General features: G+C 35.9%; 204 protein-coding genes, 1 tRNA gene, 1 other RNA gene and 2 pseudogenes (1 of these 208 cut by a window edge). 101 read left to right on the forward strand and 107 right to left on the reverse strand.

The genetic code is table 11. The features are described from left to right. The 8 genes from ABD682_RS12115 to ABD682_RS12150 all read left to right on the forward strand — a co-directional run. A protein-coding gene (locus ABD682_RS12115; protein ID WP_344741701.1) for a restriction endonuclease subunit S crosses the window boundary here: on the forward strand, window positions 1–34 show its 3' portion. 1,199 nt of this gene lie to the left of the window's left edge; only the last 34 of its 1,233 coding nucleotides appear in the window; its start codon lies off the left edge, out of view; the stop codon is at window positions 32–34. Continuing rightward, window positions 31–630 (forward strand): hypothetical protein, encoded by a 600-nt coding sequence (locus ABD682_RS12120; protein WP_344741703.1) that lies wholly within the window; start codon window positions 31–33, stop codon window positions 628–630. The genes ABD682_RS12115 and ABD682_RS12120 overlap by 4 nt, the downstream gene beginning before the upstream one ends. 13 nt (window positions 631–643) lie before the next feature. Further along, window positions 644–1,540: an SIR2 family protein gene (locus ABD682_RS12125; protein WP_344741704.1), complete on the forward strand. Its 897-nt coding sequence runs from the start codon at window positions 644–646 to the stop codon at window positions 1,538–1,540. Window positions 1,541–1,578: 38 nt separating this feature from the next. Beyond that, on the forward strand, window positions 1,579–2,112 hold the full coding sequence (locus ABD682_RS12130) for a DUF1643 domain-containing protein (RefSeq protein WP_344741706.1): 534 nt from the start codon (window positions 1,579–1,581) through the stop codon (window positions 2,110–2,112). 77 nt (window positions 2,113–2,189) lie between these two features. Continuing rightward, complete coding sequence (locus ABD682_RS12135) at window positions 2,190–3,788, forward strand: hypothetical protein (protein ID WP_344741707.1); 1,599 nt, start codon at window positions 2,190–2,192, stop codon at window positions 3,786–3,788. Window position 3,789: 1 nt separating this feature from the next. Then, window positions 3,790–6,399 carry a phospholipase D-like domain-containing protein gene (locus ABD682_RS12140; protein ID WP_344741708.1) on the forward strand — a complete coding sequence of 870 codons (2,610 nt, stop codon included), beginning with the start codon at window positions 3,790–3,792 and terminating at the stop codon, window positions 6,397–6,399. A gap of 47 nt (window positions 6,400–6,446) precedes the next feature. Beyond that, window positions 6,447–9,887, forward strand: a complete 3,441-nt coding sequence (locus ABD682_RS12145; RefSeq protein WP_344741709.1) for a DEAD/DEAH box helicase family protein — start codon at window positions 6,447–6,449, stop codon at window positions 9,885–9,887. Window positions 9,888–10,169: 282 nt separating this feature from the next. Next, on the forward strand, window positions 10,170–10,355 hold the full coding sequence (locus ABD682_RS12150; RefSeq protein WP_344741710.1) for a hypothetical protein: 186 nt from the start codon (window positions 10,170–10,172) through the stop codon (window positions 10,353–10,355). A gap of 445 nt (window positions 10,356–10,800) precedes the next feature. Here ABD682_RS12150 and ABD682_RS12155 read toward each other — a convergent pair whose 3' ends face one another. The 10 genes from ABD682_RS12155 to ABD682_RS12200 all read right to left on the reverse strand — a co-directional run bounded on the left by ABD682_RS12155 (window position 10,801) and on the right by ABD682_RS12200 (window position 18,101). After that, entirely contained in the window at window positions 10,801–11,202 is a 402-nt protein-coding gene (locus ABD682_RS12155) for a hypothetical protein (RefSeq protein WP_344741711.1), read from the reverse strand. A gap of 381 nt (window positions 11,203–11,583) precedes the next feature. Next, complete coding sequence (locus ABD682_RS12160) at window positions 11,584–13,401, reverse strand: ATP-binding protein (RefSeq protein WP_344741712.1); 1,818 nt, start codon at window positions 13,399–13,401, stop codon at window positions 11,584–11,586. A 53-nt stretch (window positions 13,402–13,454) separates the two neighbouring features. Further along, window positions 13,455–14,039 carry a hypothetical protein gene (locus ABD682_RS12165; RefSeq protein ID WP_344741713.1) on the reverse strand — a complete coding sequence of 195 codons (585 nt, stop codon included), beginning with the start codon at window positions 14,037–14,039 and terminating at the stop codon, window positions 13,455–13,457. Next, on the reverse strand, window positions 14,036–14,446 hold the full coding sequence (locus tag ABD682_RS12170) for a hypothetical protein (protein WP_344741715.1): 411 nt from the start codon (window positions 14,444–14,446) through the stop codon (window positions 14,036–14,038). Before ABD682_RS12170 ends, ABD682_RS12165 begins: the two co-directional genes overlap by 4 nt. 136 nt (window positions 14,447–14,582) lie before the next feature. Continuing rightward, on the reverse strand, window positions 14,583–14,720 hold the full coding sequence (locus ABD682_RS12175) for a hypothetical protein (RefSeq protein ID WP_344741716.1): 138 nt from the start codon (window positions 14,718–14,720) through the stop codon (window positions 14,583–14,585). Between the two features lie 28 nt (window positions 14,721–14,748). Continuing rightward, window positions 14,749–15,099 carry a hypothetical protein gene (locus ABD682_RS12180; protein ID WP_344741718.1) on the reverse strand — a complete coding sequence of 117 codons (351 nt, stop codon included), beginning with the start codon at window positions 15,097–15,099 and terminating at the stop codon, window positions 14,749–14,751. 4 nt (window positions 15,100–15,103) lie between these two features. After that, the gene (locus ABD682_RS12185) at window positions 15,104–15,403 is read right to left on the reverse strand and encodes a helix-turn-helix domain-containing protein (RefSeq protein WP_344741719.1); all 300 of its coding nucleotides are present in this window, start codon (window positions 15,401–15,403) and stop codon (window positions 15,104–15,106) included. 81 nt (window positions 15,404–15,484) lie between these two features. Further along, entirely contained in the window at window positions 15,485–16,417 is a 933-nt protein-coding gene (locus ABD682_RS12190; protein ID WP_344741720.1) for a hypothetical protein, read from the reverse strand. A 112-nt stretch (window positions 16,418–16,529) separates the two neighbouring features. Then, the gene (locus ABD682_RS12195; protein WP_344741721.1) at window positions 16,530–17,753 is read right to left on the reverse strand and encodes a site-specific integrase; all 1,224 of its coding nucleotides are present in this window, start codon (window positions 17,751–17,753) and stop codon (window positions 16,530–16,532) included. 263 nt (window positions 17,754–18,016) lie between these two features. Then, window positions 18,017–18,101: transfer RNA gene (locus ABD682_RS12200), tRNA-Ser, on the reverse strand. Between the two features lie 226 nt (window positions 18,102–18,327). On the opposite strand from ABD682_RS12200, the gene ABD682_RS12205 reads away from it, so the two are divergent. Both ABD682_RS12205 and ABD682_RS12210 read left to right on the forward strand, forming a co-directional pair. Beyond that, window positions 18,328–18,957 (forward strand): NAD(P)H-dependent oxidoreductase, encoded by a 630-nt coding sequence (locus ABD682_RS12205; protein ID WP_344741723.1) that lies wholly within the window; start codon window positions 18,328–18,330, stop codon window positions 18,955–18,957. Between the two features lie 93 nt (window positions 18,958–19,050). Beyond that, entirely contained in the window at window positions 19,051–20,244 is a 1,194-nt protein-coding gene (locus ABD682_RS12210) for a DegT/DnrJ/EryC1/StrS family aminotransferase (RefSeq protein ID WP_344741724.1), read from the forward strand. Here the strand turns inward: ABD682_RS12210 and ABD682_RS12215 are convergent. Both ABD682_RS12215 and ABD682_RS12220 read right to left on the reverse strand, forming a co-directional pair. Beyond that, entirely contained in the window at window positions 20,241–21,737 is a 1,497-nt protein-coding gene (locus ABD682_RS12215; RefSeq protein ID WP_344741725.1) for a sensor histidine kinase, read from the reverse strand. The genes ABD682_RS12210 and ABD682_RS12215 overlap by 4 nt on opposite strands. A 6-nt stretch (window positions 21,738–21,743) precedes the next feature. After that, window positions 21,744–22,484 (reverse strand): LytR/AlgR family response regulator transcription factor, encoded by a 741-nt coding sequence (locus tag ABD682_RS12220; protein ID WP_344741726.1) that lies wholly within the window; start codon window positions 22,482–22,484, stop codon window positions 21,744–21,746. A 277-nt stretch (window positions 22,485–22,761) separates the two neighbouring features. Here ABD682_RS12220 and ABD682_RS12225 point away from each other — a divergent pair, with 277 nt between their 5' ends. Then, window positions 22,762–23,715 (forward strand): hypothetical protein, encoded by a 954-nt coding sequence (locus ABD682_RS12225; RefSeq protein WP_344741728.1) that lies wholly within the window; start codon window positions 22,762–22,764, stop codon window positions 23,713–23,715. Here ABD682_RS12225 and ribB read toward each other — a convergent pair. The 6 genes from ribB to tpx form a co-directional block, all read right to left on the reverse strand. Then, window positions 23,712–24,872 carry a 3,4-dihydroxy-2-butanone-4-phosphate synthase gene (gene ribB, locus ABD682_RS12230; protein WP_344741729.1) on the reverse strand — a complete coding sequence of 387 codons (1,161 nt, stop codon included), beginning with the start codon at window positions 24,870–24,872 and terminating at the stop codon, window positions 23,712–23,714. The two genes, ABD682_RS12225 and ribB, sit on opposite strands and share 4 nt — an antisense overlap. A gap of 15 nt (window positions 24,873–24,887) precedes the next feature. Further along, window positions 24,888–26,879 (reverse strand): LptF/LptG family permease, encoded by a 1,992-nt coding sequence (locus ABD682_RS12235; RefSeq protein ID WP_344741731.1) that lies wholly within the window; start codon window positions 26,877–26,879, stop codon window positions 24,888–24,890. Window positions 26,880–26,949: 70 nt separating this feature from the next. Beyond that, the gene (gene lolA1, locus ABD682_RS12240; RefSeq protein WP_344741732.1) at window positions 26,950–27,585 is read right to left on the reverse strand and encodes an outer membrane lipoprotein periplasmic chaperone LolA1; all 636 of its coding nucleotides are present in this window, start codon (window positions 27,583–27,585) and stop codon (window positions 26,950–26,952) included. Between the two features lie 7 nt (window positions 27,586–27,592). Then, window positions 27,593–29,962 carry an FtsK/SpoIIIE family DNA translocase gene (locus ABD682_RS12245; RefSeq protein ID WP_344741733.1) on the reverse strand — a complete coding sequence of 790 codons (2,370 nt, stop codon included), beginning with the start codon at window positions 29,960–29,962 and terminating at the stop codon, window positions 27,593–27,595. A gap of 62 nt (window positions 29,963–30,024) precedes the next feature. Continuing rightward, window positions 30,025–30,396 (reverse strand): diacylglycerol kinase family protein, encoded by a 372-nt coding sequence (locus ABD682_RS12250; RefSeq protein WP_344741735.1) that lies wholly within the window; start codon window positions 30,394–30,396, stop codon window positions 30,025–30,027. A gap of 3 nt (window positions 30,397–30,399) precedes the next feature. Beyond that, a complete protein-coding gene (gene tpx, locus ABD682_RS12255; RefSeq protein WP_344741737.1) occupies window positions 30,400–30,897 on the reverse strand; it encodes a thiol peroxidase in 498 nt (165 codons plus the stop codon). A gap of 152 nt (window positions 30,898–31,049) precedes the next feature. Between tpx and ABD682_RS12260 the strand changes: the two genes are divergently transcribed. From ABD682_RS12260 to ABD682_RS12270, 3 genes are all read left to right on the forward strand, one after another. Next, complete coding sequence (locus tag ABD682_RS12260) at window positions 31,050–31,625, forward strand: fasciclin domain-containing protein (protein WP_344741739.1); 576 nt, start codon at window positions 31,050–31,052, stop codon at window positions 31,623–31,625. A 176-nt stretch (window positions 31,626–31,801) separates the two neighbouring features. Then, window positions 31,802–34,012: a catalase/peroxidase HPI gene (gene katG / locus ABD682_RS12265; protein WP_344741740.1), complete on the forward strand. Its 2,211-nt coding sequence runs from the start codon at window positions 31,802–31,804 to the stop codon at window positions 34,010–34,012. A 76-nt stretch (window positions 34,013–34,088) separates the two neighbouring features. Next, a complete protein-coding gene (locus ABD682_RS12270) occupies window positions 34,089–34,559 on the forward strand; it encodes an ankyrin repeat domain-containing protein (protein ID WP_344741743.1) in 471 nt (156 codons plus the stop codon). Here the strand turns inward: ABD682_RS12270 and nhaC are convergent. Together nhaC and ABD682_RS12280 are read right to left on the reverse strand one after the other, a co-directional pair. Further along, entirely contained in the window at window positions 34,556–36,061 is a 1,506-nt protein-coding gene (gene nhaC / locus ABD682_RS12275) for a Na+/H+ antiporter NhaC (protein ID WP_344741745.1), read from the reverse strand. The two genes, ABD682_RS12270 and nhaC, sit on opposite strands and share 4 nt — an antisense overlap. A gap of 107 nt (window positions 36,062–36,168) precedes the next feature. Then, the gene (locus tag ABD682_RS12280; RefSeq protein ID WP_344741747.1) at window positions 36,169–37,392 is read right to left on the reverse strand and encodes an aminotransferase class I/II-fold pyridoxal phosphate-dependent enzyme; all 1,224 of its coding nucleotides are present in this window, start codon (window positions 37,390–37,392) and stop codon (window positions 36,169–36,171) included. A 159-nt stretch (window positions 37,393–37,551) separates the two neighbouring features. Between ABD682_RS12280 and ABD682_RS12285 the strand changes: the two genes are divergently transcribed. Then, on the forward strand, window positions 37,552–38,010 hold the full coding sequence (locus ABD682_RS12285) for an Lrp/AsnC family transcriptional regulator (RefSeq protein WP_344741748.1): 459 nt from the start codon (window positions 37,552–37,554) through the stop codon (window positions 38,008–38,010). A 16-nt stretch (window positions 38,011–38,026) separates the two neighbouring features. Here ABD682_RS12285 and ABD682_RS12290 read toward each other — a convergent pair whose 3' ends face one another. From ABD682_RS12290 to ABD682_RS12305, 4 genes are all read right to left on the reverse strand, one after another. Beyond that, window positions 38,027–39,406, reverse strand: a complete 1,380-nt coding sequence (locus ABD682_RS12290; protein ID WP_344741749.1) for an aldehyde dehydrogenase — start codon at window positions 39,404–39,406, stop codon at window positions 38,027–38,029. Window positions 39,407–39,429: 23 nt separating this feature from the next. After that, on the reverse strand, window positions 39,430–40,128 hold the full coding sequence (locus ABD682_RS12295) for an RluA family pseudouridine synthase (RefSeq protein ID WP_344741751.1): 699 nt from the start codon (window positions 40,126–40,128) through the stop codon (window positions 39,430–39,432). 37 nt (window positions 40,129–40,165) lie between these two features. After that, the gene (panB, locus tag ABD682_RS12300) at window positions 40,166–40,984 is read right to left on the reverse strand and encodes a 3-methyl-2-oxobutanoate hydroxymethyltransferase (protein ID WP_344741753.1); all 819 of its coding nucleotides are present in this window, start codon (window positions 40,982–40,984) and stop codon (window positions 40,166–40,168) included. Window positions 40,985–41,092: 108 nt separating this feature from the next. Continuing rightward, window positions 41,093–43,549, reverse strand: a complete 2,457-nt coding sequence (locus ABD682_RS12305; RefSeq protein WP_344741755.1) for a glycoside hydrolase family 3 N-terminal domain-containing protein — start codon at window positions 43,547–43,549, stop codon at window positions 41,093–41,095. A 136-nt stretch (window positions 43,550–43,685) separates the two neighbouring features. Between ABD682_RS12305 and ABD682_RS12310 the strand changes: the two genes are divergently transcribed. The 3 genes from ABD682_RS12310 to dnaK all read left to right on the forward strand — a co-directional run bounded on the left by ABD682_RS12310 (window position 43,686) and on the right by dnaK (window position 47,035). Beyond that, window positions 43,686–44,432 (forward strand): NUDIX hydrolase, encoded by a 747-nt coding sequence (locus ABD682_RS12310; protein WP_344741756.1) that lies wholly within the window; start codon window positions 43,686–43,688, stop codon window positions 44,430–44,432. Further along, a complete protein-coding gene (locus ABD682_RS12315; RefSeq protein WP_344741757.1) occupies window positions 44,419–44,907 on the forward strand; it encodes a nuclear transport factor 2 family protein in 489 nt (162 codons plus the stop codon). Before ABD682_RS12310 ends, ABD682_RS12315 begins: the two co-directional genes overlap by 14 nt. Before the next feature lie 211 nt (window positions 44,908–45,118). After that, entirely contained in the window at window positions 45,119–47,035 is a 1,917-nt protein-coding gene (gene dnaK / locus ABD682_RS12320) for a molecular chaperone DnaK (RefSeq protein ID WP_344741759.1), read from the forward strand. 35 nt (window positions 47,036–47,070) lie between these two features. Here dnaK and ABD682_RS12325 read toward each other — a convergent pair whose 3' ends face one another. Beyond that, complete coding sequence (locus ABD682_RS12325) at window positions 47,071–47,970, reverse strand: Brp/Blh family beta-carotene 15,15'-dioxygenase (RefSeq protein WP_344741760.1); 900 nt, start codon at window positions 47,968–47,970, stop codon at window positions 47,071–47,073. Between the two features lie 103 nt (window positions 47,971–48,073). Between ABD682_RS12325 and ABD682_RS12330 the strand changes: the two genes are divergently transcribed. From ABD682_RS12330 to ABD682_RS12340, 3 genes are all read left to right on the forward strand, one after another. Then, window positions 48,074–48,796: a bacteriorhodopsin-like gene (locus tag ABD682_RS12330; protein WP_344741761.1), complete on the forward strand. Its 723-nt coding sequence runs from the start codon at window positions 48,074–48,076 to the stop codon at window positions 48,794–48,796. A gap of 102 nt (window positions 48,797–48,898) precedes the next feature. After that, window positions 48,899–50,131 carry a class I SAM-dependent rRNA methyltransferase gene (locus tag ABD682_RS12335; RefSeq protein WP_344741763.1) on the forward strand — a complete coding sequence of 411 codons (1,233 nt, stop codon included), beginning with the start codon at window positions 48,899–48,901 and terminating at the stop codon, window positions 50,129–50,131. Between the two features lie 60 nt (window positions 50,132–50,191). After that, entirely contained in the window at window positions 50,192–51,139 is a 948-nt protein-coding gene (locus ABD682_RS12340; RefSeq protein ID WP_344741764.1) for an NAD(P)H-dependent flavin oxidoreductase, read from the forward strand. Here ABD682_RS12340 and ABD682_RS12345 read toward each other — a convergent pair whose 3' ends face one another. Beyond that, entirely contained in the window at window positions 51,140–51,604 is a 465-nt protein-coding gene (locus tag ABD682_RS12345) for a GNAT family N-acetyltransferase (RefSeq protein WP_344741765.1), read from the reverse strand. Between the two features lie 150 nt (window positions 51,605–51,754). Between ABD682_RS12345 and ABD682_RS12350 the strand changes: the two genes are divergently transcribed. Further along, window positions 51,755–52,651, forward strand: coding sequence for a chromosome partitioning protein ParA (locus ABD682_RS12350; protein WP_344741767.1), 897 nt, complete (start codon window positions 51,755–51,757; stop codon window positions 52,649–52,651). A gap of 163 nt (window positions 52,652–52,814) precedes the next feature. Further along, a complete protein-coding gene (locus ABD682_RS12355; RefSeq protein ID WP_344741768.1) occupies window positions 52,815–53,390 on the forward strand; it encodes a Crp/Fnr family transcriptional regulator in 576 nt (191 codons plus the stop codon). 144 nt (window positions 53,391–53,534) lie between these two features. On the opposite strand, the gene fumC is transcribed toward ABD682_RS12355, so the two are convergent. Next, window positions 53,535–54,932, reverse strand: a complete 1,398-nt coding sequence (gene fumC, locus ABD682_RS12360; protein ID WP_344741770.1) for a class II fumarate hydratase — start codon at window positions 54,930–54,932, stop codon at window positions 53,535–53,537. Between the two features lie 171 nt (window positions 54,933–55,103). Here fumC and ABD682_RS12365 point away from each other — a divergent pair, with 171 nt between their 5' ends. Both ABD682_RS12365 and ABD682_RS12370 read left to right on the forward strand, forming a co-directional pair. Beyond that, window positions 55,104–55,745 (forward strand): peroxiredoxin, encoded by a 642-nt coding sequence (locus ABD682_RS12365; protein ID WP_344741772.1) that lies wholly within the window; start codon window positions 55,104–55,106, stop codon window positions 55,743–55,745. Window positions 55,746–55,831: 86 nt separating this feature from the next. Continuing rightward, window positions 55,832–56,011: a hypothetical protein gene (locus tag ABD682_RS12370; protein WP_344741987.1), complete on the forward strand. Its 180-nt coding sequence runs from the start codon at window positions 55,832–55,834 to the stop codon at window positions 56,009–56,011. Window positions 56,012–56,085: 74 nt separating this feature from the next. On the opposite strand, the gene ABD682_RS12375 is transcribed toward ABD682_RS12370, so the two are convergent. From ABD682_RS12375 to prfB, 5 genes are all read right to left on the reverse strand, one after another. Continuing rightward, window positions 56,086–58,509 (reverse strand): TonB-dependent receptor, encoded by a 2,424-nt coding sequence (locus tag ABD682_RS12375; protein ID WP_344741773.1) that lies wholly within the window; start codon window positions 58,507–58,509, stop codon window positions 56,086–56,088. An 84-nt stretch (window positions 58,510–58,593) separates the two neighbouring features. Beyond that, entirely contained in the window at window positions 58,594–61,128 is a 2,535-nt protein-coding gene (locus ABD682_RS12380) for a TonB-dependent receptor domain-containing protein (RefSeq protein ID WP_344741775.1), read from the reverse strand. Window positions 61,129–61,226: 98 nt separating this feature from the next. After that, entirely contained in the window at window positions 61,227–61,568 is a 342-nt protein-coding gene (gene arsC, locus ABD682_RS12385) for an arsenate reductase (glutaredoxin) (RefSeq protein ID WP_344741776.1), read from the reverse strand. Beyond that, complete coding sequence (locus ABD682_RS12390; RefSeq protein ID WP_344741777.1) at window positions 61,565–62,185, reverse strand: HAD family hydrolase; 621 nt, start codon at window positions 62,183–62,185, stop codon at window positions 61,565–61,567. Before ABD682_RS12390 ends, arsC begins: the two co-directional genes overlap by 4 nt. Continuing rightward, window positions 62,182–63,292, reverse strand: a protein-coding gene (gene prfB / locus ABD682_RS12395) for a peptide chain release factor 2 (protein ID WP_344741778.1) whose coding sequence is annotated in 2 segments (ribosomal slippage) — window positions 62,182–63,228 and window positions 63,230–63,292 — 1,110 coding nt in all. Because the reading frame shifts where the segments join, the coding sequence is not laid out codon by codon here. Before prfB ends, ABD682_RS12390 begins: the two co-directional genes overlap by 4 nt. A 172-nt stretch (window positions 63,293–63,464) precedes the next feature. Here prfB and ABD682_RS12400 point away from each other — a divergent pair. Beyond that, a complete protein-coding gene (locus tag ABD682_RS12400) occupies window positions 63,465–64,484 on the forward strand; it encodes a threonine aldolase family protein (RefSeq protein ID WP_344741780.1) in 1,020 nt (339 codons plus the stop codon). A 2-nt stretch (window positions 64,485–64,486) separates the two neighbouring features. Here the strand turns inward: ABD682_RS12400 and ABD682_RS12405 are convergent, their stop codons facing one another. Next, complete coding sequence (locus tag ABD682_RS12405) at window positions 64,487–64,810, reverse strand: YbaB/EbfC family nucleoid-associated protein (RefSeq protein ID WP_344741781.1); 324 nt, start codon at window positions 64,808–64,810, stop codon at window positions 64,487–64,489. 135 nt (window positions 64,811–64,945) lie between these two features. Here ABD682_RS12405 and ABD682_RS12410 point away from each other — a divergent pair, with 135 nt between their 5' ends. The 3 genes from ABD682_RS12410 (at window position 64,946) to capB (ending at window position 69,630) form a co-directional block, all read left to right on the forward strand. Further along, window positions 64,946–67,015: a S9 family peptidase gene (locus ABD682_RS12410; RefSeq protein WP_344741782.1), complete on the forward strand. Its 2,070-nt coding sequence runs from the start codon at window positions 64,946–64,948 to the stop codon at window positions 67,013–67,015. Between the two features lie 76 nt (window positions 67,016–67,091). Next, window positions 67,092–68,132 carry a cysteate synthase gene (gene capA, locus ABD682_RS12415; RefSeq protein WP_344741783.1) on the forward strand — a complete coding sequence of 347 codons (1,041 nt, stop codon included), beginning with the start codon at window positions 67,092–67,094 and terminating at the stop codon, window positions 68,130–68,132. A gap of 238 nt (window positions 68,133–68,370) precedes the next feature. Continuing rightward, a complete protein-coding gene (capB, locus tag ABD682_RS12420; protein ID WP_344741785.1) occupies window positions 68,371–69,630 on the forward strand; it encodes a cysteate-C-fatty acyltransferase in 1,260 nt (419 codons plus the stop codon). Between the two features lie 54 nt (window positions 69,631–69,684). Here capB and ABD682_RS12425 read toward each other — a convergent pair whose 3' ends face one another. After that, window positions 69,685–70,806, reverse strand: coding sequence for a GTP cyclohydrolase (locus tag ABD682_RS12425; RefSeq protein WP_344741786.1), 1,122 nt, complete (start codon window positions 70,804–70,806; stop codon window positions 69,685–69,687). Window positions 70,807–70,833: 27 nt separating this feature from the next. Then, window positions 70,834–71,835 (reverse strand): transporter, encoded by a 1,002-nt coding sequence (locus ABD682_RS12430; protein WP_344741787.1) that lies wholly within the window; start codon window positions 71,833–71,835, stop codon window positions 70,834–70,836. A 146-nt stretch (window positions 71,836–71,981) separates the two neighbouring features. Between ABD682_RS12430 and ABD682_RS12435 the strand changes: the two genes are divergently transcribed. From ABD682_RS12435 to ABD682_RS12465, 7 genes are all read left to right on the forward strand, one after another. Further along, a complete protein-coding gene (locus tag ABD682_RS12435; RefSeq protein ID WP_344741789.1) occupies window positions 71,982–72,254 on the forward strand; it encodes a DUF4834 family protein in 273 nt (90 codons plus the stop codon). 60 nt (window positions 72,255–72,314) lie between these two features. After that, window positions 72,315–72,893, forward strand: a complete 579-nt coding sequence (locus tag ABD682_RS12440) for a Crp/Fnr family transcriptional regulator (RefSeq protein WP_344741790.1) — start codon at window positions 72,315–72,317, stop codon at window positions 72,891–72,893. Window positions 72,894–73,028: 135 nt separating this feature from the next. Further along, a complete protein-coding gene (locus tag ABD682_RS12445) occupies window positions 73,029–74,135 on the forward strand; it encodes an alkene reductase (RefSeq protein WP_344741791.1) in 1,107 nt (368 codons plus the stop codon). Between the two features lie 34 nt (window positions 74,136–74,169). Next, window positions 74,170–74,595, forward strand: coding sequence for an OsmC family protein (locus tag ABD682_RS12450; protein WP_344741793.1), 426 nt, complete (start codon window positions 74,170–74,172; stop codon window positions 74,593–74,595). 7 nt (window positions 74,596–74,602) lie between these two features. Then, window positions 74,603–75,661 (forward strand): NAD(P)-dependent alcohol dehydrogenase, encoded by a 1,059-nt coding sequence (locus ABD682_RS12455; protein ID WP_344741794.1) that lies wholly within the window; start codon window positions 74,603–74,605, stop codon window positions 75,659–75,661. A gap of 224 nt (window positions 75,662–75,885) precedes the next feature. Continuing rightward, window positions 75,886–76,569, forward strand: coding sequence for a CPBP family intramembrane glutamic endopeptidase (locus tag ABD682_RS12460; protein WP_344741796.1), 684 nt, complete (start codon window positions 75,886–75,888; stop codon window positions 76,567–76,569). A gap of 346 nt (window positions 76,570–76,915) precedes the next feature. Beyond that, complete coding sequence (locus ABD682_RS12465; protein WP_344741799.1) at window positions 76,916–77,554, forward strand: hypothetical protein; 639 nt, start codon at window positions 76,916–76,918, stop codon at window positions 77,552–77,554. 89 nt (window positions 77,555–77,643) lie between these two features. Here ABD682_RS12465 and ABD682_RS12470 read toward each other — a convergent pair whose 3' ends face one another. Beyond that, window positions 77,644–78,072: an FKBP-type peptidyl-prolyl cis-trans isomerase gene (locus tag ABD682_RS12470; RefSeq protein WP_344741801.1), complete on the reverse strand. Its 429-nt coding sequence runs from the start codon at window positions 78,070–78,072 to the stop codon at window positions 77,644–77,646. A gap of 203 nt (window positions 78,073–78,275) precedes the next feature. Then, on the reverse strand, window positions 78,276–81,152 hold the full coding sequence (locus ABD682_RS12475) for a T9SS type B sorting domain-containing protein (protein ID WP_344741802.1): 2,877 nt from the start codon (window positions 81,150–81,152) through the stop codon (window positions 78,276–78,278). A gap of 176 nt (window positions 81,153–81,328) precedes the next feature. On the opposite strand from ABD682_RS12475, the gene ABD682_RS12480 reads away from it, so the two are divergent. Continuing rightward, on the forward strand, window positions 81,329–81,613 hold the full coding sequence (locus ABD682_RS12480) for a DUF3817 domain-containing protein (RefSeq protein ID WP_344741804.1): 285 nt from the start codon (window positions 81,329–81,331) through the stop codon (window positions 81,611–81,613). Between the two features lie 8 nt (window positions 81,614–81,621). Continuing rightward, on the forward strand, window positions 81,622–82,920 hold the full coding sequence (locus tag ABD682_RS12485; RefSeq protein WP_344741805.1) for a mechanosensitive ion channel family protein: 1,299 nt from the start codon (window positions 81,622–81,624) through the stop codon (window positions 82,918–82,920). 58 nt (window positions 82,921–82,978) lie between these two features. Here the strand turns inward: ABD682_RS12485 and leuB are convergent, their stop codons facing one another. The 5 genes from leuB to ABD682_RS12510 form a co-directional block, all read right to left on the reverse strand. Next, window positions 82,979–84,037, reverse strand: coding sequence for a 3-isopropylmalate dehydrogenase (leuB, locus tag ABD682_RS12490; protein WP_344741807.1), 1,059 nt, complete (start codon window positions 84,035–84,037; stop codon window positions 82,979–82,981). A 5-nt stretch (window positions 84,038–84,042) separates the two neighbouring features. Beyond that, window positions 84,043–85,566 carry an alpha-isopropylmalate synthase regulatory domain-containing protein gene (locus ABD682_RS12495; protein ID WP_344741808.1) on the reverse strand — a complete coding sequence of 508 codons (1,524 nt, stop codon included), beginning with the start codon at window positions 85,564–85,566 and terminating at the stop codon, window positions 84,043–84,045. Window positions 85,567–85,568: 2 nt separating this feature from the next. Continuing rightward, complete coding sequence (leuD, locus tag ABD682_RS12500) at window positions 85,569–86,165, reverse strand: 3-isopropylmalate dehydratase small subunit (protein ID WP_344741809.1); 597 nt, start codon at window positions 86,163–86,165, stop codon at window positions 85,569–85,571. 27 nt (window positions 86,166–86,192) lie between these two features. Then, the gene (gene leuC, locus ABD682_RS12505; RefSeq protein ID WP_344741810.1) at window positions 86,193–87,587 is read right to left on the reverse strand and encodes a 3-isopropylmalate dehydratase large subunit; all 1,395 of its coding nucleotides are present in this window, start codon (window positions 87,585–87,587) and stop codon (window positions 86,193–86,195) included. Between the two features lie 244 nt (window positions 87,588–87,831). After that, complete coding sequence (locus ABD682_RS12510; protein ID WP_344741986.1) at window positions 87,832–88,218, reverse strand: acyl-CoA thioesterase; 387 nt, start codon at window positions 88,216–88,218, stop codon at window positions 87,832–87,834. A 119-nt stretch (window positions 88,219–88,337) separates the two neighbouring features. On the opposite strand from ABD682_RS12510, the gene ABD682_RS12515 reads away from it, so the two are divergent. Next, window positions 88,338–88,754, forward strand: coding sequence for a glyoxalase (locus ABD682_RS12515; protein WP_344741811.1), 417 nt, complete (start codon window positions 88,338–88,340; stop codon window positions 88,752–88,754). A 3-nt stretch (window positions 88,755–88,757) separates the two neighbouring features. Here ABD682_RS12515 and ABD682_RS12520 read toward each other — a convergent pair whose 3' ends face one another. The 22 genes from ABD682_RS12520 to ABD682_RS12625 all read right to left on the reverse strand — a co-directional run bounded on the left by ABD682_RS12520 (window position 88,758) and on the right by ABD682_RS12625 (window position 109,532). After that, on the reverse strand, window positions 88,758–89,435 hold the full coding sequence (locus ABD682_RS12520; RefSeq protein ID WP_344741812.1) for a DUF2461 domain-containing protein: 678 nt from the start codon (window positions 89,433–89,435) through the stop codon (window positions 88,758–88,760). Between the two features lie 125 nt (window positions 89,436–89,560). Beyond that, on the reverse strand, window positions 89,561–90,079 hold the full coding sequence (locus ABD682_RS12525; protein WP_344741814.1) for a Dps family protein: 519 nt from the start codon (window positions 90,077–90,079) through the stop codon (window positions 89,561–89,563). A 156-nt stretch (window positions 90,080–90,235) separates the two neighbouring features. After that, entirely contained in the window at window positions 90,236–91,015 is a 780-nt protein-coding gene (locus ABD682_RS12530; RefSeq protein WP_344741815.1) for a tRNA pseudouridine synthase A, read from the reverse strand. A 24-nt stretch (window positions 91,016–91,039) separates the two neighbouring features. Further along, window positions 91,040–91,444, reverse strand: coding sequence for an acyl-CoA thioesterase (locus ABD682_RS12535; RefSeq protein WP_344741816.1), 405 nt, complete (start codon window positions 91,442–91,444; stop codon window positions 91,040–91,042). 2 nt (window positions 91,445–91,446) lie between these two features. Then, the gene (gene hisIE / locus ABD682_RS12540) at window positions 91,447–92,040 is read right to left on the reverse strand and encodes a bifunctional phosphoribosyl-AMP cyclohydrolase/phosphoribosyl-ATP diphosphatase HisIE (RefSeq protein ID WP_344741818.1); all 594 of its coding nucleotides are present in this window, start codon (window positions 92,038–92,040) and stop codon (window positions 91,447–91,449) included. Beyond that, complete coding sequence (gene hisF, locus ABD682_RS12545) at window positions 92,037–92,792, reverse strand: imidazole glycerol phosphate synthase subunit HisF (RefSeq protein WP_344741819.1); 756 nt, start codon at window positions 92,790–92,792, stop codon at window positions 92,037–92,039. Before hisF ends, hisIE begins: the two co-directional genes overlap by 4 nt. A 1-nt stretch (window position 92,793) precedes the next feature. Continuing rightward, window positions 92,794–93,528, reverse strand: coding sequence for a 1-(5-phosphoribosyl)-5-[(5-phosphoribosylamino)methylideneamino]imidazole-4-carboxamide isomerase (gene hisA / locus ABD682_RS12550; RefSeq protein ID WP_344741820.1), 735 nt, complete (start codon window positions 93,526–93,528; stop codon window positions 92,794–92,796). Between the two features lies 1 nt (window position 93,529). Next, entirely contained in the window at window positions 93,530–94,111 is a 582-nt protein-coding gene (gene hisH / locus ABD682_RS12555; RefSeq protein ID WP_344741821.1) for an imidazole glycerol phosphate synthase subunit HisH, read from the reverse strand. A gap of 9 nt (window positions 94,112–94,120) precedes the next feature. Beyond that, window positions 94,121–95,254 carry a bifunctional histidinol-phosphatase/imidazoleglycerol-phosphate dehydratase HisB gene (gene hisB / locus ABD682_RS12560; protein ID WP_344741822.1) on the reverse strand — a complete coding sequence of 378 codons (1,134 nt, stop codon included), beginning with the start codon at window positions 95,252–95,254 and terminating at the stop codon, window positions 94,121–94,123. A gap of 9 nt (window positions 95,255–95,263) precedes the next feature. Then, on the reverse strand, window positions 95,264–96,322 hold the full coding sequence (gene hisC / locus ABD682_RS12565) for a histidinol-phosphate transaminase (RefSeq protein ID WP_344741823.1): 1,059 nt from the start codon (window positions 96,320–96,322) through the stop codon (window positions 95,264–95,266). Between the two features lies 1 nt (window position 96,323). Next, entirely contained in the window at window positions 96,324–97,607 is a 1,284-nt protein-coding gene (gene hisD, locus ABD682_RS12570; RefSeq protein WP_344741824.1) for a histidinol dehydrogenase, read from the reverse strand. A gap of 10 nt (window positions 97,608–97,617) precedes the next feature. Beyond that, window positions 97,618–98,475, reverse strand: a complete 858-nt coding sequence (gene hisG, locus ABD682_RS12575) for an ATP phosphoribosyltransferase (RefSeq protein ID WP_344741825.1) — start codon at window positions 98,473–98,475, stop codon at window positions 97,618–97,620. Between the two features lie 309 nt (window positions 98,476–98,784). Further along, window positions 98,785–99,600, reverse strand: a complete 816-nt coding sequence (locus ABD682_RS12580; RefSeq protein ID WP_344741826.1) for a prohibitin family protein — start codon at window positions 99,598–99,600, stop codon at window positions 98,785–98,787. Between the two features lie 16 nt (window positions 99,601–99,616). After that, complete coding sequence (locus ABD682_RS12585) at window positions 99,617–101,650, reverse strand: nucleotidyl transferase family protein (RefSeq protein WP_344741827.1); 2,034 nt, start codon at window positions 101,648–101,650, stop codon at window positions 99,617–99,619. A 20-nt stretch (window positions 101,651–101,670) separates the two neighbouring features. Beyond that, window positions 101,671–102,417 (reverse strand): 3-oxoacyl-[acyl-carrier-protein] reductase, encoded by a 747-nt coding sequence (fabG, locus tag ABD682_RS12590; RefSeq protein WP_344741829.1) that lies wholly within the window; start codon window positions 102,415–102,417, stop codon window positions 101,671–101,673. Window positions 102,418–102,533: 116 nt separating this feature from the next. Continuing rightward, window positions 102,534–103,406, reverse strand: a complete 873-nt coding sequence (gene sucD, locus ABD682_RS12595) for a succinate--CoA ligase subunit alpha (protein WP_344741830.1) — start codon at window positions 103,404–103,406, stop codon at window positions 102,534–102,536. 73 nt (window positions 103,407–103,479) lie between these two features. Continuing rightward, window positions 103,480–104,418 carry a UDP-3-O-(3-hydroxymyristoyl)glucosamine N-acyltransferase gene (locus tag ABD682_RS12600; RefSeq protein WP_344741831.1) on the reverse strand — a complete coding sequence of 313 codons (939 nt, stop codon included), beginning with the start codon at window positions 104,416–104,418 and terminating at the stop codon, window positions 103,480–103,482. After that, the gene (gene efp, locus ABD682_RS12605; RefSeq protein ID WP_344741832.1) at window positions 104,419–104,985 is read right to left on the reverse strand and encodes an elongation factor P; all 567 of its coding nucleotides are present in this window, start codon (window positions 104,983–104,985) and stop codon (window positions 104,419–104,421) included. It abuts the gene before it with no gap. 3 nt (window positions 104,986–104,988) lie between these two features. Beyond that, window positions 104,989–105,774, reverse strand: coding sequence for an acyl-ACP--UDP-N-acetylglucosamine O-acyltransferase (gene lpxA / locus ABD682_RS12610; RefSeq protein WP_344741834.1), 786 nt, complete (start codon window positions 105,772–105,774; stop codon window positions 104,989–104,991). A 3-nt stretch (window positions 105,775–105,777) separates the two neighbouring features. Further along, the gene (locus ABD682_RS12615; protein ID WP_344741836.1) at window positions 105,778–107,184 is read right to left on the reverse strand and encodes a bifunctional UDP-3-O-[3-hydroxymyristoyl] N-acetylglucosamine deacetylase/3-hydroxyacyl-ACP dehydratase; all 1,407 of its coding nucleotides are present in this window, start codon (window positions 107,182–107,184) and stop codon (window positions 105,778–105,780) included. After that, on the reverse strand, window positions 107,171–108,196 hold the full coding sequence (gene lpxD, locus ABD682_RS12620; protein WP_344741837.1) for a UDP-3-O-(3-hydroxymyristoyl)glucosamine N-acyltransferase: 1,026 nt from the start codon (window positions 108,194–108,196) through the stop codon (window positions 107,171–107,173). Before lpxD ends, ABD682_RS12615 begins: the two co-directional genes overlap by 14 nt. A 97-nt stretch (window positions 108,197–108,293) precedes the next feature. Then, window positions 108,294–109,532 (reverse strand): HD domain-containing protein, encoded by a 1,239-nt coding sequence (locus ABD682_RS12625; protein ID WP_344741838.1) that lies wholly within the window; start codon window positions 109,530–109,532, stop codon window positions 108,294–108,296. Between the two features lie 102 nt (window positions 109,533–109,634). Here ABD682_RS12625 and porX point away from each other — a divergent pair, with 102 nt between their 5' ends. The 3 genes from porX (at window position 109,635) to ABD682_RS12640 (ending at window position 112,495) form a co-directional block, all read left to right on the forward strand. Next, window positions 109,635–111,185, forward strand: coding sequence for a T9SS response regulator signal transducer PorX (gene porX, locus ABD682_RS12630; RefSeq protein WP_344741839.1), 1,551 nt, complete (start codon window positions 109,635–109,637; stop codon window positions 111,183–111,185). Between the two features lie 70 nt (window positions 111,186–111,255). Next, window positions 111,256–111,675, forward strand: a complete 420-nt coding sequence (gene tsaE / locus ABD682_RS12635) for a tRNA (adenosine(37)-N6)-threonylcarbamoyltransferase complex ATPase subunit type 1 TsaE (protein ID WP_344741840.1) — start codon at window positions 111,256–111,258, stop codon at window positions 111,673–111,675. 277 nt (window positions 111,676–111,952) lie between these two features. Further along, window positions 111,953–112,495: a hypothetical protein gene (locus tag ABD682_RS12640; RefSeq protein ID WP_344741841.1), complete on the forward strand. Its 543-nt coding sequence runs from the start codon at window positions 111,953–111,955 to the stop codon at window positions 112,493–112,495. Here ABD682_RS12640 and ABD682_RS12645 read toward each other — a convergent pair. Further along, a complete protein-coding gene (locus tag ABD682_RS12645) occupies window positions 112,492–114,921 on the reverse strand; it encodes an outer membrane beta-barrel family protein (RefSeq protein ID WP_344741842.1) in 2,430 nt (809 codons plus the stop codon). The genes ABD682_RS12640 and ABD682_RS12645 overlap by 4 nt on opposite strands. Window positions 114,922–115,078: 157 nt before the next feature. On the opposite strand from ABD682_RS12645, the gene ABD682_RS12650 reads away from it, so the two are divergent. Beyond that, window positions 115,079–116,278, forward strand: coding sequence for an alanine dehydrogenase (locus tag ABD682_RS12650; protein WP_344741843.1), 1,200 nt, complete (start codon window positions 115,079–115,081; stop codon window positions 116,276–116,278). A 28-nt stretch (window positions 116,279–116,306) separates the two neighbouring features. Continuing rightward, window positions 116,307–116,687 carry a hypothetical protein gene (locus ABD682_RS12655; RefSeq protein ID WP_344741844.1) on the forward strand — a complete coding sequence of 127 codons (381 nt, stop codon included), beginning with the start codon at window positions 116,307–116,309 and terminating at the stop codon, window positions 116,685–116,687. Between the two features lie 3 nt (window positions 116,688–116,690). Here ABD682_RS12655 and ABD682_RS12660 read toward each other — a convergent pair whose 3' ends face one another. Further along, window positions 116,691–117,884: a proline dehydrogenase family protein gene (locus ABD682_RS12660; RefSeq protein ID WP_344741845.1), complete on the reverse strand. Its 1,194-nt coding sequence runs from the start codon at window positions 117,882–117,884 to the stop codon at window positions 116,691–116,693. 97 nt (window positions 117,885–117,981) lie between these two features. Between ABD682_RS12660 and aroB the strand changes: the two genes are divergently transcribed. Then, window positions 117,982–119,049 carry a 3-dehydroquinate synthase gene (gene aroB, locus ABD682_RS12665; protein ID WP_344741846.1) on the forward strand — a complete coding sequence of 356 codons (1,068 nt, stop codon included), beginning with the start codon at window positions 117,982–117,984 and terminating at the stop codon, window positions 119,047–119,049. A 10-nt stretch (window positions 119,050–119,059) separates the two neighbouring features. Here aroB and ABD682_RS12670 read toward each other — a convergent pair whose 3' ends face one another. The 4 genes from ABD682_RS12670 to ABD682_RS12685 are packed head-to-tail and all read right to left on the reverse strand — an operon-like array spanning window position 119,060 to window position 125,328. Continuing rightward, window positions 119,060–121,432, reverse strand: a complete 2,373-nt coding sequence (locus ABD682_RS12670; protein ID WP_344741848.1) for a GumC family protein — start codon at window positions 121,430–121,432, stop codon at window positions 119,060–119,062. A 9-nt stretch (window positions 121,433–121,441) separates the two neighbouring features. Then, a complete protein-coding gene (locus ABD682_RS12675) occupies window positions 121,442–122,209 on the reverse strand; it encodes a polysaccharide biosynthesis/export family protein (protein WP_344741850.1) in 768 nt (255 codons plus the stop codon). 51 nt (window positions 122,210–122,260) lie between these two features. Further along, entirely contained in the window at window positions 122,261–124,204 is a 1,944-nt protein-coding gene (locus tag ABD682_RS12680) for a polysaccharide biosynthesis protein (RefSeq protein WP_344741852.1), read from the reverse strand. Continuing rightward, entirely contained in the window at window positions 124,201–125,328 is a 1,128-nt protein-coding gene (locus tag ABD682_RS12685; protein ID WP_344741853.1) for a DegT/DnrJ/EryC1/StrS family aminotransferase, read from the reverse strand. Before ABD682_RS12685 ends, ABD682_RS12680 begins: the two co-directional genes overlap by 4 nt. A gap of 635 nt (window positions 125,329–125,963) precedes the next feature. On the opposite strand from ABD682_RS12685, the gene ABD682_RS12690 reads away from it, so the two are divergent. The 16 genes from ABD682_RS12690 (at window position 125,964) to ABD682_RS12765 (ending at window position 144,701) form a co-directional block, all read left to right on the forward strand. Continuing rightward, window positions 125,964–126,959, forward strand: a complete 996-nt coding sequence (locus ABD682_RS12690) for an SDR family oxidoreductase (RefSeq protein WP_344741854.1) — start codon at window positions 125,964–125,966, stop codon at window positions 126,957–126,959. Window positions 126,960–126,969: 10 nt separating this feature from the next. After that, window positions 126,970–128,346 (forward strand): nucleotide sugar dehydrogenase, encoded by a 1,377-nt coding sequence (locus ABD682_RS12695; RefSeq protein WP_344741855.1) that lies wholly within the window; start codon window positions 126,970–126,972, stop codon window positions 128,344–128,346. 11 nt (window positions 128,347–128,357) lie between these two features. Further along, entirely contained in the window at window positions 128,358–129,638 is a 1,281-nt protein-coding gene (locus tag ABD682_RS12700) for a nucleotide sugar dehydrogenase (RefSeq protein WP_344741857.1), read from the forward strand. A 139-nt stretch (window positions 129,639–129,777) separates the two neighbouring features. Next, entirely contained in the window at window positions 129,778–131,316 is a 1,539-nt protein-coding gene (locus ABD682_RS12705; protein ID WP_344741858.1) for a hypothetical protein, read from the forward strand. 9 nt (window positions 131,317–131,325) lie between these two features. Further along, window positions 131,326–132,243, forward strand: coding sequence for an acyltransferase family protein (locus ABD682_RS12710; protein WP_344741859.1), 918 nt, complete (start codon window positions 131,326–131,328; stop codon window positions 132,241–132,243). Between the two features lie 299 nt (window positions 132,244–132,542). Beyond that, complete coding sequence (locus ABD682_RS12715) at window positions 132,543–133,526, forward strand: glycosyltransferase family 4 protein (RefSeq protein ID WP_344741861.1); 984 nt, start codon at window positions 132,543–132,545, stop codon at window positions 133,524–133,526. A gap of 23 nt (window positions 133,527–133,549) precedes the next feature. Continuing rightward, window positions 133,550–134,473, forward strand: a complete 924-nt coding sequence (locus ABD682_RS12720; RefSeq protein ID WP_344741864.1) for a glycosyltransferase family 2 protein — start codon at window positions 133,550–133,552, stop codon at window positions 134,471–134,473. Continuing rightward, window positions 134,470–135,507, forward strand: coding sequence for a glycosyltransferase (locus tag ABD682_RS12725; protein WP_344741865.1), 1,038 nt, complete (start codon window positions 134,470–134,472; stop codon window positions 135,505–135,507). The genes ABD682_RS12720 and ABD682_RS12725 overlap by 4 nt, the downstream gene beginning before the upstream one ends. Before the next feature lie 22 nt (window positions 135,508–135,529). Further along, the gene (locus tag ABD682_RS12730; protein ID WP_344741867.1) at window positions 135,530–136,309 is read left to right on the forward strand and encodes a glycosyltransferase family 32 protein; all 780 of its coding nucleotides are present in this window, start codon (window positions 135,530–135,532) and stop codon (window positions 136,307–136,309) included. Next, complete coding sequence (locus ABD682_RS12735; RefSeq protein ID WP_344741869.1) at window positions 136,309–137,523, forward strand: glycosyltransferase; 1,215 nt, start codon at window positions 136,309–136,311, stop codon at window positions 137,521–137,523. The genes ABD682_RS12730 and ABD682_RS12735 overlap by 1 nt, the downstream gene beginning before the upstream one ends. A 63-nt stretch (window positions 137,524–137,586) precedes the next feature. Next, window positions 137,587–138,537 carry a hypothetical protein gene (locus ABD682_RS12740; RefSeq protein WP_344741870.1) on the forward strand — a complete coding sequence of 317 codons (951 nt, stop codon included), beginning with the start codon at window positions 137,587–137,589 and terminating at the stop codon, window positions 138,535–138,537. A gap of 146 nt (window positions 138,538–138,683) precedes the next feature. After that, on the forward strand, window positions 138,684–139,658 hold the full coding sequence (locus ABD682_RS12745) for an EpsG family protein (protein WP_344741871.1): 975 nt from the start codon (window positions 138,684–138,686) through the stop codon (window positions 139,656–139,658). Window positions 139,659–139,766: 108 nt separating this feature from the next. Further along, entirely contained in the window at window positions 139,767–140,885 is a 1,119-nt protein-coding gene (locus ABD682_RS12750) for a hypothetical protein (protein WP_344741872.1), read from the forward strand. A gap of 230 nt (window positions 140,886–141,115) precedes the next feature. Next, the gene (locus ABD682_RS12755; RefSeq protein WP_344741873.1) at window positions 141,116–142,117 is read left to right on the forward strand and encodes a glycosyltransferase family 2 protein; all 1,002 of its coding nucleotides are present in this window, start codon (window positions 141,116–141,118) and stop codon (window positions 142,115–142,117) included. Between the two features lie 4 nt (window positions 142,118–142,121). After that, window positions 142,122–143,264, forward strand: a complete 1,143-nt coding sequence (locus tag ABD682_RS12760; RefSeq protein ID WP_344741874.1) for a CapA family protein — start codon at window positions 142,122–142,124, stop codon at window positions 143,262–143,264. 33 nt (window positions 143,265–143,297) lie between these two features. Next, a complete protein-coding gene (locus tag ABD682_RS12765) occupies window positions 143,298–144,701 on the forward strand; it encodes a phenylacetate--CoA ligase family protein (RefSeq protein ID WP_344741875.1) in 1,404 nt (467 codons plus the stop codon). Between the two features lie 78 nt (window positions 144,702–144,779). On the opposite strand, the pseudogene ABD682_RS12770 reads toward ABD682_RS12765, so the two are convergent. Continuing rightward, window positions 144,780–145,529 (reverse strand): annotated as a pseudogene (locus ABD682_RS12770) (GDP-mannose 4,6-dehydratase); the annotation flags it as partial. A 337-nt stretch (window positions 145,530–145,866) separates the two neighbouring features. Here ABD682_RS12770 and ABD682_RS12775 point away from each other — a divergent pair. After that, the gene (locus ABD682_RS12775; protein ID WP_344741877.1) at window positions 145,867–147,294 is read left to right on the forward strand and encodes an MBOAT family O-acyltransferase; all 1,428 of its coding nucleotides are present in this window, start codon (window positions 145,867–145,869) and stop codon (window positions 147,292–147,294) included. Window positions 147,295–147,298: 4 nt separating this feature from the next. Continuing rightward, entirely contained in the window at window positions 147,299–148,216 is a 918-nt protein-coding gene (locus ABD682_RS12780) for a hypothetical protein (RefSeq protein ID WP_344741878.1), read from the forward strand. 132 nt (window positions 148,217–148,348) lie between these two features. Here ABD682_RS12780 and ABD682_RS12785 read toward each other — a convergent pair. Both ABD682_RS12785 and ABD682_RS12790 read right to left on the reverse strand, forming a co-directional pair. After that, window positions 148,349–149,332: pseudogene (locus tag ABD682_RS12785) on the reverse strand (UDP-glucuronic acid decarboxylase family protein). A 52-nt stretch (window positions 149,333–149,384) separates the two neighbouring features. After that, the gene (locus tag ABD682_RS12790) at window positions 149,385–151,298 is read right to left on the reverse strand and encodes a right-handed parallel beta-helix repeat-containing protein (protein WP_344741879.1); all 1,914 of its coding nucleotides are present in this window, start codon (window positions 151,296–151,298) and stop codon (window positions 149,385–149,387) included. Between the two features lie 495 nt (window positions 151,299–151,793). Between ABD682_RS12790 and ABD682_RS12795 the strand changes: the two genes are divergently transcribed. From ABD682_RS12795 to ABD682_RS12820, 6 genes are all read left to right on the forward strand, one after another. After that, the gene (locus ABD682_RS12795; RefSeq protein ID WP_344741880.1) at window positions 151,794–153,242 is read left to right on the forward strand and encodes an MBOAT family O-acyltransferase; all 1,449 of its coding nucleotides are present in this window, start codon (window positions 151,794–151,796) and stop codon (window positions 153,240–153,242) included. 7 nt (window positions 153,243–153,249) lie between these two features. Next, window positions 153,250–154,224, forward strand: a complete 975-nt coding sequence (locus tag ABD682_RS12800; protein WP_344741881.1) for a hypothetical protein — start codon at window positions 153,250–153,252, stop codon at window positions 154,222–154,224. 49 nt (window positions 154,225–154,273) lie between these two features. Then, window positions 154,274–155,437, forward strand: coding sequence for a glycosyltransferase family 4 protein (locus tag ABD682_RS12805; RefSeq protein ID WP_344741883.1), 1,164 nt, complete (start codon window positions 154,274–154,276; stop codon window positions 155,435–155,437). A gap of 63 nt (window positions 155,438–155,500) precedes the next feature. After that, a complete protein-coding gene (locus ABD682_RS12810; protein WP_344741884.1) occupies window positions 155,501–156,157 on the forward strand; it encodes an LbetaH domain-containing protein in 657 nt (218 codons plus the stop codon). Window positions 156,158–156,343: 186 nt separating this feature from the next. Continuing rightward, the gene (locus ABD682_RS12815; protein ID WP_344741885.1) at window positions 156,344–158,134 is read left to right on the forward strand and encodes a NeuD/PglB/VioB family sugar acetyltransferase; all 1,791 of its coding nucleotides are present in this window, start codon (window positions 156,344–156,346) and stop codon (window positions 158,132–158,134) included. 147 nt (window positions 158,135–158,281) lie between these two features. Then, on the forward strand, window positions 158,282–158,893 hold the full coding sequence (locus tag ABD682_RS12820; protein ID WP_344741886.1) for a sugar transferase: 612 nt from the start codon (window positions 158,282–158,284) through the stop codon (window positions 158,891–158,893). Window positions 158,894–158,908: 15 nt separating this feature from the next. Here ABD682_RS12820 and ABD682_RS12825 read toward each other — a convergent pair whose 3' ends face one another. The 6 genes from ABD682_RS12825 to ABD682_RS12850 all read right to left on the reverse strand — a co-directional run bounded on the left by ABD682_RS12825 (window position 158,909) and on the right by ABD682_RS12850 (window position 165,682). Continuing rightward, a complete protein-coding gene (locus ABD682_RS12825; RefSeq protein ID WP_344741887.1) occupies window positions 158,909–159,634 on the reverse strand; it encodes a class I SAM-dependent methyltransferase in 726 nt (241 codons plus the stop codon). Between the two features lie 12 nt (window positions 159,635–159,646). Further along, window positions 159,647–161,338, reverse strand: a complete 1,692-nt coding sequence (locus ABD682_RS12830) for a carbamoyltransferase family protein (protein ID WP_344741889.1) — start codon at window positions 161,336–161,338, stop codon at window positions 159,647–159,649. 74 nt (window positions 161,339–161,412) lie between these two features. Next, the gene (locus ABD682_RS12835) at window positions 161,413–162,372 is read right to left on the reverse strand and encodes a hypothetical protein (protein WP_344741890.1); all 960 of its coding nucleotides are present in this window, start codon (window positions 162,370–162,372) and stop codon (window positions 161,413–161,415) included. Window positions 162,373–162,377: 5 nt separating this feature from the next. Further along, window positions 162,378–163,829, reverse strand: coding sequence for an MBOAT family O-acyltransferase (locus tag ABD682_RS12840; protein ID WP_344741892.1), 1,452 nt, complete (start codon window positions 163,827–163,829; stop codon window positions 162,378–162,380). Between the two features lie 157 nt (window positions 163,830–163,986). Then, complete coding sequence (locus ABD682_RS12845; RefSeq protein ID WP_344741893.1) at window positions 163,987–164,466, reverse strand: Lrp/AsnC family transcriptional regulator; 480 nt, start codon at window positions 164,464–164,466, stop codon at window positions 163,987–163,989. A 70-nt stretch (window positions 164,467–164,536) separates the two neighbouring features. Continuing rightward, the gene (locus ABD682_RS12850) at window positions 164,537–165,682 is read right to left on the reverse strand and encodes a M14 family metallopeptidase (protein WP_344741895.1); all 1,146 of its coding nucleotides are present in this window, start codon (window positions 165,680–165,682) and stop codon (window positions 164,537–164,539) included. Between the two features lie 303 nt (window positions 165,683–165,985). Between ABD682_RS12850 and ABD682_RS12855 the strand changes: the two genes are divergently transcribed. Further along, window positions 165,986–166,366 (forward strand): helix-turn-helix domain-containing protein, encoded by a 381-nt coding sequence (locus ABD682_RS12855; RefSeq protein WP_344741896.1) that lies wholly within the window; start codon window positions 165,986–165,988, stop codon window positions 166,364–166,366. 34 nt (window positions 166,367–166,400) lie between these two features. After that, window positions 166,401–166,772 carry a DNA topoisomerase IV gene (locus ABD682_RS12860; protein WP_344741897.1) on the forward strand — a complete coding sequence of 124 codons (372 nt, stop codon included), beginning with the start codon at window positions 166,401–166,403 and terminating at the stop codon, window positions 166,770–166,772. 6 nt (window positions 166,773–166,778) lie between these two features. On the opposite strand, the gene ABD682_RS12865 is transcribed toward ABD682_RS12860, so the two are convergent. Both ABD682_RS12865 and ABD682_RS12870 read right to left on the reverse strand, forming a co-directional pair. Further along, on the reverse strand, window positions 166,779–167,276 hold the full coding sequence (locus ABD682_RS12865; protein WP_344741899.1) for a hydrolase: 498 nt from the start codon (window positions 167,274–167,276) through the stop codon (window positions 166,779–166,781). A gap of 11 nt (window positions 167,277–167,287) precedes the next feature. Continuing rightward, window positions 167,288–168,049, reverse strand: coding sequence for an MBL fold metallo-hydrolase (locus ABD682_RS12870; RefSeq protein ID WP_344741900.1), 762 nt, complete (start codon window positions 168,047–168,049; stop codon window positions 167,288–167,290). 93 nt (window positions 168,050–168,142) lie between these two features. Between ABD682_RS12870 and ABD682_RS12875 the strand changes: the two genes are divergently transcribed. Further along, a complete protein-coding gene (locus tag ABD682_RS12875; protein ID WP_344741901.1) occupies window positions 168,143–169,606 on the forward strand; it encodes a TonB-dependent receptor in 1,464 nt (487 codons plus the stop codon). Between the two features lie 79 nt (window positions 169,607–169,685). Here ABD682_RS12875 and bcp read toward each other — a convergent pair whose 3' ends face one another. After that, entirely contained in the window at window positions 169,686–170,141 is a 456-nt protein-coding gene (gene bcp, locus ABD682_RS12880) for a thioredoxin-dependent thiol peroxidase (protein ID WP_344741902.1), read from the reverse strand. Window positions 170,142–170,176: 35 nt separating this feature from the next. Here bcp and ABD682_RS12885 point away from each other — a divergent pair, with 35 nt between their 5' ends. Continuing rightward, on the forward strand, window positions 170,177–170,833 hold the full coding sequence (locus ABD682_RS12885) for an endonuclease III domain-containing protein (protein ID WP_344741904.1): 657 nt from the start codon (window positions 170,177–170,179) through the stop codon (window positions 170,831–170,833). Window positions 170,834–170,861: 28 nt separating this feature from the next. Here the strand turns inward: ABD682_RS12885 and ABD682_RS12890 are convergent, their stop codons facing one another. Then, window positions 170,862–171,008 (reverse strand): hypothetical protein, encoded by a 147-nt coding sequence (locus ABD682_RS12890; RefSeq protein ID WP_344741905.1) that lies wholly within the window; start codon window positions 171,006–171,008, stop codon window positions 170,862–170,864. Between the two features lie 54 nt (window positions 171,009–171,062). Beyond that, the gene (locus ABD682_RS12895; RefSeq protein ID WP_344741906.1) at window positions 171,063–171,647 is read right to left on the reverse strand and encodes a sigma-70 family RNA polymerase sigma factor; all 585 of its coding nucleotides are present in this window, start codon (window positions 171,645–171,647) and stop codon (window positions 171,063–171,065) included. A gap of 237 nt (window positions 171,648–171,884) precedes the next feature. Between ABD682_RS12895 and uvrA the strand changes: the two genes are divergently transcribed. Then, window positions 171,885–174,668 carry an excinuclease ABC subunit UvrA gene (gene uvrA, locus ABD682_RS12900; protein ID WP_344741908.1) on the forward strand — a complete coding sequence of 928 codons (2,784 nt, stop codon included), beginning with the start codon at window positions 171,885–171,887 and terminating at the stop codon, window positions 174,666–174,668. Here uvrA and ABD682_RS12905 read toward each other — a convergent pair whose 3' ends face one another. Continuing rightward, window positions 174,669–175,745 carry a DUF3667 domain-containing protein gene (locus ABD682_RS12905; protein ID WP_344741910.1) on the reverse strand — a complete coding sequence of 359 codons (1,077 nt, stop codon included), beginning with the start codon at window positions 175,743–175,745 and terminating at the stop codon, window positions 174,669–174,671. 211 nt (window positions 175,746–175,956) lie between these two features. On the opposite strand from ABD682_RS12905, the gene ABD682_RS12910 reads away from it, so the two are divergent. Both ABD682_RS12910 and ABD682_RS12915 read left to right on the forward strand, forming a co-directional pair. Further along, window positions 175,957–176,649 (forward strand): hypothetical protein, encoded by a 693-nt coding sequence (locus ABD682_RS12910; RefSeq protein ID WP_344741911.1) that lies wholly within the window; start codon window positions 175,957–175,959, stop codon window positions 176,647–176,649. Window positions 176,650–176,849: 200 nt separating this feature from the next. Then, on the forward strand, window positions 176,850–178,187 hold the full coding sequence (locus tag ABD682_RS12915) for a hypothetical protein (protein WP_344741913.1): 1,338 nt from the start codon (window positions 176,850–176,852) through the stop codon (window positions 178,185–178,187). 119 nt (window positions 178,188–178,306) lie between these two features. Here ABD682_RS12915 and ABD682_RS12920 read toward each other — a convergent pair whose 3' ends face one another. From ABD682_RS12920 to ABD682_RS12935, 4 genes are all read right to left on the reverse strand, one after another. Next, window positions 178,307–179,584: a glycosyltransferase family protein gene (locus ABD682_RS12920; RefSeq protein ID WP_344741914.1), complete on the reverse strand. Its 1,278-nt coding sequence runs from the start codon at window positions 179,582–179,584 to the stop codon at window positions 178,307–178,309. Between the two features lie 15 nt (window positions 179,585–179,599). Beyond that, a complete protein-coding gene (locus ABD682_RS12925; protein ID WP_344741916.1) occupies window positions 179,600–182,065 on the reverse strand; it encodes a YfhO family protein in 2,466 nt (821 codons plus the stop codon). 181 nt (window positions 182,066–182,246) lie between these two features. After that, window positions 182,247–182,879: a dioxygenase family protein gene (locus ABD682_RS12930; RefSeq protein WP_344741917.1), complete on the reverse strand. Its 633-nt coding sequence runs from the start codon at window positions 182,877–182,879 to the stop codon at window positions 182,247–182,249. Between the two features lie 212 nt (window positions 182,880–183,091). After that, window positions 183,092–183,469 (reverse strand): hypothetical protein, encoded by a 378-nt coding sequence (locus ABD682_RS12935; RefSeq protein ID WP_344741919.1) that lies wholly within the window; start codon window positions 183,467–183,469, stop codon window positions 183,092–183,094. Window positions 183,470–183,662: 193 nt separating this feature from the next. Between ABD682_RS12935 and ABD682_RS12940 the strand changes: the two genes are divergently transcribed. Next, window positions 183,663–184,856: a pyridoxal phosphate-dependent aminotransferase gene (locus ABD682_RS12940; protein ID WP_344741921.1), complete on the forward strand. Its 1,194-nt coding sequence runs from the start codon at window positions 183,663–183,665 to the stop codon at window positions 184,854–184,856. Continuing rightward, a complete protein-coding gene (locus ABD682_RS12945) occupies window positions 184,856–185,968 on the forward strand; it encodes an AEC family transporter (RefSeq protein ID WP_344741922.1) in 1,113 nt (370 codons plus the stop codon). The genes ABD682_RS12940 and ABD682_RS12945 overlap by 1 nt, the downstream gene beginning before the upstream one ends. Before the next feature lie 5 nt (window positions 185,969–185,973). On the opposite strand, the gene ABD682_RS12950 is transcribed toward ABD682_RS12945, so the two are convergent. The 4 genes from ABD682_RS12950 to ABD682_RS12965 form a co-directional block, all read right to left on the reverse strand. Continuing rightward, entirely contained in the window at window positions 185,974–187,020 is a 1,047-nt protein-coding gene (locus tag ABD682_RS12950; protein ID WP_344741923.1) for a glycosyltransferase family 9 protein, read from the reverse strand. A 15-nt stretch (window positions 187,021–187,035) separates the two neighbouring features. Further along, complete coding sequence (locus ABD682_RS12955; RefSeq protein WP_344741924.1) at window positions 187,036–187,950, reverse strand: EamA family transporter; 915 nt, start codon at window positions 187,948–187,950, stop codon at window positions 187,036–187,038. A gap of 103 nt (window positions 187,951–188,053) precedes the next feature. After that, window positions 188,054–189,610, reverse strand: coding sequence for a DEAD/DEAH box helicase (locus tag ABD682_RS12960; RefSeq protein WP_344741926.1), 1,557 nt, complete (start codon window positions 189,608–189,610; stop codon window positions 188,054–188,056). 132 nt (window positions 189,611–189,742) lie between these two features. Beyond that, window positions 189,743–190,420 carry a hypothetical protein gene (locus ABD682_RS12965; protein WP_344741928.1) on the reverse strand — a complete coding sequence of 226 codons (678 nt, stop codon included), beginning with the start codon at window positions 190,418–190,420 and terminating at the stop codon, window positions 189,743–189,745. 588 nt (window positions 190,421–191,008) lie between these two features. Between ABD682_RS12965 and ABD682_RS12970 the strand changes: the two genes are divergently transcribed. Further along, complete coding sequence (locus ABD682_RS12970; protein WP_344741929.1) at window positions 191,009–191,143, forward strand: hypothetical protein; 135 nt, start codon at window positions 191,009–191,011, stop codon at window positions 191,141–191,143. 61 nt (window positions 191,144–191,204) lie between these two features. Further along, on the forward strand, window positions 191,205–191,759 hold the full coding sequence (locus tag ABD682_RS12975; protein WP_344741931.1) for an ExbD/TolR family protein: 555 nt from the start codon (window positions 191,205–191,207) through the stop codon (window positions 191,757–191,759). A 24-nt stretch (window positions 191,760–191,783) separates the two neighbouring features. Here ABD682_RS12975 and ABD682_RS12980 read toward each other — a convergent pair whose 3' ends face one another. Both ABD682_RS12980 and ABD682_RS12985 read right to left on the reverse strand, forming a co-directional pair. Continuing rightward, window positions 191,784–192,203, reverse strand: a complete 420-nt coding sequence (locus tag ABD682_RS12980) for a 3D domain-containing protein (RefSeq protein ID WP_344741932.1) — start codon at window positions 192,201–192,203, stop codon at window positions 191,784–191,786. A 4-nt stretch (window positions 192,204–192,207) separates the two neighbouring features. Next, a complete protein-coding gene (locus ABD682_RS12985; RefSeq protein ID WP_344741934.1) occupies window positions 192,208–194,211 on the reverse strand; it encodes an alpha-ketoacid dehydrogenase subunit alpha/beta in 2,004 nt (667 codons plus the stop codon). A 136-nt stretch (window positions 194,212–194,347) separates the two neighbouring features. Between ABD682_RS12985 and ABD682_RS12990 the strand changes: the two genes are divergently transcribed. The 6 genes from ABD682_RS12990 (at window position 194,348) to ABD682_RS13015 (ending at window position 199,766) form a co-directional block, all read left to right on the forward strand. Next, window positions 194,348–195,298: an isopenicillin N synthase family dioxygenase gene (locus ABD682_RS12990; RefSeq protein ID WP_344741935.1), complete on the forward strand. Its 951-nt coding sequence runs from the start codon at window positions 194,348–194,350 to the stop codon at window positions 195,296–195,298. Between the two features lie 3 nt (window positions 195,299–195,301). Beyond that, the gene (locus tag ABD682_RS12995) at window positions 195,302–195,631 is read left to right on the forward strand and encodes a translation initiation factor (protein WP_344741937.1); all 330 of its coding nucleotides are present in this window, start codon (window positions 195,302–195,304) and stop codon (window positions 195,629–195,631) included. Between the two features lie 4 nt (window positions 195,632–195,635). Continuing rightward, window positions 195,636–196,568: a DUF1835 domain-containing protein gene (locus tag ABD682_RS13000; protein WP_344741938.1), complete on the forward strand. Its 933-nt coding sequence runs from the start codon at window positions 195,636–195,638 to the stop codon at window positions 196,566–196,568. Beyond that, the gene (locus ABD682_RS13005; protein ID WP_344741939.1) at window positions 196,568–197,431 is read left to right on the forward strand and encodes a nucleoside phosphorylase; all 864 of its coding nucleotides are present in this window, start codon (window positions 196,568–196,570) and stop codon (window positions 197,429–197,431) included. The genes ABD682_RS13000 and ABD682_RS13005 overlap by 1 nt, the downstream gene beginning before the upstream one ends. A 16-nt stretch (window positions 197,432–197,447) precedes the next feature. Then, a complete protein-coding gene (locus tag ABD682_RS13010) occupies window positions 197,448–198,302 on the forward strand; it encodes a substrate-binding domain-containing protein (RefSeq protein ID WP_344741941.1) in 855 nt (284 codons plus the stop codon). Between the two features lie 90 nt (window positions 198,303–198,392). After that, window positions 198,393–199,766 carry a TlpA family protein disulfide reductase gene (locus tag ABD682_RS13015; RefSeq protein ID WP_344741943.1) on the forward strand — a complete coding sequence of 458 codons (1,374 nt, stop codon included), beginning with the start codon at window positions 198,393–198,395 and terminating at the stop codon, window positions 199,764–199,766. Between the two features lie 58 nt (window positions 199,767–199,824). On the opposite strand, the gene ABD682_RS13020 is transcribed toward ABD682_RS13015, so the two are convergent. Beyond that, complete coding sequence (locus ABD682_RS13020) at window positions 199,825–201,375, reverse strand: NAD(P)H-hydrate dehydratase (protein ID WP_344741945.1); 1,551 nt, start codon at window positions 201,373–201,375, stop codon at window positions 199,825–199,827. A gap of 342 nt (window positions 201,376–201,717) precedes the next feature. On the opposite strand from ABD682_RS13020, the gene thrA reads away from it, so the two are divergent. The 7 genes from thrA (at window position 201,718) to ABD682_RS13055 (ending at window position 209,520) form a co-directional block, all read left to right on the forward strand. Next, entirely contained in the window at window positions 201,718–204,162 is a 2,445-nt protein-coding gene (thrA, locus tag ABD682_RS13025) for a bifunctional aspartate kinase/homoserine dehydrogenase I (RefSeq protein WP_344741947.1), read from the forward strand. Between the two features lie 2 nt (window positions 204,163–204,164). Beyond that, window positions 204,165–205,091 carry a homoserine kinase gene (locus tag ABD682_RS13030; protein ID WP_344741948.1) on the forward strand — a complete coding sequence of 309 codons (927 nt, stop codon included), beginning with the start codon at window positions 204,165–204,167 and terminating at the stop codon, window positions 205,089–205,091. Further along, a complete protein-coding gene (gene thrC / locus ABD682_RS13035) occupies window positions 205,091–206,383 on the forward strand; it encodes a threonine synthase (protein WP_344741951.1) in 1,293 nt (430 codons plus the stop codon). The genes ABD682_RS13030 and thrC overlap by 1 nt, the downstream gene beginning before the upstream one ends. 93 nt (window positions 206,384–206,476) lie before the next feature. Then, a complete protein-coding gene (gene gcvT / locus ABD682_RS13040; RefSeq protein WP_344741953.1) occupies window positions 206,477–207,559 on the forward strand; it encodes a glycine cleavage system aminomethyltransferase GcvT in 1,083 nt (360 codons plus the stop codon). A 15-nt stretch (window positions 207,560–207,574) separates the two neighbouring features. After that, entirely contained in the window at window positions 207,575–208,414 is an 840-nt protein-coding gene (locus ABD682_RS13045; RefSeq protein ID WP_344741955.1) for a sugar nucleotide-binding protein, read from the forward strand. A 26-nt stretch (window positions 208,415–208,440) separates the two neighbouring features. Then, window positions 208,441–208,731 carry a 4a-hydroxytetrahydrobiopterin dehydratase gene (locus tag ABD682_RS13050; RefSeq protein WP_344741956.1) on the forward strand — a complete coding sequence of 97 codons (291 nt, stop codon included), beginning with the start codon at window positions 208,441–208,443 and terminating at the stop codon, window positions 208,729–208,731. Window positions 208,732–208,800: 69 nt separating this feature from the next. Continuing rightward, a complete protein-coding gene (locus tag ABD682_RS13055; RefSeq protein WP_344741957.1) occupies window positions 208,801–209,520 on the forward strand; it encodes a YebC/PmpR family DNA-binding transcriptional regulator in 720 nt (239 codons plus the stop codon). Window positions 209,521–209,550: 30 nt separating this feature from the next. Here ABD682_RS13055 and ABD682_RS13060 read toward each other — a convergent pair whose 3' ends face one another. Next, entirely contained in the window at window positions 209,551–210,291 is a 741-nt protein-coding gene (locus tag ABD682_RS13060; protein ID WP_344741958.1) for an NYN domain-containing protein, read from the reverse strand. 172 nt (window positions 210,292–210,463) lie between these two features. Here ABD682_RS13060 and ABD682_RS13065 point away from each other — a divergent pair, with 172 nt between their 5' ends. Further along, a complete protein-coding gene (locus ABD682_RS13065; RefSeq protein ID WP_344741960.1) occupies window positions 210,464–213,049 on the forward strand; it encodes a zinc-dependent metalloprotease in 2,586 nt (861 codons plus the stop codon). Window positions 213,050–213,209: 160 nt separating this feature from the next. Here ABD682_RS13065 and ABD682_RS13070 read toward each other — a convergent pair whose 3' ends face one another. From ABD682_RS13070 to ABD682_RS13090, 5 genes are all read right to left on the reverse strand, one after another. Further along, window positions 213,210–213,758: a 1-acyl-sn-glycerol-3-phosphate acyltransferase gene (locus ABD682_RS13070; RefSeq protein ID WP_344741962.1), complete on the reverse strand. Its 549-nt coding sequence runs from the start codon at window positions 213,756–213,758 to the stop codon at window positions 213,210–213,212. A gap of 90 nt (window positions 213,759–213,848) precedes the next feature. Then, window positions 213,849–214,931, reverse strand: coding sequence for an iron-containing alcohol dehydrogenase family protein (locus ABD682_RS13075; protein WP_344741963.1), 1,083 nt, complete (start codon window positions 214,929–214,931; stop codon window positions 213,849–213,851). A 106-nt stretch (window positions 214,932–215,037) separates the two neighbouring features. After that, complete coding sequence (locus ABD682_RS13080) at window positions 215,038–215,745, reverse strand: HAD family hydrolase (RefSeq protein ID WP_344741964.1); 708 nt, start codon at window positions 215,743–215,745, stop codon at window positions 215,038–215,040. Further along, window positions 215,736–216,464: a 3-deoxy-manno-octulosonate cytidylyltransferase gene (gene kdsB / locus ABD682_RS13085; RefSeq protein ID WP_344741966.1), complete on the reverse strand. Its 729-nt coding sequence runs from the start codon at window positions 216,462–216,464 to the stop codon at window positions 215,736–215,738. Before kdsB ends, ABD682_RS13080 begins: the two co-directional genes overlap by 10 nt. A gap of 84 nt (window positions 216,465–216,548) precedes the next feature. Beyond that, complete coding sequence (locus ABD682_RS13090) at window positions 216,549–217,973, reverse strand: ATP-dependent DNA helicase (RefSeq protein WP_344741967.1); 1,425 nt, start codon at window positions 217,971–217,973, stop codon at window positions 216,549–216,551. Between the two features lie 121 nt (window positions 217,974–218,094). Here ABD682_RS13090 and ABD682_RS13095 point away from each other — a divergent pair, with 121 nt between their 5' ends. From ABD682_RS13095 to ABD682_RS13105, 3 genes are read left to right on the forward strand one after another with little or no spacing between them, the layout of a single operon-like run. Further along, window positions 218,095–218,832, forward strand: a complete 738-nt coding sequence (locus ABD682_RS13095) for a hypothetical protein (protein ID WP_344741969.1) — start codon at window positions 218,095–218,097, stop codon at window positions 218,830–218,832. Then, window positions 218,816–219,652 (forward strand): DUF3822 family protein, encoded by an 837-nt coding sequence (locus tag ABD682_RS13100; protein ID WP_344741970.1) that lies wholly within the window; start codon window positions 218,816–218,818, stop codon window positions 219,650–219,652. The genes ABD682_RS13095 and ABD682_RS13100 overlap by 17 nt, the downstream gene beginning before the upstream one ends. Next, on the forward strand, window positions 219,652–220,185 hold the full coding sequence (locus tag ABD682_RS13105; RefSeq protein WP_344741972.1) for an RsmD family RNA methyltransferase: 534 nt from the start codon (window positions 219,652–219,654) through the stop codon (window positions 220,183–220,185). The genes ABD682_RS13100 and ABD682_RS13105 overlap by 1 nt, the downstream gene beginning before the upstream one ends. Before the next feature lie 32 nt (window positions 220,186–220,217). Here ABD682_RS13105 and rnpB read toward each other — a convergent pair. Beyond that, window positions 220,218–220,552, reverse strand: an RNA gene (rnpB, locus tag ABD682_RS13110) — RNase P RNA component class A. A 153-nt stretch (window positions 220,553–220,705) separates the two neighbouring features. On the opposite strand from rnpB, the gene ABD682_RS13115 reads away from it, so the two are divergent. From ABD682_RS13115 to ABD682_RS13125, 3 genes are read left to right on the forward strand one after another with little or no spacing between them, the layout of a single operon-like run. After that, window positions 220,706–222,436, forward strand: a complete 1,731-nt coding sequence (locus ABD682_RS13115; RefSeq protein ID WP_344741973.1) for a DNA polymerase III subunit gamma/tau — start codon at window positions 220,706–220,708, stop codon at window positions 222,434–222,436. A 20-nt stretch (window positions 222,437–222,456) separates the two neighbouring features. Next, complete coding sequence (locus ABD682_RS13120) at window positions 222,457–223,020, forward strand: hypothetical protein (protein ID WP_344741974.1); 564 nt, start codon at window positions 222,457–222,459, stop codon at window positions 223,018–223,020. Between the two features lie 3 nt (window positions 223,021–223,023). After that, complete coding sequence (locus tag ABD682_RS13125; protein ID WP_344741976.1) at window positions 223,024–223,605, forward strand: MiaE family protein; 582 nt, start codon at window positions 223,024–223,026, stop codon at window positions 223,603–223,605. Here the strand turns inward: ABD682_RS13125 and ABD682_RS13130 are convergent. From ABD682_RS13130 to ABD682_RS13145, 4 genes are all read right to left on the reverse strand, one after another. Beyond that, the gene (locus tag ABD682_RS13130) at window positions 223,602–224,204 is read right to left on the reverse strand and encodes a porin family protein (RefSeq protein WP_344741977.1); all 603 of its coding nucleotides are present in this window, start codon (window positions 224,202–224,204) and stop codon (window positions 223,602–223,604) included. The genes ABD682_RS13125 and ABD682_RS13130 overlap by 4 nt on opposite strands. 167 nt (window positions 224,205–224,371) lie before the next feature. Next, the gene (locus ABD682_RS13135) at window positions 224,372–225,277 is read right to left on the reverse strand and encodes a Ppx/GppA phosphatase family protein (protein WP_344741978.1); all 906 of its coding nucleotides are present in this window, start codon (window positions 225,275–225,277) and stop codon (window positions 224,372–224,374) included. Window position 225,278: 1 nt separating this feature from the next. Further along, window positions 225,279–227,345 (reverse strand): polyphosphate kinase 1, encoded by a 2,067-nt coding sequence (gene ppk1 / locus ABD682_RS13140; RefSeq protein WP_344741980.1) that lies wholly within the window; start codon window positions 227,343–227,345, stop codon window positions 225,279–225,281. 93 nt (window positions 227,346–227,438) lie between these two features. Continuing rightward, window positions 227,439–227,924, reverse strand: coding sequence for a SixA phosphatase family protein (locus ABD682_RS13145; protein WP_344741981.1), 486 nt, complete (start codon window positions 227,922–227,924; stop codon window positions 227,439–227,441). A gap of 469 nt (window positions 227,925–228,393) precedes the next feature. On the opposite strand from ABD682_RS13145, the gene ABD682_RS13150 reads away from it, so the two are divergent. Continuing rightward, a partial coding sequence (locus tag ABD682_RS13150; protein WP_344741983.1) for an HYR domain-containing protein occupies window positions 228,394–230,097 on the forward strand: 1,704 nt, incomplete at its 3' end.

Raw genomic sequence — 230,097 nt, forward strand, 5'->3', positions numbered from 1 at the left:
CTTACAAAAGGCGTTTAAAGGGGAGTTGGTATGAAAACAGTAAGATTGATTTTGGTAGTATTGCTAGTAGTATCAATTCATTCATGTAAAAAGAAAACATCTAGGTCAAATAGTTATAGTAACGATTCAGAGACATATTATTATGACGAGGATGAAGAAGCTTATCCAGATGACACATATTGTGCAGATGTAGATTACTATAATCCAGATACTGGGTTTAGTAACAATTACACTTTAAATGTAGATGTTGAGTATAATGAAGTGGTTAAAATATCTTTTTCAAGTGGCTGGCTAGATAGCAGTGAATTTTCTTCAGAAGAACTAGATGAAGATGGCTATTGTGAAATTACATTGTATGATGGTCGAGAATTTGAAATTCAAATTACAGGCTCCGCATGTTCTTTTGATGATGGTTATAGAATTGAAACTGACATACAAGATGAGATAGCTGCGGTGACTTGCCCTAGATGTGGTTTCTCAAAATATGAGTATGATGATTATTGTGATGACTGTCAAGACCGTATAGATAAAACATGTAGTCGTTGTGGTCAATATGATGCTTTTATGTGGGCAGGTGACGAACTGTGTTCAGACTGTGAAGAAGAAGAGCAGGAAGAAGATGATTGGTAATAAGTGATTTGAAATGGAGAATAAAACTAAAAATGAAAATGCAATTAAGACTTATGTAAATAAGGAGGCATACCTTTTTGGCAATGGCATAAATAGAACGGTTAATACAAGTGAAGACAGATATAAATGGGAAAACTTATTGCAAGATTTAAATGAGCGGTTTGCAAATAAAAAAGTTTCAAATATAAAGGAGAAACCATTTCCTATGGTTTATGATGAGATCGTGAATTATTCACTAAGGAATGGTAATAGTAATGAGAGTTTTGTGAAAAGTTTTATTAAATCTAAAATTGATAAAATTAAGCCTAATAATAGATATTCTATTGTTAAAAGAGTACGCAATAGTGAAGTCTTAACTACAAATTATGACTATTTAATTGAGCAAGAATTAGATTATGACTGGAAAAGGAATCCTATCAATAGGCTAGAGTATTATTATAGTATTTATAGATTCCAAAAGACACCTACAAATAGGGTGTGGCATATACATGGCGAACAAGCAGATTCTAGATCATTATTATTGGGATTTAGGCATTATATAAATTATGCTTCTAAAGTAAAATCAAGAGCTGAATTGTTTCTTGGTGGTTTGAAGAATAATACTGAACATAACAATCCATCTTGGGTTGAACTATTTTTTACACATAATATAAATATTATTGGGTTAGGAATGTCATTTACTGAATACCCTCTTTGGTGGTTATTAGCGTATAGAAACCAAAAGATGATATCTGACCCCAACATCATAATTAATAATAAGATTAACTTTTTTATTCCATCCTTTTCCGAAAGGAAGAATAGTAATTTAATTGATTTGCTAAAAGCTTATAGCGTTAATTGCAAAGTCATTGAAGTAAATGAAAATGACTATGATGGGTTTTATGAAAAGGTTTTAAGGTTGAATAAATAAACTAAAACCATAGACTCTATAATTTATATAAGGATTGCATGATACATAAATCAATTATATGTTTACCAGTAAATGATACTTCAAAAAGATTTCTTTTAGGGAAAAAAAGGAATCAAGAACTATTAGCCATTGCATTGAATCCAAGTACGGCTAATGAAGAAACATTAGATCCAACGTCTAGAAACGTTGAAACCCTTGCAGTAAACAATAATTGTGATGGCTGGTATTTGGTAAACTTGTATCCCAGCAGAACTTCAAAACCAGAATTTTTACCCAAAACTTCGGATGAATTATTGCTAAAAGAAAATTTCAATTTTATTGAAAAATTATTTAAATCCAACGATTATAATATCACTAAAGTGTTATTGTGTTGGGGCGATGAAGTGGATAGTTTTAGTTATTTAAAGGATAGTGCTAAAGCTATAATGGCTATTTTAGATAAGTATAAAATAGATTGTTACTGCATTGAAACAACAGCAGCTGGCAATCCCTATCATCCTTCTCCTACTCCGGTTAATAGATGGCTTGGAGGTATAAATAATGTTGAGTTAAGGCCATTCAATATAAGTTAATAAATTTACTTCTAAATTTAAAGTAAATAAATTAGCACATAATTATAAGAATAAACGCTTATATTTAATCATCTAAAATGGCTTACAACCTCGAAACATATCAAACACCTTTTTGGGCTAAAAGTGGCAACTTTGTAAGAGGTCGTGATCCTTTAGGAGTTCAAAACAGCTCTATTTCAGTATATGCCACCTTATTACCAGGTTTGACTAACTTAACTTTACGCTTACGTTATTATGGTACCTATTTATGGTTATTAGATCATTATCGGCGGTTACCCTCAAATAACGTCTTTAAAAAAGACCATTACGGTCAATATACCTTTATTAGGAGGTCTGAATTGATTATTGCCTTCATAATGGGTAATAAATATCCTGAAGAGCAAAGTGTTATTGGTAGCGATTTTGTTTCTAAAAACATAAATGAGATTAAAGAAAAAGGGTATTATGATATTGCTTTAGGGGCAGATAAGCATAAGGACACTCCAAAAGGGAGTGTTTATTGGGATTATACTTCCGGTGCTTTAGGTCAGTATTACGCAGGGTCCCTTGTGGCCTTAAACTTAATTAACCAATCCAGCGGTTACTTCCTTGTGAATCAAGACTACGGAAAAGAATTAGCTGAGGCATATAATTCCTCTATTTCATCAGATGCAGCTAAATTATTTTTAGAACGGATTAGTGAAGGAAAGTTGTATGAAGAAGACATTGATAAATTAGATGATGTAGCCTTAAATAAAGATTATAGAAATTCACCAGAAGGTGATTTTTATATAAAAATGTTATTGTCAAATGATGGTCCAAATAGTAAAACATCTTCTAATGATTTGACATGGCAACGCAAAGAATCACTTCAACTTTTTATGACATTATTAAAGGAAACAAATAATGATAAGGCATGGCTTGATTTACCCATAACGTCTTATAAAGAGTGTTTAACTAAATCTAAAAACGAGATTAGTGAGGCTACTTTTGGCTGGTATTTTTATTATTTAAATGAACTTGCCCATCACAGCTTGGAAGCTGTATTTTGGGGCTTATTAGTTGAAATGGATAAAGGGAACTATACTTTACAGCAATTTATAAATGTCATTACTAATCAAGTGTTTGATTTATATTCTGAAAAACTAGAAAATGTAGAGTATCCCTCAATTATTGAATTGATGGATAAATTGGATAATCAGAAATATATCACTTTAAATTATATTCGTGATATTAGTGTTTCAGTTAAAAATCATGCGTCTATTTCTGGTATAACGGAGGGCATTTTTGCATTGCTTTGTTTATACCGAGACAACCAACATAAACTTCAAGAAGCCCAAGATTATGCTGTTAATCATTTTTTACACACAAAACACGGTAATGCTTTAGATGTTTTTAACGTCTATATTGAGTCATGTAAAAACATGAATTTTAAGGAATTTGTTAGAAGATTAGTACATACATTGTTAAATGAACATATCGCTATTGCTTATAATAAAATGGGAAATGGAGAGAAGAATTTGCTCAAGTTCGTTATTGAGGATAATTACTTGGTTCATATAGAAACGATGACCCCGAACTTTACAAATCCAAGACTTAAAACATTATACAACTTTACTAGAGATTTGCATTTGGTGAATACTAAAGATGAATTAACGCCCGAAGGTGAAGCTTTATTAATACAATTAAATAATTAGGATGAGTGAAAAGAAGTTATTTCATGAAGTTCCTAAATCAGCTGACTTTCACTCTGTTGTTATGACAACCTATTCATTCGACTTTCATCATTTTGAATCTCAGGTACTTCGGCCCCTTAAAAGTAGAGGCATTACAAATGTCAATATTTTTGCCGACACGGCTATGCTCGACCAAAGTATTGGCTTTTCTACGGGGCATTTAAAATCTTTAAGTACCTCTTACAGTATTAATAGTATTCCTTGCTTGGGAGCATTTCATCCCAAAATCACAATTTTAGCAGGTGAAAAAGATGTGTTATTACTGCAAGGGTCAGGTAATATAACTAATGGAGGACACGGGAAAAACCATGAAGTGTTCAGTGTATTTTATGCAAATAATGAAAACCAAACACAACTTCCATTAATACAAGAAGCTTGGAATTATGTGAGAGTTCTAACAAAAAGAATTAAAGGCTTATCTGCTGAGAAATTAGACTGGGTTTCAAGTAACTGTAATTTATTGACTGAAAGTATAGGCAATAAACATCAATTCGTTAAAATAACAAATGATTTTGGTGCTGCTTTAGTATATAATGAAACAACTAGTATTTGGCAACAACTCCAGAGTTTACTTCCATCAGATACCATTAAAAACATTAAAATATTTAGTCCTTTTTATGATGAAAAAGGGTCGTTTATAAATCTTTTAGCTTCTAGATATCCGGATTGTCAAATTGAAGCTTTCTTACAACCAGATAAAGGCATACATCCACATAAAATGCCTGCTCATAATAATATCAAGTTTTTTTCTTGGGAAAGTACTAATCGAGCTAAATCAACAGTAGTAAAATTTGACAGAAAATTGCATAGCAAAATCATTTGGTTCGATGCAGGTGAAGATCAATACGGTTTGTTCGGAAGTCCTAATGCTACTATTAAAGCATTTGGATCAGAAAGTAATCGAGGCTCAAATGATGAGTTTGCTGTTTTAATTAAAGTGAAGGATCAAAGTATTTTAGAAGAACTAGAATTAACAGGTCAATTTCAATCTTGGCTACCACAAGAAATTTTACAAGTTCAAACGACAGAAGATGAAGCCGAAAAAGAACAAGCTAGAAATACAGGAAAAATTAAACTTTTAGGTTCAGATCAGGATGGTAAAAAAATCACATTATTCATTAAGGATATAACAGCTTATAAAAATGCTGATATAGTATTTTATAATCATTGGGGAGAGGAGTTGGAACGGATAAGTCTTATACTAAAAGACACCAAAATAAGAGTTGAGTTAAATGAAACCAATAAGATAAATACTGTTGCCTTCGTTCAGTTTGTTGATAGTAAAGGTAATTCCATTTCCAATAAACAAATAGTAAATAGTCTTCATGACTTATGGAATACAAATCCATCTATAGAGAATAGGCGACTCATGAAATTAGGAAGCTTAATTGAAACTGGTAATAACAAACTTTTTGATGTCATTACTTTTTTCAATGATATTCAATCTGGCAAGAGAACCCTAAAAAAGAGATCTTCAGGAGGTAATTCAGCTCATGGAAATGAAAATAATGAAACTCCAGCTGCTGCAATTTCTTATGAAGAAGCAATAGCATTAAGCAAAGAATCAAAAGAACATCAGCATCTTTTAAAACAGCACAGTTCTATTAGAATATGGGATGCTATTGAGCGTTATTTTAACGAGTTGGCAATGTCTGAAGAAGAGGAAGATATGAATGATGAAGAGGAAGCAGATGCAACAATAAGTAGGGATAGGAAAGATAAAAAAGAACGCATAGAGCCTGTGACATTAAATTCTATTAATGTATTAAATAGTAGAAGACGTGCTATTGAAAATTTTTTGAATAATTATTTAAACGGATTAAAGCGAAGTACAAATACTAAAAATTATAAACTCGGTCTTATTGATTTGGCAATGTTTCTAATTGTCATGAAACATCTCATTGAATTTGCGGAAAGAGAAATCATTTTTAAAGTTGATGAAAGCAATCAAGAAACGTATGTTTTGTATCCTTTAAGTGGTAAATTATCAGAATTGACTAGTTTTTCAGGAGCCATATTAAATTTATTAGGTCATTTTGTTAATTTACTTTTTCACGCCCCTTTTCAAGAAGTTGACGATGAGTATATTAATACTAAATTAAAACACTACAAGACCTTAGTAAAAAGAACAGCCTTGTTTTCATTGGCAATGATTAAAGAAAATTATAAAAACCATGAACAAGGCAGTAAATGGGCTAATATATTAGCTTTTAATATTATGAATCAATTAGGGCTGCCTGAGGAGGGTTTTGAAAAACATCTTGAAGAATTTTTAAAAAATACCAGTATAAAAAATCAAGAGATTAATAATTTAACTACGGTATTAAATAACTTGATAGTTCAATATAATTCGTTTAATGAATCAAATGAGTTTCATTTTTCAGACTCATTAGGAATCTGTCAAATAATAAAAAGGATACCTTTATCAGGGCCAACCAAATTTTTAAAATTAGGAAGGCCGGGATTTGAGTATAACTCTGAGTCGAATGATTTTATATTGTCGAAGTTGTACAATTATAAAACAGGTAAAATGCAACCTTCATTACAAAAATTTAAAAAAAGCAGAGTTTAATGCATTTCTACTGCATACATCGGGAGTTAATTTGAGCAAATATTATTATGAGTAGTAATTTCGATTTTATCAAAATAGACTTTCCAGAGTTGTATGTACAGACTGTTGAGGCTGAAAAGTATGTCTATAAAGCTCCGAAATATGCTGCATTACAGTGTAGAATAGCTTTGGAGTTAACAGTAAATTGGTTATATGATAATGATCCAGATTACAACAGACCATATGATTCCAATCTAGCAGCTTTAATGTATCACGATGATTTCAAAAATGATATTAAAGCGTCTTTACTTCAAGAATTAACTTTGGTTAGAAAAATTGGTAATGCAGCGGCACATGGTACCAGGGTAAATAATAAGGAGGCATTAATTTGCCTTAGAAGCATATTTAGATTATTATCATTTGTTGGGATTAACTATAATGAGAAAAGTCCAATAATCCCAAAATTTGATGAATCGTTAGTCCCTATAGGCGAGGTAGACGAAAAATCTACAAAAGAACTTCAAGAAAAGTCTGAGGCTATTGAGGCTTTGTTAGCTGAAAAACAAAAGCAACTTGAAAAAACAAAGGAACTTCTCAAAGAAAACCAGCTACTAAAAAAACAAATAGATCAACAAAAAACAGCTATTAAGGAGCGTAAGTTCGAACGACAAATTGAAGTAGATTTTGATGAAGTTATACCCGTTTTGACATCAGAGGCAGAAACAAGAAAGCTATTTATAGATGTCTTACTAAAGGAGGCAGGTTGGGACAATCTTAGATCCGGGCTCGAAACTGAATATAAAGTTGTAGGAATGCCTATATCCGTGAATCCATCAGGAATAGGATCTGCCGATTATGTACTTTGGGGTGATAATGGCAAGCCATTGGCTGTTGTTGAGGCTAAAAAAACACTGTACAGTCCTAAAAAGGGTAAGCATCAAGCGTTCTTATATGCTAACTGTTTAGAAGAGATGACAGGACAACGTCCAGTAATTTTCTATTCTAATGGTTTTGAAACCTACCTTTGGGATGATCTTTTCTACCCTGAGCGCAAAGTAAGTGGCTTTTATACCAAAGATGAATTAAGATTTCTAATTGAGCGTAGGAAAACCAGAAAAGACCTAAGACAATTTCAAACTAATGCAGAAATAGTTGGTAGGCCATATCAACTAGAAGCAATAAAGCGTGTTTCAGAAGCTTTGGCAGTAATGCATCAAGGAGAATTAAAAGGAAAAAATAGAGAAGCTTTATTAGTCATGGCAACTGGTAGTGGTAAAACCAGGGTTTCGGCAGCCATTGTTGATATGTTGACCAAAAGTAATTGGGCAAAGAGGGTTTTGTTCTTAGCAGATAGAAATGCCCTGGTTACACAGGCCAAAAATGCCTTTAAAGAACATGTTCCTCATTTAAGTGCAATAGATTTAACTAAGGAGAAAGAAGATAATGGAACACGTTTGGTCTTTTCTACTTATCCAACGATCATGAATCGCATAGATAATCTAAAAAATGATGATGGTAGGTTTTATGGAACCGGTCATTTTGATGTTATAATAATTGATGAAGCTCATAGATCTGTTTATCAAAAATATAGAGCAATATTTGATTATTTTGATTCTATTTTAATTGGTCTTACAGCAACTCCAAAAAAGGATATAGATCATAATACGTATTCAATGTTTAAAATTGAAGATGATAACCCAACTTACGCCTATGAATTAAATCAAGCTGTAAAAGACAAGTTTTTGGTGCCGCCCAAAGCTATCGAGGTGCCTGTCAAATTTGTTCATGAGGGTATAAAGTATAACGATTTATCTGAAGAGGATAAGCTTAAATTTGAAGAGACTTTTAGAGATGAAGTATCAGGCGATGATGACGAAATTGAAATAAGTAAATCCGCAATAAACAGTTTTTTGTTTAATAATGAAACAGTTGATGTAGTGCTTGATTACCTTATGACCAATGGTGTTAAAGTAGAAGGTGGTGATAAGTTAGGTAAAACCATCATATTTGCGAAAAATCATAAACACGCTCTTTTTATTGAGAAGCGGTTTAATAAGAATTATCCTGAATATTCAGGGAAATTTTTGCGAATAATTGATAATTATGAAAGTAAGGCCCAAGACTTATTAGAAAACTTTTGTGAGGACAAAATTGAGTTAAATCCGCAAATTGCAGTTTCTGTTGATATGATGGATACAGGCGTAGATGCTCCTAGAGTTGTAAACCTGGTATTTTTTAAACAGGTTAAATCTTATGCCAAATTTTGGCAAATGATAGGTCGCGGTACCCGACTAAGACCTAATTTGTTTGGGCCAGGATTAGATAAAGAGTATTTCACGATTTTTGACATATGTGACAACTTTAACTTTTTTGGAGAGTTTCCAGATGGGATTAAGGGTACCGTTGGAAAGTCCTTATCAGAGAAGATATTTGAGGCCAAATTAAATGTGTTAATGGCTATAAGAAATAATCCTAAAAGTACGCAGGAGGAGGATTATTTAGCCTCGAATTATACAAATCAACTTCATGATATCATAAATAACCTGGATCAGGATAGATTTGAAGTTCGTAAACATTGGGCATTGGTAAATGAGTTTAAGGTAAGATCTCGCTGGGATAATTTAACCCTAGGTGATATTCATGATATTTCTAAAAATCTCTCTTCATTGGAATCATATAATGATACCGGGGATGAATTGGCAAAAAGGTTCGACTTAGTAACGCTAAATTTTCAACAGGTAATTCTCTCAGGTGATAAAAAAAGAGAGGAGTCCTATGTTAAACAGATTTACAATATTGCCAATAATTTATTTACTAAAAGAAATATTCCAAAAGTACAAGAGAAGTTGGGGCTGATTAGGCAATTACAAAATGAAGATTTTTGGAGGGGTGTAAATGTGAACGTAATTGAAAATGTTAGGGTAGAGCTTAGAGATTTGATTAAGTTTATTGAGCGTGAAAAAGTAAAAACTGTTTACACAGATTTTTCTGATGAAATCCAAGTTCATAAAGTAAATGAAGTGGATATTTTACCTACATACTCAAAATTAAAAAGCTATAAGGACAGAGTTGAGACTTTTATAAGAAAAAATAAATCACATTTAGTTATTGATAAACTTCACAAGAATATTCCTATTACCCCGAAGGAATTAAAACTTTTAGAAAGCTTCTTGTTTAATGATGAATTGGGTGGAAAAAAAGAATATGAAAAGGAATATGGAGAACTTCCACTGGGAAAATTTATAAGGAGCGTTGTAGGCTTAAATATTGAAGTGGTTAATGATCTTTTTGCAAATTTTATTCGAGACAAAAATTTAAAGCCGGTTCAAATTACTTTTATACAAACCCTGATTAATTACCTTAACAAAAACGGTACCTTGGATAAAAAACTTTTAACCCAGCCACCATTTAATGAAGCAAGTGATGATGGTATCATTGGATTGTTTGAGGATAATAAGGTTCGGGAAATAGTTTCTATAATTGATAGAGTTAATGGAAACATTGGTTAGTTTAGAAATAAATTAAGGATATGATGTCTACAAAAGTGAAACCAGAAAAATTATTGGATGAGAATAGTTCATATAAAGACTTTACGAACTTTGCTTTACAACTTTGCGACGATATAATATATGATTTTGAAAATTATATTGATGACAAAGAAAACTTAAATATTGGAAAAAGGTAAAATTAGAATTAAAAAAAATAAATAGAATATTTCAGACATTAATCAACATTTGAAACTAAATCAAGCACAAAGTAATTTCATGAGTTGTTGGAAATAATTAATGATTATGACAAAGCACTTGAATTTCAGAGATTATCAAAACCAAAAAAAGACACTAATGCTCTCCTGTGATTGTGGATGGAAAGGATACGCAACAGAAGCCTTTAATGATTACTATGAAGAAGTAATGGATTTTGAATGCCCAAAATGTGATAAAATGCTTTTAATTGTTAATCTAATAGCAGATACTTAAAAGTGTTTTGGTTGGAAAGCATAAAAAAGAAATTAATATTAATAGGCATTCAATTAGGATACCTATAAAGTTGGCAAGCTATCAAATAGGTGTATTACAATAAGATAATCTCCTTGGTTCGAGCCTGGGAAGGGGATCAAAAATTAAAAAAATGCTCATTAATACGCTTTAAATACTTTTTGAATGAGTTTTAATCCTTTTTAAAACGCTTTAATTTGTATTTAATTAGAATTAATAATGTTTATAATGTAATTAAATGCTATTTTTTACAGGTTGTTTGTTTTAAAATAATGGTCTTTTATGTAGTTTTTTGAGATTAAATATTCTTATCGAAGTAATCAAGGTTAGCTGAAGCTTTTAGGAATTAAAGAAGCAGGAGAGGAGAATCAATTACTAATAGTGATTTAGGGTTTTTGCTATCTTTAGTTTTTATTAAATAATTTCATTACCCTTCCGGTAATGTATTTATTTTTTTGTTTTCTGTTGTTAACCAATAATCTGTTGGAAAAAAATAATCACTTGTGTCAAATGCGTGTGGTAGTTCATTTTCAGTTAAATTTTCAACCATTTGACTATACCATTTTTCATATTCATCGCTTTTCCCTTTGCATGGTTCAAGAAAGTCGATGTTTTCCTTAATAAATAAATCAGCCAATTCTTTTGGTGATAAATTAATTTCTACTTGCATATTCCCATTCCTTTTGGATTCAATCCATCTTGAAGCAGCTAAGGTCTCATTTTGTTTTTTTATATCAATCAATTCGCAACGCCAAGTTAATCCTGTAGGTGAAATAAATGGAATTACTCTTAGGTTGCCATAACCTCGTTTATGTAATTCTTTAACCATAAACAAAAGCTTTTGCATATTCCTATAATAGAAATTACTATGCATTTTTTTAAAATTTGTTTTTTACGATTTTATTCGAAGAATATTGCATTAAAGGCCTACTACTCGGAGTTCTGTTTTGCGAAGTAAAAGATAATAAATTTATGCAATAATGAATTGGGAATCTGACGGATGTTGATGATTAAGTCCCAAATCATTGTTTGTCGACCAAATAGCAAAGCTACCGTTCGTTGTTAATTTATTAGATTGGGAGTTCAAGAAGCAGATCCAAATTGCTTTTAGCGCTTGTTGTGGCACGTTAAAGGTTTGAGCCTGTTAGCTGGAGCTATCGGTTGGTTTGTGGTCTTTGCACAATTTGGATTAGCAGGTAGTTAGGCGCAGTTATTTTATTGTTTCAATTACTAATGATTTTTCAGTGTCTATAGCAGGTCCATACACTAACGCTTCTCCTCTGGATAAAGTAGGTAATAGTTCTTTACTACTATACCCAAGAATTCCTTCCAAATAGTCTAAGCCTGTTTGGTCGACACTCTTAAAAGCAATTAAATTCTCGCATTGTGAAAGGGCACTTTTAGAAACAACAGCTGTTCGTTGTGAAATGAAGATTATTGATATTCCGTACTTTCTTACTTGCATCATGTTTAATCCAAACTTCATAGATTCATCTCGTCCAGGCGAGTTGAATCCCATTCCAGCTGGTTCAGGAATGAACTGATGTGCCTCGTCAATTACCAGAACTCGAGGATTTGGCTCTCCATTTTCATATTCTTCTTTAGCTAGATTCATAAGGTGATTCAAGTATTTCAGTGCCGACTGAGCAGGATTCCCTGTTGGTTCGCATACGCTCACACCCGTTGTATTGTTGTCATCACCTTCGGCATATTTTGTATAACCAAGTTTCGATACAAACTCACCACTTTGATCCATTACGGTAACCCTTCTAGTTTTCGAAAGCTCTTGGATCAATAGGTTACATAAGGTAGTTTTCCCCATTCCTGTCATTCCAAGAATTGCCATATGGGACTCCATAATTTTGTTCACATCAAGATTTATTGGAAGACCAGAATTCTTGATATTACCTAAAGCGAATTTGTTTTCAATTGCGGGTAATTCTTCCGTAAAACGCTGTTCGTGATTTGCTAGAAAAATAGGCTCGCTAAGAGAGGGAAGTGTCTTATTTATTTTAAGTGATTGTTGTTCGGTGTCATAACAGCCGATTTGGAAAGCTCTTACTTTTCGATCCAATTGCGCACCAGATTTTACGTTGAACTTGAATATCTCTCCGTGCGCAATTTGATAGAATATGATGTTTCCAGAGTTCTCAACATAAATAGTGTCGCCTATTTCAAATTCTTCATTTGTCTCAAAACTCAACTGATTTACTGTTGTCCCTTCATTTACAGTCCCTAAGTACTTCTTTGTCTGCGTTTCTTTGTCTATCTCAATTTCTATCTGCGGTCTTGATACAATCCAACCAATTTTAGAATCATTTTCTAGCTCGATTTGTCCCCACGTATCATCAGTTCGATTTATCCTTTTTGTTATAATTCCCTTGGTTTTTATACTGCCCGTTAAAACATTAATTCGTGTCCCGATAGGTTGAAGACTTCGTGACGTTACAATTAGGGTAGAAGGTCCTATTATTCCAAGTGGAGTAATTGGAGTAGGACGATTTGTTACATCGAAAAAATAAACTTCCCAGTTGATATATCTCGAGACAGATAGAATACCCCAACAGATACCAAGTATCCAAAATTTATTGTCAGAAGTTGGATAAGCTTCGATGACTGCGAGCCAGAAAATGGTTGAGTAAATGATAGATGCAGTTCCTAGTTTGAAAAGTGGAAACAAAGCTTTTATCCTAGAGTATTCATCCTTCTCTTTTTTTGCGTTGTGGATTATCTGAACTATGGATACTAAAACCAAAATTGCAAGAAACGCCTGCAATACAGTCCAACCAATAGGAGCTACGGTAGGAGTTACAACTAATGTCAGTAGAAAACCAATTATGCTATTTCCTAAAGTATCATATGTTTTTGGATACCATGGTTCAAGAAGTATAGGATTGATAATAATTGCAAGCAATCCAGAAAAATACCATACCTCATTTGTGGCTATTTTTCCAATCACTAAATAGGTAGCAACGGAAAGAACAAACAATTGAAAGCCCAGTAATATGATTCTACTTTTTATTGCCATTTTTAATTGTGTTCAGCCGTTATTGCGTTTACACGTTGTTGTCAACTGTTCTTTTATTTTTTTAATTCAGTCATTAAAAAGTCAATTATTTTGTCTGATGGAATTGAACCAAAATATTCAGGTCTATCTTCACTTTGCTTCCTTAAAATTTCATTTGGTGGTTCGCCAATTCCTTCAAACGTTTCCTTTTTAAAAATTGTTCTTGTTTGTTTGTCAATTAGATTGACTGCAAAATTATTTCTAATAGCATATGCTCCATTGGAATAATTACCATACTTTTCTCCGTTTTGCTCAACATTAATCCAAACAATTATGTCAGCGCTTTGAACTTTATTGACCAAATGCTCTGATAGTAAGTTAGAATTATTAAAGTCTTTAAAGTTAATTTCCCAAGATTTTTCTTTCCATAATTCGCAATTACCAAATCTACCGCGAATTAAGAATATTTTATTAAATTCAATTTCTTTTGGCTGATAGCTTAAACCTTTGCAATTAAAGTTCTTAAAGTATTCGAAAGTTTCTTCTCCCCAAAATTTTACTAATTCCTTTTCAGTTTTATTTTTGTCACTACATTCAAATATTGAACCAACGATTATTACTAAAATCAAACCTATTAAAAGTCCTACAAATCTTCTCATCTATTGTTTTTTTGTAATTTAACAAAATCACTATAACCTGTTGATTGTATTATGTCTTTACGTAATTTTATTAAATATCTTTTTTGTTCTTTTCTTGCTTTTTGAAATGACAAGAATTGAGAAAATTGAAAAATCGTGGAAAAAAGTAAAGCAATAAAAGATAAAGGAATTATGATAAAAAAAGGTGTGCCATCTAAAGAGTCAGTAAAAGGGACAAAAACCACCAACAAAATTGCTGAAATTATTACTGCAAGAGATTCCCCTTTATGTTCTTCATAATATGTTTTTGGCTCTGGAAAAGATAGATATGAATTTTTTTCAAAAGACGATTTTAAATCCAAATAGGTTTTCTCGTCAATTAATCCTCCATTGAAAGAATATTTAGTGTATGGAACCTTATAAATCATATCCGAAAGTGTTTTTTCGCATTGTTGGCAACAAATGTATGTGTTTACCGGTGTATATATCCCAATCATATATACACCCAAATATACATAATTTCTCACAAAACTTTCCGAGGTGTATTTTCGCCTCTTAAAGCCCTTAAATGACTTTTTCTTCTTCTTGTTTAGTTTTGAAGGTTTGATAGGCAATTATCGCCAGAATTAGAGTAAAGGTAAACCCTGCCATAACGTAAGTCATTGTTTTAGCTCTTCTAGTTTCTTCAATCATGGTGCTCATGTCAGAACCTTTATCAATCAAAATGTGATTACTTGGGTCTATTCGATCGTATGATGGTAACGTAGTCGTCATTGTAAAATAAATTAAATTCGTTAATTGCATATCCTGTTTTACCGTTTACATTAATCAAACTGTAAATAACGGTAATGTCATAACCCCTTCCACGCATAAACTCTTTAGATTCTGTAAGTTGGATTTTTCCTTTCATAAGGTCTCTTAGGATTTTATAATTTGTGTTTAGAGGCTGCTGTATAGGCTTCATTTCTTCCCTGAGTTTTTTGGCCTGAGCGTTGTGAAAATCCTTTCTGTTTTGTGGGGTGGCAAATCTCTGATTTGAACGTTTTTGCTCAAATTCTTCGCCTGTGTGTGGATCTATCATGGTTTTAAAGTTTAACGTTATTATCATTCAAAATGGCATCAATTTCTTTAACCTCGTAAAGATAGATATCACCCAACTTGGTGTAGGGGAGAACTCCAGTTTCACGGTATTTGATTATGGTGTTTGGTGAAATACCAAATATGCTTTTTAAATCCGCATTTCTGTAATATTTTTTTCTCTTTGAAGGCGACGGATTTTCTTTGATAACTGAGTCCAAATGCTCAAGTTTCATCATTATCGGTTCTAATAAATTTTTAATAGCTCCAACCGAAGGGATAACAATTTCTTCTGAATAGTTTTTCATGGTAATTAGATTTAAAATATGTGACAAAGGAAAATGGTTTTCACAAATTAAAGCTTGATTTCAAGCGAATTCGGAGCGAATTTAAGCTCGTAAACTACTTTTCCGGTGTTCGAGTATTACTATTAATTCTTCAATAAATGCAAGGTGTTTTTGTTTGTCCTCTGGCATTTGCCTGGCGCTTACTTCAGCGTATTCCCTGTTAAAGGTTTTTATTTGTTTTCTCTCCTTAGATGTGTTTTGATAGCTGCAATTGTCTTCAACAAACTTTTTCAATTGCAGTAAGTTTTTAGACTCATTTAATTCGTCGAATACAATCAATTTTTCTTCTACAAGTATTCGCCAAAAATGAGCGACACTTTTTTTGTCCAGGTTAAAGTGGCATAATCGGTCTTTTCTATCATTTTCAACACTACCAAATCCGCTGCTCCCATATGACCTGTGGAAATCAATAAAATCTGCTTGGCTATGAAATGGCTTAATATATTCAATTAAAGCTCTTAAAGCACGTTTGTAAAGCCTCAATACATACAATAGTAAACCAATTTCAAAATCTCGAGAGGGGTCAAAGTTGGTTAAAGTGCCCTCATACGATTGTAAGAACCAATAAATTTTTTGGTCTTCATCATTTCGGGCTTTACTCGGGTTAGATAAGTTGTCGTAACTTAATTTATCTGATTGCGAAATAGCAGAAATATCATTGGCCTCAATTACTTTTACTCGATATTTTTTGAAGAAAATAATTTGAGTACTTTGTTTTGAGATCAACCAGCCAATTCTATTTTCCAATAATTTTAAAAGTTCTTTTAAGTAAACCTTTTGGTTTCGACCAACCGTTAATTGTTTTACAATTTGATTTTTTAGGGTATCTACTTTCTCAGAAAAGTAAGACTCAGTGTATTTTCTTGTCCATTGATTATTCAAAAGAAAGCTTTGATTTTTTTTGCAAAAAGTAATTTCACATTGCGTGAATTCTAAAACAGCTTGCCTCGTTTGATATGCAATATTATTTTTCATTTTTCTAAAATTTTGTTTGAAACAAATCTATTGGACGCCATTTAAACAATCACTACGATTTCGAATTCTATCGTGGAATTTTAGGTCATAATCGCTGATAAAGTTTGATTGCCTAACTAAATATGGATTTAAGCCTTTGCATATCGTCCATAACATTAGAATCTAAGACTTTGGCATAGTGCTGGGTTTGCTTGATATTGGTGTGACCCATCATAGCAGAAACGTTCTCAATTTTAACCCCATTTCCCAGTGTAACGGTTGTAGCAAAAGTATGTCGGGCCACATACCAGGTAAGTTTCTTTTTGATCCCGCATAGGTCCGCAATTTCTTTGAGGTAAGCATTCATTTTTTGATTCGAAATTTTTGGCAATAGGGTGGGTTGCTGCCCCCAATATTTATGTATTATTTTTTCTGTTGGAGGTAAAACGGGAACATTAGCTCTCGTTCCTGTTTTCGCTCTATTAGCAATGATCCATAAATCACCTTGACTGTTTTTAATTAAGTTGTCGGGTGTTAAACTCTCAGCATCAACAGGAGCATAACCGGTATAACAACTAAATAGAAATATATCTTTTACCTTTTCCAAGCGGTCCATTTTAAACACTTTGTCTTCTATGGCTTTTAATTCACGGGGTGTTAGAAAAACGGCATCTTTCTTTACGATTTTGCCGTCATATTTGGTAAAAGGATTTTTATCAATCAGGTCCAATTTGATTCCGTAATTACAAACTGTTTGGATAGTTGTAAAATATTTTACCACCGAATTATTTTTAATACCAACTTTACCCTTGTAAACACTTTCATATTTCATAAAAGACTCCAGGTTGTAAATAAAAGCACTCGTGATTTTGTCGACATTAATGGTGTCAAGTTTGTATTTTTTCCGAAGAAATGCTTGAACAAGATCTTTGGCTCTGTTATACTTTTGCAAAGAAGCAGCTGATCGCTCACCGTATTGCACCTTTTTTTCAAAATGCGCATTGTGAATATCGAAAATTTCAATAATCCCTTTCTTGCTTCTGGTTACTTTCTTCTCCTTTCCTAGGATATCATCTTTGATTGCTTTAAGATCAATAGGTGAGTTGTTTTTGAGTAACAAGTTAAACTTAGTTTCAAATAAGGTTGATAGAGAATCCAATGAGGCTTTCATAACCTTTTCTTTGGTAATTTTTAATGAGCCTCTTAGGTGATGTGTGAATTGCCACCTTTCATTTGTTATGAATTTACCGGTACTCATGGTAATACTTTTACCTCGGTAAGAGATTTTAGCATAAATAGGGCATTCACCTTTTTTAGTTACCCTATCTGTTTTAATAAAATAGATAATTTTAAGCATAGCTTTGATTTTAATTAATTACTAATTGACTTAAAATCAAAGCGGTAACCTAAATTTTCAGGGAAATTCGCTGCGAATTCTTTCCAATTTAGTTACCCTAGGTTAGGAATCGAACCTAAAATAAAATTGGGTAACCTATAGGGTAACTGAACTATGCGTTTAAACGCTTTTTTTGACGGCAAGTAAAAAATGAAAAAACCCTCTAAACACTGATGTTTAAAGGGTTTTTGATTTTTTGAGTGTTTTTTGAAATACTCAAGTTGCGGAGGAAGAGGGATTCGAACCCCCGGAGGTGTGACCCTCAACAGTTTTCAAGACTGCCGCATTCGACCACTCTGCCATTCCTCCAATGCTTTTTTCACTACACACAAAAATAATTTTGTGCAACTGCCCGCCAAAAGAAAGCATGTCTTTCTGTAGGCGGGTGCAAATATAACGTCCTTTTTCATTCTATTCAAAAAAATATTAACATTTTTAAAAATAAATTTTAATTATTCCCACATCTATTTTTTTTAAATTACTACGTCCTAAAAACCAAAAAACTAGACTTACTTTTGCATAAAGAAAACACCCTATGAATACGATCAGGCAATTACAATGGCGCTACGCAACTAAAAAATTTGATCCCAATAAAACGCTCGCGCCGGAAAAACTAAATATTCTTAAAGAAGCTTTCAACCTTACGGCTACCTCATACGGCTTGCAAACCATTTCTATGGTGGTGGTACAGGATCCCGGTTTGCGCGAGCAACTTGTACCGCACGCTTACAATCAAAAGCAAGTGTTGCACGCGTCGCACTTACTTGTTATTTGTATTCAAAAGGAAATCGATGCGCAAGATGTGGTAGACTTTTTCAACAACATTAAAGACACACGTAATACCGCAGAGACCATCCTAAAACCCTATCGCGAAAACCTCATTCAAACCATCGAAAAGCAATCGGTAAAGGAACAACAACAATGGTCCACAAATCAAGCCTACATTGCCCTGGGTAACCTCATGACGGTGTGCGCCGTAGAAAATATCGATTCCTGCCCCATGGAAGGTTTTAATCCCGAAAAATTCGATGAGCTCCTAAAACTTGGAGAACGCGGACTAAAATCCGTACTTTTGCTGCCGGTTGGATATCGGGCGGATGATGATATGTTTTCCGATTTCAAAAAAGTCCGTAAACCGATACACGAAACCATAATCGAAATGTAAATTATTTGGGCGCCACCCAGAGGGTCGGGCTTTCCGCGCTACACGGTAGCTTGCTCCAATCCCTGGCGCGCTTCAGAACTAAATACCTACACTATGCCAGGATTTGAACTATTCGGAGATTCAGAACGTAAAGAAGTACAAGACGTTTTAGACAACGGCGTACTAATGCGCTATGGGTTCGACGCAATGCGAAATGGCCATTGGAAAGCCAAAGCGCTGGAATCCGAATTACAAAATACATTCAAAGTAAATCACGCGCAATTAGTTTCCAGTGGAACCGCAGCAGTTTCTGTAGCGCTTGCCAGTGCCGGAGTGGGAGCAGGCGACGAGGTGATCATGCCAACATTCACCTTCGTAGCCAGTTTTGAAGCTATTCTCATGTTAGGAGCTATTCCGGTACTTGTGGATATTGACGACACCCTAACCCTTGACCCTAAAGCTGTAGAAGCTGCTATTACCGATAAAACAAAAGCCGTTATGGTCGTACAAATGTGTGGTAGTATGGGCAGCATGGACGAACTTAAATCCATCTGTAAAAAACATAATTTACACCTTGTAGAAGATGCCTGCCAAGCCATAGGAGGAACCTACAAAAACAAACCTTTAGGTAGTATTGGCGATTTGGGATGCTTCTCATTCGATTTTGTAAAGACCATTACCTGTGGCGAAGGTGGTGCAGTAATTACTAATAATAAACAATATTACACCCATGCCGATCATTACAGCGATCACGGGCACGACCATGCTGGTTCAGACCGTGGGGCCGAAACACATCCATTCATGGGGTATAATTTCCGTATTTCCGAATTACATGCCGCAGTTGGCCTGGCACAAATTAAACGTCTGCCTGAGTTCCTGGGAATTCAAAAGAAAAACTTCAATATCATCCGTGAGGCCTTATCTGGTATTCCTGAAGTTACATTTAGAACGGTTCCCGAGGGCGGAGAAGAGAATTACGGCTTCCTTAATTTTTATTTACCAGATTTAGAAACTGCCAGAACGGTGTCTAAAGAATTTAAGTCAGAAGGCATCGATGCTTGTTTTCATTATTTCGATAATAACTGGCATTACGTACGTAAATGGCAGCATCTTACGGAACAAAAATCGCTTTATCCTTTATCACCACAAATCGAGGAAGGCTTAAAAACTTTAAAAGGCAAGGAATTCCCTGTTTCAGACCATTATATCGCTAGAAATTTATCTTGTTTGATAAAATTATCATGGACAGCCGACGAGGTAAAATCACGTGCCGCCAAAATGGCGAAGATCATTAAAGAAACGGTTTAAGCAAAAGGTATAATCAGGCTTACTTTGGTGCCTTTTGGGACATCATCTTCGTAAAGATCACTTATGTTTATGGCATAGGGACTCGAAAAATTAGCGCTAAAATGTTTCAGTCGTTCCTCAGAAAGTTTAATACCTAAGGAGTCGCGCTTAACAAGCTTATTCTTTTTTAGCCTTTCTGATTTTTTCCGGCCTACACCATTATCAATAATATCAATTTGAAACTGCGTGTCATTTTTCTTTTTAACACGCATAATTAATTTTCGGTTGTCCTTTTTAAGAGATAAACCATGCCAGATGGCATTTTCAAGAAAAGGCTGGGTTATAAGCGACGGTAATTTCAATGTACTTAAATTCAAACTTTCGTCGTAATCCAGTTCAAAATCGATACTCTTGTTAAAACGTATGTTTTCAATATTAATATATAGCGCCATAGTTTCCAATTCCTCATTTAATGAGGTTTCTTTTTCTGTTGTAGAGGCCAATATTTTTCGAATGAGCTTCGAGAATTTATTCAAATAGAAGACAGCATGTTCTTTTTCATTATCAATAATATAGCGTTTTATGGAATTCAGGGAATTAAAGATAAAATGCGGATTCATCTGACTTCGCAATGCCGAAACCTTTAATTCAGCAAACTCTTTGTCATATTTCATTTGAAGCGATTGAAGTTTTTCTATTTCGGCTTGTTTATTAAGCGTTTCTACATCTTTTTCAAGTTGCTCTTGAATCTTATTACGCAATTGCTCATTTTCTTTAAGCTGTTTGATCAGCTTGGTTTGGGCTGTATCACGATCGTCTAAAATAAGCTTCTGTTTCTTTCCCAGTCCAAGCGAGAAAATGACGTTTTCTATAATAAAGCCAAGGTATAAAATACTATAGGGGGCTTCAGGAGGAATGCCTTTATTCTGCAACTTAAGATAATAAAGCAATGAACCAACGGAGGTGACCATCAAAATAAATGATCCGGAGATCATGTAGTATTTCAATGGGTTTTTAAGTTTGAAAAAAGGAACATACATTACCAGGCCATAAATCGTCATTGGAATGGTGAAAACAAGGTATCCATCCATCAAAATTGTCATATCTCCGACAATTAAATACCAGATAAAAATTACGGAACAATAAGCAATGATAAGGTATAAGGCGCGCATACTCCATGTGTACCATTGGGGTAATTCTTCCTTCATATTTAAAAATCGGAAGGCGAACAAAACATAAATAAAAAAGTAAATTTCGGTGGCAACAGTAGGGTAGTTGGTAACCCAACTTACAGGATAAAAGAGTTCGTAAATAAAACCACCCTGTATATGGTGAAGCTGTGATAAAATGATAAAGAAGGTATAACCACTGTATAGTAAATAAAGTTTTTCTTTATTCTGAAAATAAAGCAGAAAATGATAAACCGAGAGAATAAATAATATACCAATGGTGAAGATAATAAAGCCGTTTTGAAACGGATAATTAAAAAAATAATGCGTTAATCCCTGATCCAAAATTTCTTAACTATTTAAAACTTCTAATAATTCTGTTTTTTTTGATCGCGACACCGGAATATGCGTGCCATTTTCCAAAACGATATAACCACCATCACTTTTAACGAATTCTTTAATATAATTAATATTGACCAGGTAGGAATTATGAACCCTAAAGAAATCTGAACTGGTAGATGCTTCGAATTCTTTTAGGTTTTTAGCGAGCATTTCTTTATCACCATTCTTTAAGTAGATATCAGTATAGTTACCATCTGATTTACAATACAAAATATCCACCATATTAACGTATTTGGTTTTTCCAACAAGCGACAAGGCTAACCTTTTGGGTTGATTCTGTTTTGAAATGGAGTCGATGATCTTTTTAACTTCATCTCCTAAAATATTGTCGTTTTTGTTTTTTCTAACTCTGGAAATAGTTTCCGTGAGATCTTCGGAATCTATGGGTTTTAATAGATAGTCTATGGCGTGTTCCTTAAATGCTTTAATGGCGTAATTATCGTAGGCCGTGGTAATGATCAGATCAAAATCACGATAGTCCAACTGGCTCAACAATTGAAAACCATCCATTTCAGGCATTTCGATATCCAGAAATACGCAGTCAGGTTTCAAATAATTAATGGCGGAAATGGCGTTTTTTGGATTCGTGAAAGTATCGCAGATCTCAATATCATCGCAAAAATTTTCGATCTCCCATTTCAGGTTGTTGATGGCATTGAACTCATCATCTATAATAATCGCGCGTATCATATGATGCTTTTTGTTAAAAATAATAAGTTTTTATTCATTTCGATGTGGGTTTGTGTAAAAGGTAATAATGGGTCCATATCTAGCACTATTTAACTCATATTCAGAGTTTTTAAGGATTAAAACAGCTTAAAGACAAGTTACAATTTATTCTATACAAATTAGATGTCATTTTTTACCATTCATAAATTCCCGGGATAATCGAGGTGTCGAGATTCATATATTTAATCCTGATTATCAGAAATCTAGGAAGCATTCAATAACCACAAAACCACAAACTATGAAATCAATTTATTTAAGAACTTTTATCATTTTTTCGTTATTACTATCCATTAGTTGCAAAGACAAGAAGTCTGATACAGATGTTATTGCAGAAGAGGAGGCCATGGCGGAAGAAACTGCAAATGTAGTCGATATTATTACCAGAGGAATGGATTTTCAATCGGTTGACACCATTCCATCAGGTTGGAACATTTTCAAATATCAAAATCTATCCGACCAACCTCATTTTTTCCTTTTGGATAAATATCCTGAAGGTGTTACTATTCAAAATACCATAGACGAGGTTGGCCCCCCTTTCGATAGATGTGGAGAACTTATTGAAGCCGGTAAACGTGATGAGGGGCTTGCCGAACTTGCTAATTTACCGGAATGGTTTGGTAAAGTTGTATTTGTAGGCGGTTCGGGACTTGTAAGTCCGAAAGAAACTTCTTTAACAGCTGTTAAATTGGAACCGGGGTATTATATTATGGAATGCTATGTAAAAATGCCTGAAGGCAAGTTTCATACCTCGATGGGCATGGCTAAAGCTATTATAGTTACAGATGAAGATAGTGGCGTTACACCACCGGAAGCTACGGTTAATATTAATATTTCAAGTGAGAAAGGTATAAATTATGACAAAGGAATAACCAAAGGCAAACAGGTTTTTGCTGTACATTATGATGATCAGATCATGCATGAAAACTTTGTAGGTCATGATGTGAACCTGGCAAAAATAGAATCATATGCCAATCTGGATGAACTTGAAAAATGGATGGATTGGTCGCATAAAGGCGGATTGCAAACCCCGGCACCAAACGGCGTTACCTTTTTAGGGGGTGTGAATGATATGCCAAAAGGCAGTACGGGTTATTTTACTGTTGATCTGGAGCCTGGTAATTACGTATTGATATCCGAAGTTCCGAATACACGTTCCAAAAAACTACTTAAAGAATTTGATGTGATCGATTAGTAAGGAACGTATTCGATAATTTCTAAACCGTAACCTACCAGACCAACACGTTTTGTTTGTGCGGTATTAGAAATCACACGCAGTTTATGGATATTAAGATCGTGAAGGATCTGAGCGCCTATACCAAAATCACGATTATCCATATTTATTCTAGGGGCTTTAGTTATTTTATTAGCCACCTGATTTGTTTTCAAAAAGTCCAGTCGATTTAAAATATTCATCGATTGGGCTTCTTGGTTTATAAAGAGGATAGCTCCCTTACCGGCATCGTTTATTACCTTGAACATATCGTCCAATTGCTTATCGGCGTTGTTGGTAAGCGTACCCAAAACATCATTGTTTACCAATGTGGAGTTTATTCGGGTTAAAACTTCTTCATTAGGCTTCCAGGAACCTTTTGTCAAAGCTATATGTACTTGATTATTAGTTGTTTGCTTATAAGCTCTTAATCTAAAGCTTCCAAATCGAGTTTCGAGATTAAAATCTTCTTTTTTCTCAATTAGGGAGTCATGTTGCATCCGATACGCTACTAAATCTTCAATTGAAACAATTTTGAGATCCAGCTTTTTTGCAACATTTATAAGTTGAGGCAGACGCGCCATAGAGCCGTCTTCATTCATAATTTCAACAATAACACCTGCAGGTTGTAATCCGGCTAAACGCGCAAAATCAATGGCAGCTTCGGTATGGCCGGTACGTCGTAATACACCACCTTCTTTCGCGATCAAAGGGAACACATGTCCTGGTCGCGCCAATTCGTGCACTTTGGTTTCAGGATCGATCAGTGCTTTTATAGTTTGTGCGCGATCCGCAGCTGAAATACCGGTAGTAACACCATGACCACGAAGATCAACGGACACTGTAAAGGCAGTTTCCATAGGATCCGTATTGTTTCGAACCATCATATTCAGATCTAACTCCTTGCAACGATTTTCAGTTAACGGAGCACAAATAAGACCACGACCGTGAGTGGCCATAAAATTGATCATTTCGGGGCTTACCTTAGCGGCTGCTGCCACAAAATCTCCTTCATTTTCACGATTTTCATCATCAACAACGATGATCACTTTTCCTTGGCGGATGTCTTCAATAGCATCCTCAATGGTATCAAGCTTGAATTTTGCCTTTTCTGATTTGGTCATAGTCTCTGTAATCATGCTGCAAAGATATTGCTATTTTAGTGAATCTAAGCAATTTTGCTTCAGGTCTTCTTTGATTTTCAGTTTCAAAAACGGATAACTTACCATGTATAGTGGGAATCCGAGAACCTGTAAAAAGTAGTTAAGGCGTTTTCCTGATTTCTTTATTTGTCCGTAAAACTGATTTAAATTCACCATCGATTTTAGATAATAAATAGCATACAAAGCCATAGAAATGATGCTCAATTGAATGGAAGCATCCGCCAGTGATGGTAATTTGTTGTTTCTAAAAACAAAGAACAAAACCAGTAAAATTACACCAATACTATATAGAGTAATAGCAAAATAGGCATGTTCATTATAGTTTATCGACATTTTTTCAGCTTTTTTATAAGCCGGATTGATCACTAAACCATTACGCTCTAAAGCCTCTAAAGTGTTATCTCGTTCTTCTAAAATGCGAAGGGCCTCAATTCTTGCTTCTTCTTCAAGACCGTGGGTTTCATAATTATTGATCACATCAATGAGGCGATCATTGGTGTAGGAAAGTAAAAATTTATAATCGAAAACTTCTTTTTCTTTGATTCGAAGAACTTTTTTGATAGGGTCCAGGAAGTTACCGATTTCAAATAAACCACGATCTGCAGTGGCGCGTCGGGTTAAATAAACACCTAGAGGTAACATGACCAATGTTGAAAACCAACTGGCCAATATGGGATTTAAACTGCCGTTCTTGGCACTATTTGTAGCAAAAATACCAATGAAGTGATACGTTAAAAATAATAGTATAGCTATTACCATGGGTAAACCTATACCTCCTTTACGAATAAGAGCACCCAATGGGGCGCCAACAAAAAACAAAATAATACACGCAATGCCTAATGCAAACTTTTGATGATAAGAGATCATATGGGTGTAAAGATCTTTTTTGGCATTTTCAGCAGCGGTTTCCTTAGCTATTACAGTTTGTTTGTTGCTCGCCATGGCTTTGGAAACTAAATCCACCATGCGAACCTGAGCATTCAACTTAAAAATTGGTAACAGAGAACGAATTTCCAGGGAATCTTTTACAGCTTGTAATGAATCGTTATCAACAACTTTGGTATCATTCTCAACTTTAAAACGGGAAACACCCGCACGCTGATATAGATTTTGTTTGGTACCCTCGAAATCAACCGATCGTTTTTTAATAATGGAATCCATAGCGACGTCTAGTCCCTTTAAACTCAGCATATCGGATTTTTCAGTATTCGACTTTTCATCCATATCCACATTGTTAAGCTGCGAGAGATCGATATTCATGGTATAAGTATCGAATGTACTTTTGGCAAAAGGTCTTTTTTCCCTTTCTTTTAATTTTTGTGGAATGATATCGTGATAGTAATTTCCATCTTTAAGAATCAGTTTTAGTACTGAGGAGCTTTCTTTTCCTAACAATTCGCCTGTTTTCGATTTAATGACGGTCGTATTCGTCATTTTATTTTCTCCTTTGATGTGTATGGTTACGTTCTTAAGATATTGACCGCGATCTCCGGATTTTTCATCAAATTTAATATTGTAAGCACCTACTTCATTGAACTGTCCTTCTGCAAGGAGCATAGCGGGTTTCAACTTATAAATATTTACCCTTAAATTATAAAAATTGAGCTCTGCCCATGGAATTACATTGTTTGAAAAGAAAAAAGTAATGATACCCAGAGTAACAATGAAAATACTTAATCCCGACATGGCGCGTTGCAAAGAAATCCCTGTCGATTTCATAGCTGCGAACTCATAATTTTCAGCAAAACTTCCAAAAACCATAATAGAGGCGAGGAGTATGGTAAGTGGCAGTACCAAAGGGATAAGTTTGGGCATGAAATAAAGAATGAACTTAATAATAACCGAAAGGTCCAAGTCTTTTCCTGAGAGCTCGCGAATGTACAGCCAAATGGTCTGTAAGATAAAAATGAGCATCAGAATGGTGAAAACGCTGAAAAATGTTTTGAGATAAGTGGTTAAAATGTATCGATCTAAGATTTTCACGCGCTTAGTTTTATCTAAATAACGGATTTACCGAATTGGTTTCCAGTTAATTTTTGAAGGCTTTTCAGTGTTAATCGATATTATTTATGTAATAATCACTGTACTTCTTCGCGTCAAAGGTAAATAAGGATTTTGGTAAAAGCTCATTAGTTCTCAAAGAATTCACCGTAAGGGTGGTTTTTGTCCCGTTTTTACCAATCTGGATCAGGTTGTAAATATTTTTAGTATTCGCATCGATACCTAATAAAATATATTTAATTTCTGAATTGGAATCAATTGGGGTAAGCTTTACATATTGAATTTTACGCCCCTGTATATTTTGTGTAATATCCATGTCGTAAACATATCCTTCTTTGTAAAAAGAGAGCATTTTACTCGGACTGAATCCTTCTTCTTGATTCTCTTTTTCATTGGAAATGGTCACTTCTTCATCTTCCGGACTAATAGTATAAAGTTTTTTACCATCGTAAAGTCTTGTTACACCTAAAATATTGAGACGGTATTTTTCGCCTTCAAGCGTGACATCGCCTTTGGTTTCTTGTTTTACATTTTCCTTGGTATTTTCAAGCACATATTTAAATTCAATGGCGATATTATCATAGCTTTTCACTTTTTCAGACACTTCATTAAGTAGCGCTTGAGCTTTGTTCTGAGAAAAAGAGGTCAGTGATAGACTGATGAATAAGAGGGTTATAAGTTGTTTCATTTTTAATTTAAGTTTCATTTTCCAATAATTGATCTAAAGCAGTTAGATCCGGGACCAAAACCTGTCGGGCTTTACTTCCTTCAAACGGACCTACAATGCCTGCAGCTTCCAATTGATCTATAATTCTTCCGGCCCTGTTGTAGCCTAATTTTAATTTTCGCTGTAGCAGTGAAGCCGAGCCTTGTTGCGCTGTTACGATCACTACGGCAGCGTCTTTAAAAAGCTTATCGCGATCCTCGATATCTACATCAAGACTTGTGCCACTTTCTTCACCAACATACTCTGGTAATTGATAGGCTTCCGGATAGGCTTTTTGAGACCCAATATATTCCGTAATACGCTCAACCTCAGGAGTATCTACAAAGGCACATTGCAAACGAATGAGATCATTTCCTTGAGTGAATAGCATGTCACCACGCCCAATCAGCTGGTCGGCACCAGAACCATCTAAAATCGTACGAGAATCGATCTTCGAGGTCACCCTAAAAGCAATACGTGCCGGAAAGTTCGCTTTGATGATACCTGTAATGACATTTACCGACGGACGCTGTGTAGCGATGATCAAGTGAATACCAATTGCTCGTGCAAGTTGTGCTAATCGTGCTATAGGCGTTTCCACTTCCTTACCGGCGGTCATGATCAGATCGGCAAACTCGTCTACAACGAGTACAATATAGGGTAAAAACTGATGGCCTTCATTCGGATTTAATTTTCTAGCCTTGAATTTCGCATTATACTCCGCTATGTTGCGGCACATGGCGTTCTTTAGAAGCTCATAGCGATTGTCCATTTCAATACACAAGGAATTGAGCGTATTGATAACTTTGGTATTGTCCGTAATAATAGCTTCCTCACTATCGGGGAGTTTAGCTAAATAATGTCGTTCAATTTTGTTGAACAAGGTAAGTTCAACTTTTTTAGGATCGACCAAAATAAATTTCACTTCTGCCGGATGTTTTTTGTAAAGAAGTGAGGTAAGAACGACATTTAATCCTACAGATTTCCCTTGCCCAGTAGCACCTGCCATTAACAAGTGAGGCATTTTAGCCAGATCGACCACGAAGGTTTCATTACTTATGGTCTTACCAAGCGCAATAGGCAATTGCATATCGTTATTCTGGAATTTCTTCGAAGCGATCACGGATCGCATTGAAACGATCGTTGCTTTTTTGTTAGGTACTTCGATACCAATTGTGCCTCGACCGGGTATAGGAGCGATAATACGAATTCCTAAGGCAGATAAAGACAGGGCTATATCATCTTCCAGATTTTTAATTTTAGAAATGCGAATACCGGCATCCGGTACAATTTCATAGAGCGTTACCGTGGGTCCGATAGTCGCTTTAATACTCGCGATACCTATTTTGTAATTGCTCAAGGTATCAACAATCTTATTCTTGTTTTCTTCGAGTTCTTCCTGATTAATTTTAATACCCTCTGTATCGTATTTTTTGAGTAGGTCCAGAGTAGGGAATTGATATTTCGCTAACTCCAGAGTAGGATCGAACTGCCCAAAGTCTTCAACTAATTTTTTAGCCAGATCACTTTCCTCCGAGGTGTCATCAACACCTTGTTCAACTTCCATTTGAATATCATCTGAATCATCATCATCTTCATTATTTGAAGTATCGACCGTAACTTTTGGTTTCGGAGTAGATTCTACAACGGTTTCCGCCGGTTCATCAGTATTAAGGTCGAAGGCTGTTTTTATGTTTTCAGCTTCTTCAGATAAGCTATTGTCTACAGCTACCATATCCAGGTCTGAAAGCTCTTCCTGAAGATCTTTTTTGGTTGATTTGAACAGGTTAGCGATACTTTCGAAAGTTACTCTAAAACGCATAGCTAAATACACAATAAACCCGAATAAAAGTAACAGTCCAACACCGAGGCGACCTAAATAATCGCCGAGGAAGCTATTTAATTCAAAACCTATGGTTCCTCCTAAAAATGCGTATTGCTCTTTAAAGAAACCAAAAAACACGGATAGCCATATCACGATGTATGAACCCCAAAACCAATGCTTTGATAGCTTCTTTTTACTAAGGCTCATAAGTACGTAAACACCGGATAATATCACTAATCCGGAAAAAATAAAGGAAGCAATACCGAAACCTTGTTCGATGAATAGATCACTTAACCAGGCACCCGATTTCCTTAACCAGTTTTTCGATGCAACCTCTCTGGTCCCAAAACTGGAAAGCGTGCTCTGATCGGCATTACCGGTAAAGAAATAAGAGATGAAAGCGATTCCTAATAAGACCCCAAAAATGATTAAAAAACTACCAAACACGAGTTTTTGCTGACTGGATAGCTTGTAACTGCGCTTTTTACGTGGTTTTTTGGTGTCTGTTTTAGATTTGGTTTTGCGTTTGGCCATTAATGCACTGTTAGTTTGAACAAAAATACAAATTACTAACGTTTATCCTAAGGGTATAGTATTTAAAAAAATACCTTGGGAATATAGATTATGAAACCAATGATAATAGCAAAAATAACTGCTATAAAAACTGCGCCGGCAGCAAGATCTTTGATGCCACCTATTTCAACGTGATGTTCAGGGTGTATAAAGTTGGCCATATCTTCAATGGCCGTGTTGGCAGCTTCTAAACCCATAACAAGGGCAATTGCTAATAACTGTATAGTCCATTCCGTGGCCGAGATTTCGTATACAAACCCGGCAATCGTCATTAGGATTGCTACCACAACCTGAACCTGAAAACTGGTTTCAGTTTTAAAAATGAGGATGGCACCTTTGAATGCATTTTTAATACTAAAAAGTCTACCTTGAAAAAAGGATTTTTTTTGATCCATGGGTTATAAGGCTTTAAGAGCCGCTTCATAGTCAGGCTCCTGTGCAATTTCCGGCACCAATTCAATATATTTAATCGTGTGATCAGTATCTAAAATAATGACACATCGGGCCAAAAGGCCTTCAAAAGCACTGTCAACTAAGAGTAAACCATTTGTTTTTCCAAAAGCACTTTCTCTAAAATCAGATAACATCATGACGTTATCCAGTCCTTCTGCAGCACAGAACGCTTGCTGTGCAAAAGGTAAATCTTTTGAAATACATAACACTTTGGTGTTTTTTAATTGACTTGCTTTCTCATTGAATTTTCTAACCGAAGCGGAACACACACCTGTATTCACACTTGGAAAAACATTTAAAATTAAAGTTTCTCCTTCAAAGTCATTTAAGGATTTCGAGCTAAGCGATTTATCTACTAATTTAAAGTCTTTGAGTTTGCTCCCGATTTTTGGTAAATCCCCGGAGGTATTCGCAGGATTGCCGTCTAATGCTGTTCTAGCCATTTTTTTTGTTTTTTACAAATCTAATAAACTAATTATAATCTGAACGACAAATCATTAACCCGGCCAAAATTTTTTTTATGACATTTTTGAAAACCGGATCTAATAAAATCTCGTTAGTATGGCAAAGGATGTATAATTAATAAAAATCTAAAATGAAAAGTAAAAAATTATTAAAAACGAGTTTATTCCTAAGTTTGTTATTAACCGTATCAAGTATGTTTTCTCAAAACATGATGGAAAAGGACACCAAAATGGTGGGTGGAGCAGCAATGTATCCTACAAAGAATATTGTTGAAAATGCCGTAAATTCAAAAGACCATACCACTTTAGTAGCGGCAGTAAAAGCAGCTGATCTGGTGGATGTACTATCGAGCAAGGGGCCTTTTACCGTGTTTGCTCCAACCAACGAAGCATTTGACAAGTTGCCTGACGGAACCGTTGCTACGCTTCTAAAACCTGAGAATAAAATGACATTACAAAGTATTTTGAAATATCATGTGGTTCCGGGAAAATATAGTGCATCAAAGCTTATGATGCTCATAAAAAAGGGCAACGGTAAAGCCATGTTGAAAACCGCTAGTGGTGGTATGCTTACAGCGTGGATGAAAGATGGCGCTGTATACATTACTGATGAAAATGGAAATTCAGCAAAAGTTACTATTGCGGATGTAAATCAATCCAATGGTGTTATTCACGTGGTTGATTCGGTACTACTACCAAAATCATAATAACATTAATATTTCGGTTAAAGGCGTCTCAACTTATGGTTGGGACGTTTTTTTTATGAATAATACACCAATAAGTTTTGCCAATTTTAATATCGATTATTCAAATTAATCTCAAGTAAAATCCGTATCTTTTATGAGTATTTTTACGTTGTAATTCTATAAAAATTTTAAAAATAATGGAGAATAAAGTATTCGATTTAAATGACAGCGATGCCGCAAAATGTCCTTTTTTGAGTGGTACTCAAAAAAAGACAGCCGGTGGTGGAACACGAAACCGCGATTGGTGGCCCAATGAATTGAAGTTAAATATATTGCGTCAGCATGGAACGCCAGTAAACCCTATGGATGAGGATTTCAATTATGCTGAAGCGTTCAATAGTTTAGATTTTGCAGAACTTAAAAAAGACGTAACCAAAGTCCTTACCGATTCTAAAGATTGGTGGCCTGCCGATTATGGTCACTATGGTCCTTTTATGATTCGTATGGCCTGGCACAGTGCCGGTACGTATCGTGTAGGCGATGGTAGAGGTGGGGCCAATGGAGGTTCACAACGTTTTGCGCCATTGAATAGCTGGCCTGATAATGGGAACCTGGATAAGGCACGACTTTTATTATGGCCTGTAAAGAAAAAATACGGTAATAAGATTTCCTGGGCAGACCTCATGATATTGGCAGGAAACTGTGCATTGGAATCTATGGGCTTTAAAACCTTTGGATTTGCTGGCGGACGCGAAGACGTGTGGCAACCTGAAGAAGATATTTACTGGGGATCTGAAACCGGTTGGTTAGATAATGACGAACGTTATGATACCGGTGATGGTGAATTAGAAGGTCATTTAGGTGCTGTACATATGGGATTGATCTATGTGAATCCTGAAGGACCAAATGGCGAACCTGATCCATTAAAATCTGCGCACGATATTCGTATTACCTTTGGTCGTATGGCTATGAATGATGAAGAAACCGTAGCTCTGGTAGCCGGTGGCCATACCTTTGGTAAAACACATGGTGCTGCTGATCCTGATAAATATGTTGGTCCGGAACCTCATGGTGCTTCCATTGAGGAAATGAGCACAGGTTGGAAAAACTCCTTCAAATCCGGTGTTTTAGATGATGCTATTACCAGCGGTTTAGAAGGACCCTGGACACCGCATCCAACACGTTGGGATAGTGAATATTTTGATGTGCTATTAAATTATGATTGGGAATTGACTAAAAGTCCTGCCGGAGCTTGGCAATGGACGCCGACAAAAGAGTCACACGCTAAAATGGCTCCTAAAGCCGGTGATCCTAACGGACATCAAGCCTTAATGATGTCAACTGCGGATATGGCCCTTAAAACGGATCCTGAGTATTTAAAAATCTCAAAGAAATTCCACGAGGATTTTGAAGCTTTTGAAGATGCTTTCGCTCGTGCGTGGTATAAATTAACGCACCGTGATATGGGACCGATCGACCGTTACTTAGGACCTGAAGTTCCTGGTGAAGAGTTGATCTGGCAAGATCCAATTCCAAAAGTAAATTACAAATTAAGTGATAAGGATATCGACACCTTGAAGAAAATGATCGGTGTTTCCGGTTTATCTGTTTCACAATTAGTAACTACGGCCTGGGCTTCAGCTTCTACTTATAGAGATTCTGATAAACGTGGTGGTGCCAATGGTAGTCGTATCAGACTAGAACCACAACGTAGCTGGGAAGTAAATAATCCTGATGAACTGGCTAAAGTACTTAAAGTATACGAAGCCATTCAAAAAGATTTTAGTGGTGATGTATCAATTGCAGACCTTATCGTTCTTGGTGGATCTGTTGGTATTGAGCAGGCTGCTAAAAATGCAGGTCATGATGTTACCGTTCCATTTACTCAAGGACGTGGTGATGCATCTCAGGAACAAACTGATTTAGAATCCTTTGGATATTTAGAGCCATTGGCTGACGGATTCAGAAACTACATTAAATCTGATCTTCAGGTAGCTGCGGAAGATTTACTTGTTGATCGTGCTAATTTAATGTCGCTTTCTATTCCTGAAATGACGGCGCTTTTAGGTGGTATGCGTGTTATCGGAACGAACTATGACGGTTCTGATTATGGTGTATTCACTGATAATGTAGGAAGTTTAACTAATGACTTCTTCGTGAATGTTTTAGATTTCAAATACAAATGGAATCCAACAGCAGAGGATGATCGTTATTTTGAAGGCCGTGATCGCGCTACCAATGAGGTTGTGTTCAAAGCGACCCGCGCTGATCTGATCTTCGGTTCGAATACTGAATTACGGGCTGTTGCTGAAGTTTATGCCGCAGATGATGGCGAAGAAAAATTCGTCAGAGACTTTGTTAAGGCATGGGCCAAAGTGATGAACTTAGATCGATTTGATTTAAAATAATAGTCGTAGAATTATAATTGAATTGGGATAAGTGTCATGGATGCTTATCCCAATTTTTATTTAAAAAATAAAACGTATGAATCCCAAAGATACTTTATTCATGGCTATTCAATCCGGAAATGAAGCCACTGTAAAAACCGTTTTAAAAGCTAGTCCGGAGCTTGTTGATGCTAAAGATTCCAGAGGTTTTACACCGCTGATATTCGCATCATATTTTGATAAAGAAGACATCGTAAAAACCTTGATCGCACATAAAGCCAAAATTGATGACACTGATGCTTCCGGAAATACAGCACTAATCGGCGTAGCATTTAAAGGCAATGAATCGTTATTGAGCTATTTACTTGAACATGGCGCCAATGTAAATGCAAAAAATAACAATGGTACCACAGCATTGAGTTTTGCCGCCACTTATGGTAGAGCAGGCGCTGTGAAATTACTTTTAGATCATAAAGCCGATGCATCAGTAAAAGATAATGACGGTAAAACAGCAGTAGATCATGCCAAAGAAAAAGGATTTAAATCGATAGTGGATTTACTTGCTTAGGCCTTAGCGGTCTTAGGGCTAGTCAGCATCCGGATCTTGATATTGAAATAGGCGAATATCAAGGTCATAATCGGACTGATAATATTGAAAAAGGCGAACCAAACATATTCTCCCGTAGCTACGCCTAAAGTTTTAGACTGATAGGCGCCACCTGTATTCCAGGGAAAAAGTATGGATGTTACGGTACCTGAATCTTCCAGAGTCCTACTTAGGTTTTCAGGCGCTAAGCCACGATCTTTAAAAGCTTTTTGGTACATCTTACCGGGAACCACAATAGAAAGATATTGATCACTGGCTGTACCATTAAAAAAGATACAGGAAAAGGTTGTGCTGGCAAATAAGCCAAAGGTCGATTTAGCTACTTTCAATAAGGTGTCACTAATTTTTTGAAGGGCGCCAATTTCTTGCATGATCCCTCCAAAGAACATAGCGCATAATATAAGCCAGATGGTTGATAGCATCCCACTCATACCGCCGGAAGAAAACAATTCATTTTTATCCAGGATTTCATTTCCTGAAGGAATAAAAACATCTCCGATCATAGCGTTCATAACCCCTTTATAAGCGGTATTCGCATCAAAGGTTTTACTACCGGCCAGATTCATAATGATTTCCGGTTGAAAAATGATCGCAAAAATACCAGCCAGGATGGTACCTATAAATAATGCTGTGAGCGGTTTTGCTTTCTTAACAATCATCACGATAACTACCAAAGGAACGATAAATAACAAGGGTGAAATATTGAAAGTATTTTGAATACTACTCACTAAATCTGAAGAATCTTGCGCAACCTCACCACCGTAGAAAAACCCAAGAACTACGAATATAATCAAGGTTAATAAAATACTTGGGATTGTAGTATACATCATATATCGGATATGCGTAAACACGTCTGTGCCCGCCATTGCAGGTGCCAGATTGGTGGTATCACTTAAAGGCGACATTTTATCCCCGAAGTAAGACCCGGAAAGCACTGCTCCGGCAATCATCCCAAGCGGTAATCCTAAAGCCTTTCCAATGCCCATAAGCGCGATACCTATAGTGGCCGTTGTGGTCCAGGAACTTCCTGTAGCCAAAGAAATAATGCAACAGATAATAAGGGCTGCAGCTAGAAAAAACCTGGGATTTAAAATCTCCAGGCCATAATAGATCATGGTTGGGATAATACCACTAACAAGCCAGGTTCCGGCTAAGGCGCCAACCATAAGCAAAATAAATATGGCAGAAGACGTCGATTTTACATTATCCACGATGGCTTCCATCATATCGTTATATGAAATATTTTTTGAGAACCCGAACATAGCACCAACCACACCTGCAAAAATAAGAGCGAATTGGTTCGGACCACTGGTGGCACTATCACCGTAGATAAAAACATTATAACCCAGGAGAATCACCAAAACCACTATGGGCACTAAAGCCTCCCAAAATTTTATATGTTTACTTTTTTCGTGTTGATCTTGATATTGTTCCTCGGGGAATAGGTTATTATCGTCAGGCATAGTCAGATTTTTGTTGTGTAATGTTACAACTTTCAATGAAACTTAACAAGCCGAAATAAAAAAGCCGAACATGAACGTTCGACTTTTGAATTTTATTTAATTGAATATTAGGATGTTAAATGAGGTTCTTTAATTAAAATTTTTAAGTCAACCATACACTGATGCATTGTTCGATAAGTACGCTCAATATCGGCATCCAAACCAATAGAGAACCGAATAAGACCATCTGTAAGACCCATGGCTTCCTGTTCTTTTTCAGGAATTTCAGATGATGTTGAACTTCCGGGTGCACTAAACAGGGTTTTGTAAAAACCAAGACTTACGGCCAAATACCCGAGGTTTTTGTGTTGCATAAGTTCCATGAGCTCGTTGGCTTTTTCTGAACTACCAACATCTATGGTCAGCATACCGCCAAAACCATATTGCTCATTTATCATGCTTTTATAAAGCTCGTGCGAAGGATGTGATTTTAATCCTGGATAAACCGTTTTTAAACCATCTGCTTCAAATTTTTCAGCAAGATACATGGCATTCTTACTGTGTTGCTGTATCCTGATATGTAAAGTTCTCAGGTTTTTTAATATAGAAGCTGCTCTAAGACTATCCATGGTAGAACCAAAAAGCATCGCTGCTCCATCATTTACATTGCGCAATTCATCTATAAATTCCTGAGTGCCGCATACCACACCTCCAACGGTATCACTGGAACCATTTATAAATTTTGTTAAACTGTGGATAACAACGTCGGCACCTAAAACTTTTGGAGAAATAGAAAGCGGGGAGAAGGTATTATCTACAATAAGTTTAAGTTGATGTTTTTTAGCAATTTTAGCTAAACCTTTAATATCAGCTACTTCCAAAAGTGGGTTACTCACCGTTTCACAGAATATGACCTTCGTATTTTTATTGATAGAAGCTTCAACCTGCTTCAGATCTGTGATATTCACGAAACTGGTCTCAATATTAAGTCGTGGTCCAAAGTTCTTCAAAAAGGCAAACGTACCACCATAAATCGTTCTGCTCGATACAATATGATCACCGGCATGACATAATTGCATTAAAGTCGTTGTAATGGCACCCATTCCGGACGATGAAACATTAGCAGTTTCAGTGCCTTCCATGGCGGCCAGGGCTTCGCCTAAATATAAATTGGAAGGTGAAGAATGCCGTGAATACAAATAACAGCCATCAGCATTACCTTCGAAGGTATCAAACATGGTTTTTGCAGATAGAAAAGTATATGTGGAAGAATCTGAGATCGATGGATTTACGCCTCCAAATTCACCGAAATATTGTAAATCCTGTATGTTATTAGCGGGTTTAAATGACATGATTATTAGAGTTTGGTTATTTACAAATTTCGCTAAATGTGGAATAAAAAACAATAGATTGTTTATTTGTTAGAAAATAATTCTGTATTTAATCAAATTGTATGAAAAATAAATACTAAGAAGTGTAAAAATATCTATCTTTATGAAAATTATTCTATTATGATCTTTGATGCTACCGACCAAAAATTATTAGACTTACTTCAAGAAGATAGTAAACAGACCAACAAGGAATTGGCTAATAAGTTAGATCTATCCGTTACTGCCGTTTTCGAGCGTATCAAAAAATTAGAAAAAGCCGGTTTTATTGAAAAATATGTGGCTTTGATCAATAAAAATAAAATTGGAAAACCATTTGTAGTTTTTTGCCATATAAAATTATTGCAACACAGTCATGATAATGTAGTAAAGTTTGAACGGGAGGTTAGTCATTTAAATGAAGTTTTAGAATGCTATCATTTAAGTGGTGATTATGATTATTTATTGAAAGTTCTGGTTGCTGATATGGCTGCTTTTAGGGAATTTATGATCAAAAAATTAACCAATATCAATCATATCAGTAGTACGCATAGTATGTTCGTGATTAGCGAGGTGAAACACACCACGGCTATCAGTTTTTAAAAATTCTAAGGCCTTCTTAACTGAAATACCTCAGGATGGTTTTCAGGAGTTTAAGTTTTCCTTTGTATGGTGGATATCGGAAAGAAGGATCTAACCAGGTGCCTCGTTTCATTACAGATTTGTGATGTGAGAAGGTATCGAAGCCAAATTTTCCGTGATAATGGCCCATACCGCTCGTCCCAATACCTCCAAAGGGTAATTTCGGGTTTCCAAATTGAACCAAAAGGTCATTTACCACACCGCCACCGAAATTTATGGTATTCATAAGACGATCTATAAATTTTTTATTTTTTGAAAACACATAAAATGATAGAGGATGACCATATTGAGAAACGAGTTCATAAATATCATTTTCATGAGTATAGGTCAAAACAGGCAAAATAGGACCAAAGATCTCTTCACTCATCAACGGGCTGTTCACATCAGGTTCATCAACAATGGTAGGCGCAACATAACAAGATTCTAAATGATGCTGGCCGCCATAACTAATTTTTTGATCCTTAAGTAAGTTTATGAGTCGGGCTGTGTGATCCTGATTTACTATTCTTGGAAAATCCTTTGATTGCTTGGGATCTTTACCATAACGGATTTCTATTTCCTTAGAAACCGCCTCGATCAACGCTACTTTTTGAGTTGCTTTAACGATCACATAATCTCCGGCAATACAAGTTTGTCCGCCGTTAAAAAATTTACCCCAAACCAAACGACGCGTCACCAATTTTAGATCGGCAGTTTCATCAACAATACAAGGTGATTTTCCACCGAGTTCCAACGTGGTAGGCGTCAGGTGTTTTGCGGCGGCTTGGGCAACAATTTTTCCCACACCGGTGCTTCCTGTAAAGAAAATATAATTCCATGGTTTTTCTAATAGGGCCGTAGCTTCGGGAACACCACCTTCAACGGTAATAGCCACCTCTTCGGGAAAAACATTTTCAATAATGTTTGAAAGAATAGCAGCTGTATTCGCTGTTAATTCGCTAGGTTTTAAAACTACGGTGTTTCCGGCGGCAATGGCCATGATCAAAGGTTCCATAGCCAATAAAAATGGATAATTCCAGGGAGCAATCACCAAAACATTTCCGTAGGGTTCTTTATAAATATAATCCTTGGATGGAAAGGTAAGTATCGAACTTTTTACACGTTCGGGTTTCGCCCAGGATTTGAGGTTTTTTATGGTAAGATTAAGTTCGGAAAGCACCAGACCAACTTCACTCATGTAGCCTTCGAACGGTGGTTTTCCGAAATCATTTTGAAGCGCCTCCAAAATGTTACTTTCATTATTTATAATCTCCGTTCTAAGCTTTTTCAATAATTCCAATCTCGCCTGGATATTTCGCGTTTGGTGACTTTGAAAAAATTCCCGTTGTTTTGAAAATATAGTATCGACTGCTTGCACGTTTTTTATGAAAATTACGAAATTTAATTTGAACAAGCGTCCCAAATAGGATCTTGTGGTAAAGGCGCTGTTATTGTTAATTCTTCTTTTTGAACCGGATGAATAAATGCGATACTTCGGGCGTGTAAATGAATACCAGCATCAGGATTACTGCGATCAAACCCGTATTTCAGATCACCTTTGATGGGACAACCAATTTCGGCCAACTGGCAACGGATTTGATGGTGTCGTCCGGTCTCTAAATTCACTTCAAGAAGGTAATAGTTATTAAGAGTTTTAAGTAGTTTATAACTTAAAATGGCTTTCTTGCTGTCTTTAACTTCTTTAGAATGCGCATAGGACTTGTTGTTCTTCGGATTCTTTTTGAGCCAATGCACCAAACGATCTTGAGCTTTTGGTGGCCGATTCTTCACAACGGCCCAGTAAGTTTTGGCAATATCCTTCTGAGCAAAAAGTTTATTAAGGCGTGTTAAGGCTTTACTTGTTTTAGCGAAGATCACTAAACCTGTAGTTGGACGATCCAGGCGATGTACCGTTCCTAAATACACATTCCCCGGTTTGTTGTAAGCTTCTTTGATGTAGGCCTTTACTATGTCACTCAAAGGCGTGTCTCCGGTTTTATCGCCTTGAACGATGTCTCCAGCCCGTTTATTTACCACAATCATGTGATTATCTTCATAAATGATCTGAAGATTCGTTGGATTGGATAAGGTTTTAGACATATAATTTTAAAATGAATAGCTTAAGTCCCGAAAAAACTTAATATTTTTCTTCTTCATTAGGAAAATCAACGCTTTTCACATCATCGACATATTGTGAAATAGCCTTGGTCATATCGTCATATAAATGCATATAACGACGTAAAAAACGGGGGTTAAATTCGTGAGTCATGCCTAACATGTCGTGCAAAACCAAAACCTGACCGTCTACATTTGGTCCGGCACCTATACCTATGATGGGAATGGAAACACTCTCAGCGACCTGTTGTGCTAATTTCGATGGAATTTTTTCAAGTACAATGGCAAAACAACCAATACGCTCTAGCATCCGTGCATCTTCAATAAGACGATTTGCTTCCTCTTCTTCTTTGGCACGTACGGTGTAAGTTCCGAATTTATATATGGATTGCGGTGTTAAACCCAAATGACCCATCACCGGGATACCGGCATTCAAAATACGTTTGATAGAATCCTTTATTTCTTTTCCACCTTCCATTTTTACCGAATGCGCACCGCTTTCTTTCATGATCCTTATGGCAGATCGTAAGGCTTCTTTGGGATCACTTTGATAGCTTCCAAAAGGCAAATCCACTACAACTAAGCACCGTTCGATAGCACGAATTACTGAAGAAGCATGGTAGATCATCTGGTCCAGTGTAATGGGTAAGGTGGTCTCGTGACCAGCCATAACGTTACTCGCAGAATCTCCAACAAGAATAACATCAATACCGGCACCATCTACAATTTTAGCCATGGTATAATCGTAGGCGGTAAGCATGGATATTTTTTCACCTTTGGCTTTCATATCCACTAAGGTTTTTACGGTAATACGTTTGTATTCTTTTTTTGCGACAGACATGCGTTTCTTTGTTTGATTGGAGTGTAAAAATACTAAAACAATTCCGTTTGAAATAAAAAAAGGGCCCAAAGAAATTTGGACCCATTGTTCGAAAAAACTTTTGAAAAACTAAAACTTCAAATCCGTAAATGGCACATCTAAGGCAAAAGCCGGATGTGTTTTTTCTGCTATCAACACACTATCAAGAGAGAATGAGAGTTCTTCTAGAATATCTAAAGATGAAGCACCTATTAGTACTTTATAATCACCGGCCTCTGCGATCCAGGCATTTTTTTCAGGAATAAAAGATGCCAGATCCTTAGGGTTTAACATTAAGGTTAGGGTTTGCGATTCACCAGGTTGTAATAATTTTGTTTTTGCGAAAGTCTTTAATTCTTCTTTCGGCTTATCGATCATCTTGTTCGGTGCTGCTAAGTAAAGCTGGACAACTTCTTTTCCTGCTGTCTTTCCAGTATTTTTTACAGTAACTGAAACACGCATCATATCCTTAAAGTTATTAGAACTCAATTTTGCATCTGAATATTCAAAATTCGTGTATGACAAACCGTATCCAAAAGGATAAGATGGTTTAACACCTGCGGTATTGAAAAAGCGATAGCCTACATAAATACCTTCTTTATAAGACACACTTGTTGGATTATCCTCAGGCGTTCCTATCCAGTTTTCAGTAGCGATAGCATCTTCATAATTCACGGGGAAGGTCATGGTTAATTTACCTGAAGGGTTTACTTTTCCGGTAAACACATCGGCTACGGCATTACCGGCTTCCTGACCACCTTGCCAGGGCAATAAAATAGCGTCAACTTTGTTTTTCCACGATGCTGTTTCTACAACACCACCAATATTCAAGATCACTACGACTTTTTTATTTTGCGCATGAAATGCTTCAGAAACCATAGTAATAAGATCTTGTTCATCTTGTGCCAGGTTGAAATCATTTTCAACCGTTCTGTCACCTGACTCGCCAGAATTTCTACCTATTGTAATCAGTGCTATTCCTGACTTCTTAGCCATGTCATTCACTAAGGATTGCTCAAGTTTTAATTCAGGCATACGTTGTGGTACTGATAATAAACCTTCTTTTTTACGACGTTCGGCTTCTTTTTCTTTTTGCTCATTTACATAAGGTTCGTAAACATCCGTTAAGGATTGATCCAATTGGAAACCAGCATTGGTAAGTCCGTCGATCAACGGAACCGTGTAAGCTTCATTCACATCACCGCTTCCTGTTCCTCCGGCAATAAAGTTATATGAAGTGCTTCCGAAAACAGCCAAAGGCATTGATTTATCTGTAAAAGGAAGCGTGTTAATTTCATTTTTCAACAAAACGGTAGACTCGGCTCCAGCATTTCTTGCAATAATGGCGTGGGCTTCCAGATCCGGTTTGTTAGAATATTTATAGCGATCCATAGAAGGCGATCTCAAAACCAGTTCTAACACACGTTTTAGATCAGTGTCTACAGCATCCATGCTTAGATCGCCTGTTTTAAGGTCGTTTAATAGCGCTGCTTTCTGTCCGGGAACACCGGGCATAAGCAGATCGTTTCCGGCTTTAAGTTGTGCAGCGACATCACTGGTATCATTTTTTACCCCCTGAAAACCGTCATAGCCACCAAACCAATCCGTCATCACTAAACCCTTGAAACCCCACTCGTCTCTTAAGATGGTAGTTAATAGATCTTTGCGCTCTGAAGTGTATGTGCCGTTTACTTTATTATAAGAAGACATCACCGTCCATGGTTGCGCTTTTTTCACGGCGATCTCAAACCCTCTTAAATAGATCTCTCGCATGGCACGCTCACTAATATGGGCATTAATTCCCATACGGTTACGTTCCTGATTATTCGCTACGAAGTGTTTTATAGAGGTTCCAACATCCTTGGATTGAATGCCATTCACCATCGCTGCTGCGATAGTACCTGAAAGTACAGGGTCTTCAGAATAATATTCAAAATTTCTACCATTCAAGGGGTTTCTATGGATGTTCATTCCGGGACCTAAGAGTACATCCACACCATATTCTTTTACCTCGTTACCCATAGCTTCACCAACACTTTCAACAAGATCGGTGTTCCAGGTAGATGCAAGTGCAGTTCCCACCGGAAAAGCAGTTGCGTAGTAAGTTGTTGTGGTATCGTTACCGCGAGTAGGTAATATACGTAAGCCCGCAGGTCCATCAGCTACAATAACTTTTGGTAATCCTAAACGTGGAATAGCATTGATTCTACCAGCTGCGCCGGGTACTTTTACATCCTTCGGATTCGGGTCAAATTGCATGGTTTCAGCATTAAAACCCGGCATACCGCCACCAACCAATAAATTGGCTTTTTCTTCTTCGGTTAGTCTGGAAGCAAGATCTGTTGCACGAGCCTCTAAAGTAAGACGCGTATCTTCATAGGGATCTAATTTTCCATTTTGGTTAAAATCAAGAAAGGTATAATCGTCAATGGTTAACGTTGGAATTTCGGAGCTGTTTTCCTCTTTAGTACAGGCTAAAGTGAAGCAAAGCAGTCCGCCAATTAGGATTGTTTTGCTATTAATCGGGAAGGGAGAATTACTAATCATACGGACTGCTTTAATATTAATGCTTCATTATGAAGCAATGATACTAAATTTTAATATATTTACAAAAGAAAAATCAGGAATTTATTAACAGTGTTAGTTAAAATCTATTGATTAAATTAGCAGATTATAACATATTATGACTTTTAAAGCCTTACTGGAGAAAAGATCAATTGAAGCCTGGGAAATCTATTTGCCGCATTTGTCTATTGATTGTGTCGTATTTGGTTTTCATGAAGGTGCTTTAAAGGTATTGCTTTTGAAAATGAAAGAAAGTGATTCGTGGGGCTTGCCGGGTGGTTATATTCTGAAAGATGAAAATTTAAAGATTGCAGCGAACCGAATTTTGGAAGCCCGAACAGGAGCTACAAATATTTACTTGCAGCAATTTCGTGTGTTTGGTGAAACGCATCGTTCTGAAGCCGCTTTTGACTATTTACCGGACGATTCATTTTTTAAGCAACGTTTTATTTCAATAGGGTTTTACGCTTTGGTTGATTTTACAGAAGTTGAACCTGTAGTTGATGAATTATCTACAGATTGTGGCTGGCGCGACATAAACAGGCTACCGGAATTAATGATGGATCACCAATTTATTTTTGATAAAGCTCTGGAAACGTTAAGGAAACAATTGATCCATAAACCTATTGGTTATAATTTACTACCGGAAAAATTTACGATGCCTGAACTGCAAAGGTTGTATGAGATCATTTTGGATAAAAAATTGAATCGCGGTAATTTTTATAGAAAAATATTGCGTTATGATATTTTAATTAAATTGGATGAGACTCGGAAAGGCGGCGCCCATAAAGCTCCGGACTTGTACTCATTTGATCAGGAAAAATATAAAGCTGCACTTAAAAACGGATTAAATGAAATTTGGTAAACCTATTTACAAAACCTGCTTCATATTAATGTTGTCTATAGTTTTTGCTACCACGAGCTATGGTCAATCTAATGAACAAGAGCAGGTAAAAGCAACTATTAAAACTTTTTTTGATGGATTTCATAAGGGAGATTCCAGCATGGTAGCCTCGGTTATGACCAGAGATGCTATTTTGCAGACCATTGGAAAAAATAAAGCGGGTAAAACCTTATTACGGCAGGAAGGTTTAGATGGGTTATTGAAAGCGATCGCTTATCGGCCGGACGATCAGAAATGGGATGAGCGTTTGCTGGATTATGACATTAATATCGATGGTGCGATGGCCCATGCCTGGACGCCTTATGAGTTTTGGTTTAATGATGCCTTTAGCCATTGTGGTGTGAATTCGTTCCAGTTGTTTAAATCGGAGAACGGTTGGAAAATTATTTACCTTATAGATACCAGACGCCGAACCGGTTGTACCAAAGCTGAATAGGACTGCGTTAGGGATTGAGCGGCCTGTTGGAGCGCCTTGCAAAGCGCGACTAGCGAAAGCCCGACCGCGACGCAGGAGGGGTAACGCCCAGAAAAATAATAACTTAGATTTGAAGTGCTGACACTGTGTCAGCATTTTTTTGTTGGCATAATGATTGACTTATAGTGGGTGACAGTTTAAACGAACATTCAACACAATTAAAAGATATATTATGAGTAAAATTATTGGAATTGATTTAGGAACAACCAACTCATGCGTTTCCGTAATGGAAGGGAATGAGCCCGTTGTAATCCCAAATGCTGAAGGTAAACGCACTACGCCATCGGTTATCGCTTTTGTTGAAGGTGGCGAAATTAAAGTTGGGGATCCTGCAAAACGACAAGCAGTAACCAACCCACATAACACGATTTATTCGATAAAACGTTTTATGGGTAATAAATATTCTGAATCTAAGAATGAGGCAGAACGTGTACCTTATAAAGTAGTAAAGGGAGATAATGATACGCCTAGAGTTGAAATTGAAGGGCGTAAATATACCCCTCAGGAATTATCGGCTATGATTCTTCAGAAAATGAAGAAAACTGCTGAGGATTATCTTGGACAAGATGTAACTCGTGCCGTAATTACAGTACCTGCTTATTTTAATGACTCTCAGCGTCAGGCCACAAAAGAAGCCGGTGAGATCGCAGGTTTAAAAGTAGAACGTATTATAAATGAGCCTACCGCTGCGGCATTGGCTTATGGTTTAGATAAAAAAGGTGAAGATCACAAGATCGTTGTATTTGACTTTGGTGGTGGTACGCATGACGTATCTGTACTCGAGTTAGGCGACGGCGTTTTTGAAGTATTATCTACAGATGGTGATACACACCTTGGTGGTGATGATGTAGATGAAAAGATCATCAACTGGTTAGCCGATGAGTTTAATAAAGAAGAGTCTATTGACCTTCGTAAAGACCCTATGTCTTTACAACGTTTAAAAGAAGCGGCTGAGAAAGCTAAGATCGAGTTGTCGTCTTCAACACAAACAGAAATTAATTTACCTTATATTACAGCAACTTCAAGCGGACCAAAACATCTGGTGCGTACATTGACACGTTCTAAATTCGAGCAATTGATTGACGATTTAGTGAAACGTACCATTGCACCTTGTGAAAAAGCTTTAAAAGCTGCAGGTTTAAGTAAGAGTGATATTGACCAAATTATTTTGGTTGGTGGTTCAACACGTATTCCTGCTGTACAGGCTGCCGTTGAAAAATTCTTCGGAAAAGCACCAAGTAAAGGTGTTAACCCTGATGAAGTAGTGGCTTTAGGTGCTGCGATTCAAGGTGGTGTATTAACAGGAGATGTGAAAGATGTGTTGCTTCTTGATGTAACCCCATTATCATTAGGTATTGAAACTATGGGTAATGTGTTTACGAAATTGATCGAAGCAAACACGACCATCCCAACCAAGAAATCACAGGTGTTCTCTACAGCTGCTGATAATCAGCCTTCTGTTGAGATTCATGTGTTACAAGGTGAGCGTGCCATGGCTGCGGATAACAAAACCATTGGTCGTTTCCACTTAGATGGTATTCCACCGGCAAAACGCGGTGTGCCACAAATTGAAGTAACTTTTGATATTGATGCTAACGGTATTATTAAAGTATCGGCTACGGATAAAGCTACCGGTAAATCTCAAGACATCAGAATTGAAGCGTCTTCAGGATTAACCGAAGAAGAAATCGAGAAAATGAAAGCTGATGCTGAAGCGAATGCTGAAGCGGATAAAAAAGCTGCTGAAAAAGCTCAGAAATTGAATGAAGCAGATTCTATGATCTTCCAGACAGAAAAACAATTGGAAGAGTTTGGTGATAAATTGTCAGACGACAAGAAAAAACCAATCCAGGATGCTTTAGAAGAGCTTAAGAAAGCTTATGAAACTAAAGATATCGATGTGATTACACCGGCTTTAGATAAAATAAATGAAGCCTGGAAAGTAGCTTCTGAAGAAATGTACAAAGCACAAGCTGACGCGCAACAAGCCGCCGGCGGTGATGGTCAGCAACAAGGACCTGACGCCAGTCAAAACGGACAAGGCGAAGGAAGCGACGTTGAAGACGTAGATTTTGAAGAAGTGAAATAAGATCTTAAAATCTTATAAAAACAGAAAACGCAACTCTATTCGGGTTGCGTTTTTTTATTCATGAATAATTTATTGATCACAATAGTGTGAGGAAATGTTACGGCTGCAATAAAGGAAAAGAACAAAGCATAAAACAAGGCCGTGTCTTCAAATAAGTAAACTAAAACAGCCATTCCGGTTAAGGATACTAGCCAATAGGGCAGGGCCTTTTTGCAATAATCCCAAATAGATTTTTTTGAGATATTTCCATAAATAAATTGAATTTGTTCCAATAGCGAAGGGATGCTATGCCAAAAGATAAAATAAATGGCAAAGCTCCAGATAAGCGTTCCCACTTTAAATATAATGGCAAACAACAACAGATAAAATACTTCAGCAAGTAACTGAGATTTTAAGTCGGAGTTTTTAAGGAGCAAATAGCCGGCAGCCGTTATTAATAATATGGTATTCACAATAAAGGTGTATTGAATAAGGGTTACTGTTATTTTCTGCCCGGTGATTATGTCTACAATATTTATAACGTCTTTGGACTGACAGACGAAAAGTAAATTAAGAACCAACAACCCGTAAATGGCATAGAACATGTTTTTAACTACCATTGATACGTTTAAATCTTTATGCTCCCAATGTTGTTGTCCAAAATGAAATCCGCTGAAAAGAATGAATAGTAACAAAGCGAAGGAAGGTAACATGTAAAAGACTACAACAACGATAAGAACGGTTATGACATAGGTGATTAAAATTTTTAAAAAAGGAAATTGACTTTTTTTATTTTCGATGGTATCGAGTATCAAAATGTCGTTTGAGCCATGCAAAATTCCAAAAGAAAAAATGAGCAGGAATCCTAATATTATTTCTAAATTTTGAGGTAAAATAGCATTGATCCATAACCCAACAAAACTCAATACGATTGCTATATTGTAAAAATTAGTCATAATATTTTATCAGATTACTAAAATAGTGTGAAAATATTTTAGATAAATATAATATATGTGTTTAACATTTTTTATATTTGTTTAAACAAAAAAATAATTAACTATGAAAACACTATTTTTAACAAGTGAAATTGCCAAATTAGATCCTACGGATTATGTAGGATTTACTTTTTTTGTAGGTTGTATGGCCATGATGGCAGCATCAGCCTTTTTCTTTTTATCCCTGAGCCAATTTGATAAAAAATGGCGTACCTCGGTATTAGTTTCAGGACTTATTACTTTCATTGCTGCGGTGCATTACTTCTACATGCGCGACTATTGGACCAGCTTTCAAGAATCGCCAACATTCTTTAGATATGTAGATTGGGTATTAACCGTGCCTTTAATGTGTGTTGAGTTTTATTTAATTCTAAAAGTAGTAGGAGCAACTAAAACCCTACTTTGGAAAATGATCATTTTCTCATTGATCATGCTTGTTACAGGATATTTCGGTGAAGCCGTTTTCCCTGGTCAGGCTGCGCTATGGGGATTCATCTCAGGATTGGCTTATTTCTACATTGTGTATGAAATCTGGTTGGGAAGCGCCAAAAAATTAGCAACAACAGCAGGAGGTGATATTCTAAAATCTCACAAAATCCTATGCTGGTTTGTTTTAGTTGGTTGGGCAATTTACCCATTAGGATACATGCTTGGAACTGATGGATGGTACACCAGCATTTTAGGTTCAGGAAGTGTTGATGTAGCCTACAACATTGCAGATGCCATTAATAAAATAGGATTTGGATTAGTTATTTATGCTTTAGCAGTGAAAAGTCAGAAGGCTTAAAATTTAAAACTAATTAACCATTACCAACAAATGTGAAAGCGTAGCCTAAAAGCTGCGCTTTTTCTTTGGATAAAATTGTTTCTTTGTACTTAGAAAAATGAGATGATGACCTTTTCGGATAAATTAAGATCAAATGATCAACCCAAGCGTCTTGCGGTTAAACTCAATGCCACCGGTGAACAATATGTTTTGAAAGGGCATCCCTGGGTGTTTTCCAAGGCGATCAAAAAGATCAATAAAGGGGGGCATGCCGGAGATCTTGCCATTATTTTTGGCGGTAAATCGAATGGTATGGTTGGCATTGGATTGTATGATCCGGAATCACCAATCCGCATTAAAATATTGTATCACGGAAATGATCCTGTAGTGATAAATAAAGATTTTTTTAGACGGAAGATTGAAGACGCATTTGAAAAACGAAAACCTCTATTAAAAACCAATACCAATAGTTACCGGTTGATCTTTGGGGAAAATGATGGATTACCGGGATTCATAGCTGATGTATATGCTAATGTTTTGGTGGTAAAGTTATATTCGGAAATATGGTTGCCGTATTTAGAGATTATGATTCCAGGGCTTCAGGAAATTACGGATTGCCAGACCATTGTTTTACGTTTGAGCCGGCAATTACTGCAATCGGATTCACATCACTTTGTAGATGGCGAGGTTATTTATGGCGCTTTGGAAAATGAGGTCGTTAAATTTGTAGAACACGGTGTCAATTTTTCAGCTCATGTGATCAAAGGCCATAAAACAGGGTACTTTTTGGATCACCGGGCCAATCGGAAACAAGTAGGAGGATGGAGCAGGGGTAAAACCGTTTTGGATGTGTTTTCTTATGCCGGAGGATTTTCGGTTCATGCCTTAGCTGGTGGAGCAAAGGAAGTTACAAGTTTAGATATCAGTAAGCAGGCCTTAGATATCGCATATAAAAACGGGAAATTAAACGATTACAGTGGAACTCATGAGCTTATTGCAGGTGATGCTTTCGAAGCGCTTAAGAAGCTTATTAAAGATCAGAAAACTTTTGATGTTGTAGTTATTGATCCGCCCAGTTTTGCGAAGCAAACTTCTGAAATTACGTTGGCCAAAAAGAAATATGCTAAATTGGCCGAGCTAGGCGAAAAGCTGACTGCTAAAAACGGATTGCTGGTTTTAGCGTCGTGTTCTTCAAGGGTAACGGCTCAGGCATTTTTCGATATCAATAAGGAACAGTTGCGTCAGGGGCACCGGAAGTACCATCTTATTTTACAAACCGGTCATGATGTAGATCATCCTGTTAGTTTTTCGGAAGGCGCCTATTTGAAATGTGGCTATTATCGTTTTAAGGATTAGCGGAAAATCATTTGTTATGCATGCATAATAATTTAGTATATTTGTTCAAATTGAAACAGAATGACAGCTAAACTCAACGACATATTAGGAATAAAATATCCGATTATTCAGGCGCCTATGTTTTTGGTGTCGAATACGGCCATGGTTATAGAGGCCATGAAAAGTGGTATTGCCGGTTGTATACCTGCTTTAAATTATCGCACTTTAGATGAATTAAAAGCTGCTATTCAAGAACTGAAAGCCGCAAAAGTTGAAGGTGGAGCTTTTGGATTCAATTTAATTGTGAATAAATCCAATATTAAATATAAGGACCAGTTGCAAGTGCTTTGTGAAGCAGGTTGCGATTTTATCATAACGTCTTTAGGCAGTCCCGAAGAAACCATAAAAAAAGCCCATGCGGCAGGTATTAAGGTTTTTTGTGATGTGGTAGATCTGAAGTTTGCGCAAAAAGTTGAAGGTCTGGGAGCTGATGCCGCGATTGCGGTGAATAATCAGGCTGGGGGACACCGCGGTAATATATCGCCGGAGGCCTTAATCAAAGAGTTGAAATCGAATATCAGTATTCCCGTGATCTCGGCAGGTGGTGTTGGCTGCAAGGCTGATGTTGAAAAAATGTTAGGTTATGGCGCTGATGGTGTTTCTGTTGGGAGTCCGTTTATTGCTTCGGAAGAAGCTCAGGTAACGGATGAATACAAACAAGCTTGCGTGGAATATGGTGCCGATGATATTGTAATGACCGAGCGCATTTCCGGAACGCCCTGTACGGTGATCAATACGCCATATGTTCAAAAAATAGGCACAAAACAAACCTGGTTAGAATCTATACTTAATAAAAATAAGAAATTGAAAAAGTGGGTTAAAATGATCCGTTTTTCCATTGGGATGAATGCCACCAAAAACGCTGCCACCAAAGCCACCTATAAAACCGTTTGGGTAGCAGGACCAAGTATAGAATACACTAATGAAATTCTTCCTGTGAAGGATATCGTTAAGAAATTAACGGACTGATTAAAGTGGTAATTCTAACTTAATATTACAGCGCTCGTAGGCCACATCGGGTTCTACTGGAATTTCTTTAAAACCATACTTCTTATAAATATGGATCGCATTCTCTAAAATAGTATTCGAGTAGATGATGAGTTTTGTCATGTTGTTGTTTTTAGCAAAATCGATGCAGTGTTGCATCAATTTTTGTCCGATTTGCAACCCCCGATATTTTGGAGACACGCCCATCTTGGTAAGTTCAAATGCATCAGTGCCCTTTAAAGGCATCAAGGCTGCGGTTCCAAGAATGGTGTCTTTCCGCGAAGCGAAAAAAATATGGCCACCCTTATTAATAATATATTTTTCAGGTTTGCTTAAAACTTCTTCATCATAAGCTTCAACATAAAAAAAATGTTTTAGCCACTCGATATTGAGATCGTAAAAAGCTTTTGCGAGTTGTGGTTGATATGAAACAATGTTTATTTCCATAAATTAATGCTGGATTTCAATGGTAATAAATTCAGAGTTAATAACTTTTTTTTATTAAAAACATCTAAAAAAAAATATCCTGCGTATATTAAACTGAATGCGAGAGATATCGTAATAAGAATTAATATTAAAAACACTAAAAGCAAAATTATGGAAAATAATAAAAGCAACACGCCTCTTAAGGTTGGATTAGTGATCGCAGTGGTTTTATTTATTGCCACCGGTTTCTACACCTTAAATCTTTACAAAAGCAGTAAAGAAAATGAACAACAATTAACTGAAGAAAAGCAGTTAGTAATGAATGATCTAAACGCTATGGCGAAACAATACGACCAGGCGATTAATGAAAATGATATTGCTAATGCTAATTTAGTAGAAGCTCGTGCAAGAATTCAAGGATTGATTGATTCTTTAAAAATTTCTGAAACTAACGTAAAAAGTTTGTGGAGATACAAAACCAAATACTTATCGTTACAAAAAGAAATGGACAAATTATTGGCACAAAATGATTCGTTAAAGGTTCAAAACTCTTATTTAGCGACTTCTCTGGATAGTACACGTGTACGCCTGGAAGAACGTACCGTATTTACCGATTCTTTATTATTGCAGAATACAGCATTGGCTGAAGTTGTTGAAAATGCCGCCGTATTATCAGCCTTAGATATGAAAGCTTCAGGCGTAATTGTTAGAACTTCAGGAAAAGTTATTCCAACTGAACGAGCCAGAAGAAGTGACAAGATCCGAGTGTGTTTTTTAGTTGCTAAAAATAAATTGGTTCAACCAGGAGATGAAGAACTTTATATCCAGGTTTTAGGCCCAAGCAAACAAGTAATGGGATTAAATGAACAAGTGACTTTTGGAGAAGGAGAAATGGCGAAAACCATTAACTATAGTACGATTAGTAAGTTTAATTATGAAGGATCAAGTTTGAATATTTGTGAATTTATCGATAAAACTTCGGAAGCCGATTTCCCGGAAGGACGTTATACAGTAAATGTATATAATAAAAAAGATTTAGTGTCAACTTCAGAATTCAGTTTACAATAATCTCAAATTCAAATAAGAAATTTAAAAACCTCAGGTTCATACCTGAGGTTTTTTTTATGCCCTTTTAGCAAATAAACCTAATTTATAAGTTCGTTGTAGAAAATAATAGTGTTCAAATTACTAAAGCCATTATATTTAGGCATGTAAATTGACCTATTTCTCAATGCATCGTAACTTTAAGTTTTTAAACTCTATAGCCTCTATCTCTGAAAATTCTTTTAAGGCGATTGCCGATATTTCAGAATTTATAGAGGTTCCTGCAGAAACTCATGTCGTTAAACTTGGGGAAATTCCAGCAAAACTATATATGCTTGTTGATGGCTCTATACGATGTTATATCTCAACAGAGTCGGGGAAAGAGTTCAATAAAACATTTTATTTTCCGGTGAGCTTCGTGGGTTCTTTAACCGCGTTACTAAGACAAAATCCTTCGCAGTTTGTTTTTGAAACCCTTAGTGATTCCAAAATGTATGCTGTAGATTATAAGAAATTAATGGAATTGTGCAGAACCAATGAGGATCTAAAAGAATTTTATACGCGTATTTTGGAATTGCTATATTCAAAATATGAAGCACGTTTGGTAGATCAAATATCACTGGACGCAACGCAACGCTACAAGAAATTATTAAAACAGCAACCTAATATTAATCAGTTAGTATCTCAATACCATATTGCATCTTATTTGGGAATCACACCGGTACAATTAAGTCGTATTCGTAAAAAAAATGGACTAATTTAACATTTGTTAATTTTTAACATTTACATTACGCTTATATTTGAGTAATTCTTTTTCAACAACATTCAAAAGGATTAATAGCTAACCAACAAAAAAAACAGGTAACCCATGTTACCTGTTTTTTTACTTTAAAATAAATTCTTCCTGTCATTTCAAGCTGCCTACCATGTCTTCAGGTTTTACCCATTCGTCATATTCTTCAGCAGTAACGTATCCAAGATTAATGGCTTCTTCTTTAAGTGTGGTACCATTTTTATGGGCGGTATTCGCAATTTCAGCCGCTTTGTAATAACCTATTTTGGTATTTAATGCCGTTACCAGCATTAAAGAATTATTTACCATTTTATCAATAACCTTTTTATTAGGCTCGATACCAACCGCACAGTTATCATTAAAACTTATGCAGGCATCACCAATTAGTTGTGCTGATTGAAGCACATTAGCAGCCATTACAGGTTTAAAAACATTGAGTTCGTACTGCCCTTGTAAACCACCAACAGACACAGAAACATCATTACCAATAACCTGAGCGCAAACCATGGTTAGGGCTTCGCACTGGGTGGGATTTACTTTTCCGGGCATAATAGAACTTCCGGGTTCGTTGGCCGGAATTGTAATTTCTCCGATACCGGAGCGAGGTCCGGAGGCCAGCATTCGTATGTCATTTCCAATTTTATTCAAGGATACAGCTAATTGCTTTAATGCACCATGTGTTTCAACTAAAGCGTCGTGAGCTGCCAATGCTTCAAATTTATTTGGAGCCGTAATAAAGGGCAGCTTAGTAAATTCTGCAATATATTCTGCCACGCGTTTACTATAGCCTTTCGGTGTGTTAAGTCCTGTTCCAACGGCAGTGCCACCTAAAGCCAATTCACTTAAATGCGATAACGTGTTTTCCAGGGCTTTGATACCATGATCTAATTGTGCGGTATAACCTGAAATTTCCTGACCGAGGGTTAGCGGCGTAGCATCCATGAGATGCGTTCGACCGATCTTTACGATGGATTTAAATTCCTGTGATTTCTTATGTAATGTATCTCTTAGTTTTTTAACTCCCGGAAGTGTGTTTTCTACAACTTTCTTATAAATAGCAATATGCATTCCGGTAGGGAAGGTATCGTTCGAGGATTGCGATTTATTAACATCATCGTTGGGTTGGATGGTTTTTTCTCCTTCACCAATTTTATGTCCGGCCAATTGATGGGCACGATTCGCAATAACCTCATTAACATTCATGTTACTTTGTGTGCCGGATCCTGTTTGCCAGATCACTAATGGAAATTGGTCATCATGCTTACCTGCCAGGATCTCGTTACAAACCTCTGCGATAAGATCACGCTTATCTTTAGACAGCACACCTAATTCACAGTTCGTGTATGCCGCAGCTTTTTTAAGATAGGCAAAACCATATATGATCTCCAAAGGCATAGAGGCCTCAGGACCAATTTTAAAATTATTTCTGGAACGTTCTGTTTGAGCGCCCCAAAGTTTATCAGCGGGAACTTTAACTTCCCCCATGGTATCTTTTTCTATTCTGTATTCCATTGGATTATACTTTTTATTCGATGTTACAAAGTTAATTTATTTATGCCGTTTTAAAGGAATAATCCCTATGGATTTCTTTGCATATTTAACGTATTAATAACACGCACTTCTTTGTTATTCCTATTAAACCTATTAAATTTGTAGGAAATAATAATTTAAAATAAAAATACTATGGCTAATTTAAGACTAGGGGACACCGCTCCCGATTTTACAGCGCAAACCACACAAGGTGAAATAAAGTTTCACGAGTGGCTTGGAGACGATTGGGGTATATTGTTTTCCCATCCTGCAGATTATACACCCGTTTGTACTACTGAACTGGGAACGGTTGCAAAATACAAACCTGAATTTGATAAACGCGACGTAAAAACCATTGCATTAAGTGTTGATGGATTAGAATCTCACAAAGCCTGGATCAAGGATATTAATGAAACGCAACATACAGAAGTTAATTTTCCTATTATAGCTGATGAAGATCACAAGGTTTCGGAATTGTATGATATGATTCACCCCAATGCGAATGATAAGCAAACCGTACGTTCCGTTTTTATAATTGGTCCTGATAAAAAAATAAAACTCATTATTGTGTATCCGGCTTCTACGGGAAGAAATTTTGATGAATTATTACGCGTTATTGATTCCCTTCAATTAACAGCTTATTACAAGGTAGCTACACCGGCAAACTGGAAATTTGGAGAGGATTGTGTGGTTTCACCTTCCATTGCAACAAAGGATATTCCGGATATTTTTCCAAAAGGTTTTAAAGAGGTTAAGCCTTATTTAAGAATTACGCCGCAGCCTAATTTAAACTAGGTTCTGTTAAGAAAAATTTAAAACGGTATTGCTTAACAAAACTCTTTATACTATCTTTGCCTAAGATTAAAAAAACGTAACATACCATGATGTTTGAATTTGACCAATATTTAGGCTTTTTAGCATTCTTAACCATATTAACCATCGGTTTTTGGTTAATGATTTTCTTAATTACCTTCGTTATTCCTTACTGGATTGGAGGTGCGCTCATTGAACGTCTTCAAGAAATTAGAGAAGAAAAAAAGGCTAAGCGTCAGAATTCTTAGGTAAATAAAGATATTTTTAGATAAAAAAAGGAAGTTCATTTGGACTTCCTTTTTTGTTTGGTATATATCTTAATTTACATTTGGATATCCATATCTCCGCCACCGCCGTAGTTTCTTTCGCGACTTGGTTTTTTCTGTTGATTAAAGCGATAGGTGAATGACAGGTTATAAGAACGAACTCCACGGAATCGCAATTCTCTTACAGTTGTAAATTGTGGTGTATCTACGGTACCGTTGAACGTTCTGCTATTCAATAGGTCATTGATATTAAAAGCTATAGATGCCTTGTCTTTGAAAAGATCTTTACTAAAAGCAACATCTATTGCAAAAACACCCTCGTTTGTGTTTTGAGCATCTCGGCTTGGACCACGATAATTGAAATTGGTTTGCCAGTCGATCCCTAATGGCAATGTGTATTTGTTATTTAATCGCGCTCGCCATGATACATTTTTAGAGTCAAAACTATTATCCTGGTAACTTCCGGTGATCACCGAATTGAATATATTAAAATCGGTATTCACACGCCACTTTCTTGATGGACTATAACTTAGGTTGAACTCATAACCATAACGGTCTTCCGTGGCAATGTTTAAAGGACCTCTTAGGATTACCGGAACCTGGCGCCCGTCAATATCTACAAAATCGCCTGATTCTCTACTCACAAAACGAATAACATCAGTAGCATGTGAATAATACACAGATGTTGTTAATACGAAATTATTGAAACGATTCAGATATCCAAGATCGAATTGTCCGGAATAGGTTGGGAGTAATCCCGGATTCCCCTGAAAGATATTCGTAATACTACTTCTTGAAGGGTAAGGATTTAAGAAGAATGACCAGGGACGTCTTAATCTTCGGTTGAAACCTAAACTTAAATTTTCCTTCTCACTAAACTCGTATGTCAGGTTGATGGTTGGGAATAATCCTGTGAAATTCCGACCTTCAAAATCTCCTGATGTAGGCTGATCCAAAGTCAATTGTGTGTTTTCCATTCGGAGCCCTAGCAAATAAGAAAACTTATTATCTATTTTACTACCAAATTGAACATAGGCAGCTTGAATGTAATTCTTATATTTAAACAAGTTAGTTAAGTCGGTGTTAACCTCAAATTGATTGGTATCCGGATTTAAAAGCTCTACACGATAATCTGTGGTTGTTCTATCATAATCTCCACGATATCCCATTTCAAATTGGCTGTTTTCTCCAATGGGCAATAAATAATCAGAGCGCAGGAATAATTTAGAACCGGTAACCTTCTGACTTAAAATATCGGTATCAATACCATCCTGATTGATCAAAGAGTATTGATCCTGGTTATTATCTTCAAATTGAAAGTCAAGCGTTAATTTATGGCCACTATCATCAAAATTCTTGGTGTAATTAAATGAATATTGTTTATTTCCTGAGCTGTTATCCTGAGGATCCCTACGAACTGTTTCAGATAATAAATTCATATTCGGATCGTACTGAAAAATACGGTTGGTTGAATTTTCGCTACCGTTATTGTCGCTGTAAACCATGGAAGCGGTAATGGAAGCCGACTTATTTACATACCATTCTACGCCAAAGTTGTTCGTAATTCCTTTATCAGTATTTAACCAATCGCGTTTTTCATCCGAAACATTTCCTGTACTTTTAAACGTTGTGTAAGAATACCAATAACCTGGAGATTCATTATAACGATAGGATAGCGTATTAAAAATATTAAGGTCGCCGGTTCTATAGTTTACGTTGGCCGATATGCCGGCACGGCTAGGATGACCTACGTTGGTCGTTACTGCACCATTAAAACCTTGTAATTTACTACGTCTTAAAATAATATTCAGAATACCCGCAGTTCCTTCCGCTTCATAACGGGCTGAGGGTGATGTAATAACCTCTACTTTTTCTATAGCATCAGCGGGTAATTGTTGTAAGGCGTCTGTACTATTCAATCCAACCAGTCCGGAAGGTTTACCGTTTATCAAAATCCTAACATTTTCGTTTCCGCGAAGCGTAATTGTTCCTTCGGCATCAACAGCTACAGAAGGTACGTTGTCCAGAACATCACTTACATTTCCACCACGAACCGTAAGATCCTTTCCTACATTATAGATTTTTTTATCGAGTTTTACTTCAACTGTGGTTTTTTCAGCCACGATCTCTACTTCATTCAGAGATTCTGTATTAAGTGTTAAGTAAATATTACCAAGGTCCATATTGCCCTCAATAACCTTATTTTTCATTTCCACAGATTTATAAGAAATGTATTCGACCTTAATGTCGTAGGTACCGTCAGCCACTTTAATTTCAAATTTCCCATCAACATCTGTAATGGTACCGTCCACTACTTTTCCGTCTTTATGACTAAAAAAAGACACCGTAGCATATTCAAGAGGCAGGTTCATATCCTTGTCAATAACAGTTCCGGTAATTTTGTTTTTCTTGGCGTCACCGGGATCTGCAAAAACAATAGTGGTAAAACACAAGGCGATTAATAGAGCAATTTTTTTCATTTTTGGTTTTAATATTAGCGCGGCAAAATTATTGTTTTGACCTGGTATTTATGGTTAAATAAAAGTTAAATGAGTAGGTGATTTTTAACCGTCAATGTCGAAATTAGCTTCAGGTCCTTCATCTTGTCCTGAGCGTTCTCTTTTGGATTGTGGTTGGTTAAAACGGTACAGGAACGATAAATTTACCTGCCGTTGACGCCATTGCGATACTTCATAATTTGTAAAGAACGCCGTTGTGGTTGTCGTACGACGCTTTCTGGAGTTGAAAAGGTCACGAGCATTTAGTGAAATGGTAAGCTTATCATTTAAAACTTCCTTACTGAAGGCCAGATCCATGACGAATACTCCTTTTTGGCTGCTTTGTGCATCTTGGCGCGCACCACTGTAATATGCATTGGTTTGCCAATCAATTGCACCCGGTAATGTTACTTTACTACTAAAACGGGTAAACCAGCTGGAGTTTTTCGCACCATAATCTACGTTATTAAAGGAACCCTCCGTTTCGAATTGAAAAATATTAAAGCTACTGTTTAAGCGAATCCATTTTGCGGGATTATAGAGAATACCGAATTCTCCACCGGTACGCTTATTTGTTGAAAGGTTTACCGGAATCGTTCTGATGATATCAATACCATCTGAAGTCTGCTGACCTGTATTTTCCTGAATACGTTCAAATGAAGCTGTTTCATGCTGGTAATAAACCGAAGCCGTAACGGTAAGTTCATCCCAGCGTTTTAAATAGCCCAAATCAAAGGTGCTTGAGTAGGCCGGACGTAAATTTGGATTTCCCTGAAATACGTTGGTTCGGCTAGACCGTCTCGGGTAAGGTGAAATATACCAGCCTCTCGGACGGTTAATCCGACGGTTAAATCCAAGGGTAACACTTTCCTCCGGATCATCTTCATTACTGGAGAGATTATAAATAAAATTCACGGTAGGGAAGAGGCCTAAATAATTATTATCAAAGTCAGTGTCGATAGGATAGCCAAAAGCCTCTTGTAACTCTGCGGGCGTTAATCTGGAATCGATATTGCCTTTTAATTGCGTATTTTCAAGGCGGAGGCCTAGTAAGAATGAAAATTGCCCAAATTTACTTCCATATTGTGAATAGAATGCCGTTACATTTTCACTATAATCAAATATATTGGTGATGGCCTCATTCACAACATAATTACCCGTATTAATGTCTTCCTGTTCTAATAAATAGTCAGTGATTTCATTTTGATATCTGCCGCGGAAACCTGCTTCAAATCTTGAATCTTCGCCTATTGGTAGCACATAATCTGATTGGATCAAATATTCTTTACGATCTTCTGTTTGATATATGATTTCATTTTGAAAAGGATCAGGATAAGTTTGATCGGTAAACACATAATCTTCATTAATGAAATTATCTTGATTCTCATTTCTGGTCTCATATTGAAAATCTGCTGTTAACTGATGCCCTGAATCATCAAACTTTGTAATGTAATTCAAAGATATTTGGTAGTTATTACCCGTTTCGTCCTGTTTTTCACGGCGATTGGTTTGTTCAACCATGGAGCCGCCATTATAACGGCTACTGGTATTGATACCCAAATCAGCATCTTCACCATAACGATAGAATAAACTTCCGGTAACAGAGGTTTTATCCGAAAGGAAATACTCCATACCTAGATTGGCATTATAATTCCTGTTCAGTCTGCTTACTCTTTCATTTTCAGTGATGCGTTCAAACTCCGGCGTAACCGTACTACCATTTACTGTGCGCTCAAAATAACGTGTGTCGTTATAATTCGTTCGGGGTGCATCAAAGTAACGATAACCTATATTAGAGAAGATGTTAAATTTTTCTGTGCGATAATTAATATTAGAAGAGAATCCTAAATTATCAGGGTTTCCTAATGTTAGATTAATAGAACCGTTAAAGCCCAGAGTTTCCTTTTGGCGTAAAATAATATTTAGGATACCTGCTGTTCCTTCAGCGTCATATCGTGCTGATGGCGAAGTAATTACTTCAACACGTTCTATGGCTTCGGCAGGTAGCTGACTCAATATATTGGTATTACCGAAACCTGCCATAGCAGAGGGTTTACCATTGATCAAAATTTTCACATTGCCATTACCTCTCAGGCTTATATTTCCTTCAATATCTACAGCAACAGATGGTACATTATTCAATGCATCACTTACAGTTCCACCGGCGGTCGTTAGGTCTTTACCTATGTTGTAGATCTTTTTATCGAGCTTGATCTCCACCGTGGTACGCTCTGCAACAATTTCAACAGCATTAAGGGACTCTACGTTAAGCGCTAAGGCGATAACGCCCAGATCGGTATTCTCGTTTATTGTCCGATCTTCAAAGGTTATCGATTTATAGGATATATATTCAACTTTAATGTCATAGATTCCTTGGGCTACACGCATTTTAAATGCTCCTGAAGCGTCGGTGATAACACCATCGATCACCTTTTGATCGTCGTGATTTCGAATTGAAACGGTAGCAAATTCAAGAGGTGCTTTCGTTTCGGCATCAATTACTGTTCCTTTAATCGTAATGTTCTTGTCAGGTTCAGTTGCATAGCCGTAGAAAGCCGTTAATACGATAAATAGAAGTGAAAATATGTTTTTAGTGCTCATAAAATTTGTAGTCGTGGTGTTTTCTGCAAAACTACATTATAAGACACGCTTTTCGGTTAATTTTTTGTTAAAACATTTTATCAAATAATTAAACAAAATTACAAAATATCCGAAATTTTCTCAGGCGGTCTTCCTACAACAGCCTTATTTCCATTGATAACTATCGGGCGTTCAATAAGTTTTGGGTGTTGCACCATGGCTTCGATAATCTCTGAATCACTAAGCTCTTTACCTTTGTAATCGCTTTTCCAAATGGCTTCATTGGTTCGGATCAATTCTATGGGTTTTATCCCTAACAGGTTAATTATTCCCGAGAGCTCTTCTGGTGAAGGTGTATCTTCCAGATATTTAATCACTTTATATGGTTTTCCTGAATCTTCAAGAATGGCCAGGCCTTCTCTGGATTTTCTACAGCGATTATTATGATATATTGTGATCATGATATTAAGATATTAAATTGTTTTAAGTCGTTTTTTAATTGTTGTGGACTCTTGTAATGGATCCCATTAATTTTTAATGCCTCCGCGGCTTTAATATTTCTTAAGTTATCGTCAATGAATAACGTGCTTTCAGCCTTTAAATCGAAACGGTTCAAACAGATCTCATAAATTTTTTTGAATGGTTTTCTAACCTTTTCTTCACCCGAAACCACAATCCCATCGAACCAATCTAAAAAATCAAAACGTTTTTTTGCAATAGGAAAGGTTTCACTGCTCCAGTTGGTGAGTGCTACGATCTTGTAATTCTGGGATTGCTTCAAATTTTTGAATATGCTAACGGTTTCGTCAATAGATCCTCCCAACATTTTTGGCCAATCGCCATAGAACATCCGAATATATTTTTCATAATCCGGAAATTCAGCCACGAGATCTTCGGTAGCTTGCTGGAGTGGATATCCGGCATCTTGATTTTCATTCCAATCGCTAGTACAAATAGTATTCAAAAACCATGTGGTCTTCTCACGATCGCCATCAAAAGCATCTAAAAATACATATTCAGGATTCCAATCGATAAGAACACCACCCAGATCAAAAATAATATTGTTTATAATTTTCATAATTGATCGTCGGCTTCAGTCTTTTGACCCATCATCATAAGATAAGCTTTTAAAAACCCATCGATATTGCCGTCCATCACAGCATCTACATTACCGGTTTCATGACCGGTGCGCACATCTTTCACTAATTTATAAGGGTGCATCACGTAGTTTCGAATCTGGCTTCCCCATTCGATCTTCTTTTTATTGGCTTCGATATCTTCGCGTTGGGATAATTGTTTTTCAAGTTCAATTTCGTACAACTGAGATTTCAACATTTGTAAGGCCCGAGCCCGGTTATCGTGCTGTGAACGTGTCTCAGAGCACGAAATTTGTATTCCGGTAGGTTTGTGGGTTAATTGTACTTTGGTTTCCACTTTGTTAACATTTTGTCCACCGGCACCGCTAGATCGTGCTGTAGTGATCTCAATATCGGCCGGATTTATTTCAATTTCGATGGAATCGTCAACTAAAGGATACACATAAACAGAAGCAAAACTGGTATGTCGTTTCGCGTTACTATCAAAAGGGGAGATACGCACCAGGCGATGTACACCGTTTTCACCTTTTAACCAGCCAAAAGCGAAATCGCCATCAATCTCTAAGGTCACTGTTTTAATTCCGGCTACATCGCCTTCCTGAAAGTTCAGTTCTTTCACCTTAAAGCCACTTTTTTCCGCATACATTAAATACATACGCATGAGCATGCTTGCCCAGTCACAGCTTTCGGTTCCACCGGCACCGGCGGTTATTTGGAGTACAGCGCTCAGGCTATCACCTTCATCAGAAAGCATATTCCTGAATTCGATGGCTTCTAATAAATTTATGGCTTTATCGTAACGGTTCTCAACATCTTCAGCCGTAGATTCACCTTCTTTAAAGAACTCATAGATCACTTCCAGATCTTCCACTAAAGTTTTCACGGCGTTGTAATCTTCGATCCATTTTTTCTTAACCCGAATGGATTTCATTACCGTTTCCGCTTCGCGGGGATTATCCCAAAAATTGGGGTCGAAAGTTTGTTCTTCTTCGTTTTGGATTTCTATCTTTTTCTTGTCGATGTCAAAGATAGTGCCTTAGTTTGTCAAGGCGGGTATTGAGATCCTTAATTTGATCTGAAGTAATCATAGGTTTAAATTTTAAGACAAAAATAGAACTTAAAAGCGCTCTAAAAAACAAAACGTCTTTAAAATTTATATCCATTTGAAATACAGATATATTTAGTTTTTCAAAAGAATCTCGATCGAATTTCATCAACATTTCCTAAAATTTCATTTATTTTTGAAGAAAAATAGCTGAAATGATAATAGACTTACGCAGCGACACGGTTACCAAACCTTCGAAAGGCATGCTGGACGCCATGATGCGTGCAGAGATAGGCGATGACGTGTTTCGTGAAGATCCCACCGTTAACAAACTTGAAGCTCACCTGGCAAAACTTTTTGGAAAACCAAATGCTTTATTTTTTCCTAGTGGGACTATGGCCAATCAAACGGCTCTAAAATTACATACTCAACCTGGTGAACAGGTTATTTGCGATAAGTATGCCCATATTTACAATTACGAATCCGGGGGTGCATCATTTAACAGTGGTATTTCCTGTAAACTGGTGGATGGTGATAAAGGCATGTTTACAGCAAAACAAGTGATAGAAGCTATTAATCCGGATGCATATTATTACAGTAAAACCACGCTTGTTGAAGTTGAAAATACCACGAACAAAGGTGGTGGTGCTTGCTGGGATTTTGAAGAATTAAAAAAGATCCGCACGGTTTGCGATTCTAATAACTTCGGTTACCATTTGGATGGCGCCAGATTATGGAATGCTTTAGTGGCTAAAAATGAAACCCCAAAACAATACGGAGAACTTTTTGACACCATTTCCGTGTGTTTAAGTAAAGGTTTAGGCTGTCCGGTAGGTTCTGTTTTGATAGGGGATGAAGCCATTATGGAAAATGCCTTGCGTGTTCGCAAAGTATTTGGTGGTAATATGCGTCAGGCGGGTTATCTGGCCGCTGCCGGTTTATATGCGTTGGAACATCATATTGATCGTTTAAAAGAAGATCATGCTAAGGCTAAAGATATTGAGAAGGTGCTGAGTTCCCTGTCCATGATCAAAAAAGTAGAACCGGTTGAAACCAATATCATTATTTTCGAACTAGAGGATGGTATCAGTGAAACCGACTTTGAAGAAAAGCTGGCATCAAAAGATATTAGAATCATCAGTATGGGTGGTGGTAAATTGCGTATTACAACGCATATGGATTACACCGATGACATGCACGAAAAACTCCTGAAAACCCTAAAGAATTTAGATTAAATTTACTTGAACATATCCATCCCAGGAATGTTTGGCAGACCGTCTTTTGCGGCACTGGCCAATTCGGCTTCGTTTATTTTAGTGGCTTTTTCAATGGCTTTATTGAGCGTCATCACTAAATAATCCTCGAGTTTTTCTTTGTCCTTCATTAAGTCATCAGAAATTGCAATGGATTTGATGGTTCTGTTGGCGGTAAGCGTTACTTGAAGTTCATTGTCCGAACTCGATTCATCAACTAAAACCGTATCCAGTCTCTTTTTGGTCTCTTCAACTTTTTTCTGGGCTTCTTTCAATTTACCCATCATTTGCATCATATCTCCAAACATAGCGTTGTTTTTTACGTTTGAACAAAGGTATTACATTCTTCAAAATTCAAAATACCTTCAGTAAATAATTAAAAAAATGTCAAAAATCTGTTTCTAAGTTTTATTTTTGACCACATTTAAATGATTAATAGGCACATGAGTCAGGAATTAAAGACGATTAAACCTCCCAAAGCAGAAAAGCGCCCTAAGGTGTTAAAAATTCATAGTGATGAGCGCATCGATGATTATTACTGGTTAAATGAGCGGGAGAATGAGGATGTTTTAAAGTATCTGAAGACAGAAAATGCGTATACTAAAAAGATGCTGAAGCACACCGAGGGGTTTCAGAAATCGCTATTCAAAGAAATGAAAGCCAGAATTAAGGAGGATGACGCTACGGTGCCTTACAAACTTAATGGTTATTGGTATATCACGCGTTATGTAAAAGGGAAAGACTACCCCGTTTATGTACGCAAAAAAGATTCACTAGAGGCACCTGAAGAATTACTCTTTGATTGTAATGACATGGCTAAAGGGCATGCTTATTTTAATTTAGGAAGCATCGCTATTAGTCCGGATAATACCCTGGCTGCTTTTTCAACCGATGTGGTAAGTAGAAGACAATACACTATTCAAATTAAAAATTTAGTTACCGGTGAGATCCTGCCGGATAAGATCATCAATACTACAGGAAGTGCTACTTGGGCAAACGATAATGCCACGTTGTTTTATGCCATGAAAGATCCAGTGACGCTTCGCTCTGAGAAAATTTGTAAACATCGTTTAGGCTCAGATAATAGTGCTGATGATATTGTTTATAAGGAAGAAGATGACACGTTTCACACCTTTGTATATAAGTCGAAATCCAGAAAATACATCATTATTGGATCATCAAGTACCATGACTTCCGAATATCGCATTTTAAATGCCGATACCCCGGACGAACCTTTTACAGTTTTTTATGAACGTGAAAAAGACCTGGAATATAGTATTGCCCACTTTGAAGATAAATTTTACGTGATTTCCAATGCAGATGATGCCCAAAATTTCAAGCTCTCCAAAACACCCGAAAATAAAACGCATAAAAAATATTGGACGGATGTTATTCCCCACCGACGCTCGGTTCTGTTGGAAGATATTGAGATTTTCAAGGACTATTTGGTGGTTAACGAACGCGAAAACGGCCTAAACAGGCTCCGGATCATGAGTTGGAATGATATGGAGGACTATTATTTGCATTTCGAGTCAGAAACCTATAATATTTTTATAGGGAATAATCCTGATTTTGAAAGTGGCGTGCTACGCTATGGTTATAATTCGCTAACCACACCAAGCTCGGTAATAGATTACAGCTTTTCAACGAAAACCAAGGAAGTTAAAAAAGAACAGGAAGTTCTTGGAGGCACTTTTGATAAGAACAATTACATTGCGGAACGGCTCTGGGCCACAGCCGGTGATGGTGTGAAAATTCCAATTTCGCTGGTGTATCACAAGGATACGCCTATAAATGGGAATAGTCCTTTGTTGCAATATGCATACGGTTCCTACGGCTCTACGACAGATCCTTCTTTTTCATCGATTCGTTTGAGTTTACTGGATCGGGGATTTATTTATGCCATCGCTCATGTTCGTGGTGGTGAATATTTGGGGCGTCATTGGTATGAAGACGGTAAGCTTTTAATGAAAAAGAATACGTTTACGGATTTTATTGATTGTTCTAAATTCCTCATCGAAAATAAATACACTTCTGAAAAGCATCTCTATGCCTATGGGGGATCTGCCGGAGGTCTTTTAATGGGTGCAATTGTGAATATGAACCCTGAATTGTATCATGGTGTGTTGGCTGCCGTACCTTTTGTTGATGTGGTAACCACCATGTTGGATGACAGTATACCATTAACCACAGGAGAATACGACGAATGGGGAAATCCTAACAATGAAGCCTATTATTGGTATATGAAGTCTTATTCACCGTATGACAATGTAACTACTCAGGAATACCCGAATATGTTGGTTACTACAGGGTTACATGATTCTCAGGTGCAATATTGGGAACCGGCCAAATGGGTAGCCAAATTAAGGGATTTAAAAACTGATAATAATATTTTATTACTTCATACTGACATGGATTCGGGTCATGGCGGGGCTTCAGGGCGTTTTGAAAGTTTAATAGAAGTAGCTATGGAGTATACCTTTTTATTAGATTTGGAAGGAATTTCATGCTAATAAAAAAAATTGTGTTATTTTTGTCAGGTTTTAAGACGTATTCTTTATTAGGGAATGCTGCTTTTAAATAGCTTTTATGAAACACACGAATCAAGTTTTTGATAATGTACTCGATTTAGTTGGTAATACACCACTTGTAAGATTAAATCGCATTACATCAGAACTCCAAGGGAACTTTTTCGCAAAAGTAGAATCATTCAACCCCGGACAATCGTCCAAAGATCGCATCGCTTTATACATCATAGAACAAGCCGAAAAACAAGGCATCTTGACACCCGGCGACACTATTATTGAAACCACTTCGGGTAACACCGGTTTCAGTATTGCGATGGTGAGCATCATTAAGGGGTATAAATGTATTCTTGCGGTTAGTTCTAAATCCTCTGCAGATAAGATTGATATGCTAAAGACCATGGGAGCCAAGGTGTATGTTTGCCCGGCTCACGTAAGTGCAGACGATCCGCGTTCGTATTATCAAGTGGCAAAACGCCTTCACGAAGAAACTAAAGGTTCAGTATATATCAATCAATATTTCAATCAATTGAATATTGATGCGCATTATAATAGTACAGGTCCTGAGATCTGGAATCAAACAGAAGGTAAAATTACCCACTTAGTGGCGTGTAGTGGTACCGGAGGAACCATTTCAGGAACAGCCAAATACTTAAAAGAACAAAATCCCGATATTCAAATTATTGGTGTTGATGCTTTTGGATCGGTGATAAAGAAGTATCATGAAACCAGAGAGTTCGACGAAAAGGAAATTTATCCTTACCGTATTGAAGGCTTAGGAAAAAATTTAATTCCTACAGCAACTGATTTTGATGTGATAGATGAATTTGTAAAAGTTACGGATGAAGAAAGTGCACACATGGCTCGTGCCATCGCCAAAACAGAAGGTCTTTTTGTGGGCTATACTTCAGGTGCTGCCATGCAGGCCATAAAGCAATTAGGTGAGGAAAACCGATTCAAAAAAACAGATCAGGTCGTTATTATTTTCCCAGACCACGGTTCGCGTTACATGAGTAAAGTTTACAGTGATAAGTGGATGAGCGAACAAGGCTTTTTCGATAGCGTTAATGTTCATACCGCTGAAAAGATACAGTACATTAAGTAAAATATACTAAGTCAAACCAGAAAAGCGTTTTTGATATTTTATTGAAAACGCTTTTCTTTTGCTTATTTGTTAATAATTGAAGGCCAAAAATTATGGTCAAATCATAGAAATATTTAATTTTGCACAGCTAATTAGTAACGAACCGTATATAATGTTTAAATTGCATTTTAAAGCGACCATTAACCTATGTGTTTTTTTGCAAAATTTGTACGGATTTAAATGCATAAGAATTTATTAAATGAAAGATTTATTTGAAAAAATTTATAAAGATAAAGGACCATTAGGAAAATGGGCGTCTCAAGCTGAGGGCTACTTTGTATTTCCTAAATTGGAAGGTCAGATATCGAATAGAATGAAATTTCAGGGAAAAGAAGTGATTACCTGGAGTATCAATGATTATCTGGGACTGGCCAACCATCCTGAAGTTCGAAAAGTAGATGCAGAAGCAGCAGCGCAGTACGGTTCCGCGTATCCTATGGGAGCGCGAATGATGTCCGGGCACACTGATCTGCACGAAAAACTTCAGAACGAATTAGCGGCCTTTGTTAACAAACAAGCAGCTTATCTTTTAAATTTTGGATACCAGGGTATTTTATCTACTATCGATGCTTTGGTTGGAAAAGATGATATTATTGTTTACGATGTGGATGCGCATGCCTGCATTATTGATGGTGTACGTCTTCATATGGGAAAACGCTTTACCTACAAACACAACGATGTTGAGAGCTTAGAGAAAAACCTGGAACGTGCCACAAAAATGGCAGAACAGACCGGAGGCGGGATCCTGGTGATCTCTGAAGGTGTTTTTGGAATGCGAGGCGAGCAAGGACGTTTAAAAGAAATCGTTGCATTAAAGAAAAAATATAATTTCAGATTTTTAGTTGATGATGCTCACGGATTCGGAACCCTTGGAAAAACAGGTGCAGGAACAGGTGAGGAGCAGGGCGTTCAGGATGACATCGATGTGTATTTTGCAACCTTCGCGAAATCGATGGCGAGTACCGGAGCTTTTATTGCGGGCGATAAAGAAATCATCGACTACTTAAAATATAATCTACGTTCTCAAATGTTTGCCAAGTCATTGCAAATGCAATTGACGGCCGGCGCTTTAAAACGTTTGGATATGTTGCGAACCATGCCAGAGTTAAAAGAAAATCTTTGGACTATTGTTAATGCCTTACAGTCCGGGTTAAAGGCGCGTGGTTTTGATATCGGTACCACACAAAGTTGTGTTACGCCCGTGTATTTAAAAGGAAGTATTCCGGAGGCTATGGCACTTGTACGTGACCTAAGAGAAAATTACGGAATCTTCTGTTCTATAGTGGTTTATCCTGTAATACCTAAAGGAATGATTTTACTTAGAATGATTCCAACAGCAACGCACACGTTAAAGGATGTAGAGGAAACTTTAGATGCTTTTGATGCCATTAGAGAGCGTTTAGATAACGGCACTTATAAACGCTTATCTGCCGCAGTTATGGCTGCGATGGGTGAGTAGCTTATTCAAATATTACTTAAATAAAAATCCGATGTTTGATGCATCGGATTTTTTTTATTTCAGGTCTTTTCGGTATGTTTTTCTACGTTTCGTGATCTTCGGATCGAAATGCTTCCAAAGATTGTGTATCGCTTCATTATCGTCTAATTCAGGTGTACGAAAACAATTTTCAATTCCCTTCTCCTTGAAGGTTCTATAATATTCATCAAAAATAATGGCATGAATACCCTTGTTTTGAAATTCCGGAGTTACACCAATAAGATAAAAAACCACATTTTTACTGTGTTTTTTAGCATGTAAAAGATGTGTAAATCCGAAAGGAAATAATTTACCTTTCATTTTTTGTAAGGCATCAGCAAAACTAGGCATCACAATGGCAAAGGCGATCATGTTATCATCGTCATCCATCACGAATTTGATGTATTCTGGATTTATAAAACTGATAAATTTCTTTTTGAAATACGCTTTTTGAATATCGCTGATAGCTACGAATGAGGACAATTTTGCGTAAGTTGTGTTAAAGAGATCAAACATTTGATCAACATAAGGCATTACCTCACTGGTTTTTTTAAAATTTAAAGCTCTTAAATTGTACCGGCGTTTGATCAGGGCTTGCGCTTTCACAAAAAAGTCCGGGTTTACATTACTAAAACTAAATTGACTCTCGATGTAGCCCTTTTCAATGGTCATTCCGTAAGCTTCGTAATGCTTTTGATAATACGCCGCGTTATACCAGGTAACCATGGTCGATTTACTTTCAAAACCTTCTGTCATCACGCCAACCTTATCTAAATTAGAGAACCCTACAGGCCCTTCCATGTAATCCAAATTATTAGCTTTTCCAATCGTAGCAACTTCATCCAATAAGGTTTTGGAAACCTCAGGATCATCCACAAAATCGAACCAGCCGAAACGCATTTTTTTAAGTTTGGACTCTTTGACCTCAGCCCAATTGATAATGGCAGCAATGCGTCCTACAATTTCCTTTCCTTTGTAAGCCAGGAACAACCGCGCAGCGGCATCCTCAAACACAGGGTTTTCCTTTTTGTTGAAAGAATTCATCTCCTGACTAATAATCGGGGGTACCCAATACGGATTATCCTTGTAGATCTTAAATGGAAATTTCACAAAAGCCTTTAAGTCGGATTTGGACTGTACTTCTTTGAGTGTAATCATATACTGCTACTAAATTGAACGCTATTTTTAATTATCGAATTCCTGGACATCACGCTTTTGTTGTAGATGTGGTGGAATTTCATCTGATTTTCTACGTTTATTTCTACGTTTTCTTCGTTTCCCTTCATCCTGAGCGGAAGTCCCGTTATCAACAACTTTGTCATTATGAAAATCAAAGCGGTAGGACATGCCGAAATTCGCATTAAAAACAGACGGCGTATCTTTGGTATTGAAGGTTAATGCTGTGTCCAGCTGGAAATCTTTAGTCCATAAAAAGGCGCCACCAACGCGGAACAGGTTATCTGCATAAAAATCACTTTGAATACCCTGCGTTTCTCCAAAAATTACCCATTTCGGACTTAAAGCATGCGTTAATGAGATCACATAAGAGAAATCTGATTGATCTGTGCCAATACGCTCTTTGATAAAATTCATCACTAACACCCAGCCACCGGCAAAATTATGCTGTGTCGCGATCATTACTTTCGGGCTAAAACCTTCGATTCCTGCAGCGGTATATGGATTGTCCTTGGTGTCATAATGCGCTCCGGCATAAACAGCAACAGCAGGTATCAACGAACGCCATCTAAAACCATGATTGGCTTTCCAGCTATACAGATTCGGCTTATTAGCTTCTTCATTTTTATTAGGATCGTAAAGCAAATACTTTGCACCAATAGTAAGCGTTTTAAAATTTCCACGATCGTTTACAGAATTCGGTGTGGCTTTAAAAACTTTATTATCATTCTGATAGGTGCCTTCAATATTCAGTTCCAATTCCTCAAATAAAAACCCATAACGCGTGGCAAAATCAATTCCAAAGCCATCAACATCATAGGCAGGGAAGGGGCTACGCTCTTCTTTCACCAGGTAAGGTCCCAATTCGAATTGTAGCACTCCGGTGCCTACAGAAAAAGCGCTTTTAGAAACACCCGGACGATTGGAATTGATAACATCAGTATATTGAGCCAGCGCGGTGCCGGTCCATAAACTAAAGATTAATATTAAAGTAGATTTTAGTGGGTTCATAACTATTTTATTAAAAGTTATTATCGTGTATTGTGTTGAAGTCTTTAATTCGACATTAGTCAAATATAGATATTTTATAGATTTTTTAAGGTTTTTGAACCAGTTTTAAGGGTATTCTGTTGTAAATTTGTAGAAAATTACATTTTATGCAATATGCATCTGCTACCGGGTTAGTACGCATGATTCTTATTATCATGCTGGTTTATTTCGGTATTAAAATATTAAGTCGTTTGTTCGCGCCAGTGCTTATGCGTTTTGTGGCTAAGAAAGCCGAGGAGCAATTTGGTGGCCGATATGAACAGAATCAGCGTGAAGCACCTAAAAAAGAGGGTGAAGTAACCATCGACAAAATGCCGAATCAAAGAAAAGCCTCATCAGACGAGGTTGGCGATTACATTGATTATGAAGAAATCGAATAAGATCGGTTTCTTATTCTTTCCTGGTATTCCTAAATATTAGATTATTTTCTATTTTTACGTATGAAGTATCCTGTTATCGCGGACCACGTAAGGCGTTATGTTGCGCCAAAAGATTCCGATTTAGAGTTATTACAGTCCCTTTTGAATGAAGTTTCAATGGGTAAAGGCACCTTTTTACTGCAGCCCGGAACACAGGTTATGCACGAATATTTTGTGGTTGAAGGTTGTTTGAAGGCGTATTACATGGATGAAAAGGGGAGTAGACATATCATACAATTTGCGATAGAGGACTGGTGGATTGGTGATTTTGACGCCTATTTTAATGGTAATCCTTCACGATTATACCTGGAGGCTATAGAACCTTCTAGACTCCTTTCCATCAGCTATGAAAACCTTCAAAAGCTTTATGACGAGGCGCCCATTTTCGAACGCTACTTCCGCATTTTAGTTACAAATGCCTTTATTTCCCAGCGCAAACGCATCTTATCAACTCTGGAAAAAGATACCAAAGCCCGGTATCTGGAATTTTGTACATCTTACCCAAATATCGAAAATCGTGTTGCTAATTACGACATTGCAAATTACCTGGGCGTTTCTCCAGAAAACTTGAGTCGCGTGCGCCGTACGCTAAAAAGTTAAATTTTCTCTAATTGATATACATCAATAGAATTCTGCGTATTGTCTCTTACTTTTACGTTAGGAAATTATGAAAAGACCTGAAAAATCAGGTATTTCCACACATACATAAACCTAATAAAATAGAAAGAGAAAAATATGAGTAAACAACCTTTATTGACGCCTTATCACAAAAATTTAGACCTTAAAAATCGCGTGGTCATGGCGCCCATGACAAGAAGTAGAGCCGATAACGAAAGCAAAGTACCAACCGATGAATTACAAGGCATTTATTACGAACAACGCGCTTCCGCAGGATTAATTATTACGGAAGGATCGCAGGTTTCTGAGCGTGCCGTAGGGTATATCAATACCCCCGGAATTCACACAGAGGCACAGGTAGAAGGCTGGAAGAAGGTCACCAAGCGTGTTCATGATAAAGGCGGAAAGATCTTTATTCAATTATGGCACGTGGGCCGCATGTCGCATCCCGATTTTCACGATGGGGAATTGCCTTTATCGGCTTCAGATGTAAATCCGAATGCACAGTCGTACACACCGGAAGGTTTTAAAGATACTGTAGCACCTAAAGCCATGACCAAAGACGAGATCAAAACCACGATAAATGATTTTAGAAATGCCGCGGCCAATGCGGTAAAAGCAGGTTTTGACGGTGTAGAAATACATTCTTCCAACGGTTATTTATTTCACCAGTTCTTTAATGGAACCTCAAACCACAGGACTGATGAGTACGGTGGCAGTATAGAAAACCGGGCACGTTTCTTTTTTGAAACCCTCGATGCCATTAAGGAAGTGATTCCTGAAGAAAAGATCGGAGCACGTTTTAATCCGTCGCTGAATGGTATTTTTGGAATGACGATGGATGAAGAAACAATTCCGACCTTCGAATACATTATCAAAAAATTAAACGATTATAACCTGGCATACATTCATTTATCAGAACCGTTTAACGATGTTTCTGATATTCCGTACGCGGTCACCGAGATTGCAAAACATTTCAGACCAATGTACAACGGAACTTTAATGATCAATGCCGGTTTTGATCAGGAAAAAGGAAATAAAGTGATTGAAGATGGCGATGCCGATTTGGTAGCCTTCGGAAAACCTTTTATTTCAAATCCGGACCTGGTAGAACGTTTTGAGCATCACTTGGAATTAGCCGATTGGGATGAAGATACCTTCTACACACCGGGTAAAAAAGGATATACAGATTATCCGAAATCAGAAGCTTTGAAAGAGGCTTAACAAACTGAACTATTAACTTTTAAAAATTTAAATAATGAAATTTACAAGAAAAGCAAAAGCCGTATGGAATGGCAGTGGAAAAGATGGAAAAGGCGCCTTAACTACAGGCAGCAAGGTATTGGAAAATACACAGTACTCCTTTCATACGCGTTTTGAAGACGGGGAGAAGGGCACTAATCCTGAAGAACTGGTGGGAGCCGCACATGCCGGATGTTTCGCCATGCAATTGAGCTTTTTGCTGAATGAGAATGACTTTACAGCAAATACGTTGGACGTAAATGCCACGGGAACCTTTGAAGATGGTGCAGTAACCAATATCACGCTTAATCTGAATGGTGATGTACCTGGTATTGATGCAGAACAGTTTCAGCAAATTGCCCAGAAAGCAAAAGAGGTTTGTCCGATTTCAAAATTATTGAAAGCACAAATCGATTTAAAAATTAATTTAAAAAACGCATAATAAATATATGAATACAACAACAGTAAAAGCTTTCGGGACGGCCGGAGCAACAGAGGATCTAAAGCCGATGGATATTGAGCGCCGTGAACCGGAAGCCGACGATGTTAAAATTGAAATAACCTATTGTGGCGTGTGTCACAGTGATATTCATACCGCTCGAAACGAATGGGGCGGATCTAAATATCCTGTAGTTCCGGGTCATGAAATTATTGGAAAAGTGGTAGCCGTAGGAAACAATGTTTCCGATTTTAAAGTGGGCGACTACGTAGGCGTGGGCTGTATGGTAGATTCCTGCCACGAATGCGCCTCTTGCGAAAGAGATCTGGAGCAGTTCTGTGAAAACGGCGCAACGTTTACCTATAACAGTCCTAACCCGCATATTCCGGGAACGAATACCTATGGTGGCTACGCTACGGCGATCACTGTAGACAAGCAATTTGTACTGCGTTTACCGGAAAATATTTATAAACCGGGAGCCGCGCCCTTATTATGTGCCGGAATTACCACCTGGTCGCCATTACGTCACTGGAACGTTAAAAAAGGCGATAAGGTAGGTGTTGTTGGTCTGGGCGGACTGGGACATATGGGTGTAAAATTCGCGCATGCCCTGGGCGCACATACCGTGATGATCACCAGATCACCGGATAAAGCCGGTGATGCCAAGGATTTGGGAGCCGACGAGGTTTTGATTTCAACGGATGAAGATGAAATGAAAAAACACGCCGGAAGTTTCGATTTCATATTGAATACCATTCCTGTAGGTCACGATATGAATCCGTATTTAGGATTATTGAAGATTGATGCAACGATGTGTTTGGTAGGCGCTGTAGAGCCCTTAAAACCATTCCATGGTGGTAATATCATTATGGGACGTAAACGCATCGCCGGATCATTAATTGGCGGTATCAAGGAAACTCAGGAAATGTTGGATTTCTGTGGTGAACACGATATTTTAAGTGATATTGAAATGATTAATATGCAGAATATTAATGAAGCTTACGATCGTGTGGTAGCCAGCGATGTTAAATATAGATTTGTTATTGACATGAACTCCCTTAAGAATTAGATCCCTAAGATCCTCATGTTGATAGTGTGAACCGGCATCCTTTTGGATGTCGGTTCTTTTTTTATGTACACATACCGTTTGTCGATTAAAAACTTGTAGCGATAATTTTTTTAGTCTCATTTATACATAATTAAAAAGAATGGTATTGTAAAAATTTTCAACTTCACCGGAAATTAGAACAAATCAAAGTATTACTACAAATCGCAATAGTTTTTTTACTTCTTATGTTGACGACACTAATGTTGTCATACATTTTAGTACAAATATTTTATTTTAAAACTACCGTTCTTGTTAGTATTGACCTATCACTACTGATTTTTTCAGGGATATTATTGTGGGTATGGAAACCTATTATTTTATTTGATAAAATATCAGCTTTCAGAGTTTTTAAACTCATAGTGTTAGGCCTATTGCTAATGCTTTTATTTCCTTTATTAAACTTAGTCCTGTTATTAAAAAATATAAATCTGGGACAGATTGGGGTAATGGTACCAAGTTCAGATATTTTATTTAACGAAAATTTTTCCTTTTCAAAAGGGTATTATTGCTTTAAACTATTACTTATTGGTCCTATTTTAGAAGAATTATTTTTCAGAGGGATAATACAAACCAAATTAAGAGAAAAGTGTTCGGTAAAAACCTCAATAATTATGTCAAGCATATTTTTTTCCGCTTGGCATATGGATATTGAACAATGTATAATATCCTTTTTAGCAGGATTATTGTTTGGTTACATCTATGAAAAAAACAAAAATTTATTAGAGATTATTATTGTTCATATTTCTGTGAATCTTGGAGTTTTGTTTGCTTTAAATGAAAATATGCCATTCCATTTTAAATACCTTTTTTATTATGGTGTTCTGTTAGTGTTGACTATAATAATTACTAATAAAATTTTAAAAAGGTGAGGTTGTTTTATTTTAGAATTAGAGAGAAAAGATATGGTACAGGGCAGTATTTGAAATATTCTATTTTACATAATATAAATTATAGAACAATTGTTTACTAAAGCAAATTGCGTATAGCTTCGCAATTTGCACATAATTATAAATATAACGCCTTTATGGTCATATCGTAACCATAATTATGTCAAAGCAATTTGCGGGAACTTCGTTCAAACGAATAATACCGATAGAGATTATTTCTAAGCAATTCTAAGCCTAAATAATATTCCGGATTGTTGTTATTATGATGATAAAAATCAGTGATATACCTCAAAATCAATTGTAACTTTAATCCCTAAAGTTTCCTACAATGAAACTTTCACCAAACAAACAAAATATCCTTTTCCGGCTCCCCATAGCCGGTATGCTCCTTTTTGTGGTGTTTTACAGCCTGGCGGCGCTTCATTATCCCGGTGGTTCCTGGAATGTGCCCGCGCAAACCGGGTTTCATTTAAAAGATAATTACCTCTGCGATCTCCTGGATGCTCAAACCATCAGCGGTTTGGAAAATACCGCCAGTGTGTATGCCAAAATAGCTCTGGGATTTTTATGTTTAAGTTTAATGGTGTTGTGGTGGTATTTGCCTAAATTGTTTTTCAGAAAGGCCAAAGCTTTAGTATTCATGCGCTGGACAGGTATGCTCGCTATGGGTACTACCCTACTTTTGGGACCTCAAAATCATGATGTGGTGGTGCGTATTGCCGGAGTTTTTGGAACCATTTCCTTAATGATCGCTTTAGTTAGCTTGTATCTGGATCATTTTAAAGGACTTTTTGTTTTGGGTGTGCTGTGTTTGGTTTTGTTTCTGGCAAATTACTATATCTACGAATCTGAAGTATTACTTAAACAACTTCCCGTCATTCAAAAAATCACCTTTACGGCCTGTATTTTATGGTTTGTATTCCTGGATCTTGCCTTGATTAAAAAGTTCCGGGGATTTAAGCACTGAAGCATCTTGGCTAATTTTCAATTCATAAGGAAATTCCATAAAAAAAGCCCCAACAGATGTTGAGGCTTTTTGTTCATTTTATAGTCGTGTTAGTCGATACTAACCAATTCCAAATCGAATACCAGTTCTTGTCCGGCTAATGGATGGTTGGCGTCTATAACGATATGATCGTCGCTTACTTCAGCAATTCTGAATTGTTGCTGTGTACCATCAGGTCTTGAACCTACAAGGCCTAAACCAACTTCAGGTTTAATGCTCTCAGGAAGTTCTGTCTTAGGTAATTTTTGAAACAAATCTTTGCGTACTTCGCCGTAAGCTTCTTCTTTAGGAATAGTTACCGTTTTCTTTTCGTTAACTTCCATATCTACCAAAGCTTTTTCGAAGCCCGGAATCAATTGCCCTTGTCCTAATTGGATTTTTAAAGGCTCTCGGTCCACAGAACTGTCAAAAACCTGTCCGTTTGTTAATTTTCCTGTATAATGTACCGCTACGGTATCATTTTCTTTTACTTTACTCATAATCATGCATTAATTTATAAATTCTTGCAAAGGTATGGTTCCTGATACGTTTAAGAAAATGATTTGGGGATTCTTTTGGTTTTGAGCTATGAAGAATAAAAAATGACGCTTATTCAGAGACGATCGCGTCTACCACAAAGACCTTCGTATTTCCTATTTGAATTTTCTATAGACTCGGAAAAAGAAAGATTAGTTTATTCATTTTACCGCTTTAAAGCAAAATGTCCCTGACGAACCATACCGTCCTCAAATTCAATTCGGAACCAATAGTCGTCTGAGGGGAGTTTTTTACCGCGATAGGTTCCATCCCAACCTCGAGAATCATTATCCGGAAGAGATTTTAAAAGTTTTCCGTAACGATTATAAATGGATATCGAATAGCGCTTATCCGTTTGCCCGATTATTTTCCAGGTATCATTAAAGCCATCATTATTCGGGGTGAAGTATTTGGGGAATCCAATGAGTGAAACAGGAATTTGAACCTCGCCGCAACCATTTTTTTCCTGAATAGATATGATATAATCACCACCACCTAAATTTCTAAAAACAGGTGATGATTGATACGTTCCGTTGTTTAATGCGAATTCATACTCCAAATCAGTGTTCATAACAATTTCAATAAGGTTATTGGAGCTATAATCCGAGATCAAAACGTCATAACCGGTAACTGGCGTTGCAGCAGTAACATTAACTGAAACCGAGGCACTGGAACTACTACAGGCATTGGTAACCGTATACGTGTAAACGCCGGGATTGTCTATTTTGGGATCAAACATTCCCGATTCTCCTGAAAGTGCCGGAGACCATTGTCCGCCGGCATCCGGAGTTCCTGTGAGTATGGTAAATAGATCGATAGGATCACCTGTTTCACAAACTTGTACGTTGGCATCCTGTCCGGCATTGGGCAACGTGTTCACGGTTACAGTAACATCAGCAGAAAGGGTTTCGCAGGTGCTGCTAACGGTGTAAGTATACATTCCGGAAGCATCAACGGCAGGATCGAATAGTCCTGAACCACTGGTTAAATTAGGTGTCCATGTTCCACCGGAATTGGGATTTCCATTTAAAAAACGAAACAAATCTACTGCGGTATCATTTTCACAAAGTGATGCAGAACCGTCCGATCCTGCGTTTATAGCCTGAACTACATTTACAGTGAGTTCCGCCGAGGCAGTACCACAAAAAGCACTCGATACCGAATACGTATAAATCCCTGAAGTATCAACAGCCGGGTCAAAAACAGTGGTTCCGCTCGTCAAAGCTGGCGTCCAGGTGCCGCCTGCATCAGGAGTGCCACCTAAAGCTGTGGTTAGATCAAAAGGATCGTCCTGAATACAAATGTTAACCGTAGCATTCTCTCCCGGGTTTATGGTGCCGTTGATATCTACTGTAATTTCAGCATAATCACTAATGCAATTACCTTCAGAAACGGAATAACGATAAACTCCCGAAGTATCGGTATTTGGATCAAACACTCCGGATCCGCTGTTTAAAGCAGGTGTCCAGACTCCTCCGGAATCAGGGTTATTCAATAATGCAGTAAATAGATCAACGGGGTCAGCATTTTCACAAACTTCAATACAATTGCTCTCTCCTGCATAAGTTTGCCCGGTTAAGCTGTTCAGATCTAATTGATATTTTGAAACAAATATTTCATTAACGCCATTTTCTACTAATGTTGTTTCATTGGGTTCAGAAGGTCCGAAAGTGGTATCGCCATCGAAATATCCCGTAACGGCTATGGTACCTGTATTGTTTACAGAGATCCCACGACCCATCGAAAAATCAGTACCTTGGACACTGGTAGCACTCAAAAATTGTCCGTTTTGATCGTAAGCAGCTAAAAACATACTTCCCTGAGCATATTGCACGAGTGTCGTTTCATTACAAAGGCCTTCATTTAAAAGTGCATCTTGAGCAAACAATCCCGTAATGTAAATGAAACCATTAGAATCTATATCCATGGCTAAGCCATAACAATTCAATTGACTTTTAAACGTCGTGTTCCAAATATATTCACCATTAGCATCATACTGGGCCATAATTATAGCATCAGAATCTGAATCTACTGAAACACAATCTGTTAATTGATTGGTTTTTGTGTAGGTTCCCAAATACACAATTCTTTGATCATCCAGAACCTTTATATCAACTCCAATATTTGTGTTTGGAGACCCAATAAATGGACTTCGAGCCCATTGAAAATTTCCGTCATTATCATATTTGGCAATAAACCCGGCTTCTGTTGAACCGGTGAGTGAGGTTTCATTATTGAGATTTAAACCGAATGTAGCTTCATTATAAAAATTCCCGGTAAGATAGATGTTTCCGTTAGAATCTAAATCAAGGTTTCTCCCGGAATCATTATTTGCTCCTCCGGCATTTACTGCCCAGATTAAAGCGCCATTCGCATCATATTTCGCTAAAAAAATATCCGAATTATTTCCGTTTAAGGTGGTCTCATTTGGTTCACCGGAACCAAAAACAACAGTGCCGTTAAAAGCACCTGTCAGATAAATATTTCCATTGCTATCGAGTTCAATATCATTTTCGCCAGATGCATCATCGCCTGTACCACCCCAGGTTTTTGCCCAAATAAATTGCCCTGAAGTATCAAATTTAGCGAAGAAAATATCTCTGGAATTTCCATTGGCAGTAAAGGTTTGCGCGGTTGGTAATCCGGGATCAAAGGTAATTTCCGATTGGAAATAACCCGTAATGTAAACATTACCTGCAGGATCCAGGGTAATCGCGTTACTTACTACTTCAAAATTATTGTCTCCAATTTGAATGGCCCAAAGGAGCAATCCCGTTGGATCATATTTCGCAACAAAAGCGCCATTGGCATATAAAATAGTTTCATTGGCTTCGCCTGCACCAAATACTGAGCCGGTAGTCCAATTGGACATGATTCCCGTAACATAGGAATTTCCCGCAGGATCCATGACAATATCATTCCCCTGATCCAGAATGGAATCCATAGTATCGCTTCCTGCTTGTTTGGCGTAAATTAAAGTTTGAGCTTGTAGGACATTAAAGCATATAAAACCACATAAGAGGGTTATTATAATTTTTTTCATAGCTATTAGTTGATGGCGCTCTAATATAAATAAATTTTCATACAAGCATTGTAGAAAATCCATCAGCGGTATGTTTCATCTTTAAAATAAACTTTTCCATTTTTTATTTATCATCAAAACATCATTTTATATGGTCTTTCGGAACTTCTAATGTACTTTTGTAAAAAATTTAGAACATGCTCTCATTCCGTAATATATTTCGAATTGTAGCCTTTCTTGAAGGTCTTTCCTATATTTTGCTATTGTTTATTGCAACACCGGTGAAATACATCGCAGGTGAGCCACAATACGTGAAAATTCTAGGCATGCCACATGGCTTGTTATTTATTGGATATTTGATTTTGGCCTTTATGATCAGAGCCGATTTCCAATGGGGTAAAAAAGATTTTGTTACGGTTCTATTAGCATCGATAATTCCGTTTGGAACGTTTTATATTGATAAAAAATACATTCAAGCTTAACTGAACTCATGAGTCTACTTCTTCAAAATACAAATTCATCACTACCGGAATTCCCCTGGAAACACTGGATCTATGATTATTTAATTCAGATGGATATCTCAGAGACTGTTGCGATTTATCTCAATATGTTCCTGTTATTGATCGCTTTATTAGTGATTATTTTTGTTGTTGATTTTATCATCAGAAAAATTTTAATAGGTGCATTTTCACAATTTGCTGAACGTTCTAAAACCAATTTTGATGATCTTCTGGTGAAAAATAAAGCGCCACGAAACATGGCACATATCATTCCTTTGCTCATTGGAATAGCCTTTGTTCCGGGAGTATTTGCGGATTTTCCATATACAGAAGCGATTCTGGAAAAAGCCTTACAGGTTTTTGCCATACTGCTTACACTTTGGGTGATTCGAAGTGTTTTAAACACGTTAAAGGATTATCTGAAAACACTGGAACGTTTTAAGGATAAACCTATTGATAGTTACATCCAGGTGTTTATGATCTTCGCCTGGCTTGGTGGAATTTTGTCGGCCATTGCTATCATTACCGGAATTCCTTTCATACACTTTATTACCGGTTTAGGTGCTATTTCTGCCGTGGTAATTTTGGTGTTTCGTGATACGATCCTTGGTTTTGTGGCCAGTATTCAAGTGTCTATCAATGATATGGTTCGTATTGGCGATTGGATCACTTTTGAAAAATATGGTGCCGATGGCGATGTTATTGAAATTAGTTTAGCTACGGTTAAGGTTCAGAATTTCGATAAGACCATTACCACGATTCCAACCTATGCTCTAATTTCAGATTCTTTCAAAAACTGGCGTGGCATGGTAAATTCTGATGGACGTCGTATTAAACGCGCTATTATTATCAAGCAGGAAAGCATTAAATACCTGACGGAAGAAGCCGTACGAAAACTTAAAAAGATCCAACTGATATCGGAGTATATTGATACGCGACAAGCGGATATTAAAGCCTACAATACAGAACATCATATTGATAAGAGTTTGTTGATTAACGGTAGAAACCTGACCAACATTGGCGTGTTTAGAAAATATATAGATACGTATTTAAATAATCATTCTGCGGTAAATAAAGATATGATGATCATGGCCAGACAGCTGGCGCCAACACCTCAGGGAATTCCTTTAGAAGTTTATGTTTTTAGTAGCGATAAACGTTGGGAAAATTATGAGTATATCATGGCTGATATTTTCGATCACTTACTAGCTGCTCTACCCTACTTTGAGTTGGAAATCTTCGAATTGCCAAGCAGTAGTTCTTTTAAAGAATGGAATTCAAAAAAATAGATACAAAAAAAAGGATGCTTAAATGAGCATCCTTTTGTATTGATGTTGTTTTGTTTTATTAAATATTCGCGGCGAGCCAGTCCCCTACTTCTTTAGTACCATAAGAAGGTCCGCCGTCTGCAAGATCTTCAGTTACTATGCCTTCCGCCAGCGCTTTATTTACGGCGTCACGAATGGCTTTACCTTCATCAGGAAGATTAAATGCCATTTCGAACATCATGGCTGCAGATAATACTGTTGCCATAGGATTGGCAATATTTTTTCCTGTGGCTTGGGGATAAGACCCGTGTATCGGCTCAAATAAAGCAATATCCGCACCCATCGAGGCTGAAGGCATCAATCCCATAGATCCGGATATTACGGAAGCCTCATCCGTTAATATGTCTCCAAACAGATTTTCAGTGATTAGAACATCATAACTATTTGGCCATTGCACCAAACGCATGGCTACAGCATCTACAAATTCATAACTTACTGTTACTTCCGGATAATCCTTTTCCATAGCCTGTACTGTTTCCCGCCATAAGCGAGAGGTTTCTAAAACATTAGCTTTATCTACACAGCACAGTTTTTTGGAGCGTGTCATGGCTAATTCAAAGCCTTTTTTAGCTAAACGCTTTACTTCATCTCGCGTGTATTCACAATTATCAAAAGCCGTTTCACCACCATCGCGACGTCCTTTATCTCCAAAATAAATCCCGCCGGTCAATTCACGTAAAAACACGAGATCCGTACCTTCGATACGCTCTTTCTTTAAAGGTGATTTATCGATTAGTGATGGAAAAGTAAAGGTTGGACGCACATTGGCGAACAACCCTAATTTTTTACGCATTTTTAATAAGCCTTGCTCCGGACGAACTTTGGCTGAAGGGTCGTTATCGAATCTTGGATGACCAATAGCGCCAAATAACACCGCATCAGAACTGGTGCATACGTCATGGGTTTCGTCAGGATAAGGTTCTCCAACAGCATCAATGGCCGCAGCACCTGTAAGTGCAGGTTTCCAGGTGATCTCATGACCGAATTTTTTGGCCACAGCATCACTTACTTTCACGGCTTGTTCTATAACTTCCGGTCCTATGCCGTCTCCGGCTAAAAGGGCTATATTAAATTTCATTTATTTTAATTTGTAATTATGTTTAGCATTTTTTCCGTGGCGATGATCGCAGAGACCGTTTGATCGGAATCCAGTCCACGGGTTTTAAATTCTTTATCTTCAGCTTTCCATGTAATGATCGTTTCACAAAGTGCATCCGAGTTACTTCCCGGTGGGATACGCACGGCATAATCAATAAGCATCGGAAGGGTCATTTTTTGTTTTCTGTAAATCGTTTTTACAGCATTCATAAAGGCATCAAACTGACCATCGCCCTGAGCACTTTCCTCAAAGGAATTTCCTTTGATACAAACAGAAACCGACGTTGAAGGTCGCAAGCCTTTAGCATGTGTGAGTACATAAGACCTCACCTTAACCTTTTCCTCATAATTACGATCAAGAACGTCTGAAATGATATAGGGCAGATCCTCCTTGGTAACCACCTGTTTTTTATCGCCTAATTCGATAATCCGCTGGGTGACCTTCTTTATATCGTCGTCATTAAGTTTTAAACCTAATTCCTGTAAATTCTTTTGAATGTTAGCTTTTCCGGAGGCTTTACCCAAAGCGTATTGGCGTTTTCTTCCAAAACGTTCCGGCATGAGATCACTGAAATAAAGGTTCTTTTTGTTATCGCCATCAGCATGAATACCGGCCGTTTGGGTGAATACATTGGCCCCGATAATGGGTTTATTCGCTGGAATGAATATTCCCGAAAAGGTTTCAACAAGTTTGCTTACTGCAAAAAGGCCTTTTTCATTCACCGTGATTTCAACATCCGGAAGGAAGTCATTTAAAACAGCTATAGTGCTGGCCATAGGTGCATTCCCTGCACGCTCACCCATACCGTTTACGGTAAGATGTAATCCATTGGCTCCGGCACGTACGCCTTCAATAGCATTTGCAACGCCTAAATCGTAATCGTTGTGCGCATGAAAATCAAAGTGAATATCAGGAAAAGTGTCTCTTATTTCCTTAATAAAATCAAAGGATTCTTTTGGAGTTAACACCCCTAAGGTATCCGGAAGCATGATACGCTTCACAGGTTGACCGGATAAAAAGTTTAAAAAATCAAAAACATAGTCTTTGGAATTCCGCATGCCATTACTCCAATCCTCCAAATACACATTCGTTTCAATACCTTTACTTTTTGCTAAAGCAATGTTTTCTTTGATATCCTTAAAGTGCTGATCTGGAGTCTTTTTGAGCTGGTATTTTAAATGGTTTAATGAACCTTTTGTGAGTAGGTTTTGAACCTTGGCACCGGCATCAAGCATCCACTCTATGGAAACACCACCATCTACAAAAGTGAGGACTTCAACAGCATCGATGAAGCCGTTTTCAGAAGCCCATGCCGTGATATCTTTAACCGCTTGAAACTCTCCTTCTGATACTCGTGCTGACGCAATTTCAATGCGATTAACCTTAAGCTCTTGTAAAAGTAATTTAGCTATGGTTAACTTTTCAGAAGCAGAAAACGACACACCGGAGGTTTGTTCACCGTCACGAAGTGTCGTATCCATTATTTCAATACGTCTTTTAGCACTCATGGTTACATAGGTAATTCGGCAGCAAATGCTTCTATTTCACCTTTCATATTTTGTAAATAATCGATATCGTCAAAACCGTTAAGCATATTTTGCTTCTTGTAACTATTGATTTCAAAGGTTTCTTTAGCTCCTGTTGAAAGCATAGTAATAGTTTCTTCCGGTAGGTTTACCTCAATTTTCGTATTCGGATCTTTATAAATTTCTTCGAAAAGTTGCTCTGCAAACTCAGGACTCACCTGAACAGGTAACACCCCTACATTCAAACAGTTGTTTCTAAAGATATCAGCGAAGAAACTAGATACCACACAACGGAAACCATAATCATAAACGGCCCAGGCGGCGTGTTCACGTGATGAACCGGAACCAAAGTTCTTTCCACCTACAAGAATTTTTCCACTGTAAACAGGATTATTCAAAACGAAGTTTTCCTTAGGTGAACCATCATTATTATAACGCCAGTCTCTAAACAAATTATCTCCAAAACCTTTACGCTCCGTAGCTTTTAAGAAGCGGGCCGGTATAATCTGATCCGTATCTACGTTCTCTAAGGGTAATGGTACTGCTGTGCTGGTTAGAACATTAAATTTATCGTAAGCCATAGTGTATTTCTTTCTGTAATTATTTGATTAAAGTAAGTCTCTCGGGTCAGTTACCACCCCGGTAATTGCTGCTGCAGCTGCTACAAGCGGACTTGCAAGCATGGTTCTGGCACCGGGACCCTGACGTCCTTCAAAGTTTCTGTTTGATGTACTTACCGCATATTTTCCGGCTGGAATTTTATCATCATTCATAGCCAAACAAGCGGAACATCCCGGTTGACGTAAGCTAAATCCGGCTTCCGTAATAATATCCAAAATACCTTCCTCTTTAATTTTGCTCTCCACTTCGTGTGAACCAGGAACGAGCCAGGCCGTTACATTACCTGCTTTTTTCTTACCCTTTACAATGGATGCAAAGGCTCTGAAATCTTCAATACGACCATTCGTACAGCTACCCAGGAATACATAATCTACTTTCTTACCTAACATGGCTTCATCTTCGTCGTAGCCCATGTAATCCAATGATTTTTTATAGGTTTCTACGTTGCCTTTTCCAATATCCGCCGTTGGAATGTGTTCAGAAATCCCGATGCCCATGCCCGGATTTGTACCAAAGGTTATCATAGGTTCAATATCGGCAGCATTAAACGTGATCTCTTTATCAAACGTAGCATCCAGATCTGTTTTTAAGGTTTTCCAGTGGGCAACAGCTTCATCCCAGGCCGCTCCTTTAGGTGAAAGCGGTTTATCTTTCAGGTAATTAAATGTCGTTTCATCAGGGGCAACCATACCACCTCGTGCTCCCATTTCAATGGAAAGGTTACATACTGTCATTCGGCCTTCCATAGTCATGTTTTCAAATACATCGCCGGCATATTCCACAAAATAACCGGTAGCACCGGAAGTACTCAATTGCGAAATAATATAAAGCGCCACATCCTTTGGGGTTACTCCTTTACCTAATTTACCATTCACATTAATGCGCATCTTTTTAGGTTTTGGTTGCATGATACATTGCGTAGAAAGTACCATTTCAACCTCAGAGGTTCCAATTCCAAAAGCAATAGCGCCAAATGCCCCATGCGTAGAGGTGTGCGAATCACCACAAACTATCGTTGCACCCGGAAATGTTATACCATTCTCTGGTCCTACCACGTGAACGATACCATTTTTTTCATGACCCAGACCCCAGTGACTAATGCCATATTCATTTGAATTGTCTTCCAAAGCCTTTAATTGGTTTGCAGATAAAGGATCTTCAACTGGTAGGTGTTGATTAATTGTTGGTGTGTTATGGTCTGCCGTCGCGAAGGTGCGCTCAGGATACAACACACTTAAACCTCTTTGTTTAAGACCTAAAAAAGCTACCGGACTGGTTACTTCGTGAATAAAATGACGATCTATAAAAAATACATCAGGTCCGCCATCAATTTTTCGTACCACATGAGAGTCCCAAACTTTATCAAACAATGTCTTGCTCATAAAAATATAATTATATTTAATTTACCTTTAATTTATTGGCTTGTATAGCTTGCAAATTTAAAAAATAAGGAACGTTTTTAGCCTTCAAACAAGGTTTCATACTACGATGCTCAACATTTTTATATAATCCTTAATGATTGTAGTTAAAATCTCTATTATTTCAATAGATTCCTAGGATTGATGAAAATTGTACAACGCCATATTTTACGATTGTCAACTAAAAAATAAATTTTAGAAAGAATGCCTATTCCAGGCGTTTGGAAACGTATTCTACCTCAGTTTTTCCATGAGGTTTGGCTTTACCGTCTTCACCCATATTCACCATAACGATATTTGAAATTGTAATGATGGTTTGATGTGTCATCTTATTTCGAACTTCACAACTTAAGGTGATCGAAGCGGTTCCAAATTTAACGACTTCAATACCGATCTCGACAATATCACCGGGTTTGGCCGAAGCTTTAAAATCGATTTCACTCATGTATTTGGTTACAACCCGTTCATTCTCGAGTTGAATGATAGAATACAGAGCAGCTTCCTCATCAATCCATTCTAATAATCGTCCTCCAAACAGCGTTCCGTTTGGATTTAAGTCTTCTGGTTTTACCCATTTTCTGGTGTGAAATCGCATCATTTTTTACTTTTTTTAAAGGTAAGAAAAAAGGACTTGTTAATAACCCGGTTAATAATTAGAAATTCGAATAGCCATATTGGATTTTTAAATCTATAATTTTATTGAAAATCTACATTATGACTCAGCGAGATTTAAATTTATCCCAAATGCGCCCCGAGATTCCTTCAGCAACCATTTCAGATAACATGAGCGAGGATGAGTATTTTCAGAACGCCGTGTTGCGACCTGTTATTAAACTACAAAACGATCTGGTTGTTATAGTTTTTAGAAACTATATTAACAAACACAAAGCCGTTTTTTATGGTTTGTCTATGGAAAAAAGACTGGATTACATCGAGAATGCCATTCACAAGGACATGAAATTCCGAAACTCCCTGAAGGGTATGATCATCGGGCAATTCACGGTAGACGAATACACTTTGTATATTAAAAATTCTTCGGCATTAAATAAACGGATGATGAATTTGGTCAAGGAGCGTATTATTAGCAATATCCAACTGTTCGATAAACCCGATTATTTAGCCGCTGTTTAAACTTTACAACAAGGATACACCATTAAGATCGGTAGTGAGCACATCGCTCATATAGTCGAAATATGGTCGTATGGCCATAAAAGCTGAATTTACCTGGTTTAAAAAGTCCGGATGAACGACTTCTTTATCCGTAAAATTTTTAGTGAATACAAATTGTTTCTTTTTGATGAGATCTATGGCTTCATGATCTTTATCAAAACCTCTTGGAGCCGTTTTAACTTCGTCGCCCTCCATAGCTCCCCAGATTGATTTGAAGGTTTTGTCTTCGATAATCTCTCGAATTTCAGAATGGTCTAATTCAAATTCCTTACGGATGCGCATCAGATCGTCTTTGTTGGGGTCCCAGAAGCCTGTGGCGATAAAACTTTCATTATTCGGTTTAATATGCACATAATAACCACCGCGTAATTCAGGTTTTAACCGACGGAAAGACGTTGCTATATGTGTTTTATAAGGCATTTTATTTTTTGAAAAACGCACATCGCGATAAATCCTGAAAAGTTTCATCTTTTCAATTTTATCATGCTTATTAAGTTCCGTCAATAAAGCATTGCTGAAGAACTTTACTTCGTTTTTTAAACTTTTGAATTCTGATTTACGTTCGTTGAACCAATCGCGGTTATTATTTTTTTCCAGTTCATTTAAAAAGGAAAGTACTTCCTGAGGTATTGTGGGATTCATTTGAATTTTTCTTTAAAAATACAAAAAGTTAACAGGCATACCTTGTTTTTAAAATAAGAAATCCCGCAAAGACCTGTGAGGTCGATGCGGGATTAATTTCAACTTTAAACTAACTTGATTGTATTTTAAGAAGTAGCTTTAACTGTCTCGGCAACTTCGGATTGTAAAGTTTCATTTGGTTTTTTATTCCAGGCACTTAACATCCAACTCGTTTTTTCGAGTTCTCTTATGTAGGCTCCCATCATATCAATGGTACCTTCATCGTTGATTTCTTCCGCTTTTTTAATCACTATATACATCTGCTCTAAAAGTAATTTGTGATCATTTAAAGTTTCAGTTACCATATCAGTATCACTCATTAGAGGCTCTACCTCTTTAATACTTGCTGTTTCCAGATAATTGCTCATTAAACTTTGAGGATGGTATCGTAGGGTAAGAATACGCTCTGCGATCTCATCAATCTTTAATTTTGCATCATTGTACATTTCTTCGAACTTAGGATGCAATTCAAAAAAATTCTTTCCTAGAACATTCCAATGATTACTACGCAATTTTTGATAGTAAATATGGTAATCTGCTAATAATTTATTCAGTTCAACTACTACGTTGAGTACATCTTCATTTTTCATCTTTAAATAATTCATTTTTATAATTAATTTTCGTTTTAATTTCATTATTAATATACGTCAAAATACCTGTAAAATCAAGTGTTTTAACAGGTTTTAACGGAATTAAAACGGATTTAATTAAATTCATGTTAAAGCGAAAAATAAGTGTTAAAATCCTTTAAGAAAGAAGGTTCAATCCTCAAATTTAATATCCTTGAGGATGAGCCCGGATGCCGGAGCGATGTATTCCATCTTAACGAAATTTCCGGGAAGCAAACTGTACTCGATATCTTCTAAAGTAAGCTTTCCTTTTCCCAAATCGATGAGGGTTCCCATCATCAAACGGATCTGGTTCCGCATAAAGCCTTTGCCTTTTACTTTTAAAACGTAGCTCTTTTTTGGAAAAAAACTAGCAGTATATTCCGTATTCTCTGTGATCTCACAGTGTAAAAGTTCTCGGTCGTAAATACCTTTATCGGTTGGTTTAAAGCAATAGGATTTGAAATAATGTTTCCCTTCGAACAATTTTGCACCTTGTTTCATGATGTATATATCCAGATCATCCAGAATAGTGGTCATGATGGGCGCACAAAAAGGATGGCATTTTTGGCCGAAAGTAAAAAGGTAATGGTATTCCTTAGTTTTAGAATGATTAATGATATTGAAATCCTTATCCACTTCTTTTATAGAAAGGGCCCGAATATCTTGAGGTAAATTATAATTAAACAGCTCTAAAAAAGCTTCCATGTCCTCCAGTGGTTCTTCCAGGAATAACTCTATGGCAGCGTTTTCTGCAGAAACCATGGCATCCGTTCGACCCGAACTTAAACTTTTAAACCACTTCCCTTCCAGAATGAAATTCAACGTTCTATCCACCATCAAATGCAATGTTTTAACATCGGGCTGCTTTTGCCAGCCATGAAAGCGATAGCCTAAATATTGAATGGTAATGAGATAAAAGTGTTTTTTCATTTCGAAATTAAAGCGTTCACAACGTTAGTTTTCCGGAAACAAAATGGCTAGGATATCGTTGCCAATACGCTGTGGTTTTAATGTTTTTCGATTTACCAGACACCAGGTTGTTTTAGCTTGAACCAAAAGCGTGTCGCCTTTGTAAATATAAACCTCGCGAACAGATTTCACACCACCGGTCTCCCCTACATTTGTTTTGAGGGTTAATTCGTCATCTAATAAGGCCTGACCCAAATAATCAACCTCATGGCGTAAGACCACCCAAAAGTAGTTTTCTTCAAGTTCCGGATTCGTAATAAGGTCCCAATGCTTTTCAGAAATATCATTAATCCATTGGATATAAACCATATTGTTCACATGATTAAGATCGTCAAGGTGTTGTTTTTCAACTTTTAAATGATACTGATATGTGGCGCCTTTCTTCTCCAAATTTATTTATGACGCGATTTTAATTCGTTTTCGATATCTTTTAATGAAAAGCCTTTCGCCTTCAATAGCATGAGGTAGTGAAATAAAAGATCTGCCGATTCATAAATGAACAGTTCATCATTGGTATCCATAGCCTCTATAACCGTCTCTACGGCTTCCTCACCTACTTTTTGAGCCACTTTATTGATCCCTTTTGAAAATAAACGAGCCACATAAGAATTATCGGTGTCCTTTGAAGCTACACGTTGATCAATAATGCGCTCCAATTCAGAGAAAAAACCAAATTGCGATCTATTTTCTTCACTCCAGCAAGTGTCTGTACCCGTGTGACACGTTGGACCCTCGGGGTTTACGCGTACTAAAAGTGTATCATTATCACAATCATTTTTCACATCAACTAAATGTAGCACATTGCCACTCTCTTCGCCTTTAGTCCAGAGTCGCTGTTTACTTCTACTAAAAAAAGTCACCAATTTCGAGTCTATCGTTTTATGGTATGCTTCTTCATTCATATAGCCAAGCATCAAGACCTGTTTTGTACTGGCATCCTGAATAATCGCCGGAACGAGTCCGTTTTTGTCATATTTAATGGTCATAATCGAACTTCTATATTTTGTTTCTTTAATTCTTTTTTTAATTCCGGAATAGGAATTTCACCAAAATGAAATACACTTGCCGCGAGGGCTGCATCCGCTTTTCCCTCCTTAAAAGTGTCGGCAAAGTGTTGCACTGTTCCGGCACCTCCGGACGCAATAATCGGGATATGCAATTCTGATGATAATTTTGCGAGGGCTTCATTCGCAAAGCCATTTTTAGTACCATCGTGATCCATGGAAGTGAATAAGATTTCACCTGCCCCACGTTGCTCAACCTCTTTAGCCCATTCAAAAAGATCTATTTCCGTTGGAATACTTCCTCCGGCTAAATGCACCTTCCATGAGTTTCCTATCTGTTTAGCATCTATGGCAACTACGACACACTGACTTCCGAATTTATCGGCCAATTCATTTACAAGTTCCGGTCGTTTTACCGCAGATGAATTTATGGAAACCTTATCAGCACCACATTTTAAAAGGGCATCAACATCAGCAATGCTTGAAATTCCGCCACCCACAGTAAAAGGAATATTTACCTGCTCGGCCACATGTAAAACCATGTCCAATGTGGTCGCGCGGCCTTCCAGCGTAGCTGAAATATCCAGAAAAACCAATTCATCTGCACCCATTTCAGCATATTGTTTTGCCAGAGCCACGGGATCGCCGGCATCTCGTAAATCCACGAAATTAACACCTTTTACGGTGCGGCCATTCTTGATATCTAAACACGGTATGATTCGTTTTGTTAACATGTTAACTGTATCGTTCTAAATCTTTTAAAGTGATTTTATTTTCATAAATAGCTTTACCAATAATAACGCCTTCACAACCAATGGCGCGCACCTGGTCCAGATCGTCTAAAGATGAAATTCCCCCGGAGGCGATCAATTTTATAGATTGATCGGCACTGGCATTGGAACACTCCTGAATTATATTTTTATAAAGCTCTGTTGAAGGTCCTTCCAGCATACCATCTTTTGAAATATCTGTACAAATTACATACTGAACACCTTTTCTTTGATACCCTTTAATAAAGGGAATCACTTTTTTGTTGCTTTCTTCGGTCCAACCGGAAATAGCAATTTTGTTATTGTTGGTGTCCGCTCCCAATATGATCTTTGAAGAACCATACTTTTTAAGCCAACTTTCAAACATTTCAGGATCTTTTACGGCGATGCTTCCGCCTGTAATTTGCTTGGCCCCGGAATTAAAAGCGATATGGAGATCTTCATTCGATTTTAAACCTCCTCCGAAATCGATCTTTAAACTTGTTTTTGAGGTAATGCGTTCCAAAATCTTGTAATTCACAATATGTTGCGCTTTGGCGCCATCAAGGTCCACAACATGCAAATACTGAATTCCGGCATCTTCAAAAGCTTTAGCAATGTCTAACGGACTTTCACTATATACTTTCTTAGTTCCGTAGTCTCCTTTTGTTAAACGGACACATTTGCCATCAATAATATCAATTGCGGGTATAATTCTCATGTTATAGTTTCAAAAAGTTCTCTAATATTCGGGCGCCGGCCACACTACTTTTTTCGGGATGAAATTGCACACCGTAAAAGTTTTCATGTTTTAAGGCCGAGGCATAATTAACGCCGTAATCCGTGGTTGCAATAGTTTCCTGACAGTGTTCAGCGTAATAACTGTGCACAAGATACATGTATTCGTTCTCTTTAATGCCTTCGAAGAGCTCAGATTTTAGATCTTTAATAACATTCCAGCCCATTTGTGGTACTTTTAAGCCTTTTGAAAAACGCTTTACTTCCGTTTGAAAAATGCCAAGACCCTGTGTATTCCCTTCTTCAGTATAATTACACATAAGCTGCATGCCCAGACAAATCCCTAAAACGGGTTGTTTTAGTTCAGGAATAAGATGATCCAGGCCACTTTTTTTTAACATGGTCATCGCACTATTGGCCTCTCCCACGCCAGGAAAAATCAGCTTATCAGCCGCCTGAATCACCTCAGGATCATCCGATAATTCTGCTTCAAGTCCCAGTCGATTAAATGCAAACTGAATACTTTTAATGTTTCCGGCACCGTAATTTATGATTACAAGTTTCATTTTGTTTTTTTAGAGCAAGCCTTTCGTTGACGGCAAAATCATTTTTTCTATATCGCGTTTCACGGCCATTTTTATGGCCTTCGCAAAGGCTTTAAAAATCGCTTCAATCTTGTGATGTTCGTTCGTTCCTTCGGCTTTAATATTTAAATTGCATTTGGCACCATCGGTAAAGGATTTAAAAAAGTGATAAAACATTTCTGTTGGCATCTTACCGATCATTTCACGTTTAAATTCGGCCTCCCATACCAACCAGTTTCTGCCTCCAAAATCAATGGCAACCTGCGCCAGACAATCATCCATGGGTAAACAAAAGCCGTAGCGTTCAATACCCAATTTGTTTCCTAAAACCTTGTTAAACACTTCGCCCAAGGCAATTGCGGTATCCTCAATGGTGTGGTGTTCATCAACGTCCAGATCGCCATCCACTTTGATCGTTAAGTCCAATTGACCGTGTCTTGCAAGTTGATCTAACATATGGTCGAAAAAAGCAATCCCGGTATCAATATTACTTTTTCCGGTACCATCTAAGTTAAGCTGAATAGCAATTTTGGTTTCATTCGTGTTTCTGATGATTCCACCGGAACGTTCATCGGCCTTTAGAAAACCATAAATTGTATCCCAATCGGCGGTTTCTAAAGCAATGTATTCCTGTAACTCATCGTGTGCTACAGTGACTTCATCTGTCCCTAAATGGGTTTCATTATTGATATAAATACCTTTGCATCCAAGGTTTTTTGCCAGTTCAATATCCGTTAAACGATCACCAATAACATACGAGTTTTCCAAATCGTAATCCTCAGAAAAATAGTGCTTTAATAAACCCGTGTTCGGTTTACGCGTTGGCGCATTGTCTTTAGCAAAAGTTCTGTCGATAATCTGTTCAGAAAACGAAATCCCTTCTTTTTCAAAAGTCGAAATGATAAAATTGTGCACCGGCCAAAAGGTATCTTCCGGAAATGCATCTGTTCCTAAGCCATCTTGATTCGTGACCATAACCAGATCGAAGTCCAGTTCTTTGGCAATCCTACTTAAATACTGAAACACTTTTGGATAGAATTCCAGTTTTTCAAAGCTATCAATTTGCTCGTCTTCCGGTTCTTTAATCAGCGTGCCATCGCGGTCTATAAACAATACTTTTTTCATAAGCTTTTATTATTTTTTTGAAGATTTCAAATTGGATAATGATTTGAAAGCCTCAATAATTCTTTTATTTTCTTCCGCCGTTCCCACAGTAAGTCTTAAACAATTTTCACATCCCACCTCGTTCGTACGGTTGCGTGTTACAATACCAAGTTTTAATAATTGCTGATAGCGTTTAGTTGCATCATCAACTTTAACCAATAAAAAATTAGCGTCACTTGGATAAATTTTTGAAATGAATGGAATATTCTTTAAAACGATCTTCAAGTGATTTCGTTGTTCCAAAATATCATTGATCTGATTATGGGCTAAACCTTTGTTCTGAAGCTGTTCAATGGCTTTTTTCTGAGTCAAAATATTCACGTTATATGGAGGTTTAATCCGATTTAAAACAGTAATTATTTCTTTGGAAGCATAACAAATTCCTAAACGAATACCAGCCATGCCGTAAGCTTTTGATAAGGTTTGCGTAACGATCAAATTTGGAAATTCATTCAACCGTTTAAGCCAGCTTTCTTTTTCGGAAAAATCGATATAAGCCTCGTCCAGAACAACAATACCTTTAAATTTACTGATTAGTTTTTCTAAATCTTTTTCGGAAAAACTATTGCCTGTTGGGTTATTCGGAGAACACAATAACAACAATTTGCTATGATCATCGGTAGCCTGAAGGATTTTTGGAACATCGAGCTGAAATTCTGACGTGAGATTTATTTTCTTAACCGCAACATCATTTATGCCGGCCAAAACCTCATACATGCCATAGGTTGGTGGTAAAATCAGAATGTTATCGTCTTTAGGTTCACAAAATGCTCTGTAGATAATATCAAGAACTTCATCACTACCATTTCCCAGTAGGATCTGGTCCCTGGAAAAATCTTTAAGTTCAGACAGCAAACCTTTTAATGCATTTTGATAAGGATCCGGATAACGGTTTACACCATTTTCAAATGGATTTTCATTGGCATCCAAAAACACCATGGTTTTAGTGCCGCCCTGAAATTCATCACGTGCAGAGGAATAAGGCTTTAAATTCTTAATATTATTGCGTAATAGCTTTTGAATATCCATCTTATTTCAAATCTTTTAAGCGGATGGAAACCGCGTTTTTATGAGCCTGCAAACCTTCAGCTTCAGCCATATTTTCTATGGTTTTACCTATGGCTTTTAAACCTTTTTCAGAGATTTTTTGAAACGTCATTTGCTTCATAAAACTATCCAGGTTTACTCCGGAATAGGCTTTTGTAAAGCCGTTTGTTGGAAGCGTGTGATTTGTTCCTGAAGCGTAATCTCCTGCACTTTCAGGCGTGTAATTACCGATAAATACTGAACCGGCATTCATAATTCCGGAAACATAAAAACCTTCATTTTTAGTACAAATAATGAAGTGTTCCGGTCCATATTCATTGATCATTTCTAAAGCTGTGGCATCATCTCCTACAAAAATCAATTTTGAATTATTAATAGCTTTTTCTGCGATCGCTTTACGCGGAAGAACGCTAATTTGCGATGCTATTTCATCAGAAACCTTTTCAATGAGGGCTTTGGAATTGCTCACTAAAATAACCTGACTATCCATACCGTGCTCGGCCTGGCTCAACAAATCGGAAGCTACATAAGCAGGATCTGCGGAATCATCGGCAACAACAAGGAGTTCACTTGGGCCTGCAGGCATATCGATGGCAACACCGTATTTGGTTGCTAATTGTTTCGCAACGGTTACAAACTGATTACCCGGACCAAAGATCTTATACACTTGTGGGATCGTTTTTGTTCCGAAGGTCATGCCGGCAATCGCCTGGATCCCTCCTACTTTGATGATCTTTGTAACACCACAAAGTTGCGCAGTAAATAAGATCTCCGGAGCTAAATTTCCTTTTTTGTTTGGTGGAGAGCACAGAACGATCTCTTTACATCCCGCAAGTTTAGCGGGAATAGCCAACATAAGCACCGTTGAAAATAATGGTGCCGTGCCTCCCGGTATGTACAATCCAACCTTTTCTATAGGGCGTTTTTCCTGCCAGCAAGAAACGCCCGGTGTTGTTTCCACCCTAACAGGTTCTGTTTTTTGTGCTGCATGAAAGGCTTCAATATTTTCTTTTGCTTGAATTATGGCTTTTTTAAGAGGTTCGGAAACCTGATTGATCGCAGCTTTCGTTTCAGTATCGGAAACCAGTGCGGACTCTAAAGTCACGTCATCAAATTTAGCTGTATACTTTTGAATGGCTGCATCACCATTAGATATTACCTCCTGAAACACTTCACCTACAATGCCTTCAATAGCGTCTAATGTTTGTGTAGGGCGCTTTAAAATATCGCTCCAGGTACCTTTATTTGGATTATTAATTATTTCCATCTTCAATAGCTTATAATACCATTTTTTCAATAGGACAAACAAGAATGCCTTCCGCTCCTGCTTCTTTTAACCGGTCAATAATGGCCCAAAATTCATTTTTACTAATTACGGAATGTACAGAACTCCAGCCTGTTTCTGCCAGAGGTAAAACCGTTGGACTGCGCATTCCGGGTAATATTTCCTTTATTGTTTCAATTTTATCATTAGGCGCATTAAGCAAAATATACCGCGATTGACGCCCTTTTAATACTGATCTGATCCGAAACTGAATGGTGTTAAGGATTTCTTGTTTCTCTTCAGAAATAATCGGAGAAACGGCTAAAACAGCTTCTGATTTTAAAATGGTCTCAACCTCTTTTAAATTGTTTTTAAACAAGGTGCTGCCACTGGATACGATATCACAAATAGCATCGGCTAATCCAATATTTGGAGCAATCTCCACGGATCCATTAATAATGTGCAAGTTCGCCTGCACACCTTTACTTTCAAGATAGTCCTTTACCGTGTTGGGATACGAGGTCGCGATACGCTTACCGTCAAGATCTTGAATACCATTGTACTTTTTGGTCTTTGGAACAGCAATGCAAACGCGGCAACTGGAAAAACCTAATTTTTCGGCTACCGTAATGGTCTCCCCTTTTTCAATCAAGACATTTTCACCAATAATGGCAGCATCAACTACACCATCCTTTAAGTATTGTGGAATGTCGCCATTTCGCAAGTAAAATATCTCCACTGGAAAATCCTTGGCAGAGGCTTTTAATTGATCTTTACCGTTATCAATTGAAATACCGATATCCTTTAAAATTTGCATGGAGTCGTCGTGTAAACGCCCTGATTTCTGAACAGCAATTCTTAATTTACTCATGTTTTTTTGTTATAATTTTGAGACGATCATTACAGGTTTAAAAATAAAAACCCGTTTGATGGTCTCAAACGGGTTAAAAAATATGTTGAATTTATTCAATACATTTTCACTTCGCTTGAGAGCAAATAAGAAAATGATGATGTGTATGAATAAATGTCATGTTTAATTTTTGTTGTACAAATATCATAAAATTCTAAGAATAAATCCAAATTAAAAGAACGATTTGTTTATTTAATTATAGAATTATTCTATTCAGTTAAAGAAAGAAATAAACTTTCTAAAATAACCAATCAAATTTTAAGATATTCATTATTGATTTCCAAGGATGATAGGTAAACCGCTATCACCCGAACCAATAACGATTACCTTTGAATTCGAGGATTCAGATAATCTAATGGTTGCATCGATCCCTTTGTCCTGTAAAATTTTATCTGTTAAGGAAGCACTTAGAATTTTATTCGCATCAGCTTTACCCTGAGCTTCAATACGTACTTTTTCGGCTTCTTTTTCAGCAGTTACTAAACGGAATTCGTATTCTAATGATTCCTGTTCTTGTTTTAATTTGCGTTCAATAGCATCTTTAATGGTGTTAGGTAAAGTTACATCACGCACTAGTACTTCATTAAGTTGCACATATTGTTTGTCCAATATCTTTTTGGTTTCTTCAAAGATCTCATCCTGAATGGCATCACGTTTGCTCGAATATAATTGCTCAGGTGTGTAGCGCCCCACAACACTTCGCGCTGCTGAACGAATAGCCGGCTGAATAACGCGTTGTAAATAATTCTGACCAATATTTTGATGTAAGTTTCCCAAATCCTCTGAAACAGGTTGATACCAGGCAGAAGCATCAATTTGAATTTCTAATCCGTTGGAAGATAAGACCTTCATTTTTTCAAAAAGTTCTTGCTGCCGTACTTCATAAACGAATACTTTATTCCAGGGCGCCACGATGTGAAAACCTTCGCTCATTGGTGGTTCGTCAGTAACCACACCTTCGCCAAAGGTTTTAAAAAGGACTCCGGCTTCACCGGAACCTATCGTAACAGCTGATTTTGCTAATAAAATGATGGCAAGTACCGCGACTACAATCGCCGGCAGCGCCACTTTTGGTAATTTTTCCATAGTTGATGTTTAGTGTTTAAATTAATCCATTGTATTTTCTTAGAAACCACTCTGCAGTTAAGCAACTTACCAATATGATAAGGAGAAGTTTCCAATCGATTAAAGGTACGGTATTTTTATTGCTTTTCTGGATGATTTGATAACGGGTATCGGTCATGAGTTCATGAATTAATCCATCATAATCAGCAATAAAATACGCTTTGCCTTTACTGTTAGTAGCCAACCCTTCCAGTTTTGTTACATCGGCATTTAAGAATTGCTGCTCAACATTATAATCTAAAATTTCGAAGTGGCCGGATTTGAAAATATTTTCTGTTTTTGCTTTTACCGTAAAGTCGTAGCTGCCGGAGGGCATACTACTCAAATCTACTTGAAAAGTATTGTTTTTAAGTACTAAAGGAAAAACGGTTTCGGTTCCCGTATTTGAGTTTTTGATAGTGATATTCAGCTGTTCTCGGGGATCAAATTCGTAATTATTATCAAAGAATTGCGCCTGAATTAAAAAATTGGATTCACCATCGTAAAAGGATTGATAGTCCACTTGTAATCTGTCACGCGTTTTATTGGAAGCTAAATATTGCACCAGTTTCCCCAGAAAGTTATCAAAAAATTCAAAATTCCCTGAGTTAACAAAAGCCTGTGATCGCCAACCCCAAATATTTTCACCAAATAATACGGCTTGGCGTCTGGAATTCATTTCAAAAGTTGCTAAAAGCGGCTCATTTAAAACGACACCATGGGTCGCTTTTGATATTAATGTTTGAAATGGTCCGGTAAAGGTTACTTTTCCATAAGGAGCACGAAGTGGCGGATAGTTAGAAAAATCCAGATCTTCTACAGTAAACGGAGAAAACCCGGGGTTTAATACCGGTTGATAATCTTCAATCTGATATGTGTTTTCCTGCTTGATGATTTTTTGATACGAATTGAAGAAATTTAGATCGGTATCTGTACCTACAATAGTAAATACATGCTTGTTTGCATCTTGTAATGCTTGGATTATTTTATTAAAGCTTCTGTTTGGTTGATATAATATAACTAATTGAAAATCATTTAATTTACCGACTATTTCATTAGGCTTTAAAATACGTGCAGCACGGCGTTCATTTGTTTCAATACTTGTTTTTAAGGCACCAAGATCAGGATGAATAATACTACTAACAATAGCTACGTTGGTCTTTTGATCGATGACTTCAATTGCAAAGTTTTTAGTATTATTAATGGTGTTCTTTTCGTTTTTCAAAGGGTTTAGCCGAGCAACATAAGATTGAACACCAACCTGGTCTGCCGGAAGATCAAATTGAACCACCTGAGAACTTTTCGATTTTGAAAAATTCAATCGTTTCGAAAACACTATTTTATCCTTAAGAAGGATCTCAAAATTAGAGGATACAGGTTCCACACCTTCATAAACCAATATAACTTCCACCGGAAAGCGATTTTTTAAATATGCAAATCTGTTGACATTGAGTTGGGCTATTCTTAGATCGGTATAGCTAGTAGTATCACCCAGTATTACCGGATAAATAGGTTGCCCATATTCCCTTGAAGAAAAACTATAATCACTACCAAGAGTTTGGTTTCCATCGGAGATCAAAATGGTAGGTGACACATGGTCTTTATAAATCTGTTTTAAATTTTTGAAGACACTCGAAATGTTGGTTTGTTTTTCATTAAAAGTAAGCGTGTCTAAAGATTTTAAGGATTTGCTAAAACTATAAAAATGAATATTAAATCGATTTTTTAACTCCGGATTCTGCTGTAGTTTTTCCACTAATGCCGTAACCTCCTGGTTATGTTCCAGTTGTTTTATGGAGTTTGAATTATCCACAGCCACAATAAGATCGGGTTTTTCAGTGGTAAGGACCTTTCGTTCGATCTTTGGATTAACGAGTAACAGACCAAGCACAAACAAGGTACAGAAGCGCAGAAAAGAAAAAAGCATGTTCCATTTAGACATGCTTTGATTTCTTTTATAATACTGAAAGAACGCTAGCCCTAAGGCAATAATTCCAACTAAAACAATGTAAACCAGCGTTTCTGAATTCATTTATACGAGCTAAGGATGGTTTAGGTTAACATACCACCATCTACATTCAAGGTTTGTCCGGTAACATAAGCACTCATATCACTGGCTAAGAACACGCAAACATTGGCAATATCTTCAGGAGTTCCACCGCGTTTTAATGGAATGGCATCACGCCAGCCCTTAACTACATTTTCATCAAGTTTTGCCGTCATCTCCGTTTCAATAAATCCGGGAGCCACCACGTTACTGCGAATATTTCTGGAACCGAGCTCTAAGGCTACTGATTTAGAAAACCCTATAATACCTGCTTTAGAAGCCGCGTAATTCGTTTGTCCGGCGTTACCTTTAACACCAACTACAGAACTCATATTGATAATTGATCCTTTACGTTGTTTCAACATGGTACGCTGAACAGCTTTGGTCATATTAAAAACCGATTTTAAGTTCACTTCAATAACTTTATCGAAGTCTTCTTCTGTGATACGCATTAACAAGTTATCTTTCGTGATTCCCGCATTATTTACCAAAATATCGATACTACCGAATTCCTTTACCACGTCGTCCGCTAATTGTTGTGCTTCCTCAAAACTGGCCGCATTACTTTGATAACCCTTAGCTTTCACACCCATGGCGTTCAATTCATTTTCCAGAGCTTTGGCGGCCTCCACCGAAGAACTATAGGTAAAAGCAACATTAGCTCCTTCTTTGGCAAATACTTCGGCAATACCTTTACCAATCCCACGACTGGCACCGGTAATGATGGCTGTTTTTCCTTCTAATAATTTCATCTATAATCTTTGTTAGTTTGTTTTATCAATATGCTCAAATATAAGAAATCCTAATGGCTTCAAATAAAAAAACCTCACAAGATTTGCAAGGTTTTTCAAATGTTAAATCTATTATTTTAGCCTAAAACTTCGGCAACTTTTTTACCAATTTCTGCAGGTGAATCCACTACATGGATACCACAAGCTCTCATAATTTTCTTTTTGGCTTGCGCCGTATCATCACTACCACCAACGATAGCTCCGGCGTGACCCATGGTACGACCAGCAGGTGCTGTTTCCCCGGCAATAAATCCTACGATCGGTTTTTTACTTCCGCTTTCTTTATACCACTTGGCTGCATCAGCTTCTAATTGTCCGCCAATTTCACCAATCATTACTACGGCTTCAGTCTCAGGATCATTAATCAAGAGTTCTACAGCTTCTTTCGTTGTGGTCCCAATAATTGGGTCGCCACCAATACCGATAGCAGTTGTGATACCCTGACCTTGTTTTACCACCTGATCCGCGGCTTCGTAAGTTAGGGTACCTGATTTTGATACGATACCAACTTTACCTTTTTTAAATACAAAACCTGGCATAATACCAACTTTAGCTTCTCCGGGCGTAATAACACCGGGACAGTTAGGTCCGATCAATCGGCAGTCTTTATTTTTTATATAATTTGAAGCGGTGATCATATCCGCAACCGGAATGCCTTCCGTAATGGTAATAATAACTTTAATTCCGGCATCAGCAGCTTCCATAATTGCATCTGCAGCGAAGGCCGGTGGCACAAAAATAATCGAGGTATCAGCGCCTACTTCTTCAACAGCATCTTTTACCGTATTAAAAACCGGTTTATCCAGGTGGGTTTGCCCGCCTTTTCCGGGTGTTACACCACCAACAACATTGGTTCCGTATTCAATCATTTGCGTAGCGTGAAAGGTTCCTTCACTACCTGTAAATCCTTGAACAATTATTTTTGAATCTTTATTTACTAAAACACTCATTTGTTTATTTTTTATGATCTGTAATTACGTTGCAAAAATACTTTATTTGTGCGTATCTACAGGGGTCTTTTTGCTATTTTTTTGACTTTAAATTTTCAAACATTTCCGGAAGCTTGTTGACGTTGGCCATATCCTTTAAAACAGATCTGGATTCTCTGGCCGGGGTACCCCAGTACGTTTTGTTTCCAGGCAACGATTTACTAATACCCGCCTGTGCTAAAATAATGGCTTTAGATCCTATTTTTATACCACTGGCACAACCTACCTGGCCCCAAATAGTAACTTCATCCTCAACCACAACACAGCCTGCAATGCCAGCCTGAGAAGCAATCAGACATTTTTTACCAATAACCGTATCGTGACCAATCTGGATCATGTTGTCGAGTTTTGATCCTTCTTTAATACGTGTATCACCGGATACGCCTCTATCAATAGTGCAATTTGCACCGATATCCACATTGTTTTCAATCACTACGCGTCCACTAGACTGCAAACGATCGAATCCTTCAGGACGCTTTTTGTAATAAAAAGCATTCGCACCTAAAACGGTTCCTGAATGAATATGCACATGATCGCCAATTATACAATCGTCATAAATAGTTACATTCGAATGAATGCGACAATTTTTACCGATCTTGACATTATGACCTATAAAACAATTGGGCTGGATCACGGTGTTTTCACCAATTTCAGCAGTTTCTGATATCTGACTATTGGCTGAAACGAAAGGTTTAAAATGCTGTGTAAGCTTATTAAAATCTCGGAACGGATCATCACTTATTAAAAGCGCTTTGCCCTGCGGGCAATCTACTTCTTTGTTGATCAGGATAATTGTTGCTGCAGAATTTAAAGCTTTATCGTAGTATTTGGGATGATCTACAAAAACAATATCTCCCGGCTCTACAACATGGATCTCATTCATACCCAAAACCTTAAAATCAGGACTACCCACAAAATTACTATCGATCAGAGCAGCAATTTCTTTTAAAGTATGTGGTTTAGGAAATCGCATTTATTCTTTAATACGCTCTTTATAAGTTCCTTTTTCAGTTTCAATACGAATCTTGTCACCTTCATTAATAAATAAAGGCACATTAACTTCAGCCCCGGTTTCCACGGTTGCGGGTTTTGTAGCATTGGTTGCCGTATTCCCTTTAACACCGGGTTCGGTGTGGGTTACTTCTAAAACCACACTCGCCGGCATATCCACAGAAAGCGGCATATTGTCTTCGGTATTGATACTTACTGTAACCACTTCGCCTTCTTTTAAAAGATCAGGACGATCTAATGCGGCTTCAGTCAATCGAATCTGCGTGTAATCGGCTTCATTCATAAAATGATAGAATTCACCGTCATTATACAGATACTGGAATTTATGTGTTTCCACACGAACATCCTCAATTTTATGTCCTGCTGAAAAGGTGTTGTCGAGCACTTTACCTGTAGTTACACTTTTGAGTTTTGTTCTCACAAAAGCCGGACCTTTACCCGGTTTTACATGCAAAAACTCTATAATTTTATAAATATCATTATTGTATCGGATACATAATCCGTTTCTAATATCACTTGTACTAGCCATAAATTAATTGGATTTAAAATAACCTTTCATAATACCGCGATGTGAATTTCGAATGAATTGCAGGATTTCATCGCGCTCCGGCGTAGCTTCCATTTCAGCTTCGATAATGTCGGCTGCCTGGGTATTATTGTAGTTCTTTTGGTATAATATTCTAAATATATTTTGAATTTCTCTGATTTTTTCTGTTGAAAAACCTCTTCGGCGCAAGCCAACCGAATTTATCCCTACGTAAGATAATGGTTCGCGGGCAGCTTTTACATAAGGCGGAACATCTTTACGAACCAGGGAACCTCCTGTTACGAAAGCATGGTTACCGATGGAAACGAATTGATGTACAGCCGTCATACCTGCCAGAACCACATAATCACCAACGGTAATATGACCAGCAAGGGTACTGTTATTCGAGAAAATACAATGATCTCCAACAACACAATCGTGTGCGATATGACAATAAGCCATGATCAGGCAATCATTACCTACCACAGTTTTCATGCGGTCTGCAGTGCCACGGTTAATGGTAACGCACTCTCGAATAGTAACGTTATCGCCAATCTCAACGGTAGTTTCTTCGTCTTTATATTTAAGATCCTGGGGTACGGCGGAAATCACAGAACCGGGAAAAATATTGCAATTCTTGCCGATGCGCGCACCCTCCATGATCGTAACATTACTTCCTATCCAGGTCCCCTCACCTATTTTCACATTATTGTGAATGGTTGTAAAGGGTTCTATAACCACATTTTTAGCGATTTTAGCGCCGGGATGAACGTAAGCAAGTGGTTGATTCATAATTTATTTAACTTTTGAAATTTGTGCCATTAATTCAGCTTCTGCACAAAGTTTACCATTGGCATAAGCATAACCCTGCATGTGGCAAATACCACGGCGTATGGGCGTAATTAATGAGCACTTAAAAATAAGAGTGTCTCCGGGTGATACCTTCTGTTTGAATTTTACATTATCCATTTTCATGAAGAATGTCAGGTAGTTTTCAGGATCCGGAACCGTGTTCAACACCAAAATACCACCGGTTTGTGCCATCGCTTCTATGATAAGTACCCCGGGCATAACGGGAGCTCCCGGAAAATGTCCTTTAAAGAACTCCTCGTTCATCGTTACATTTTTTGTAGCGATAACATCTTTGTCAGATAGTTCAAATACCTTATCGATCAATAAGAATGGCTGACGATGCGGTAACATGGACATAATTTGTGTAATGTCCATTAATGGCGGTTGATTTAAATCTATATTAGGAACGTTGTTACGACGTTCGTTCTTTATAAGTTTTGAAAGTTTTTTAGCAAACTGCGTATTTACAAAATGTCCGGGTTTGTTAGCAATAACCTTCCCTCGAATGGGTGTTCCTACCAGCGCCAGGTCTCCCAAAACATCCAATAATTTATGACGAGCAGCTTCATTAGGATGGTGTAAGGTTAAATTATCAAGAATTCCGTTGGGTTTAACCGCTATAGAATCTTTTTTGAAAGCAACCTTCAGCTTTTCCATGGTTTCTTTAGACAAAGGTTTGTCTACGTATACAATGGCATTGTTGAGATCACCACCTTTGATAAGGCCATTTTCAAGTAACATTTCTAGTTCGTGTAAGAAGCTGAACGTTCTGGCGTCGGCAATATCATTTTTAAAATCGGAAATTTGATTCAAGGTTGCGTTTTGAGTACCTAAAACCTTAGTTCCAAAATCAACCATGGTGGTAACCTGATATTCTTTAGCGGGCATTAAAATGATCTCACTACCAGAATCCTCATCAGTATAGGAAACTACCTCTGTTACCTCATAAACTTCACGACAGGCATCTAATTCAATAATACCGGCCTTTTCTAAGGCTTCTACAAAAAATTTTGAAGAACCATCCATGATAGGTGGCTCCGAAGCATCCAGTTCGATGATCACATTGTCGATATCTAAACCAACCAAAGATGCCAAAACGTGCTCACAAGTTTGTATGGTGACACCATTTTTTTCAAGGCAGGTACCACGCTGGGTATTGGTTACAAAACAGGCATCCGCTTCGATTACCGGACTCCCCTCCAAATCAACACGTTTGAAAGCTAATCCAAAATTCGCATCTGCCGATTTAAATGTTAAGGTTACTTGCTTTCCTGTATGAAGGCCAACACCTTTAAGTGAAACCTCTTTGCTTATTGTCTTTTGCTTTATATCTGTTTTAACTATTCCCATTGTTTTTCTCTAAATCATTGAGGGATTTAACAATTTTAGGTAGATTTTTAAAGTGTACATACGACTTATTGAAGTCGGAGTAGGCTAAGGCCGGCGACCCTTGTAGGATTTCATTATCTTTTACGTTTCTACCAATCCCGGACTGTGCCTGAATTTTTACATTATTTCCAATCACTATATGGCCAACAATACCCACCTGGCCACCGATCTGGCAATTTTCACCAATTTTGGTCGAGCCTGCAATACCGGTTTGAGCGGCAATAACCGTGTTCTTTCCTATTTCTACATTGTGCGCAATCTGAATTTGATTATCCAGTTTCACACCTTTACGAATAATGGTTGAACCCAAAGTTGCTCTATCAATAGTCGTGGCAGCACCAACATCTACAAAATCTTCTAAGATCACATTACCAATTTGTGGAACCTTTTTGTATTCGCCGGTTTCATCAGGTGAAAATCCAAATCCATCCGCACCAATAATAGCACCGGAATTAATAACGCAGTATTTCCCAATACTGCAATCGGAATAAATTTTAGAGCCCGCAAAAATTACCGTATTATCACCAATTGTAACATTATCTCCAATATAGGTGTTCGGAAAAATTTTTACATTATCACCAATAGTAACATTATCTCCAAGATATGAGAACGCTCCCAGGTAAAGATTATCACCGTATTTAGCAGAAGTTGAAATATGAGAAGGTTCCTCAATTCCGGACTTGTTCAATTTTACCTGATTATAATATTCTAAAAGTTTTGAGAATGCCTTGTAAGCATTATCCACCTTAATAAGCGTTGTATTTATATCGTTTTCAGGCTCAAAGGACTTATTTACAATAGTCACAGAGGCTTTAGTGGTATAGATATGCGGCGTATATTTTGGATTTGCCAAAAATGTTAAGGATTCTTCTACTCCTTCTTCAATTTTGGACAGTTTAGAGACCTTAATGTTCGAGTCGCCCACAACATCACCTTCTAATATATCCGCTATTTGTTGCGCTGTAAATTTCAAGTGTTCGTTTTAACTAACTTTGGTTTTATCTTGGCAAAAATAGGAAAAATGTACCAAAGTTTTTTATCTGAACAAGGTTATTGCGGTAAGCCCTATTTTAAGAGTCGAAAGTTTCTGTGTGATCTTCTTTAGGATAACAGATGTAGTATTTTGTTACCGGCTTAGACAGTGCTTTTAAATTAAGCTGATCAGAAGCTTTTACGATGTCCTGTAATTTCCCTGTTTTATGCTGAATAGTAATGCGCTTTTCTTTCAGCTCATAGGCCTGGTTCACCATCTGTCCTGTAAATACAAAATAGGCCGCCTCGAGATCGGTTAAACTATATTTTGAAGTGACTTTGTCAATATGTTTTTGCAAACTTTTAGCTTTTACAGGCTTCTTCTTTACTTTTATTTTTAGTAATTGCCTGTTTATGATCATGCTACACAACTCCCGTAACACAAAATCGTCATGATGTTGCCACTGCTTCATTGCAGATACAATATCAAAGTCATCCAATTGTGAAAAAATATCCAGTGTTTTATCATCAAAGTTGGAGAGATGAATGTCGTGCTCAAGAAAATACAATAATGGCGCACTGGCATCCAGAATTACCCCTTTAGCATGCAACTCCTTGGCACGCTTTAAAACACGAATTAAAAGTTGTTCCGCAACAATTCCGGTTTTATGTAAATATACCTGCCAATACATGAGTCGGCGGGCAATCAGGAATTTTTCTACACTATAAATACCTTTTTCTTCAACAACTAATTCGTCTCCATGAACATTCAACATCGTAATCAAGCGTTCGCTGTTAATATTTCCTTCGGCAACGCCGGTATAAAAACTATCGCGTTTCAAATAATCCGCACGATCCATATCCAACTGCCCGGAAATAAGCTGGTTCATAAACTTTCGGTGATATTCACCTTTAAAAATCTGGATGGCGAGCGTTAAATTTCCGTTAAATTCGTCGTTCAATTTCGCCATAAACAGACTTGAAATCTTCTCGTGTGAAATGTTATTAACGATACTGTGCTCCATCGCATGAGAGAATGGACCATGGCCTATATCATGCAAAAGAATAGCAGCATACAAGGCAGTTTCTTCTTCTTCATTAATGCTAACCCCTTTAAAACGAAGTACTTTAACAGCCTGCTGAATGAGGTGCACACAACCTATGGCATGATGAAACCGCGTATGATGCGCTCCCGGATATACCAAATACGACATTCCCATTTGGGTAATTCTGCGTAAACGCTGGAAGTACCGATGCTGAATTAAATCGAAAATAAGGGAATTAGGAATGGTAATAAATCCGTAAATTGGATCGTTTAATATTTTAAGTTTGTTCAAGCCTTAGGTTTTAAACATTTTATTACAAATATAAGGATAAGCCCTTGTAAAAAGCGAATTTAAAACGAAACTCAACATTTTAAAAAATACAAGACAAATATTATGATTCAAATACTTTGGGTTGATGATGAAATTGATTTATTGAAGCCACATATTTTATTTCTGGAGAAAAAAAATTACGAGGTTACCACCTGCAAAAGCGGTTCTGAGGCTATTGATGCTCTGGAAGAACATCCTTTTGATATTGTTTTTTTAGATGAAAATATGCCGGGCCTTACCGGTTTGGAAACCCTGAATGAGATCAAATCAAAGCAGGACAATTTACCCGTGGTGATGATCACAAAGAGTGAAGAAGAATATATTATGGAGGAAGCCATCGGGAATAAGATCGCAGACTATCTTATTAAACCAGTAAACCCCAATCAGATCTTATTGAGTTTAAAAAAGAATTTGGACCATTCGAGATTGATTTCGGAAAAAACCACTTCCAACTATCAGCAGGAATTTCGTAAAATCGCCATGGATTTGGCTATGGTTAATACCTATAAAGATTGGGTTGAGCTATACCAGAAACTGATCTATTGGGAAATCCAATTGGAAGATATCGAAGATATTGGTATGATGGAAATACTGGAATCTCAAAAAATCGAGGCCAATAGTCAATTCGGAAAGTTTATCGAAAAAGTTTATGCTGATTGGTTTAATAGCAATTCAGATGAAGCACCAACGATGTCTCATACCTTATTCAAGCAAAAAGTTGTTCCGGAGTTAAGCAAGGACCAACCTACGCTTATGGTGGTTATTGATAATCTGCGTTACGATCAATGGAAAGCCTTAGAACCTGTTATAAATACGTACTACAAAAAAACACGTGAAGATGCCTTTTTAAGTATTTTACCCACGGCAACGCAGTATGCGAGGAACGCTATTTTCTCAGGTTTGATGCCCTCTGAAATGGAAAAATTATTCCCCGAATACTGGCGAAATGATACAGATGAAGGTGGTAAGAATATGTTTGAAGCTGAATTTTTAGACACCCAGATGAAGCGATTGGGCCTAAAAAATTTAAATTACGAGTATCACAAGATCACCAATTTAAAAACAGGCAAAAAGCTATTAGAGAATTTCAATAGTTTAAAAAATAACGACCTCACTGTGATCGTGTATAATTTTGTTGATATGCTATCTCATTCAAAAACCGAAATGGAGGTTGTTAAAGAGCTTGCTTCAAACGATAAAGCCTATCGCTCATTAACATTGAGTTGGTTTAAAAACTCACCGCTGTTTGCTTTGATCCAACAGGCGCAGCAACAAGGATTTAAACTTATTTTAACAACAGATCATGGAACAATAAATGTTAAAAATCCATCAAAAGTTATTGGAGACCGAAATACCAGTTTAAATTTGCGCTATAAAACCGGGAGAAGTTTAACATATGAAGGAAAAGATGTTTATGAAGCTAAGAACCCCAAAGACATTCATTTACCGGTTTTAAACATGAGTAGTTCATTTATTTTTGCGAAGGGTGATTTGTTTTTTGCTTATCCCAACAACTACAATCACTATGTAAGTTATTACAGAAATACTTACCAGCACGGTGGCGTTTCTTTAGAAGAAATGATCATTCCTTTTGTGGTTTGCGAACCCCGTTAATCGAAAAATGAAATTACTGTAACTCCTAATTAATTAGAAATTTTAGGAAAGTAGCTAATAATTATTAACTTTGAGAGAGACGAAATTAGATAAATCGTTTGAATTATTTGAAATTAAGGCTGTTGCGGAAGAGATTATTAAAAATCTTTCAAGTAAAGTTGTATTGTTTTATGGCGATATGGGAAGCGGAAAAACAACCTTGATTAAAGCTTTGGTAAGCGCATTAGGTAGTGAGGATGAGGTAAGTAGCCCTACGTTCTCAATAGTAAACGAATATGCGATATCCAAAGGAAAAATTTTTCACTTTGATTTATATCGGATAGCGGATGAAGAAGAAGTCTTTAATTTTGGTATTGAAGATTATTTTGAATCGGATGCCTGGATTTTTGTTGAATGGCCTCAGATTTTAGAGAGTTTCATACCGGAACCCTTTCATAGTATTGAATTAAAAACTAATTCTGCCTCGGGCAGAACACTCAAATTGAAATAAAACGAATAACTAATAAACCTGAATTAGCACCATGAACAACAAATAGATCTCCGAAAACTGCAATTTTACGGGAATACCACAGTTGTAAATTTAGAATTCCAATGTTTTTAACATTTTTTTAACATTTAACTGTATTTCACCGATAGCTCTTTTGTACATTTGGGTAATTAATTAATTAAATCCCTTAACAAAATGAAAACTAAAAAGTATTTAATTGCAATTGCAATCTTTGGAGGTGTATTGTTTTTAGCTCAAGCTGCTAATCAATATAACCTAGATGGACAAACAACAGCAAAAATCGAGAAAAAAGACATCATTGTCCCATCGTGCGGATAAGAAAGCTTTGATTTTAGGGAGTATTGTGGCAACTTTCATTGCCGTTACTCCTTATCTGTTTTACTTATATGAAGGTGTTCCATACGAAAAAGTATGGGATACCTTTTTATTTACATACGAAAGTAAGTTTTACCCCAACGTTTATATCTTAGCTTGGACACTCACAGGCAAACTAATTCCCCTATACCTTTTATTTATCTGGTTCTTTACCTGCAAGCACTGGTGGTATCACACACTTTTAGTACCAATTGCGATGTATGCCTATCAAGCTTTTAGTATTTTTAAAACAGATTTGACAGCAATTGATTCTAATCAATTGATCTATTTGATTCCAGTTATGGCAGTTATTATTCCATCTATATATTTAATTAGAGCACGAATATTCAATCGCATATATGAGGAATCTACTACTTTGGAAGAAATGGAAGAAGAACTGAAAATTAAACCCAAGAATTTCTGGGATAAATTAAAAGATTACTTTTAATCGTTATCTTGTTTCAAACGATCACGTTCTTTTAAATCTATATCGTGTTTGTTTGACTGTAATCCGGTATTACCAAACTTATAATTAAAGCCCAAAACAAAGGTTCTATTTTCCATGTTAGAAGCCACATAAATGTCTTGATTCAAATATCGAGTTGTTTGGGTAAAGTTCATAGTATTCAAGATATCATTAACACCCATAGTTATTGAAGCTTTTCCATGCCATAAATCCTTACGAACACTAAAATTTATACCGGATCGGTCTCCAATCCTTGATGCCCCATCAGCCAGCGGCGAAATATATAACAACGATAGATTCGCAGTTAAACTATTATCTTTTAAAAACGTAAAATAGTTTACGGCCTGTAAATAAACAGACCATTTGTTGTTTGCAACCAAAGCATTAGCGTCTTCAATAGCAAAAAACTTATTGTCGTAATAAAATAATGAACTTAAGGCATACAAATTCCAGTGGTTTACAATAGGCGTATACGTCATAAAATCCAGACCGTATGATACACTATGATCGATATTGGTATTCACATATTTTATTTTGTTGTTTGCATTGTCCTGGAAAACAATATTTATAGCTGAATTGTTTTCGTAGCGGTAATACAATTCAAAAGTAAAAACTTGTTTTAAGGTATAACCAAGTGTGAGCACATCGTCTATTTGCGGTTTTAAATTAGGATCTCCGGTTAGGTATGTATTATCATTTAAATAATATTTAAACGGATTTAGTTGATTATACCTGGGTCTAAATATCCTGCGATTGTAATTAAAATAAACCGTGTTATTCTTGTTAATCGTATTTTTTAAGTAAAATGAGGGAAACCATTGCAAATAATCGTTGTTATTTACCTGATCCAATAACAAAGAGTTTCCTCGTGTTTTGGTGTATTCTGTCCGAAGTCCAAGTTTTAAGCTCCAGGCCTCCCAATCTTTAGCATAACTGGAGTATGCCGCATAATTAGATTCACTATAATCGAAAATATCAGAGTTGGAATTATCTTTTTGTCTTACACCATTATTATACTCAAACTGATCTAAAATACTCTCAGAATTAATTTGAGAATACTTAGCTCCGGCATTAAAATGAGCCCCATTCTTAATAGGTAATTCATAATCTACCTGACCTGTATAAATCTTTGTTAACTGACTGGAAAAAGTTTGAAATTTGTTTTGACGTATCAAACTACTGTCCGGAAATAAATAATCGGTGTTTACATCCTGAAAGTTTGAAAAATCATAATTTGTGTGATGTAAACTCGCTGAAAGCGTTTCTCCTTCCTTTTTAAAATGATGCACATAATCTAGAGTCAAAGCCATATTGAAGGTTTCTTCAACCAAACGATTATTAGTAACAAATAACGAGTCCAAAACCCGATTAGCATCAAACATAAGGGTTTCCGAATGTACTTTATTTTGAGTATTCCTTCGCGGTGCTACTAAGAAGTTACCCGTAATTCCAATAGAATTATGATCATCAATAGTGTAATCTATATTGGTGTTGATATTTTGATTAGCCGTTTTCCGACGTCTTTGAAAATCCGTTTCCCAATGACTCACTGTTTGATTGTTTTCTTTAAAATTGATGATCTCATCATTCTGACGGTAATCCTGTCGCGGATTAATATTATAATTCACGTAGGTATTTAATTTTTTAGTTTTGAAAAAATGACTTGTTCCAATACTATATTTCGGATATTCAAAACCCTGAGTATAATTACCGAAAATGCTACCGTTATAACCTGCAATAATATTTTTACTTGTTACAATATTGATCACAGCACCACCTTCAGCATCATATTTTGCGGGTGGGTTGGTAATGACTTCAACGGATTTTAAATTGGAAGCCGGTGTGCCCTGAAGTAATTGATTTACCTCACTTGCAGATAGATACACCCGTCTGTCGTTAATGTAAATAACAGGGTTAGAATTTCTAACAGTAAGCGTACCATTATTATATAATATCCCCGGCGTTTGTTTCAATACATCAAAAACCGAATTATTAGATAATGTTGAATTTTCTACATTAAACACCAACCGATCTACTAGTCGTGTAACGGTAGGCTTTTTATAAACCACCGTAACTCCGTCTAACGCTTCTGTTTTTTCGGTTAATACAAAAGGCTTTAAATCCGTATTTTCAACAAGATCCAAAGCGCGTTTTGAATCTTCATAACCCAGGAATTTAATCATCAAAACATACTTCCCTTTCTCAAGATTTTCAAATTTAAAAGCACCTTCTTCGTTAGTAACTGTTCCTTGAATAACTTGGGTTTCGTCTTGATTGTATAGCACTACATTGGCAAAAGCTACAGGGTTACCTTCAGTATCCTTTGCTGTTCCATAGAGATTTAAATTTTGAGCTAATGTTGAAAAGGGAATTACTAGAATTAATGACGATATGAAAATTCGAAACATAAAAATAATCTTGGGTTTACAAACATATAATTTTTAATTGAATTTTGCCTGTGGTTAAACCGCAATAATATGATTTTCAAATAAGCCATGGCGTGATATTATTTTTTTAGGCAATTAGAAATTTATTTGTAATTTGTTTCATATTTAAATTTAAACCATGGCCAACCCGATTTCTCCCTTTACCAAACAACAGTTACTACCTCAGGAAGAAAAACTCGAAATTTTAAAACAAAAAGGAGAGCTTTTTATTGGAATACCAAAGGAAACCGCTTATCAGGAAAAACGTGTATGCCTAACCCCTGATGCCGTTTATGCCCTAACCAGTAATGGTCATAGAGTGCTTATTGAAGCGGGTGCCGGAGAGGGAGCTAATTTTACTGATAAGGATTACAGTGAGGCTGGTGCTAAAATTACGAATGACACTGCGAAGGTTTTTGCTTGTCCTATGATTTTAAAAGTGGAACCCCCTACTCTGGAACAAATAAAACTCATAAATCCTCAAACCATACTGATATCTGCGCTTCAAATTAAAACGCAGTCGAAAAAATACTTCGAAGCCCTGGCTTCCAAAAGGATCACGGCACTAGCTTTTGAATTTATTCGTGATGCCGATGGGGCCTATCCGGCTGTGAAATCTTTAAGCGAAATTGCGGGAACTGCTTCAGTTTTGATCGCCTCCGAACTACTATCCAATGCTAACTCCGGAAACGGATTGATGTTTGGGAATATTAGTGGCGTTCCCCCTCTGGAAGTTGTTATTCTTGGAGCCGGAACGGTTGGAGAATTTGCAGGTAGAAGTGCCTTAGGTCTTGGAGCTAATGTGAAAGTTTTTGATAACTCCATTACAAAATTGCGTCGCATTCAGGAACATTTAGGCCGACCACTCTATACTTCTACCGTGCAGCCAAAAAACCTAACCAAGGCGTTAAAACGTTGTGATGTGGTTATTGGTGCTGTACGTGGGAATAACCGCTCGCCTATTATTGTTACAGAAGCCATGGTTGAAGGCATGAAAAAAGGTGCTATTATTATTGATGTGAGTATTGATATGGGTGGCTGTTTTGAAACCAGTGAAGTTACCAGCCATAAAAAACCAACCTTCATAAAGCACGGTGTTGTGCACTATTGTGTTCCTAATATTCCTGCACGATACTCTAAAACCGCTTCAGTATCTATTAGTAACATCTTTACACCCTATTTGTTAAAAATTGGTGAGGATGGCGGACTCGAAAATTCTATCCGATTTGATCGTGGTTTAAAAAATGGGTTGTACTTTTACCACGGCATTTTAACCAGTAAATCTGTGGGCGAATGGTTCGACCTGGATTACAGCGATGTTAATTTGCTGATATTCTAAAAACCCTAATTTTAATAGTTTATTTTCGATGAAGTTTATTCAACGTCTTGGTTATTATTTAACCGGATTCGCCATAGGATTAGTGATGCTTATCTTTTTTTTGAATGGAAAACGCGCTTCCTGTAGCTACTTACCTAATGCCCGAGTGACCAAAAATATCAGCGAAAAGAAAATTACTTTTGATGAAAATGCTAAAAGAAAAGTTTCAGTATTAAAATTCGATACCACGCAAATAAACAAAATGATGCTTCATGGCGATGTTGATTTTGGCGCCAGTGATCAAAGACATAAACCTTGCGGCATTTATAATATCACTTGTGAGCTTCAGGATAAAACCATTGAATTTACAGTTAAAAACTGTGATAGTCTTGCCACGGTAACCAATATGAAATACGCTGAAGAGAATTAAAATCTAAACCGCTTTTTCTCGTCGGGCCTCTTTACGTCGTTCTTTTTCTTTTGATAATAAAGCAAGTTCCCGACCTGTTTGCCCTGCAACCGAAGTGTTTTCTTCCGCTCTTCTGATCAAATAAGGCATCACATCGCGTACCGGTCCGAAAGGCACGTATTTAGCAACATTGTAGCCATGATCGGCGAGATTAAAACTAATATGGTCGCTCATGCCATAAAGTTGCCCAAACCAAACCCTTTTATCGTTATTAGCCACGCCTTTTTCCTCCATGATACGCATCGCGAGATAGCAACTATCTTCATTATGTGTACCTGAAAATAATGAAATGGTATCTAAATTATCTAAAATATACCGTAATGCAGCGTTGAAATTTTCATCGGTAGCGGATTTGCTTCCACAAATGGGTGTGGTATATCCTTTTTCTTCAGCGCGATCATTTTCCTTCTCCATATAGGCACCTCGAACAATTTTATAACCTAAATAATAACCCTGAGCTTTAGCATCGTCATGCTCCTTTCTCAAAAAAGCCATGCGATCGTGGCGATACATTTGAAGCGTGTTAAAAACAATAGGTTTTTCGGTATTATATTTTCTCATCATTTCGGAAACCAAATCATCTGCAGCTTTTTGCATCCAGGTTTCCTCAGCATCAATAAGAATCGCAACATCTTTCTTTTTACCGTGTTTACAAATGGTATCAAATCGGTTCACGACACGATCCCATTCCGCTTGTTCTTTTGCAGTTAACGTGGCACCGGTACTAACTTTTTCATATAATTTAAAGCGACCGAAACCTGTTGGTTTAAAAACGGCGATAGGCATAGCCTTAATATCTTCTGCAAAATCAATAATTTTAAGCGTTACCCGAACGGCGCTGTCAAATTCAGCTTCATTTTCTTTGCCTTCTGCAGAAAAATCCAAAACAGAACTCACGCCTTTTTCATACATACGTTTGATAACGGGTAAGCAATCATCCTCATTAACACCACCACAAAAATGATCAAAAACCGTACTGCGGATCAATCCTTCAATTGGTAAATGCGCCTTGATAGCCAGGTTTGTAGCAATACTCCCAATCTTGACCAAAGGCTCAATAGAAATCATTTTAAATAAATAATAAGCGCGTTCTAATTCCGCATCAGTTTTCAGGGCAAACGCAACTTCCGTATTATCGAAAATTAAATCTGTATTCATCCAATCTAAAAAATTTACACAAAGATAATGATGCAAAAATTATCATTTGATATAAAATCTGATTAATTTCACCACCTGAAATCGTGTTGAAAACAATATGAAATCCATTACCACAAAAGACTGTACCATACACTTTAACGACAATTGTTATACTGCTGTAAATGAACACCTTAATAGCAAAAATTTTTCAAAGATTTTTATTCTTGTTGATGAAAACACACACGAACATTGCTTACCTATTTTTTTAAGTAAACTAGAGACTGAAACTGCTATTGAGATCATAGAAATCGAATCGGGTGAAATTCATAAAACAATTGAAACCTGTGCAGGTGTTTGGAATGCCTTATCTGAACTGGATGCGGATCGAAAAAGTTTAATGATCAATATTGGCGGCGGTGTAATCACGGATCTGGGTGGTTTTGTGGCCTGCACGTTTAAACGTGGTATTTCTTATGTGAATGTACCCACCTCACTTCTGGCCATGGTAGATGCCTCGGTTGGTGGAAAAACCGGTGTGGATCTGGGGCATTTGAAAAATCAAGTAGGTGTTATTAGTAACCCGGATCTGGTTTTGATCGATACGGTTTATTTAGGAACCCTTCCAAAAAATCAAATGCGCTCCGGTTTGGCTGAAATGTTAAAACACGGTTTAATTACGAGTCGATCTTATTGGGATCAATTCAAAGATTTGTCCAAATTAAAACGTGACGATCTGGATAAGTTGATTCATGAATCTGTTGTGATCAAAAGAGATGTTGTTGATGTAGATCCTTATGAAAATGGGTTGCGAAAAACATTGAATTACGGTCATACCCTTGGGCATGCCATAGAATCTTTTTATTTAAATGATCCTGAGAAGCCAACCCTATTGCATGGCGAAGCTATAGTAATCGGAATGATCCTGGCGGCGTACCTATCACATAAATTAACAGGTTTCCCGGAAGAAGATATGCAGGAAGTTAAATCGCGCCTAGGTAATTATTATGGTAAAGTTGAGATCTCAGAAAGTGATTATAAGCCCATTATGGATCTTTTAAAATACGATAAGAAAAATACCCACGGACATATTAACTTCGTCCTTTTAGAGGCTATTGGAACCTGTAAATTAGATTGCAAAGTACCTGAACACCTGATACTGGAGGCTTTTAAATTCTATGCTGACTAAATAGTTTTAATTAGCTTCTAAATAACCCTTTCTTTTTCTTAGCGCCGTAATAACCATATTTCGCGCCATAACCGAAATTCGATTCCTTAACGTCGTTCACTACGAGCATCATGCCGTTTAGTTTTTTATCGGCATGAAGTTCCTTGGCGAAGTTCAAAATACGTTTTTCAGTGTATTCAGCACGCGTAATGTAAATGGTATGGCCGGCATACTGGCTTATCAACAACGTGTCTGTTACCAGCATCGATGGTGCTGTATCAACAATAACGTAATCGTATTGCTCAGATACGGTATCGAATAGATTTTTAACGCGGTCCCCCATTAACAATTCCGCAGGATTAGGCGGCACGTTTCCGGAAAGTAACACGTCTACTTTAATATCGTTAATGAGATATGGATTGATAGTTTCCTCAATGCGTATACTATCATCAGCTAAATACTCCGTTAACCCTAATTTACCATCGCCGGTGGCATTACGCTGACCCTTAATGGCTGCGAAGATCTGCGGATTACGGATATCCGAACCAATAACCAATACCTTTTTATTTGTACTGGCAAGCGTCAAAGCCATGTTTAGCGTAACAAATGATTTACCTTCACCGTTAATCGTGGAAGTCACGAAAATAACATTATTATAAGGTTTGATCTTTTTGTTACGACGTTCGATATAATCAAAGTTCGTGCGAATAATTCGGAAGGACTCAGACAAAATAGAACGATCATTTTTCTGGATCATCGTCTCTCCTTCCTTAACTCGAGGAATTTCGCCCAAAATAGCCATGTTTTTAATTTCCTCTTCCAGGTCTTCTTTATTATGGATCTTGGTGTCCAACAGATCTTTTACATAAAAGAACGAGAATGGTATAAACAAACCAATAAAAAGCGCACCAATGTAAATGATTTGTTTTTTTGGAGAAACCGGACCACCATTACTGTTATAGGCATAATCGATAACCTTGGCATTTGGCGAAGTAGCGGTAAGTGAAATTGTGGCTTCCTCACGTTTTTCCAACAAGTACAAGTATAATGATTCTTTAATACCTTGTTTACGCTCTATGGAACGCAAACGGCGTTCTTGTCCGGGTACCTGGTATATTTTAGAGTTAATTCGATCGGATTGATTTTGTAAACTGGAAATTTGAATGCTCAAAGACTTGGTTGAATTATCAATGGTTTGCTGTAAATTATCACGGATACTTTTCAGCGTCTGATCTAGTTCCAGGACTACAGGGTTTTGCTCTCCTGCACTTTTTAAGAGGGTTTTACGGCGTTCTAATAATTCGTTGTATTTGGATGATAATTGAGTAATAGAAGGATCTCCCATGCCTAAATTTGAGGGAATGAAATCATATTTATCCGATTTCAAAGTCTCATCCATATATGATAACTGGTTATATTGAGTTCTCGCAGCATCTAATTGCTGTTGATTTTGAGCACTTGAATTTAAAAACTGACCGGCTTCAGAACTCACATCAGTTATTTTATTCCCGGTTTTAAATTTTACAATACTATCGTCTACATTAACCAGGTCCTCCGCGATCAACTCCACACGTCTATTAATAAAATCCGCCGTATTTTTCGAGATTTCATTTTTATTTTGAATTGTAAAGATGTTGTATTCCGTTATGAGCGTATTCACGATATCCTTAGCTTTCTCAGTTACCGGATCAGTTAGACTGATTTCTAATACTTTAGAAGATTTATCAACCGGGAAAATAGATATCCTGTTTTTAAGATTTTCAGCTAAATTTTCAACGGGTGTAATGGCCACACGAATGGTGGACCCTATTGCATTTTGAATGTTAGCTGTTCTGGGAGTTATAATAATTCCGCCATATTCCGTAGGAATGGTTTCTCCAAAAGTGTATGATTTTGAAGGCGAGTCTTCATTAATATAATACCTAAAATTTGTAGAAGATTCGATGTTGATAAAAAAACTGGAATTGGTTTTGGCTATAATGGAATCCGGAGCTATAAAGTTAACAACAACAGGACTCGTTTTATACAACTGAGATTCATAAATTCGACCTTGCGTATAATAACTTACGTTTAAGTTTAATTCATTAACTATTTTACGTAAGAAACTACGAGATTGAATCACCTGGATTTCATCTCCTATCTTAGCATCTTCCTTTTCGGAAAACAAAGAAATATCTTTTAAAACACCGGTTGAAGAATTATCCTTATCATCCAAAATCATGATCTTGGCCTTCACCAGGTATTGTGGTTTTGTATAGCGCAGTTTCACATAGGCCAGGCCAATACAGATGGCCACAGCCAACAAAAACCACGGCCATTGTTTTAAATAATAAAGTAGTGTTTTCTTTAAGTTAAAATTAGAGGTTGAACTACCTGAAGCAATATCGTTAGGGTCTTTGATCATAAAAAATCATTAATTTCTTGTTACAAAAATTAGGGCTGTCGTAATTAAGAAAGAGGTAATCGTAATCAGTGTATTTATTCTGGAATCTCCTGAAGCTCCACTTACCGCAGAGTTATTTGGTTCTACATAAACAAAATCATTTTGTGTTAGAAAATACACCGGAGAATTAAATAATTCTTTGCTCGTAAGGTCGATTCGGGTATACGTTTTGGTTCCGTTAAAATCACGAATTACTAAAACATTATCACGACGCCCCTTAATGGTAAGATCGCCCGCCAAGCCAATGGCTTCCAATATGGTCATGCGTTCACCGGAGGCCGGATAAACACCTGGACTTCTAACCTCACCTGCTACGGTTACCCTGTAATTTTTTAAGCGAATGATGATTACCGGATCTTTCAGTAAATTTCCATCTGCAAATTTTTTCTTGAGGAGTTGTTTAGCTTCTTCCAAGGTAAGCCCTAACAATTTTATTTTTCCCAAAACAGGGAAATCTATATTCCCATCAACATCAATTAAATAATCGATTAATTGAGAATTAGAACCAGATTTCATTACCAAATTATAAGGTTCAGCAGCTGAAGGTACCAAAGTAGAAACATAAATGCTCAAAATATCACCAACCTTTAATTTAGCATTAAAGGTTTCGGTATCAACCATAGTTTCAAAGTTCTTCACATTTTGAAAATACACCACATCCTTGCGTGTTTTACACGAGGTTGTTAAAAAAATGAGTAGAACAATGAGGATGCTTTTGTTTATGGTGGCCGTTTTCATTGTGATATGGAATATTTGGGGAAGTTAATAATTTTTAAACTAAGTTGGTATTTATAGGCCTTTGTAATTGTTGTCATTCTTTTCAGTAACCAAAGCTTTGGCTTTTTTGTATATCTGAACACGTTTATCAAAGCGCTCGAAATCTGAATTATTCGACTTATACTCAGGAATCAATTGTTTCATTTTTATCACAATATTGTTATTCTGGAATCGATTTGTTATACATAACTCTTCAATTTCAGGTTTAACACGTTCATAATCAATAGCTCGTGTTTTACTAATCATGATTTTACTGTGATATGTGGCTATGGTGTTTTCCCCATTAGCTAATAATTCCTCATAAAGCTTTTCACCCGGGCGTAAACCGGTAATCTGTATATCAATATCTTCAGGGTAGCGTAAACCACTCAATTTGATCATGTTTTTGGCCAGATCAAAGATTTTTACAGATTGACCCATATCGAAAATAAAGATCTCACCACCTTTTCCCATAGTTCCAGCTTCCAAAACCAATTGAGAAGCTTCAGGAATCGTCATAAAATAACGCGTTATTTCCCTATGGGTGAGTGTTAATGGCTTGTTATTTTCAATTTGCTTCTTAAATAAAGGGATTACAGAACCGTTAGATCCTAATACATTTCCAAAACGTGTTGTAATAAATTTAGTTTTGCTTTCCTTCTGCAAACAAGAAATATACATTTCTGCTAAACGCTTCGTGGCTCCCATCACACTAGTTGGGTTAACCGCCTTATCCGTAGAAATAAAAACAAACTTTTTAATATTATAACGTGAAGCCGTATCCGCCAGGAGTTTGGTTCCATTCACATTAATTTTAATGGCTTCATACGGCGACTCTTCCATTAAAGGTACATGTTTATAAGCAGCAGCATGAAATACCATAGTGGGTTGATATTTCTGAAAAATACTATCGATACGCAAGCCATCACGAATATCTGCAACAAGCGCTTTGTAATTGCTTTTGCTATTACGTTTCAAGTCCTGTTCAACATCATACAGTGCGGATTCAGCCTGATCTAACATGATGATCTGCTTTACATCGTAGTTGGATAACTGCTTTACCAATTCACTACCAATAGAGCCGGCAGCTCCGGTAACTAAAACCGTTTGACCACGGAATTCATTCTGTAAATTTGGATTATTAACCTGGATTGGTGGTCGTCCTAATAAATCTTCGATCTGAACTTGTTTGATCTGCTTCACATTCAGCTCGCCATTGATCCATTGTTCCACAGGTGGAATTTTGGTCACCTTAACCTGCAGATCAATCAATGGCATGATATTAGTATGATCGATTTTCTCTGAAGCCACTATAATTTCATCAATATTTTGTAATTCCAAATAAGCTTTATTCAAGCGTTCTTTGGAATAAATCGGAATACCATTAATGGACTTACCGGCTTTATTTTCGTTATCATCAATAAATCCAACGACAATAAAACGTGAAGATGTATTATTTAACAAGGTGTTGCTTGTTAAAATTCCGGCATCACCTGCACCATAAATAAGCACACGTTTGGTTGCCATCAAGTGGCATTTAATTCGTTTGTATAAAATCTTGAACGCTAATCGGCTTGCCGATAAAAACATAAAGCTTAACAGGGCATGCATGGCGATCAAAGCTCTTGGTATGGTGAACCCTTCTACTAATTGTACCGATCTGTTTACCAATACCAAAGCCACTGAAAATCCGGCAATTAGTAAGGTAGCCTTAAATAAATTAATTAGGTCTAGTAATCCGGTATGTCTGATCACACTTTTAAAGGATCCTACAATAATAAAACTTAAGGCACTAATACCTAAAATAAAAGGTAGCTGGATAAAGAACTGAACCAGATCAAAGTTCAGTGTAAAATTAAACCGAATGAAATAAGCCAAAAAGAAAGTAAACATAACAATCCCTAAATCGATGGCGAAAACCAACCATTTAGAGGCGTATTTTTGAGATAATTCGGTTACGTAATTCTTAATAATCATGCAAGGGATTTTTTAATATTTTCAAGTATTCTTTCTAAATCGCTATCAGTTAAATTGGATCCGCTAGGGAGGCATAATCCGGTGTTAAATAATTGTTCAGACACACCATTGGTGAAATGCAAATGATCCTTAAATACCGGTTGCATATGCATGGGTTTCCAAAGTGGTCGGGTTTCTATGTCGTCTTCTGAAAGCGTTAAACGAATATGTTCACGCATTTCAAAAGACTCAGTATTTATACAGGTGATCCATCTATTACAGAAAACGCCTTGAGGCTCTTCCAGGAATGAAATAGCATTGTATCTATCTAAATGTTTTTTATAAAATTCAAAATTTCTTCGACGCGCAGCTACGCGTTCATCAAGAACACGCATTTGACCGCGACCAATACCAGCTAGAACATTACTGAGTCGGTAGTTAAATCCAATACTCGAGTGTTCATAATGCGGTGCATTATCACGGGCTTGCGTAGAAAGGAAAACGGCACGGTCCTTTAATGATTTAGATCCGGAAATCAAAGCACCACCACCGGAGGTTGTAATTATTTTATTTCCGTTGAAGGATAAAATACCCAGATCACTAAGGGTGCTGCAAGCCTTTCCGTAATACGTACTTCCCAAAGCCTCTGCACTATCCTCTATCACAGGGATGTCATATTTTTTAGCCACAGCATTGATTTCGTCAGCTTTGTAAGGCATACCGTAAAGATGCACGGCGATAATAGCTTTAGGCTTTTTATATTTTTCTATACGATCCTGGATGGCTATTTCTAACAGGTCCGGAGACATATTCCAGGTCTCCCGTTCGCTATCAATAAAAACAGGTGTTGCGCCTTGATAAATGATAGGATTTGCTGAAGCTGAAAACGTAAAACTTTGGCATAATACTTCATCGCCTTGTGAGACGTCTAATAATTGTAAAGCCAAATGAATTGAAGCGGTTCCTGAACTTAAGGCAGCCACATATTTGTTTCCGCCTAAATAATCTTGAATATCTTTTTCAAAGCCATCAACATTGGGACCTAGAGGAGCGATCCAATTCGTTTTAAAAGCCTCGTCAACATACTGTTGTTCCAGACCTCCCATGTGTGGTGAGGATAAGTATATTTTAGTTTTAGTCAACATGAAGTGGCTTCGTTTGTATTTTATCGTTACTATCAAAATACAACCAAAAACTAATCGCAAACACTACAATTAGAGGGATATTTGTTATGAAGAGAGGGATCTCGGGATACATAAAAAACAAAATATTTAGTTGTTCAATAGCTTAATTATAAATTCTTTTTTAATTAGATTTAATCTATTTCTAAAACCAACATGTAACTAAAACTCTTATACGTATTCGTTTAAAAAATGCAATTAAATCAACCTGCTATTAATCAATTCAATTTTGTGTTTTTACAGTGTAAATGTAGTAATAGTTTTCATTCATAAAACATCCAAAAATGTAATTTCGCCAAAACCATAATTATATTCGGTTAACGACCTTTTTGTTTGACGTTAAAAGATAAAAATGGCATATTATCGATTTTCTTAAAAATGGTGGATTTTGACTAAAATAATGGCGTGTTTTCAATGCTTCTTTATGAATAATTGAAGACTTTGTTTTAATCCTTGCGACTCGTTTAAAAGACTCATTTTATCGATTTCAAAGCGGTAACTTGAATTTCATCGTTAAAATTGCGGACTTAGTATAATAATCATTTGTTATTGCAATCTTTTTCCAATATTTGTGAAGCTATTAATCAATCCCAAATCAAATGACCCAAGATCAAACGGATTATCTTAAAGGACGCCATGTTTTGGTTACCGGAGGTGCAGGCTTTATTGGCTCAAACCTTTGTGAAGAACTTTTACAACATGGTGTTCATGTGGTATGTCTGGATAATTTTGCTACCGGAAAACAGGAAAATATTCAGCCCTTTTTGAGTCACCCGAACTTTAAGTTTATTGAAGGAGACATTAGAAACCTGGAAACCTGTAAAACAGCTTGTAAAAACATTGAGTTCGTTTTACATGAGGCTGCGCTGGGTTCGGTGCCACGATCCATTAAAGATCCTATCACGAGTAACGATGTTAATGTTTCAGGGTTTTTAAATATGTTGGTCGCTGCCAGAGATGCCGGGGTGAAGCGTTTTATTTACGCTGCGAGTTCCTCTACCTATGGTGACCATGAAGCTTTACCGAAAGTTGAAGACACCATTGGAAAGCCCCTTTCCCCCTACGCTATCACAAAATATGTTAACGAATTATATGCCGATATTTTCTCAAGCACCTATGGTTTGGATACTATCGGACTGCGTTATTTTAATGTTTTTGGAAGACGCCAGGATCCTAAAGGCGCTTATGCTGCAGTGATACCAAAATTTGTGCAACAATTTATAAGTCACGAATCGCCTTTTATTAATGGTGACGGAAGTTACTCGCGAGATTTCACCTATATTGATAATGTGATCCAAATGAATATTTTAGCGCTTTGTGTACAAAATAAAGCTGCGCTGAATACAGTTTACAATACCGCTTTCGGACAGCGTACAACATTATTAGAATTAGCTGATCTACTAAAAAAACATTTGTCAAAATTTGATAAAAGTATCAGCAACATAGCGATCAAGCATCGCGATTTTAGGGCCGGAGATATCCCTCACTCCCTGGCCTCTATTGAAAAAGCTAAGAGCTTATTAGGTTACGATCCAAAATACGATATCGATTCCGGGTTGGCGGAAGCCGTGGACTGGTATTGGGAAAATCTTTAAAAATCTAAATATGATCAAAAATATATGCTGTATTGGGGCTGGATACGTTGGTGGACCAACGATGGCAGTTATAGCGTTGAAAAACCCTCATATTAAAGTAACTATTGTAGACATCAATGCTGAACGTATAAATGCGTGGAATAATAAGGATATTTCACAACTCCCAGTTTATGAGCCAGGTCTGGCTGAAATTATTCAGAAAACACGGGGCAAAAATCTATTTTTTTCCACAGAAATAGACAAGGCAATCGATGAAGCTGAAATGATATTCATTTCAGTAAATACACCTACGAAGACTTACGGTAAGGGAAAAGGGATGGCTTCTGATTTAAAATATATCGAGCTATGTGCTCGTAACATTGCTGAAGTAGCTAAAACAGATAAAATTGTTGTAGAGAAATCTACCCTTCCCGTTCGAACTGCTGAGACTATAAAAAGTATTTTACATAACACAGGAAATAGAATTAATTTTCAAATTTTATCTAATCCTGAATTTTTAGCAGAAGGAACAGCCGTCGAAGACCTTTTGAATCCTGATAGAGTTTTGATTGGAGGTGAAAATCAAGCTGCAATCGAAACCTTATCCAATATTTACAGTTCTTGGGTTCCAAAAGATCGTATTCTTGAAACAAATTTATGGTCTTCTGAATTATCAAAATTAACGGCTAATGCTTTTTTGGCTCAACGTATTTCTTCTATTAATGCAATTTCAGAATTATGTGAAGCTACAGGAGCGGATGTAAACCAAGTAGCAAAAGCCATTGGGATGGATTCAAGAATTGGAAATAAATTTTTGAAGGCTTCTGTAGGATTTGGCGGATCATGTTTCCAAAAAGATATTTTGAACCTGGTATATATTGCAAAAAGTTTTGGATTAGAAAAAACAGCTGACTACTGGCAGCAAGTCATTATAATGAATGATCATCAAAAAAGACGCTTTTCAGATAAACTTATTCAAACGTTGTATAATACTGTATCCGGAAAAAAAATCACCCTTTTTGGATGGGCATTTAAGAAAGATACGAACGACACCAGGGAATCTGCTGCTATTTATGTTGCGGATCATCTACTTAATGAACAAGCAAGATTGTCAGTGTATGATCCAAAAGTTTCAGCCTCTAAAATTCAAGCAGATTTAAATTATTTAAACACGAGATCTGAAGACGAAACCGCTAAACTTGTAAAATTTATCAGGGACCCGTATGAAGCTTCTTATGATTCTCATGCGATAGCTATTTTAACCGAATGGGATGAGTTCAAGACCTATGATTGGAAATCAATCTATAAAAACATGAAAAAACCAGCTTTTATTTTTGATGGTCGAAATATTTTAAATAAAGCAGAATTAGAGGCTATTGGGTTTGAATATTATGCCATAGGACAATAAAAGAATTTGAAATGAATACAATTAAAATTGCCGTGATCGGTTTGGGCTATGTAGGACTTCCACTTGCCCGTTTATTTGCAACAAAATATGAAGTTGTAGGCTTTGATATCAATGAAAAACGTATCGCTGCCCTTTCGGAAGGTCATGATGACACTTTGGAAGTAACAAAAGAGGATTTACTTGGGGTTTTAAAGCAAGAAAATCAGTCAGGGTTGGGGTTATTTTGTTCTTCGAATATCGAAGATATTGCGGATTGCAATTATTATATTGTAACAGTACCCACTCCTATTGATAAGAATAACCGTCCGGATTTAAACCCTTTATACAAGTCTAGTGAAACTGTAGGTAAAGTCCTGAAAAAAGGTGATATCGTTATTTATGAATCCACGGTGTATCCGGGCGTTACTGAAGAAGAATGTGTCCCGGTTCTGGAACGCATGAGCGGTTTAACATTCAATGAAGATTTTTATGCCGGGTATTCCCCCGAACGTATCAATCCGGGAGATAAATTGCATACCGTAGATAAAATATTAAAGGTTACGGCGGGTTCTACACCAGAGATCGGTGAAAAGGTTAATGCCCTATATGCCAGTGTGATAACGGCAGGAACGCACCTTGCTCCTTCCATAAAAGTTGCTGAAGCAGCGAAGGTTATTGAGAATTCGCAACGTGATATCAACATTGCTTTTGTGAATGAGCTGGCTAAAATATTCAACATCTTGAATATAGACACGCATGCTGTCCTTGAAGCTGCGGGAACGAAATGGAATTTCCTGCCTTTTAAACCTGGCTTAGTTGGCGGACATTGTATCGGTGTAGATCCTTATTATTTGGCTCAAAAGGCACAGGAAGTGGGTTATCATCCGGAGATCATCTTAGCCGGTCGCCGTGTGAATGATACCATGGGGCATTATGTGGCTTCAGAGATCGTCAAGTTGATGGTGCAAAATAATATTCATATTAAAGGGGCGAAAGTGCTAGTTTTAGGGATCACCTTTAAGGAAAACTGCCCGGATGTGCGGAATACGAAAGTGGTTGATGTCATTAAGGAATTGAAAGCTTATGGAACGGACATTTGTATTTATGATCCCTGGGCGAATCCTGAGGAGGTGAAACATGAATACAATCTGGACACTGTTAAAGAAGCACCACAAAATATATTTGATACCATTGTTTTAACGGTGGCACATCAGACCTATTTAGATATGGACCTCAAATCCTTGTTAAAAACCGATGGTATTTTGTATGATGTAAAAGGCGTTTTGAAAGAGAATGTAAACGGCCGTTTGTAAGAAATTTACTTTTAATAATTTGAAATAGTAATAAAAAAATATCTATTGGTATTCAATTTTCTTCTTTAGTCAATAAATCATCAAAATATATAGTCTAGTAAGAAATCCTTTTTAGGAAATACAACTCTAAAATTAAAATATGTCAAGGGTAAAGAAAACAATTAAAAATGCCAAGGTTACAACCTTTTTCTTTGTTATTACCACGGCTATAGGCTTTTTTTCCAGAAGTATTTTTTTATCTCGTTTGGGAGATGAATTTATTGGCCTTGCAGCGACTCTTCAAAGTTTTTTAAATTTTTTAAACTTGGCAGAATTGGGTATTGGATCTGCGATGGCTTTTGCCCTTTATAAATCTTTATTCAAAAAGGATTTTGAAAGATTAAACGAATTACTGGCCTTAATTGGATATCTCTACAAAAAGATTGGAACAATTGTTCTCTTGGGGGGAATATTACTTTCACTATTTTTTCCAATGATTTTTAAAGACACGTCTATTTCATTAGTGGTAATTTATTACATGTTTTATGTGTATTTGTTTTCAACATTATTAAATTACTATTATAATTATTATTTAATTGTACTCCAAACTGACCAAAAAGGATACATCCCTACGGCCTATCTTCAAATTTCCCATATAACTAAAATTTCCATGCAAATTGCGGTTGTATTTTTAACCAATAGTTTTATTCTTTTTATCACTATAGAGCTAATAACCCTTACTACTTACAACATATTAATTCATAAAAAGATAAAAAAGGAATACCCCTGGATTAAATTCTTTAACAGGGGTAGTAAATCCTTATTAGCTGAAAACAAAGATATTCTTATCAAGATCAAGCAAATGTTTGTTCATAGAATATCGGGATTTATTTTAAAAAGCACAGACAATATTGTGATTTTTTCATTTGTAAATCTACAAAGTGTTACATTTATTAATAATTATTACATAATCACGAGCAGCGCGTCAGCTTTGCTATCCAATTTTGTAACGGGAACAGGAGCTGCTGTTGGCAGTTTAGTTGCTGAAAACGACAGAATTAAAATACAAAAGGTGTTTTGGGAACTTATGAGTCTTCAACATTATATAGGTGGGCTATTATTTTTGTCTCTTTACTACGGCATTAATCCTGTGATTGCACTTTGGTTGGGCGAAAAATATATAATGGCACCACATATTGTAATTTTAATTTTAATAAATGTATATATTGAAAAAATGCGTGCGCCGATTATTAATTTTATTAATGCTTATGGAATATTTCACGATGTTTGGGCTCCCTTAACAGAGGGTGTTTTGAATTTACTGGTGTCTATTGTTTTAGCTTATTATTTTGGCATATCTGGTGTACTCATTGGTACCTTAATAAGTGTTAGTCTAATAACCTTAGTTTGGAAACCATTTTTCCTCTACAAAAACGGGTTTAATAAACCGGTATTTCTTTATTGGATTGGTTTTTTTAAGCTATTACTATCTTTTATAATATCATTAATTGTTTGCAAATTTTTAATTAGCAGTTTTGTAACTATTAACAATGAGTCCTGGGTTTTATTATTGGTTTCTTTAATTCAAGTAGGTTTTATTATCGTGATAGTTTATTCATCGATAATGTATCTTGTTAATCCAGGTTATAGGGAATTATCCACGAGGATATTAAAATTAATTAAAAGTCTATTTAAATAATCATTCAAGGTGATACATAAAACTAATAAAAAAATTCCCTGGATTGACGTCATAAAGGGATTAGGTATATTATCTGTTGTAATAGGCCATGTTTTTACAGGAGAAGTGAGGCATATCATGTTTATTTTCCATATGCCTTTATTTTTCTTTATGAGATTATCACCTGTTGATTTATTAGATTTTATGAATTACGTAACTAAAGCTTTATATGGTGGAACTAAACTGTATGGTGCACTTGGTGTTTTTTGGTTCATTACATGTTTATTCTTAATACAGCAAATAATGAACTTTTTGATCATAAAGCTAAAAACAAAAATATTAACATTGATTATTTCATTTTTATTAGTTTTTAGTTATTTCAACATGATCTACTTTCCGGAGTTCTCCCTACCTTGGAACGCGCATGTTGTTTTGGCCTCAGCACCCATTTTCTACCTCGGGTTTTTATTCAAAAATTTTAAACTTGAAATCAATAATTATGCTATTCTGGTTATGGGTTTGATAGTAATAGTGTTTTCTTATTTCTACCCTGCCAATTTTTATGATATGAAATTCACAAATTACGGAATAACTTTGATTACACTTTTATCTAGTCTTATTTTAATCTTAAACCTAAAAATTATCTCAACTAAACTATCCAATGATAAAGGTTCAAAAATAATTTTTTCAGAGTTGGGTAAGGCTTCAATGGTAGTCATGTATCTCCATCAACCTATTCAGTTTTTAACAAGTTCATATATAGCGGATAATCCCTTTTTTAGAGTCTTTTTTGCCATCATACTTTCATACGTCATTTACAGGCTATTTTTGAGTTTTAAAATTAGTCGTTTATTATTTTTAGGATCTTATCAGGATTTTAAAAATATTTCAAAAATGGTTTTTGATAAAAATAAAATTATAAATATTGGGAATAAAGATATAGTCTAACCCGAATTCTTACTGCCAAAAAAATGGAAAAATCTTTAAAAATATTATTTCTCGTGCCCACGTTTCCAAATCTAACGGAAACATTTATTGTTAATCAAATTATTGATTTGATAAATAAAGGGCACTCAGTACATATTTTTGCAACCGGCAAACCAAACCAAATTGTCCATTCCAGAGTATCGGAATATAACCTTTTAAAGCACACTTTGTATCCAAATTTCCCTGTCTCAATAGGTCAAAGACTTCTGTGTTTTTTCAGAATTATAAAAAGTTCCGATTTCAAAACGGCTTTAAAATTAATGTCAGCTCTGAACATTTTTAAATTTGGTATATCTGCTTTAAAACTGAGCATATTTCATAAGGTTTCCTGGTTATCCGAAACGAGTGATAATTATGATATCGTACATGCTCATTTTGGTCAAATGAGTGACTATTATTTTTTGGCCCAAAAATGTGGGTTTTTCAAAGGTGCTGAATTAATAACAACATTCCACGGCTATGATATTACTCCCGGTGAGGTCCTTTTGAATAGGACCAAATATGCACAACTAATAAAACAAAACAAGATGGTTACGGCAAATACTGAATTCACCAAATCCCTCTTACTCGACGTTGGTTTTAAATCAAAAAACATTCAAATATTACCAGTAGGTGTAGATACCTCATATTATCATTCAGGTAATTCCAATTATGATAGCAACATTTTAAACATACTTTTTATTGGTAGAATTACAAAATTTAAAGGAGTTTCAAGAATACCGGAGATTGCTAATATTTTAATTAATGAAAAGGGAATTATTAATATTCAATTTAAAATTATTGGAAACATTTATTATGAGGCGGAAAAAGAATTACAGAAATTACATGCTAACATTGATAAATATAAGTTAAAAGATTATTTCCATCTTATCGGTCCTAAAAAACAGGATGAGATCATTGAAGAAATGAGAAATTCACACATTTATATAATGCCCGGGATAACGGATTCAACAGGAAGAGCCGAAAATCAAGGTTTGGTGATACAAGAGGCACAATCAATGAAACTCCCTGTTGTAGTTACGGATGCAGGAGGCATGAAATATGGCCTGATCGAAGGCGAAACCGGCTTTGTTGTAAAACAGAATAACATAAATGATTTCGTTGAAAAATTAGAATTTTTGATCAAGAATCCTGAACAAAGAAAAGTAATGGGGGAAAATGCCAGAGATTTTGTAAGAAAAAAATATGATTCTAAAATTCTGGGAGATCAATTAGAACAAATTTATTTTGATACGCTGAATTAATTAAATTATATTTTCAACAGATTATGAAAGTTTCAGTTATTATACCAACTTACCAAAGATCAACATTTTTAATTAGAGCTATAGAAAGTGTACTCAATCAAGATTACAAAGATATAGAGATCATCGTTGTAGACGATAATGGCAAGGGCAAACAACAGGAAAAAACGAGATCAATTGTTGAAAAATACAGCGCAATTAAACTCATTACTTATGATAAAAATAAAGGTGGTTGCTATGCGCGAAATAAGGGAGCTGAGGAAGCCACTGGAGAAATATTAATGTTTCTGGATGATGATGACTATTTTTTAAATGAAAAGGTTAGAAAACATATAGCCCCTTTTAAGGAAGACTCGGAAATAACCATGGCATTATGTAACGTTAAAATTGCTGATGCAGCCGGAAACGAAATCGAAAATGCGTTAAAATATGCCAAAGGAGACTCTTTAAAATCTTTTATTTTATCTGGGCATATTTTTACACTTATGATGGCTATTAAAGCAAAAACTTTTAGAGAGCTTGGTGGGTTCGACAATATACCCAGATTTCAGGACAAATATTTTATGTACAAGTTTTTTGCCAACAATTACAAGGTAAAATTTGTTAATGAAGAATTACTGGTTGTGATAGAACATGAAAACGATAGAGTATCAAAGCAAAACATTAAAAATGAATCTGCGGCTTTAGGTGTTTTACACGCATTTGAGGTAGAAAATTTTAATTTATTTAATAAAAAGGAACGTGTTTTTTTAAAGAACAGATATTTTCTTAAAATGGCTAATATAAGGGCAAAAGGTAACATTAAAGAACGATTTAAGGGGGTGAAATATTTACTTCAAGGTTATTGGTTTTTTAATTTAACAGATTTAAAAAGAAGAAGCAAGTTACTAGTCAGATTGCTATTATCAGATCCTTTATACTTTAAGCTCAAAAAAATATTTTTCGTATGAAATTATCTATTATTTTACCGGTATATAATGCTGAAAAATATCTAAGCAACTGTTTGGACAGTTTATTGAACCAAACATTTAAGGATTTTGAAATCATTTTGATCAATGACGGCTCTGAAGACAATAGTAGAAATATCTGTAAATTATATGCTGACAAGGACCAGCGGATCGTGCATATCAATCAAGAAAATCAAGGTGTTGCCATGACCCGTAACCTGGGTTTAAAGATGTCTAAGGGGGATTATATAGGGTTTGTGGATGCTGACGACTTTTTGGATAAAGATATGTTCGAAAACATATTAAAGCCTACTTTTAATTATCCAATTGACATTGTTATTTCTCATTTTAAGGTTTGGAATAATGGAAAGTATGAAATACCCGGCACAGATATTCCAACAAAGAGGCTGTTAGATGAAACAGCTATTAAACATCACCTTTTACAATGTTTTTATACCGGTAGTGATCCTTTAATACCTAGTTTATGGAATAAGATCTACAAAAGTGATTATTTGAAGCAAAATAATCATCAATTTCAAAATCAAAAAGGCATTAGAGCAAGCGATTATTGGTTCAATTTTGAAATATTTAAAACGGCAAAAAGCGCATACGTTACAGAAGAGGCCAATTATAATTATAATAATGTCATTAGTAATAGTATAATCAACTCATTTCGAGAGAATCAGTTTGAAAGCTTCCTTGAAGGACACAAAAAATTGATGGATGCTAATGAATATTTAAATTTCAAAATTGATTTAAGTAAGTATTTTAAACCCTTAAACAATAACACAAATCAATTTATATTATCAGCAATTGAGGCGAAAGGATTTTTTAAGGCTTATGGTTTTGTTAAAAACATTATGCGTAATGAAATTTTCAGAACGTCATTTAACCAAGTAAACATTAATAGGCCTCATGTTAAAGTAATTTCATTTTTCATTAAAAATAAAATGATCTTCCTTGCCTATTTAGGTTATTCTTTGTGGTATATAAAAGCATTTGTTTCAAGTAAAATAATTAAGAGCAAAATGTTATGAATGAGACTTTAAATTAATAATTATGATACCTAAGATAATTCATTTTTGTTGGCTAAGTGATGATGAGTTTCCCCCATTAATTAAAAAATGTATGGATTCCTGGAAGGAAAAACTTTCAGATTATGAATTTGTACATTGGAATACCGATAAATTCAATATGGAATCCAGTCTTTGGGTACAACAAGCTTTTGAAGTAAAAAAATATGCCTTTGCAGCTGATTATATTCGCTTATATGCTGTTTATCATTACGGCGGGATTTATTTAGATACAGATATTGAGGTTATTAAACGTTTCGATGATCTATTAAATAGACCGTATTTTGCAGGAACTGAAGGTGAACGTATTATTGAAGCTGGAGTTTTTGGAGCTGTGAAAGGAAGTGCATGGCTAAAACAATGTTTGTCATATTATGAAAACAGGTCTTTTATAAAACCAGATGGAAGTTTTGACACCATGACCTTACCGCGTATCATGATGAAACAAATTTCGAAAACAAAAACCTTTGAGACGGTTTTACCAGAAACTATTACACCTGAAGAACAAAATAAGGATACATCTACTATGTACCTGTTTCCTAAAGACCATTTCTGTGCTAAAAACCATGGCACCGGACAAATAGAAAAAACGAAAAACACTTACTGTATTCATCATTTTGCGATGTCATGGGTCGATAAAAACCATACCTTTCTTCCTAATATTAAACGGAAATTAATGCGTGTTTTAGGAGTAAAATTTGTTGATTCAGTCATAAAAATTCTTGGGTTGAGGAAAATTAAAAAGCTTTTTAAAAGGACTTCATAATGAAAGGAAAAACAATATTACTTATTATGCCTTATGGAAGCGTTGGCGGTATGGAACGATTAGCTCTAAGTTTTTACAAATACTATAAAAATAGTGGGTATGAAGTTAAGGCCTTAAAGTTCATTTCACTAGAAAATGATATTATTAACTTTAATCAAGATGAATTATATTTTAGTAATAAGGACTTTTATGAAATGAGTTCCTTTGAAAGGCTTCAATTTTATTTAGGAGCCCCTTTGAAAATTCGGAAAATAATTAAAGACCTAGATGTCTCCCACTCCATCTCATTTGGTGATATGGCAAATTTATTTAGTTCTTTAACATTTACAAATGAGTTTAAAATAGGAAGTATTCATGCTTTAAAAAGTGTTGAACTTCAAGGAAATTCATTCTTTAATAAACTGACAAAGATCGGGTATCGAACAAGTTATAAAAATCTGAATAAATTGGTTTGTATCAGTAAGGCTATTAAAGATGACCTTATTAAAAACTGCGGTTATAAGTTTTCGAATATGGAAATTATTTATAATCCACATGATATTGAACACATTCAAAAGCTAGCTGAGGAGTCCTTAACAGATCCTTTTGAAAAAAATATTATAACCCAAAATACTATCCTGTTTTTAGGTCGAATGTCCATTCAAAAGGCACCCTGGCATTTAATAAAGGCTTTTAAGTTGCTTATGGAGAACGGTAAAACGAAAGCTAATCTAGTTTTTATTGGAGACGGAAATAAGGAGGTTACAAAACATGTAACAACTTTGATCGATAAGTTTAATCTTTCTGATAAAGTATTTTTTCTTGGACGAAAAGACAATCCTTACAAATACATCTCTAAAGCCGGTTTATTAGCTTTAACATCCTATTACGAAGGAACTCCGAACGTCATTGTTGAGTCTATTGCTATAGGAATACCTATTGTATCTACAAACTGTACAAAAGGCATCGAAGAGTTGATGAGTCTCAAAGAAGTGATGGAAAGTAATGATAATATTACTGTTGAATCAGGCATAATTACACCAAACATGTTTAAGGGAAAGCTCGAAATACCAAACAACGATAGTTTTATATCAGAGGAAAAACAATTTTCAGAAGCTTTGAACCAAGTTTTAAATAATGCCGATTTTAAAGAAAATCTATTGCTAAATCAAAGACAATTATTAGAAAAATTTGATATTCAAAGCGTTTCAAAAAAATATTTAAAAATTAATTAATTTAACCATATGCCTTTTGATTTTATTAATTATTAATAACATCAAAGAATATATTTTATTAAAATGAAAAAAAATCTAATATTTAGAATACTCGGAAATGATTTACAAGATCTTCATGGCAATAACCAAACTCTTAAAAATTTAGAGTTTACTTTAAAAAATGAGGAGGAGTTTCCTGATACTGAAAAAATGTATCTACTCAACAGAATTTACGATTTAAGCAAGAAAAATAAAATACTTGAACTATTAAATAGATATGATTACAAACATATTGACCTCCCCTTTTCAATGGATGAATTCAAAAAAATTGAATATCCTAGAGGTATTGATACCAAAATAAACAATTATCTACATCGCCAAGAATCCAGAATATGGCTTATTAATTACATTAAGTATATTTTGGGTACTGAAAAGAAAATCCGTAGTTGTTTTTTCAAAAAGCTATATGCATTTAATATGTACATGATTAATATTAACGGAGCAAGAAATTTTTGCCTGAATTATGGGAAAAATAATGGTTATGAATGGATATTCGTATTAGACTCCAACGCATATTTTACGCATGAATTGTTCAATAATGTTATTGATAACATAAAAGAGAATACTGAATATATATGTATACCACAAATTAGACTATCCGAGAATAATTTCAAAAATGAACAATTGTTAAATGAACCTATAAACTTCAATTCCTTTATTCACAGGGAACCTCAAATAGCTTTTAAAAACACCTCCAAATTAAAATTCAATGAAAAAATACCATATGGCACAGCGGAAAAGGCTGAACTTTTGAGGGTATTACAAGTACCAGGCCCTTGGGATACCTGGAATGATAACGAACTTTATATAGGTATTAAAGATAGAAAAATTGAAAACGTAAAATACCAAATACTTTCAAAAGTAATTAGATTAAATTCTCACAACTCTAAAAACAACATTACAGATAACTTTACTAAGCGAATTGCAGGATTAAACTATCTTATAAATGAAATCAAAAGTAATTGTAACGGCTAAACTTCATTAATTTCTATAGATTATTTATGATTGATTTTATTCCATTAAAAAATTATTACGACGTATATATCTATATATCTTTATTTATTGTACTGGTAAATTTATTTCACGCTTACGTTGTTGACATAAACAGTTCGAAGAATTTAATGTTCTTACAAATAACAGGTTACATGACTTTAATTGGTTTGACCTTGTATTTAGGATTAAGGCCCGTTAGTGGTAGATATTTTGTGGATATGGCAACCTATTATAATTATTTCCAGAATTATAGCTTAGGTGCTCATGTTACTTCATCAAAGGATGTGGTTTTTCACTATTTTATGAAATTTTCCTCTCATTTTATGACGGCTCATGGTTTCTTTTTATTAATGGACATTATATATATATATCCATTGTATCTTTTCTCAAAAAAATATTTCAAGCAATATTGGTATTATTCATTTTTAGTTTTAATAGTATCTTTTTCATTTTATAGCTATGGAACTAACGGCATAAGAAATGGGGCAGCAACTTCTTTATTTGTCTTAGGTTTATGTTTTCCCGAGAATAAAATAAAAACTGGTATTTGTTTCATAACGGCAGCCCTTTTTCATAAATCCTTAACGCTTCCGATCGGGGCTTATCTTCTTACTTTAATGTATAACAATCCAAAAACTTATCTTATAGCATGGTTGGCAGCTATTCCTGTTTCTTTAGTTGCCGGTTCAGTATTTGTGTCTTTATTTTCAAGTTTGGGTTTTGATGATCGGTTAGCAGGTTATTTAACAGGTCAAGGCAATCTGGATGTTCCGGTTTATACCGGTTTTCGTTGGGATTTTATTTTTTATAGCTCTTTTGCAGTTTTTGCAGGGTGGTATTTCATTATTAAAAAGGGATTTCATGACACCTTTTATTTTAAAATTCTTAATATCTATCTCATTTGCAACGCCTTTTGGATTTTAGTTATCCGAGCTCCATTTTCAAACCGATTTGCCTATTTATCCTGGTTTTTAATGGGCATCGTAATCATGTACCCCATTTTAAAACAACCCCTTTTTAAAAACCATCAATTGTTTATTTCTAAAATAATAACGGTCTATTTTTTATTTACATTTTTAATGTACTTTGTATACTATAACTAGCTGGAATTATATATCATGAAGGTACCTACAATCAAAAAAACTTATTATGGTTTATTATTTTAAACCTTAGATTATTTTAAGAATCCAGAAAAATCAATTTACGAAACCATGACAATATTAAAATATTTTGATTCAAAAATTCCAAGAAATGCATTTTTAGAATATTTAAAGGTAAAGCTTAAAAGTAAAATAGCTAATAATAAAAAGACTGATAAAGCATTAATTATTAACGTCACGAGTCCTGAGATATATCACAGATATCTTTATGGGTTACTGAAGTTCTTTTCTCTGGAAGGTTATACCATTTATTTTCCATCATTTAACTTTGATTATTTTAAAAAAAAGGTCCATTCAAGGTTCAAACCAGCATGGAATTACCATCAGTTAATTTATCATGAAGGACTCATAAGTTTTGATGCGGTACCAGAAAAAACAAAAAATATTTTTGAGCTTAATGATGCCAATTTAAGTCCGGATTACTTTACTCCTTATTTTAAAAATTGCTTTTCGGAAAAAAATAGTTTCCATATCCCTATCGGAATGCATCCTAAGTTTTATTCTGAAAATCATTGGGACCAAAAAGTGAAAGAGTCTACTGATATCAAAAAATCAATTTTTATGGTAGGGAATTTTAGGAAGGATTTTTATTCGGACTTTTCATCTAAACCTTTTCAAAGTATCGGTCGCATTGAAGTTTTTCAACATTTGAAAAATGAAAATATGATAAAAGAAATTAATTCTTTGAGTAAATTTTACGATTTTTTAGATGGTAGAGAGGATATGGCCTGTGTCATTTTGAATTCAAAAAAAAATCATATCGAAATTGGTGAATTAAGAAAGGTAATAAGTAGATTTTATTTTTATTTAGCCCTTCCAGGGGCAGTAATGCCATTCTCTCATAATATTATTGAAGCTTTGTCCGTAGGTTCCATCCTTATTATTCATAAAGAATATGCTAAAATGATGTCTCCTGAATTAGAACATTTAAAAAATGCAATAATTTATGATGATTTACCTGACTTAACAAATAAAATTAATCTAGCATATGGCTTGAGGGAAGAGGAATTACTTAATTTACGAAGAAATGCCAAAGAATACTATGATTTACATTTAACACCTAAAGCAGTTGTCAATAAAATCATAAATGGAAATTATGATATCATGTATCTACTTGCAGAACATCACAGTGTTGAAATTTTAGAAAAAAATCTGGATAAAGCGGATTAACCTATTTCATTATTTGATCAAAAATGAATTATGTCGAAATTATAATGTTTTAATGGATAATTATGGTTGATTTCAAAATTAAAACTCAATTTAGCATAACGTTTCACTTCCCTAAAAATGATTTAAAAAAATATTTCGATGAATCAATAACTTGTAAATCATTAAATGTGTTAAATTTTTTTGATCTAACCCTACTTTAAATCGATAACTAACCAATTACAGAAATTTTAATGATAAAGTTAAGCGTCATCATACCCATTTATAATGTTGAGGAATATATAGTAAACTGCATACAATCCGTATACAATCAAAATTTAGATGATAACGAATTTGAAATTATTTTAGTAGACGATGAATCACCGGACAATAGCTTACAGTTGGCAAAGTCTGTTACTCGTTCTTTTAACAACGTTAAAATTATATCCCAAAAAAATAAAGGACTGGGAGGCGCTCGAAATACCGGAATAAAACTGGCAGAAGGACGTTATGTATTATTTTTAGATTCTGACGACTGGTATTTAAAAAATAGTTTAGATTATATTTTGGCTATAGCATTGAAAAACGATACTGAAATATTAGAATTTGGCGCACAGTTAATAGACACCAATAAAAAATTAATAAAAAGGTTCCAACCGGATAATAGAACAGAAAGTGTAATTGAAGGAATTGATTATAAAAAATCAGCCAATAGCATTAATTCAGCGTGTAATAAGTTATACAACAGAGAGTTTTTAATCAACAATGATTTGTGGTTTTCTGAAAAAATTTATGCAGAGGATTTGGAGTTTAATACACGTGCTTTTTTTCTGTCGAAAAGAGTCATGTCAACGAATTATATAGTCGCTTCCTTTTTGCAACAACCAAATTCCATTACGCGATCAAAAGATCAGGCTAAGAAAGATAAATATATTTCAGATCTAATTTCAATTTTACTAAAAATAAAAACATTTCGGTTAAAGCATGAACTAATAACTGTAGAAAAGCATAATTTTTATTTTAATGAAAAAATGACATCCATTTGTATAGGCATTTTTCAAGAATTATTTAAAAACAATGCTAGTTATGGCACAATTAAAATTATTCAACAAAAACTAATTAAAGAGGATATCTATTATACCAACCATAAGATATTAAATCGAAAAAGAAATATTTTTAGAAAATATGTTGTTGGTTATAACTTTTTACTATTTCGGTTGTTTTTATTTCAATACGGTATCAAAAAGAAATTTTAAAGGAATGAGTGCAAAAATATTATTGACAGGGGATTATTGTCCCATAGGTAGAAATAAATTATATATAAATAAAGGTGAATACAGCACATTGTTCGGTGACTTTCTGGGTTATATATCGTCAGCGGATTTAGCCATAACAAATTTGGAATGTCCACTTACAAACTCTGAAAAAGGAATAAACAAAACAGGGCCGAATTTAAAAGCATCAAAAGAGTCTATAAAACCATTAGAATACGCGGGTTTTAAATTAGTGACTTTAGCGAATAATCATATTATGGATTTTGGCGCGGAAGGACTTAAATCGACTCTTAAAGTATGCAAAGAGCACCATATAAATACAGTTGGTTCAGGCAAGAATTTAAACGAGGCTAGAAAGCCGTTTTTTATTACAATCGGTGCTAAAAAATTTGCATTTATTAATATTGCTGAGAATGAATTTTGTTCGGCAACTGATAACGCTTATGGGGCAAACCCACTTAATTTGATTACAAATCATTACGATATTAAGGCCGCAAAAAAAAATGCTGATTACGTAATAGTGATCTCTCATGGAGGAAGAGAGCATTATCAACTTCCAACACCAAAATTAAGAGAACGGTTTAGGTTTTTCGTTGATAGTGGTGCCGATGTTGTAGTAGGTCACCATACACATTGCTACAGTGGTTATGAAAAGTATAATGAAAAATTGATTTTTTATAGTTTAGGTAATTTTGTATTTGATTACAAAAAAAAGTATCAAAAAGGTACCTGGACGCAAGGTATGGGCCTAATATTAGATTTTAAATCGAAAAATATAGAGTTTCAATTAATACCATTTCATCAGGGTACAGTTGAGAAACCAGAGATCCAGCTTTTTAATGCTGAAGAAAGGAATTTGTTTAATGAGCATATTCAGAAATTGAATTGTATCATTAAAGATGATGTTATGTTTAAAAATGAATATTTAAAATATTTGGGTTCTCAAAAAAATATGTACCAAGGACTCATGTTCATTCAAAATGATTATTTAAGAGCTTTGATTAATAAAGGTTTTTTGCCTAAAGTTTTTTTTCATTCCAATAAGCACAAAAGACTACTATTAAATTTGCTTAAATGTGAGACACACCATGAGATTATGACCGATGTTTTAGACGAACCATTGTATTAAATTAATTTATGAAACTTTTTAAAGTAAATAATAATGTCTGGTAAACAAGAAAAACTATATCATAAACTTCCCTACCCCTTAAAAGTAGCGGGATTGAATTTAAAAGCTCTAATTAATTATAGAAAAAGGTTTTCCAAAGATTTTCATTTTTTTTTAAACGAATACAATAATTTATGGTTTGAAGAATTAGAAGTTATCAAAAAATACCAAAAAGAACAGTTAAAAAACCTTCTATTAGAATGTTATTGCTATTCGAAATGGTATAAAACCAAATTTGATGAGGCAGGTGTATCAAAAGGAGATATCGAATTAAATCCTTTTTCTGTATTGGAGAGATTGCCTCTTTTGCAAAAGAGTGAACGAAAAGAATTTGTGGACGAAATAATGAATCAAAATAAGGATAGGAAAACGGAAGCCATAGGTTTTACAAGTGGAACTTCAGGATCACCAACTAAAGATTATCTTGACGCCGAATCAATACATAGATCCTTTGCTTTATGGAAACGATTTCATACTACGATTGGTATTAAAGAAACAGTAAAACAAATTCGATTTTCAGGAAGACTTATTGTTAATCCAAAAACAACAAAACCTCCATTTTGGATTTATAATTTTTTTGAAAGACAATTATTTATGTCGTCGTATCATTTAAAAGAAAAAAATCTACCTGATTATGTAAAAAAAATTAAGCATTTTAAACCAAAATTAATTGATGGCTACCCGTCATCAATTTATGTCATTGCAAAATATATTAATACTAATAATATTAGACTAAATTTTAAACCCAAAGCAATTGCAGTTACCGCCGAAACTTTGTACGACTATCAGCGTTTAGAGATAGAAATAGCCTTTGGTTGCCAAGTATTTAATCAATACGCTTCCAGTGAAGGTAGTCCTTTTATAACAGAATGCACTAGTGGAAATTTACATATTAATTTAGACTCCGGTTTTTTTGAATTTATTAATATGAAGGGTAGTCCTGCTAAACCTGGTGAATTTGCTCAATTGGTCGTTACCAGTTTTAGAAATCTAAAAACCCCCTTAATACGTTACAATATTGGAGATACGGTGCTTTTACCGGAACATGACAGCATTTGTCCATGCGGTTGTAAAATGCCATTAGTTGAAAAGATTACCGGTCGGGAAGATGATATTTTATGGACCGAAGAAAAAGGTTTTGTTGGGAGAATGGATACGGCATATAAGGGGTTGGAAGGCATAGTAAAAAGTCAAATTATACAAAACACGCCTAAAGACTTTGTTATTAATAACATAGTCAATTCAAAATACTCCCAAATGATAGAAAAAAAATTGATACATAATTTAAAAGAAAGATTAGGTGATCAAACTAATTTTAAAATTAACATCGTAGAAGAAATACCTCTGGGGGCCAATGGTAAATTCGATGCCGTAAAGAGAAACTTTAAACTAAATTAATTATCCCTCGTTGAATACATATCTAAAATTGATATGATAAAAATCTTACAGCTGAATGTGTTTTTTAAAGTCCCAGTGCTAGCTTTTATTCAGTTGCTTTTGGGAAAGCCCTTTAAAGTTTTTAAAGGTTATTTTCATGCCTTCACTTCTTTCAACTTTTGGTTCCCAATTCAATAATCTTTTAGCTAAACTAATATCGGGTTGTCGTTTTAAAGGATCATTTAAAGGCAATTCCTTATAAATTATTTTTTGAGAAGTTCCCGTTAATATGATGATTCCTTCAGTAAACTCTTTGATAGTAATTTCATGCGGGTTTCCAATATTTACAGGGGATGAATAATCGCTTAATAGAAGCCTAAAAATCCCCTCAATCAGATCATCCACAAAACAAAATGAGCGGGTTTGTGAACCGTCACCAAAAACAGTTAGATCCTCTCCTCTTAGTGCTTGCCCCATAAAGGCAGTGATAACACGACCATCATTCAGACGCATCCTTGGTCCATAGGTATTAAAAATTCGAACAATACGAGTTTCTAAACCCTGGTATCTATTATAGGCCATAGTTATGGATTCTTGAAAACGCTTCGCTTCGTCATAAACTCCCCGAGGCCCAATGGTATTAACATTGCCGTAATAATCTTCTTTTTGAGGGTGAACCAAAGGATCACCATACACTTCAGATGTTGAAGTTATTAATATTCTCGCTTTTTTTGCTTTGGCTAAACCCAATAAATTATGGGTTCCCAGCGATCCTACCTTCAACGTTTGAATTGGTATTTTTAAATAATCTATAGGGCTGGCTGGTGATGTAAAATGTAAATGAAAATTATGATAAGATGTATCTGCTTGCAGAACACCTAAGTGTAGAGATTTTAAAACAAAATCTTAAAAGCTATAAATTTACCTCCGCTACTGATGTTAATTGAAATATAACGATTTTTAGGTGTTTTTATGGATATTTTGTACAAAAACCAATATGTTATTATAAATTAGTTTACTATAATTATTTTCGCATATTTTATTTAAAAAATGCTTAACCTACCAAAAATTATCATTTGTATGTTTCTATTTGGATTATTTTCTTTTTTTAACTTTTCCAAATTTTTTAGTCTTATAGTAATAAGAGAAATAAAGACTACAAAATAAATTCTAAATCAATAATTTTATGCTATTCAATTCATTTGAGTTTTTAGTATTTCTTCCAACTGTTTTCATATTTTACTGGTTTTTATTTAACAAAGAGTTAAAATTGCAAAATCTTTTATTACTATTTGTTAGTTACGTTTTTTACGGATGGTGGGACTGGCGGTTTTTATCGTTAATCGCGTTTAGCTCTTTTGTAGATTATTATTGTGGTCTTTCTATTGATAAAACTAATGATAAAAGAATAAAAAGACGTTGGCTCATAGTAAGCATTTTGGTCAATTTGGGTTTTTTAGGGGTTTTTAAATATTTCAATTTCTTTTCAAAGGAATTTGCTGAAACTGCAATAGCTTTAGGATTTCAGGTAGATGCATTTACTTTAAATGTGGTATTACCGGTTGGTATTAGTTTTTATACATTCCAGACTATGAGCTATACAATTGATGTATATCGAGGTAATTTAAAACCGTCAAGAAATATTATAGCTTTTTTTGCCTTCGTTAGTTTCTTTCCCCAACTTGTAGCGGGGCCGATAGAAAGAGCCACTAATTTGCTCCCACAATTTTACAAGAAACGCAAATTTGATTATGACAAAGCAACCGATGGATTAAGACAGATTCTGTGGGGGTTATTTAAAAAAATTGTGGTTGCCGATAACTGTGCTATTATAGTAAATCAGGTTTTTAATAACTATTCTGAATATAACGGAAGTACATTAGCTATCGCAGCGATATTTTTTGCATTTCAGATCTATGGTGATTTTTCCGGCTATTCTGATATTGCCATAGGCACAGCCCGCCTTTTTGGATTTAACCTGATGCAAAATTTTGCTTTTCCGTATTTCTCCAGAGATATTGCTGAATTTTGGCGGCGTTGGCATATTTCGCTCTCTACTTGGTTTCGGGATTACGTGTATATACCTTTGGGAGGTAGTCGAGGTGGTACCTGGATGAAAGTAAAAAATACTTTTATAATTTTTATAGTAAGTGGATTTTGGCATGGCGCAAACTGGACCTTCATCGTTTGGGGTGCACTCAATGCATTCTATTTTTTGCCCTTGTTATTACGGAATAAAAATCGAGTTCATTTGGATGTCGTCAGTGTTGGGAAATTTGGAATGGCTCCTAAAGTAGTCATACAAATTGGAACAACATTCTTTTTAACTATAATTGCCTGGGTATTTTTTAGAGCAGCAAATGTTGTAGAGGCATTACAATATTTACATAAAATGTTTTCTAAATCGCTTATGAGCATACCACTTATAGATCTAAAACCATTAGTCTTTATTCTATTTTTAGTTGTTGTGGAATGGTTTCAGCGACATAAACAACATGGTTTAGAATTTTCTAAAATGAAAATGTATTTGAGGTGGAGTGTTTATGTATTTATTCTTGGATTAATCCTGATTTTTGGAGCAAAATCTCAATCTTTTATCTATTTTCAATTTTAAAGTAATGAAAAAATTTTTATTAAAATCTGGATTCTTTTTTGCCTTGACTATCTTCCTGTTATCGCTTTTTCTTATGGGGTATGGTGGCAATGTGGATTATTTTTATCAAAAATTCACAACTCCCAAAACACATTCTATGATTATTGGTGATTCTCGAGCAATGCAAGGTATTCAGCCTCAAATTATAGATTCAGTATTGGCGAATAAAGATTATCAATTACCGATGCTTAATTATGCTTTTACAATTGCCCAAGCCCATATTGGACCTTTATATCGTAAGAGTATCTTAAAAAAATTAGCCCCTGACACTAAAAATGGTTTATTTATCATTTCTCTTGACCCATGGATGCTAATGTCGAGAAAAAGCAACGATAATAACAAAGGAGAATTCATGGAAAGTGGTAGACCTCCTCATAACATGAGTTTTGTGTCTATGAATCCAAATTTCGAATACTTGATAAAAAATTATAATTACTTCCACTTTAAAGGTATATTTAAAAAGAAATCATTATTACATAAAAATGGATGGCTGGAAGAGAGTAATTTACCAAAAGACAGCACTGTTTTTAATGCTTGGAAAAAAGGTCAAATAAAAATGTTCCATGGTTTTGTTAACGATTATGTTATATCTGAATTGAGAAAAAAAAGTTTTGATACCCTCCTTAAAAATTTTAAAAACCATGGAAGAATTTATCTGGTTAGAACTCCGGTAGATAAAGAAATATTGGAAATTGAAAATAGCTTCTACCCAAATTTTGAAAAATATTTAGATTCTGTCTCAAAATCTAATAACATTCCATATTTTAATTTTAATAAATCCCTAAAAAATTACTATGAAACCTACGATGGTCATCATATTAATAAGTATTCAGGAAAAGAATTTACAAAAGCTTTGTGCGATTCTATTATTCACAATATGTAATAGAACATATTGTGGTTTTACAATAATTATAAAGTTTGCGTTATTATTAATAATAATCAAATGAATAATAACGTATTATATAAGAACTTTAAATTTAAGCATAAACTTAAATTATTTACTAGAAAATAATAATTACTTAATATGTGTTTTAAAGTCTCGGTGTTCACTTCTGTAGAGCTCCTCTTGAGTCAGTCCTCTAAAATAGTCATAAGTTATTTTCATGCCCTCTTCTCTTCCAACTATTGGTTGCCAATCCAAAATATTTTTAGCCAAACTAATATCAGGTTGACGTTGTAAGGGATCATTTGTAGGTAAATCCTTATAAATAATTTCTTGAGTGGTTCCTGTTAATTTGATGATTTCTTCTGCAAAATCCTTAATGGTAATTTCATGCGGATTTCCAATATTTATAGGATATGTATAATCACTCAAAAGAAGTCTGTAAATCCCTTCCACTTGATCATCTACATAACAAAAGGAGCGGGTTTGGGAACCATCACCAAAAACGGTCAGGTCTTCCCCTCGTAGTGCTTGACCCATAAAGGCAGGGATCACGCGCCCATCATTCAGCCGCATCCTAGGTCCATAGGTATTAAAAATTCTAACAATACGGGTTTCCAACCCATGAAATCTATTATAAGCCATGGTAATGGATTCTTAAAAACGCTTCGCCTCATCATAAACTCCCCGTGGTCCAATGGTATTCACATTACCAAAATAGTCCTCTGTTTGGGGATGCACTAAAGGATCACCATACACTTCAGATGTTGAAGCTATTAATATTCTCGCTTTTTTTGCTTTGGCTAAACCCAGTAAATTATGGGTCCCCAGCGATCCTACCTTCAATGTCTGAATTGGTATTTTTAAATAATCTATAGGGCTGGCTGGTGATGCAAAATGAAGTATATAATCTAAATTGCCTTCTATTTTTACAAACTCAGTAACATCATGTTCTATAAACTCAAAACTAGGATGTCCAAATAAATGAGAAATGTTATTTTTGTCGCCGGTGATAAAGTTATCCATAGCTATCACAAAATAGCCCTCTTTTATAAAACGATCACTCAAATGTGACCCTAAAAACCCTGCCGCTCCTGTAATTAATATTTTTTTCATTAGTTCTACCTATGCTGCAATAGTAAAGAGAATTTCGATTACACAAAAGCTCTTAATTACATGAGTTATTTTGTTTTACAATATTAACTATCGAATAGTCATCGTTATTATTGTCCCAAAAACAATCTGTTATATAATTATCTGAAATCATTAGGTTTTTACATCCACTGGTGATTTTGAATTGTCCAACAATTGTATTTGACCTAAAGCTACTGTTTTCAGTTTCACCCACTCGAATGTCACCAGTTAAATTATTATTAATAAACTCTAACCCTTTAACATATTTTACCTCAGAATTGCTACTCGATTCAAAAGTGTTATTCCGTATAGTAAATGTATTACTTAATTCTTCCACATTTGTATAATTGAGATTAAACCCTAACTTACAATCAGTAATAATATTATTATAAAATTCTGAATTTTCTAAGGTAACATTTAAACCCTGAGAACCAATACCAAGATCACAAGATGTAATCGTATTATCATGTATTTTTGCATTCAATAAAGATTGATATCCAATTGCCTTTCCGCAGTCATTAATTACATTATCAAAAACTTCAATACTATTATAATCACCTACATTTATCCCTGTATTGAATCCAGAAATAGTATTTCCTGAAATTACATTGTCCTTATTGCCATTTCTGTTTTCAGCACCAATGGCAGTCCTAGCATTATTACTAATATCTGAGACGCCGGTAATTTTATTATTTCTGATTATACTACCTGAAGTTTGTCTGTAATGAATTCCATTTTCCATAGTATTACTTTCAATCGTTATCCGATCACCTGTATATATTATAAAACCACCTTGTGCGGAGCCTTTTTCTATGTTATTTCTAATCGTGATATCTTCTGCAATTTCATAAATAGTTCCACCACTTCTATAGGGCTCGATGTCAAGGGCCCACATCGGAGCAACGCCACTGGAATTACTAGTAGATGTACCTGAATCTATAAATTCATTGTTCTCTACAATTATATTTCTCCCATCAGTAATGGATAATCCATTACGTCTGGATCTAATAATTTTATTACCAGTGATTAAAACATTATCACAATAGATATAATTTGAATCAGAAGCGTGTCCATAGGCATTCACGGCTATACCATCCCCACCCGCATCCATAAGAGTCATATTTTTGATAATTACATTTTTACTGGCTTTTACAATCAGCACATGCCCCCATTCATGGGTACCACCATCAGAATAATCATGGGTATCTCGATCACCGTGTAAAACCCCGCCTTCAACGATTGCATTATCCGCTTTATATACAGCCAACAGCGCCACTCTCTTGCCATTGTTTGGCTGAACTCTCAAATTTGTATTATTTGTCATAATTAAATGCATACCAGCAGGTACCTGAATAGCCGAATCCTGTTGTGATTGACTTTTTTCAACAAACCAGGGTTGTGTTTGGAAATAAGCATCTAGTTTGTCGATCTTAAAGGTTGTTCCTCCCATTAATTGAATATCCTTCAGAACCTTATTAAGTATGAGTTTATTATCATAAGCTACCATATCGTCAACCTCACCTTCTACGATGTCCCAACGGTTTGGAATGAAGTTAAAAGTTGGTTCTTTTAATTGGGCTGTGGCACCTGTTAACTCCAAACTGCCATTTAACAATTCCCCAGATATGATATCTCCATCCGAAAAGTTTAAAGTACCATTAATGATATCGCCTCCGGTCTGATATTCAATGGTCACACCAGAAGGAACATTAATTGTTTGTCCCTGAAGGTCCATCATACAATCTATAATAACGGTGGTATTGGCCGTCAGATTCGTTAGAGCAAAATCACAAGGAGTATTACCGTTTGTTTGCACAGGTTCCTTTTGTATGGGTTCAGTGGATGTGCTCGCTAATGGATCCTCTGTTAATGGCTCGTTACTACAAGCGAATGTCAGGGAAAAAATACTAAGTAAAATCGGGGCTATTAAATTGCGTTGTATCATCATTTTTTTATTGTATAGGTTAAGAACTGTTTTTCAAAGCAATACTAAATAATAACTTTAATAAATCCGATTAAATACATATTTATTCGACAAAATACTTATTTAAAAATCGATAAAAAGCATTTATTATCGTTAAAATGAATTTAATAATAAGAAAACAATCAATAACATATACGCTATCATTCTTTTTTTGGACTATCGTTTTAAAAACGTCGCTAAAATAACAGGAATCTTCGATAAAAAGTATCCATTGTTAATAACTTATTAGAATAAACCCCTGATTTTAACAGACCTTAACATCTAGAATTACTGTTTATCCAAATTGTATGCATTAAATAGAAAAATTATAGGTCTAGTTACATACTTTTCTATATTTACCTTAAGTTTTATTTTACATATTATTTAACCTTAAATTATTCTGGGTTAAACTAACCTATTTAGAAATTAGAATTAAATCAATCAAGCCCAAAGGGCCTATCCCTATTTATCTTTTGAACCATGCTCTTTAATTCAATAGACTTTGCTGTTTTTCTTCCAATAGTTTTCATTCTTTATTGGTATTTTGCTAACAATAATCTAAAACTTCAAAATGTACTAATAGTACTTGCTAGCTATATATTCTATGGTTGGTGGGATTGGCGCTTTTTATCCCTTATATTATTTAGCACTGTAGTGGACTATTTGATCGGTATTGCTTTAGAAAAAGAAGAAAATACAAGGAAACGTAAAATCTTTTTATGGGTAAGTCTTGCTGTGAATTTAGGTCTTTTAGGATTCTTCAAATATTACAATTTCTTCTTAGATAACTTTATTTCAGCCTTTTCTTTTTTCGGCCACCCTGTTCAAGGTAGATTTTTAAATATTATTTTACCTGTTGGAATCAGTTTTTACACGTTTCAAACGCTTAGTTATTCCATAGATGTTTACCGAAGAAAATTAGAACCAACCAAAAATTTTATAGCTTTTGCTGCCTTTGTTAGTTTCTTTCCACAACTCGTTGCAGGACCCATTGAAAGGGCTTCTCACCTGCTTCCTCAGTTTTATAGGAAGAGAAAATTTAAATATGACAAAGCAGTAGACGGAATGCGGCAAATTTTGTGGGGCTTGTTCAAAAAAGTGGTTATAGCTGATAACTGTGCGGAATTTGCAAATCAAATTTTTAATAATTCACAAGACTATAATGGAAGCACTTTAGTGTTAGGTGCAATATTTTTCACTTTTCAGATTTATGGTGACTTCTCAGGATATTCAGATATAGCCATTGGAACCTCCCGATTATTTGGATTTGATCTTATGCAAAATTTTAATTTTCCATATTTCTCTCGAGATATAGCAGAATTTTGGCGACGATGGCATATCTCTTTGTCAACTTGGTTTAGAGATTACCTTTATATCCCTTTAGGCGGAAGTCGAGGTGGAACGGTTATGAAAGTGCGTAATACCTTTATCATTTTTATAGTAAGTGGTTTTTGGCACGGCGCCAATTGGACCTTTATTGTTTGGGGTCTTTTAAATGCAATCTATTTTTTACCACTTTTATTAACAAAGAATAATCGCAACCATTTGGATGTAGTGGCTAAAGGAAAATACCTTCCTAGTATTAAGGAATTTTTTCTAATGGGGCTTACTTTTTGTTTAACTGTTTTAGCTTGGATTTTTTTTAGGGCGGAAAATATTGGCCATGCTATAAGCTATATTTCTAAAATTTTCTCTAGTACGATTTTTAGCTTACCTGAGAATCACAAGGAAATAAGTTTAATATTTACTTTGTTGACTATTGTATTATTTCTGTTTGTAGAATGGATTGGAAGAGAAAATAAATATGCTATTGAAAATTTAGCTTTAAAAATGAACTCAACGTTTAGATATTCTATGTATTGTACAATAGCAATTTTGATTATTCTCTGCTCTGGGTCAGAACAACAATTCATTTATTTTCAATTTTAATGGGATCATGAAGAGGTTTGTTAAAAAAATATTTATTTTTCTATCAATTTTAATCTTGTTGTCATTTCTCATCGATTTGGCCATATCCTCTGTATTGCGGAATGACCATCAACGATTTGCAGGTGAATTTAATGTTTGGAATGATATTTATACCTCTAAAGTTGACTGCGCTATAGCTATTTACGGATCGTCAAGAGCTGACATGGATTTTGACCCACAAATCATAGAAAAAAAAACCACAGAGTCTTGCTATAATTTTGGAATGGATGGACATCATTTTTGGTTGGAGTATTTAAGACATAGGGAATTTCTGAAGTTTAATAAAAAACCTCAATTAATTATAGTTTCCTTAGATATTTTTGGTTTGGAAAAAAGGAAAGAATTATATAATTATGGTCAGTTTTTGCCATACATGTTATGGAATAAAGACATTTATAATTTTACTAAATCATATGAGGGATTCAATAAATTTGATTATTTCATTCCATTAATTCGATATTCCGGAGAAGGAAAGGTTCTAAAATCTTGTGTTTACACAATACTTGATAAAAACAATAAAAAATTAAGATTTAAAGGGCATATGGCAATGGATATACCCTGGAATTCCGATCTCGAAAAAGCTAAAAAGATCCATGATTCCTTGGTATTTAAAATTGAAAAAGAACCTAAATTATTATTTAAAAAATTTATTAAAGAATGCCAGAAAAAGAATATACAACTAATTTTTATGTATCCTCCTGAATATATTGAAGGACAAAGAATAGTAGCAAATAGAAAAGTAATAATGGATTATTATGTTAAAATTTCCAAAGAATACAATATTCCCCTTTTTGATTTCTCAAATGATCAAATGAGTTTTCAAAAAAAATATTTTTATAACGCCAATCATTTAAATAAAATAGGAGCACAACTTTTCTCGGAAAAAGTTGCAGATACGATATTAAAGTATAATCTTCAAAACTCATTGACTAAAAAATTATGAAATATTTATTGAATCGAATAAACATGTTTGTTCCTAAACTCATTTACCATTGAAGCCCAAATTATTACGTATCACTACGGTCCCTATTTCATTGAGTGGATTACTTCAAGGGCAAATGCGATTCATGTCTCGATATTTTGAAATTACAGGTGTTTCTTCACCTGATGGAAATACCCTTAAGAACATTGAGACTAAAGAGGGAATTAAAACATTTCCGGTTGAAATGACACGTAAAATAACCCCGATAAAAGATCTAAAGGCTGTTTATCAGTTATATAAGCTTTTCAAAAAAGAGCAACCGATTATTGTACATTCACATACACCCAAAGCCGGAACATTATCTATGCTTGCTGCAAAATTAGCAGGAGTACCGCATCGTTTGCATACCATAGCCGGCTTACCATTGGTAGAAACTACCGGTCTGAAACGACAACTGCTCAATACCGTAGAAAAATTTACCTATGCTTGCGCCACTAAAATTTACCCAAATGCGCACGGCCTTACCAAAATAATTTTAGAAAACAATTTTACTTCTAAGGACAAATTAAAGGTTATCGCTAATGGAAGTTCTAATGGCATAGACACTAAACATTTTAACCCTAAATGTATTAGCGAAAATGTCAAAGAAACACTTAACAGCCAATTAAATATCTCACAATCAGATAAGGTTTTCGTTTTTGTAGGGCGGCTGGTTGGAGATAAAGGCATCAACGAGCTCGTTTCGGCCTTTTCAACCATAAGTCAAACAAACTCAGCTTTAAAATTACTGTTGGTTGGGGATTATGAAACCGAGTTGGACCCCCTCAAAGATGAAACCCTAAAAGCCATGGAAATGAACCCTAAAATAATCAATACCGGTTGGGTGGATGATGTACGCCCCTTTCTGGCCATTGCTGATTGTTTAGTATTCCCGAGTTATCGGGAAGGCTTCCCTAACGTAGTCATGCAGGCCGGCGCTATGGGCTTACCGGCGATTGTATCGGATATTAATGGCTGTAATGAGATTATTATTGAAGGTGAAAACGGCACAATCATTCCGATAAAAGATACGGAGGCTCTATTAAAAAAAATGAAACAATTTTTAAATAAAGAACTTCAATACGATTCCGAAAGGTGTAGGGCCCTCATCACCGAGCGTTATGAACGACAGGTCGTTTGGGATGCCCTTTTAGAGGAATATCAACGGCTATTGGGCCTTGCCAAGGAAAAATAATTTCTAGAAATAAGAGATTTCTAATTGGCAATTTATTATCTTAACAATCCTTAACCTCTTTCCATGGTCAACTCTGTCAAAAATAGCGTCATTATTATTGGTTACCATCGCGATATGTCTACCGTGATCTCATGCGTTGAAGCTGAAAATAAAAATTCAATCTTAGGCATTATTTATTTTGATGACAAAAACGCTTCAAATTCTGATTATGAGCGTCTTGGTAATATTGAAGACTTATCGAGTATTCTCAAAAAATACAAAAAAGTATACGGAATCATAGCTGCTTTCGAGAATCAAAAAAGAAAGATGATTTATGAAAATATCATTAGCCTTGTCCCGGAATTTAATTTCAAGACCGTTATCCATCCCAGTGTTATTCTGGGGAGAGAGGTGTCTATTGGGAAGGGGAGCTTTCTAATGGCCAATTGTATTATCAACAGTAATGTGACTCTTGGTGAATTTTGTTTTCTAAGTGGAAATTTGTCTGTTGGGCATGATTGCATAATAAATAATTTTGTTGATATTGAAATGAATGTCACTGTTGGTGGGTACGTACAGATAGGTGATTTTAGTAAGGTAGAGATGAGCTCTAAGATCATTCAAAACACTAAAATTGGAAACCTTTGTGGTATTTTGGCAAATTCATTGGTTACCAAAGATGTAAAGGATTATTTTACGGTCTATGGAACACCGGCTAAAATCATAAAAACTCAAGAATAGTGATGACTCAGAGTTTCAGTATTCAAGTCAGCTTTGTTTTGTCAGAAATATTGACTGTTTACCTAAAATAAAATCGTTTTTTTGTGAAAAAAATTAATTTTATAATTCTCTAAGCGAAATTTACTCCTCTATTGCAATTTCATATAGCCATAAAAAATTATTCATCAAAATCACTTTAAACACATAATGTCAAATAGTACTAAGCAAAATATTGTTGTATTCGGAGCTTCGGGTCATGCAAAAGTGATTATTGATATCCTGGAGAAACAAAATAAGTACAACATTATTGGTTTAATTGATTCTTTTAAACCTAAAGGGGAAACTGTTTTCGAGTATGAAATTTTAGGAACAGAAGAGGACCTACCCTACATTTTAAAAACATATAATATATACGGTGGTATTATTGCGATTGGTGATAATTATTCCAGGATGTCCATGTATCATAAAATTGATGATCTCAATTTGAATTTAAAATATATTTCAGCCATACATCCAAGGGCTATAATAGGTAAAAATGTTGTTATAGGAAATGGCTGCTGTATTATGGCGGGTGTTGTTGTAAATAGTGATACTACCCTGGGTAAACATGCTATTTTAAACACTAAATGTTCTGTTGATCATGACTGTAAGATTGGAGATTTTTCCAGTATAGCCCCGGGCGCAACTCTGGGAGGTGGAGTAATGGTTGATTACTGTTCTGCCATATCGCTTGGTGCGAGTGTCATTGAAGGGCTTTCCATAGGAAAAAACACTATCGTGGGAGCTGGCTCTCTGGTTCTTAAATCAATCGGAAATAATCTTGTTGCTTATGGGGTACCCGCAAAAAAAATAAGATCACGAACTAATTCAGAAAAATATTTAGGTACACATGAGGAGGCTATGGTTCTCAATCAAAACTATGAACTCAAAAAGGTTCGTATTGATAGTGAAGAGGATATTTTGATTTTAAAACAAGTCTTAGAAGCATTTAAAGTTTTTAATACATTTTATTCTTTAGAATACTGCAATCATACACATTTTAGAAAACTTCATTATTTAGTTTTATATAAGAATAACCAACCTCGCGTTTTAATGCCTGTTTTTCTTAAAAAAATAGAAGGTTTTGAAGGTAAAAATGAAGAGGATTACTTCGACGTTTCATCGCCTTATGGCTTTAGTGGCCCCTTAATCAATAAGAATGCTACAAATTATGATCTCAAATATTTTTGGAAACTTGTTGATACATGGTATTTAGAAAATAATGTCGTTACTGAGTTTATAAGATTCAACCTTAACGACAACCATAAATTCTATTCCGGACATTTATTACCTACCTTAAATAATGTGTGTGGGCATTTACATGCCTTTGAAACAATTTGGACGAATTTCAAACAGAAAGTAAGAAATAATTATAGAAAGGCTTTGAAAAATAATTTGAGTATTGAAATATTCAGTGAACATATTTCAGAGGAGGTGATTAGTTCGTTTTATCATATTTATATTAAAACCATGGTTCGAAATAACGCAAGCCAAAATTATTTCTATTCAAAATCTTATTTTGAAAATTTAATAAAGAACACTCAAAACAAAGTTGCAGTTGCTTTAATTTATCATGAGAACAATCCCATCTCAACCGAACTCTTAATCATTAATGATGATATCATTTTTTCATTTTTAGGTGGAACTATTAGTGAATACTTTTCTATGCGTCCCAATGATTTTTTAAAAATTGAAGTTATTAAATGGGCTATAGAAAATGATTTAAAATATTATGCCCTGGGTGGTGGAAGAAAGAATGGTGATAGTCTATATCAATACAAAAAGTCTTTTTTTCCAAATGACGATGATGTCATGTTTTATACTGGTAGAAAAATTATAAATAAAAAAGTATATTCTCAATTGATGAAAACGCATATTAATGACTCTAAAACAATTGATCAAAATTACAAAGATCCTGATGAGTACTTCCCATTATACAATAAGATAGAAAAGGAATAAGTTTCCTAATGAAACCAACATCAACATAATCCTTTTTCAATGCTTTCATCAATAAACAATAAGTTACTTTTCTTAATTATGGATTTAAAAGCTTACTAGTCAAAAATTATATTTGATATTGTTTTGTAAATACTAGAAAATTAAAAAATGAACCTTTACGAAAATTATTTTAAATCTTTAATGGATTTTGTTTTGGCTTTAATAGCATTTGTTGTTCTATTCCCAATTTTTATTGTGGAGTTTATTGTTTTATTTTTTTCAAATCATGGAAAACCCTTTTTTTTCCAAACGCGTCCCGGGAAGAATGAAATTCCATTTAAAATAATTAAGTTCAAAACGATGAATGACAAAAAAGATAAAAATGGAGAATTCCTTTCATTTGAAAAAAGAGTAACAAAATCCGGTGCTTTCTTTAGAAAATATTCATTAGATGAAATTCCGCAATTAATAAATGTTCTTAAGGGTGATATGAGTCTTATAGGCCCCAGACCTTTACTTCCTAATTATATACCTTTATATAACGACCATCAAAAACAACGGCATTTAATTAAACCAGGCATTACTGGTTGGGCCCAAGTTAATGGTAGAAACGCAATATCTTGGAAACAAAAATTTGATCTTGATGTATGGTATGTACATAATATTAGCCTTATTCTAGATTTAAAAATTTTAATTCTCACTTTAAAAAAAGTTCTAATAAAAGAAGGTATTAATAATACAGATGACAATAACATGCCGCCATTTACAGGAAATAATTAGCCAACAAAAAAATAATTATTTATTACAAACAAAATAAAAAGCAGTACCTTTTTTATTCGTAATATCTGATTCATAATAAATCTTCTTTACGTTAAAACCGGCTAACTTAAGTTTTCGTATGATACGGTCTTTTTTACACCATAATAATGCATGCTGTTCATTCTCATAAAAATGCCAGTTAATAGAACCTTTGTATTTAATTTCCGGTATGTAATATTTTTTAATTGGTCTTCCAGTCAGTAACCTGGCTAAATTAATATTAAAACTGAGAATGGGGTTATACCATCTCGAGCCCCAATCTAAAAAACTAAAAAAATAAGTGCTATTTTTACTCCCCAGGCGATAGGCTTCCTCCAAAGCTAAGTTTAATTGCTCCTCCGGGACCATACTGAGTATTTGTCCCAGATAAATTAAATAATCAAACTGTCCAGACTTTAAGCTTTGTAAATGGCAGGCATTTGCAACCATGAATTTTATATTCGACTTTTGTTTTTTGGCTTTATCCTGCGCTTTTTTAATCATTTTAGGTATGATATCAAAAGCAGTAATATTTTTAAACCCAAATTTCTTCTCTAAACAAAAGGACAAAACCCCGGCACCTGTTCCCGCCTCCAGAACGGACAATTCTGAATTTTCTAAATAATTTTCGAATAAATATTTTTCTACAATATTAGGCTCTTTTCTTCCTGCCCAATCAGAAATAGTATGATCTATAAAATCATTTGAAAAACTAGATTCCATTTCATAAGTATTTTACAATTTCGATACCAAAAAATCCCCAATAACTAAGTAATCCAGCCCAGTTGAGAAATAACACCGTATAGCATCCTGTGGCGACTCAACCACAGGTTCTCCCTGAATATTAAAACTTGTGTTCAAAACTACCGGAACACCTGTGCGTTCTCCTAATTTTTTAATTAATTCGTAATATTTTGGATGCGACTCTTTGGTAACCGTTTGAAGTCTGGCACTACCGTCCACATGCGTTACAGCCGGGATCACGGATTGTTTATCTTTTAAAACATTACATACTTTCAGCATAAAGGGTGCTTCTACCTCCAGGTCGAAAAAATCATCTTTGGCCTCAAGGATAGCTGAGGGTGCAAATGGTCGATAAGCTTCCCTGAATTTTACTTCGGCATTGATCTTATCTTTCATTTGTGGGAAAGCGGGATTGGCTAAAATACTGCGACTACCCAATGCCCGGGGTCCAATTTCCATGGCGCCCTGGAACCAACCAATGATCTGTCCGTCTTCTAAAAGTCTGGAGGCTTCATCGCAAATATCATCATATTTTTTATAGCTCAATTTTGCACCTTTTAAAACCGCTTCGATCTCATCATTACTGTAGGTGGTCCCAACATATGGGTTCAGATGTACAAAATTACGGGAGTGGTTGAGAATGCCATTATACAGGTAATAAGCCGCACCTATGGCTGTGCCATTATCACCCGCGGCCGGCATCACATATACATCTTTAAACGGACTTTCACGAACAATACGACCATTCATCACACTATTCAGTGAAACACCACCGGAGATCACTAAATAATCTGCTTTTGTTTTTTTGTAAAGGATATCACAAATTTGAAGCACTTTATTTTCTAAAACACGTTGAAAGGCTGCAGCCACATCCATATGGTGCTTTTGAAAAGGCTCTCCGTTTTTCCGCGGTTCTCCAAAAATTTTAAAAAACTTTTCAGAACAACGTTTCCAACTCATGTTTTGATAATTGAAATAGCTCAGATCAAAATGCAATTGGCCCTCACTATCAACGGTAATTAATTTGTCAACTTCATCGAGAAACACTTCGGGGTCTCCCATGGGCGCTAATCCCATCGTTTTTCCTTCATCATAATTCGTTCTGAAGCCACAAAACTGAGTCACAGCCTCGTAAAATGACCCTAAGGAATGTGGGAAAAAAGTTTCACCCATACAATCGATCTTATTATCCTTTCCATATCCTAACCAGGTTGTTGCCCATTCCCCGGATCCATCAATACCCAGAAGCGCTGCTTCATTGTAAGGAGAAACGTAAAAACTTCCGGGAGCGTGACTAAAATGATGTGGGATAAAATGGACTTGAGGGCCTTCTTTTTTAGAGTCCCAATGATAGCCAAACCAATTCCAAAAGCTTTTTTGCTTGTTATAACCATGAACCAATTCATGATTGATAAAGGGTTTGATGGTTTTATAATTTGTTAAACCATGGACGACCTTCTTAGCCATATTGTGGGTTGGTTTAATAGAAACAGCAATGTGATCAATATCATCATAGTTTAGACCTGCTATTTTTAAACAACGATCGATAGCCAGCATAGGAAATTTTCTAGAGTGTTTATCTCTATTTAAGCGTTCTTCCTCAATAGCAGCGATAAGTTGGCCATCCTTTACCAAACAGGCTGTGGAGTCATGAAAATAATAGTTTAATCCAAGTATTACCATGTGTTCTTTTAAATATTATTTTGTTAATTAAATAAAAGCATTTCATGTGCATTTTTCATAAAATAAATACATTATTACTTGTTTCTTAGGGTATTCGTAAAATCATTTACGATTAAGCCAGCAATAAGGTCTCTACCGTGATCGTTCCAATGCATGTCATAAACAAGGGTCGTTCGTTTTTTAGACTGGTCCATCATGAGTCCAAAATCTAAATAATGAAATTTATTTTGATTCAAATAGTTCAAAAACTTTTTTGGACTCTTTTCTGTATCCAGAAGAAACTTGTATCGTTTTTTATCAAAACCATACAAATCTACCAAAGAATTAAAATTATCCAATCGCTTTTCATACGTTTCATTCTCCTTAGGTTGAGACTTTTGTTTAGACTCAGCTGGTACTTTCTTATAAAATGATGTTAATTGATTTAGTAATGAATTCACAGCGCTGAAGCTCCCGATATCGTATAAATAAACAATGAGCTTACTTTTTCTTAAGGTTTTATATAAAGGTGATTCCAACTTCAAACGTTCCTTTTTAATTTCATAGGTTCCTCGCGACAAATCATCAGTAAAATTTAAAAGAATATAAACATAGTCAATCTTTTCGAACATCTTGTTGTATGCGTTAATTAAATGTAATTGATCGGCTAAATCATAACCGGCATAACCAAACTCAAAAACCTGAACATCTTTTAAGCGATTTTCAATCTTTCTTCCTATTGAGTTATAATAATTTTGATGAAAGCCTTCAATAAAGGAATCTCCAACTAAAGCGATCTCCTGAGTGTTATAAGACGGTTTAAATTCCCGATACGAGTTAAACCCGAAATTATTAATGTGATATTCTGAAAAATTTTGTCTTCTTATACCGGTAACCGAATAGCCGTTCTGGTTGGGCACCCACTTCTCTACACCAAATTTATCGACGTAGCGCTTCGGATAGTCTTTCGTAAGATGAAATATCCTGATTATGCCTTCCAAACAAAGCAAAATAAGCACTGTGTATAAACCCGTTTTTAAAATAATCCTTTTCATAGACTTTAGAATTGGAAATAAATAAAGGATCGATCAATACCATCATCATAGAATAATAATATTCCTAAAATAACAGCCGTATAGCTGACAAAGCGCAAAACCTTATTATTAAAATTGAATGGCGATCGTGGCGTTTTTCTAATGAGGTATTCATAAACAATAAAAATGAGTAGTAGAATAAAATAATCCTCCATCCTATACCCTAGTGGATTTTTATAAATTTCAAAGGAGAAATTATCAAATAATTGCCTGATAAAAAGGATAGCATCTGTCATGGAGTCAGATCGAAAAAAAATCCATGAAAAACTCACGAAACTAAAAGTTAAAAGCACCTTCCCTATTTCCTTTAAATTAGGTAATAAAGTTGTCTGTGCGATAATGGTATTTTTATATTTGGTATGATCTCCCATTAAAAATACCGGTATAAAAGCCAATGCATGAAAAGCTCCCCAGATAATAAAGGTCCAATTGGCACCATGCCAAAATCCACTGACCAGAAAAATAACAAAAACATTTCTTATTCCTTTTAATTTAGAAACGCGTGATCCTCCTAGAGGAATATAAATGTAATCCCTGAACCAACTTGATAATGATACATGCCAACGTCTCCAAAACTCACCTATATTGCGTGAGAAGTAGGGAAATTTAAAATTAGTCATCAATTCGACACCAAACAATTTGGCTGTTCCAATGGCTATATCGGAATACCCGCTAAAATCACAATAAATTTGAAAACTAAAGAAGCAAATACCCAGGACCAAAGTTGATGCCGGATAGCTTGCGTAATTTGTGAAAATATCATCAACCATAGGCGCTAAAGCATCCGCAATGGCGATCTTTTTAAATAACCCCCAAAGCATAAGCTTCATACCTTCAATAATCTGTTTATCCTTAAAAATCCTTTTGTTAATAATCTGCGGTAATAAATTTGAAGCACGCTCTATAGGTCCGGCGACCAGTTGCGGAAAGAAACTCACAAAGGTGGCGAAGGACAAAAAGTTGCGGGTAGGCTCCAAACGTTTATAATAAATATCGAAGGAATACGACATGGTTTGGAACGTATAGAACGAAATACCCACCGGTAGGATCACACTGAGCGTCCAGGTACTTTTTATCGTATAACCTAAAGCAGAAGCCAGATCGGTCCAGGAATCCACAAAAAAATTGTAATACTTAAAAAACCCGAGCAATCCGACATTAAATAGCACACTCACCCAAAGCCAGCGCTTTCTCAATATTTTATTTTCGGTTTTGTAGATCTGAATACCAACGAAATAGTCAACTATGGTGCTTAATAGAATTAAAGATAGAAACCGCCAATCCCAGCAGCCATAAAAAAAATAACTGGCTATTAAAATAAGTATATTCTGTGCCTTTACCGATTTTTTAAATGCAAACCAGTACAAAGAAAACAAGATAGCTAAGAAAAGAAAAAAGGCTAAAGAATTAAATACCATAAGGTTGGTCGCGTTTTGAGACCATTAAAAATCAAACTTTTATTAAAAACACTCAAAAGTTTTCTTTGAATTACCTATAATTCCTGTGAATTGTACTGATTTGATATAAAAAAAGCCCTTCCAATTGAAAGAGCTTAGTTTATAAAGTTGTTTGCTGTTACATATCATTGAAAATAGAATGCATCAAACGTTTTTTGTCGTTAATACTTTCTTCCAGGGAGATCATGGTTTCCGTTCTGTAAACCCCTTCGATGTCATCTAATAAAAAGATAACTTCTTTGGCATGTTCTGTACTACGCGCTCTAATTTTGCAAAAAATATTGAATTTCCCTGTCGTTATGTGAGCCACAGTAACATAAGCAATTTCATTAATTCGTTCTAAAACAAATTTGGTTTGTGAGGTATTATTTAAATAAACACCAACGTAAGCAATAAAGGAATAGCCTAATTTTTTATAATCTAAAGTAAGCGAAGAACCTCGAATAATTCCTGCTTCCTCCATTTTCTTAACCCGAACATGTACAGTTCCGGCAGAGATTAATAATTTTTTTGCAATATCTGTAAAGGGTATTCTTGTATTGTCGATTAACATGTCAAGAATCTGGTGATCAATTTCGTCTAATTTGATTTTGCCCATAATTGAAATTTCTTAAATATAAGGCAAAAATAATAGATTTTTATTAATAATAATGCATATTTACTACATTTTATTCCACTAAAAGTGTGATTTTTTCATTATTCAACATCACGAAAACGTTTTCGCTAGAAAGCTTCAATGGCATACCATCGGCAGATAACACAGCACTTCCCTCAGCATCGATCTCTTTGTGACCGTAAAATTCAGGTAAAGATTCAATTTTTTGCACCATTGGAACGAAAAATACAGTATTATCGACTAAACGCTCTTCATACTGAATAGCAACATCAATTATCTTATTGTCCATCAAGGTATTTCGTATGATAATATCGTAGAAACACTTATCATTTTCAGGAATATCTAAATAGGGCTTATAACCTGTTCCGGTAATATTATTATTGGAAATATAATCGAAGCACAAAAGATATGCCCTATAAATCAATTCCCTGGTAAACTCACGTTGATAATCATTATTATAATGACCGGCCTCAAAAAGCACTGTAGGTACGTTTAACGATTGAAAAGTATCGCCAACACAATTCAAATTAAAAGCATCATCATATACGCCCACTTGATTGGGTATTTCAAATTGAAGTCCTGCATTCATGACCCCAATAAGTTCCATTGCGATCTTTCGATTTTCAGTAATCGTGCAAGCATGGTCTTGGGCAGGTGCTAAAAATGATACCGTAGCCGGATGATTCGTTTTACCGGCACTAAAAATTGTACGCTGACCATGTAAATTAAAGCAGTAATCCGGTTTAAAGGCATTAAAGGCATCCCTCAAAACCCTACTTTCAGGTTGCGTCAGATCCTGAGCATCTCTGTTAAGATCGATTTCGTTAGCATTTAAGCGTGTATAACGCTCTGCACCGTCCGGATTAAGTATCGGAATAATATAGAAAGTACAAGCTTTTAAAATGTTGGAGTAGCTACTATTTGAATCGCTAAGCGTGTTTAAAAGGTCGAATAACGCTTTAGTTGTTGTCGATTCGTTGCCATGCATTTGAGACCAAAGCAATAATCGTTTGGAACCTTCACCTATTTTAAGACCGTAAATAGGTTTATTAAGGACAGAACGGCCGATAACAGATAAAGAAACCTTTGAACTCAAATTTTTTAACAAAGGTTCAATGTGACCATTTGTTATATAACGTCCAAATAATGAAGGTTCTTTATGTTGCTGAAAAAGTTTTTTAATAAGGTCAGGTTGCATAAGATTCATTTAGATTACAAAACTAAACAAATCCATTGTTACAATTGTAAACAATAGAAATGTTACAAATGTATACAGATTAAAATTAGCAGATTTAAACATTTGTATACATCTGTATGGTTAAAAACACCGATCTATAATGATATCTTATATTAAAACCTTTAATTCTTTAATTTCAATACTTTATACTATTTATATTAAAGTTTTGATTTAATATAATTTAGGATATTTCACCTATATATTGGGTTATTTACACTCCTTTTGTTACATTTGTAACCCAATATGTCTCATTAATAATTTACAATGGTAAACACAGAAGAATTTGCACAACGGCTTCAAAAAGTAATCGATTATTATAGCGAAAGCGCTTCATCATTTGCTGATTCGATTGGTGTGCAGCGTTCCAGCATCTCACACATTCTCTCCGGAAGAAATAAACCAAGTCTGGATTTTGTTTTAAAAATCCTGGCGGCCTACCCTGATGTAGAGTTATATTGGTTACTAAATGGTAAAGGTCATTTTGATCCTGGATCAGAAAAAAAAGTGATATCCGAAACTTCTAAAGCTCCTAAAGCTGTTTTGGAAAACGTAAAGGAAACATCTGTAAAACAATCTGATGGCAAATCTATTGATCGCATTGTTATTTTTTATACAGACGGAAGCTTCCAAAACTTTCAAAATTAAGATGGTGATTCGTACTTTTGCTAAAAATATACTTATGAAATATGTTCTTTTGATCGGTTTAGCAAGTTTATTCACCGCCTGCTATCAACCAACAAGAAACTGCAAGGATTACCGAACTGGAACGTTTCACAGTGAAGTTGTTATTAACGGCAAGGTCTTTACTTCCGATTTTACACGAAATGAAAAAGTTCAGGTTGAAACTTATGATGATCATAAGGATTCTTCGGAAGTTCGGTGGATTAATGATTGTGAGGTTGTTTTCCGAACAATTCACCCGAAAAATATGTCAGAGCGTAAGGATGTTCATTTAAAAATCCTAACCACTACGGACTCGTCATACACTTTTGAGTATTCTTACATTGGGGAAACCAAGAAACAAAAAGGTGTTGCTTACAAAGTTGATTGAAATAGCTTAGTCAAAAGGATAAAGAAAAGATTCTTTTAATTCAAAATCAATGGTTTTATCCTCGTTCACGAAATAATTAATGAACAACTCTCCCCAGTATTCTCCATCTGAAAAATCAGCCACGATCCATTTATGATTCAAAATTTTAACGGTATTGATCAGCATTTTTCGGTCTTCACTGGATTCATATGGAATTAAGGGATTCTTTTTTTCGAAATTAAGTTCGTGTAATTGATCTTTAATTACCGGAATTAGGGAATCTACATTATAACCATCACGTTCAAAATAACTTATGGCATCTTCATTACGTTCTAAATTGAAATAGGAAAGATCTTGAATTTTATGATCTAATGTCGCCAGGGAATCTTTATAAGTTTTATTTAGTGCCCTGTAATTTTCAATAGTGGTATTCATATCCTGAAAGGTATTCTTGGAGGTTATGTATTGATAAAGCACCAGAAGCGCCATAAAAACAAACAAATACATAAAAATTTTCTGCTTCATATTGATAATTTTTAAATAGTGATTTCTAAAGTGTCATAGGCCAGGGAAACATGTTCCGGCAGTTTCTTTTCTACCTCGTCATGAAAGCCAAGCAAATGACTAATATGAGTTAAAAACGCCTTCTTTGGATTTACCTTTTCAATAAAAGCGAGAGCTTCTTCTAAATTAAAATGGGAACGATGTGGTTCAATACGTAACGCATTCACAACCAAAAAAGGAACATTTTTTATTTTTTCTATCTCTTCATCTCCTACCATTTTCATGTCTGTTAAATAAGCAAAATCACCAAAACGAAATCCGAAAACCTGCAAGCCTCCATGATCGCCATTTACGGGGATAACCTCTAAATTATGCAAATGAAATGGAGTATTACTTATTTCGTTGATACTTACCGTTGGTGCTCCAGGATATTTATTTTCTGTAGCAAACACATAATCAAAACGTGTTTTTAAGGATTCTATAACGCGTGGATGCCCATAAATCGGAATATCTCCCTGACGGAAATAAAACGGACGAATATCATCAAACCCCATAACATGGTCGGCATGCTCATGGGTAAACAAAATCCCATCGATACGGTCTACATCAGCGCGTAGCATTTGATATCTAAAATCCGGACCGCAGTCTACCACATAGCGATAATCATCCCATGCTACCAAAATGGAAACACGAAGTCGCTTATCCTTAGGATTTGTGCTTAAACAAACAGGATGTTTACTCCCAATTATGGGAATACCTTGAGAAGTTCCAGTGCCTAAAAAAGTGATTTTCAAAATAGCGTAACTTTTGAACAAAAATAAGGTTATTTTTTTGTTTGATATACTTAATTCATACCTTTGTGGCGTTACCTTCAACCTAAAAATACTATGGAAATTACCATTAAAGGCGATAAAGAATTTGATAACGTTCCGTCCTTGAAATCCAAGGCTTTACGCATCAATCTCAACGAAAATATTTACGGAACATTTGCCGAAATTGGCGCAGGTCAAGAAACTTGTCGCCATTTTTTTAGAGCAGGTGGTGCTTCAGGAACAATTGCAAAAGCCATGTCCGCTTATGATAAAGATTTCAGTGATGCCATTTATGGCGCTGAAGAAGACGGCCGTTATGTTACTGAGGCGCGTTTACGCAAAATGTTAACCCACGAAATGAGCCTTATTGAAAGTCGCTTAACGCGGGAAGAACATCCTAATAAAATATTTTTCACCTACGCTAATACCGTAGCAACTATTGATTTTGCTAAGCAATACAAAGGTCATGGTTGGGTTGGTATTAAATATCAGATTGAAGCCAATGCGGAATACAATGAAATTATTTTGCATGTGCGATTCAAAGAAACCGATGCACGACTGCAACAGGAAACCCTGGGTATATTAGGGACAAATCTTATCTATGGGGCCTTCTATAAATACAACGAGCCTAAAAAATTACTTCGTTACCTATACGATCATTTAGATAAGGACCAAATTGAAATTGATACGATCAACTTTTCTGGTCCCGTTTTTCAAAATGTAGATAATCGTTTGATGAGTTTACAACTTGTTAAGAATGGCATGACCGATGCGGTGATGTTCGGACCGGATGGTACCAACGTATTACCTGCACGTGTATTCTATAAGAAAAACGTTCTGGCCTTGCGAGGTAGCTTCCGCCCTGTTACGAAGGTGAATATGGCTATGTATGAGAAATCATATGAAATGTTCATTAAGGAAAACAAGGTGGATGAGGAAAAAACCGTTGTTGTTTTTGAAATTACACTTTCCAATTTACGTGCTGAGGGTGAAATAGACGAGCAAGATTTTATAGATCGTGCTGATTTATTATGTGCTCTCGGACAGTCTGTTATGATATCCAACTTTCAGGAATACTATAAGGTAGTTGAATACTTCTCTAAATATACCAAAGCCCGTATGGGATTAGTTATGGGTGTGAGTAATTTAGTTGATATTTTTGATGAAAAATACTATCGCCATATCAGTGGTGGGATTTTAGAAGCTTTTGGTAAGCTCTTCTTTAAAGATCTGAAAGTATACCTTTATCCGATGCTCGATCCTGAAACCGGTGAACTTATTAATAGTGAAAACTTGAAAGTTTATCCTAGAATGAAGGAATTGTACAAATTCTTTAAATACAATGGAAAAGTCATTGATATTAAAGAATATGACGAGAGTATCATGAATATCTTCTCCCGAGAAATTTTACGAATGATCTCTGAAGGTGAATCCGGTTGGGAAGATATGGTTCCTGATGGAACAGCCGAATTAATTAAGGATTACAGACTTTTTGGATACACTCGAAAACCATTGACTTTAACCAGACGCCGTAAATGAACTGTGGCTCACGATAAAAAAAGAAAAAAGCAGCTAAAAAAATAGCTGCTTTTTTTATTCAATAATATAAAATTAGAAGTTATTCATCCAGGATTTGTGCTGCATGATCTTTGGTTTTCACCTTGTCAATCACACGCTCTACCTTTCCTTCTTCATCAATAATAAAGGTTGTTCTGTGAATACCATCATACTCCTTACCCATAAATTTCTTAGGACCCCAAACTCCGAAAGTATTGATCACCGTTTTATCTTCATCGGCTAATAACGGAAAAGGGAAATCGTATTTTTCCTTAAAATTAGTTTGTTTTTTTTCAGAATCGGCGCTCACTCCTAAAATAGCATACCCATTATCCTGCAAGGCTTTATAGTTGTCTCTTAAGTTACAAGCTTCAGCGGTACAACCCGGGGTGTTTGCTTTAGGATAAAAGAAAACAATGAGTTTTTTCCCTTTGTAATCACTTAATGAAATCGTATTTCCTTGTTCGTCCTTTGCTGTAAAATTCGGCACAGCATCACCTTGTTTTAAAGTGTTCATAGTCTTAACTTTGATTTTTTACAAAAATACAATTTATGAATAAGAAAGAGAAGGTTGATTTTGTTATAAAAACCTTAAATGAATTTTATCCTGAAGTTCCTATCCCCTTAGAGCATCAAGACCCTTATACTTTATTAATTGCTGTATTGCTTTCAGCTCAAAGTACGGATGTTAGGGTAAATCAAATCACACCTTTATTATTTGCTGAAGCTGATAATCCCTACGATATGGTTAAACTTACGGTTGAAGAAATTCGTGAAATAATAAAACCCGTAGGGCTATCCCCTATGAAAAGCAAGGGCATCCATGGTTTATCTAAAATTTTAATTGAAAAGCATGATGGTAAAGTACCTCAGGATTTTGAAGCATTGGAAGCATTGCCTGCAGTAGGTCATAAAACGGCAAGTGTTGTCATGTCTCAAGGTTTTGGTGTTCCTGCATTTCCTGTGGACACTCATATTCATCGCCTTATGTACCGATGGAATTTAAGTAACGGAAAAAATGTTGTACAAACAGAAAAAGATGCCAAGCGTTTATTTCCTGAGGAATTATGGAATAAGTTGCACCTTCAAATTATATGGTACGGACGAGAATACTCGCCTGCCAGAGGTTGGGATCTTGAAAAAGATGTGATCACTAAAACTATTGGAAGACAATCCGTTATTAACGAATATTATAAAAAAAAGTCCTGATGGTGTAGTGCATCAGGACTTCTCATTTCTAATTCAGAAGTGTTTCAAACTTCAGAGATTTACAACTTATAACACTTAAAGCCTTAGAATAATCCAATAGAAACTTCACGGTTTCATCTTTGGGTTCCAATCGGTTTAAATTTTTAATAGATTTTTCAGAGTAAAGTTTTGCCATTATAATATTTTAAGAGTTATCCAAATTATAAACGGCCTAAAACCTACTTTATTGTTAGTTCGTTAAAACTATATTGTTTTTTTCTATTATTTTCCTCAAATTAATGAGTGCATAACGCATTCGACCCAGAGCTGTATTGATACTAACGCCGGTACGCTCGGATATTTCCTTAAAACTCATATCCTTGTAAATACGCATCATTAAAACATCGCGTTGATCGTCAGGTAATTCATCTACCAATCGTCGAACATCATCTTCCACCTGTGCCTTAATGATTCTTTTTTCAGCATTTAATGTAGAATCACTTAACACAGAAAAAATATTGAATTCTCCTGCATTATCAAACTTCGGCATACGATTCGATTTTCTAAAATGATCGATAACTAAGTTGTGAGCGATACGCATGACCCAGGGTAAAAATTTACCTTCTTCATTATAAGCGCCACGTTTCAAGGTGCGTATCACTTTAATAAAGGTATCCTGGAAAATGTCTTCAGCAATATCTGAATCAAAAACTTTTGAATAAATAAAGCTGTAAATCTTTTGTTTGTGCCGTAAGATCAGAATTTCTAGAGCAGCTTCCTGGCCACTCATATAATTTCTAACCAACGTAGCGTCTGGTATAAGTTCGTGTTGCATAAATATTACTTTTTAGCACAAGTCATGGGTATTGTGCTTTGGGGTTAAACGTTTAAAAAAGTAATGTTATGCTATAGGCAAGTGTTGATTTTTAATTGATTGATAGTACCAAATATAACAACAATCGTTACTAAAAAACAAAAATTCGACTTCTTTTTTAACATATTATTTTGTTTTAGTCTATTTTATAAGATGAAATACTTATGGTATCTTTGCAAAATTACGTGCAAAAAGCCTATGATTTCCGATATTTCCCAAATAAATCCCAAGCAAAACATTATCATTAAGGGAGCCAAACTTCACAATTTAAAGGATATTGATGTTGTTATTCCCAGAAATAAATTAGTTGTTATTACAGGATTATCGGGTTCCGGGAAATCAAGTTTAGCTTTCGATACACTTTACGCTGAAGGCCAGCGTCGCTACGTGGAAAGCTTGTCGAGTTATGCCCGCCAGTTTTTGGGCAGACTAAACAAACCTAAAGTTGATTATATAAAAGGTATTGCTCCTGCCATTGCTATAGAACAAAAAGTAAATTCTACCAATCCAAGGTCTACAGTTGGGACCACAACGGAGATCTACGATTATTTAAAATTAGTGTTCGCACGAATTGGAAGAACCTACTCGCCTATTTCAGGGAAAGAAGTAAAAAAGCACACCGTTAAAGATGTTATCAATTACGTAAAAACGTTTCCTGAGCGGGAAAAAATGCTGCTACTCGCCCCGATTCATTTGGAGGAAGGCCGAAGCATGGAGAACAAACTAAAGGTTTTGAATCAGCAGGGTTATGCCAGAATCAAGGTAAATGATACGGTTAAACGTATAGATGAAATAGAATCGATTTCTGAAAAAGACACCATATCTCTTGTTGTGGATCGTATAATTGTGAAGCATGAAGAAGATTTCTTTAACCGTTTAGCTGATGCCGTTCAAACCGCTTTTTTTGAAGGAAAAGGCGAATGCTACATTGAAACATTAAGTGATCAAACCCAAAAGGAATTTAGCAATAAATTCGAATTGGACGGTATGCAATTTTTAGAACCGAATGTGCATTTGTTCAGTTTTAACAACCCTTATGGCGCTTGCCCTAAATGCGAGGGTTATGGCGATATTATTGGCATAGATGAAGATTTGGTGGTTCCTAATACGGGCTTATCCGTTTATGAAAATGCAATTTTTCCCTGGCGTGGTGAAAGTATGAGTTGGTATCGGGATCAATTGGTGAATAATGCTCATAAATTTGATTTTCCGGTACACAAACCTTATTTCAATCTAACAGATGATCAAAAAGAACTGATCTGGACAGGTAATCAATATTTTGAAGGTTTGAATGATTTCTTTGCGGAACTTGAAGCCAAAGCCTATAAAATTCAAAACCGGGTAATGCTTTCGCGCTATCGCGGAAAAACCAAATGTAAAGCCTGTAATGGAAAGCGATTACGTAAAGAAGCTACTTTTGTTAAGGTAGGCGGTGTAACCATTACAGAGTTGGTTGATATGCCCATTAAAAAACTGATTAGCTTTTTTAATCAACTGGAATTAAATGATTACGATTCTAAAATTGCTGATCGTTTACTAAAAGAAATTAATAACCGCCTTGGTTTTCTGTCGAATGTTGGGTTGGATTACCTCACCCTTAACAGAAAATCAAATACGCTTTCCGGAGGAGAAAGTCAGCGAATCAATTTAGCAACGTCATTAGGAAGCAGTTTGGTTGGATCCATGTATATTTTGGATGAACCAAGTATAGGTCTACATCCAAGAGATACGGAACGCTTGATAGAAGTATTGAAATCTTTAAGAGATCTTGGAAATACTGTTATCGTTGTTGAGCACGACGAGGATATTATGAAAGCCGCTGATAGTATCATTGATATCGGTCCGGAAGCAGGAACCTTTGGTGGTGAAGTGGTTGCTGAAGGTGATTTCAAAACTATTTTACAGTCAGAATCCCTTACCGCAAAATATTTAAATGAAAATCTAAAAATTGAAGTTCCTTCAAAACGCCGCACTTCTCGCTATGAGGTTACCATTAAAGGCGCTCGGGAGAACAATTTAAAGAATATTGATATTACCTTCCCCTTAAGTATGCTCACTGTGGTTACCGGAGTTTCAGGTAGTGGAAAAAGTAGTTTGGTTAAAAAGATATTATATCCTGCGCTTCAAAAGGAATTAACAGATTACGGTGATAAACCCGGCCAATTCACAGCTTTAGAAGGCAATTACAAACATCTTAAAAAGATCGAATTTGTAGATCAAAATCCTATTGGTCGATCTTCGCGCTCCAATCCGGTTACTTATATAAAAGCTTATGATGATATCCGGGCATTATTCGCAAAGCAAAAACTGAGTAAAATTCGAAATTATAAAGCGAAACACTTCTCTTTCAATGTAGATGGTGGGCGTTGCGAAACCTGTAAAGGCGAAGGTGAAGTAACCATAGAAATGCAATTTATGGCTGACGTTCATTTAGAATGTGAAACCTGTAAAGGAAAACGATTTAAAAAAGAAGTTCTTGAAGTTGAGTTCGAAGGGAAGAATATTGATGATATCTTGAATTCGACCATAGATGATGCGCTTCAATTTTTTGAAACCAACAAACAATCCAAAATTGTATCAAAATTACAACCCTTGCAGGACGTTGGCTTAGGCTATGTAACGCTTGGACAAAGCTCTTCTACCCTTTCCGGAGGTGAAGCTCAGCGTATTAAACTAGCCTCTTTCCTTGGAAAAGGATCGAACAAAGACCGAGTGCTTTTTATTTTTGATGAACCCACGACAGGACTGCATTTTCACGATATTAAAAAATTACTGACCTCATTTAACGCTTTAATTGAAAACGGACACTCTGTAATTGTGGTAGAACATAATTTGGAACTTATCAAATGTGCAGATCATATTATTGATCTTGGTCCTCAAGGTGGTGAAGAAGGCGGTCAGTTGGTGGCCTTCGGAACACCGGAAGCTATCGCTAATAATTCAAAATCCATTACCGGAAAATATCTGCAAGAAAAATTATAGCTAGAACGACATAAAACCAACTAGCGTTAAAATTATAGCAGCAATAGGGATCACAAATAGAAAGTAAATTCCGGTGATCAAGCTCGTTTTAAAAAAACTGTTGAACCAGCCTTTTTCATAAAATCGTTTCACAGCGATTAAAAGGTATATGAAGGTTGAAAGCATGAACAAAAAGTTGATGAAACCGGGAATTTTCACTATTTCATTGGCTATTAACATGATGCTGAATACGGTGAATAGAAATGAATAAAAATAAAAACTAAACACCAGGTGATACGCGTAAGGTCCTCTTTTGTAAAAGAACATTTTCAAAAGCAAAGCAAAAATAGGAAGCAAAATAAATAATGAGATTGGGATCGTATCATAAACAGCCTTTAATAATTGCCCACCATTGCGTTGTTTGTAAAGTTTAAGTAATTGGGCATGTATTTTTTTACTGAACCAACTGGCATCATCGCTCATCCCCATAGCCTTGTATATTTCAGATTTAGGCGCGTCAATAGCAATTAGAGAATCTATTTTTTTCTGATCAAATCCCCAGGTGAATCCTTTTTTCAACGATTGATTCCCATTTTCAGCCTTAATCAACGAATCAATTGATTTAAGATTAGTCTGTTTGGCAATCTCAGGATTTTTTTCCTTTAAAACTTGCATTACGCTATCTACTTGAGCGGTATCCACAAGTTTAGCTAAATTTTCTTCTGTTTCCGAAAATAAAGGTTTACCCGCGGTTTTCTGAAGTGTATTATCCAGAGTTTCTACTTGTCTATTCACCACAGTAATAGAGAGAATAAAAAAGAAAATTACCGATACAAATAAATATAGTTGCGCGGGATGTAGGTACAACAGCCGTTTTCCTTGCACAAAAGTTTTCGCTAAATAACCGGGTTTGAGTAATAATGGAATGACACTTTTGAAAAAACGGGCATCAAAAGAGAAATAATTACTAATCGTGTTATAGAAAAGTACACCGATAGTGAGATCATCTTTTGCTTTCTGACCACAATTGGGACAAAAGTTAAAATCAGCATTAAATTCTGTTTCGCAGTTTTTACAAATTTGTTTTTCTCCAGCCATTCAAAAAAGATTATAGGTAAAAATAAGTTGATTTATTCAATAAAAATAAAAAAAATATCAATCTATATAATCAATTTAAAAACAAGTAATTAGATGCAGTTCAAAGAACGTTCTATTCATTTTGAAATATGTTTTGGCACGCTAATTGAAACTTAGTAACAAAGCGAATGCCGAAAAGCTAAAGAGTAGGCACAATTAAAATCCTATGATTATGAAAAGACTATTACTTTTATTTGCAAGTTTGTTAGTAGGGTTATCAACGGTGTCAGCAACCACATTAGGCACGAAAAACCCTCAAGAACGTTTCGACAGAAACAAGAATCTCCGCTATGCGCAACCCATTAGTTTTGTGGAACGTGGTGTGGAATTTTTAATTTTCCCTGACGGAAGTTTTGATTTCAATACTAATGCCTATAACAACCGTTATTCCAATACATATTACGGTACCGCAAATCGCCGCAGCAGTATTAATGTTGGTTACAGGGGGCCGAATGTTTCTGTGAATTACTCTTCAAACAGATATCCGGATAATCGTGGCGTATCTATTGTAAGAGACTATAACGGTAACGTAAGACGCATCGGAAACGTTTATCTTAATTACGACCGATACGGACGTATAACCAGAGCAGGATCTATATTTATTGACTATAATCGTGGTCATGGTTGGTTGAGACAAGTTGGTGGTTTACGTGTAAACTATAACCGTTGGGGTGAAATTGTTTCGCTTCGCGGACAGGTAAATCGTTATAATCAAAATTGTAATACCTGTGGAATGATTAATTGTGATCATAACCATAGAGATTATGATAACGACCACAGAGATCATAGAGATCATGATTACGATAATGACAAATACTATTACTTCAAACAAAATGGTGAAGTAAAGAAACATAAAAAACGATAAGCTAAAATTTCGATTAGTTATTAGTTAAAGTGGAAAAGCCTCAAGGTGTAAAATATCTTGGGGCTTTTTGTTTTATTTCAAATCAATAAAAAAAAATAAAAATAAATTTTTCCAGTATTCATAGGGGTTATGAGCATTCATACAATTTTTGGCACGCTGTTTGAAACCCTATTAGTGAATCACTTTTAAAACAGAAAATTATGAAACGATTTATTTTTTTAATAGCAGCTTCCATCCTTTTAGGAACTCCGGTTTTTGCAGCCGGCAGTAGCCATACAAATACCACAACTACGATTTATGATGGTTATGGTAAATCATTCATTTTTACGGAGGATAATATTGAATTTTCTGTTTTTCCAGATGGTCAGTTTGATTTTTATATACCGAATTATGGTCCCCAGGTAAGTGTTTCCCTGGGAACACCAAATGCGAATTTTAGTTTTAACTCCGGTTATGATTATAACGCTTATGTTCAATATGATGAATACGGCGCCATCATTCAAATAGAAAATACGCCTATTTATTATGACTATTACGGTCGTGTAAGCCAAATTGGAAATGTAAACATTTACTATAACAGTTTTGGTTATGTTTCTCGTTTGGGTAGTTTATATGTTTATTATAACAGATACAATCAGTTTTCATATGTAAGAGGTTATATTAATATTTATAACAGACACTATGTTTACAGACCATGGCACAACTATTTTAGAATTCCACCAAGAAATTATTGTGTGGTTTATAACAGACCTTACAGACGCTATTACACGCCTGTACGCTATGTATATAACAGACCCTTTTATAACAATCACAGACCATATTCTGCGGTGTACAGCCGAAGAGGTAGCACCATTACCAGACATAGAAATTATGCTACGGTTTACAGAAGTCCTAAAAACGTTACTCGTGTAAACACTCATGCAAACAGACGTTCATATGCGAGTAATAATGGCAACAGAAACCGTGACTACGCGAATAATAGATCTAATAATAGATATAATGGAAATTCCGGAAATAACGGGAACAGAAGAAATATCGGAAATTCCAATAACAGATACAATGGTAACAACGGTAATCGCGGTGAAAGACCAATTATTGGAAACAATCGTAATTCGAACTCACGTTCAAATAATGGCCAGGTACGAAGATCAGAGCCTGCACCCAACAGAACGTATAACACGCCCAACAGAGGGAATGCTCGGAATTTAAATGAAAGAGCATCACGCCCACAGGTAAACAGAAACAGTACCCCATCGCGTAATAATAATAATTCGAATTATGGCAACCAAAGATCGGAAAGAAATAAACCGGTTTTGCGACAACCAAATCGCAATACAACACGTACATATAATAAAAGTCATTCTTCGAACAGTAACAATGCGCGTGTGAAAGCAAGTCCACAGCGTCAACAACGTTCAAGCGCTAGTAGTTATAATAGATCGTCGCAATCAAGTCGATCTAAAGCTCAGGTTCAAAGAAGTCAGAATACAAGACATAATAATAATTCAAGATCTGCAAATCCACGACGAAGATCTTAATAATTTTGGTTGGTTAGTTAGGAAAGCCCTTCGGTAAGTTTGCCTCAAAGCAAATCCGGGGGGTTTTCTCCTTTTAATACTGAGGTTAGCTTATTTAAGGTTTATTTAAAAGTTAATCTTTACAGTAACTTTGCTAATGCTTCAGTTAATGTCTTTCTGTGATAACGCTGAACACCGATTGGCTGGGATTTCAATTCACCTTTCTGGTATGCCTCATAATGCCTCAAAATCGTTTCTTTCAAGGATTTATGTGTATCGTAATAAAAGTAGTTTCCGGTATTTGATTCCGTTATGATGCGCTCTACATCTGAGCCTTTTGGACCAAGGGCAATAATAGGTCGATTGGAAACCATGTACTCAAAAAGTTTTCCTGGAATTATACATTTGGTTTCCTCTGAATCTATTTCAATAAGTAACAAAATTTGAGACTCTCTTTGTTTTTTAATAGCTTCATTATGTGAAATATAACCATAATAATTTAAATAATCACTCAAATGGTATCTTTCAATTGATTTAATAACGTTATCACTTATTGCTCCAATAAATTTCAGTTCTAAATCCTGTGCAAAAGCCTTATTTTCTTCAACTAATTCTGACAAGACCTTCCAAAGTATTTCAGGATTCCTTTTTGATAGCAATGATCCAATATGAGCCAGAGAAAACTTAGAATCTAAAGACGTCTCTTCTACCCTCTCATAATCAAAGCCATTTGTAATAACAGTTATGGGTTTTGAAGTGATGGCCTCAAATTCCATTTTTGTCACTTCACTTGTAACAATAATATTATCAGCCGTTTGCAAAACCTCCTTTTCCAATACCTTATGCTTGTTTGCAGCACGGTTTGTTAATCGTAACTCTTTATGATAACCAATGGTTGTCCATGGATCCCTGAAATCAGCAATCCAGTTAATGTCATGGTTTTGTTTCAAACGCTTTCCAATAAGATGCAAACTATGTGGCGGACCTGTGGTGATTATGGTATTAATTCCATTTTGAGAAAGATATTCAGATAAATAACCAACGGAAGGCTTTACCCAGGAAACTCTGGCGTCAGGAATAAAAAAATTACCTCTTATCCATAACATAAGTTTTTCCATCAAAGACTGGTTTTCTTTTTCGGAAATAATACCCTTACTCATCCGCTTTGAGGTATTTTTTGAGAACATCCCGGCCAAAGAATACGGTTCTTTTATGGGTTGTTTCAATACTTTTAAACCTTTTGGTACTTCGGCGTTTAAACTGGAGTCCAATAAAGGATAGTTAGGATTTTCCGGGATATAAATAATTGGCTCCACGTTAAATTCCGGCAAATATTTTACAAACTTCAACCAACGTTGCACGCCAGGACCGCCGGCTGGCGGCCAATAATACGTAATAATGAGAACCTTTTTTTTCATTTACCTGCTAAAACATCAGGGTTGTTGCTGTTTTTTAATTGAAAAGATGAGACTACCCAATAAAAGTAAGCCCAATAACAAAGAACTGCCAAGAGCTATACTGCTTCCCGTTTTTACCACTTCCGGATCAAATTTAAATTCAATCTGATGCTTTCCTGCAGGAACAGCCAAACCACGTAATGTATAATCTACCCTAACGTAAGGCACTTGTTTTCCATCAATAAAGGCTTTCCAGCCATGACCGTAATAGACTTCTGAAAACACAACAAACCCTTTGTGGTTATTCCGTGTTTCATATTTTAAATAATTTGGAAGGTGCTTTTTAAGTCGGATTGCAGCCGTTGAATCCACCGTAAAAGTTTGGGGTACTTCTCTCTGGAAATAGCTATCAATATCTTTTTCGTTAATGACTGCTACATGCTTATTATCAAGACTATCCAAAGCTTTAATACCTTCATTTGCTGAATCCACTACTTTAAACTGATTAATAAACCAGGCATTTCCATTCGCTTCATCATTCGTGAATGTAAAAACTCCGCCATCTTTATTTTGAGCAATGATGTATTTCGTATTCAGCATGTTCAAAACATTAAGATTGTTTTGAGTAACATACCAATTAAACACCTCGTTATAACGTTTCAGTTTTGCCGCATGATATCCATTGAGTGAATTATGAAAATAGGATGGTTTTGTTGAATTTGTTGTAAGATCGAAAACCCTGTAATAAGTTGTATCCTGCATAATTTGTTTGTCAGCATCATTAGCTTGATAAGGCTTATTTACCTGAACTGCTGAGACAAAATCATCATTATTAACATAACGCTTATCAACTCCTACTAAATCAATTAAAATAAGAATGGCAAAACCGGCCATTACCCAAGCTCCTTTTAACTTATCCTTTAAATAGGCGTAAGCTAAACCTGCGGCTACTAAAACAAGAGCTAAAGTTCTTAAGGTATCTTCAGTAAAAATAGTTTTCCGGTCTGTCTTTAAGGCATCCACGAAGGCCTGCCCATAACTCTGCCGGTATAAGGTGTCGTTGCCTCCAACGAAATCGAAAAAAGCACCTTTAAAAAGTAAAAATATCACGGCAACACCACCTGTAATAATCGTTGTGTATTTTAGTGCTTTTTGCTTTTGCTCATTACTGATTTTCGAACTAAATAATTTTACCAAGCCAAAAACTGCTAAAACAGGAACACAAAGTTCCAGAATTACCTGAATCGATGTAATGGCTCTAAATTTATTATACAAGGGCACAAAATGAATGAAAAAATTTGTTATGGGATTGCTGTCTGGCTGTGGATCGTTCACAAAAAGCCAGTTCTTGCCCAGGGATAATATCCAGGATACCAAAGTACCTCCGAGAAGCCACCATTTTAAACGACCTTTTACAAGGAACAAAGCAAAAACAAATAAAAACAGAACAACAGCACCTACATAAGCCGGGGCTTCAACAATGGGTTGATCTCCCCAGTACATGGGCGCTCTCGAAGCTTCTTGAGAAGCCTGCGCCGGTGAGGCCCCCAGAGCTCTAAAGGCATTATAAGTTTCGGAATCTTTCCCCACATCTTCACCATTACCACCACCCATAAATCGAGGAATGAACAAATTAAATGATTCCCAGAAGCCATAACTGTATTCAGTGATGTAATCCTCGTCTAAACCGGAAGTTGTTTGTTTCTTCGAGCCGTCAGGGTTTATAGTAAGTTCTGTTTTTCCACGCGTGCTTTCTTTAACATATTCCTGTGTAGCAAGAATATTTGTAGCATTTAAACCAATGGCTAACACAGCTGCAATTGCAATAATGCCCACAGATTTAAAAAAATGGGGTAGAATTTTTTTCTTAAAAGCATCAATAAAATAAGCGATTCCCAAAATAATGACCAACAACAACAAATAATAAGTCATTTGAAAATGATTAGCAACCATTTCCAGACCCAGAGCTACAGTCGTGAGTAAAAAACCACCGAGATATTTTTGCCTGAAGGTTAGCAATATGCCGCTGAGAACTAATGGCATATATGCTATGGCATGGGCTTTACTGTTATGACCCACACCCAAAATAATGATCAAATATGTTGAAAAACCAAAGGCTAGAGCACCAATTGCGGCCAGTTTAAAATCGACCTTCAATACCAACAACAGGATATAGAATCCAATAAAATAAAGAAACAGATAATCGGCCGGGCGAGGTAAAAATCTTATCGCTAAATCTAAATCTTTTATGTAATTATGCGGATAGTGAGCGCCCAATTGATATGTAGGCATGCCTCCAAAAGCGGCATTGGTCCAGTAAGTTTCTTCTCCGGTTTCTGCCTTGAAATCCTTTTGCTGTTTACTCATGCCAATATATTGCATGATATCGCTTTGAAAAAGAGCTTTCCCTTGAAGAACAGGACTAAAGTAAGCTAAGGCCAATACGATAAATCCCGAAATTACCAAGATGTGCGGGATGATCTTTTTTATTGAAAATTGCATGGAATATATTTAAATTCAATTGGCGTGAAATTAAATATAATTTTTTAATCTGATTGTAGAATCAGCATTTAAATCATTTCCAATGCGGGTTAATCAAATAAGGTTTTGAATGCGTGATATAAAAAAAAACGCACCCCGAAGGATGCGCCATGAATATTAGTTAGTCAAAAGTAAATAACCGTTATTGTTCTATAGAAAAAATTGTATTTTGATTCAATCGAATATCTTCATTTGCTATAAGCATACCATCCTTCTCGTTAAGGCGCAACATACTTTGAGCGACTCTTGATCTGCAGGCTAAGGTCAAATCAGCAATTAAAGGATCATCATCAAAAAAGAAAGGATTTAACTGATAAGGCTCTTTACCTGGTTCCTTAACAATACGTTGAATTTGTTTAAGTTCCTTTCTGTGATAATATTTACCGGGCATAAATGTGTAAATAGTGTATTTACCATCATTATCTGTTTTTACCCAGGCGCGGTGTTTTACGTAACGTTTACCCTGGTCATCTCTTTGAGTTTTGAAATTACCTTTTTCATTTGTTTGAAAAACGTAAAGGATCACGCCTGCTGCAGGAGTAACACCATCACTTTGGTAAACAGTACCTGAAATTTTTATTTTTTGATCTTTAGAAGCGTAGTCTGGAACTGTATCTACACTGTTTAAATTTACTTCAGTGTAATCGTAAACAGGATTTCGTTCCTTATAATTTGAAATATCGTTGGTATAAAGTGACGCAATGTCCTGAGCATTTAAGCTCATACCAACAAAAGCGACCAAGGCTGTGCATAATAAATTTGGGAGATTTTTCATTTGGATTAATATTTTAGTTCAATTAAGATATCATTTCCTTCTGCCAAAGCTATGAAACACAACAGGTTTGAAAATAAAAAATTCGTTTGATGTCTTAATTTATTCGTTGAACAGTTCAGAAGTAGAATTTCAACGATGAATGTACTTTAATGCAAAAAAGCTGTATTTTTTTCTTTAAAATACTGTAAAACAATGTTTTAAAATATTAAAAATTATTTTTCATCAGTATTAACAACCACTTCTAAAGGTTGAACGGATTGCCTGATCTTTTTATATTGGTTGTATTGAATTCTGGTTAAAAGGTCTTTCATTTCTAATGATTCCTTAACCATAAGCTGGGTAAGTTTGTCTAAGGCTTCTTTTCCTTTATAGGATTCTTTAATCTCTTTAGATAGCGTCAGGTAATCTGCAACCTTATTCTGAAAAATTGGAAGTTGGGTACCGTCTAAGCCTAATTTTGCATCATAAATTGCTGTTAACTTTTCTGCCTTGGCTCTAATTTCCGGAGTTTCAATGGTAGTATCCGGGTATTGAGCAAAAGCTATGTGGGTAATACAAATAAAAATAAGTGTTTTTAGGTATTTCATCATTAGTCTTTTTCTTTAAAATAACTAAAAATACCAGGCGAGTCAAATTGTAAAACTAAAAATCAATTACAGTTTCATTAATCATTCGCTAATTATACCAATAATAATGTGTTAAAATTTCGTATTCATAAAAAAAATCAAATATAATAACTAAATTAGTTGCACTTATTGCAATAACTAACCAAAAAATTACACTATGAATTCCACAAAAATTAACCGTCGTGATTGGCTTAAAAAAGGCGTTTTAACGATGGCCGGAATGGCTATGATGCCACACGATATTTGGGCCAAAACCGTTGCTCAAGCACAATTGGAAAATCGTCCATTTTTATTTGAGAATAAATTTGAATTTAATGAGTTTACCCCTCCTGTTGGATATAACGAACCTAAGATTAAGGCCATTTTACGTGCGAACGAAAACCCTTATGGCCCACCACCATTAGCTGCGCAAGCTTTTAAAGATGATGTGTTCTCAGGAAATCGTTACGCCTGGCAAACTTTAAATGCTCTTATTGATGTGATCGCTGAAAAAGAGAATGTTTCCAAAGACCAAATTATTATGGCTCCGGGATCTTCTGATCTTTTAGAGAAAGCAGCGATGGTATTTTTTCAAAAAGGTGGTAATGTCATCAGTGCCGATCCTAGCTACATGTCGCTGATGATCGTTTCTCAAGCTGTTGGCGGTGAATGGAAATCTTACAAGCTTTTAGAAGATTATCAACATGACCTGGATGCTATGGAGGCTGGAATAGACGAAAACACAAAACTCATTTATATCTGTAATCCTAACAATCCATCAGGATCTGTTACCAATGCACAACGCTTACGTGATTTCTGCCGTCGTGTCTCCAAAAAAGTACCTGTATTTGTGGATGAAGCTTATATCGAACTTTCTGATAACGGTATTAAAGATAGTGTGGTAGATTTAGTAAGCGAAGGTCATGATGTTATGGTAGCGCGTACCTTCTCAAAAATTCACGGAATGGCCGGACTTCGTATCGGTTATCTTGTTGGTAAAAAAGAAACCCTGAATAAAATTAACGATATTACGCGAGCAGGAATGGGAATCACAGGCCCATCTATCATGGCTGCCAAGACCAGTTTGGAAGGCTCAGAGTTTCTGGATATGTGTAAAACCAAAATTGCCGAAGCCAGAGCTTATACACAAGCTTATTTAGACCGTCATGGCTATTACTACATCCCGTCGCAAACTAATTTTATGATTTTTGAAATTCCGATGGAAGGCAATACATTCCTGGAAAAAATATACAGCAAACAAGTGGCTGTTCGAGCCTTTAAATTCTGGGGTAAAAATTGGTGCCGTGTGAGCATGGGAACTATGGATGAAATGACCATGTTCACTGCTGCTATGGATGAAATATTTGCTTAATGACAGATGGTTTACTAAAAGCACTATCTTTTATTTTATTTATTGTTATTGGCATCTTACTGAAGCGAAAATTCACTTCAAAAGATGAGGTCAATGGCTTGAAGAAGATCATATTGCTTTTAGCCTTACCGGCTACGATCTTTATTGCACTCCTCAAGATCCACATCAATCTTGGATTATTCCTATTGCCTTTTTTAGCTTTAGGATTTAACATCTTACTTTATTTTATAACTCCGGGACTTATGTTATTACTCGGCGTTCAAGATAAAACTACAATTAACACCACCAGGTTATTAGTGCCTTCTTTAGCGCCCGGTTTGTCCTGCTTCCCTTTTATTTTAGAATTTTTAGGTCAGGATTACCTCGCTAAAGCTGCCATGGCAGACCTGGGTAATAAGTTTTTCGTTCTTCTGGTGCTTTATTTACTCGCCTTGCGTTGGTATTTAAATAATCAGTCCATAGCAAAACAACCCACCAAGAATAAAATAACAAGCCTCGTAAAAACGTTACTTTTAGAACCTATCAACGCTTTTATAATTGTGGCTTTGATTCTATTAGGGTTGGGTTTTGACAATACCAATCTACCGGAAGTTATTCAGGAGATCCTCAACCGGCTTAGTGTTATTATGGCGCCTTTGGTGCTCATATTTATTGGCTTATCTGTTCGCATTCAAAAAACAGAGTTTCTTCAAATATTTTCCTTGTTGATGCTTCGGGCCGCATTAACGGTTTTTATTATCGGATCTATGTGTCACTTACTCCATGTCTCCGTTGAAGAAGATATACTACTCTATCTGGTATTTGGATTAAGTGCCTGTAGTTTTTGGCCCTTTGCTCATATTTGTGGCGTGGCTGACAAGGAATTAGAATTACCCAAAGAGCGCAAAACCTTTAACATGGATTTCGCTTTAGCAATCCTCACCTTCTCACTTCCACTTTCTGTGATTTTGATCTTAGGAATATTAACCGCAGGAGATACGTTTGCACATTATAACCACCAGCTAAAATTAGCAAGTGTTCTGTTTTTATTAGGTATAGCATCACCATTCATTAATTACCTCAAAAAAGGAGCTCAAGTAAAAGATCGCTACAAAGCACATGAAGACGCCTGATCTTTTTATTTTAAAATAGTATCAATTTTTGCGATCCAATCATCCAAATCAGAATTATTGGTATTAATCGCAAAACTACCATTTCCATACGGTCCGTAAATATCCTGATCTGTAACAGAAAAGAAACCAACGGTTGGATTTAATGCAGCGCTTGCCAAATGCATCACGCCATTATCGGCAGCAATAAAAACCGCTGTATTTTTAATGATACCTGCCATTTCCCTAATATCCTTACTGTAGAAATTTGGTGCTTTAAAGTTAATTTGAGAAGTGTTCTCTATTGGCAACATTTCAATGATGGTATATTCCGGATATTGTTTTAGCAAACGGGAATAAAATCGCTCCCACCAGGCTTCAGAGTAACATTTATTACCGGTGGCATTGGTGTAAATACAAATCGTAGGGTTATCATTTTTTACCAGGTTCTTCAAAATAATTTTTCCTTTTGAAATTTCATCCGGAGATAATTTAATATCTAAAAGAGGAACCTCAGACCGATTTATGTCGAACCCCCATTTTTTTAAATGATAGCGCAAATTATAAATAGGATATTTCGAAATATGCTTGTGATCGGTATAGTTTTTTTCAATTGAAGGATGAATTTCACCAAATATCTTGATCTTAGATTTAGCTAATTGCGTTAATAAGCGACCTGAAGATGAGTTTTTATCAGCATTAATAACAAGGTCGTATGGTTTTTGTTTGATGGAAAACCAACATTTAAAATAGGTAATTAAATTGTTGAAAGGTTTTCTGGGTAAAGGAATAATATGCTTTACAGCCTCATAATTTTGAAACACAGGAAACGCCACACCACCTTTAACAAAAATATCGATCTGTACATCGGGGAATAATACTGAAACTTCCTGAACCAATGGTGTTAACAACAACTGGTTTCCTAAGCGATGATTTGGCCTGATGATCAATACATTTTTAATATCCTTTGCGCTGAATTCACCATGTTTTGGCTCCCTGTAGGAACGGCCAATTCGTTTTGTAAGGCCGTGCATGATGTTTCTTCTTATCTTATTGATTTCCGTTTTGAAAGACATACAATAAAAATGATTTTAACGTCCGATACTCCGAGGTCTGAACCTCCGTTTTGAATTGATAAAATAAACTCCCGTGAGTAGAATTATGGCAGCAATTATGGATTGTAAATTTATCGTTTCATCCAAGATCCACCAACCTAAAATTAACGCAATTATTGGGTTTACGTAGGTACTTGTGCTTACTTTCTCAGGAGACACCACCTTCAACAAATAATTAAATGAGGTAAATGCAACAATGCTCCCAAATATAATGAGAAGTACAATTGACCAGATAACATTTGGGCTCCAATGGGTTGGCGCCGACCAGGTTTCACCGAAGGCCAAACTGGCAATAACCAACATCAAGCCACCAAACAGCATTTGGTAACCCGTATTCACAAAATAATTAGACGGTAAATTAGCTTTACCAACAAACAGGCTGCCATAGGCCCAACTTATCATGCAAACAAAGATCATGGCCATTCCCAACAACTGATTTTCCTGACTAATAATTTGCTTTTGACTCACTAATAAATAAATGCCAATAAAGCCCAAAAATACCCCCACGTAAGACATAGCCGAAATTTTCTTACCCTGTAAAATGCGCATCATAATGAGAACCACAAGCGGTTGTGCAGAGATTTCCAATGCCGTAAAACCACTATCAACGTATTTAAGTGCCCAAACCACAACCCCATTGCCAAAGGTTAAAAATAAAAACCCGGCTATAACCGTATTTTTTAATTGTTCCGCAGTAATGGCAATACTCACCCCGATAATTTTAGCAATAATAAATATGATAATACCAGCACTGATGAAACGAATGGAAGCCAGCAAAAAAGGAGGCAACTCTGAAACCGCAATTTTGTTCAAAAGGTAAGTAGAACCCCAAATCACATATATTGCGAAAAACGCCAGGACGATACTTAAGGTTTTGGAAGGTTTAGGCATCTATTTAAAAGTAAATTGGCGTTAAATTATCAGATTAAATATGCGCCAAAGATACGGCTAATTTTAAGGTTTTTAATTTTTGAAAAGAAATTTGAAGAAAAGATTAATCTTCAGGTGGATACCCGTGAATCTCTTCGAAAACTTCATCAAAATTGGTACGTAAATATGAATTTAATTTTTTGCGATAGTCTCCTTTCAACCACTCCACGAAGTTAAAGGTACTCTTACTGATACATTTGGTATACTTACCTATGCGATGATCAATATCGTCTCCTAACTCCTTCGCCAGAGCCAACGCGTCGTAAACATCTTCACTGTTTTCGATACAAATTTTAGCATGCTGGGCAATGGAACGTTCTAAAACAACTTTAGATGATTCCCCTGCTCTAACGGCACTTACATAACACTCCTGAATATCAAAATAAACCTCTTCAGAATTTGAGAACTTCTCCCGCAATTCATCCGGCATTTCATAGCGGAAATTACTTTCGAGCTCTTCATCACTCAATAAAGAATCCAAATAATAATTCGGTGATTTAAAAATACGCTGCCAATCTAAATTATCTCCCCACGGACCAAAACGATGAAAATTATTACCAAGATCGATTACCTGAAAGGTTTTTTTATTCTCTAAAACACGAGAACCTCTTCCTATCATTTGATAATATAACGTTAAGGATTTAGTTGCACGGTTTAAAATAATGCTCTCAACTGTGGGTTCATCAAACCCGGTGGTTAAAATACTTACCGAGGTTAAAATGGCATCAGGTGTTTTCTTGAACCATTTTAAGATCATGGCGCGCTCTTTCTTGGTATTTGTATTGTCTAAATGCGCTATTGGATATCCCGCACGTCTAAAAGTATCATAAACATGTAGCGACGTATTAATACCATTATTAAAGATCAGGGTCTTTTTACCTTTTGAACGCTCCTCGTAAGCCTGTAATAACTTTGAAAGCATATCGGAAGCCGTATACAGATCCTCTGATGATTTTACCGTATAATCACCATTAGCTCCTACAACCAAAGATGTAAGACCAACATTATAGGAATACATTTCTGCTCGAGCCAAAAATCCGTTCTCAATTAAAGATTCGATACTTTCACCTACGATAAGTTCATCATAATTATCAGTCATAGGTAATTCCATACTGGAACTTAGGGGTGTAGCCGTTACGCCAAGAATAAAGGATTTACTGAAAAACTTAAAGAGTTTTGTGAAGGAGTTGTAATGCGCCTCATCAATAATCACCAAACCAATATCTGAAATGTCCAGTTTATCATCATTTAAACGGTTGTTCAGGGTTTCTACCATCGCCACAAAGCAGCTGTATTCTCCCTGATCACTGAGATCTGCTTTACTATCTACAACCTTATTTACCACACCAAATTCAGTAAGCATGTTTGAAGTTTGCTTACAAAGCTCGATACGGTGGGTCATTACCAAAACCTTCTTTTGGTGATGTTTCAGGTATTGCCTAACAATCTCCGAGAAAATAACTGTTTTACCACCACCGGTAGGCAGTTGGTATAATAAATGGTAATCGTCCGGCGACTCTTCAAAGCTTTTGAATATCTTATTAATAGCGCCTTTCTGATAACTGTATAATTTTTTTCCTTCCTTGCGATCTTCGAGTTCTAAAGTAGAAATTTTGGACATGCTTGTGTTTTTCAGATTTGCAAAAATAACACCTTTTGAAGGTTTTAGACGATTATTTTGATGGAAAATTTTTATAGGAATAATTTCAGCATAGAATTATTCCATGTTGAAAAATGTTCAAAAATTAAAAAGTTATTCTTTTGTGATAACGATAGTGGCTTTAACACCTTCTGAAAGAGCCCACATATCAGATGCCAGGATATTACCGGAATCGTCGACAATTTGGAATTGGGCGGTGTTTGGAACAAGATATCCCTCGTTAATAGCTAAAAAGTCAAAAACATTCTGACCCTGCTTTAACTCAAATTCAAATCCACCATAAGCATTAGCTAATAATACGCGATACTCTAATATATTATCATTAACATAAACCCTTATCAGGTCTCCGTCTTGTTCCCCGTAATCCCGATACATAACACGAACATATTTCGATTTCGTTTTTATTTCACCAAAAAACTGGTCGGTTTTACTTCCTTTGGTTCCCAGATTTAGCTCACGCTTAATAGCATTACTTTTATTTTGAAAACGCTTTTCGAACAATTCTCCGGGATTTCCAAACTGTTCCTTAGGCAACATAGAAAATTCCTTTTTAGGCATTTCAAGTTTGGGAGCAATACTTGGAACATTCATCCCATTAAAATCACTGTTATCCTTTTTATTTAAATCTAAAGGTTTGATAACAATAACATCAGAGGAATCCTTTTTGCTTTCAACAGCAGGTATGGTTTTGCTTTTATTTTGATTTTCTACTTGAGAAAACCCTTTTCCAACAAAACATATTACAAATATGAATGGTAAAATTAATTTCATACAAGCTATTCGCCGTTAATTGAGTTCAAATATATTTATTAAAATTTCAAGATGGTAAACGACATCTTAATTTTAATAAGAAAATAACAAAAATCGTTCCCAATAGTTCAAAAATTGTGATTTCAATATAAAATGATTGAAATAAATGGGTTCTTTCCACCCTATTTTAGTTAAAAATGTGTTAAATACTACTTTGTAATGCATAGTACTGTAACAATTTTTATTCTTAGTCGTCTATCAAGTATAAAACAATCAAAAAATAACAGAAATCATGAGAACTTTACACAACAATCAGATAAGTGAAACATTTAAAACATCAAAAGCTTATCTATGGAATATCAAGAGACGTTACAGATAAGTAACCATTTAATTTAAGTACTAATCATCAAAAAACAACAGTAATTATGAGAACCCTTCACAACAATCAGATAAGTGAAACTTTCAAAGCATCGAAAGCTTATCAGTGGAACACAAAAAGACGTTACAGATAACACAACGTTTTAAGCCATAAAGCTTAACAGAACTCTAAAGACGTCACCGAAAAAGTGACGTCTTTTTTTTAAAAAATCAACGAAACAAACAACGAAAATGAAACCTTTAAAATCCATTTTACGACGTAGCGATACTTTATTTGGAGAAAATCTTTTTATCTCCAGACGTATTTTGATCAATAATTATACGCAAGCTACCACCTGGAAAGGTGCTAAACGCTATGCCCATTAACTAAAAGCGATGTCTGGTACTGTTTTTGTGTCTATTAAAAAGAACGCTAAAAACAATTCTTATGAGACACTCAAAACTTGTACCCTCGGTAAACGCAGGCTCTATGGCCGACATCGCTTTTTTATTACTTATTTTTTTCCTTGTAACCGCCTCTATTTCTTCTGATCAGGGAATAACCAGAATGCTCCCGAAAGACTGTCCCACCAATGATTGCGATGGCTTTATAGCCGAACGTAACATACTTCAAATCAACATCAACAATCAAAATGAAATTATGGTGAATAATGAGATCATTCCGCCAGAACAATTAAAAGATAAAGTGACATTTTTTGTTGACAATAATGGAGATAGCAGCTGTTCATATTGTCATGGAAAGCGAAACGAAAAACTTTCAGAAAATCCTGAAAAGGCTGTAATTTCAATTCAATATGGTAAAAAATCAAATTACAAAACCTTTATTTATGTTCAGGACGAAATCACGAAAGCATTTTATGAATTAAGATCTGAATACAGTGCTCATGTTTTAAATAAAAAACCGGAAGATCTTACAAAAGAAGACATGGAAACGGTTAAAAAAGCATATCCATTCAAAATTTCTGAGGCGAAAACGCGATAATAAAAATTTTAAAATTTAATACCCTCATAAGGTGTCCTTACAAATTCCGTAAGTGATACAAACTCTTTTTTTACCCCAATTACGAGCGGCATCGATGTCTTTACCCATAAAGATATCAATACGTTTTTTCCAACGGAAATGCATTTTATCTTTAACCCAATAGATCCCTTCAAGACCCTCAATTTTTACAGGTGTATTATGCGTTAACCCCAATTTTAATAGGTCTCGCGAAACGGCTATATACTTCTGTCCTGCTACCAAACTATCACCGAATGCCGTTAAATGCGGCTCATTGTCGGTTTGATATTCCAAAGCATTATAGGCCGTGGCAATGACATCCAGACTTTCCCAGTGATATTCCACTTCAAAAGATTTTGTGTTTTCCTTGCAACTCAAAAAAAGCATTACAAAAAGAACAGATATAAACCGGATGCGTAAAAACATAATATCAATAATTTAGAATCTCCAGCAAGGCAGATTCAAAACGGTTTTTGGCCAGATACCTATCCTCCAAAGCTTTGGCGAAAGGAATAGGCGTTTCTAAACTTCCCACCCGTTTCACAGGGGCATCCAGATATTCAAAACAATGTTCCATGATCATGGCAGAAATATCGCTGGAAACACTTCCAAATAGGGAATCTTCATTAAGAATAATGGCTTTTGAGGTCTTTTTAACCGAATTGAAAATAGATTCCTTATCCAATGGTTGAAGCGTTCTCAGATCGATAAGATCTGCTGATATTTCAGGATGTTGGTCTAAAACCTCTAAAGCCCAATGAACCCCTGCACCATAGGTAATGATACTTACGTCGGTTCCTGAAGAAATTATTGAAGCCTTTCCAAAAGGCAGCGTGTAATAATCTTGAGGAACTTCCTGTCGAATACTTCGGTATAATGCCTTATGTTCAAAAAATAAAACGGGGTTCGGGTCATTTATGGCTGTGTTCAACAAACCTTTGGCATCATAAGGAAAAGCCGGGTAAACCACTTTTAAACCGGGTGTTTTAGTAAACCAGGCCTCATTGGTTTGTGAGTGGAACGGCCCTGCTCCTACGCCTGCACCACAGGGCATCCGGATAACCACATCCGCTTCCTGTTGCCAACGATAGTATGATTTGGCCAAATAATTAACAATTGGATTGAATCCGGAACTCACAAAATCACCAAATTGCATTTCAATTATACTTTTTATCCCGGCAATACTCAATCCCATACCGGCCTCAACAATAGCAGATTCACAGATCGGTGTGTTACGAACGCGGTCTTTTCCAAACCATTCAACAAATTGCTCTGTAATTTTAAAAGCACCACCGTATTCCGCAATATCCTGCCCCATCAATACCAGATCTTCATGCCGCTCCATACTTTGTTTTAAGCTTTCGGAAATCGCATCTATAAACCGGATTTCTCTTAACTCTTCTTTACTGTTAATTTCTTGATATTCAAATGTTTTAAATACATCATTTAATTGATCTGTTTCACTAGAGTCTATATCATTTTCGTCAAAAGCTGTAGCTAAATTTTCATTGATCTCATGAGTTATTGCAGCTTTAATCTCAGATATTTTTTCATCGTTCAAAATAGCTTTCTCCACTAAAAACCGCTCGAAATTATCTACCGGATCTTTTTGCTCCCAGGCTTTCATTAAGTCTTCAGGAACATACTTCGTACCACTAGCCTCTTCATGACCGCGCCTTCTAAAAGTTTTAAATTCCACTAAAACCGGGTGAGGATTATCACGAATACTTTCTGCAATACGACTTATCGTGTTGTAAACCTCTAAAATATTATTTCCATCAATAATATGAGATTCCATACCGTAACCTAAACCACGATCGGCTATATGGTCGCATCGGTATTGCTCATTTGTTGGGGTTGATAAACCATAACCATTGTTTTCTACACAAAAAAGTACCGGTAATTGCCAAACGGATGCTACGTTTAAAGCTTCATGGAAATCGCCTTCACTGGTACCCCCTTCGCCGGTAAATACCGCAGTAACGTGCTTTTTGTCTTTTAATTTTGAAGCTAAAGCAATACCATCAGCCACACCTAATTGCGGACCTAGATGCGAGATCATTCCTACGATCTTGAATTCCTGTGTACCAAAATGAAAAGAACGGTCCCGGCCCTTTGTAAATCCGGAAGCTTTACCTTGCCATTGCGCGAAAAGTCGGTGTAAAGGAATTTCCCGAGATGTAAAAACGCCTAGATTCCTATGCATAGGTAAAATATATTCCTCTTTTTGCAAAGCCATTGTAACGCCTACGGCTATAGCCTCCTGGCCAATTCCGGAAAACCATTTACTTATTTTTCCCTGTCGCAGGAGAATAAGCATCTTCTCCTCTATCATTCTGGGTTTTAGAAGGTTTTTATAAAGGGAAATTAAAAATTCTGGTTGTAGCCCTTCAGTTTGAAAATCAATAGGGTTTGTTTGGGTTTGTTGACTCATAAATTTGATTATCTACTTCAATCAAAGATACCATAAAAAGTGGAATCCCGAAGTTTAATCTATGACCTTTGTTATAGCAGTATCTTAGCAATGTTTTTGTACATTTGTATTTGCAGATATTTTAAAATAAGTAATAATGAATAGTATTCCCAGCGTAGATTTAAAAGATTTTATTTCGAATGACCCATCCAAAAAACAAGCCTTTGTTGATGCCATCGGAAAAGCCTATGAAGAGATTGGTTTTGTTGCCTTAAAAGGACATTTCTTAGATGATGCTTTAGTTGAACGCTTATATGGCGAGGTTAAAAAATTCTTTGATCTTCCTCTTGAAACCAAACAGAAATATGAAATTCCGGGCATTGGTGGTCAAAGAGGCTACGTTTCTTTCGGAAAAGAGAGTGCTAAAGGAAAAAAGGAAGGCGATCTTAAGGAATTCTGGCATTTCGGTCAGTATGTTGAAGATAATCCGAAATTAAAAAATGAATATCCTGATAATGTAATTGTTGAAGAATTGCCTGAATTTAATGAAGTTGGCAAAGAAGCCTATAAAATGCTGGAGAAAACAGCCAAATTTGTGCTTAGAGCTTTAGCTATTCATTTAGATCTTGAAGAAAACTACTTTGATGAATACATCCATAACGGAAATTCAATTTTAAGACCGATTCATTATCCTCCAATTACGGAAGAGCCTAAGGAAGCTGTTCGAGCGGCAGCTCATGGCGACATCAACTTAATAACCCTATTGATGGGTGCTCAGGGTCGTGGTTTACAAGTTCAAAATCATAAAGGTGAATGGATCGATGCCATCGCCGAACCTGATGAACTCATGATCAATGTTGGCGATATGCTGTCTCGCCATACCAATAACCAATTGAAATCTACTATTCACCGGGTGATAAATCCACCTAAAGACCTTTGGGGAACCTCTCGCTACTCCATTCCTTTTTTCATGCATCCTATTAGCGACATGAAATTAAATGTTCTGGAGAATTGTATAGATGAGGATCATCCCAAATTATACGAGGACATTACAGCAGGCGAATTTTTAAATGAACGTCTCATGGAGCTCGGATTGATCAAAAAATAGAGAATGGATTTAAAAGATCAACTTAAACAACTATTTCCAGAGCACGAGGTACCGGAATCAGAAGACCAGAATGCTGAGCAATCGGATATTTGGCTTCAGGATGAGCCGATAATCTGTAAATATGAAAAGCGCAAAGGAAAGCCTATTACCATTTTAGAGGGATATAATGGCGCTCAGGAGGATTTCAAGATCCTGGCCAAGGATATAAAAACCACTCTTGGTGTTGGTGGTAGTTTTAAAAATGAAAAAATAATCATCCAGGGCGATTACCGGGATAAGATCATGGAAATCTTGAAAGATAAGGGGTTTCGTGTAAAACGCGTTGGAGGATAACACTATGGCTAAAAGACCCCTTCACATCACTAATGGCAGCGTTCTAACCGCTCGTTTGGAGGAACTTCAATTTTCAGGGGATATGCTGACATGGCAGGAAATGTTATGTGAAGGACCTACCATTGAAACTATAGATTCTCCTGAATTTATAAAGCTTAGAAAAGGGTTTTTTAGTAAGTTTTATGACATTGAACTAAATACTGCAGAAATTAAGAAAGCTCTTAAAAAAATGGAAAATCCTGAAAAATATTCTGAAATAAATCTGTGGTTTGAATACGATCTTTTCTGCCATATGAATATGATCGGCGTTATAGCTTTAATTCAACAAAAAAAGATCAAATTACCCATTTACCTCATTACCAGCGGCCGGGTTCGCGGTAGTAAAAATTTAAAAGCCTTAACCGAGCTAACCGATAATCAACTTTTTAGTCACTTTGATAAAAAAGTGAAATTAACACCAAAGGATATCGATATGGTATTATCCATTTGGGGAATCTATTGTGGTAAAGACCATAATCTTCTAAAACCGTTCATAGTTACCAATTCTACATTTAAATATCTAAGCAACTGTTTGAAGGCTCATCTGGAGCGCTTTCCAAATACCTTCACGGGTTTAAACCGTTTGGAAAATAATATACTTACTATCATTCGTGATCATACTATAAAATCGCGAAATCACCTTTTGGGCTATGCCTTGAATTACCAGGGATATTATGGTTATGGCGATCTGCAAATGAATCGAATTATCGAAAAACTAAGTATATTTTTTAATGAAAAAGAAGACCTCATTTCTTTAAACAGAAAAGGTCACGAGGCCTTACTGGGGCAGCACAATTTTTCCGAAGAAATTAATAATAATACGCCTTTTGGCGGGGTGAATAAACTGGATTTCCAGTTCAATACGCATGAAAATAAACTTGTAAAAACCGTTTCCTAATGGCTATACAACCCTCTGAACTCATTTTAAATCCGGATGGCAGTGTTTATCACCTCAATCTTAAACCGGAAAATATTGCTCATAATATCATTTTTGTGGGCGATCAAAACAGGGTCCCCAAAGTTTCAAAGCATTTTGATTCTATTCGTTTTAAAACTGAAAAGCGGGAATTTGTAACGCATACCGGGTCTTACAAAGGCAAAGAAATTACAGTTATATCTACAGGCATCGGCCCGGATAATATTGATATTGTAATGAATGAACTGGATGCTCTGGTAAATATTGATCTTGAAACCCGCTTACCCAAAGAAAACCTAACAAGTTTGAATATTGTGCGGGTTGGAACTTCCGGGGCACTGCACCAAGATGTCCCTGTTGATGCTTTCGTTTTGAGTTCTTTTGGGTTGGATATCAACGGCATGCTTCACTCCTATAAAACAGAATCCATTCAACATCCTGACATTGAAGATGCTTTTATAAAACATACCCGGTGGGATGAAAATAAAGCGCGTCCACTCATCGTGAAGAATAGTTCATTATTAGAAAATAAATTTGAAAGTGCTTTGACACACAAAGGACTTACCATAACCGCCGGTGGTTTTTACGGTCCTCAAGGTCGCGTTTTACGTCTGAAACTCCGCGATCCCGAGTTAATTAACAAGATTGCTTCATTCAGTTTTAAAGGTATTCATTCTACAAATTTTGAAATGGAAACTTCGGCTATTTATGGTTTATCGCAACTTTTAGGGCATCATGCGCTTTCATTAAACGCGATTATTGCAAATCGAGCGAGTGGTACATTTAGCGCTGATCCCGGCCAAACCATTGAAAACCTGATAACCTATACTTTGGATAGGTTTTAAATTCCTAATATTAATCATGACACAAATTACAATTGGAGGCGTTCCTGAACATTTTAATTTGCCATGGCATTTGGCCCAAAGCAATAAAGCCTTTGAAAAGCAAAATATCGATCTCAAATGGATAGATTATCCAGGAGGTACCGGAGATATGTGTGAGGCTTTAAGAACGGGTGATATAGATGTTGCCATCATTCTTACCGAAGGGATCATCAAAGATATTGTTAACGGAAATCCTAGTAAAATCATCCAAACGTATGTGCAGTCGCCTTTAGTTTGGGGTATCCATGTAGCGCATGATTCATCATACAGAACTGTTGATGATCTGAAAGGAACAACAGCCGCTATAAGCCGCATGGGTTCAGGATCGCATTTAATGGCATATATCAACGCCGAACAAAATGATTGGGATATTGAAACGGACTTAAAATTCAATACGATTCAAAATATTGAGGGTGCGCTTCATGGTTTTGAGAATGGAACCGTAGATTATTTCCTCTGGGAGAAATTTATGACCAAACCTTTTGTTGATAGTGGTCAATTGCGTCGAATTGGTAATTGCCTTTCCCCCTGGCCTTGTTTTGTAATCGCTGCAAACCAAAACATGATCGAGAGAGAGCCTGAAGCACTAAAAGACTTACTCAGAATAATTAATGAACATTCTCAGGATTTTAAATCAATAGATCATATTGAAAAAGTTATTTCCGAATCCTATAATTTAGAAATTGAAGATGTTGAGGATTGGTTAAAAATAACAGAATGGTCACAATCTCTTTTAGACGAACCTACAATTCAAAAGGCGCAAAAGCATTTATATAAATTAAAGATTATCCCTGAAATTTTTGAATACGAAGCACTTACAGCCTCCCTTTAAACCCTTATTTCAAATAAAAATTAACAAAGCATTAAAATATTTTTTTTCTTAAAAACATATATTTGTCCAAATCTCAAAACCACTATTGCAATGAAATATCTTTTAAGCATTCTTACAATTCTCTTGTTTGCGTCATGTAAACCAGATGCCACCGTAGATTATGTAGTTATTTCCGGTAAAATTACAAACCCCGGAAATGGCGAGCTTACTATAAATACTTACGACCGATCATTCAGAGAAGCACTTGACCTTTCAGATGAAGGTGATTTTATAGACACCCTTTATGTAAAATCGCCGTCTTATGTGCTTTACGATGGTCAACATCCTATTTTTTTGCATTTAGAACCTGGTTATAATTTGAATATTAGCTACGATAATGCTGACTTCGACAATACTTTAAGCATAACAGGAACAGGGGCTGAGGCTAATAATTACCTGAGAACAAAAAAGACCTTGACCAGTGAGAATTTTGGCAGTAGCAAGGATGCTTATTCTATGAGCGAAGCTGATTTTAAAGCAAAAGCGGAAAAGTTAAAAACATCTCAAGATTCTCTATTGAACGCTACAGATGGTTTATCTGAAGATTTTAAAACCAAGGAAAAGCGTAATATTAATTATGCCTATTTGAATATGTTGATGAACTATGAAGAGGCGCACCAGTATTATACCAATAACCCTGAATTCTCAGTATCAGAGGGTTTTTTGGATGAAGCTGATTCCATCGATTATACCAATGAAGAAGATTACCTGTACTCCAATGACTATCAAAGTATGGTAGGCTCCTATTACATGAATAAAAGTAAGGCTTTAGCGAAAAAGGATTCCATTGAAAATGATATGGCTTACATCAAAACGGTTGGAGCGATCGAAAGTGATACCATTAAAAATAGTTTACTATTTGACTTTGCTAATTTCAATATAAATTACACCAAAGATCTTGATGCCTTCTATAAGTCGTTTATGGCAAATTCAACAAATGATGATTATAAGAAGATCATCACAGATAAATACAACGAATTACAAATATTAAATCCAGGAAATCCTTCTCCAAAATTTGTTGATTATGAAAATTATGCAGGAGGAACTACCTCGTTAGACGACCTTAAAGGTAAATATGTTTACGTTGATGTTTGGGCCACCTGGTGTGGACCTTGCAAACGTGAAATTCCATTTTTAAAGGAAGTAGAAAAACAATATCATGGAAAGAACATTGCTTTTGTAAGCGTTTCTATCGACAAGCAAGAGGATCATGATGCCTGGAAAGCTATGGTTGAAGACAAAGATTTAGGCGGTATTCAGTTGTTTGCAGATAACGATTGGAAATCAAAATTTGTAAACGATTATAAAATTCAGGGTATCCCAAGATTTATTTTAATAGATCCTGAGGGTAATATCGTTGATGCTACTGCACCAAGACCTTCTAATCCTGAACTCATTTCCTTATTTAATGAATTGAATATTTAATTGAAATACACATAAAAAAAAGCCCGCTTCGTATCGGGCTTTTTTTATTACTTTCTTTTTAATTATCTTCCTTCGGTTCCTCCTGTGGCAATTGTTGAGGTTGTTCAAAAAGATCTAAATAGGCCTTACCCATGTATTCGATAACATGAGTCGCCGTTAAACTTTGATAGCCATAATCTTCAATAGTGATATCAGCAGCCTTTCCATGTAGATACACCCCGAATATTGCAGCCGCTAGAGCACTATAACTTTGAGCAATTAATCCGGTAATAATTCCGGTTAGTACATCACCGCTTCCTGCCGTTGCCAAACCAGGATTGCCTGTAGTGTTTATATATATTTTTTCCTGAAAAACGGTAATGGTATTCGCTCCTTTGATCACCACTACAGCATGGTATTTTTTTGAAAAGGATTTTACTTTTTCAAGTTTTTCAAAATCATCAGACCAGGTTCCAATGAGGCGCTCTAATTCCTTGGGATGTGGTGTTAAAACAGAATGTATCGGCAACAATTTTAAAAGTGCTTTATTCTTAGAAAGTAAATTTATGGCGTCCGCATCAATAACAAGTGGCGTTTTATTGTTTTTTAAAAAAGCTTCAAATGCATCCAGTGTATTCGGGCTTGTTCCCAATCCCATGCCCATTCCAATAACGGTAGGTTTCAAATCAAATGAGATCTCGGTAATTTCATTTTCATCCCGGTCTGTTAGTACCATTGCTTCCGGAAATGAAGATTGCAAAGGTATGTAACCGCACTTAGGCACATAAGCAGACACTAAGCCTGATCCCGCTGATAATGCAGCCCTACTGGATAGAATCACCGCTCCTATTTTACCATAGCTACCTCCTATGATAAGCGTATGTCCAAAAGTCCCTTTATGAGAAAATTTATCCCGAGGCATGTATAATGGTAAAACCTCATGTTTTCCTATGAGATCAGCTTCTGTTTTTGTCGACATTAAATACTCCTGATCCAAACCAATATCCAAAACTTCCCATTGTGCAGTATATTTCGCCGTTTCTGGCAAAAAGAACACCAATTTAGGAGAAGCAAAACTTAGCGTGTAACCTGCCCATACCACAGCATCCTCATCTTTAACAGGTTGATCCAGAAATAGTCCGGAAGGCACATCAATAGATAAAGTAAAAGCCTTAGTTTTTCTAAAATGGATAAACAAATCCTTCACCCAATCAGGAACAGGTCGGTTCAAACCAATACCAAAAACAGCATCAACAATGATATCTTCTTGATTAATTTCAGGAAAAGCTTCATTATCCTCGAGTACTACCGGCCAGGTTTTTGTCATCGATTTCACTTTGTCATAATTGATCAAAAAATCTTTCGAACGTTTATGACTGTAGTTTACAATGTAAGTGGTAACATGATAACCATGAGAAATTAAATGTTGTGTTAGAACGAGGCCATCTCCTCCATTATTTCCAATGCCACAAAAAACATGAATAGGCACTTGTGCACCTTGTAAACGCAAATGCATCCAATTAAAAATCTGACTTCCGGCACGGTCCATAAGTTCTGTAGAAGTAATATCTTGTTTTTTAATGGTTTGTTGGTCAGCTTCGTAAATTTGCTCTCTTGAAAAAAGTTTCATGAAATTTTCGATTATTGATTTTTCAATTCTTTGGACTTAAAGTGGCATTTTTTCTATAAAAATCAAGCGTACATAAGAATCCTGCAAAAAAATACCACAAGTTTTTTTATTAGGTTAAAAGTAATACTTTTGAAGGGTAATAAATAGTAATCATGTATCAATCAAACAGTAATAAGAGCTTTTCTTTTCCTTTTTTCTCAGAAGGAACCGCTGTTTCTTTGGTAGCTACTGCAACGACTACTACCCTTTGGGGTTGCTAATTACATTTCCTACAGGCCATTTTTGTGATTTTTTAAATCACCTTTTCATTACTTATTTTATCAACTTACAATTCATTAAAACATGAACGTTTTAAAATTTGGAGGAACCTCAGTCGGATCTTCAAAAATTATCAATAAAGTTATTGGCATACTTGAAAAATATGCCCAACAGGAAGCCGTGATTTGTGTTGTTTCAGCCGTTGGCGGTATAACAGATAAATTACTATTTGCAGGAAGGCAAGCCCAAAGTAAAGACGCCCAATACACAGAAACATTTGAAGCAATTAAAGGCATCCATTTCGACATAATCAAAGAACTCAATGAGAAGCCATCTGAGATTTTGTTAGATACTGTTCAAAACATATTGGACGACTTCAAAAGTCTATTAGATGGTATTTATCTCATCAACGAATTATCGCCTAAAACATCAGACAAACTCCTTAGTTATGGTGAAAAACTATCATCATTTATTATAGCTGAAACCCTTATAAACAGGGGAATTTCCGCTGCGCGGAAGAATACACAGGAACTCATTATAACCAATTCAAACTTCACAAAAGCCGAAGTAGATTACAGCATTAGCAATCAACTGATCCGCGATTATTTTAAAACTTCAGAAGAATCAATTACTATTCTTCCCGGATTTATTGCCAGATCGCGGCATGGCGAAGATACGACGCTCGGTCGCGGTGGCTCTGATTTTACCGCAGCCATTGTTGCAGCTGCGCTCCAGGTTAAAACATTGGAAATCTGGACCGACGTTAGTGGTATGTTCACCACCAACCCAAAATTGGTAAAACAGGCCTACCCAATTAAAAGCATTTCGTATCAGGAGGCTATGGAATTATCACATTTCGGTGCCAAGGTGTTGTATCCGCCTACAGTACAGCCGGTTCTGGATCTCAATATTCCGATCCATATTAAGAATACTATGGATCCCGAAGCAGAAGGAACTATTATTTCTAATGAAGCTACCAATGGCTCCAAACCTGTAAAAGGCATTAGCAACATTGGTAATATTGCGTTGTTGACTTTGCAAGGTAGCGGTATGATAGGAATTCCGGGGTTTTCAAAACGTTTGTTTGAAACCTTATCGCAGGAGAAGATTAATGTAATCCTGATCACCCAGGCATCATCCGAGCATTCTATTTGTTTAGGGATTGAAGCGCATGAGGCGGAACGCGCAAAAATAGCCATAGACCATACTTTTGAATATGAAATTGCCTGGCATAAAATTGAACCTTTAACCGTAGAAACGGGTCTGTCTATTGTTGCTTTGGTTGGGGATAATATGAAAAATCATCAGGGTTTAAGCGGAAAAATGTTTAGTGCTTTGGGTAGAAACAACGTTAATATTCGAGCCATAGCGCAAGGTGCCTCAGAAAAGAATATTTCCGTGGTTATTGCAGAAAGAGACGTTAAAAAAGCTTTGAACACCCTGCATGAGCAGTTCTTTGAAACAAAAACAAAACAATTGAATGTGTTCATAACAGGAGTTGGAAATGTTGGCGAACGTTTAGTTGAGCAAATTAAAGCGCAAAAGAAATATTTGAAAGATAACTTAAAGATCAATTTGCGGATCGCCGGATTATCAAATTCAAGAACCATGATCTTTGATGAAGATGGTCTGGACCTCAATAATTGGAAAAACCAATTAGCCTCCGGTGAAAAAGCCAGTTTAAATGGTTTTTTTGATACCGTGAAAAAATTAAACTTACGTAATAGTATATTCGTTGATATTACCGCTAATGCAGACGTTGCAGCAACCTATCCTGATTACCTGCGAGAAAGTATCGGCGTGGTGGCTTGTAATAAAATTGCATGCTCCAGCGATATTGAGCATTATAACCTGCTAAAGCGATTAAGTTTAAAATACAATGCACCATTTTTATTTGAAACGAATGTGGGCGCCGGATTACCGGTTATAGACACCTTAAATAATTTAATCGCTTCAGGCGATAAGATAACTTCTATACAAGCGGTGTTATCCGGAAGTTTGAACTTTGTTTTCAATCATTTTAATGCAGAAACCAGGTTTTACGATGTTGTAAAACAGGCTGCTGCCGAAGGTTATACAGAACCCGATCCAAGAATCGATCTCAGTGGCGTTGATGTTGCTCGAAAAATCTTAATTTTGGCTCGCGAAGCCGGCGTTGAAATGAATTTAGAAGATATCGAAAACAAATCCTTTTTATCAGCATCGGGACTGAAAAGTGATTCCGTTGAAGATTTTTATGAAACGCTTATCAAAGATGAAGCACACTATCAAAAATTGTATGCTTCGGCTGCTTCGAAAAATTGCCAATTGAAGTATGTAGCTAAGTTTGATCATGGTAAAGCCAGTGTTGGTTTGGAGGAAATTCCGCAAGGACATCCATTTTATAACCTGGAAGGAAAGGATAATATCGTGATGTTTTACACCATTCGTTATCCTGAACAACCGATGATTATTAAAGGTGCCGGCGCGGGTGCCGATGTTACAGCTTCTGGCCTATTTGCAGATATCATTAGAATTGGAAATAATTAAACATGGATAGTATCAAAATATTGGCGCCTGCAACGGTTGCAAATGTATCTTGTGGTTATGATGTTTTAGGCTTTTGTCTGGATCAGGTTGGTGATGAGATGATCATTAGAAAAGTAGAAAAAAAAGGTATTTTTATTTCGAAGATCGAAGGGTTTGATCTGCCCTACGATACCGCATTGAATGTTGCGGGTGTTTCTGCTTTGGAAATGTATAATCATATTGATGTTGATTTCGGATTCGAAATTGAGATCTATAAAAAGATTAAACCCGGCAGTGGTATCGGTAGTTCCGCTGCTAGTGCTGTTGGAAGTGTATTTGGTATGAATGAACTTCTTGGAAGACCTTTCAACAAAACCCAACTTACTACTTTTGCCATAAAAGGTGAAGCCATTGCCAGTAAATGTGAACATGCCGACAATTTGGCTCCGGCTATTTTTGGCGGATTTACTTTAGTTAAAAGTATCGCTCCTGTTCAAGTATTAGAAATTCCCACACCTCCAAATTTATATGCAACTGTTGTGCATCCGCAAATTGAGATAAAAACGTCTGAAGCACGCGCTATTTTACCACCAGAAATCCCTATGGATAAAGCCATTACACAATGGGCCAACGTTGGAAGCTTGGTTCACGCTTTACATACCAACGACTATCAATTAATAAAAGATTCTTTGGTTGATGTCGTTGTGGAGCCTTATCGAAGTAAATTAATTCCACATTTTGAGTCTGTTAAAAAAGCAGTAGTTGATAGTGGCGCCCTCGGTTGTGGGATCTCCGGCTCCGGTCCTTCAATATTTAGCTTGAGCGAAGGTCCTGAAAATGCGAAGAACGCAGCAGAAGCGATTAGGTCTATTTTTTCAAAAACCGATATTGCTTTTGATATTTATGTTGGAAAAATTAATACTGAAGGTGTAAAAATATTAAAAGGCTAATGAAGTATTACTCGTTAAATAATAAAGCGCCAAAAGCCACATTTAAAGAAGCGGTTATTAAGGGTTTAGCTCCTGATAAAGGACTTTATTTTCCTGAAAATATTACCCCATTACCAACAGGATTTTGGGCTAATATTGATGATTTTTCCAATGAAGAAATTGCTTTTGAAGCCATCAAACAATTCGTAAGTCCTGATATACCTGAAAAAGAACTCAAACGTATCATCGAAGAAACTTTAGCTTTTGATTTTCCGGTGGTTCCTTTAAGTAACCAGGTTTCAACGCTGGAGTTATTCCACGGGCCCACCATGGCTTTTAAAGATGTTGGTGCGCGTTTCATGGCACGTTGTCTGGGATATTTCAATAAAAATAATGAAAACGAGGTCACCGTTTTGGTTGCTACTTCAGGTGATACCGGTGGTGCCGTAGCCAACGGATTTCTAGGTGTTAAAGGCGTGAATGTTGTTATTCTATATCCTGGCGGAAAAGTGAGTGATATTCAGGAAAAGCAGCTTACAACCTTAGGACAGAACATTAAAGCCCTGGAGGTAGATGGCACTTTTGACGATTGTCAAACCATGGTAAAACAGGCTTTTCTGGATGAGGATCTCACAAGTATAATGGCTCTGACTTCTGCCAACTCAATAAACGTGGCGCGTTGGTTACCGCAGATGTTCTATTTTATGTTCGCTTACAAAGCTTTACACAAAAAACATAAAGACCTCGTGTTTTCTGTTCCCAGCGGTAACTTTGGTAATATTTGTGCCGGTATGATGGCCCAAAAGTTGGGTATGCCTGTGAGTCATTTTATAGCATCAAATAATGTCAATAATGTGGTAACCCGTTATTTACTATCTCAACTTTACGAACCAAAACCTGCAATTCCAACCATTAGTAATGCCATGGATGTTGGGGCGCCAAGTAATTTTATCCGCATTCAGGAAATTTATAAGAATAATTTCGAAATCCTGAAACATCATTTAAGTTCCTTCAGTTTTTCAGATGAAGAAACAAAGGCAGCGATGCTCGAACTTTACAAAGATTATCATTACGTAGCCGATCCACACGGTGCCGTAGGGTATTTGGGTTGCAAAGCCTATTTAAAGAATCATCCTGAAGTCCATACGGTATTTTTAGAAACGGCGCATCCCACAAAATTCTTGGATGTTGTTGAAGAAGTCATTGCTGATAAACAAGAACTTCCTGAGCAAATTCAAGCGGTTATGGGCAGAGAAAAGGTCGCCACTTCCATGACGGCATACGAAGATTTAAAAGCCTTTTTATTAGACTAAGTTTTAACAAACCTTTTATCCCTTCCGCGAAAGCGGTATTATAAATTTTCAATACATTTGCGCAACTTGATCACACATTAAAAAAACGCGTAAATGAAAAACACCGCTTTAACTAAAACTCATGAAGCTCTGGGAGCCAAAATGGTACCTTTTGCAGGTTACAATATGCCTGTGCAATATGAAGGCGTAAACATAGAACACGAAACTGTTAGAAATGCTGTAGGCGTGTTTGATGTATCGCATATGGGTGAGTTTTTAATTGAAGGTGAACACGCATTAGATCTTATTCAACGGGTATCTAGTAATGATGCTTCTAAACTTAGTATCGGCGAGGCTCAATATTCTTGTTTGCCTAACGATGAGGGCGGTATCGTTGACGACTTGATTATTTACAAGATTAAGGACGAGCAATATTTACTTGTTGTAAATGCCAGTAACATAGAAAAAGACTGGAACTGGCTGGAATCTAAAAATGCTGTTGGAGCCACCATGCGAAATATAAGCGATGATTATTCGTTATTAGCTATACAAGGCCCTAAGGCCGTGGAAGCCATTCAACCTCTAACCAGTCACGACTTATCGGCCATTAAATTCTACAATTTTATTGTTGGCGATTTTGCAGGTATCGAACATGTGATCATTTCAGCAACAGGTTATACCGGTAGTGGTGGTTTTGAAATTTATTGCAAAAACAGCGATGTACAACAGGTTTGGGATAAGGTATTAGAGGCCGGAGCAGATTTTGGTATTAAGCCCATTGGTTTAGCCGCACGGGATACGCTTCGTCTTGAAATGGGTTATTGCTTGTACGGTAACGATATTGACGATACTACGTCTCCTATTGAGGCCGGTTTAGGTTGGATTACAAAATTTACCAAAGAATTTACCAATTCTGAAGCTTTAAAGGCTGAAAAAGAAGCCAGTCCAAAAAGAAAACTTATCGCTTTTGAATTAAACGAACGGGGAATTCCAAGACATGGTTACCCGATTGTTGATGGCAACAATGAGCCTATTGGTGAAGTTACCTCTGGAACTATGAGTCCGTCTTTGGGTAAAGGTATTGGTCTGGGTTATGTAAACACGGCACATTGTGGTATTGGAAATACTATAAATATTCAAATTAGAAATAAAACTATTCCGGCGACCATCGTAAAACTACCATTTTACAAAAAATAAAATAGCATCCGATTCATGTCAAAACAGACGAACGACCGTAAGCATAACATCTTAATTATTGGAGCTAGCGGATTCCTTGGTTCAGCTATTTACAAAGAACTTTGCGCCTATTTTAACACCTTCGGAACTTACAATCGCTCGAATACGGCTCTGGAGAAGAATCACCATTTCTTTCAATACAATATTGAAGAAGATGATATTTATGAAATTCTGGATATTACAAAACCCACAATAATCATTTCAGCCCTTCGAGGTGATTTTTCTAAACAGGTACTCCTCCACCAGCATTTAGCAGAATATGTTTTTTCGAATAAAATAAAATTACTGTTCCTATCCTCGGCCAATGTGTTTGATGCTTACAGCAAATACCCGAGTTATGAAGATGATAAAACATTAAGTAATAGTGTGTATGGGCATTTCAAAATCAAAATTGAGAATATGTTGATGCGATTGCCCAAAAGGCAAATTGCCATTTTAAGATTACCCATGGTTTTTGGTGCGCATTCTCCCCGAATTACGGAGATCATAGAACATATAAAAACTCAGGAACCTATCGAAGTATTTCCAAACCTTATCATGAATGTTACGAATGATTCAAAGGTAACGCAGCAAATTCACTACATTATAAATCGTAAAAAATCCGGGATCTTTCATTTGGGAAGTACCGATTTGGTGCACCACGACGATTTCATTAAGGAAATCACTGAATCATTAAATTTGGAGCAACAAGCAATTTACAAACGGGTTTACACTACAAATGACGACCGGTATTTGGCTGTACTCCCTAAATGCAACAAACTACCGAAACATTTACAATTAAACAGTCAGGATATTTTAACAGAATTAAAAATATAAGTAATTTTAAAAAACGAATTTTTCTTATGGATAAATTATCAAACACCGACATTGAAAAAAAATTACTGCGTTATCCGGATTGGGATTATTTCGATGATGCTTTGCACGCAGAATTTGAATTTGAGAATTTTAAAGATTGCTTTAGTGCGATGAGCCGCATTGCTTTTGAATGTGAAGCTCAGAATCATCATCCAAATTGGACGAACGTTTACAATGTTCTAACAATTTCACTTTCTACACATGATGCAGGTGGTGTAACGGATAAAGATTTTAAACTTATTGAAGCCATTGAGGCTATTGTAGAACCAGAAGAATAAGTTTATTTTTGTGACCTGTTAATACATTTTTAGTTCCGCTTTCGCGGAAGGATTAAAAACTATTTTATTATGGGAAGAGCTTTTGAGTTCAGAAAAGCACGAAAAATGAAGCGGTGGTCGGCCATGAGTAAGGCCTTTACGCGTATTGGAAAAGATATTGTAATGGCCGTAAAAGAAGGTGGTCCCGATCCCGATACGAATTCCCGCCTGCGCGCTGTGATCCAAAATGCCAAGGCGGTAAATATGCCTAAAGATAATATCGAACGTGCCATTAAGCGTGCAAGTGATAAAAGTTTAGGTGATTATAAAGAAGTTATTTTTGAAGGTTATGCACCGCATGGTATTGCTGTTCTTGTAGAAACCGCTACCGACAATAATACCCGAACCGTTGCAAATGTTCGGAGTTATTTTAATAAATGTGATGGTAGTTTAGGAACATCAGGGTCCGTGGTTTTTATGTTCGACCATACTTGTAATTTTAGAATTCCTGCGGAAGGGATCGACCCTGAGGAGCTGGAATTAGAATTAATAGATTTTGGTGCTGAAGAAGTTTTTGTTGATGATGACGGTATATTAATATATGCCCCTTTTGAAAGTTTCGGAGCTATTCAGTCCGAATTAGAATCACGCGGTATTGAAATTTTGTCTTCCGGTTTTGAACGCATTCCGCAAGTCACTAAAACACTAACACCTGAAGAAGCCGAAGATGTAGAAAAACTTCTTGAAAAGCTCGAGGAGGATGACGATGTTCAAAACGTGTATCACACCATGGAAGAATCTACGGATTAAAAAAATAAAAGCGCTGATAGCGCTTTTTTTTTATTCTTTATTTCTTACATAAATAAGTTTGAAACGGCCGCTGGATTGCTGGTCTCGCTGTTCCAACTCAAAATGCTCATCTAAAGACTTGAATAATGGTGTGAGTTTAGCAAAACCAAAATTACGTGAATCAAAATTAGGTTGCTTTTTTAAGATTAATGAACCCACATCTCCAAGAAACGCCCAGCCATCATCATCGGCAGCAGCGTTTACTGAGCTTTTCAAAAGCCGAATCGTTTTAGGCGTAATGTTATATAAATTTTCCTTTTTAGAACTACTACCCTTTTCCTCTTTACCATCACCATCTGATTTCAAAATCTCCAAATAAATAAATTTATCGCAGGCTACGATGAATGGATCCGGAGTTTTCTTTTCTCCCATACCGTAAACAGCCAACCCGGCCTCACGTAACCGCGTGGCTAATTTGGTAAAATCACTATCGGACGACACCAGGAAAAACCCGTTAACTTTCTGGGAGTATAAAATATCCATAGCATCAATAATCATCGCTGAATCCGTGGCATTTTTTCCTGTGGTATATCCGTATTGCTGAATGGGCGTAATAGCGTGTTCCAGCAAGATCTTTTTCCATTTAGACAAATGTGGTTTGGTCCAGTCCCCATAAATACGTTTTATGGTGGGTGTACCATACTTTGTAACTTCTTCCAACATTTCAGAAATGTACTTTGAAGGAATATTATCGCCATCAATTAAAACGGCAAGTTTAGTGTCTTTTATCATATCGGTAAAGGTAGGGATTAAATATCAAAGGTTGAAGCTCTAAAATGCACTATAAAACAGAGATTTAGTATCAATTTTAACAATTTTTAAGAAATTATATTTTTCGACAATGCCTATTTTTAGCGTTGACTAACTTTCAATTATTAAATAATATTTTAAAACCAATTTAAAAATGACGTCAAAATCACCAAAGGCACTTTACATTTTTAGTTTTTTCCTTTCGTTGTCATTGTTGCTGAGTCCCTCTAATGTTGAAGCTCAGCGTAAACGTAAAGACAAGAAAAAAGATGATGTTGAGGCCAAAACGCCAGCCCCGAAAAAAGACAAATCCATTGCTGATCTTACCAAATCAAGTAAGAAAATGGATGGTCTCTTTACCATTTATCAAGATACCATAACCGGATCACTTAAAATGGTGATATCCAAAGATCAATTGGATAAGGAATACATCTATTTTAGTCAGATTGCCGATGGTGTTATGGATGCCGGACGCATTATCAGAGGATCATATAGAGGTTCCAAAGTATTTAAAGTTCAAAAGTATTTCAACAAAATTGAATTTATTACTCAAAATACTTCATTCTATTTCGACCCTGAAAACCCTTTATCAAAATCCAAGGATGCGAATATGAGCGAGGGCAATATGGCCAGTATAAAAATTGAAGCATTTGATGAAGATAAAGGCCTTTACCTCATTGAAGCCGATGATCTCTTTTTGGCAGAAACCCTATCCCAGATCAAAAGTCCGTCGCGGCCGGGTAGTTCTCCAATGTCGTTTAAATTGGGAAGTTTAAGCAAATCGAAATCCAAAATTTTAGCGATCAAAAATTATCCTGAAAACACCAATATGGAAGTAGAATACGTGTATTCTTCACCTTCTATTCTAAATGGAGGTTCAAATGCCGTGGCCGATGGAAGAAATGTAAGTATCAAAGTATTTCACAGTTTAATGGAAATGCCTGATAACGATTATGAAGTGCGCTTTGATGACCAGCGTGTTGGGTTTTTCACAGAACAAATTGACGACCAAACAAGCACCAGTTCTACGCCTTTCAGAGACCTTATTCACCGTTGGAACTTAAAAAAGAAAGACCCTAATGCTGAAATCTCCGAACCTGTAAAACCAATTACATGGTGGATTGAAAATACGACACCTTATGAATGGCGTGAAACCATCAAAGAGGGTGTTTTACAATGGAATAAAGCCTTCGAAAAGGCCGGATTTAAAAATGCTATGGCCGTGAAAGTGCAACCTGATGATGCCGACTGGGATGCCGGCGACATTCGCTATAATGTATTGCGTTGGGTATCTTCTCCAGATCCGGCATATGGTGGATACGGACCAAGTTTTGTGAACCCAAAAACCGGGGAAATTTTAGGTGCAGATATCATGTTAGAGTTTGTTCATTTTACAAACCGTGTACTTTATGATAAATTATATAATAATGTGGGCATGGAAGCTGATGAAGAGCCCATTATGAACGATATGAAATTTTGTTCTTTGGGAAGCGAAATACATCAAGAACTTATGTTCGCCGATGCTGTGGTGAGTGCCACAGGAGCTGATGATTTTGAAATGGAAAAAATCAGAAAGCAATCGATGTTGGCTTTGATCATGCATGAAGTTGGACACACCTTAGGACTTTATCACAATATGAAGGCCAGTCAGTTGTTTTCACCTGAGCAATTAGAAGATCCTGAATTTATTAAAGGAAAATGTTTAACAGCTTCTGTAATGGATTATGCCGCGCTAAACATTACACGAGACAGAAGTAAACAAGGTCAGTATGATGATGTTAGTGTTGGACCTTATGATATCTGGGCTATCCGTTGCGGCTATACCCCTTTTAAAACTGAAGCTGAGCGTCAGGCTCTGCTAAGTGAATCCACCAAACCTGAGCATATTTTTGGTAATGATGCCGATGATATGCGCTCACCAGGAAAAGCTATTGATCCAAGAGTTAACACCGGCGATCAATCAAACGATCAGATCACCTGGTCTGTTGATAGAATTGGATTGGCAAATGACCTGATGAAAACTGCGAAAGAGAACTTTTCGAAGGAAGGTGAGTTTTATGAGGAATTGCGTCGTGTATTTTACATTTTAAATGCGCAGAAAGCAGGTGCTGCAAATACCATTTCAAGATTTATCGGAGGTGTTTATGTGAATCGAGATCTTGTTGGTCAGGAAAATGCAACGCAACCTTATACCCCTGTGAGTTTAGAAGATCAAAAAAGAGCTATGAAAGCTTTAAGTGATCATATCTTTGCACCGGACGCCTTTGATGCGCCAAACGATCTATATAATTATTTAGCTCAGGAGCGCCGTGGATTTAATTTCTTTAGAGGACCTGAAGATCCTAAAATTCACAGTATGGCCCTAGGTTATCAAACACGTGTTTTGGATCATTTGTTACACCCGAATACCTTACAGCGTATAACTGATTCAGAATTATATGGAAACGCGTATAGTTTATCCTCATTTATGACAGATTTGAATGATGCCATTTTCAAAAAGGACATTTATGGAAATGTGAATGATTTTAGACAAAATCTGCAATTGGCCTACACCAACATGTTAGTAGATATGTTAACCGGTAAAGATGCCGAAAAATATACCTACAATGCAAAATCGATGGCCTTATACAATTTGAAAACTATTCGCAATATGGCAGGCTCAACTGGGAATATTGCTTCTAAAGCACATAAACAGCATTTAAGAACCTTGATTGATAACGCGATTAAGGAAGTTAAGTAATAATTACCCTTTTTAAAATCAAAAAGCTACTTCAAATGAAGTAGCTTTTTTGCTTTTCATAGCATGTTTCTTTTTAGTGACAAGGAATTGTTTACTTTATGTTTCATGCTCGTCATATATACGGCAAAATGCATGCCATGGTTTTATAAAAACCCACTATTTACGAGTATTCCGGGATTTTTCCCTTAACACCTTCAAAAAACTTATGCATGAACTTAAAATCCGCCTCCTTGTCATCCGTTGGATAAAAGGGTTTGGAAATTTTGTTTTGTTTATTCTCGAAATCAAAGGTGATCATGATAATTGGAACCTTAGCTTTTTTAGCAATATAATAGAAGCCCGTACGCCACTCCTTCACCTTTTTTCGTGTGCCTTCAGGAGCTAATGCTAAACGAAATTCTTCTTTTCCTTCAAAAATTTTTGCGATAGCATCAACCTTATTTTCATTGGTATAGCGATCTACAGGAGCGCCTCCTAAACTCCTAAAAAACCATCCGATCGGAAATGCAAAAAGCTCTTTCTTTCCAACAAAATTTGCTTTTAAGCCTATAATTTTTCGAGCCAGGATGCCAATGTAAAAATCGTGCCAACTGGTATGGGGAACAGCAATAATTACAGCTTTTTTTATAGCTGCTGGATCTAAGTTTTCACTGCCAACTACACGCCAACCTAAAATATTGTGATAAATAAATTTGGCCAGCCATTTCATCTGTTAAAATTTAATTGGTTAAAACGAATCAGATATAAAACCCAAAATTATTTTTAGTTACTATAAACCTTTCGTTTTGGGATATTTCTATTACATTTTCTGATATAATGATTTGATCTTTTCCGGAGTCATTATTTTTTTCCAATCGGGACCCAGGGCGTTTTCCCAAAGCGGATCTAAACTTAATGAAATTTTAATCATAATATCAAAATCTCGGTCGCTTAAATCGGCACATATACCTTGAGGTAATTTAATGTTGTGTTTTTCTTTCATGGCTTTAAACATGCGAACACCTTCAGGATAAAATTCTTCTAACTGATCAAAAACGATACAATTACCTATGCCGTGTTTCGTTCCTAATAAATAGGACAACCCATAACTTAGAGCATGCGCAACACCTACCTGAGAATAAACAATACTCATACCTCCATGCCAGGAGGCCATCATTAATTTTTCCTGAGCTTCCTCCGAACTAAGTTCACCTTCTAAAAAGACTTCTTTACATAATTTTAACGCCATTTCACCAAAGGTTTCACTGAACGTGTTGATATAAGTTCCTTTGAGGGATTCGATACAGTGGATGTAACAATCCATTCCGGTATAAAACCATTGGTCCTTCGGTACATCTTTAGTTAATTCAGAATCTAAAATAACCTGATCAAAAGGTGTGAAATCTGAATTAATACCAAGTTTTTTATCAGGTCCGGTTAAAACTGCCGTTCTGGAAACTTCAGCACCTGTGCCGGAAATGGTTGGAATACCTACATGAAATACGGCTTCATTTTTAACCAAATCCCAACCCTGATAATCCTTTGCATCACCTTTATTGGTTAGCATGATAGAAATAGCCTTAGCAATATCCATTATAGTTCCGCCACCAATTCCAATAATTCCTGAAGGACGTTCCTTCGTCATAAGTATGATTTCTTCCACCAGGGCATCCACTTGTTCAGTCTTAGGCTCTTCTTTAGCTGATACAAAAATGATCCTATCGTCGTAAGCCAGGGGAATTCTGGAAGTTATCCACACATTTGATCTAAAAACATCATCAACTAAAAAAATAAACGGGGCCTTAGTATTGATACGTTTGGGGGCTAATATATCTTCTAATTGATTAAAACTACCTCTGCCAAACATCACATTTGACACCATTGGAAAGTTCTTATAACTCATTTAATAGGTTTTTTTTACAAAACGTAAAAGTAGTACTTAAATTTATTTTTTAAGGGCTAATTTTGATGGATTTTTGTTAAATCTTAAACTTAGAATCCAACGTAAATTAACACTTTAATAGAGGTAATACTTCGCGTAATGTGCTTACTGTTTTATACATTTTTCCGTTAGTTTCAGATGCCTTAACTTGTTCATGAGCCCATGTGGTATGAAAAGGCACATGAATAGCATGAGCATTTAGATTCACTAAAGGCAAAATATCTGATTTTAACGAATTCCCGATCATTAAAAACGCTTCGGGCTTGATATCCAGATGGCTTAACAATTTTGAATAATTAGGCTCTTTTTTATCACTCAATACTTCAATATGATGAAAATATTTAGTTAAACCGGATTTCTCCAATTTCCGTTCCTGATCCAAAAGATCTCCTTTTGTAGCTAAAATCAAACGATACTTTTTTGATAACGTTTCCAAAACCGTTTCTACACCGTCTAACAATTCCACTGGCTTTTCAAGCATATCTTTTCCAATCTGTAAAATTTTCTCCATAGTTTCATTCGACACAGAATTATTAGATAGTTCCAAAGCGGTTTCCACCATAGATAACACAAAAGCCTTTATGCCATAACCATAAAGTGGCAGGTTGGCAATTTCATTTTTAAAAAGCTCCTGGTCTATTTTATTTGGCGTTTCATAAGGAGACAATAACTCACAAAAAGTAGCTTCGGCCTCACGAAAATAGGTTTCGTTAACCCACAGCGTATCATCAGCATCAAAGCCAATAACCATTATATTATCGTAATTTATTTCCATAGTTTGCGAGCATGTTCAAGATCTTCCGGGGTATCAATTTCTACACCTAAAATATCCGTTTCAACCATTTTAATGCGTTTTCCATATTCCAAATACCTAATACATTCAATTTTTTCCGAGGCTTCCAAAGACAACATGGGTAAGTGGTAAAAGTCTAATATAGCCTGCTTTCTAAAGGCATAAACACCTTTGTGCTTGTAATATTTAACGTGGGCGTTCTTGTCTCTGGGATAAGGAATAGGACTTCTGCTAAAATATAATGCAAAATTCTCTTTATCGACTATTACCTTAACCGTATTTGGATTGGTTATTTCAGCTTCGTCTGTAATATGAACCATTAAAGAGGCCAGATCGATTTCTTTCTGAGGATCATGTTTAAAGACCTCAATTAATTTGGAAAGTGACTTTTTATCAGTAAAAGGTTCATCACCCTGAACATTAATCACAATATCGATATCCATGTCTTCCACCGCCTCTGCAATACGGTCGCTGCCGCATTCATGTTCCTTTTTACTCATAATCACTTTGCCACCGTGCTTTTTAATTTCGTCAAAAATGATCGCACTATCAGTAACAACATAAACATCATCGAAAAGCCCTGTAGCCAAAGTAGCTTCATAAGTTCTTACAATAACAGGTTTACCTGCCAAATCCTGCATAAGTTTAGCTGGAAAACGAGAGGCACTGTAGCGTGCGGGAATCATGGCAATTATGTTCATGAGAGTATGCGTGATTATTCTTCAAAAGTAAAACAAAAATAGAAGTTTTGCGAGCTCCTTAAATTAATCTTTCCAAAGCGTATTTTAAATATGAAAAAAATCCTCTTTAAAACCGATCAAATAAAGTTTTTCTTTGGCCCGTGTTACAGCGGTGTATAGCCAACGTAAATACTCTTTATCGATACCATTGGGCAAATAAGGTTGCTCTACAAAAACGGTATGCCATTGGCCACCCTGAGATTTATGACAGGTAATGGCGTATGAAAATTTAACCTGTAAAGCATTAAAATAATTGTTGCTTTTTACCTTTAAGAACTTACGATAATTACTGCTTTCATTTTGATAATCCTTCATGACCTCCTGATAGAGTTTATTAGAATCATCATAGGATAAGGAGGGCGTTTCTGCATCAATGGTATCCAGGAGTAAAACCGTTTCAAACGGGCGCATTCGCGGATAATCTACCATACGAACCTTTACTTCCGCAAAGCGGAAACCATAAAGTTCTTTAATATTAAAGATCTCCAGAATTTCAATAATATCGCCATTGGCAATAAATCCAGCTTCGGTAGTAGGCTTTATCCAGAAATAATTGTTTTTCACAACCATAAGATAATCCCCGGAAGTGATTTCATTTTCATTAAATAAGATCCGACTTCGGATTTGTTGATTATATAAATTGGCGCGTTTATTACTTCGCACGATAATAGTGGTTTCTTCGTTTCCTAAGGTACTGTAAGCGTCATTTATGGCGTCCATAATTTCGTAACCATCAATAAGCCGTACAATATCTTTAAAGCCTTTGAGATCGAATTTAAATTCATCGAAAATTTCTTCATTTAGAACATCGCGGAGTTTGGTGGCGTTTGCTAAAATTCCGGAATCCTGTTCTTGGCGCACCACTTCATCGAGTTCCATTTTAGTTACCTGTTTATTGTAATTCAGTTCCAGAGTGTTCTCGTTCAAGGCCGGACTTAAATCCAATTTCACCGGCGGCAACTGCGCCGTATCACCAATAAGTAATAATTTACACTGATGTCCGGAATAAACATATTGCATGAGATCATCTAAAAGCGATCCATTTTCAAATAATTTGGAATCCCCGGGCGTATCAGGAATCATGGAAGCTTCATCGACTATAAATAAGGTGTTTTTATGCTTATTGGGTTGCAATACGAATTTAACACCACCACCCTTTTCCTTTTTAGGGAAATATATTTTTTTATGAATTGTAAAGGCTTCTTTATTTGAATAATTCGAAATAACCTTAGCCGCTCTCCCGGTAGGTGCCATAAGTACTGCACTCTTTTTGGCTTTCCATAAATGGGTAACAATAGTACCTATAATCGTGGTTTTTCCCGTACCGGCATATCCCTTTAAAACATAAAGCGCATCGTTATTCTTTGAAAAAATAAATTCTGAGAGTTGTTGTAGTACAATATTTTGTTTGAGGGTGGGTTCAAAAGGAAATTGCTGTTTTATAAGGGAATAAAATTCTGATGCCGTCATTTAGTCTCTGCAAATTATATTTTATTCAAATATAGAAATGATTTTTAGTCTCTTTTGATTTTAACGATTAAAAAAAAATTGTAGATTTGCTAAATACCATTAATAAAAATTAAAAACTATTATGCTAAATATTATTCTTATTGCAGTTGCGGTAATTTTAGTTACAGTTGGCTTGGTGAAGCTGGTTGATAAATTTATCCCACAAAAATTCAAGCCTATATTAAATATTCTTTTATGGATTTTAATTATTTTTCTAGGATACCAAACCTACAATTCTATTTATGATCCTATTCAATTTAACAAGGTAAAACAAAAACGTTACGCTAAGGTCATTGAAAGTTTGAAAGATATCAGAGATGCTGAGTTAGCTCACAGAACCGTTACTGGAAAATTTACTGATAGTTTTGATAATCTCATCAAATTCATCGATACTGCGCAATATACCATTACACAGCGTCGTGACTCCACGGTAATTGATGAGGCTTTAACTAAATTATATCAAGTAGAAACTACAAAAGATATTGTAGTCATTGATACTTTAGGCTTTGTTTCTGTAAAGGATTCATTATTTAAAAATTCAGATCGTTACAAGACCATGATGAATGTTCCTGTAGGAAAACCGGGAGCAAAATTCCAATTGCAAGCAGGATTCTTAGATCAGAATGATATTAAAATACCTGTTTTTGAAGCTTCTGTAAAAAAGGATGTCATTTTATACGATCAGGATAGAGATCTTTTAATTCAGGAAAATCAAGTGGTTTCTGTGGACGGTGTAAATGGTGATGCCTTAAAAGTAGGTTCTATGAACGAAGTGAAAACTGGAGGAAACTGGCCGATAACTTATGGCGATAACGAATAAGAACATCAACAAAAACAATAACTTAACTAACAAAGAACTGTCCATTCAACTGAGTTTGAATGGACTTTCTTTTTGTATTCTAAATCGAAATAATCAAACCGTAATAACCTTAAAGGATATTCCTTTTGAAAAAAAGTTAAATCCTTTAGAATTACTTGATAAACTAAAACATGTTGTGAATACTAATGAAGATTTGCAGCATGCTTTTGATCAGGTCATCGTTATCCATGATAATGAGTTGTCTAGCCTGGTTCCCAAGGCATTATTTAAAGAAGAATTTAAAGCGGATTACCTGAAATTCAACACCAAGATTTTAAAATCCGATTTTATAGCTCACGATACGATTAAAATAAATGACAGCGTTTGTGTTTATGTGCCTTATGTGAATATCAATAACTATCTTTACGATCTTTATGGCGAGTTCGTTTATAAACATGCTGCTACAGTATTGATCGAGTCGATTTTAAAGTTGGAAAAAAATCAGGATAAGCTCAATTTTTATGTGAATGTACATGTATCACATTTTGAAATTGTGGTTGTTGAAAAAGCGAAACTCATACTTTACAACAGATTTGAGTACAATACCAAAGAAGATTTTATTTATTACATTCTCTTCGCTGCTGAACAATTGGGTTTAAATCCGGAAACCCTTAACCTGATCTTTTTAGGAAAAATAAATAAAGATAGTCCTTTGTATATAATAACGTTCAAATACGTTCGGTTTGTGTTTTTGGGTCGCCGCGAAGATGCCTTCAAATACAGTCTTGAAGCCCAGCCAGAAGATCATCATACTAATTTTACACTTATAAAAAGTTTGTAATGCGAATCATTACCGGAATTTATAAAAGTCGAAAAATTCAGGCTCCTAAAAACCTACCTGTGCGACCTACAACGGATATGGCCAAGGAATCCTTATTCAATATTCTAAATAACCTTTATTATTTTGATTCCATAAAGGTGCTAGATCTTTTTTCCGGAACCGGAAATATCAGTTATGAATTCGCCTCAAGGGGCACTGAGGATATAACTTCGGTAGACGATCATTATGCTTGTATCAAATTCATAAATGAAACGGCTTCAAAATTTCAAATGGCTATAAACGCAATAAAAAGTGATGTTTATACTTTTTTAGGGCATGCCACTCAGAAATTCGATATCATTTTCGCAGATCCACCTTATGATTTCTCCCAAGATCAATTTGCGAAAATTCCCAAATTGGTGTTTCAAAATGAGCTCTTAGAAGACGATGGCATTCTGATTATCGAACATTCCAAACATACCGACCTCTCTCAGGAAGATCGATTTAGTTATTCAAAAAATTACGGGGGTTCTGTTTTTAGTTTTTTCGAATAAAAAAACAAAGCTCTTTTTGCAAAGAGCTTGTTTATTCAAGTAAATCTATAAGCCGAATTCTGTACTTTTTCTTTCTTAAAAAAGAATTCTCAAAAAAGAAAAAGCCCTTATCATTTATCTGAGTCATTTGTTACCAAATCACTTTAGCTGCCTACCCTCCGGCATCGGGCGTGCCACCCTAAAACGCCGGTATACATGGCATTGCACCGCACAGAGTTTACCTGATTTCACTACAGCATGACCTGTACATACTTTCTGTTGCACTTTTCCTGATCTCACGACCGGTGGCGATTAACCACTGTGCTGCACTGAGGTGTTCGGACTTTCCTCCATTCGTAAAACGAACAGCGATAAGGCGATTTACTTAGGTTGCAAAAGTACATAAATTGTTAATAACTCCTATTAAATATTGAATCTGTAATTCTGAATTATCAATTGAATTTTTAACTTTGTTACAACGACGATTTTTGAATTTTTTCTATTGAAATAATCGTTCTAAACACCTGCGAAAGCAAGCTATATGGAACATTTTATAGTATCGGCCCGAAAATACAGACCACAAACCTTCAAGGATGTTGTAGGGCAGCAGGCTATTACCAATACACTACTAAACGCCATTGAAAATAATCATTTGGCCCAAGCGCTCTTATTTACCGGACCACGAGGTGTTGGCAAAACCACGTGTGCGCGTATTTTAGCTAAAATGATCAATAGTGAAGGACGTGATTCCGGGGATGAAGATTATGCTTTCAATATTTTTGAGCTGGATGCGGCTTCAAATAATTCGGTTGACGATATCCGTAATTTAACCGATCAGGTGCGTATTCCACCTCAGGTGGGGAAATATAAGGTGTATATTATCGACGAGGTTCATATGTTGTCACAATCGGCATTTAATGCCTTTTTGAAGACCTTGGAAGAACCTCCAAAACACTGTGTGTTTATATTGGCCACCACCGAAAAACACAAGATCATTCCAACGATTTTATCGCGATGCCAAATATTTGATTTTAAGCGTATTACGGTTAAAGACGCGAAAGAATACTTGAAGTATATTGCTGAAGAACAGGGCGTTACCGCCGATGATGACGCGCTTCATATTATTGCTCAAAAAGCAGATGGTGCTATGCGTGATGCTTTATCGATTTTTGATCGTGTAGTTAGCTTTTCCGGCAAGAATTTAACCCGACAAGCAGTAACAGAAAATCTTAATGTGCTGGATTACGAAACGTATTTCACCAGCACCGACCTGATTCTGGAAAATAATATTCCCGAGCTACTTTTGCATTTCAACAGTACGCTATCAAAAGGTTTTGACGGCCATCATTTTATTGCCGGCTTAGCCTCTCATTTCAGAGACTTGCTCGTAAGTAAAACACCCGAAACAGTTGATTTGCTTGAAGTTGGTGATGAAACTAAGAAAACATATCTGGAACAGGCCAAAAAAGCGCCTGAGAGTTTCCTCCTTAAAGCTATTGAACTTGCTAACGATTGTGATCTCAAGTACAAAAGCAGTAAAAATCAACGTTTACTTGTTGAATTATGCCTTATGCAGCTTGCCTCTATCACTTTTGATGGAGAAAAAAAAAATAGCAATCACTACATAATACCGGCTTCTTATTTCAAAAACAAAGGCATTGCTCCTATTCCGGTAAAAATACCTGAACCTGAGACCAACAAGAATACTTCAAAAATTGACACTAAAAAGTCTGTTGAGGAACCAAGTTCTAAAGAGCCTGTAGAGCAATTTAAGGTTAAAGAACCTCCAAAAATAGTCCTGGATAAAACACATAAAAAACCTTCCGGTTTATCCATTAGTAGTATTCGAAAAAAGAAAGAGCACCAGATCAAGCAAATGGATGTTGTTGTTGATGAGGAGGAACTTCCTAAGGAGGATTTCACTGAAAAAGAACTCCTAAGCGCCTGGCAACAATATGTCGATTCTATTCAAAAGAAGGGGCAGTTCAATATGGCGTCTATTTTAACTATCGACAAACCAAAACTTGACGGCACCACAATTAAGTTAGTTTTCCCGAATGAAACGAACAAGTACGAGCTGGAACGAGACCAATACAATCTTCTGGGATTCCTTCGAAAAAAATTGAACAACTTCGATATCAGCCTGGATATCGCTGTAAATGAAACTAAGGAAAAGCAGTTTGTTTACACTACACATGAGAAGTTTGAGAAACTTAAAGAAAAAAATCCTAATATTGATATTTTAAGAAAAACATTCGATCTCGATCTTTAGGATTTTCAAATCAACGAAACATGAAGCAGATCTTTCTTTTTTTTAGTCTCATTGGTATTATTTTTTTCAGTTGCGACGGTCGCTATCACCATTACGACACAAATGCGGAGGTTTTGAAAAAAAGCCGGTTATATAACTCGTTTTCCAAACAAATCGAATTTATTCCAGAGAAAAGTGTGGAAATTCAAACGGATACGATTTTGTCCAACGGCTTTGAACTTCATCTGAAATACACAGCTCTCGATGATCAATATAAAAAGTTTACACTTCAAACAAACCCACCGAAAGAGCTGAATTATTTGGAATTTGGATCAGAGGTTGTATGTAAAAAATCTGGTAACATTATATTAAATAAAAGAATCGATAAATCGCTTTTTACAAATTTTAAAATTTCGGAATCTTGGGATCTCGCAATTATGCAATACGTTTGGATAGATTACGAAAGCTCCTTAAATGAAAAGGTTTGTTTGAAAACAGCTTTTTATTTTCCAGAAACGCGTTCATATCGCGATTTTACCATAGAAATTGATGATGAAGGTGAAATGCATATCAAGCAAAATTCATTTGTTTCAAAATTATCTTAAATTATGCTTGGACTAAAATTACCAACAGACCCAAGATGGGTTAATATTGTTGAGAAAAATATTGAAGACATCTTAACGGACCATGCCTTTTGTGAACAAAAAGCAGCGAGTACCGCGATCTCGCTCATTGTAAGTTTTCCGGAATATACGGATCTGGTCAAGGAAATGACTGCTTTGGTTAAAGAAGAGATCAGTCATTTTAAAATGGTTCACGATAAAATCATTGAGCGCGGCTGGACACTGGGTCGTGATCGTAAAGATGACTATGTAAATAAGTTGGTGCAATATTTTCCGAAGGGAGGCAGCAGAACAGATCAGCTCGTTCATCGCTTACTTTATGCCGCTTTGATAGAAGCCCGAAGTTGTGAACGCTTCCGATTGCTTTCAGAAGAACTTGAAGACCAGGAATTAGCTACATTTTACAGAAATTTAATGGTAAGCGAAGCGAATCACTACACTATGTTTCTCGGTTTTGCCAGACAATATGGCGATCGCAGAGTGGTTGATAAAAAATGGCAGGATTTATTAGATTATGAAGCCCAAATTATGGTCGACCTCAGTAAATCTGAAACCATTCACGGTTAAAATTTATAACCAATCCCTATTTGTAAAGTTCTGTTTTTAGCTGAAACGCCGTAATCGGTGTCAAAAATATTGGTTAGGCCATAATTGTAACGCAGATCAGCAAACATCACATAATTGATTTTATATTCCAAACCTGCAACACCGGAGAACGCAAGGTCCTGAAGGTTGTCGTCTACTTTTGGAATATTCAAACCTACTTGCGGACCTAAGCCAAATTTTATTTTTTCGCTTATTCTAAATTGAAGCATTACAGGTAATTGAATATAATCTAAATGTAATTCTTCTTTATTAGCGCCTTCGGCTGAAAATTGAAGCTCTGGAATTAAAGCAACGGTTCTAGACAAACCTAAGTGGGCTAAAAACCCAATGTACATGCTATTTCGGTGTTTATTGGTAACGTTGGGAACACCATCAAAATCTAAATTTGAAATAGTCATTCCGCCACGCACCCCAAACTTAATACCTTGCATCCCGCCTACCGGTTCTTGCTCCTGGTATTCATCAGTGCTTTGGTTAGGATCTGCTTTCGGTTGGTCTTCCTGAGAAAAACCAGATAATGAAAGCGTAAAAAGAAAAAGAAAAAGTAATGTTGATTTCATAAGCTTTAGCTTTAAAGTTAAGTTTAAAAGTAAATTTTATCAGATTTTTTAAATCTGATTTACTTCGTGTAAATGTTTGGGAGCGTATAACTTAGTTATACAATTCGAAAACGAATATAGAAGAAAAGCTCTTAAAAAAACTATTTTAAAAGTTGAAGTGCAAAATTTTACTGTGTATTGCTCGAAACAGTATCGTAGTATATACTTTTTATGATGCCATCGGCCAATCCGATTTTAGGAACTATGATGTTTTTGGCACTGCTCCATTTCATGGCTGAAAGGTAAATTCGCATTGCCGGAATAATGACATCGGCACGGTCTTGATTCAAGTTGAGTTCTGTAATACGCTCTTCATAAGAGTAACTTTGCAAGGTATTGTAATACGAGGTCATGTAGAAATAAGACAAAGGTTTTCCAAGTTTTTTACCTGAATTTTTAAATATCTTATTTATATTTCCTCCGGAACCAATCACTGTGATCTTCTCATATTTCTTGGTATACTGGGCTATCCATACTTGTAGTTCATCCCAGGCTTCCTTACTCACCATATCATTCAACAATCTTACAGTTCCTATTTTAAAAGATCGGGAAATAACCTTTTCTCCCTGATCAATAATTGAAAACTCAGTACTTCCGCCACCAACATCAACATATAAGTAGGTTTTGGAATCGTCAATAAAGGTATTTAGGTCGGTAGCTGCAATAATTGCGGCTTCCTCTTCACCGTCGATGATATCAATACTAATATCAGCATGTTTCTTAATCATCTCAGCCACTTCTCTGCCATTAGACGATTCGCGCATAGCGGAAGTTGCACAAGCTTTATATTTTACCACTTTATGTGAATTCATTAACAGTTTAAAAGCCAGCATGGTATCCAGCATACGTTTGGTATTTTCTTTTGATATCTTTTGTTTTACAAAAACATCCGCTCCCAATCGGATGGGTACTCGCACCAATGAATTCTTTTTAAATTGAACAGGTTTTCCTTTTTGTTCAATAATATTTGAAATTAGCAAACGCACGGCATTCGATCCGATATCAATGGCTGCATATTTTTTTATTGAAAGCATATTAGCTGTTTAGTTTCTTTAGGTAATAATCGTAAGTCGCGAACTGTGATCTTACAGGTGCTTCATCATTTTTTCTGTAAATATTTTCTTCAGATCTGTTAATTAATCTGGCCTTTACATTATCACTCCAACTAATATTGAAAACATCAATAATTTCTTGCTTAATAGTTTTGTCGTAAATCGGACATGATACTTCCACCCTGCTCTCGATATTACGTGTCATCCAATCCGCCGAGGAAATATAAACTTTTGAATTACCGTTATTTCCAAAGATATAAACACGAGGATGTTCTAAAAATTTATCAACGATACTAATCACCTCAATATTCTCACTCATCCCCTTCACACCGGGAATTAAACAACAAATTCCTCTGATGATTAATTGAATTTTCACACCTGCATTACTGGCTTCATATAATTTATCAACCATGGTATAACTGGACAAGCTATTCAATTTTAAGCGAATTAGTCCCTCTCCGCCTTTTTTAGCGATTTTTATTTCTTCATCAATGAGTTTAAAAAAGGCTTTCTGGCTATAATGAGGTGAAACGATAAGGTGTTTATAGGTATTAATCTTATAATTGATTTCAAAGAAATTAAATATTTTATCAACGTCTTTAAGGATCGCTTTATTTGCCGTGAATAGCGTATAATCCGTATAAATTTTTGCCGTTGATTCGTTAAAATTTCCTGTACTTATAAAGCCATAGCGCCTAATCTTTTCATCTTCTTGTCGTTCAATAACACACATTTTACTGTGTACTTTTAACCCGGGAACGCCGAAAATCAAATTAATACCTTCACTTTGCATTTGCTGTGCATAATCAATATTGGCCTGCTCATCAAAACGAGCCCGAAGCTCAATAGAAACCGTAACACTTTTTCCATTTAACGCAGCATTAATCAATGAACTGGCGATATGCGAAATTTCGGCCAGGCGGTAAATCGTAATCTTTATGGTTTTAACTTTCGGATCAAGTGCTGCTTCACGCAAAAATTTAACCACATAGGAAAAAGTTTGATAAGGCGTGTATAGCAAATAGTCCTTCTTTTTAATAGCAGAAAAAAGACTGTCCTGTAAACTTAAGCCTTTAATGGGTAAAGGTTCTATTTTATCGTAAAGGAGATCCGTTCGGCCTAAACTAGGGAAATTCATGTAATCTCTACGGTTATGGTAACGCCCGCCGGGAATTATGCTATCCGTATTATCGATACCCATTTTCGACATTAAATATTGAAGGGTTTCCTTATTTATGTTTTTATCATACACAAAGCGCACCGGCTCACTAATCTGACGGTGTTTTACACTTTCAGATATCTTTTCCATAAAACTCTTACTCAGGTCGCTATCAAAATCTAACTCACCGTCACGTGTAATCTTGATCATATGAGCAGAAATATCTTTATAATCGAAAATATAGAAGATTTCTTTTAAACAATACCGCAACAGATCATCGATCATGATAATATAACTTTGGTCCCCTTCTTTTGGAAGCACAATAAATCGATTGATAGATTTCGGAATTTCAATTAGGGCAAACTGCTTTTCACCATTTGAAAGTACCATGCGAACAGCCAAATAAGCGGCACTATCCTTTAAGTTAGGTAACGTTGCCAGGTCATTAAGAATAATTGTAACCAATGCCGGACTTACCTTTTGAAGAAAATATTTATTGATATAATCCTGATGACTTCCCGCGATCTGGGTTTCATCAATAATATGAATGTTATCCTTTTCAAGTTGTTTTTTAATATTACTTAAAATATCAAGGCTTTCACTTTGCTGATCAATAACAATTTCAGTAATAATCTCTAGAAGCTCTTTTGCCCGAATACCACCAAGCTCGCTTTTACCACCACGTCCTGCTTCAACAATACGTTTTACAGTGGCGTAGCGTACTTTAAAGAATTCATCGAGATTATTTGAAAATATCCCTAAAAAACGAAGCCGCTCTAGCAAGGGAACTTTCTCATCCGACGCTTCCTGAAGAACCCGGGCATTAAATTGAAGCCAGCTGATTTCTCTATTGATATAACTATTTTGATTTTGAAGCGTGTTTGGAGTCATGAATAAATAAATACTTTGAAACAAATATATTCTATTTCAACGTAAATAAAGAGAGTTTTTCAGTTAAGAAATGAATAGATTTTTAGAATTATATCATTTTAAATCGGCAGGGAATATCGTAAGTTTCGTAAGTCCGGGTTTCAAATCCTTCCAATAATTTATATCGAGCTCTAAAACTACTAATCCGGATGTGGGAACATTGTCTATAAATTCACTTCCAAAAGTATTCACGAATGCTGTAAAAGCATGGTTATGACCAAAAACCATCAATGAATTAACAGAATCCGAGCAAGATTTAATAGCTTGGGTTAACAATTCGCCTGAAAAATCATATAAATTATGTTGAAAAATGACGTTTGAATGATTGATTTTCAAAATTTTAACAAAAATACTACAGGTTTCCGCAGCACGTTTAGCGTCACTTGAAAGTACCAGATCAATACCCATATTTTCCTTCTGAAAAGCTTGGGCTACCCTATGCGCATCTTCGATTCCACGGGGTTTTAGAGGACGTTCATGATCGATCACATCGTGTTCCCAGGATGATTTTCCATGTCTGACAAGAATAATTTTTTTCATTTTTTATCGATGAAATGTTGTTTTTATTCGATAAATTGTTATTTTTACCGATGAAATTAATTTTTAGCTATTAACAATAAACCATAAAATTACACAAAAACCTACGAAGGACAGTATCCGAAAAACGCTTAAATCTTAAAACATATTGAGTTTCTAGTTCACTATCGACGAAAGGAATCTTTTCAACGATATAGGACTTTAAAACTTCCCTTAAACGTTTTTTTGGGTTATTTAACATTTTTTTTTGAAGAAATTAAGCTTGTTAGCTTCCTTTGTTTCACCTACTTACACCAAAACACGAATTATCATGACCCCAAAATCGAATAATCCATACCAGAATGGGCCTTGTGCTCAAAATTTCCCTCACAAATTTATTGTTAAACCACTAAGTGAAACGCAAAGCATTTAGAGGCATTTTTTTATTGCTCTAAATCTATTTTTAGCTATTAACCACTAACATTTTTGTGATATGGGAAAACATTACAAAAGTAACTATAGAAAATCTGGTAATTTGAAAGTAATTTATTTTACTTTCCTATTTTGTTTCCTTTTGTTTGGATTCCAAGGAAACTCCCAGCAAATATTAACCCCTGATAATAATATTGATTGTACAACAGATCCTGACGGGGGAAATTGTTCTTCAAGTAATGTTAAAATATTAGGTGCTTACATTGGAGACGCAAATGGAAACGTAGTCAACGATAATAATGTCGGAACTTATAGTGATACAGACTTATTTTACGTTTACGTTAAAGTTGATGCTAGTGGGCAAGGAAAATATGATCTTTATGCTCAGTTTTATCTGATTGATCTTTCAGAAGGAGGTAGTACCTCATTTGTAAAAGCCTTCACACCTGGATTAATTGTTACCGGAGATTATAAAATTGATTATCCCATTGAAAATTATGTCTCTAATGGTCAAGTTAATCTAGTTATAGGATTAGAAGACATTTTAATTTCATGGGATAATAAGAATGATAATACACCGACTTGTCCAACAGGAAACTACTCCACCTGTAATGGTGGTATACCAGATATTGTTGCCGAAGGGCCTTTTAAAGTTTATTCAAAGTACGACCCCATATTGTGTAATGGTGATACTACTGATGTTACTATTGGAGTAAGTGGTGGAACTACGCCCTATAATTATACCATTGATTCCAATAATACAGGAGGAACTGCGACTTGGACTTCTCCAACGCTTATATTTAATGGAGCTTCTAGCGGTACAATAAGTGTTACACTCACAGATAGTAATAGTCACTCAGAGACCATTACTGTTAATTTAACAGAACCAACGGAACTCGTTAACACAACTGATCCAAGCTCAGGTAATTTAGATTGTGCATCCTCTACAACGGATGCTTCATTTACTGCTAGTGGTGGTACGGCACCTTACACTTATACCATTGATAATAATACAACCGGAGGTACCGCCAGTTGGACTGCTCCAACACTAACGTTTACTGGGGCATCTAATGGTACAATTACTGTAACCTTTACTGATGCCAATGGTTGTAGTGCAACAAATAGTATTGCGTTTAACTATAGCGATAACTCACCGCCTACAATAACATGTCCTACAGCTGTGACGGCTAATACTTCTGATGATGGAACTGGAAATTGCACCACATCCGTTGATTTAGGAACTCCTTTAACAAATGATAATTGCGGTGTTAAATCCGTAACGGCCTCAGTAGATGGAGGTATTATTGACCCTACTACCTATTTGTTTTCAACTGGAAGTACAGACGTTACCTGGACAGTAACTGATAACTCTGATAACATTGCAACTTGTGTGCAAACGGTTACCGTGGTTGATAATGAACATCCTGGATTTAATGCACCTGCAAATATTGTTTTAGAGTGTGATCAAGATACCTCTGATCTGAGTATCACTGGAAACCCTAATATTTATGGTGATAATTGCGATCCTAATCCGGTTGTAACATATTCTGATGCAATAACAGAAGGAATTTGTGCAAATTCTTATACGATAACAAGAACCTGGAGAGTTACTGATGTATCAGGAAATTATCATGATCACAACCAAATAATTTTTGTTGAAGATACTACCGATCCTACAGCATCTAATCCTGCACCTATTACCGTGCAGTGTGCTGATGATGTGCCTGCTCCGGATATCTCCGTAGTAACAGATGAAGCTGATAAC

This window comes from Gaetbulibacter aestuarii (genome assembly GCF_039537665.1).
GTDB classification, from domain to species: domain Bacteria; phylum Bacteroidota; class Bacteroidia; order Flavobacteriales; family Flavobacteriaceae; genus Gaetbulibacter_A; species Gaetbulibacter_A aestuarii.

What these genes read in the sequence shown, in the direction of transcription:
- ABD682_RS12120 (WP_344741703.1), top strand. Translation starts at nt 31, where the DNA reads ATGAAAACAGTAAGATTGATTTTGGTAGTATTGCTAGTAGTATCAATT.
- ABD682_RS12125 (WP_344741704.1), top strand. Translation starts at nt 644, where the DNA reads ATGGAGAATAAAACTAAAAATGAAAATGCAATTAAGACTTATGTAAAT.
- ABD682_RS12130 (WP_344741706.1), top strand. Translation starts at nt 1,579, where the DNA reads ATGATACATAAATCAATTATATGTTTACCAGTAAATGATACTTCAAAA.
- ABD682_RS12135 (WP_344741707.1), top strand. Translation starts at nt 2,190, where the DNA reads ATGGCTTACAACCTCGAAACATATCAAACACCTTTTTGGGCTAAAAGT.
- ABD682_RS12140 (WP_344741708.1), top strand. Translation starts at nt 3,790, where the DNA reads ATGAGTGAAAAGAAGTTATTTCATGAAGTTCCTAAATCAGCTGACTTT.
- ABD682_RS12145 (WP_344741709.1), top strand. Translation starts at nt 6,447, where the DNA reads ATGAGTAGTAATTTCGATTTTATCAAAATAGACTTTCCAGAGTTGTAT.
- ABD682_RS12150 (WP_344741710.1), top strand. Translation starts at nt 10,170, where the DNA reads ATGACAAAGCACTTGAATTTCAGAGATTATCAAAACCAAAAAAAGACA.
- ABD682_RS12155 (WP_344741711.1), bottom strand. Translation starts at nt 11,202, where the DNA reads ATGGTTAAAGAATTACATAAACGAGGTTATGGCAACCTAAGAGTAATT.
- ABD682_RS12160 (WP_344741712.1), bottom strand. Translation starts at nt 13,401, where the DNA reads ATGGCAATAAAAAGTAGAATCATATTACTGGGCTTTCAATTGTTTGTT.
- ABD682_RS12165 (WP_344741713.1), bottom strand. Translation starts at nt 14,039, where the DNA reads ATGAGAAGATTTGTAGGACTTTTAATAGGTTTGATTTTAGTAATAATC.
- ABD682_RS12170 (WP_344741715.1), bottom strand. Translation starts at nt 14,446, where the DNA reads ATGATTTATAAGGTTCCATACACTAAATATTCTTTCAATGGAGGATTA.
- ABD682_RS12175 (WP_344741716.1), bottom strand. Translation starts at nt 14,720, where the DNA reads ATGAGCACCATGATTGAAGAAACTAGAAGAGCTAAAACAATGACTTAC.
- ABD682_RS12180 (WP_344741718.1), bottom strand. Translation starts at nt 15,099, where the DNA reads ATGATAGATCCACACACAGGCGAAGAATTTGAGCAAAAACGTTCAAAT.
- ABD682_RS12185 (WP_344741719.1), bottom strand. Translation starts at nt 15,403, where the DNA reads ATGAAAAACTATTCAGAAGAAATTGTTATCCCTTCGGTTGGAGCTATT.
- ABD682_RS12190 (WP_344741720.1), bottom strand. Translation starts at nt 16,417, where the DNA reads ATGAAAAATAATATTGCATATCAAACGAGGCAAGCTGTTTTAGAATTC.
- ABD682_RS12195 (WP_344741721.1), bottom strand. Translation starts at nt 17,753, where the DNA reads ATGCTTAAAATTATCTATTTTATTAAAACAGATAGGGTAACTAAAAAA.
- ABD682_RS12205 (WP_344741723.1), top strand. Translation starts at nt 18,328, where the DNA reads ATGAATACGATCAGGCAATTACAATGGCGCTACGCAACTAAAAAATTT.
- ABD682_RS12210 (WP_344741724.1), top strand. Translation starts at nt 19,051, where the DNA reads ATGCCAGGATTTGAACTATTCGGAGATTCAGAACGTAAAGAAGTACAA.
- ABD682_RS12220 (WP_344741726.1), bottom strand. Translation starts at nt 22,484, where the DNA reads ATGATACGCGCGATTATTATAGATGATGAGTTCAATGCCATCAACAAC.
- ABD682_RS12225 (WP_344741728.1), top strand. Translation starts at nt 22,762, where the DNA reads ATGAAATCAATTTATTTAAGAACTTTTATCATTTTTTCGTTATTACTA.
- ribB (WP_344741729.1), bottom strand. Translation starts at nt 24,872, where the DNA reads ATGATTACAGAGACTATGACCAAATCAGAAAAGGCAAAATTCAAGCTT.
- lolA1 (WP_344741732.1), bottom strand. Translation starts at nt 27,585, where the DNA reads ATGAAACAACTTATAACCCTCTTATTCATCAGTCTATCACTGACCTCT.
- ABD682_RS12245 (WP_344741733.1), bottom strand. Translation starts at nt 29,962, where the DNA reads ATGGCCAAACGCAAAACCAAATCTAAAACAGACACCAAAAAACCACGT.
- ABD682_RS12250 (WP_344741735.1), bottom strand. Translation starts at nt 30,396, where the DNA reads ATGGATCAAAAAAAATCCTTTTTTCAAGGTAGACTTTTTAGTATTAAA.
- tpx (WP_344741737.1), bottom strand. Translation starts at nt 30,897, where the DNA reads ATGGCTAGAACAGCATTAGACGGCAATCCTGCGAATACCTCCGGGGAT.
- ABD682_RS12260 (WP_344741739.1), top strand. Translation starts at nt 31,050, where the DNA reads ATGAAAAGTAAAAAATTATTAAAAACGAGTTTATTCCTAAGTTTGTTA.
- katG (WP_344741740.1), top strand. Translation starts at nt 31,802, where the DNA reads ATGGAGAATAAAGTATTCGATTTAAATGACAGCGATGCCGCAAAATGT.
- ABD682_RS12270 (WP_344741743.1), top strand. Translation starts at nt 34,089, where the DNA reads ATGAATCCCAAAGATACTTTATTCATGGCTATTCAATCCGGAAATGAA.
- nhaC (WP_344741745.1), bottom strand. Translation starts at nt 36,061, where the DNA reads ATGCCTGACGATAATAACCTATTCCCCGAGGAACAATATCAAGATCAA.
- ABD682_RS12280 (WP_344741747.1), bottom strand. Translation starts at nt 37,392, where the DNA reads ATGTCATTTAAACCCGCTAATAACATACAGGATTTACAATATTTCGGT.
- ABD682_RS12285 (WP_344741748.1), top strand. Translation starts at nt 37,552, where the DNA reads ATGATCTTTGATGCTACCGACCAAAAATTATTAGACTTACTTCAAGAA.
- ABD682_RS12295 (WP_344741751.1), bottom strand. Translation starts at nt 40,128, where the DNA reads ATGTCTAAAACCTTATCCAATCCAACGAATCTTCAGATCATTTATGAA.
- panB (WP_344741753.1), bottom strand. Translation starts at nt 40,984, where the DNA reads ATGTCTGTCGCAAAAAAAGAATACAAACGTATTACCGTAAAAACCTTA.
- ABD682_RS12305 (WP_344741755.1), bottom strand. Translation starts at nt 43,549, where the DNA reads ATGATTAGTAATTCTCCCTTCCCGATTAATAGCAAAACAATCCTAATT.
- ABD682_RS12310 (WP_344741756.1), top strand. Translation starts at nt 43,686, where the DNA reads ATGACTTTTAAAGCCTTACTGGAGAAAAGATCAATTGAAGCCTGGGAA.
- ABD682_RS12315 (WP_344741757.1), top strand. Translation starts at nt 44,419, where the DNA reads ATGAAATTTGGTAAACCTATTTACAAAACCTGCTTCATATTAATGTTG.
- dnaK (WP_344741759.1), top strand. Translation starts at nt 45,119, where the DNA reads ATGAGTAAAATTATTGGAATTGATTTAGGAACAACCAACTCATGCGTT.
- ABD682_RS12325 (WP_344741760.1), bottom strand. Translation starts at nt 47,970, where the DNA reads ATGACTAATTTTTACAATATAGCAATCGTATTGAGTTTTGTTGGGTTA.
- ABD682_RS12330 (WP_344741761.1), top strand. Translation starts at nt 48,074, where the DNA reads ATGAAAACACTATTTTTAACAAGTGAAATTGCCAAATTAGATCCTACG.
- ABD682_RS12335 (WP_344741763.1), top strand. Translation starts at nt 48,899, where the DNA reads ATGATGACCTTTTCGGATAAATTAAGATCAAATGATCAACCCAAGCGT.
- ABD682_RS12340 (WP_344741764.1), top strand. Translation starts at nt 50,192, where the DNA reads ATGACAGCTAAACTCAACGACATATTAGGAATAAAATATCCGATTATT.
- ABD682_RS12345 (WP_344741765.1), bottom strand. Translation starts at nt 51,604, where the DNA reads ATGGAAATAAACATTGTTTCATATCAACCACAACTCGCAAAAGCTTTT.
- ABD682_RS12350 (WP_344741767.1), top strand. Translation starts at nt 51,755, where the DNA reads ATGGAAAATAATAAAAGCAACACGCCTCTTAAGGTTGGATTAGTGATC.
- ABD682_RS12355 (WP_344741768.1), top strand. Translation starts at nt 52,815, where the DNA reads ATGCATCGTAACTTTAAGTTTTTAAACTCTATAGCCTCTATCTCTGAA.
- fumC (WP_344741770.1), bottom strand. Translation starts at nt 54,932, where the DNA reads ATGGAATACAGAATAGAAAAAGATACCATGGGGGAAGTTAAAGTTCCC.
- ABD682_RS12365 (WP_344741772.1), top strand. Translation starts at nt 55,104, where the DNA reads ATGGCTAATTTAAGACTAGGGGACACCGCTCCCGATTTTACAGCGCAA.
- ABD682_RS12370 (WP_344741987.1), top strand. Translation starts at nt 55,832, where the DNA reads ATGATGTTTGAATTTGACCAATATTTAGGCTTTTTAGCATTCTTAACC.
- ABD682_RS12375 (WP_344741773.1), bottom strand. Translation starts at nt 58,509, where the DNA reads ATGAAAAAAATTGCTCTATTAATCGCCTTGTGTTTTACCACTATTGTT.
- ABD682_RS12380 (WP_344741775.1), bottom strand. Translation starts at nt 61,128, where the DNA reads ATGAGCACTAAAAACATATTTTCACTTCTATTTATCGTATTAACGGCT.
- arsC (WP_344741776.1), bottom strand. Translation starts at nt 61,568, where the DNA reads ATGATCACAATATATCATAATAATCGCTGTAGAAAATCCAGAGAAGGC.
- ABD682_RS12390 (WP_344741777.1), bottom strand. Translation starts at nt 62,185, where the DNA reads ATGAAAATTATAAACAATATTATTTTTGATCTGGGTGGTGTTCTTATC.
- ABD682_RS12400 (WP_344741780.1), top strand. Translation starts at nt 63,465, where the DNA reads ATGATAATAGACTTACGCAGCGACACGGTTACCAAACCTTCGAAAGGC.
- ABD682_RS12405 (WP_344741781.1), bottom strand. Translation starts at nt 64,810, where the DNA reads ATGTTTGGAGATATGATGCAAATGATGGGTAAATTGAAAGAAGCCCAG.
- ABD682_RS12410 (WP_344741782.1), top strand. Translation starts at nt 64,946, where the DNA reads ATGAGTCAGGAATTAAAGACGATTAAACCTCCCAAAGCAGAAAAGCGC.
- capA (WP_344741783.1), top strand. Translation starts at nt 67,092, where the DNA reads ATGAAACACACGAATCAAGTTTTTGATAATGTACTCGATTTAGTTGGT.
- capB (WP_344741785.1), top strand. Translation starts at nt 68,371, where the DNA reads ATGAAAGATTTATTTGAAAAAATTTATAAAGATAAAGGACCATTAGGA.
- ABD682_RS12425 (WP_344741786.1), bottom strand. Translation starts at nt 70,806, where the DNA reads ATGATTACACTCAAAGAAGTACAGTCCAAATCCGACTTAAAGGCTTTT.
- ABD682_RS12430 (WP_344741787.1), bottom strand. Translation starts at nt 71,835, where the DNA reads ATGAACCCACTAAAATCTACTTTAATATTAATCTTTAGTTTATGGACC.
- ABD682_RS12435 (WP_344741789.1), top strand. Translation starts at nt 71,982, where the DNA reads ATGCAATATGCATCTGCTACCGGGTTAGTACGCATGATTCTTATTATC.
- ABD682_RS12440 (WP_344741790.1), top strand. Translation starts at nt 72,315, where the DNA reads ATGAAGTATCCTGTTATCGCGGACCACGTAAGGCGTTATGTTGCGCCA.
- ABD682_RS12445 (WP_344741791.1), top strand. Translation starts at nt 73,029, where the DNA reads ATGAGTAAACAACCTTTATTGACGCCTTATCACAAAAATTTAGACCTT.
- ABD682_RS12450 (WP_344741793.1), top strand. Translation starts at nt 74,170, where the DNA reads ATGAAATTTACAAGAAAAGCAAAAGCCGTATGGAATGGCAGTGGAAAA.
- ABD682_RS12455 (WP_344741794.1), top strand. Translation starts at nt 74,603, where the DNA reads ATGAATACAACAACAGTAAAAGCTTTCGGGACGGCCGGAGCAACAGAG.
- ABD682_RS12460 (WP_344741796.1), top strand. Translation starts at nt 75,886, where the DNA reads ATGTTGACGACACTAATGTTGTCATACATTTTAGTACAAATATTTTAT.
- ABD682_RS12465 (WP_344741799.1), top strand. Translation starts at nt 76,916, where the DNA reads ATGAAACTTTCACCAAACAAACAAAATATCCTTTTCCGGCTCCCCATA.
- ABD682_RS12470 (WP_344741801.1), bottom strand. Translation starts at nt 78,072, where the DNA reads ATGAGTAAAGTAAAAGAAAATGATACCGTAGCGGTACATTATACAGGA.
- ABD682_RS12475 (WP_344741802.1), bottom strand. Translation starts at nt 81,152, where the DNA reads ATGAAAAAAATTATAATAACCCTCTTATGTGGTTTTATATGCTTTAAT.
- ABD682_RS12480 (WP_344741804.1), top strand. Translation starts at nt 81,329, where the DNA reads ATGCTCTCATTCCGTAATATATTTCGAATTGTAGCCTTTCTTGAAGGT.
- ABD682_RS12485 (WP_344741805.1), top strand. Translation starts at nt 81,622, where the DNA reads ATGAGTCTACTTCTTCAAAATACAAATTCATCACTACCGGAATTCCCC.
- leuB (WP_344741807.1), bottom strand. Translation starts at nt 84,037, where the DNA reads ATGAAATTTAATATAGCCCTTTTAGCCGGAGACGGCATAGGACCGGAA.
- ABD682_RS12495 (WP_344741808.1), bottom strand. Translation starts at nt 85,566, where the DNA reads ATGAGTGCTAAAAGACGTATTGAAATAATGGATACGACACTTCGTGAC.
- leuD (WP_344741809.1), bottom strand. Translation starts at nt 86,165, where the DNA reads ATGGCTTACGATAAATTTAATGTTCTAACCAGCACAGCAGTACCATTA.
- leuC (WP_344741810.1), bottom strand. Translation starts at nt 87,587, where the DNA reads ATGAGCAAGACATTGTTTGATAAAGTTTGGGACTCTCATGTGGTACGA.
- ABD682_RS12510 (WP_344741986.1), bottom strand. Translation starts at nt 88,218, where the DNA reads ATGCGATTTCACACCAGAAAATGGGTAAAACCAGAAGACTTAAATCCA.
- ABD682_RS12515 (WP_344741811.1), top strand. Translation starts at nt 88,338, where the DNA reads ATGACTCAGCGAGATTTAAATTTATCCCAAATGCGCCCCGAGATTCCT.
- ABD682_RS12520 (WP_344741812.1), bottom strand. Translation starts at nt 89,435, where the DNA reads ATGAATCCCACAATACCTCAGGAAGTACTTTCCTTTTTAAATGAACTG.
- ABD682_RS12525 (WP_344741814.1), bottom strand. Translation starts at nt 90,079, where the DNA reads ATGAATTATTTAAAGATGAAAAATGAAGATGTACTCAACGTAGTAGTT.
- ABD682_RS12530 (WP_344741815.1), bottom strand. Translation starts at nt 91,015, where the DNA reads ATGAAAAAACACTTTTATCTCATTACCATTCAATATTTAGGCTATCGC.
- hisIE (WP_344741818.1), bottom strand. Translation starts at nt 92,040, where the DNA reads ATGACCATTAAATATGACAAAAACGGACTCGTTCCGGCGATTATTCAG.
- hisF (WP_344741819.1), bottom strand. Translation starts at nt 92,792, where the DNA reads ATGTTAACAAAACGAATCATACCGTGTTTAGATATCAAGAATGGCCGC.
- hisA (WP_344741820.1), bottom strand. Translation starts at nt 93,528, where the DNA reads ATGAGAATTATACCCGCAATTGATATTATTGATGGCAAATGTGTCCGT.
- hisH (WP_344741821.1), bottom strand. Translation starts at nt 94,111, where the DNA reads ATGAAACTTGTAATCATAAATTACGGTGCCGGAAACATTAAAAGTATT.
- hisB (WP_344741822.1), bottom strand. Translation starts at nt 95,254, where the DNA reads ATGAAAAAAGTATTGTTTATAGACCGCGATGGCACGCTGATTAAAGAA.
- hisC (WP_344741823.1), bottom strand. Translation starts at nt 96,322, where the DNA reads ATGGATATTCAAAAGCTATTACGCAATAATATTAAGAATTTAAAGCCT.
- hisD (WP_344741824.1), bottom strand. Translation starts at nt 97,607, where the DNA reads ATGGAAATAATTAATAATCCAAATAAAGGTACCTGGAGCGATATTTTA.
- hisG (WP_344741825.1), bottom strand. Translation starts at nt 98,475, where the DNA reads ATGAGTAAATTAAGAATTGCTGTTCAGAAATCAGGGCGTTTACACGAC.
- ABD682_RS12580 (WP_344741826.1), bottom strand. Translation starts at nt 99,600, where the DNA reads ATGGAAAAATTACCAAAAGTGGCGCTGCCGGCGATTGTAGTCGCGGTA.
- ABD682_RS12585 (WP_344741827.1), bottom strand. Translation starts at nt 101,650, where the DNA reads ATGAATTCAGAAACGCTGGTTTACATTGTTTTAGTTGGAATTATTGCC.
- fabG (WP_344741829.1), bottom strand. Translation starts at nt 102,417, where the DNA reads ATGAAATTATTAGAAGGAAAAACAGCCATCATTACCGGTGCCAGTCGT.
- sucD (WP_344741830.1), bottom strand. Translation starts at nt 103,406, where the DNA reads ATGAGTGTTTTAGTAAATAAAGATTCAAAAATAATTGTTCAAGGATTT.
- ABD682_RS12600 (WP_344741831.1), bottom strand. Translation starts at nt 104,418, where the DNA reads ATGCGATTTCCTAAACCACATACTTTAAAAGAAATTGCTGCTCTGATC.
- efp (WP_344741832.1), bottom strand. Translation starts at nt 104,985, where the DNA reads ATGGCTAGTACAAGTGATATTAGAAACGGATTATGTATCCGATACAAT.
- lpxA (WP_344741834.1), bottom strand. Translation starts at nt 105,774, where the DNA reads ATGAATCAACCACTTGCTTACGTTCATCCCGGCGCTAAAATCGCTAAA.
- ABD682_RS12615 (WP_344741836.1), bottom strand. Translation starts at nt 107,184, where the DNA reads ATGGGAATAGTTAAAACAGATATAAAGCAAAAGACAATAAGCAAAGAG.
- porX (WP_344741839.1), top strand. Translation starts at nt 109,635, where the DNA reads ATGATTCAAATACTTTGGGTTGATGATGAAATTGATTTATTGAAGCCA.
- ABD682_RS12640 (WP_344741841.1), top strand. Translation starts at nt 111,953, where the DNA reads ATGGACAAACAACAGCAAAAATCGAGAAAAAAGACATCATTGTCCCAT.
- ABD682_RS12645 (WP_344741842.1), bottom strand. Translation starts at nt 114,921, where the DNA reads ATGTTTCGAATTTTCATATCGTCATTAATTCTAGTAATTCCCTTTTCA.
- ABD682_RS12650 (WP_344741843.1), top strand. Translation starts at nt 115,079, where the DNA reads ATGGCCAACCCGATTTCTCCCTTTACCAAACAACAGTTACTACCTCAG.
- ABD682_RS12655 (WP_344741844.1), top strand. Translation starts at nt 116,307, where the DNA reads ATGAAGTTTATTCAACGTCTTGGTTATTATTTAACCGGATTCGCCATA.
- ABD682_RS12660 (WP_344741845.1), bottom strand. Translation starts at nt 117,884, where the DNA reads ATGAATACAGATTTAATTTTCGATAATACGGAAGTTGCGTTTGCCCTG.
- aroB (WP_344741846.1), top strand. Translation starts at nt 117,982, where the DNA reads ATGAAATCCATTACCACAAAAGACTGTACCATACACTTTAACGACAAT.
- ABD682_RS12670 (WP_344741848.1), bottom strand. Translation starts at nt 121,432, where the DNA reads ATGATCAAAGACCCTAACGATATTGCTTCAGGTAGTTCAACCTCTAAT.
- ABD682_RS12675 (WP_344741850.1), bottom strand. Translation starts at nt 122,209, where the DNA reads ATGAAAACGGCCACCATAAACAAAAGCATCCTCATTGTTCTACTCATT.
- ABD682_RS12680 (WP_344741852.1), bottom strand. Translation starts at nt 124,204, where the DNA reads ATGATTATTAAGAATTACGTAACCGAATTATCTCAAAAATACGCCTCT.
- ABD682_RS12685 (WP_344741853.1), bottom strand. Translation starts at nt 125,328, where the DNA reads ATGTTGACTAAAACTAAAATATACTTATCCTCACCACACATGGGAGGT.
- ABD682_RS12690 (WP_344741854.1), top strand. Translation starts at nt 125,964, where the DNA reads ATGACCCAAGATCAAACGGATTATCTTAAAGGACGCCATGTTTTGGTT.
- ABD682_RS12695 (WP_344741855.1), top strand. Translation starts at nt 126,970, where the DNA reads ATGATCAAAAATATATGCTGTATTGGGGCTGGATACGTTGGTGGACCA.
- ABD682_RS12700 (WP_344741857.1), top strand. Translation starts at nt 128,358, where the DNA reads ATGAATACAATTAAAATTGCCGTGATCGGTTTGGGCTATGTAGGACTT.
- ABD682_RS12705 (WP_344741858.1), top strand. Translation starts at nt 129,778, where the DNA reads ATGTCAAGGGTAAAGAAAACAATTAAAAATGCCAAGGTTACAACCTTT.
- ABD682_RS12715 (WP_344741861.1), top strand. Translation starts at nt 132,543, where the DNA reads ATGTCAGCTCTGAACATTTTTAAATTTGGTATATCTGCTTTAAAACTG.
- ABD682_RS12720 (WP_344741864.1), top strand. Translation starts at nt 133,550, where the DNA reads ATGAAAGTTTCAGTTATTATACCAACTTACCAAAGATCAACATTTTTA.
- ABD682_RS12725 (WP_344741865.1), top strand. Translation starts at nt 134,470, where the DNA reads ATGAAATTATCTATTATTTTACCGGTATATAATGCTGAAAAATATCTA.
- ABD682_RS12730 (WP_344741867.1), top strand. Translation starts at nt 135,530, where the DNA reads ATGATACCTAAGATAATTCATTTTTGTTGGCTAAGTGATGATGAGTTT.
- ABD682_RS12735 (WP_344741869.1), top strand. Translation starts at nt 136,309, where the DNA reads ATGAAAGGAAAAACAATATTACTTATTATGCCTTATGGAAGCGTTGGC.
- ABD682_RS12740 (WP_344741870.1), top strand. Translation starts at nt 137,587, where the DNA reads ATGAAAAAAAATCTAATATTTAGAATACTCGGAAATGATTTACAAGAT.
- ABD682_RS12745 (WP_344741871.1), top strand. Translation starts at nt 138,684, where the DNA reads ATGTTCTTACAAATAACAGGTTACATGACTTTAATTGGTTTGACCTTG.
- ABD682_RS12750 (WP_344741872.1), top strand. Translation starts at nt 139,767, where the DNA reads ATGACAATATTAAAATATTTTGATTCAAAAATTCCAAGAAATGCATTT.
- ABD682_RS12755 (WP_344741873.1), top strand. Translation starts at nt 141,116, where the DNA reads ATGATAAAGTTAAGCGTCATCATACCCATTTATAATGTTGAGGAATAT.
- ABD682_RS12760 (WP_344741874.1), top strand. Translation starts at nt 142,122, where the DNA reads ATGAGTGCAAAAATATTATTGACAGGGGATTATTGTCCCATAGGTAGA.
- ABD682_RS12765 (WP_344741875.1), top strand. Translation starts at nt 143,298, where the DNA reads ATGTCTGGTAAACAAGAAAAACTATATCATAAACTTCCCTACCCCTTA.
- ABD682_RS12775 (WP_344741877.1), top strand. Translation starts at nt 145,867, where the DNA reads ATGCTATTCAATTCATTTGAGTTTTTAGTATTTCTTCCAACTGTTTTC.
- ABD682_RS12780 (WP_344741878.1), top strand. Translation starts at nt 147,299, where the DNA reads ATGAAAAAATTTTTATTAAAATCTGGATTCTTTTTTGCCTTGACTATC.
- ABD682_RS12790 (WP_344741879.1), bottom strand. Translation starts at nt 151,298, where the DNA reads ATGATGATACAACGCAATTTAATAGCCCCGATTTTACTTAGTATTTTT.
- ABD682_RS12795 (WP_344741880.1), top strand. Translation starts at nt 151,794, where the DNA reads ATGCTCTTTAATTCAATAGACTTTGCTGTTTTTCTTCCAATAGTTTTC.
- ABD682_RS12800 (WP_344741881.1), top strand. Translation starts at nt 153,250, where the DNA reads ATGAAGAGGTTTGTTAAAAAAATATTTATTTTTCTATCAATTTTAATC.
- ABD682_RS12810 (WP_344741884.1), top strand. Translation starts at nt 155,501, where the DNA reads ATGGTCAACTCTGTCAAAAATAGCGTCATTATTATTGGTTACCATCGC.
- ABD682_RS12815 (WP_344741885.1), top strand. Translation starts at nt 156,344, where the DNA reads ATGTCAAATAGTACTAAGCAAAATATTGTTGTATTCGGAGCTTCGGGT.
- ABD682_RS12820 (WP_344741886.1), top strand. Translation starts at nt 158,282, where the DNA reads ATGAACCTTTACGAAAATTATTTTAAATCTTTAATGGATTTTGTTTTG.
- ABD682_RS12825 (WP_344741887.1), bottom strand. Translation starts at nt 159,634, where the DNA reads ATGGAATCTAGTTTTTCAAATGATTTTATAGATCATACTATTTCTGAT.
- ABD682_RS12830 (WP_344741889.1), bottom strand. Translation starts at nt 161,338, where the DNA reads ATGGTAATACTTGGATTAAACTATTATTTTCATGACTCCACAGCCTGT.
- ABD682_RS12835 (WP_344741890.1), bottom strand. Translation starts at nt 162,372, where the DNA reads ATGAAAAGGATTATTTTAAAAACGGGTTTATACACAGTGCTTATTTTG.
- ABD682_RS12840 (WP_344741892.1), bottom strand. Translation starts at nt 163,829, where the DNA reads ATGGTATTTAATTCTTTAGCCTTTTTTCTTTTCTTAGCTATCTTGTTT.
- ABD682_RS12845 (WP_344741893.1), bottom strand. Translation starts at nt 164,466, where the DNA reads ATGGGCAAAATCAAATTAGACGAAATTGATCACCAGATTCTTGACATG.
- ABD682_RS12850 (WP_344741895.1), bottom strand. Translation starts at nt 165,682, where the DNA reads ATGCAACCTGACCTTATTAAAAAACTTTTTCAGCAACATAAAGAACCT.
- ABD682_RS12855 (WP_344741896.1), top strand. Translation starts at nt 165,986, where the DNA reads ATGGTAAACACAGAAGAATTTGCACAACGGCTTCAAAAAGTAATCGAT.
- ABD682_RS12860 (WP_344741897.1), top strand. Translation starts at nt 166,401, where the DNA reads ATGAAATATGTTCTTTTGATCGGTTTAGCAAGTTTATTCACCGCCTGC.
- ABD682_RS12865 (WP_344741899.1), bottom strand. Translation starts at nt 167,276, where the DNA reads ATGAAGCAGAAAATTTTTATGTATTTGTTTGTTTTTATGGCGCTTCTG.
- ABD682_RS12875 (WP_344741901.1), top strand. Translation starts at nt 168,143, where the DNA reads ATGGAAATTACCATTAAAGGCGATAAAGAATTTGATAACGTTCCGTCC.
- bcp (WP_344741902.1), bottom strand. Translation starts at nt 170,141, where the DNA reads ATGAACACTTTAAAACAAGGTGATGCTGTGCCGAATTTTACAGCAAAG.
- ABD682_RS12885 (WP_344741904.1), top strand. Translation starts at nt 170,177, where the DNA reads ATGAATAAGAAAGAGAAGGTTGATTTTGTTATAAAAACCTTAAATGAA.
- ABD682_RS12890 (WP_344741905.1), bottom strand. Translation starts at nt 171,008, where the DNA reads ATGGCAAAACTTTACTCTGAAAAATCTATTAAAAATTTAAACCGATTG.
- ABD682_RS12895 (WP_344741906.1), bottom strand. Translation starts at nt 171,647, where the DNA reads ATGCAACACGAACTTATACCAGACGCTACGTTGGTTAGAAATTATATG.
- uvrA (WP_344741908.1), top strand. Translation starts at nt 171,885, where the DNA reads ATGATTTCCGATATTTCCCAAATAAATCCCAAGCAAAACATTATCATT.
- ABD682_RS12905 (WP_344741910.1), bottom strand. Translation starts at nt 175,745, where the DNA reads ATGGCTGGAGAAAAACAAATTTGTAAAAACTGCGAAACAGAATTTAAT.
- ABD682_RS12910 (WP_344741911.1), top strand. Translation starts at nt 175,957, where the DNA reads ATGAAAAGACTATTACTTTTATTTGCAAGTTTGTTAGTAGGGTTATCA.
- ABD682_RS12915 (WP_344741913.1), top strand. Translation starts at nt 176,850, where the DNA reads ATGAAACGATTTATTTTTTTAATAGCAGCTTCCATCCTTTTAGGAACT.
- ABD682_RS12920 (WP_344741914.1), bottom strand. Translation starts at nt 179,584, where the DNA reads ATGAAAAAAAAGGTTCTCATTATTACGTATTATTGGCCGCCAGCCGGC.
- ABD682_RS12925 (WP_344741916.1), bottom strand. Translation starts at nt 182,065, where the DNA reads ATGCAATTTTCAATAAAAAAGATCATCCCGCACATCTTGGTAATTTCG.
- ABD682_RS12930 (WP_344741917.1), bottom strand. Translation starts at nt 182,879, where the DNA reads ATGAAAAATCTCCCAAATTTATTATGCACAGCCTTGGTCGCTTTTGTT.
- ABD682_RS12935 (WP_344741919.1), bottom strand. Translation starts at nt 183,469, where the DNA reads ATGATGAAATACCTAAAAACACTTATTTTTATTTGTATTACCCACATA.
- ABD682_RS12940 (WP_344741921.1), top strand. Translation starts at nt 183,663, where the DNA reads ATGAATTCCACAAAAATTAACCGTCGTGATTGGCTTAAAAAAGGCGTT.
- ABD682_RS12945 (WP_344741922.1), top strand. Translation starts at nt 184,856, where the DNA reads ATGACAGATGGTTTACTAAAAGCACTATCTTTTATTTTATTTATTGTT.
- ABD682_RS12950 (WP_344741923.1), bottom strand. Translation starts at nt 187,020, where the DNA reads ATGTCTTTCAAAACGGAAATCAATAAGATAAGAAGAAACATCATGCAC.
- ABD682_RS12955 (WP_344741924.1), bottom strand. Translation starts at nt 187,950, where the DNA reads ATGCCTAAACCTTCCAAAACCTTAAGTATCGTCCTGGCGTTTTTCGCA.
- ABD682_RS12960 (WP_344741926.1), bottom strand. Translation starts at nt 189,610, where the DNA reads ATGTCCAAAATTTCTACTTTAGAACTCGAAGATCGCAAGGAAGGAAAA.
- ABD682_RS12965 (WP_344741928.1), bottom strand. Translation starts at nt 190,420, where the DNA reads ATGAAATTAATTTTACCATTCATATTTGTAATATGTTTTGTTGGAAAA.
- ABD682_RS12970 (WP_344741929.1), top strand. Translation starts at nt 191,009, where the DNA reads ATGAAACCTTTAAAATCCATTTTACGACGTAGCGATACTTTATTTGGA.
- ABD682_RS12975 (WP_344741931.1), top strand. Translation starts at nt 191,205, where the DNA reads ATGAGACACTCAAAACTTGTACCCTCGGTAAACGCAGGCTCTATGGCC.
- ABD682_RS12980 (WP_344741932.1), bottom strand. Translation starts at nt 192,203, where the DNA reads ATGTTTTTACGCATCCGGTTTATATCTGTTCTTTTTGTAATGCTTTTT.
- ABD682_RS12985 (WP_344741934.1), bottom strand. Translation starts at nt 194,211, where the DNA reads ATGAGTCAACAAACCCAAACAAACCCTATTGATTTTCAAACTGAAGGG.
- ABD682_RS12990 (WP_344741935.1), top strand. Translation starts at nt 194,348, where the DNA reads ATGAATAGTATTCCCAGCGTAGATTTAAAAGATTTTATTTCGAATGAC.
- ABD682_RS12995 (WP_344741937.1), top strand. Translation starts at nt 195,302, where the DNA reads ATGGATTTAAAAGATCAACTTAAACAACTATTTCCAGAGCACGAGGTA.
- ABD682_RS13000 (WP_344741938.1), top strand. Translation starts at nt 195,636, where the DNA reads ATGGCTAAAAGACCCCTTCACATCACTAATGGCAGCGTTCTAACCGCT.
- ABD682_RS13005 (WP_344741939.1), top strand. Translation starts at nt 196,568, where the DNA reads ATGGCTATACAACCCTCTGAACTCATTTTAAATCCGGATGGCAGTGTT.
- ABD682_RS13010 (WP_344741941.1), top strand. Translation starts at nt 197,448, where the DNA reads ATGACACAAATTACAATTGGAGGCGTTCCTGAACATTTTAATTTGCCA.
- ABD682_RS13015 (WP_344741943.1), top strand. Translation starts at nt 198,393, where the DNA reads ATGAAATATCTTTTAAGCATTCTTACAATTCTCTTGTTTGCGTCATGT.
- ABD682_RS13020 (WP_344741945.1), bottom strand. Translation starts at nt 201,375, where the DNA reads ATGAAACTTTTTTCAAGAGAGCAAATTTACGAAGCTGACCAACAAACC.
- thrA (WP_344741947.1), top strand. Translation starts at nt 201,718, where the DNA reads ATGAACGTTTTAAAATTTGGAGGAACCTCAGTCGGATCTTCAAAAATT.
- ABD682_RS13030 (WP_344741948.1), top strand. Translation starts at nt 204,165, where the DNA reads ATGGATAGTATCAAAATATTGGCGCCTGCAACGGTTGCAAATGTATCT.
- thrC (WP_344741951.1), top strand. Translation starts at nt 205,091, where the DNA reads ATGAAGTATTACTCGTTAAATAATAAAGCGCCAAAAGCCACATTTAAA.
- gcvT (WP_344741953.1), top strand. Translation starts at nt 206,477, where the DNA reads ATGAAAAACACCGCTTTAACTAAAACTCATGAAGCTCTGGGAGCCAAA.
- ABD682_RS13045 (WP_344741955.1), top strand. Translation starts at nt 207,575, where the DNA reads ATGTCAAAACAGACGAACGACCGTAAGCATAACATCTTAATTATTGGA.
- ABD682_RS13050 (WP_344741956.1), top strand. Translation starts at nt 208,441, where the DNA reads ATGGATAAATTATCAAACACCGACATTGAAAAAAAATTACTGCGTTAT.
- ABD682_RS13055 (WP_344741957.1), top strand. Translation starts at nt 208,801, where the DNA reads ATGGGAAGAGCTTTTGAGTTCAGAAAAGCACGAAAAATGAAGCGGTGG.
- ABD682_RS13060 (WP_344741958.1), bottom strand. Translation starts at nt 210,291, where the DNA reads ATGATAAAAGACACTAAACTTGCCGTTTTAATTGATGGCGATAATATT.
- ABD682_RS13065 (WP_344741960.1), top strand. Translation starts at nt 210,464, where the DNA reads ATGACGTCAAAATCACCAAAGGCACTTTACATTTTTAGTTTTTTCCTT.
- ABD682_RS13070 (WP_344741962.1), bottom strand. Translation starts at nt 213,758, where the DNA reads ATGAAATGGCTGGCCAAATTTATTTATCACAATATTTTAGGTTGGCGT.
- ABD682_RS13075 (WP_344741963.1), bottom strand. Translation starts at nt 214,931, where the DNA reads ATGAGTTATAAGAACTTTCCAATGGTGTCAAATGTGATGTTTGGCAGA.
- ABD682_RS13080 (WP_344741964.1), bottom strand. Translation starts at nt 215,745, where the DNA reads ATGGAAATAAATTACGATAATATAATGGTTATTGGCTTTGATGCTGAT.
- kdsB (WP_344741966.1), bottom strand. Translation starts at nt 216,464, where the DNA reads ATGAACATAATTGCCATGATTCCCGCACGCTACAGTGCCTCTCGTTTT.
- ABD682_RS13090 (WP_344741967.1), bottom strand. Translation starts at nt 217,973, where the DNA reads ATGACGGCATCAGAATTTTATTCCCTTATAAAACAGCAATTTCCTTTT.
- ABD682_RS13095 (WP_344741969.1), top strand. Translation starts at nt 218,095, where the DNA reads ATGCTAAATATTATTCTTATTGCAGTTGCGGTAATTTTAGTTACAGTT.
- ABD682_RS13100 (WP_344741970.1), top strand. Translation starts at nt 218,816, where the DNA reads ATGGCGATAACGAATAAGAACATCAACAAAAACAATAACTTAACTAAC.
- ABD682_RS13105 (WP_344741972.1), top strand. Translation starts at nt 219,652, where the DNA reads ATGCGAATCATTACCGGAATTTATAAAAGTCGAAAAATTCAGGCTCCT.
- ABD682_RS13115 (WP_344741973.1), top strand. Translation starts at nt 220,706, where the DNA reads ATGGAACATTTTATAGTATCGGCCCGAAAATACAGACCACAAACCTTC.
- ABD682_RS13120 (WP_344741974.1), top strand. Translation starts at nt 222,457, where the DNA reads ATGAAGCAGATCTTTCTTTTTTTTAGTCTCATTGGTATTATTTTTTTC.
- ABD682_RS13125 (WP_344741976.1), top strand. Translation starts at nt 223,024, where the DNA reads ATGCTTGGACTAAAATTACCAACAGACCCAAGATGGGTTAATATTGTT.
- ABD682_RS13130 (WP_344741977.1), bottom strand. Translation starts at nt 224,204, where the DNA reads ATGAAATCAACATTACTTTTTCTTTTTCTTTTTACGCTTTCATTATCT.
- ABD682_RS13135 (WP_344741978.1), bottom strand. Translation starts at nt 225,277, where the DNA reads ATGCTTTCAATAAAAAAATATGCAGCCATTGATATCGGATCGAATGCC.
- ppk1 (WP_344741980.1), bottom strand. Translation starts at nt 227,345, where the DNA reads ATGACTCCAAACACGCTTCAAAATCAAAATAGTTATATCAATAGAGAA.
- ABD682_RS13145 (WP_344741981.1), bottom strand. Translation starts at nt 227,924, where the DNA reads ATGAAAAAAATTATTCTTGTCAGACATGGAAAATCATCCTGGGAACAC.